We start from the raw sequence: 225,982 nt of genomic DNA on the forward strand, positions 1-225,982 counted from the left end.
AACAGCCCGGTGGTCCGATCTACGGCACAGGTTCAAGGACCTCAGGAGCGACTCGGGTTGCCACCGGGCTGACAGGGGATGGTAGCTAATCATCTCCCTGCGGAGAGACACAAGGAGCGACTTCAGTCGCGATACGGCGCCCCCTCCAGGAAGGCGCCTCCCGCCAGCGACCGCCTACAACCAGGTCTCCGCGTACTCCGCCAGCAACGACCGGGGCACGCCCATCAACTGCACCGACCCACCGTGCACGAAGCTCTTGAAGCGCTCGGTCATGTAGGTCAGCCCGGAACTGATCGGCGACAGATAGGGGGTGTCGATCTGCGCCAGGTTACCGAGACACACCACCTTGGAGCCCTCCCCGGCCCGGGTGATGATCGCCTTCATCTGGTGAGGCGTCAGGTTCTGGCTTTCGTCGATCAGGATCAGGGATTTCTGGAAACTGCGCCCGCGAATGTAATTGAGCGCCTTGAACTGGATGTTGGCCTTCTCCTTGACGTACTGAATGCTGCCGGAGGGGTTCTCGTCGTTTAGGTGCAGCGCCTCGATGTTGTCGTTGATGGCCCCCAGCCAGGGGTCCATTTTTTCTTCCTCGGTGCCGGGCAGGAAACCGTGATCCTCCGCCAGCGGCGGCGTGGAGCGGGTGGCGATGATTTTGTTGAAGCGCTTCTGCTCCACGGTCATCTCGATGGCGGCGGCCAGCGCCAGGATGGTCTTGCCGGAGCCGGCGGCGCCGGTCAGGGTCACCAGATGAATGTCCGGATCAAGCAGCAACTGCAACGCCACCGCCTGCTGGATATTCATCGGTTTGAGCCCCCAGGCCTCCTGCTCCATAAGGGTTTCCGCCTTGTGATGCCGCAGCGTCACCACGCCCGCCTCGACGCTGACGATGCGCCCCACGAACCCCTGCTCGTCGAGGATGAACTGATTGGGGTAGATCTCCTCGCCGAGGATATCGCCAACCACCAGACCATGGGGAAGATGATGCAGGGTCTCGGCGCCGACCTGCTCGGTTTCCACTTCGGTGACCTTGTCCCAGAACGAGCCGGGCACTTCAAAATAGCCCCGCGTCAGTTGCTTGATGTCGGAGACCAGTTGGTCGTTGTGGTAATCCTCCGCTTCGATACCACAGGCACGCGCCTTGAGGCGCATGTTGATGTCCTTGGTGACCAACACATAGCGGCTGTCCGGATCGGCCATCTTCATCGCCATCACATCATTGATGATGCGGTTATCGTTCAGATGATCCGGAAGCGCGGCGCCGCCATTGGCGCCGCGTGGCATCAGCACCGTCAGCGTGCCCTGGTGGTGCTGGCCCCGGTTGATGGGGATGCCGGCCTCCACCTCCGCCGGGGTCGCCGCCCCCAGTACCCGGTCGATCTGGCGAATCGCCGCGCGACAGTCCGAGGCGGTGTGGGATTTACCGGTTTTCAGGCGGTCCAGTTCCTCCAGAACGGTCATCGGAATCGCTACCCGGTGCTCTTCGAAATTCAGCAACGAGTTGGGATCGTGGATCAGCACATTGGTATCGAGGACGTAGGTCTTGGGCGTGGGGTCGGGTTTGCCGTGGTGGGAGTTGGATGCTGCGGAGACGGAGTGCAAAGTGGCCGCGCGCTTTTCCATGCGTTTCCCCTGTTGGTCTGCACCTGGCGGTGCGGTTTGGCGACCGGGGCGAACGTCGTTTCGCGAGCCTGCTTGCGGCGGTGGATCGCGAGAGCGACGCAGGCCTCTGCCGCCGTGGTTTGGCTTACCGGCGGTGGCTGGTCAAGCTCGGTTTGGATCGCGATCCCTCCCGCAATAACGGGATGTGAATTACCATAACCCAGCTTTTCATCACTGACAACGAAGCGAGTACGAGCATGTCCGACGACCCGTTACCGGATCATCCCGAGGTTCGCATGCCCCCGCCCCTTCTGCATCTGGGCGGCCTGCTGATCGGCTATGGCATCGACCAGGCCCTGGGCTGGACGCTGCCGGCGCTGCCCGGCCGCGAGCCGCTGGCCGCGGCGCTTGCTCTCGCCGGCGTGGGGCTGGTGGTCACCGCCCTGTTGCAACTGGCCGCCCACCGCACCACCGCCATGCCACACCGGGCGGCGCGGGTGCTGGTCACCAGCGGTGTGTTCCGCTTCAGCCGCAACCCGATCTATCTGGCGTTCGCGCTGCTGCATCTTGCCTGTGCCCTGAGCCTGGCCAGCCCGGGCATGCTGCTCACCCTGGTGCTGGTGGAGTGGGTCATGCATAGCCACGTGATCGCGGCGGAAGAAGCGTTTCACGCGCGCCGTTTCGGCCCTGAGTGGCAATCCTATCGGCAACGGGTGCGGCGCTGGTTGTAGCTCCCTTCCAGGCTTTGAGAATCCTCGGCTCGCCCAGGGCCCCCTGGCGTAACAGCAAACGGGGAGAATCGAAATCCCCGGGCACGAAGCCGGCCACGCGGATGTCCCGGGGCAGCCAGCCCAAACGCCGGTACATTTCCGCCACCAGCTCGGAACAGAACCAGCCGCGCCGGTCCGGCGGCCGGGTGAAACCACTGAGCAGGTCCAGGGCATTACACAGCACGAAGTTCTTGTAGGGCCGGTGCAGCAGCCTGGCCACCAGCCGCGCCACCAGCTTTTCCTGGCGCGCGCACAAGGAGGCGCCCTCGCGGTGCCGCAACACCACATCACCGGGATAGTCACGCAGTTTGTCCGCCAGCGGCACCAGCGCCACGCCGGCCACCGGCCGTCCCAGATGCAGGTCCGCCGATTCGCTGGCGCCTACCGCCTCCAGCACCAGGGGACGATCGTCGCCGGGCAGACACACCACCATGCCGATGTGGCTCCAGCGGCTGCGCGTGAACAAACGGATGGTGCTGCTGACCAGGCCGCGCCCGGCGAACAACAGGATGTCGCCGGTTTGCGGGGTGGGAACGGACGGAGCGGAATCCGGGATCACGGGGCTACCCATCAAAGACCGAGGCTCGTCCCGCAGAGTGGCCGCCCGCCGTGACAGCGCCCTGACAATTTGGTCACGCTTGCATGACAGGGCCGGCGCACGACGCCTTGTCATAAAACCTCTGCCATAAAACCACTGTCATAAAACCGTGACACCGCGCCGCTAGACTGCCTGCAACGATCGCGGCTCCCTCCATGGAAGAACGTCTCTATCTCCTACAACGGCACCTGCCTGAACTGCTGCACCTGGACAGTCTGATCCGGCTCGGTGAACGGCATCTCCGCGTCAGCGAGGTGCTGAGCGTGCCCCTGGGCGATCTTGCGCTGCCGGTGCGCGTGATCGAAATGGGCAGCCGTTCGCCAGGCGCGCCGGTGATGGGGTTCTTTGGCGGCGTGCACGGCGTGGAACGCATCGGCACCCAGGTGATCCTGTCGCTGCTGCACAGCCTGATTCACCGCCTGCAATGGGACGACCACCTGCACCGCCGGCTGGAGAGCGTGCGCCTGGTGTTCATGCCCATGGTCAACCCCGGCGGCATCTGGCGGCGCACGCGCAGCAACCCCAATGGCGTGGACCTGATGCGCAACGCGCCGGTGGACGCCGACGGCAAGGTCTCGTTCCTGGTCGGCGGCCAGCGCCTCAGCCGCCTTCTACCCTGGTACCGGGGCCGCGCCGGCGACCCCATGGAAGCCGAAGCCCAGGCCCTGGTGGACGCGGTCCGCGACAAGCTGATGAACGCGCCGGTGTCGCTGAGCCTGGACTGCCACAGCGGCTTCGGCCGGCGCGACCGCATCTGGTGCTCCTACGCGCGCACCCACCGGCCCATCGCCCATCTGGCGGAGGTGTACCGCCTCAAGCAAGTGCTGGAAAACACCTACCCCCATCACCATCCCTATCTGATCGAACCGCAGTCGCTCAACTACACCACCCACGGCGACCTGTGGGATTACCTTTACGACGACGCCCGCGAGCGCCACCCGGAGCGCCTGTTCCTGCCCTTCACCCTGGAAATGGGCTCCTGGCTATGGGTGCGCAAGAATCCGCGCCAGATGCTGGACTTCTTCGGCTACTTCAACCCCATCATCGGCCACCGCCACCATCGGGTGCTGCGCCAGCACCTGCCATTGTTCGACGTGCTCATCGCCCTGGCGGCCAACGCCGGCAACTGGCTGCCCACCGGCTCGCGTCGCCGGGCCCTGGCCCGCGACGCGGTGCGCCATTGGTTCGGTGAAGCCGGCGGCTGATCCGGCACCCGCCGCTGGTGGCTCTCGATAAACCCGCTGGTGGCCCTACATAAACCCGCTGGTGGCCCTCCTCTTGCATCCGTACACTCGTTTCAATCGTTTCAGGAGGACCATCATGATCAGAATAACCACCGCCCTGCTGCCGCTGGCCTTGCTCAGCGGCTGCCAGATGTTCAGCTACCAGGAACCGGCCGGCGCCGATACCGCCACCGTCACCTTCACCGGCGACGCCGCGGCCCAGCCGGTGGTGTGCGTGCCTGGCAAGGGCTTCAAGGACACGCAAATGGCCCTGGCCGTCAAACCCTGGGAAACCAATGCCTTCAACGAATTGTTCAAGACCATGAAGAAGGCCGAGGAAGTACCGGTGGCCATTCAGGCCTCGGAACAAGCACGGGTGGGCGTGGTCTACAACGAACGCCGCAGTGAAGGCGCCGGCCGCGACCACTGCCGTGTCGCCGCGCAGTTCGATGCCCGCCCCGGTGAGCGCTACCGCGCGCACTTTACCCGCACCGACACGGGCAACTGCGGTCTCGAAATCCGTGGCGAGGATGGCGTGCGCGCTGACGCGGTGCCCGTGGCCTGGCAGTGCCCGAACTGACCCTCAAGCGTGGCGGCGCCGTCAGGCACCGCCACGCAGCACCATCGTGGTGCACTGCACCAGAACAAAGCATCCCGCCTCGCCACTTTTCGTTATTTTACCTTTCCGATTTCTCCTTGCCTCTCCCAACTCACTGATCCATCGCCATTTTTCATTTTTGGCACGCTCCCTGCTTTGTATCCGGTCGAGCCTCCCAGGCCAGTGCGCCAGGAGCGCACAACCAGAAAACAGTTATTTGCAAAGAGGGTTGCACATGAAACACGTATCTGGGATGAAAAAGACCGTTTTGGCCGCCACCGTGGCAGCCACCGCCGCCACCGGCCTGATCGCTCCGTCCATGGCCGCGGCCGAAGTGAGCGGCACCGTCGGCGTTTCCAACATGTACTTCTGGCGTGGTCAGGATATTTCCGACGGCGGCGCCCAAGTATTCGGTAGCCTGGATTACGCGCACTCTTCCGGCCTCTACGCCGGTGTGTGGGGAAGCTCTGAAACCGAAACCACCGAATACGACCTGTACGCCGGTTACGCGGGCTCCGTGGGCGATTTCAGCTATGACCTCGCCTATGTGGACTACAACTACCCGAACGACACCGATTCCGATCTTCAGGAAGTAGTACTGGGTCTGGGCTACGCCGGCTTCAGCGCCGGTGCCTACATCGGCGTGGGCGACTACGGTCGTGGCGACGACTCCACCGACAACAAGGACAAGTACTTCACCGTGGGCTACTCCTACGACAAGTACGGCATCCTGATCGGCACCTGGGATTTTGACGCCGACGACATCAACTACACCCACGTCGACCTGAGCTACGCGCTCACCGACGAACTGGGCTTCACTGTTTCCAAAGTGGTGAGCGCCGACGACTGCGCCATCAACAACAATGAAGACACGAACTTCAACGCTAGTGGTGAGTGTACCGCCAGCGATAGCAGCATTAAGGACGACACTCTGTTCGTCGTCACCTACGCCCTGTCGTTCTAAAGAAGTATGCGCTGAGAGTATTCGGGCGGGCCTCTCCCCCCGCCCAACCTTTTCACACCGTGGGGCCCTCCCTGGTCCTCGCTGGAAACGCAAGCAGGCCCCACGGTGTTTTTTAATCTCCTACCACGGCTTATCCATCCCGCCTTACCGTATCCTCGGTGCCATTTTTAATCACTACTTCTTCCTGGTCTTCCCCTGTACGGCTTTAAAACGTGGGTTTGACTTGCAGATGACATAGATGCGCCCTCTACGCTTGACCACCTGACAATCAGGGTGGCGCGCCTTGGCGCTTTTCATCGGCCCTCGGGTAGGCGGCGCATCCGCGCCATGCATGGACAGCCGCTGTCAGCGGTAAGGGATGCTTAGAACGGGCGCGCCGAGGTCAATGGAAATACAGGCCCGCGACCGTGGCCGCGGGCGAACGGCAAGAACCCGAGAGAAATCGCGAAGCTCAGGGCGCGTCGCGGAGCACCGGGAAGTCGGCGCAGAGATCGTCGTGGTCGCTGAAGGTGAGGCAGATTTCCACCTGCTCACCGGCTTCCGGGATCTCGGCGACCTTCATCAGCATCAGGTGCTTGCCGCCCGGCGCGAACGTGGCCTGATCGCCGGGCTCCAGGGTGATGCCACTGAGGTGGACCATGCGCGCCTGGCCATCGTCGGTGGTTTCGGTGTCGTGCAGCATGGCCATGCCGGCGATGTCGGTTTTGGCGCCCTTGAGTTCCACCGCCCGGTCCCCGTCGTTGCGCAGGGTGAAATAACCGGCCATGGTCGGCGATACTGGCGGTACCGCGCGCAGCCAGGCTTTTTCCAGCACCAGATCACCGTCGGCGGACGCGGCGCCCGCCAGGGCCAGCAGGGCGGCACCCGCCACGCCGTTAAAGAAGGCTTTGTACATCATCGGTCACCTCATCGATATTGAAGTCCGACGGGTACAGCTTGCGCACCCGCCCCTGCTGGTCCAGCAGGTAAACGTAGTCACTGTGGGTGAAGTCGTACTCCGGCTCACCTTCGCCGGATTTCAGGAACACCACCCCATACTGTTCCGCCACCGCGCGGATCTCCGCCTCGCCGCCGGTCAAGCCGATCACGTTGGCCTTGAACCAGGGCACGTACTCACGCAGGTGCTCGGGGGTATCACGGGCCGGGTCGAAGGTGATGAACAACGGCTGCACGCGGTCGGCGTCACCGGCGTCGCGCAGGTTGCGGTACACCTGGGAGACCCGCGCCAGGGTCGCCGGGCAGATATCGGGGCAATGGGTATAGCCGAAGAACATCAGCACCACCCGGCCTCGCTGGTCGGCCAGGCGGAACGCCCCGCCGTTATGATCGGTGAGGGTGAAATCCCCGCCCAGGCGGGTGTTCACCGGCAACTCCTCGCGGGGTTCGGCGCAGCCGGCCAGGGCCAGCAACAGGACCAGCGGGCCGAGCCGGCCCGCCAGGGCACGGGGGAAAGTCATGGGGGGCTCCGGAATCATGACGGCGGCGCCGGATGATACCCCGGCGGGGCGGGCCCCGCCCAGGGGCGCGGTGCGGCGTTTTGCCACGGTCGGGGTTCGCAGTTTGCCCTCGCCGGCGGTACAATCGGCGCCCATTTTCCAATCGATCGACGGTCTCCCCCATGGCACGCAAGCTGTTTATCCAGACCCACGGCTGCCAGATGAACGAGTACGACTCCACCCGCATGGTGGATTTGCTGGAGTCGACCCACGGCCTGGAGCCCACCGACAATCCGGAAGAAGCGGATGTGTTGTTGCTCAACACCTGCTCGATCCGCGAAAAAGCCCAGGAGAAGGTATTCCATCAGCTGGGCCGCTGGAAGCGCCTGAAGGACCGCAATCCGGACCTGGTGATCGGCGTCGGCGGCTGCGTGGCCAGCCAGGAAGGCGAGGCGATCCGCGAACGCGCGCCCTATGTGGACGTGGTGTTCGGCCCTCAGACCCTGCACCGCCTGCCGGGTCTGATCACCCAGGCGTCCACCACCCGGTCGCTGGCCATCGATGTGACCTTCCCGGAGATCGAGAAGTTCGACAACCTGCCCGAGCCCAGCGTGGACGGCCCCAGCGCCTTCGTCTCGATCATGGAAGGCTGCTCCAAGTACTGTACCTTCTGCGTGGTGCCCTACACCCGTGGCGAGGAAGTGAGCCGCCCGGTGCAGCCGGTGCTCGACGAAGTGCGCCACCTGGCCGACATGGGCGTGCGCGAGATCAACCTGCTGGGCCAGAACGTGAACGCTTACCGGGGCCAGGGCGCCAACGGCGAGGTGCTGGATCTGGCCGACCTGATCCTGCTGCTGCGCGACATCGACGGCATCGACCGCATCCGCTATACCACCAGCCATCCGGTGGAGTTCTCCGACGCCCTGATCCAGGTCTACGAGGAGGTGCCGGAGCTGGTCAGCCACCTGCACCTGCCGGTGCAGTCCGGTTCCGACCGTATTCTGGCGATGATGAAGCGCAACCATACGGTGCTGGAGTACAAGTCCAAGCTGCGCAAGCTGCGGCGCATCCGCCCGGACATTTCCTACAGCTCGGATTTCATCATCGGCTTCCCGGGGGAGACCGACGCCGATTTCGAGGCCACCATGAACCTGATCGGCGATATCGGCTTCGACCACTCCTTCAGCTTCATCTACAGCGCCCGCCCCGGCACGCCGGCGGCGGATCTCCCCGACGACGTGCCCCTGGACGTGAAGAAGGAGCGCCTGCGCATTCTGCAGCAGCGCATCCAGCAGAACGCCCTGGATATCTCGCGCAAGATGGTGGGCACCACCCAGCGCATTCTGGTGGATGGCTTCTCCAAGAAGGACCCGGGCCAGCTCAAGGGCCGCACCGAGAACAACCGGGTGGTGAACTTCGCCTGCGACGACATCGATCTGATCGGCGATTTCGTCGACGTGGAGATCCTGGAAGCGCTGCCCAACTCCCTGCGCGGCGGGTTGAAGGCGTTTTCCGAAGCGGGCTGAAGGCACGCCTCGGCTGTAGGAGCGACTTCAGTCGCGATCAACGCTGGTGCCACAACCCATCGCGACTAAAGTCGCTCCTACGAACGCGTCCGGATGACGAAGCGTCCGCCGCTCATATCCAAATTCCAAATCCGTTTAAGCAGGCGCTTTATTTAAACCTGCCGTTATATACACTGAGCGCCAATTCCGAATTCATCCGCAAGGAGCCCGACAATGCGTGTTTGGCTGACCGCCGCTCTGCTTTCAGTGGCCTCACTGGCCGGTGCCCAGCAGACCATCCTCAACAGTTCCTACGACATCGCCCGGGAGCTGTTCCAGGCCTACAACCCCGAGTTCCAGGCCCACTGGAAGGAAAAAACCGGTGAGGACATCACCATCAAGCAGTCCCACGCCGGTTCCTCCAAGCAGGCCCGCGCCATCCTCCAGGGGCTGGACGCGGACGTGGTGACCTTCAACCAGGTTACCGACGTGAACGTGCTGCACGACAAGGGCAACCTGATTCCCGAGGACTGGAACACCCGGCTGCCGAACAATTCCAGCCCCTACTACTCCACCACCGCCTTCCTGGTGCGCAAGGGCAACCCCAAGAACATCCAGGGCTGGGACGACCTGGCGAAGGACGGGGTGGACGTGGTGTTCCCGAACCCCAAGACCTCCGGCAACGGTCGCTACACCTACCTGGCCGCCTGGATGGCCGCCGAGGAGCGCTTTGACGGCGATGAGGCAAAAATCCGCGACTACATGGCCCACTTCCTGGCCAACGTGGCGGTGTTTGATTCCGGCGGTCGCGGCGCCACCGTGACCTTCGCCGAGCGCGAGATCGGCGACGTGCTGATCAGCTTCGAATCCGAGGTGAACAACATCCGCAAGCAGTACGGCACCGGTGACTACGAGGTGGTGGTGCCCAAGACCTCCGTGCTGGCGGAATTCCCGGTCACCGTGGTGGACAAGGTGGTCGACAAGCGCGGCACCCGCGAGGTCGCCACCGAATACCTGGAATACCTGTACAGCAAGAACATCCAGCAGCTGCTCACCACCTTCAACTACCGGGTGCACCATCCGGACGTGGTGAAGGCCACCGAGGACCAGTTCCCACCGGTGAAGCTGCTCAAGGTGGAGGACTACTTCGGCTCCTGGGCCGAAGCCCAGGACACCCACTTCGCCTCCGGTGGCGAGCTCGACAAGCTGCAGGCCAAGGCACGGAGTCTGCGCTAGTTGGCCGTTCTCCGCACCCGACACTCGGTTCTGCCCGGCTTCACGCTCAGCTTCGCGCTGAGCGTGTTTTTCGTGTGTTTGGTGATTCTGGTGCCGCTGTCCGGGCTGGTGCTGCACGTCAGCGACATGACCTGGGACCGCTACTGGTCGGTGATCAGCGATCCGCGCAGCCTGGCCAGTTTCAAGGTGACCATCCTGGCCGCCGCCGGCGCCAGCCTGATCAACGCCGTGGTCGGCATGCTGCTGGCCTGGGTGCTGGTGCGTTACCGCTTCCCCGGACGGCGCATCATGGACGCCCTGGTGGACCTGCCCTTCGCCCTGCCCACCGCCGTTGCCGGCCTGACCCTGTCGGCGCTGTTCGCCGCCAACGGCTGGCTGGGGCAGTGGTTCGAGGCGATCGGCATCCCGGTGGCGTACACGCCGCTGGGCATCATGATCGCGATGAGCTTCACCAGCCTGCCGTTCGTGGTGCGCGCGGTGCAGCCGGTGCTGGAAGACCTGACGCCGGACGTGGAGGAAGCCGCCGCCACCCTCGGCGCCTCGCCGATGGCGTCGTTCTTCAAGGTGGTACTGGCGCAACTGATGCCGGCGCTGCTCACCGGCACCGCCCTCGCCTTTACCCGCAGCCTGGGCGAGTACGGGGCGGTGATCTTTATCGCCGGCAACATGCCGTTCGAGACCGAGATCATCTCGCTGCTGGTGAACATCCGCCTGGAGGAGTACGACTTCGCCGCCGCCAGCGCCCTGGCCTCGGTGATCCTCGGTGCCTCCCTGGTGCTGCTGTTCGGCATTCAGGTGGTGCAGGGGCGGTTGATCAAGCGCTGGCAGGGGGGCTGATCGCGGCTCAAGCCGCTCCTACAACGGCTAATCCACATAGGAGCGCTTTAGCCGCGATGCAAGCTGCAAGCTGCAGCTATCTTCTATATCTCCACCGCCCGTCCGATGAACAACACCGGCCCGGTGGGGCGGTCCTTGGGCGAGCCGCCTTGCGGTTCCAGGGTCAGTTCGAACAACTGGCCGCTTTCCACGCTCCCCACCTGGCTGGCCGGAATCACCAGACTCCGGCCCGGCTCCACCAGGCCCAGCGAGCGGGGCCCCGGGGCTTCGTTTTCCAGGGTCCAGAACTGCACGCTGCGGTCCGCGGCGTATTGCCCTTCCACCAGCGGCGTGAGCCGCAGATCGCCACCGTCGGAGACGGTCACCCGCCAGCCCGGGCGGGCCGATTCGCCGGGCGCCTGCAGCACCACGGTGTAGATCGGCGCCGGCTGGCGCAGCGGCCCGAGCAGCAGCACCACCGCCACCAGCAGGGCGGCGCTCACCGTGCGCCACACCGACACGCTGGCCCAGCCGGCGTGCCACCAGGGCCGGGACAGGCCGGTTTCCCGGGCCACCCGCCGCCACAGCCGGGCCGGCGGGCGCCGCGCCGGCAGAAGATCGGCGGCGCCCAGCCAATGCTCACGCCAGTGCCGGGCGAGCCGCCCGGCGTCCTCGTCCTCCGCCAGCCAGCGCTCGATCTCCACCGCCCGCTCACCGCGATGCAGGCCGAGCACGTACTCGGCGATCAGCAGGCGACGCTCTTCCTGATCCTGGGGAATCATAGCCGCAGACACTCCTGAAGGCCTTTCAAGCCGGATCGCACCCGGCTTTTGATGGTGCCCAGGGGCACCGCCAGGCTTTCCGCGATCTGCTCATAGGTAAAGCCATGATAGAACGCCATCAGAATCGGTCGCCGGCGATCGCCCCGCAAGCCTTGCAGGCAATCCCGCAGCCGCCGGTCGCGGTCCGCCTCCAGGGAACACTGCTCCGGGGAAAGGCCCGGGTCCGGCCAGTCGTCGCCGGGCAACGCCTGATGATCGGCGGGCCGTCCACGCCGCTGTTGATTGATCAGCCGATAGCGTAACAGGCTGTAGAGCCAGGCCCGGGCGCTGCCCCGCTCCCGCCGGAAGCGATGGGCGTTGCGCCAGACCTGGACGAAGGTGTCCTGCACCGCGTCCTCCGCCGCCGCCGACTCGCCGGTGAAACGGCGGGCCAGGGCCAGCATGCGCGGTGCCTCGATGGAATAAAGTCGCTGGAACGCGGCGCCATCGCCGCCGGCGCAGGCCAGCATCAGGGCGTCGCCTTGTTCCTGTTGCCGTTGTTGATCGTCGTCCATGGCCAGCTTCCGGGGCGTGAGCATCACGGTGGGGTGTATCACGCGATCCTGACCGCCGGCACGAGAAGACACTGTCAACGCGCGGGCCAAGCGGGCCGCCGAAACGGCCCGCCCGGCGCTTACTCCGGCGCGCGGCCCAGATAGTCGGCGATCAGCGATACCGATTCCGGCGACGCCTGGTCGTAGCTCAGTGACGGCGCCACGTCACCGCCGGCGGAGTCCAGGATGTTGTCGAAACGCAGTACCTTGCCCTGGGACTTCTCGGCCACGTACAGATGCTGGCCGTCGAAGGCGATGTCCACCGGGTTGCCGAGCAAGGTGTTGCCCACGGCGTTGTTGTCGTTGTCGTCGATGCGCACCGACACATTGGTGACGCCGTCGGCGCTGGCGGCGTTGTCCAGCACGTAGAGCTTGCCGTCGGTGGGGTTGGCGCCGCTGCCCACGTCGGAGACGATCAGCTGGTCGCTGTCGGCCACATGGACGATGCCGTGCAGATTGGTGGGCGCGGCGAAGGCGGTGCCGCCCTCGGCGGGGGTGATGGTGCGGTCCGGGCCGGCGGCGCCGCGCGTGTCGCTGTAATCATCGAACACCGCCACGGTGCCGTCGGTGAGGGCCACATAGAGACGGTCGCCATCCGGGTCATAATCCAGATCCCAGGGCGCCACGCTCAGGGTTGTCGTGAACAGCGGCGCCACGTCGCCATCGGCCTGGCCGCCGAACACCCGCACCGCCGGGTCGCCCTGGTCGGTGACCAGCACCCAGCCAAGGCCGTCGGCCACGTCGAAGCCCTTGGGCGCGGACAGGCCGGTGTTGGCGCCTTCGATGGTGCGATCGCGGCTTGGGCTGGCGGTTTCGCCGTCACGGCCGGTGGCCAGGCGGTTGATCACGGCCAGGCCGGTGTCGTAGGTCACGTAGGCATCGCCCACCTGGTTGAACGCCAGGCTTTCACGGTCCTGGGCGGTGATGAAACCACGCTGCTGGCTGGTCAGGCCGGTGTCCAGGATCACCACGTCCGGGTCGGTGGGGGCGGCCGGCGGGTTGCTGGTCACCGCCACGCCGGTGAAGGTGGTGCCGGTGGTGTCGATGTCGGACAGATCCGCCCGCTCGTCCGGCTCCACCAGCAAAGCCAGGGACTCCGGCTTGACGCTGTCCACGCTGAAATCCGGGGCCAGGTCGCCGGAACCGCCGGTGAAGACGTTCCGGTAAATCAGCACCGCGTCATTGGATTTCTCCGCGATGTAGGCGGTGTCGCCGTCCAGAATCAGATCCACCGGGTTGCCCAGGGTGGTGGCCGGGCCGGCCAGCGTGCGGGACGGGGTCACGGTGCCGTCGGCGCTGGCGGCGTTTTCGATCACGTAGAGACGGCCATCATCGGCGACGCCGACGTCGCCCACGTCGGTGATCACCAGGGTATCGGTGTCGGCCCGGTAGGCAATGCCGTGAATGTTGGAGACGGCACCGGCGCTGTCCGGGGTGAGGGTGCGCGAAGGCGTGCCCAGGAAACCACCGCTCACATAGTCGTCGATGACGATCACGGTACCGTTGGTCATGGCCAGGAACACCCGGTCCGCGGCCTCATCGTAGGCCAGGTCCCAGGCATTGCCGGACAGGGCGGTGCTGGCCAGCGGCGTGGCGCCGGCGCCAGCGGCGGTGCCGTACACCTCGATACTGTTGCCGCCCATGTTGGCGGCCATCACCAGGCCCGCCTCATGGGCAAGGGCGATGCCTTTCAGGGTCATCGAGCCGGTGGCCTCGAAATCCCGGTCCAGAGCGGCGTTGGGGCTGGAACCGTCCTGGCGATCGGCGATCATGCGCAGGACTTGCAGCCGGCTCGGAGCACCGGCGCTGTCATCGGCGGCATACAGGTTGCCCAGCAGATCCAGGGCGATGCCTTCGTTGGCGTCCGCGTTGAAGGAGGCGACCACGTTCAGGTCGCCATCCAGCCGGTCGATGTGCCCCACGATGCCGCCACCGTTGTGCATCACCAGCAGGGGCGCGGCCTGGAAGCCATCGTCATCATCACCACTGGCCGGGCGGTCGTTGTCACTGTCGCCGCCACAGGCGGCCAGAGCCACCGCCATCGCCAACGGCGAAATCCACCACAAACCTTTGCCTTTCGCGTTCATGCCTTTCTCCTTGAGTCGGTATCGGTCGGGCCTGGAGCCCGCGCGGGACCGTCTGGGTCCCATTGGTGATACCCACGGGCCGGCGCCACGGATGTAAGCGAAAGTAAGAAAAGGTGGTGTCCGGGTAGCCGCCGATCTAACGCGATGCCGAAAGGATCTAAAACAGCGCTTTATTTTGCCGTTCCGGAATATAGAATCGGGGCCCTGTTTTTTTCCCCGAATACGGAGCCGCGCGCGCATGCCTCGATACTGGCACCAATGGGCCCTGATTCTGGCCGCCCTGGGCGCCGTGGTGGTGCTGCTGGTGCTGCCGCTGGTGCTGATCGCCGTCCAGGCGTTCTCCCAGGGCGCCACGGTGGTGGCCGACAACCTGACCAGCACCGATATGATCGCCGCCATCAAGCTGACCCTGGTGGTGGCGCTGATCACGGTGCCGGTGAATCTGGTGTTTGGCGTGCTGCTGGCCTGGTGCGTGACCCGCTACGAATTCCGTGGCCGTAAACTGCTCACCACCCTGATCGACATCCCCTTCGCCATGTCCCCGGTGGTGGCCGGCCTGTGCTACCTGGTGGTGTACGGCGGGCAAAGCGCCTTCGGCAAGTGGCTGGACGACACCCTGGGCGTGCAGTTGATGTTCGCCCTGCCGGGCATGGTCATGGTGACCGTGTTCGTCACCTGCCCCTATGTAGCCCGGGTGCTGATTCCACTGATGCAGTCCCAGGGCACCGAGGAGGAGGAAGCGGCGGTGCTGCTGGGTGCCTCCGGCTGGCAAACCTTCTGGTACGTGACACTGCCCAAGATTCGCTGGGCCCTGCTCTACGGCGTGGTGCTGACCAACGCCCGGGCGGTGGGCGAATTCGGCGCGGTGAGCGTGGTGTCCGGGCTGATCCGGGGCGAGACCCTGACCCTGCCGCTGCTGATCCAGATGCTCAACGAGGACTACAACAGCGTGGGCGCGTTCACCGCCGCCGGCCTGCTGGCCGCCATGGCCCTGGTCACCCTGCTGCTCAAGACGGTGCTGGAATGGCGCCAGCACCATAAACTCGACGCCGCCCAGGAGACCACCCCGTGAGTATCCGAGTCGAATCGATCCGCAAGACCTTCGGCGCCTTCACCGCGCTTGAGGACATCAGCCTGGACGTGGCGCGAGGCGGCCTGGTGGGCCTGCTGGGCCCGTCCGGGTCCGGCAAGACCACCTTGCTGCGCATCATCGCCGGCCTGGAAACCCCGGACCGGGGCCGGGTGTTTTTCCACGACCGCGACGTCACCACCCTGGACGCGCGCCGCCGCCGGGTGGGCTTCGTGTTCCAGCAGTACGCCCTGTTCCGGCATCTGACCGTGGCCGACAACGTGGCCTTTGGCCTGCGTATGCTGCCGCGCGCCGAGCGCCCGCCCCGGGACGCCATTCGCGCGCGGGTCCGCGAGCTGCTGGAACTGGTGCAGATGGACACCATGGCCGGCCGCTACCCGGCGCAACTGTCCGGTGGCCAGAAACAGCGCGTCGCCCTGGCCCGGGCCCTGGCGCTGAAACCCGAGGTACTGCTGCTCGACGAACCGTTCGGCGCCCTGGACGCCAAGGTGCGCAAGGAACTGCGCCGCTGGCTGCGCCACCTGCACGAGCAGATCGACGTGACCAGCCTGTTCGTTACCCACGACCAGGAAGAGGCCATGGAGGTCTCCGACCAGGTGGTGGTGATGAGTCAGGGCCGGGTGGAGCAGGTGGGCTCGCCGCTGGAAGTCTACGAGCACCCGGCCAGCCGCTTCGTGTTCGATTTCCTCGGCCATATCAACGCGCTGGAGGGCACCTACGACGGCACCACCTGGCGCGCCGGCGACGCCCGGCTGCGCCTGGACACCCACGGCGCCTGCCCGGACGGCGCCCTGACCCTGTATCTGCGCCCCCACGAGGCGGGCCTGGCCCCGGCCCCGGACGAGCACGCCCACCTGCCGGTGAAGCTGACCGCCCGCAGCGTGTTCGGCGGCACCGTGACCCTGGAACTGACGCCCCAGGGCTGGGGCGACCGGGTGCTGGAGGTGGAACTGGACCGGGACACCTGGCAGGCGCTCTCGCCGCGCCGGGACGACACCCTCTACCTGCTGCCCCGGGTCCTGCAGACGGTCACCTGCGACGGCGACCTGGGCCCCCGGGTGCGGCCCGGCTGAACACCCGGCCCGCCGGCCCTTTACCCACCCCCCGGGGGCGGGCTAGAGTGCGCGCAGGAGGGTTTCCCGGAGCAGGGCTTCGGAGTATCCTGAACGCATTCACAACAGCCCCAAGGGCCAATTTTCCCGACTTTGGACACACCAGCCGCTTCTCAGCAAGTCAGTCTCGAACCCTACGACTCCCGCCGTCTGGCCAGCCTCTGCGGGCGCCTGGACGAGCACATCAAGCAGATCGCCCAGCGCCTCAGCGTCGAGATCCGTAACCGGGGCAACGTCTTCCATCTGTCCGGCGATTCCCGGGCGGTGGCGGCGGCCTCCACGGTGCTCAACGATCTTTACGCGCAGACCGCCGAGGTGGACGACCTGACCCCGGAAATGGTGCATCTGCAGTTGCAGCAATCCGAGCTGGCGGAAAAGGTGGACAATACCGTGGCCTTCCCCAGCGACGAGGTGGTGATCCGCACCAAGCACGCGCGCATCAAGCCACGTGGCGGCCATCAGCGGGAATACGTCAAGAAGGTGCGCCGCTTCGACATCAATTTCGGCATCGGCCCGGCCGGCACCGGCAAGACCTGGCTGGCGGTGGCCTGCGCGGTGGACGCCCTGGAAAAAGCCGAGGTGCAGCGCATCCTGCTGGTGCGCCCGGCGGTGGAAGCCGGCGAGAAGCTGGGCTTTCTGCCCGGCGACCTGGCGGAGAAAATCGACCCTTACCTGCGACCGCTCTACGACGCCCTCTATGAGATGCTCGGCTTCGAGAAGGTGGCCAAGCTGATGGACCGCATGGTGATCGAGGTGGCGCCGCTGGCCTATATGCGCGGGCGCACCCTGAACAACAGCTTCGTGATTCTGGACGAGGCGCAGAACACCACGCCGGAGCAGATGAAAATGTTCCTGACCCGCATCGGCTTCGGTTCCAAGGCGGTGATCACCGGCGACGTGACCCAGGTGGATCTGCCCCGCCATCAGCGCTCCGGGCTGGTCAACGCCCTGGACGTGCTGGACGGCGAGACCGAGATCGGCGTCACCCGTTTCGACAGCCGCGACGTGGTCCGCCACCCGCTGGTGCAACGCATAGTAGAGGCCTACGACCGTCATGAGCGGGATACCGACACCCAGCGTTGAGGTCCAGTGGGCCAGCGACGCCCCGGACGCCCCCGACGAATCCGACTTGCGGACCTGGGCGCTGAAAGCCACCGAAGTGGCCGGCGGCGTGATCGGCGACATCACCGTGCGAGTGGTGGACGACGACGAGATCCGCGCCCTCAACCGTGAGTTCCGGGGCAAGGACAAGCCCACCAACGTGCTTTCCTTTCCCTTTGAGGCACCCGAAGGCCTTCCCGAGGACGCCTTCGACCCACTGCTTGGCGACATCGTGATCAGCGCCCCGGTGGTGCGCCGCGAAGCCGCCGAACAGGACAAAGCCCTGGACGCCCACTGGGCCCATATGGTCACCCACGGCGTTCTGCATCTGCTTGGCTACGACCACATCGACGATGGCGACGCGGAGGTCATGGAGGCCCTGGAAGTCCGCGCCCTCGCCGAGCTGGGCTACCCGGACCCGTACCAGACTTCCAACGCAATCATGGAGCTCGACCCCTGATGTCGGACGATTATCCCGATAACGCCGCTGGCCGAAGTTGGTTGGAGCGCGTCGGCCAGTTCTTCACTTCCACCCCCGGCTCCCGGGAAGAATTACTGGCGCTGATGCGCTCCATGCGCGACGGCGACATCATCGACGGCGACACCCTGGGCATCATTGAAGGCGCCATCTGCGTCTCCGATATGCAGGTGCGCGAAATCCTCATTCCCCGCTCCCAGATGGTGAGCATCCGCGCCTCCGACGACCCGCGCGACTTCCTGCCCACCATCATCGACTGCGCCCACTCGCGCTTCCCGGTGCTCGGCGAGGACCCGGACGAAATCATCGGTATCCTGCTGGCCAAGGACCTGCTGGCGCTGATTCTGGAACCGGTGAAAATGGAGCGCTTCTCGATCAAGGACCATGTGCGCTCGGCCATGGTGGTGCCGGAATCCAAACGCCTGGACTCGCTGCTGAGGGAATTCCGCATCACCAAGAACCACATGGCCATCGTGGTCAACGAATACGGCGGCGTCGCCGGCCTGGTGACCATCGAGGACGTGCTGGAACAGATCGTCGGGGAAATCGAGGACGAGCACGACATCGAGGACGACGACTACCTGATCAAGGATCTGGAAGGCGACGACTACACCGTCAAGGCGTTGACCCCGATCGACGAATTCAACGAACACTTCAAGACCGGCTTCAGCGACGACGAGTTCGACACCATCGGCGGCCTGGTGATGCAGCGCTTCGGCCACTTGCCGCAACGGGAAGAAGCGGTGGAAATGGGCGGCTTCCGCTTTACCGTGCTGAGCGCCGACGGCCGCACCATCCGCCTGTTGCGGGTCACGCCGACAGAGGCGGACGACGCGACCGGCGGCGACTGACGCCGGTCGCGGATCGGTTTACTCAGAACTTGAACGCCATCCCCAGGGACAGCACTTTCGGATCACCGCCGGGCACCGTGTTGACCCGGTCGCCGTGGGCGTAGTCCGCGCTGCGGTAGAGGCCGCTGTCGCCCTGGTTCACCGTGGTGGTGGCCGCCAGGTACAGATCCAGGGCAGGCGCCGCGTGCCAGGTGCCCACCAGACTGTATTGATCGGCCTCATCGTCACCGGCGTCGGATTCGTCGGCATGCATCCACTGAGCGCCCAGGGTGATGTCCCGGCGCATATCCCAGGTCACGAAACCGCCCCAGGCGTCCCGGTTCAGGTATGCCACCTCGTCGGCCTCCAGCCGGTCGAACACGGCGCCCACGGTGACCGTGCCGAAACGGTAGTTGAGGCCGCCATTCAGGCCGCTGACGTCGCCGTCGGCGTACAGCTCCGACCAATCCGAGTACCCTACCCCGGCGCTCAGGCCGCCCTGCCGCCAGGTGACGGAACCGCTCCACATACTGGAGTCATTATTGTCGGTGACGCCGTCGGTATCCTCCTGACCGGCGCCGTATTGCAGTGCCAGCGCCAGGCGCTTGTCGAGGAACTTCCGATCCCAGCGAATCGAGTTCTCCGCGCGCAGGCTAAGGCGCTGGTTGCCGCCGCCGCCGCGACCCAGAATCGCCTGGGGGTCCGCCGCGGTGGTGGTAAAGCGGCTCAGCACGATACCGTTGCGTTTGTAGGGCGTGTCCATGATGCCAAAACGGAACAGCCCCGCCGGTGTATCGAACCCGGCGAAGGTATCCCGATTACCCAGCCCACGGTCACGGGGTGAGTCCGGGTCGATGTTCTGTTCCAGTTGCCAGACCAGGTCGTAGCCCTCACCAAGCCCGTAACGTCCACGAAAACCGATCAGCGAGGTGTTGGTGGACACACTGTGGCCGCCGTCGACCAGACCGGCGGAAGGGTTTTCCGGTGTGTCGCCCAGGTCCGAATCGGCGTAGTCCACGGACAGACGCAGCGCGCCGTAGATTTCCAGCTTTTCATCCGCCACTGGTAAAGCGCTGGCCCACATCGGCGTCAGGCCGGCAACGAGAACCGGCAGCGCCAGTACGATTTTTGTTTTCATTTAACTCTCCAGATTTTTCCGTTCTTGGTTTTATGAACACGACTTGCCCTGGGCGGCGCATCGGGGCACCACGCGGAAAGCGGTTCGGGTAACAAAGGACGGCTTGGCGGCGCCGCCGGGCCGGATTCACGAATTCAGTTCAGCCAGGATCTCCTCGGTGTGCTCGCCCAGCCCCGGCGCCGGCCGGGGCGACCACAGCGCCTGGCCGTCGATCAGCATGGGCAGACGCAGGTCCGTTCCGTCGCCGCCGTTCAGCGGCCCGGTCAGTTGCCGGTGAACCAGTTGCGGGTCGCCCAGGGCCTGGTCCCGTTCGTAGACCGGCGCCCAGGGAATATCGGTGGTATCCAGGGCGCGCGCCCAATGACCCCGGGGCTGGCCGGCGAACAGCGTCTTCAGCAAACCATGGACCTCGCGCTTGCGGGCCATGCGCTCGGCCCTGCGACGCAGGGCCGGCTCGCGTAACGCCGCGCAGCAATCACCGAACAGATCGGCAAGCTGGCCCCAATAGCGGTTCTCGAAAATACCCAGGCTCAGCCACAATCCATCAGCGCAGCGAAACAGGTCGTTATCGGGCATCACCGCCCCGGTGTGCTCCATATCGCCGGGCTGGCCATCACGCACCGCCAGGGCATGGGGCAAACACCAGGCACTGATCGATTCCTGGATCGCCACGTCCAGATGGCATCCCTTGCCGCCCAGCCGCACCGTCATCAGCGCCTGCACCACGCCCAGGGTGGCGTGCATGGCGGCGGCGTAATCGGCCAGCCGCACCTTGGGCCGGGCGATGCGATCCTCCACCTGGGAGGGCGCCGCGAAATAGCCGGCCAGGGACAGGCAGTTAAGATCGTGGGCGGTGCGGTCCCGATAAGGGCCATCCTGGCCGAAGCTGCTGATCGAGCAATACACCAGCTTCGGGTTAAGGGCCCGCGCCTGAGGCCAACCGATACCCAGACGCTCGGCAACGCCGGGGCGAAACCCTTCCAGCACCACGTCGGCCCGCTCGAACAGGGCACGCACGGTGTCCACGCCCTGCTCCGTTTTAAGGTCCACGGCGATGGAGCGTTTGCCCCGGTTATAGGTGGCGAAAACGCGCTCACCCAGTGCCCGGGTGCCGTCGCCGCCGTCGGCGCGTTCCACCTTGATCACCTCGGCGCCCAGCTGCGCCAGCAGCAGGCCGGCGTGAGGGCCGGGCAGCAGCCCGGCCAGTTCCACCACCGTGGTGCCCGCCAACGGCCGGTTCATGACGATTGGCCCTCGTCGGCGTAGCGCTTCAGATAGCCCTTGGCGATGGTGTTGCGCTGGATCTCGCTGGTGCCGGTAACGATCCGATACATGCGTAGCATCCGGAACACCCACTCCACGGTGCTGCCCTGCATCAAGCCCACGCCGCCGTGCACCTGAATGGCGCGGTCGGCGATGGCGAAGGCCTTTTCGGAGCAGAACAGCTTGCTCATCGCCGACGCCTCGCGGGTGTCCTCGCCCCGGTCGATGCGGCGCGCCACGTCCAGCATCAGGCAGCGGGCGGCGTGCAGTTCGGTGGCCATGTCCGCCAGGGTGTGCTGGATCGCCTGGAAACCGGCGATGGGCTGGCCGAACTGGCGGCGCCGGGTGGCGTAGCGGGCGGAGGCGTCCAGGGACTGGATCGCCAGACCGGTCATGGTCGGGCAATGCAACAGCCGGTTCACGGTGATCCGCGACATACCGAGCCGGAACCCCTGTCCTTCCTCGCCGAGCACCTGGGTGGCGGGAATGCGCACGTCCTCCAGGCGGATATCGGCGTGCTGGTTCTTGCCGGAAATCGGGGTGTAGTCCGAACTGACGGTGACCCCGGGGCGGTCGAAATCGACCAGGAAAGCGGTCACGCCCCGGGCCCCGGCGCTCCCGTTGGTGACCGCCATCAGGATGGCGAAGTCCGCGTAGGGCGCCCCGGAGATATAACGCTTGAGGCCGTTGAGCACGTAGTGGTCGCCATCTCGAACCGCCCGCGTGCTCAGGTTGCTGGCATCGGAGCCCGCGTCCGGTTCGGTGAGCGCGAAGCACACGGTGCGCTCGGCGCGAATCACCGGCAGCAGATGACTTTCCATCTGTCCGGGCGTGGCGATATGGAACAAATGCCCGACCCGGCCCGGGCCACCCAGCTCGCCCAATACGTGCGCGGACAGCTTGGCGCCGGAGGCGGCCACGTCTTCCTTGAGCAGGCACTGGTCATAAACGCTCAGGCCACGGCCGCCCTGAGCCTCGGGCAGTTGAGCACCGTACAGGCCAGCGTCCCGGGATGCCTTCCAGATTCCCCGCAGCAGTTCCATGGACGGCTCGCTTTCGAAGCCGATATCGTGCTCCGCTTCCAGCGGCTTAAGATAGTTGTCGATGAAATCGCGGGCCTCGGCGCGCACCCGTTCGCCGTTTTCACTGGCGGTGAAGCGTTCGTACATGATGATGCTCCTGTTAGCGCGGACGGGGATCAGCCGACCTGACGGTCGTGATCCTTCCAGAAGGTGTCGCGCACCAGGCGCCGGGCCACCTTCCCGTTGGGGTTCTTGGGAAGCTCATCGACAAAACGCACGTGACGAGGCTTCTTGAAACTGGCCAGGTGCTCGGCGCAATAGTCGACCAGAGTGGCTTCGTCCGCCGTCTCGCCGGGCCGGCACACCACGAAGGCGATCACCTGCTCGCCCCACTCCGCGTCCGGCGCGCCGACCACGCAGCACTCCGCTACCGTCGGGTGGCGGAACAGAACGGTTTCGATCTCCGCCGGGTAGATGTTGAAGCCGCCGGAAATGATCATGTCCTTCTTGCGATCGATGATGTAAAGGAAGCCTTCCTCGTCCCGGCGCGCCACGTCACCGGTGTGGTACCAGCCGTCCTTGACCACTTCCTCGGTCAGGTCCGGGGCGTTCCAGTAGCCCTGCATCACGTCCGGCCCGCGCACCAGGATTTCACCGGCCTCGCCATCGGGCAGCGGATTGCCGTCGTCGTCGGCGATGATCACCTCGGACTCGCCATAGGGGCGTCCGCAGGAGCTGAGCAGCTCCGGCTTGTCGCGCAGACCGCGCAGGTGATCTTCCAGGGTCAGGATGGAGATGGTCGAAGTAGTCTCGCCGGCGCCGTAGCCCTGGGTGAAGATCGGCCCGAACACGTCCATGGCTTCGCGCAACCGCGACGGCGCCATCGGCGCCGCGCCGTAGGTGATGCGACGCAGGCTGGAGAGGTCGTACTCGCCGGCCAGACCGCTGTCGATCAACCGGTACAGCATGGTCGGCACCGCGAAGAAACGGGTAATGCGCTCGCGCTGGATGGTGGCGAACAGCTCGGCGATATCGAAGCGATCGATCAGGTAGTTGCAGCCGCCGGTGGTCAGCGTCGGCATGATCTGCATGCCGCTGGCGTGGGTCACCGGCCCGACATGGCCAATCACCTCATCTTTGGCGAAGCGGCCTTCCGGCAGCATCAGCGATTTGCGTACCAACGCCAGGCGGTTATTGAACGTTTGCACCGCCGCCTTCAAGCGGCCGGAAGAACCGGAGGTGTAATGCAGCACCGCCGGCGCATCCGGATCCACCTGGACCGACGGCAGCGCGGCGTCACCCTTGGCCAGCAGCGCCTCGAAGCTCTCCGCGCCATCGGCGCCGATCACCACCACCCGCTCCACGACGGGCAGGTCGTCGCGACGTTCAAGAATCCCCGGGGCATGTTCCGGCCCGACGATCAGCACCCGCGCCTGGGCGTCCTCAAGCACGTGAAGGGCTTCCTCGGTGGACAGACGCGCGTTCAGCGGCGCCTTGACCAACCCCGCCTTGTACAAGGCCACTTCCGCTTCCACCAGCTCCGCGCGGTTGAGGCTGTAGAGGGCGACCCGGTCACCGGGCTCCAGGCCCAGGCCGAGCAGCGCATTGGCAAGCCGGTTGGAACGTTCTTCGAGCTGCCGGTAACTGACCCGGCGATGACGGTCCGCCACCGCCGGGCGGTCCGGCCAATAGCGTGCACTGCGGGTCACCAGATGACCAAGGTTCACTGCATTCTCCCTGTTCCTGTTATTCGAATGGCGGCGCCGGAACGGCGGCGAATCATTCAAAAAATCATGGCCAAGGAGACATACATTGAAAAATATTATTTTATGATTTTCGCCATCACATTTCTTTTTAACAAAAAAATATCGATCGACTATTTTTTTCAAAAAAAAGGCCGGTCATTGGAGACCGGCCAGCCCTTAGGGAGACAAAGGGTAAATTATTTCATCACCGCCATGGCGCGCCCCGCGCGGCGGTGCTGCCGCAAAAGGCTGACCAGCACCACCACCGCAAGCAGGATAAACACGCAGGCAATCGGACGCTCAAACAGATACAGCGGATCACCATCGGCCATGATCATCGCCTGACCAAAAGCCTCTTCGAACATCGGCCCGAGCACATAGCCGATAATGAAGGTAACAAACGAAAAGTTGAGCATGCGCATGAAGAAACCGGCCACCGCCATGGCAATCAAAAGCCAGGCATCGAACAAGCTGTCGGCCACGATCACGCCGGTGATACACAGCACCACCACGCAGGGGATGATGTAGGTAAGCGGAATGCGAATGACCCGGGCGAAAAAACCCATGGTGAAAAGACCAGTGATCAGATTGAGCAGATCACCGATCAACATTACCGCGAACAGGGAGTAGATCAGTCGCGGCTGTTCCGAGAACAGTTGCGGACCGGGCGTGATGCCGTGAATCAGAAAGGCGCCAAGAATAATTGCCGCCGCCACATTACCCGGGATACCCAGGGACAGAAGCGGGATGAAATTCGCCCCGACCACTGAACTGTTGGCGGCCTCCGAGGCGGCCACGCCCCGGATTTCACCCTTGCCAAAGCGCTCCGGATTTTTCGAGGCACGCTTGGCGGCGGTATAACCGAGAAAGCCGGCGGCGCTGGAGCCGATTCCGGGAATCGCCCCGATCATGGTGCCGATCATGGTGGAGCGAAGAATGGTCGGCAGGATGGTACGAAAATCCTGCCAGGTAAAGGGCTCGCCGGACTTAACCGATTCACTGTTCTTCTGGTCCAGACGTGGCAGGCTGGCGGAGAATACGATCTGCCGGAGGATCTCACCCAACGCCAATACGCCGATGCCGGCCGCGGTGATGGAGATACCATCCATCAGTTCCGGAATACCGAAAGTCAGCCGTTCCGCCGCGGTACTCTGATCCATGCCCACCAGGCTCATGAACAAACCGAGGAAGGCCGCGATCAACCCCTTGATCATCGAGTTACCCACCAGGCCGGCGATGATCACCAGTGCCACCAGAATCACCGCGGCCATTTCCGGTGGTCCCATTTTCATGGCCACCATGGACAGTGGCGCGGCCACGAAAATCAGCACCAGATCGCTGAGGGTATCGCCGGTTACCGACGAGAAGTGCGCCGCTCTGAGAGCCTTGCGCGCCTTGCCCTGCTGCGTCATTGGATAACCGTCGAAGGTACTGGCGGTGGCCTCCGGGGAGCCCGGAGTGTTCATAAGAATCGCCGATACCGCGCCGCCAATGGTGCCGCCCTTGTTGATGCCGATCAGAAAGCCCAGCGCCGCCACCGGGCTCATGTAGAAGGTATAGGGAACGGCGATGGTGATCGCGATCAGCGAGCCGACGCCTGGAGCGGCGGCGAACAGTTGCCCGATCAGAATCCCCAGCAACACGAACAACACATTGCTCAGCGTGAAAGCATCGGAAAAACCCGCGAGTATCGTGTCCATTGTGGTCTCCTCAGGGCAGGGGCGTGCCCAGCACGCGATCAAACAGAACCCAAAGGAACAGGCTCCAACCCAGCGATGTCAGCACGATCGGCAACCAGCGGCGCTCGCCCATCAACAGCATCAGCAACGCCACCGCCACCGAGGCCGCCGCGAGAAAGCCGACCCACTGCATTAGCGCCAGCACCAGAACCAGTACCGCCAGCACCACGACGAGACGCGTCAATGCCGCGCGACTGACCGGCGCCGGGCGTTCCGCCAGGGCCCGGTCCCGGGCGCTGACGACCACCAGCACCACGCCCAACACCGTGATCGCCGCGGCGCAAAGATAGGGAAACGCCCGTGGCGACAGGCCAAAGCCCAGGCTTGGACTGATGTGTTGGGGAATCAGATAGAACAGGGTGAAGAGGCCGGCCAGAGTGACCAGCACCCCCGCCGACAGATCCACGATCCGAGCGTTCATGACAACGTTGCCTCGTGACTGCGCGGTTATTGTTCGGAAAATTCGCGCTTGTTTTCCATGCTTTGCGTCTGGATAAAGCGGGTGAGCTGTTCCGCGGACAGGACCACATTGGGGAATTTCATCTTTTCCTCGGCCAGGTTCGCCACATCTTTCGACGTAGCGGCCTTACGAATCGCCGCCAACAACTTTTCACGCACCGGCGAGGGAATTCCCTTGGGGGCCGCCAGCATGAAGTAGCTGGTATAGCTTCGCCCATAACCATGCTCGCCAATGGTCGGCACGTCCGGCGAAGTGCTCAGGCGCTTGTCGTTCATCCCGACAATCACCTTGACGCCCTTATCGTTCAGATAGGCCTGATGGACCCCGGCGCTCCAACCCACATCCAGGTGGCGCCCCATCACGTCGGTGATAATCTGCCGCCCACCCTTGATCGGCACCGTACGTACATTAATGCCTTCCTTCTTCGCCCAGCGCTCGGCGAATTTAGTGGTAATCGGCGACAGCGAACCAAAGGTAAGACCGCCTTCTTCACGGGCGTAGGCCAGCATCTCATCCCAGGTGGAAAACGGCGCGCTGGCGCCGGCCACCAAGGCATTCTGCAGCTCGGTGACGGTGGCCAGATAATCAAAATCGTCGGGCTGGTACGCGGTGCGCACGATAAACGGCAGAGCATCAAAGGTGGAATCCGAGGTAAAGCCGATGGTGTAGCCATCCGCGGGCGCCCGCTGTAGCAAGGTGGCCATTACCACGCCACCACCGCCGGCTTTATTGTCGACCACCACCGGCTGACCCAGGTCTTTTTCCAACGCGTGAGCCATCAGCCTGGCCAGAGTATCGGCGCCGCCACCGGCGGAAAACCCAACCAATAGAGTAATCGGCTTGGACGGCCAGTCCGCGGCCTGCGCCGTACCGGATAACACAAGGGTGAAAAGCGTGCTCACCGCCAGGACGGCGGCGGCGCAGTGTTTTATTAGTCTCATTCTGCTCTCCATGGGCATGACGCCCGGTTTTTTAACGGAGGCCAAGGCGGCCACCACGTCTTCCGCAGAGTACGGCGGCCATCCAGGAGAAAAAAATATTATTTCACGATATCTGGCATCACATTTTTTAATGCCAAAACCTGCTCGGGAGGCAGCACCACATCGGCCTTCCAATGCCCCGCTTCGGCGGCTTCGACCATCAACCGGATCATGCCGTCACGCACTCTCTCCGCCGGTCTCGACAAGGGCCGCTTGCGGGGCCAGGCCACGGTCATCAGCCTCTGAATCATGGGATTTGTAATGCGCCGCGCCTGCCGTGGGTAGGTACGGTTATCCATCAACGGCATGGGCAGGTTGGCAATGATGCAGGCCATGCCTTCGTCCACCACCGACGTCAGTGTTTTGGGACCGTTCTGTTCGAAACGCAGGTTCAGTTGCGCGCCGGCGGCCACCACATGCTCATCGATCACGCGACGCATATTGTGTGTGCGGTCGCCAAGAATCAGCGGCCGGGCCGCGGCTTCGGCCAGGTCGATATCACCGGTTTCCGGCCCGACCAGATTCGGCGCGCCAATCAAATAGAAGTACTCGCGCAGCACCGGTATGGACTCCACGTCGTCCAGCTCCGCGGCGTTGGGGCTGACGCCCAATTCCACCTTGCCGGTCTCCACCACATGGCCACTTTCGGAACTGAGCCCTTCAACGATGTGAAGGTTGATCTTGGGATAGTGCCGCTCCAGCCAGGCCAACAGGCCGGGCCCCAGGAAGGGGGTCACGGTGACCGGCAGAGCGATGATCACGTCACCGGCCGGTTCCGATTCCCGTGAAGTACGCAGATCGTTACGGGCGATTTCCATCTGGCGAAGGATCAAGCGGGCATGGTTGACCAGCCGCTGGCCATGTCGGGTGGAGGCCACGCCCCGGTTGGTACGCTCGAAAAGCTGAACCTCCAGTTCCTTTTCCAGGCCAATGATTTGCTGGCTAAGCGCCGGTTGCACGATATTCAGTCGCTGGGCGGCGGCGGAGAAGCTGCCTTCCTCGAAGACCGCCACCAGGGCGTGCAGTTGTTTCAGGTTCATGGGCGTCTCCCGACGGCACCGGGACGGGCCCGGCAAATCGTTTTTTGTAATGAAAGAGCTCCTTTTATCTATTTTTTCTATAGCAATAGCAAGCCGTCCATCGCTATCGTCCCGTGGCATGACACGCTTAATTTGCGTATAACGTGGCGTCACTAGCCTCGGGCAATGCCCTCTTACCGAATCCAGCGCCGGGACCGCCGACACCCATGCTCAACCTGCTGCTCGCCCTGATCGCCGGGCTTCTGTTTCCTCTCGCCTTTGCTCCCTATGGTTTCTGGCCGCTGCTGTTCGTCAGCCTGGCGCTGGCCTACTGGTGCCAGAGCCGGGCGCCGACGCCGCGCCGCGCGCTGCTTACCGGCTGGGTCTATGGTCTGGGGCTGTTTGGTTTTGGCATCAGTTGGTTGCATGTGTCGATGACCGACTACGGCTTCATGCCGTTGTGGATGGCGATTCCCTTCACCGGCGCCTTCGCCGCCCTGATGGCCCTGTTCCAGGGAGTCACCTTCTGGCTGACCCGGCGGTTGGGGGGCGGCGCCCTGATGTTCGCCGGCGCCTGGCTGCTGCTGGACTGGGTGCGCGGCTGGTTGCTCACCGGCTTCCCGTGGCTGTACAGCGGCTATGCGCTGGTCGATACGCCGCTGGCCGGGCTGGCGCCGCTGGGGGGCATCTGGGCGGTAACCCTGGCGGCGGTGGTGCTGTCCGCCACGGCGGTGGCGCTGATCGAGCAACGCGGGCGCGCGCTCGGCCCGCTGGCGGCGTCGGTGTTGGCGGTCGTGGCGGCCATTATTGGCGGCCAGTTGGAGTTCACCCGACCGTCCGGCGAGCGCCAGCCGGTGGCCCTGGTGCAGGGCAACATTCCCCAGGATCTGAAATGGCTGGCGACCATGCGCGGGGAAACCCGGGACATCTATGCCGGGCTGACCGACGGCCTGCCCGAGGGCACCCTGGTGATCTGGCCGGAGTCGGCGATGATCGAGTTCTATCAGGACATCAAGGGATTCGTCGACAGTGAGGGCGAAGCGGTGGCGGACAAGGGCGGCGCTCTGATCACCGGCCTGCCCTGGCGGGATGAGTCGCGCTCGCCGGTGACCTACCACAACAGCATCGCCGTGGTGGGCACCCACCACGACAACGGCGTCTATCACAAACAGAAGCTGGTGCCGTTCGGCGAGTACGTCCCCATGCAGGATCTGCTGCGCGGGCTGATCCCGTTCTTCGATCTGGCCATGTCCAGCTTTACCCCGGGCCGGGCCAGCCAGCCCAACCTGCACGCCCTGGGCCAGGAAGTCGCGCCTTTTATCTGCTATGAGATTCTGTACCCGGATCTGGTGGCGGCACGCAGCGCCGGCGCCGACGTGCTGCTGACCATTAGCAACGATGCCTGGTTCGGCACTTCCGCGGGCCCTCATCAACACTTTCAGATGACCCGCCTGCGCGCCCTGGAAACCGGGCGCTGGCTGCTACGCGGCACCAACAATGGCATTACCGCCGTGGTCGATCCCCAGGGACGGGTGGTGGAACGCCTGCCCCAGTTCGAGCGCGATGTGCTGCTCGCCGATTACCAGCCGCGCCAAGGCAACACGCCCTTCATGGTAGCCGGGGCCTGGCCTTCCCTGCTGCTGGCCCTGGCCTTCGTGGTGCTGGGCCGGGGCCGGCGGGCACGCTCCCTGCTGGATACCTTGCCACGACCGTGACCGCGCTCATAACCGGCGGCTTATAATCAGCCCGGGACTTATATATTATTTAGCTATATGCTTATAACTTAATTTGACTTCCCGCCGGCGGAGCTCTATAAACAGAGTCCGGCCGGCGCCATCCGGGCGCGGCCGCGACCACCCCTGGAGGCCCGTCATGAGCACACAAGCGTCCCGCCCACAGGTCGAAAGTTTCTTCGACACCGACACCAATACGGTGAGCTATGTGGTGATCGATCCGGAAACCCACCATTGCGCCATCGTCGACTCGGTGCTCGACTACGACCCCCATTCCGGTCGCACCAGCCACGAAGGTGCCCAGCGCCTGGTGGATTTCGTGTGCGCCCGGGAGCTGACCGTGGAATGGTTGCTGGAAACCCATGTGCACGCCGACCACCTGTCCGCGGCTCCCTGGATCCAGGAACAGGTGGGCGGCAAGCTGGCCATCGGCGACCAGATCCGCACCGTGCAGGACACCTTCGGCAAGGTATTCAACGCGGATTCCGACTTCCAGCGCGACGGCAGCCAGTTCGACCATTTGTTCCACGACGGTGACGAATACCGGCTCGGCAACCTGACCTGCCGCGCCCTGCACACGCCCGGTCATACCCCGGCCTGCATGAGCCATCTGATCGGCGATGCCGTGTTCGTCGGCGACACCCTGTTCATGCCGGACTACGGCACCGCCCGCTGCGACTTCCCCGGCGGCGACGCCCGCACCCTGTATCGCTCGATCCAGAAACTGCTGGCACTGCCTGACGACACCCGCATGTTTCTGTGCCACGACTACCTGCCCGATGGCCGCCAGGAATTTCACTGGCAGACCACCGTGGGCGAACAGCGCCGCCACAACATCCATGTGCATGAAGGCGTCAGCGAGGCGGAGTTCGTGGCCATGCGCGAAAAACGGGATGCCACCCTGGGCATGCCGCGCCTTATTCTTCCCTCGGTGCAGGTCAACATGCGCGCCGGCCATCTGCCGCCGGCGGAAAGCAACGGCACCCGTTACCTGAAAATCCCTCTTAACGTACTCTGACTCCGGGAGCCTCAATGGCCGATTACACCCAACTCACCCCTGATCTGGCGGTGGCACCGCAGTTGCGCCCCGACGACCTGGCGGACCTGGCCCGGGCCGGGTTCCGCGTGGTCATCAACAACCGTCCGGACGGCGAAGCCGAGGACCAGCCGGACCACCTCACCATGGAACGGGCGGCCCGGGAAGCCGGCCTGACTTATCACTACCAGCCGGTGGTGGCCAGCGAGATCGACGACCAGGACGCGCGCCGCTTCGCCGAGCTGGTGGACCGGCAGCCAGGCCCGGTGCTGGCCTTCTGCCGCACCGGCAACCGCTGCGGCAAACTGTGGGAACGGGCCCGGCAGTTGCGCGAATGAGCCTGACCCGATGGCTGCCCGCCGCCGTCTGGCTGCGGGGCTATGGCCGCGAGGACGCCGCCGCCGACGGCATGGCGGCACTGATCGTCACCATCATGCTGATCCCGCAGAGCCTGGCCTACGCTCTGCTTGCCGGGGTGCCACCCCAGGTGGGGCTGTACGCCAGCATCCTGCCGCTGGTGGCTTACGCCCTGTTCGGCTCCAGCCGCACCCTGGCGGTGGGCCCGGTGGCGGTGGTGTCGCTGATGACCGCGGCGGCGGCGGGTCAGGTGGCCGGCGGCGACGCCGACCTGTACCTGACCGCCACCGTGATACTGGCGCTGCTGTCCGGTGTCATGCTGGTGGTCATGGGCCTGCTGCGCCTGGGCTGGGTGGCCAACCTGCTCAGTCATTCGGTGATCAGCGGGTTCATCACCGCCTCCGGCATTCTGATCGCCGCCAGCCAGCTCAAACACCTGCTCGGCATTCCCCTGCACGGCGACACCCTGTGGCAACTGGCGGCCTCCGCCGCCGGACATTTCCAGGCGTTCAACCCGGCTACCGCCCTGGTGGGCGGCGCCGCCGTACTGTTCCTGATGTGGGCGCGCGGGCCGCTCAAACGCCTGCTGGCACGCACCGCCCTGCCCACCTGGCTGGCGGAGCTGCTGGCCAAGGCCGGCCCGGTGGTGGCGGTGATCGGCACCGCCCTGGCGGCGGGCCCGGGCGGGCTGGCGAACCAGGGCGTGGCGATCGTCGGCGAGGTCCCCGGCGGCCTGCCGGCACCGACCCTGCCGGCGTTCGACGCCGGCCTGATCGGCCAGCTGTGGCTGCCGGCCCTGCTGATCAGCCTGATCGGCTTCGTGGAATCGGTGTCCGTGGCCCAGACCCTGGCCGCCAAGCGCCGCCAGCGCATCGACTCCAACGCCGAGCTGATCGGCCTGGGCGCCGCCAACCTGGCCTCCGGGGTCAGCGGCGGCATCCCGGTCACCGGCGGTTTCTCCCGCTCGGTGGTCAATTTCGACGCCGGCGCCCGCACCCCCCTGGCCGGGGTGTTCACCGCCGGCGGCATCGCCCTGACCGCCCTGTTTTTCACCCCCTGGTTCCATTACCTGCCCAAGGCCACCCTGGCGGCCACCATCATCGTGGCGGTGCTCACCCTGGTGGACCTGCCAGCCCTGGTACGGGCCTGGCGCTACTCGAAGGCGGATTTCGCCGCCATGCTGATCACCCTGGTCGGGGTGCTGGCGGCGGGGGTGGAAACCGGCGTCATCGCCGGCGTGGCGGCGGCCCTGGGGCTGCACCTGTGGCGCACCAGCCAGCCGCACATGGCGGAGCTGGGGCAAATGCCGGGCACCGAGCATTTCCGCAATGTACGCCGGCACCGGGTGGTCACCTCACCCCGGGTGCTGTCGATCCGGGTGGATGAATCGCTCTACTTCGCCAATGCCCGGCGCACCGAGGACGCCATCTACGACGCGGCGCTCAACCGCGCCGGCCAGCGCCACGTGGTGCTGTTGTGCTCGGCGATCAACCACATCGACGCCAGCGCCCTGGACAGCCTGGAAACCCTCAACCGGCGCCTGGCGGACGCCGGCCTCACCCTGCATTTGTCCGAGGTGAAGGGGCCGGTGATGGATCAGCTGCAGCGCAGCGATTTCCTTGCGCGCCTAACGGGGAAGGTGTTTCTCAGTCATTACCAGGCGCTGGAGACGCTGGACCCGGAAACCACGCGCGCCGCTGGCGCGATGCGCCCTTTGCCCGCCAGCCCCTAAAAATAACGCAACCGGTACCAGATCAGCGCCGCCCACTCCCGCCAGATCACCGGCACCTCCGCCAGCGCCCCGGCGGAGGGCAGCCAGGCGGCCTCGGGCAGGGTATCCACCGGCGCCGGTATCGCCTTCAGCCCCTGGCGGCGGAAACTGAGCAGGGCCCGGGGCTGGTGCACCCGGTCGGTGACCAGCAACACCGTGTCGATGCCCCGCCGGCGCAGTTGCGCGGCGCTGTTCACCGCGTTCTCCCAGGTGCTGCGGCTGCCCGGCTCGATCTCGATGCGGGCCCCCGGCCACAGCCGCCGGGCCTCCACCGCCATCAGCCCGGCCTCGGAATTGTCCGGGTCGCGGGGCGCGTGGTCCTCGGCGCCGCCACTGAGCAGCAGCGGCAAATCCCGCCGCCGGGCTTCCTCCACGCCCCGATGCAGGCGCCGCAGGCCGGTGGCGGTGAGCCGGTAACCATTGCCATGGCGTTGCCGGCCGGCGCCCAGCACCACCACCACGGCGGGCGCGCCGTGCGCCAGCGGCGCCGGCGCCGGAGGGTAGAACTGGCGCACCACCGCCGGCAGGGTGGCCGCCACCAGCACCACCCCGGCCACCGCCGTGATCAACATGCCGCGCATCCGCTGTCTGCCCGCCGTTCGCTCATGTATCCTATGGGGCTTTCCTCACCCGACTCATTCCTCACCCGACTCATAGAGAACCGATGGACGCACAGTATCAGCCCAAGAAGGTAGAAGATGAAGCCCGGAAGCACTGGGAAGAATCCGGCAGCTTCAAGGCCACCGAGCAGCCCGGCAAGGAGAAGTTCTATTGCCTGAGCATGTTCCCCTACCCCTCCGGCCGGCTGCATATGGGCCATGTGCGTAACTACACCATCGGCGACGTGATCAGCCGCTACCAGCGCATGCTCGGCAAGAACGTGCTGCAGCCCATGGGCTGGGACGCCTTCGGCCTGCCGGCGGAAAACGCGGCGGTGAAGAACAAGAGCGCCCCGGCCTACTGGACCTACGAAAACATCAAGTACATGAAGGGCCAGCTCAAACAGCTGGGCTTCGGCTACGACTGGAGCCGCGAGCTGGCCACCTGCACCCCGGAGTATTACCGCTGGGAGCAGTGGTTCTTCACCAAGCTGTACGAGAAGGGCCTGGTCTACAAGAAGATGTCCACGGTGAACTGGGACCCGGTGGACCAGACCGTGCTGGCCAACGAACAGGTCATCGACGGGCGCGGCTGGCGTTCCGGCGCCCTGGTGGAGCGCAAGGACATCCCGCAGTGGTTCGTCAGGATCACCGCCTACGCGGATGAACTGCTGGAAGACCTGGATCAGTTGGACGGCTGGCCGGAACAGGTCAAGACCATGCAGCGCAACTGGATCGGCCGCTCCGAGGGCGTGCAGCTGGACTTTGCATTAAAGGACGCCCTGAAAGACGGCGACCAGGCGCTGAGCGTCTACACCACCCGCCCGGACACCCTGATGGGGGTCAGCTATGTGGCGGTGGCCGCCCAGCACCCGGTGGCCCAACAGGCCGCCGGGGACAACCCCGGGATCGCCGCCTTTATCGAGGAATGCACCCACACCAAGGTGGCCGAGGCGGATCTCGCCACCATGGAGAAGAAAGGTGTATTCACCGGCCGTTACGCGATCCATCCGATCAGCGGCGAGGAAGTGCCGGTATGGATCGCCAACTTCGTGCTGATGGACTACGGCTCCGGCGCGGTGATGGCGGTGCCCGCCCACGACCAGCGCGATTTCGAGTTCGCGCAAAAATACGATCTGCCGATCAAGCAGGTGATCGAGCCCGCCGGGGACGAGACCATTGATCTGACCAACGAGGCGTTCACCGCCAAGGGCAAACTGGTCAACAGCGGCGAATTCGACGGGCTCACCTCCGCCCAGGCGTTTGACGCCATCGCCGCCTGGCTGGCGGAGCGCGGCCTGGGCGAGAAGAAGGTGAACTATCGTCTGCGCGACTGGGGCGTTTCCCGCCAGCGCTACTGGGGCGCGCCGATCCCCATGCTGACCCTGGAGGATGGCACCCAGGTGCCGGTGCCCGAGGACCAGCTGCCGGTGGTGCTGCCCGAGGACGTGCAAATGGACGGTGTCACCTCGCCGATCAAGGCGGACCCGGAGTGGGCGAAGACCGAGTACAACGGCCAGCCCGCCCTGCGCGAAACCGACACCTTCGATACCTTCATGGAATCAAGCTGGTACGCGGCCCGCTTTACCTGCCCGGACGACGATACCGCCATGCTCGACCCGGAGCGCGCCAACTACTGGCTGCCGGTGGACCAGTACGTGGGCGGCATCGAACACGCCATCCTGCACCTGCTGTATTCCCGTTTCTTCCACAAGCTGTTGCGCGACGCCGGCCTGGTGGACTCCGACGAGCCGTTCAAGCGCCTGCTGTGCCAGGGCATGGTGCTCAAGGACGGCGCCAAGATGTCCAAGTCCAAGGGCAATACCGTGGACCCGCAGGCGATGATCGAGGAATTCGGCGCCGACACCGTGCGCCTGTTCATGATGTTCGCGGCGCCACCGGAACAATCCCTGGAATGGAACGACGCCGGCGTGGAAGGCGCCCACCGCTTCCTCAAGCGCCTTTGGCGGTTGGTCGCCGAGCATGTGGAAGCCGGCACCGCTCCGGCGCTGGAACCGGGCGCCCTGGACGATGCCGGCAAGACCCTGCGCCGCAAGACCCATGAAACCATTCAGAAGGTCAGCGACGATCTGAGCCGCCGCTACACCTTCAACACCGCCATCGCGGCGGTGATGGAACTGTGCAACGAAATCAGCCGCTTCGAGCCCGCCGACGACGGCGGTCGGGCGGCGCTCCAGGAAGCCCTGGAAGCGGCGGTGCTGCTGCTTTCGCCGATCGTCCCCCATGCCGCCCACGCCCTGTGGGCCGAGCTGGGCCACGATCAGCCGGCGGTGGACGCGCCCTGGCCGGAGGTGGACGAAAGCGCCCTGGTCAAGGACACCATCGAGCTGGTGGTGCAGGTCAACGGCAAGGTGCGCGCCAAGCTGGACGTACCCGCCGACGCCGACAAGGGCACCCTGGAACAACTGGCCCGGGAAGAACCCAATGTGCAGCGCTTCACCGAAGGCAAGACGGTGCGCAAGGTAATCGTGATTCCCGGCAAACTCGTCAACATCGTGGCCAACTGACATGACGCTTCGCTCCGCGCTTCCCGTTCTGCTCGCCGCTGTGCTGCTGAGCGCCTGTTCCGGCTGGCAACTGCGCGGCCAGACCTCGGTGCCCAACCTGGAAAGCGTCACCGTGAACGGCGCCAGCGCGCGGCTGCGCTACACCCTGGAGGATCAGTTGGAACCCGCCGGCGTGCTGGTACACGGCGAGGCGCCCTACGTGATCAAAATCCTCGATGAGCGCTGGGATCGCCGCACCGCCGCCGTGGACGACCGGGGCCGCGCCGCCGAGCGCGAGCTGCGCTACGAGATCACCTGGCAGCTGATCGACCGCGACACCGGCGCCATGCTCAATCCGCCGCGCCGCATCGCCGCCATCCGCAGCTTCGCCTATTCTCCGGACAACGTCACCGCCACCTCCGACGAGGAGGACCTGGTGCGCACCGACCTGTTCGAGGACATCAGCTACCGGCTGATCAACCAGCTCGCCAACGCCTCCCGCAAGATCGAGCACTGATCCATGCGTCTGCGCATCGACCAACTGGCCAAGCATCTTCAAGGCGACCTGCTGCCGGTCTATCTGATCGCCGGCGACGAACCCTTGCAGCAGGACGAGGCCATGGACGCGGTGCGCGCCGCCGCCCGCGAACAGGGCTTCGACGAACGTCAGCGCTTCAGCGCCGACACCGGCATCGACTGGAACGCCCTGATCAACGAAGCACAAAGCATGAGCCTGTTCGGCGGGCGCCGCATTCTCGAGCTGGTACTCGGCGAGAAACGGCCGGACAAGACCGGCAGCCAGATCATCCGCGACCTGCTGGCGCAGCCCTCCCCGGACACCCTGCTGCTGATCCGCTGCTCGCGACTGGACCGCCGCAAGGACTGGAACAGCGCCTGGGTGAAGGCCCTGGAGAAAGTCGGCGCGGTACTGGAAATCTGGCCGGTGGAAGGCAAGCAGTTGCAGCACTGGCTGCGTGACCGCCTGGCCGGTCGCGGCCTGAGCATCGACGACGATGCCCTGGCGCTGCTGATCGAACGCAGCGAGGGCAACCTGCTGGCCGCCGCCCAGGAAGTGGACAAACTCGCCCTGCTCGCCGAGGACGGCCGGGTGGCGGTGGACACCGTGCAACAGGCGGTGGGCGACTCCAGCCGCTACACCCCCTTCGACCTCACCGACGCCACCGGCCAAGGCGACGCCCGCCGCGCCCTGCGCATTCTGCGCACCCTGCGCGCCGAGGGCGTGGAAGCACCGGTGATCCTGTGGGCCCTGGGCCGCGACATCCGCGCCCTGGACGCCCTCGCCACCGGCGGCCAGCCGCCGCGCATGCCGCCCCAGCGCCTGCGCGCCCTGGAAGCCCGCGCCCGCCAGTTGCCACCGCGCCAGCTGCACCGCGCCCAGGCCCTGGCGATCCGCGCCGACCAGGCCATCAAGGGCATGGGCCCCGGCGACCCCTGGCAATTCCTGGCCGGCCTGATCCTGCGCCTGTGCGGCCAGCCGCTGCCCGCCATCCTGGAAAAGTAACCCACATCCGGCCACGGAACCGTTAGCCGCTGAGGGGGATCCCCTTCCCTTGTAGGAACGACTGTAGGAGCGACTTCAGTCGCGATCAAAGGCTGAAGTCGCTCCTACACCGTTCCATGAAGCCGCGCGGGACGCGGCCCTGATGGAGGGCCCACCCCATGCCGGCGGAGAAGCAAGGGGCGCGGCTTATTGGCCCGCGCGGAGCCGGGGGCTTTGCTAGGGTGCCGGAATGTTCATTGCCGCGCAGGGAGCCCTCATGCCGCAACGTCTGGATACCTCCTCGATCAGCTTCACCGCCCTCTACACCGGTCAGGTGTGGGTGCGCCACGGCCTCTCCGAACCGGGCTTCCACACGCCGGCGGGAGCGTTGCTGTATGGCGCCCTGACGCCGTTCGAAGCGGTGGGCAAACGGCTGCTGGGCGGCAATATCCGCACCTTCCTGCTGCAGCGCCATCACCTCATCGATGCGCGGCTGGAGGCCCTGATCGAAGCCCACCCGGACCTGCAGATCCTGGAGATCGCCTGCGGGCTGAGCCCTCGCGGCAAACGCCTGCGCGCGCGCCATCCGGGCATCGACTACGTGGAGGCGGATCTGCCCGACATGGCGCGCCGCAAACGCCGCCTGCTGGCCCGCCACGGCGTGCTCGGCGAGCGGCACCGGGTGGAGACGGTGAATATTCTGGTGGAGGAAGGCGACGACAGCGTCAGCGCCCTGCTTGGCCGCCTGGACCCGGCCAGGCCGGTGGCGGTCATCACCGAAGGGCTGATCAACTACTTCGATCTGGCCACCATCAGCCCGTTCTGGGCGCGGCTCGCCGAGGGCCTGAAGGCGTTTCCGCGCGGCGTCTACCTGACCGACAACTACCCGCTGTACGCCAACATGCGCTTCCACCGCACCCTGAAGACCCTCGGCGGGATGCTGGGCGCCCTGTCGCGCAGCAATGTGGCTTTCCATTTCGACTCCGACCGGGCCACCGGGGCGCACTTTCGCGAGCAGGGCTTCGCCACGCTGACCGTGCACGATCCGGCGGATTACTACGGCACCCTGCCGATCCCGCGCACCCGGGGCACGCCCATGGTGCGGATTCTGGAGGCCGAGGCGGTCTGATTCCCAACGCCAGTTTCTTCGGGCCATCGCGGTTGAGCGGGAATTTTCCCTCCAGCCGGGGCGCGACGCCCTTCCGGGACCCTTTTTGGCAGGGATGCCAAAAACGGGAGCGCCCGGGGACGGCTTGAGCGATCCCGGAAGGCACCCACGCAGATCCGCGTCCCGGCTAAAGGCGTCTCGCATCGACTTCACGCTAAAACGCGATGAACCTTTTTCCCGCGCGCCAGGGCTGTTTCGCGGCCCGCCCGGAACCCCGTATAATGCGCCTTTTCGTTTCCCAACAGGCGTTTCACATGGATATCCAGCAGTACATGGCCGACGTGGGCCGGCAGGCCCGCGCCGCTTCCCGGGCCATGGCCCGGGCCACCACCGGTGAGAAAAACGCCGCGTTGGGCGCCATCGCCGGCGCCCTGCGCGCCCACCGCAGCGCCATTCTCGACGCCAATCAGCGCGATCTGGAGCGCGGTCGGGACAATGGCCTGGAGCCGGCGCTGCTGGATCGTCTGGAACTGACCCCGGCGCGCTTCGACGGCATGGTGGAAGGCCTGGAGCAGGTCATCGCCCTGGCCGACCCGGTGGGCGCCATCACCGATCTCAGCTACCGCCCCAGCGGCATCCAGGTGGGCAAGATGCGCGTGCCCCTGGGCGTGATCGGCATCATCTATGAATCCCGCCCCAACGTGACCATCGACGCCGCCGCCCTGTGCCTGAAATCCGGCAACGCGGCCATTCTGCGTGGCGGTTCCGAAGCCATCGACTCCAATCAGGCGATCGCCGAGTGCCTGCGTGCCGGCCTGCGTGAAGCCGGCCTGCCCGATACCGCCGTACAGGTGATCGAGACCACCGATCGGGCCGCCGTGGGCGAGTTGATCAGCCATCCCGAGTTCGTGGACGTGATCGTGCCCCGTGGCGGCAAGGGCCTGATCGAGCGCATCAGCAAGGATGCCCGCGTGCCGGTGATCAAGCACCTGGACGGCAACTGCCATGTCTACATCGACGCGGACGCCGATCCGGCCAAGGCGGTGAAAGTGGCCTACAACGCCAAGACCCAGCGCTACGGCACCTGCAACACCCTGGAAACGCTGCTGGTGCACGCCGGCATCGCCGAACGGGTACTGCCGGAGCTGGCCGATCACTACCGCCAGGCCGGTGTCGAACTGCGTGGCTGCGAACGCACCCGCAAGCTGCTCGGCGATGAGGTGGCCGAAGCCTCCGAGAGCGACTGGGAAGAGGAATACCTGGCACCGCTGCTGGCGATCAAGGTGGTGGACGACCTGGACCAGGCCATGGATCACATCCATCGCTACAGCTCCGGGCATACCGAATCCATCATCACCGAGAACTACAGCCGCGCCCGCCGCTTCCTGGCGGAGGTGGACTCCAGTTCAGTGATGGTGAACGCCTCCACCCGCTTCGCCGACGGCTTCGAATACGGGCTGGGCGCGGAAATCGGCATCTCCACCGACAAACTGCACGCGCGCGGCCCGGTGGGCCTGGAAGGCCTGACCAGCCAGAAATGGGTGGTGTTCGGCGATGGCCATGTGCGGCAATAGCGGGAGCCTGCTCTGAACGATCGAGCCTTGCCAACACGCCGGACGACGGACGCCGGACGTTGGACGCTGAAAACCGGGAGGCCCGGTGCTTAGCGTCCAACGTCCGGCGTCCAGCGTCCAGCCCCTCATTCTGTTCGGCGGCACCTTCGACCCGATCCACCGTGCCCACGTGCGCGCCGCCCTGGCGGTGTCGCGGGCGCTGGGGGACGCCCCGGTGCATCTGTTGCCCAACGCGGTGCCGCCGCACCGGCCCCAGCCCCGCGCCGACGGCGCCCAGCGCCTGGCCATGGTGCGTCACGCCTGCACCGGCTATCCGCGCCTGGTCGCCGACGACTGGGAGCTGCGCCACCCCGACGGCAGGCCGTCGTTCACCCTGGCCACTCTCAAGCACTTCCGTCGCCTGATCGGCCACCGGCCGCTGGTGTTCGTGGTCGGCGCGGACAGCTTCGCCAACCTGGACCAATGGCACCGTTGGCGGGAATACGCCGCCCTTTGCCACCTGGCCGTGGTACCCCGCCCCGGCGCCGCCAAGGCGCCGCTCAGGGTTCAACGGGCCTTCCCCGCCGCCGGCGCCGCCTTGCTGCGCCGGCGACCGGCGGGCCGCCGCCTGATGCTGGAACGCCCGGTACTGGACGTGGCCGCCACCGACATCCGCCGCGCGCTGCGCGCCGGCGGCCCCTGCCCGCAACTGCCGGCGGCGGTGCTCGCCCATATCCGCCGCCATGGGCTGTATAATGCGTCGGCCAACACCGACAATTCCGTGCACGCACACAACGAGGCCCCATGAGTTCTCAACCCCCTCTGCTGGATCTGGTGCTCGACGCACTGGAGGAACTGAAAGCCAAGAACATCGCCAGCCTGGACGTGCGCGCCCTGACCAGCGTGGCCGACGACATGGTGATCGCCAGCGGCACCTCCAGCCGCCACGTCAAGGCACTAGCCGACAACGTCATGGAGAAAGCCAAGGACGCCGGCTACCGCCCCCTGGGCACCGAAGGTGAACGCGGCGCCGAGTGGATTCTGGTGGATCTGGGCGATGTGATCGTCCATCTGATGCTGCCCGCCACCCGCGAGTTCTACGATCTGGAGCGGCTCTGGCGCACCCCCGATCATCATCCGGACCGCGACCAGCGCGACCACTGACCGCAGCGTCGCCGGGAGCCACGCCTTGCGGATACACCTTCTCGCCATCGGCACCAAAATGCCTGCCTGGGTGGAACAGGGCTTCCAGGAATACCGGAAGCGGCTGCCGCCGGACATGCGCCTGGAACTTGAGGCGATTCCGTTGCCTAAACGTTCCAGGGGCGACACCGCCGCCCTGGTGCGCGCCGAAGGCGAAGCCATGGAAAAGCGCCTGGAAAAGTACCCCGGCGCCCACCGGGTGGCCCTGGAGGTCACCGGTCGCGTGCTGGGCACACCGCAATTGAGCGAAAAACTGGGCACCCTCAAGGATCTCGGCCAGGACCTGGTGATCCTGGTGGGCGGCCCGGACGGGCTCTGCCCGCGAGTCTCCGCCGCCGCCCACGAACGCTGGTCGCTGTCGGCGCTGACCCTGCCGCACCCACTGGTGCGGGTGTTGCTCGCCGAACAGCTTTATCGCGGCTGGACTCTGTTGACCGGCCACCCTTACCACCGCTGATACCATGGACCACGGGCCCCGATGCGCCGACCTCTGACCCTCAAGGACCACCACCACGAGCAGCGGATCTTCAGCCTGCGCCTGCTGGTGGGCGCCGTTCTGGTGGTGGCCCTGTCACTGGTGCTGGTGGGCCGCATGGTGTGGCTGCAGGTCTCCCAGCACAGCCGCTACACCACGCTCAGCGACGAGAACCGGGTGCAAACCCAGGCGGTACCGCCGCCACGCGGGCTGATCACCGATCGAAACGGCGAAATCCTGGCCGCCAACCGACCGGATTTCGCGGTGGAACTGATCATCGAGCAGGTACCGGATCTGGAGGCCACCCTGACCCGTATCGGCCAGTTGGTGACCCTGGAACCGGACGACCTGGAGCGCTTCCATAAACGCCTGAGCAGCCCGCGCCGCCCGTGGGACCCGATCCCCTTGCGCGGCCGCCTCAGCGAGGAAGAGATCGCCCGGCTCACCGTCAATCAGCATCGCCTGCCGGGGGTACGCGTGGCCGCCAACCCGGTGCGCCACTACCCCCACGGCAAGCTGTTCTCCCATGTGCTCGGCTATGTAAACCGGCTCAGCGCCGAGGACCTGGAAGGCATGACGCTCACCGAGCAGGCGGACTATGCCGGCACCTACTACTATGGCCGCACCGGGGTGGAGCGCTATTACGAGCACCGGCTGCACGGCACGGTGGGGCACCGCCAGGTGGAGACCAATGCCCGGGGGCGCATTCTGCGCGTGCTCGAGGAGCAACCGCCGGTGCCCGGCGAAAACCTGCGCCTGACCCTGGACATGAAGGTCCAGAAAGCCGCCTACAACGCCCTCGGCGACCGGCGCGGCGCGGTGGTCGCCATCGATCCCCGGGATGGCAGCGTGCTGGCCTTCGTCAGCCGACCGGGTTTCGAGCCCAACCTGTTCGTCAACGGCATTTCCCATCAGGACTACGCCCGCTACCGGGAAGATCACGACAACCCGCTGTTCAACCGGGCCCTGCAAGGCCGTTACCCGCCGGGCTCCACGGTCAAGCCGTTCATCGGCCTGGCCGGCTTGAACGCCGGCGTCACCGACTGGGAACACACCATCTTCGACCCGGGTTATTACCAGTTGGAAGGCAATCCCCACCGCTATCGGGACTGGAAACGCTGGGGGCATGGCTGGGTGGACATGAACAAGGCGGTGGTGCAGTCCTGCGACACTTATTTCTACGACCTGGGCTTCAAGCTGGGCATCGCCCGCATGCACGACTTCCTGTCCGACTTTTCCCTGGGCCAGCCCACCGGCATCGACCTGTACAACGAATCCGCCGGCCTGCTGCCCTCCAAGGAATGGAAGCGCGCCGCCCGGGGCACGCCCTGGTTTCACGGCGATACCATCAACGCCAGCATCGGCCAGGGCTTCATGCTGGCCACGCCGCTGCAACTGGCCACCGCCACCGCCATCCTGGCCCACCACGGCAAGCAAGTAACGCCCACCCTGGCCGCCGACGAATTGCGCCCGCCGCCGCGCCCCGACATCAAGCTCAACGACGAGGGCGACTGGCTGCGCATGGAACGGACCATGGAGGAAGTGGTCCATGGAAACCGGGGCACCGCCCGGGTGATGGCGGAAAACGCGCCCTACAAGATGGGCGCCAAGACCGGCACCTCCCAGGTGTTCTCCGTGGGCCAGGAAGAGACCTACAACGAGGAAGAGCTGGCCGAGCGGCTGCTCGACCACGCCCTGATCATCAGTTTCGCGCCGGTGGAGCATCCGGCCATCGCCGTGGCGGTGCTGGTGGAAAACGGCCGCCACGGCGGCTCCACCTCCGGCCCGGTGGCACGCCAGGTGATGGACGCCTGGCTGCTTAATGACGACGGCGAGCTGGACGTGCCGCCGCCCCTGCCACGCACGCCCGCCAGTGGAGAAAGCACGCCATGAGCGTACGCGAAACCCTGCGACAAATGCCCGGTCAGGGCGGCCCCAGCCTGGGCAACGGCCTGACCGCCCGGCTGCACCTGGATGCCCCGCTGCTGGCGGCTTTGCTGTTGCTGGTGCTGGGCGGCCTCACCGTGCTTTACAGCGCCGGCGGCGGCAGCATGGAAATGGTGCTGCGCCAGGCTCTGCGCCTGGGCGGCGGGTTGCTGGTGCTGGTGGTGCTGGCGCAGATTCCGCCACGCAGTTACCGCTTCTGGGCGCCCATGGTCTATGCCCTGGGCGTGGTGCTGTTGATTCTGGTGGTGCTGATCGGCACCGAGGCCAAGGGCGCCGCCCGCTGGCTGCACATTCCCGGCATCGGTCGCTTCCAACCCGCCGAGATCATGAAACTGGCGGTGCCGGCCATGGTCGCCTGGTTCTTCAGCGAGCGTAACCTGCCGCCCCGACTTACCGATGTGCTGGTGGCCCTGGCGCTGATCTTCCTGCCGGTGGTGCTGATCGCGATCCAGCCGGACCTGGGTACCTCGATCCTGATCGCCGCCGCCGGGCTGGTGGTGCTGTTCATGGCCGGCCTGTCCTGGCGACTGATCGGCCTGGCCCTGGTGGCGCTGATGATCGCCGCGCCACTGATGTATTTCTTCGTGCTGCATGACTACCAGCGCAGCCGCGTGGACACCTTCCTCAATCCGGAGGCGGACCCGCGCGGCGCCGGCTGGAACATCATCCAGTCGAAAACCGCCATCGGCTCCGGCGGCGTCACCGGCAAGGGCTGGCTGGATGGCACCCAGTCCCGGCTCGACTTCCTGCCCGAGTCCTCCACCGATTTCATCCTGGCGGTGCTGGGCGAGGAATTCGGCCTGGTGGGCTTCCTGCTGCTGATGGCCATTTACCTGGTGATCGTCGGTCGCGGCTTCTTCATAAGCTGGCAGGCCCAGGAGACCTTCTCGCGTCTGCTGGCGGCGGCGCTGACCATGACCTTTTTTATTTATATTTTTGTGAACGTCGGTATGGTGTCCGGACTCTTACCGGTGGTGGGGGTACCCTTGCCGCTGGTCAGCTACGGCGGCACGTCCATCGTCACCCTGATGGCCAGTTTCGGCATGCTCATGTCCATGCATACCCACCGCCGGCTGATGAGTTACTGACAAGGATTCCCGAGGAGAACCACGTGAAGAAAACCGGGCTGTTGATCGCCGCTTGCGCCGCCCTGGCCGGCCCCGCCCTTGCCACCGCCAACTATGCCGAGCACGCCGGGGCCGACGCCGTGCTCAAGGAGGTACGCGAGCGCGGGCTGGACGTGGATCGCGCCCGTCAGCTGCTCGCCGGCGCGCAACGCAAGGACAGCATTCTCGAGGCCATCGCCCGGCCCGCCGAGCGCACCCTGACCTGGGCCGAATACGGCCGCATTTTTTTGCAGGACAGCCGCGTGGAGCAGGGCGTCGCCTTCGCCCGCGAGCACGCCGAGGCCCTGGACCGGGCGGAGCGGGAATTCGGCGTGCCCCGGGAAGTGATCCTGGCGATCATTGGCGTGGAAACCCGCTACGGGCGCCACAAGGGCAACTACAAGGTGGTCGATGCGCTGGCCACCCTGGGGTTTGACTATCCGCCCCGCGCCGCCTTCTTCCGTAAGCAGTTGATCGCCCTGTTCGAGCTGGAACGTCACGCGCACATCGACGCCAGTGAGATTACCGGCTCCTACGCCGGCGCCATGGGTTTCCCACAGTTCATTCCCACCAGCTACGAGGCCTACGCGGTGGACTTCGACGGTGACGACGTCATCGATCTGGTCAACAGCCCCACCGACGCCATCGGCAGCGTCGCCAACTATTTCAAGGCGCACCGCTGGCAGCCGGGCCTGCCGGTGGCGGCCCGCGCCCGGGTCGAGGGCAACGGCTATGTGGCGATGGCCAAGAAGGGCTACAAACCCGCCTTTACCCTGGATCAGGCCCGGAAGAACGGCGTAGTGGCAGTGGCCTGCGACGATGATAGGCTGAGCAGCGAATACTGTTTCGAGGTGTCGAACGACGGCCTGCCCGGCTCCACGCCGGTGGCGGTGCTCGACCTGCAAGGCGAGGACGGCCACGAATTCTGGCTGGCCACCGACAACTTCTATGTGATCACCCGCTACAACCATAGTGAGCTTTACGCCATGGCCGTGTTGCAGCTTTCCCGCCGCCTGGCCGATGCCCTGGAGGCCGACCAGCCGTGAGACGCGTTGCACCGATCCTCACTCTGAGCCTGTTCCTGGGCGCCTGCGCCACCGGCCCGGGCCGCGCCCCCGGGCCCGCCCCGCAACCGGATCGCCCCGCTTCCGGGGCCCCCGGTTCCGACCGCTACGAACACAGCACCGACGCTGGCCCGGAACAACGCCGTGACGTCAGCGCCCAGCCCGAGCCGGTCCCCAAGGTGGAGCCGCGCAGCGCCTACGGCAACCCGGATACCTACACCGTCTGGGGCAAGAGCTACCAGGTGCTGCCCACCGCCGAGGGCTACCAGGAAGAGGGACTGGCGTCCTGGTACGGTCGCAAGTTCCACGGCTACCGTACCTCCAGCGGCGAAGCGTTCGACATGTACCGCTTCACCGCCGCCCACCGCACTCTGCCGCTGCCCACCTATGCCCGGGTCACCAACCTGGACAATGGCAAAAGCCTGGTGGTGCGCGTCAACGACCGGGGCCCGTTCCACTCCGACCGGATCATTGATCTGTCCTGGGCCGCCGCGGTGCGCCTGGGCATTGAACAGAAAGGCACCGGACGGGTGCGCGTGGAAGCGCTCACCTCCACCCGCGACCCGACCCCCAACAAAAGCGACGGCCGCGTGCCCACGGCGGTACGCGCCGCCGTGGACAGCCCGCCGCCGCCGTCCAGCGCCGACAGTGCCGCCGATAATGGCTCCAACGGTGGCTCCAATGCCGGCGGCGACCTCTACCTGCAGGCCGGCGCCTTCCAGGGGCTGGACGGCGCCCGCGCGCTGGAACAGCGGCTGCGCCAGCAACTCAAGTTGCCGGTGACCGTCCGACGGCCGGAATCCAGCAGCTTGTACAAGGTGTGGCTGGGCCCGTTCGCCAGCAACGCCGACCGTGACCGCGCGCGCCGCTCCCTCGCCGAGGCGGGCTTCGCCGCGCCGATTTCCGTGAATCCCTGATCCGCCCCCGCAAGCAAAGACCTGACCGAAAGGCCCGATGATGATGCAAACCCGCTCTCTCGCTTATTCCCTGTTCTGGCTGTTGCTGGCCGGCCTGCTCGCCGTGTCGCCCCTGGCCCGCGCCGAGAACATGATCCCCCGCGCCCCCGAGGTGGAAGCACGCAGTTACCTGCTGCTGGACGCCAAGAGCGGCCAGGTGCTGGTGGAACACAATGCCGACAAGGAACTGCCGCCGGCCAGCCTGACCAAGATGATGACCGCCTACCTGGTGGAAAAGGAAATCCAGGCCGGCAACATCGGTGAGCGGGACATGGTGCCGATCAGCGTCAAGGCCTGGCGCATGGGCGGCTCGCGGATGTTCGTCAAGGAAGGCACCCAGGTGCCGGTGGCGGACCTGCTCAAGGGTGTGATCGTGCAGTCCGGCAACGACGCCAGCGTGGCCCTGGCCGAGTACGTGGCCGGCTCCGAGGGTGCCTTCGCCGACCTGATGAACAACCAGGCCAGTCAGTTGGGCATGAACAACAGCCACTTCGTCAACGCCACCGGCTGGCCGGCGGAGAACCACTACACCACCGCCCGGGACCTGGCCTGGCTGGCGCGGGCGATCATCCGCGACTATCCGGAACACTACGATATCTACGCCCAGAAGGAATTCACCTACAACGGCATCACCCAGCAGAACCGCAACCTGCTACTGTGGCGCGACGACGCCGTGGACGGCCTGAAGACCGGCCACACCGAGGAAGCCGGCTTCTGCCTGGTGTCCTCCGCCGAGCAGAACGGCATGCGTCTGATCTCGGTGGTGATGGGCACCGACTCCGAGGCGGCCCGGGCACGCGAATCCCAGAAGCTGCTCAGCTACGGCTTCCGCTTCTACGAAACCTACGAGGGTTACGGCGCCGGTGACGTGCTCGACACCCCGAAAGTGTGGATGGGGGCCGCCGATCAGGTGCGCCTGGGCCTGGAGGACGACCTGGTGCTGACCGTGCCCAAGGGCAGCCACGACCAGCTCAAGGCGGAGATGTCGATCCAGCCGGAACTGCGCGCCCCCATCGAGGAAGGCCGCCAGTACGGCACCCTGACCGTGAGCCTGGACGGCAAGGAACTGGTGCAGCGCCCCCTGGTGGCCCTGGAAGCGGTGGAGGAAGCCGGTTTCTTCTCGCGTATCTGGGACCATATCGTGCTGTTCTTCAAAGGCCTGTTTAACTAGGGCTCCCGCCAACATGGCCACGGTCTATCTCAACGGCGACTTCATGGACGCCGAGCAGGCGCGGATCTCCCCGCTGGACCGGGGATTTCTGTTCGCCGACGGCGTCTATGAAGTGATTCCCGCCTTCAACGGCGTGCTGTTCCGGCTCGACGAGCACCTGCGCCGGCTGGCCCGCTCCCTGAGCGAAATACGCATCACCGATCCCCACGACGGCGCCCACTGGCGCCGCCTGTGCGAGGAAATGGTGGCCCGCAACGGCGGCGGCCATCTGTCGCTGTATCTGCAGATCACCCGGGGCGCGGCGGCGCGCCGCGAGCACACCTTCCCGGACCCGCCGGTGCCTCCCACTGTGTTTATTTCCAGTTCGCCGCTGGCGGTACCGGCGGCGGACCAGGTGGCGCGCACCGAGGGCGTCGCGGCGATCACCCTGGACGATATTCGCTGGGCCCGCTGCGACATCAAGTCGGTGTCGCTGCTGCCCAATCTGCTACTGCGCCAGCGGGCGCTGGAAAGCGGCGCCCAGGAAGCGATCCTGCTGCGCGACGGCTTCGTCACCGAGGGCGCCGCCAGTAACGTTTTCACGGTGCGCGATGGCCGGGTATCCACGCCGCCATTGAGCCACTGCATCCTGGGCGGCGTGACCCGGGATCTGATCATCGAGCTGTGCCGCGAGCAGGGCCTGCCGGTGATCGAGGCGGAAATCAGCGAGCCGGCCCTGCACGATGCCGATGAAATCTGGATTTCCAGTTCCACCAAGGGCGTGGTGCCGGTCACCGAACTGAACGGCCGACCGGTGGGCGACGGCCACCCCGGTGCCACTTGGAAAACCGTGGCGCGCCACTATATAGAGTTCAAACGCCGCCTGTGCGGTCTGTAACCGGGCGCCGGGCCGACTGGAGAGCACCATGATCCGCGAAGAACTGTGGGACTTCCCCCACAGCATGCAACTGAAAGTAATGGGCGCCGCCGACGCGCCGCTGGAAGAAGCGGTGGTGGCGATCCTGGAAACCCACCTGGATGATTTCGACCGCCACGCCCACCTGAGCAGCAAGCCCAGCACCAAGGGCAATTTCGTGTCGCTCACCGCCAGCGTGGTGCTGCGCGACCGCGATCAGGTGGAAGCCATCTATCGCGAGTTGGACGCCTGCCCGCACGTCAAGATCACGCTCTGATGGACGTTCTGGTCCGCCACCTGCCCCGGGTCGACTACCAGCCCTGCTGGGAGGCGATGCGCGCCTTCACCGAACAGCGCGACGCCGACACCACCGATGAACTCTGGGTGCTGGAGCACCCGCCGGTGTACACCCTGGGCCAGGCCGGCAAGCCGGAGCATGTGCTGGCACCCGGGGATATCCCGGTGGTGCGCACCGACCGGGGCGGCCAGGTCACCTACCATGGGCCGGGCCAGACCGTGATCTACCTGATGCTGGATGTACAGCGGCTAACCCTGGGCGCCCGCGCCGTGGTCAGCGCCATCGAGGACAGCGTGGTGGATTACCTGCGCGACCGGGGCCTGGACGCCGCCAGCCGAGCCGATGCTCCCGGGGTGTACGTGGGCGGCGCCAAGATCGCCTCCCTGGGCCTGCGTATCCGCCGCGCCGGCAGCTACCATGGCCTGGCCCTGAACCGGGACGCCGACCCGGCCCCCTGGCGGCGCATCAACCCCTGCGGCCACGCCGGCCAGCCGATGACCAGCCTGGCCGACCAGGGTCTGGACGCCAGCCGCGAGCGCGTCGAGCAGGATCTGGTAACGATTCTGGCGCGGCGGCTGGGCCTCACCCCCCGGACAGCCCCCGCTCCTAGTTGGTATACTGCTCCCCAATCCTGACGCCCAAAAGGCACCCAACCGCGAGAGAGACATCTCCATGAGCGAAGCCCAGGCCAAACGCCCGGCGAAAGCGAAGGTTCAGATCGGCGACAAGCTGCGTGGCGCCGACAAGGTCCGCACCATCCCCGTGGTCAATGAAAGCGCCCCCGTGCGCGAGCGCAAACCCGACTGGATTCGCGTGCGGGTCCCCGCCAACGGCGAGATCCAGCGCATCAAGTCCATGCTACGCCGGCAGAAACTGCACACCGTGTGCGAGGAAGCGGCCTGCCCCAACCTGCCGGAATGCTTCGGCGGCGGCACCGCCACCTTCATGATCATGGGCGACATCTGCACCCGCCGCTGCTCATTCTGCGACGTGGGCTTCGGGCGCCCCAACGGCCTGGACCCGGATGAGCCTCTGCATCTGGCGGAGTCGGTGGCCGACCTGGGCCTGAAGTACGTGGTGATCACCTCCGTGGACCGGGACGACCTGCCCGACGGCGGCGCCCGCCACTTCGCCGACTGCATCGAGGCGGTCCACGAAAAAAGCCCGGGCACCAAGATCGAGATTCTCACCCCGGACTTCCGCCCCTGCCTGCAAGACGCCCTGGATATTCTTGAGGCGACGCCGCCGGACGTGTTCAACCACAATATCGAGACGGTGCCACACCTGTACAAGAAGGCCCGCCCCGGTGCCCGCTACGAGCATTCCCTGAAGCTTCTGCAACAATTCGGCGCCCGCGTGCCGCACGTACCCACCAAGTCCGGCATCATGGTCGGCCTGGGCGAAACCAACGATCAGGTACTGGAAACGCTGCGCGATCTGCGCGACCACGACGTGGATATGATCACCATCGGCCAGTATCTGCAGCCCAGCAAATTCCACGCGCCGGTGGAACGCTACGTGCATCCGGACGAATTCCGCCTGTTCGCGGACGAAGGCCGCAAGATGGGCTTCACCTCGGTGGCTTCCGGGCCCATGGTGCGCAGCTCCTACCACGCGGATCTGCAGCACAAGGGCATCGACGTGGGCGACCCGGACAACCTGGGCCACGAAGCCTGACGCACCGCCCATCGCGGCTGAAGCCGCTCCTATAGTAGCGTTCGGCCCCGTAGGAGCGGCTTCAGCCGCGATCCCACGCGAGCCGCCATCAGCCAAACGTAATGAACGGCACCAGGGCGATCAGCAACACCGCCGCCACCGCCACCAGAAACGCCAGGGTGCGCAGCGGGTGGCGGCGCAGGTTACGCGCCACGGTGGTCACCTCGCCGTCCTGGTGGGCCTGCTCGAAGGCCCGCCGCTCCTGCTGATAACGGCGTTGCTGGTAGTCCGCCAGCAGCGGTTGCGCCCGCTCCCAATCCTTGTCGTGGCGCAGCCAGAGGCCGCCGGCGGACACGCCCCAGACGCTGGGCGGAGTCAGGTAATGCTCAATACCGTGTTCCTCCAGCAGTTCGCATACCTCGTCGCGCTCCTCATCGGGCACGCGGCGCAGATTCATCAGCAGTTTCGACATGTGCGGTTCCGTTGCCCGTGGCGGGCGTCACTATAACACGCCCCAGAATTTACAATTCCGCCACCCACCGCCCCCTGACCGGTTACCGGTTTTGCTCTACGATTAGTGAGCGCTAACCCGAACGAGAGTGTGCTGTCCATGGGGCTTGCCGTGCGTTTTCCTATCGCCGTTTTTACATTCCTGATTACCTGCCTGCCGGTGCCGGCGGCCTTCGCCGCCGACGACGCCAAGGCCCTGCCCAACGCCGACTGGCCGCTGGCGATCCAGTCCCGGCTGCAGGAACTGAACCTGCCCGACGACGCCCTGGCCCTGGCGGCGGTGCCCCTGGACGGCCCCGGCCAGGCCCGTTTCGTCAACGCCGACCGGGTCATGAACCCGGGTTCCACCATGAAGCTGCTGACCACCTACGCGGCCCTGGAACTGCTCGGCCCCACCTTCAAATGGCACACCCGGGTGTACACCAACGGCGAGGTGAAGGGCGACGTGCTTGAAGGCGACCTGATCCTGGTCGGCGCCGGCGACCCCAAGCTTACCGAAGAGCGTCTGTGGAAGCTGATGCGCGATCTGCGCGCCTATGGCATCCGCGCGGTGCACGGTGATCTGGTGTTGGACGGTGGCTATTTCCGGCTGCCGGAAGACGGCCTGCCGCGTTTCGACGACGACGGCGGCGACCCCCACGCCCCCTACCTGGTGCGCCCGGATGCCCTGCTCACCAACCTGAACGTCTTCCATATCCAGATGATGGGCCGCCCGGACCGGGTCCAAGCCTGGGTGGAACCGGTCACCGACAAGGTGCTGCTCAACAACCAGCTGACCCGCTCCAACAGCCGCTATTGCCCGTCCGGCCACCACCTGAAGGCCGTCCCGGAGCGTCGCGAGGACGGCCTCTACGTGATCACCCTGACCGGCTCCCTGCCGGAAGGCTGCAAGGCCAGCCAGTACCTGTCGCTGATGGATCAGGGCGACTACACCGGCGCGTTGCTGCGCGGCCTGTGGCGGCAACTGGGTGGCGAGATCACCGGCGAGACCCGCTTCGGCCGGCTGCCCAAGGGGGCCTCCCTGCTGGCCACCAGTTCGTCGCCGGACCTGGTCACCATGGTGCGCGACATCAACAAGTGGAGCAGCAACATCATGGCCCGGCAGCTTTATCTGACCATCGGCGCCGAGCACCGGCTGGCGGAGGACAGCGACGACCTGGCCGCCGCCAACCGCACGGTGCGCGAGTGGATGGCGCTCAAGGGCATGGACCCGGACAAGGTGGTGCTGGACAACGGCGCCGGCCTGTCACGGCAGGCCCGCATCAGCCCGATGGAACAGATCAAGATGCTGCAGCAGGCCTGGCGCAGCCCGTTCGCCGCCGAGCTGATCGCCTCCCTGCCGCTGGTGGCCATGGACGGCACCATGCACAACCGGCTGCGCGATACCGGCCTGCGCGGCGAAGGCCACATCAAGACCGGCTCGCTGACCAATGTGCGCGCGGTGGCCGGCTTTACCCGCGACCGCGACAACACCACCTGGGCGGTATCGGCCATCATCAACACGCCGGCGGCCTGGAAAAGCCAGGCGGTACTCGATGACGTGCTGGAAGCGGTGGGCGGCCTGCCGCGCACCGACGCCGCCACGGTAAGCCGCGGCGACGACCGCCCGGGCCGAAGCGCCCCGGGCGGCTGATCCCGGGCGGCTTCCAGAAACCGGCCACCCGGGAAAATCGGGCGCGCCGCTACCAGCGGTAGCTGACGCTGCCCTGCAGGGTGCGCTCGACGCCGAAGTAACAGCGTGCGGCGTTGTTGCAGCCGGTGAAGTACTCCTTGTCGAACAGGTTGCTCACGTTGACTTCCGCCTTCCAGCCACCGGCGAAGGGGTAGGCCAGGGACAGGTCGGCCAGGGTCACGGCATCGGTTTCCAGGGTGCCGTACAGGTTGGTGTAGGCGTAGGTCTCGCCGATATAGCGCACACCACCCCCCAGGCGCAGCCCGGCCAGCGCGCCTTCCTGGAAGCGGTAATTGACCCAGGCGGAGGCCTGGTTGCGCGGCACGAACACCATCTGCCGGTCCTCCTCCATCGATCCGGGCGCGTTCTCGGTGATGCGCGCGTCGGTGTAGGTATAGGACGCGCTCAACCGCAGCCGCTCGCTCAGCTCGCTGGTCACCTCCAGTTCCGCCCCCTTGGAGCGGCTCTCGCCCACCTGACGGTAATCGCCGACGCTGCCGTCGTACACCACATCATCTTCCTTGCGCAGGTCGTACACCGACATCGCCACCTGGGTACGAGCGCCCGGCGGCGCCACCTTCATGCCGACCTCCACCTGTTCACCGGTGATCGGTTCGAGGGTCTCGATGCCGGAGGAAAGCTGTTGCACCGGCGCGAAACTGGTGGCGTAGCTCAGGTAGGGGGAAACACCGTTGTCGAACTGGTACATCAGACCGGTCTGCCAGGTGAAGGCCTCATCGTCGGTATCCAGGTCGGTGCTGGAGACCTTGTCCTCGTACTCACTGTCCACGGTGTCATAGCGACCGCCCACCAGCGCGATCCAGTTGCCGTAGTGCCCATGCCACTGACTATACAGACCGGTGATCGACTGGCGGGTGGTGGCGTCCTGCTGAGCCATCGGCGTGGCTGGCTCCGCACTCCATTGCGGGTCGAAAATGTTGATGGTGTCACCGAAGCCCACGTCCCACTCCTGGGCCCAGGAGGTGCGGTCGTAGCTCAGGCCAAACAGCAGATTGTGCTTGAAGTCGCCACGGTAGAAGGTTCCTTCCAACTGGTTGTCCACGGCCAGGGTGCGGGCTTCATTGTGGCGGTCGTAGGCGTAGGTGGGAACCAGGGTGCCATAGGCGCCATCGGTGAACGGCTGCCACCAGATCTCGTTACGCTGCACCCGGGATTCCAGGTAACGGGCATTCTGGCGGAAGTTCCAGCGGTCGCTGAACCAATGCTGGTATTCGTAGCCCAGGGTCCAGAATTCGCGATCGAAGCGGTCCCAGTCGGGATGGCCGATCAGGGTGTCGCTGTCCAGTTCCCCATTCGGGTTATCCAGCAGGGTGCCGGCGGCGGGCAGGCCCAGTTCGAGCTTGGTCTTGTCCTTCTGGTAGCTGCTCATCAGCGTGAGTCGGTCGTTATCGGACAGCAGCAGTGTCACCGAGGGGGCGATGTACACCCGGTCATCGGGCACATGGTTGGTCTGGGTGTCGGACTCACGGCCCAACATCACCAGCCGCCCCAGCACCGCGTCGTTGCCGGCCAGGGGGCCGGACACGTCCACCGCCAGCTGGCGCCGGTCGTGGCTGCCGTAGCTGGCGCGCACCTCGCCGCGCGGTTCGTGGGTGGGCCGCTTGCTGACCAGATTGACGATGCCGCCGGGGGCGTTTTCGCCGTAGAGAATGGAACTGGGGCCCCGGAACACCTCCACCCGCTCCAGGCCATAGGGCTCGGAAGTGGTGTCGTAGCGGTTGGCCTGCACGCGCAGTCCGTCCCGGTACAGCCCGTAGCCGTAGTCAGTGGCGTTGAAGCCGCGAATAAAGAAGAAATCGCCGGCCAGGCTATCGCCGGCGGCCATCGGCGGCGCGTAGATCCCGGGCATGTAACCGAGCACCTCGGTGAGGGTCTGGGCGCCCTGGTCGTCCATGCGCTCACGGGTGGTGACGCTCACCGAGCGGGGCGTTTCCGACAGCGGCACGCTGGTCTTGGTGGCCACCAGGGTACGTTCGGCCAGGTAGCCCGGGTCCGGGCCCACCGGTGGCGCGGCGCTCACCGACACCGGCTCCAGGGCGTTGCCGTCCTCGGCGTCTTCCAGGGTGGCGGTGCGGGCATCGGAGAAACGGGCCACCAGGCCTGTGCCGGCGAGCAGCTCGGCGAGGCCGGCGCGGGCGGTGTAGCGACCGTCCAGCCCCGCGCATTGCTTTCCGACGGTGAGTTCTCCGGCGCCGCCCAGGTAGATACCGGCCTGGTCGGCGAAGCGGTTCAGGCAGCGGCTCAGCGGGCCGGCGGGGATGCGGAAATCCACGGCGGCGTCCGCTTCAGCCCGGGCCGGGGTCGGCAGTGCCGTGAGGGTGGTGCCGCCGACCAGTAGCGGCAGGGTCAGGGCCAGGGGCCGCAGGGTTCGATTCAGCATCAGGTCGGTTCCTCCCAAGGTTTTTTGCTGTCGTCATGGGAGGAACCGGATCAGCCGGGCAAAAGGGGAACCGTTCGGGGGGATTTTTTTCACGCTTTGGAGAAGGCGGGGATGGGGGTGTTCTCCAGATAGGCCGCGTTCCGAGGTAGCGTCACCGGCGGCTCCGGTCGCTCCTGCCGTGCCCCTGGACCTTGCGCCGTGACGCCCGGTCCAGGGAGGGGCCGGCGGTCAGTCGCGGTCCTTGCGCAGGTTGTCGCGCAGGTGGGTGAACCAGGCGCGCAGGTCCTTGAGCGCCTCGCCGCCCCGGTCGGCCAGGGCGCTGAGCTCGGCGTCGAAGGGGTTGGCGGCGCCGGGGGCCGGCTCATCCTCCTCGGGCAGCGGTGGCAGCACCGGGGCGAAGTAGGTGCGGTCCAGCAGGCGGTGCAGCAGCCGCTCGCCGGGGAACGGCTCGCCGTTGTTGAGCGCCCGGGCGGCCTTGAGCAGGTTGCGGATATCGTACTGGGTGGGGCTGATGTCCGGCACCGCCTTGTTCAGGCCCAGCAGCCGGTACACGGCCACCCGGGCGGTGCGCACCGAGCTTTCCATGGTGAACACCACATCGTTGGGGGTTTCCACGAACTGCCCCAGCAGGCCCAGGTTGGTGCAGCCCTCCGGCACCACCCGGGGCCGGTCGCCGGCGGCGCGGGGCATGAACTCGGCGGTGATGTAGGGCATCAGGGCGGTGCGTACCTTGGTGTTGGCCAGCACCGTGTCCAGATCATCGAGCAGGTCCAGGTGATAGCACAGCTCGGTAAGAATCTCCCGGCCGGTGCACTCGGGCATGGGTTTCTTCACGTAATCCCCGTCCGGGGTCATGTGCAGGGCGTAGACCCACAGCACCAGCAGGTCGTCGGGCTGGTCCGGGAAGTGCGGCTGGCGGTTGCAGGTGAAGCTCATCAACCAGGCGGAGTCGGTGATGGTGACGATGCCGCCGGTGGCGGTGCGCCCGGAATAGGGATCGTTCACCGACAGTTCCTTGAGCTTGTCCACCAGCGGTGACGGCGCGCAGGTGAGCGTGGCGGATTCCCAACTGGAGCGATCGGTATCGCCGTAGAACTTGTCCGGGCGACCGAACACCGGCGATTTGGCCGCCAGATTGCGCCACAGGGTCCAGGCGCTGTCCTCGCCGGGCTCGGTACGACCGCGCCGGGGCGCCGGCACGGTGTCCATATCGCCGTAGGCGGTGCCCTCGGTCATGGAGCCGGTGAGCGCCATCACCAGATCCTCCGGCCCCACTTCCAGGCGGGTCTCACCGTCGGCGGTGCGGCACAGCAAGGCTCGCACCGTCTTGCTGCCGCCCTCGCCGGTCAGCTCCATATCGTGCACCCGGGTATCGAGCCGGAAATGCACGCCCTGCTCGCGCAGCAGCCCGGCCAGGGGGCGTACGAAACTGTCGTACTGGTTGTACTTGGGGAACACCAGGGCGGACATGTCATTGAGGCCGTCGATGGCGTCCAGGAAGCGGTGCATGTAGAGCTTCATCTCCAGCACGCTGTGCCAGTTCTGGAACGCGAACATGGTGCGCCAGAAGGTCCAGAAATTGGATTCCAGGAAACCGGGGCTGAAGAACTGCTCCACGGTGACGTCGTCGAGCTCTTCCTTGCGACGCAACAACAGGCGCACCAGTTCCCATTGCTGGGAGCGGCTCAGCTCGAAGGTGGAAAAGTCCTTGATCCGGCCCCGGTGGTGAAGCAGCCGGGCCTTGGAATAGTTGGGGTCGGCGTCGTTCACCAGCCGGTATTCGTCGAGCACGCTGTAGCCTTCAGGCAACTCCAGCGCCGGCACATCCTGGAACAGGTCCCAGAAATTGTCGTAATGGCCGTTCATCTCCCGGCCACCGCGCACCAGGTAACCGTCTTCCGGGTTGCCGGCGCCGTCCAGGGAGCCCCCTTCCACGCCCTGATCCTCAAGGATGGTGATATTGGCGGCGGGCATATGGCCGTCACGAATCAGGTAGAAAGCGGCGGCCAGGCCGGCCAGGCCACCGCCGACGATGTAGGCATGACGCCGCTCGATGCCCTCCGGGGGCAGCGGCCGATGGCGCGCGTAGGGGCCCACCATATCCGGCTCGGGCTGGGTGCCGCCGGGGCGGTGGCCCCAGTGGCCGGCGCTGGCGTCCGGTTCCGGGGTAAAGTCCGGGGCGGAGCGGGTCTCGTTGCGGCTCATGACGTCTTCCTCCTTCCATGCGATGACGGTATTGGCGATTCGGCCATGGTGCGCTTTTTTGTTTATCCGCTTTTTGACCTGACGCACGACTCCGTTAATCGGCCACCGGCTCCAGGGTCACCCACCAGGGCAGCCGGCGACGCACGCGCACCGGCAGGGCCGCTTCCAGCATGGCCAGGGCACGGTCGGTATCGTCCAGGGGATAGGTGCCCATTACCGGCAGGTGGGCCACCGCCGGGTCCACCGCCAGGTGGCCATGGCGGTAGCGGGCCAGCTCCGCCACCAGCTCCCCCAAGGGACGCTCCTCGGCGACCAGCAGGCCCCGGGTCCAGGCCTGCCGGGCCGGGTCCGCGGTATCCAGCGGCGCGATGCGTTCGCCGTCGAAACGGGTGCGATGCCCCGCCGGCACGGTGCGCTCGGCGCCACTGCCGGCGGTGTGTACGCGCACCGCGCCCTGATACACCGCCAGCTCGGTGGTGGCGCCTTCGCGGCGTACCTGAAAGCGGGTACCAAGCGGGCGTAACTCGCCGGCGCCGGTGCGCAGCCACAGCGGGCGCGGATCGGCGCCAGTGTCCACCAGCACCTCGCCGGCCACCAGGGTGAGCCGTCGCCGCTGGCGGTCGAAATCCACGTTCAGGGCGCTGTTGGTGTTGAGCCAGACCCGGGTGCCATCGTCCAGCACCAGTGCCCGGCGACCGCCCACCGGGGTGTGATAATCCGCGCGCCAGGCGCGGGCCAGTTCCGGCAGCGGCGAGTGCCGCCAGCCAGCCCAGCCGAGCACCCCGCCGGTGGCCAGCACCGCCAGCCCCTTAAGGGCCTGACGGCGGGACAAGCGCTCGCCACGCAGGCGCTCCAGGGCTCCGCCGGCCAGAGCCGGATCGCCGTCGGCGCGTAAGCGCCCGAAGCGACGCCCCACCGCTTCCACGTAGTCCCAGGCGCGCTGATGTCGCGGGCTGGCTTCCAGCCAGCGCCGCCAGGCTTCGCGCTGCGCCGGGGAAACACCCTCATCACCGAGGACGGCGAACCATTCCGCCGCCTGCTCCAGGCTGTGGTAGTCCGGAGCGCTCATCCGCTCGCGCCCTCCTCGAAGGAAACTTCCAGCAAGGCGCAATGGAGCATGGCCCGGGCCATGTATTTCTTCACCATGCGCTCGGACACCTCCAGCTCCACGGCGATCTCCCGATAGGTCCTGCCGTGCAGCTGGGCCATCAGGAAAGCCCGTGCCACCTTCTCCGGCAGGCGCCGCAGCAGCGCATCCACTTCGCACAGGGTCTCGAGCACGATGGCACGGTGCTCCGAGGACGGCGCCAGTGCTTGCGGCTGTTCCGCCAGCACCGCCAGCCAGGCCTGCTCCACCTCCCGGCGACGCCACAGATCCACGCACAGACCCCGAGCCACGGTGCTCAGGTAGGCACGGGCCCCCTCCGCGCTGTCGAAACGGCGCGGACGGCGCAGCAGACGCACAAAGGTATCGTGGGCCAGATCGGCGGCGGTCTCGGAGCAGCCCAGACGGCGCCGCAGCAATTGGTGCAGCCAGCCGTGATGGCGGTGATAGAGATCGGCGACGGACTCGGTGGGCACGCTCCCGGTCACGAACAGCTCCGCTTCTTGAATGGAAATTATTCTCATTCTCTACGGCCCCGGGCGGCGGGTCAATTCCCGGCTACGCCAACGGCAGTGCTATGCTCGTAGCCTGTCCTCACGTCAGGAGCGCCCATGATCATTGTTCATCACCTGGAACATTCCCGTTCGCAACGCATCCTCTGGCTGCTTGAGGAGCTCGAACTGCCCTACGAAATCGAACACTACCGCCGTGACCCGCGGACCAGCCTGGCGCCGGAGAGCCTGCGGCGCGTCCACCGCCTGGGCAAATCCCCGGTGATCAGCGACGGCGACACCGTGCTGGCGGAATCCGGCGCCATCATCGAATATCTGGTGGAGCGCTACGGCGACGGCCACTTCAAACCCGACACCGATAGCCAGGCCTGGCTGGACTATGTGTACTGGCTGCACTTCGCGGAGGGCTCGTTGATGCCGCTGCTGGTGATGAAGCTGGTGTTTGGCCGGGTCGCCACCGCGCCCATGCCGTTCTTCGCCAAACCCATCGCCCGCAAGATCAGCGGCCGGATGAACAGCGAGTTCCTGCAACCACGCCTTCAGGACCAGTTGGCCCTGGTGGAGGATCATCTGACACGGCACACCTGGTTCGCCGGCGACCAGCTCAGTGGCGCCGACGTGCAAATGAGCTTTCCCCTGCAGGCGGCGGCCAGCCGCGCCAACCTGGACGCCCTGCCCCATATCCGCGATTTCATTCAGCGGGTGGAGGCACGGCCCGCCTATCAGCGCGCCATCGAGCGCGGCGGTCCACTACAGCTACTGGGTGCCTGAACGCCGCCGGGAGGTTTCGCCGCCTCCCGACATCCATGCAATTTGTGACACAGCTCAAAAAACGATCCGATCCCTCTGACGCCGCTCCCTTCCCCCGTTATTCTGAGTGCCGGGTCGCCTTTCAGACCCATCAAATAATTACAAGCGCTAACAGTAAGTTACTGTTTCAAGGGCGGTTTCGCCCTAAGCTGCCGGAAGTGCGCACTGGATTTCCGCTTGAAAAAATCGGCATCCCGCCGATTCGGGGAACTATGATTTTACTCTATTTCTTGATCGCGCTGGCCGTGGGCTTTCTGATCTCGGAAGGGGTGCAACGCTACCTCGCCCGCCGTCGGGAGCAGTAACACCCCACGCGTTAAACTCTGTTAAAGCCGTGAAATCCATCACGGAGTGTTGTCTATACTGATGACCTGTTATCGAACACAGGTTTCATTGTCAGGGAGACACACCATGAAAAAGACCCTCCACGCCCTGGGCCTGGCCGCCACGCTGGGCCTGGCCGCCTGCCAAAGCCAGCCGCTCGACCCCAAAGCCTCCAGCACCGTCTACCAGGGTGTGCTGCCCTGCGCCGACTGCGCCGGCATCAAGACAACCCTTACCCTGTACCGCGACCAGGACGGCGAAGCATCGCGCTTCGAACTGCGTCAGCAATACCTGGATCGCGGCCAGGCCGGCTCCGGCCAGGTGGAGCGCGGCAACTGGGTCAGCCAGCGCATGCAGCTGGATGGCCAGAGCTACCCGCTCTACGTGCTTAACCCGGAGCAACCGGAAGAGCAGTTCCGTTTCGTGCAGAACCGCCGCAACGCCGTGGAAATGCTCAACGCCGAAGGCCAGCGTATTGATTCCGACCTCAACTACACTCTTATGCAGCAATAAACCACCTCCCCGGAAGCGGTCGTCGACCGCTTCCGGCCACCCGCCCCCGCCCCGGATCAGTGCAAATAGGAATGACTTGCATTTGAATGCGCAAGTGCTAGACTCCCGGGCACTCTGACGGCACCGTCCCTTTCCCGCTTCCTTTCCTGATGGCGGTGGCCGCTCGTCAACCGGAGTTCGGACATGACTTCTTTCCTGCACTTTCAGCTCCCGGAGTGGTTCATCGCCGGCGGTCCCGCCATGTGGTTGCTCGCACTCCTGTCGGTGGTGGCCCTGGCCACCCTGATCGCCAAGATCCTCCAGTTCGGTCGTATCCGGCCGGTCTCCAGCAAACAGGCCGACGCCCTGCTCGAACGTCTTGAGAACGGCCAGGCCCCCGGCGACATCCGCGCCGGTCAGGCGCCCATCGACCGGGTGATCGTCCAGGCCTGGCAGAACCGGAGCATGGACCCGGCCAGCTGGGAAGAAGACAGCCTGCGGCGCGGTCGCGAAGCCCTGGAAGACATGCGCGGTGGTCTGCGCACCCTGGAGGTGATCAGCGCGCTGTCACCGCTGATCGGCCTGCTGGGCACGGTGTTCGGCATGATCGGCGCCTTCCAGGCCCTGGAGGCCGCCGGTTCCCAGGTGGACCCGTCGATTCTGTCCGGCGGTATCTGGGAAGCGCTGCTGACCACCGCCGCCGGCCTGACCGTGGCGATCCCGGCCCTGGCCGCTTTCCACTGGGCGGACCGCACCATCGAGCTGTGCCGCGAGAAACTCCAGGACCGCCTGGCACGCCTCAAGGTTCAGATTCGCCGGCAAGGCGAGCGCGCCACGGCGCCGGCCACCGAGGCCGCCGCCGAAGCACCCCGCCGCCAGGCCGTGGCCGGCTGATCCATGCATCTGGAACCGGAACGCCACCGCTCACCGAGCATCAGCCTGACGCCATTGATCGACGTGGTGTTCATCCTGCTGGTGTTCTTCATGCTGGCCAGCCGCTTCGGCGACTGGAAGGACCTGCCGGTGAACGTGCTGCCCAGCGAGGAGAGCGCCGACCAGCAGGACCGCGACTGGCTGACCTTGACGGTGACCGAAAGCGGCCAGGTGGAAATCGGCGATACCACCTACGCGCTGGATGAACTGGCCGCGCAACTGGACCCCGGCAAGACCGTGCTGATCACCGGTGAGCCGGACGCGCCGCTGCAGGCCGCCCTGGCCACCCTGGACGCGGTGCGCGCCGCCGGCGTCAAGGACGTGCAGTTGGAGCTGATGCCATGAACCTGGAAGCGCCTGACAGCGGTCGCCGACCTCCCCTGGAGCCGGTACTGCCGCTGATCAACGTGGTGTTCCTGCTGTTGATCTTTTTCATGGTGGCCGGGCAACTGGCGCCGCGCCCGGAAGGGGACGCGGAAGCGCCGGGCAGCGAAAGCGCCGCCACCGACGAAAACCCGGACCAATTGATGCTGGTGCTGGATACCGACGGGCAATTGCTGCATGAAGGCCAGCCGGTGGACGCCGAGGCGGTGGCCGCTCTGGTGCAAACCCGCCGTGAAGAACGCCAACGGCAGGCCGACAACGCCCCCGCCGAGGCGGACGCCGAGCACCCCGCCGGCCAGGAGCCGGTGCGCCTGCTGGCCGATGCCGGCACGCCCCTGAAAAGCCTGCGCGCCAAGCTGGACGTGCTGCGTGACGCCGGCATCGAGGAAGTCCGTCTGGTAACCCGGAGTAAGAGCGCCCCGTGAGCCGTAAACCGCGCCTGATTCTCGCCTGGACCCTGGCCCTCCTCGCCCACGCCAGCCTGCTGCTGAGCATAGAGAGCCTGACCCTGGCCGGGGGCCGCCCGGCCCGCCCCGGCGTGCAGCAGGCGGTGACCCTGAACCTGGCCCAGAAGCCCACGGAAAGCGCCGTGAGCACCGCCCCGCAACCGGCGCCGGAGGCCAAACCCGAACCAAAGCCCGAACCAAAGCCCGAACCAAAACCGGAACCGAAACCCAAGCCCAAACCGAAGCCCAAACCCAAACCCGAGCCGAAGCCCAAACCCAAGCCGAAGCCCGAGCCCAAACCGGAACCCAAGCCCGAGCCCAAGCCGGACCCCAAACCGGAGCCAGAGCCCGAACCGACCCCGGAACCGGCGCCGCAACAGGGCGCGCCGGCGGACAAGGTGGACGAACAGACCCGCGTCGCCTCCGGCCAGCAGCAGCCGCAGGGGCAGAAAGGCATCGCCGGCGACCCCGGCAAGGGCGTGCACCGCAGCGGCGACCACGACAACCTGCTCAATCGCTACCTGCGCAAGGTGCGCGATACCATTGAGTACAACAAGGAATACCCGGCCCGGGCGCGCATGCGCCGCCAGCAGGGCGTGGTGGAAGTGAGCTTCATGCTGGACAGCAACGGTCGCGCCAGCGACGTGACCCTGAAGAGCAGCTCCGACAGCCGCATTCTCGATCAGCAATCCGTGGAACTGGTACGCCGCCTGCGCTTCCCGGAACCACCGGCGGAGCTGGCCGGCGAGCCGATCTCGGTGACCGTGCCGATTCACTATACGCTCTAGAGGGGGGCTCCGGGGCCGGTGGGGTTCTATCCTGGCCCGCGTCTCGGAGTGATCCCCCTTCCGGGAACGCCGTGAACCCGTCCATGGGGGCTCCCTGTCAAACATCCTGTTTGACAGGGTCCCGGAAGGGGGATCACTCCGAGACGCTCCGAGGTAACCGTCACGGTTGGCTCCGGAGTTCTGTTGGAGGGATTTGTTTGTAGGAGCGACTGGGCGCTATTCCTCGCCCCAGCGCTTCACCAGGGTCTGCGGCACGCCGAGCTGATCGAGGATGCGCGCCACCACGAAATCCACCAGATCGTCCACGCTCGCCGGCCGGTGATAGAAGCCTGGCGCGGCGGGGAGGATGGTCACCCCCAGCCGCGCCAGTTTGAGCATGTTCTCCAGATGGATCGCCGAGAACGGACTTTCGCGGGGTACCAGAATCAACTGACGGCGCTCCTTAAGCGCCACGTCGGCGGCCCGCTCGATCAGGTTGTCGCTGGCGCCGGCGGCGATCGCCGACAGCGTGCCGGTGGAGCACGGGCACACCACCATGGACGCCGGCGCGCCGGAGCCGGAGGCCACCGGCGCGGTCCATTGTTCCAGCCCGCACACCACCAGCCGCCCCTTGTCGGTGGCGGCGAAATCGCGCAGCGCCGCCTCCGCCTTGCCGGTGCCCGCTGGCAGGGCGAGATCCGTTTCCATGCCGATCACCACCCGCGCCGCCTTGGACAGGATCACGAACACTTCGCAATCCGCCGCCAGCAAACAGCGCAGCAAGCGCAGGCCGTAGGGCGCCCCGGAGGCGCCGGTGAAGGCCAGCGTCACCCGTTGCCGCGCCTTGCTCATGCCCGCCTCCCACGCAGCGCCGCCAGCAGCTTTTCGTGGACACCGCCGAAACCGCCGTTGCTCATCACCACCACGTTAAGCGGGCCCGGCTCGGCGGCCACCGTGGCCACCAGCTCATCCAGATCCCGGGATACCGAGGCCGGCACCGGTGACTCCGCCACCACCGGGTCCAGGGACCAGTCCAATCCCGGCGGCTGATACCAGATCACCCGGTCGGCGTCGGCGGTACTGGCCGCCAGGGCATCGCGGTGACGGCCCAGGCGCATGGTGTTGGAACGTGGCTCGATCACCGCCAGCACGCGCTCGTCGCCGACCTTGCGGCGCAGGCCCTCCAGGGTGGTGGCGATGGCGGTGGGATGGTGGGCGAAATCGTCATAAACGCGCACGCCGCCGATCTCGCCGCGCAGTTCCATGCGCCGCTTGACGCCCTGGAACTCGCACAGAGCGGCGGCGCCGTCCGCCAGGGTCACGCCCACATGGCGGGCGGCCAGCAGCGCCGCCATGGCGTTGTTGACGTTGTGGCGGCCGGTCAGGTCCCACTCCACCCGGGCCGCCTCGCGACCGTTCTCCAGCACCGTGAACACGCCGCCGTCGGCGCGATCCAACCGGTAACCGGGCTCCCCCCGCTCGGCGAAGCGCTCCACCTCGCTCCAGCAGCCCTTGTCCAGGGTCTCTTCCAGGGCCGCCTCGCCGGCGGGCAGGATAATGCGGCCCTGGGACGGGATGGTGCGGATCAGATGGTGGAACTGGGTCTGGATGGCGCCCAGATCGGCGAAGATATCCGCGTGATCGAACTCCAGATTGTTGAGGATGGCGGTACGCGGCCGGTAATGGACGAACTTGCTGCGCTTGTCGAAGAAGGCGGTGTCGTACTCGTCCGCCTCCACCACGAAGAATGGCGTGTCACCGAGACGAGCGGAAACGCCGAAGTTGCCCGGCACGCCGCCGATCAGATAGCCCGGCGCCAGGCCGGCGTATTCCAGAATCCAGGCCAGCATGGAGCTGGTGGTGGTCTTGCCATGGGTGCCGGCCACCGCCAGCACCCAGCGGCCCGGCAGCACCACCTCGGCGAGCATCTGCGCGCCGGAAGTGTAGGGCAGCCCCTGGTCGAGCAGGTACTCCACCGCCGGATTACCCCGGCTCAGGGCATTGCCCACCACCACCAAATCCGGCGCCGGGTCCAGCTGGGCCGGGTCGTAGCCCTCGATCAGATCAATACCGGCGGCGGCCAGTTGATCGCTCATCGGCGGGTAGACGTTCTGGTCGGAGCCGGTGACCCGGTGCCCCTTGGCCCGGGCCAGCAGCGCCAGCGACCCCATGAAGGTGCCGCAGATACCGAGAATATGGATGTGCATGAAAACCTCGAAAAACAGCTGCAGGCAGGATACAACATCGGCTGCAACTTTGAATCGTTCGAGGAGAGACCATGCTGACAATAACCAGCCCCGAGGAACTGAGTGCCTGGGAGGGCAAGGAACTGGGCGTCACCGAGTGGATGACGATCAGCCAGGAACGCATTGACCAGTTCGCCGAGGCCACCGGGGACTTCCAGTGGATTCATGTGGACGCGGACCGGGCGGCCAAGGAATCGCCGTTTGGCGGCACCATCGCCCACGGCTATCTGACGCTGTCGCTGATACCCATGTTCAAGGACCAGATCTACACCATCGAAGGGGCCAAGGCGGGTATCAACTACGGCCTGAACGGCTGCCGTTTTCTCGCCCCGGTACCCGCCGGCGCCCGTGTGCGCGGACGTTTCATCATGAAATCCGTGCAGCAGAAAGGCGAAGGCCGCTACCTGCTCTGCAACGAGATCACCATCGAACTGGAAGGCAGCGACAAGCCGGCCTGCGTAGCGGAAAGCCTGGGGATGGTCTTGTTCTGAACGCACCGTAGGAGCGGCTTCAGCCGCGATCAGCGCTGATCGCGGCTGAAGCCGCTCCTACGGTGCGTTTTTGCGTCAGTGGCTGATCATCCAGGGCCGGGCCGAGGGAAACATCTTCTTGCCGTCGGCGGTGTAGAAGACCTTGGGTTTGGCCTTGGCGTGGTGGCAGCAGCCCTGTTCCTTTTCCGTGTGGTGATTGCCCCGGCGCGGCTCGTGGGCGGCCCGTTCATTGCGCGCGAACGCCGCGCGCCGTTCCGGGGCCATGTCCAACACCTGGGGCGCCACCAGAATCACCCGGGCGCACAGCGTTCCGCAGCTGGGGCAGGCGCGGGCTTCCCCCGCGTCCGCCACCTCCACCAGCTGGTGGAACAGGCCATGCTCGGCGCACTTGTAATCGTACAGCGGCATGTGTTCGCCCTCCCCTACTTATCCTTGGCCAGCGGCACGTCGGTGCTGCCGGCGACGCTGTGCTGCGGCCCGTCCGGCCCCGGTTTGACGTCGAAGTCGAAGATGTCCGTGGGCAGCCACAGGGTGGCGCAGGCATTGGGCACGTCCACCACCCCGCTGATGTGGCCCTGTACCGGCGCGCAGCCGAGCAGCGAGTAGGCCTGGGCGCCGGTGTAGCCGAATTTCTTCAGGTATTCGATGGCATTGAGGCAGGCCTGCCGGTAGGCGATGTGCACGTCCAGGTAGTGCTGCTTGCCCTGCTCGTCCACGGAGATGCCCTCGAAGATCAGGTAGTCATCGTACTTGGGCGCCATGGGGCTGGGCTTGAAGATCGGGTTCTTGATGGCGTATTTCTCCATGCCGCCCTTGATCAGATTGACGCGCATGTGAATCCAGCCGGCCATTTCGATGGCGCCGCAGAAAGTGATTTCGCCGTCGCCCTGGCTGAAGTGCAGGTCGCCCACGGACAGGCCGGCGTCCTTCACATATACCGGGAAATAAACCTGGGAGCCCCGGGACAGATCCTTGATGTCGCAGTTGCCACCGTGTTCCCGGGGCGGCACGGTGCGCGCGCCCTCGGCGGCGGCGCTGTCGCGGTCGCTGCCCTTGAGCTTGCCCATGTGGGCGGTGTCGGCGAACGGCAGATTGACCAGCCCGGGCACGCGGTCCGGCTCGGTGTCATAGAGTTCCTTTTCGCGGTCGTTCCATTCCTTGAGCATTTCCTTGGACGGCAGGCAGCCGATCAGACCGGGGTGGATCAGGCCGGCGAATTCCACGCCGGGAATATGGCGGGACTTGGTGAACATGCCGTTGAAATCCCAGATCGTCTTTTGCGCTTCCGGGAAGTGTTCGGTAAGGAAGCCGCCGCCGTTCTGTTTCGAGAAGAAACCGTTGAAGCCCCACTGGCTTTCGTCGAAGGCACCGATATCGAGGATGTCGACCACCAGCAGGTCGCCGGGCTCGGCGCCTTCCACGCCCACCGGGCCGGTGAGGAAGTGCACCTGGGTCAGGTCCACGTCGCGCACGTCCTCGGCGTTGTCGTTGTTGCCAATCTGGCCGCCGGTCCAGTCGTGGCATTCGACGATGAAATCGTCACCGGGCTTGACCATGGCGGCCATGGGGATGTCCGGGTGCCAGCGGTTATGAACGCCTTCGTTGTCGTAGGGGGATTTATTCAGGTCGATCTTGATGATGGTGTCAGCCATGGTGCCTCCGGTTGGCGAGCCTGTTTTCGTTATTAGATTAGGCAGCATGGACGACGGGGGGCATTCGTGAAAGGGCCGATGGAGGTACGTCAGATGACGTATTGTTCGGGGATGGCTGCCGTGGGGTGGGTTCTCTCGTGGGCCGGTTTCTCCAGCGTGGGCTGGCTCGCTCCGTTTGGAGCATCGTGGGTGGCTCCGTAGTTGGTGTGGGGTTGGGTTAGTGGCGGGGTTATCGGTGGCGGGGTTTGGGGTTATTCCGGGGTGACGTGGAGACGGTCCTGGTGGAGGGAAGCGTGGAAACGGGTTTGGTCCGGGTGCTCGAGCAGGGCGCGGGCGAGGGGCGGTTCCAGGTGGGTGCGCAAACGGCGGGCCAGGTGGCGGGCGCCGTAGGCCGGGTCGTGGTGTTGTTGCAACCAGGCGCGGGCGCTGTTGTCCAGGGTCAGGGTGGCGTCGCGGCGGGCGAGGCGTTGCTGAAGCTGGGCCAGTTCGATGTCCAGGAGGGCGTCGAGGCGGTCGTCGCCGAGGGGCTGAAAGTGATGAATCCGGTCGATGCGATTGAGAAATTCCGGATCGAAGCGTTGCCGCAGAGCCTGCTCCACTTTTTGCCGGGCGCCGCGGTCGCCGGCGCCGAACCAGCGGCGCCAGCCTTGGCGGTGGCGGCGACGATGGGCGGCGGCGTCGGCGGCGCCGATGTTGCTGGTCATCAGGATAAGGCTGTTGCGAAAATCCAGGCGTCTGGTGCCCCCTGACAGCACCAGACGCCCCCGTTCCAGCACATTGAGCAGGGCTCGGATCACATCGGTATCCGCTTTTTCCAGCTCGTCGAAGAGCACGATGCCGGGCTTGCCGTAACTGCCCTGGATGGCATCGCTGTCAAACAGGGTGTGACCTTCCTTGCTGCCCACGTAGCCCGGCGGCGCGCCGGTAAGGGCGGCGGCGTAATGCTCCTGAGCCAGGGTGTTCATGTCGATACGGCAGAGGGCGTCGGGGTGGCCGTGGATGGCCTCGGCGAGCAGCCGGGCGGTTTCCGTTTTACCGACACCGGTGGGCCCGGCGAACAGATGCACGGCCAGGGGCCGCTGGGGGTCTCCCAGGTCCGCTTTGAGCACCCAGAGCATGTCCTCCAGGGCATCCAGCACCGGGTCCTGGCCCACCAGACGGGCGCGCAGCAGAGCCATCACGCCGTCCGGCTCGAACACGAAGCGCGCCGCCCGTTCCGGCCGGGCGGCGCGGCGCTCCCGGTTCAGTTGTTCCCGGTTCTCCGTCAGGCGGTCGTTGATGAACGGCATGGTCGCGGACACACCCTCAAGCGTTTTTTTCCTTGCCTTCCACCGGCAGCTCACCCACCGGGCAGTCGGCCACCCCCACCGTGGAACGGGTCATGGCTTCCACGTTTTCCCGGGCTTTTTGCGCGTCCATCACCCAGGTCCGATAGAACTCGAACGGACAGTCGGCGATGCCCTTGTCACCGTCACCGGAGGCATGCACGCCGGAGTAGCCCCGATGCAGCAGCTTGAACAGATGGTTCTGGGACTGGTCGTTGGCGCGGGCGTCACGGATCTCGCTGACCGAAAGCTGGGCGTATTGGATGCCCATTTCCTCCTCGCCGCATTCGCCCAGGGTACGACCGTCGAAGCCGATGATCGCCGAGTGGCCGAAGTAGGAATAGACACCGTCGAAACCGGTGGCGTTGGCCACCGCCACGTAGCAGTTGTTGGCCCAGGCCATGCTCTTGGCCATCATCACCTGCTGATCCTTGGCCGGATACATATAGCCCTGGCAGCGTACGATCAGCTCGGCGCCTTTCATGGCGCAGTCCCGCCAGATTTCCGGGTAGTTGCCGTCGTCACAGATGATCAGGCTGATCTTCAAGCCCTTGGGCCCCTCGGTGACGTAGGTGGTGTCGCCGGGGTACCAGCCTTCGATGGGACACCAGGGAATGCACTTGCGGTATTTCTGCACCACTTCGCCGTGATTATTGATCAGCACCAGGGTGTTATAAGGCGCTTTCTTCGGATGTTCCTCGTGGCGTTCGCCGGTGAGCGAGAACACGCCCCAGGTGTTGGCTTCCCGGCAGGCGGCGGAGAAGATGGCGGTTTCGTCGCCGGGCACGGTGGCGGCGGTGTCCATCATCTCATCCGGGTCGTACATGATGCCCATGGTGCTGTATTCCGGAAAGATCACCAGATCCATGCCGGGCAGCCCCTGCTTCATGCCCTTGATCATATCGGCGATGGCGCGGGCATTATCGAGTACCTCGGCGCGGCTGTGCAAGCGTGGCATTTTATAGTTGACCACGGCCACGCCGACCGTGTCCTTGCTGCTGGAAATATCACCGTGTCGCATGGGTTCGCTCCTCGTCGGGTGAAGTGCGTTGTAAAAGAGTCAGACCGACAGATAGCCGGCGATTTTTTCCTGGTCGGCGCCCTCGCCCGCTTCCTCATGGACGATATCGCCTTTCTCGATCACCAGGATGCGGTCGGCGATGTCCATGACGAAGCTGAGCACCTGCTCGGACACCACGATGGACAGGCCCCGCTCGTCGCGAATGCGCTTCAGGGTGCGTGCCATCTCCTGGATGATGGAGGGCTGAATGCCCTCGGTGGGCTCGTCGAGCAGCAGCACCCGGGGGCGCGTCGCCAGGGCCCGGGCGATGGCCAGTTGCTGCTGCTGGCCACCGGACAGGTTGCCGCCGCGCCGGTGCTGCATTTCCTCCAGCACCGGGAACAGCTCGTAGAGATCCTGGGGGACCTTTTTTTCGCCCACCGCGGCGAGGCCGGTTTCGATATTTTCGCGCACCGTCAGAGTGGGAAAAATCATTCGCCCCTGGGGCACGAAACCGAGCCCGGCGCGCACCCGCTGAAAGCTTTTCATGGGCGTCAGGTTGGCGTCGCCGAGCTGTACGCTGCCGCCTCGGGTCGGGGTCATGCCGATCAGCGATTTCATCAACGTGGTCTTGCCCATGCCGTTGCGGCCCACCACGGCGACGATCTCGTTTTCCGCCACCGACAGATCCAGGTCGCGGATGATGGTGCTCTGGCCATAGGCCACGGAGTGATGATTGACGGTAAGCATGTGCTCCTCCGGGGCATCAATGGCCCAGATAGACTTCGATGACTTTCGGGTCGTTCTTGACGTGCTCAATGGAGCCTTCCGAGAGCACCTTGCCCTGGTGCATCACCGTGACCCGGTCGGCGATGTCGCCGACGAACTGCATGTCGTGTTCGATCACCAACACGGTGTGGTCACGGGTAATCACCCGTAACAACTCGGCGGTCTGCCTGCGCTCGGCCACGGACATACCGGCCACCGGCTCGTCAAGCATCAGAAGATCCGGTTTCTGGATCAGCAGCATGCCGATCTCCAGCCACTGCTTCTGACCATGGCTGAGCAGGCCCGCCGGCTGGTCCAGCAGGTCCTTGAGAAAGATGGTGCCGGCCACCTCCTCCACCGCCTCCATCACCGCCGTATCCCGTTTGAACGCCAGCGAGCCCATCACCGTGTGACCCTCGGGGTAGGACACTTCCAGGTTCTCGAACACGGTGAGGTCCTCGAACACGGAAGGGTTCTGAAACTTGCGCCCCACCCCCGCGTGGACGATCTGGTGTTCCTTCATTTTGGTGAGTTCCTTGCCCCGGAAGCGGATCGAGCCGGAAGTGGCGCGGGTTTTTCCGCAGATCAGATCGAGCACCGTGGTCTTGCCAGCCCCATTGGGGCCGATGATCACGCGGATTTCCTTGGGGTCGAGATAGAACGACAGATCATCCACCGCCTTGAAGCCGTCGAACGACACCGTCAACCCTTCCACCGCGAGCAGGAATTGGTCTTTGTTCATGATGATTTCTCCGCGCCGAGGGAACCGGAAAGCGCCGCGTCGTCATTGCCCGCGTCGCCGCTCTTGCCGCGTTTGAATAAACGGTCCTCCAGCGGCATCACATAGCGCTGGTAGAGGCCGGCCAGACCATTGGGGAAGGCCAGCACCACGCCAATGAAGAGCGCTCCCATGGCGTAGGGCCACAGTTCCGGGAAGGATTCCGAGAAGCCGCTTTTGGCGGCGTTCACCAGCAACGCGCCATAGACTCCGCCAAGCAGTGAATAGCGTCCGCCCAGGGCGCAGAACACCACCATCTCAATGGACGGCACGATGCCCACGAACGACGGCGACATGAAACCCACCTGCAGGGTGAACAGCGCCCCACCGATGCCGGCGAAGGCGGCCGCCAGGCAGAAGATGAAGACCTTGAAGGAAGCCACGTCGTAGCCGGAGAAACGCACCCGGTTTTCCTGATCGCGCATGGCGACCAGAATCCGGCCGAACTTGCTGTTCTGTACATAGCGCGCCACGAACAGGCACAGGAACAACATCGCCACGCACACGAAGTACAGGGTGGTCTTGGCTTCATCGGTGCGGATATTCCAGCCCAGCAGAGTCTGCAGGTCGGTGATGCCGTTGACGCCACCGGTGTAACCCTGCTGGCCGATGATCAGGATGGTGAGAATGGAGGCGATCGCCTGGGTGATAATGGCGAAGTACACCCCGCCCACGCGCCGCTTGAACATCGCCACGCCAATGATGAAGGCGAGGATCATGGGTACCGCGATCACCGCCAGCAGGGTGAACGAGAAGCTGTGGAACGGTTCCCAGAACCAGGGCAGTTCGGTGACCTGGTTCCAATCCATGAAGTCGGGAATGCCCGGCGTGGACTGTTGCGCGGTGGCTTCCGGCGTGGACGCCTCCAGCTTCAGAAACATGGCCATGCAGTAGCCACCCAGGCCGAAAAACACGCCCTGACCGAGGCTGAGAATGCCGGCCTTGCCCCAGCACATCACCAGCCCCACGGCAACGAATGCATAGGTGAGGTATTTACCGACCATGTTGAGCCGGAACGAATCCAGCAGCGCCGGCAACACCAATACCAGCAGTACCGCCAGCGCCAGATAGTAAAGACCTTCCCGGGACACCAGCCATTTAACGGGAGAAGAGTTTTTCATGGCGGACTCCTAGCGACGGACCTTGAGGGCCATCAGGCCTTCGGGGCGCAACATCAGAATGATCACCACCGTCAGCAGGGTCAGTACCTTGGCCATGGAACCGCTCAGGAAGAATTCCATGGTGGACTGCGACTGGGAGATGGTGAACGCGGATACGATGGTGCCGATCAGGCTCTGGGCGCCGCCAAACACCACCACCAGGAAGGTGTCGACGATATAGGCCTGGCCCGACGACGGGCCGGTGGAACCGATCATGGTGAAGGCACTGCCGGCCACGCCAGCGATACCACAGCCCAACGCGAAGGTGGCGCGGTCGACGCCGGCGGTGTTAATGCCCACCGCCTCGGCCATGGGGCGGTTCTGCACCACGGCGCGCACCTTACGGCCCCAGCCGGAACGAAACATCAGCAGGTACACCGCCAGGGCAATGCTCAAGGCGATGATCATCACGAACAGGCCGTTAATGGGAATCTGCACCAGATCGGTGACCTGGAACGCCCCCATCATCCATTGCGGCAGCTCCACGCCCACTTCCCGGGCGCCGAAAATCGAACGGTAGGCCTGCTGCATGATCAGGCTCAGGCCCCAGGTGGCGAGCAGTGTATCCAGGGGGCGCCGGTAAAGATGGCGCACCATGGCCCACTCCACGAACGCCCCCAGGGCCGCCGAGAAGAGAAAGGCCAACAGCATGGCGACGAAGAAATATCCGGCGAACAATCCGGGCAGATAATTCTCGAACAGGTTGGCGGTCAGATAGGTGGTATAGGCCCCGAGAATCATGAATTCCCCGTGGGCCATGTTGATCACGCCCATCTGGCCAAAGATGATCGCCAGGCCCATGGCCATCAGGACGAACACCGAGAACAGGGACAAGCCGGCGAACCCCTGCATGGCGAAGATGGACATCAGTTCCGTGGTGGAATAATCAGCGAACATGGCAAGGTTCCCCTGCGGTCAGGAAAAAGCCCGACGCCCAAACCGGGGGCGCCGGGTACGGACGGTTATTTGTAGCCTTCGGGGAAGGGGTCCGGTTCCATCAGTTCCTTGGTTTCATAGACCACTTCGTACTGACCGTTGGTTTGCGCGCGGCCGATGCGGGTCTTCGACCAGAGGTGGTGGTTTTCGTGGATGCGCACATAGCCTTCCGGGGCTTTCTTGAACTCGATGCCCGGGGACGCTTCGCGGATCTTGTCGATGTCGAAGGAGCCGGCCTTCTCCACCGCCATCTTCCACAGCCACGGGCCAAGGTAGGCGGCCTGGGTCACGTCACCGATCACCATGTCGTCGCCATAGGCTTCCTTGAAGGCGGCCACGAATTCCTCGTTGTTGGGGTTTTCCAGGCTCTGGAAGTACTTCATGGAAGCGTAGATGCCTTCCACGTTCTCACCGCCGATGCCGCGAATTTCATCCTCGGTCACGGAAATGGTGAGCAGCAGCGGGCTTTCCTTGGTGAAGTCCACGCCGGCGGCTTTCATCTGTTTGTAGAAGGCCACGTTGGAGCCGCCCACCACGGACGCGAAGATCACATCCGGCTTGCGCAGTTTGATTTTGTTGATCACCGAGTTGAACTGGGTATGGCCGAGCGGGTAGTACTCCTCGCCCACCACCTTGAGCCCTTTCTTCTCGATGTGCTTGCGGGCGATCTTGTTGGAGGTACGCGGCCAGATGTAATCGGAGCCGAGCAGGTAGAAGGTCTTGGCGCCCTTCTCCTTCACCGCCCAGTCGATGCCGGCGAGGATCTGCTGGGTGGCTTCCTGGCCGGTGTAGATCACGTTCGGAGACTGTTCCAGGCCCTCATAGAAGGTCGGGTAATAAAGCATGCCGTTGAACTGCTCCATCACCGGCAGTACCGCCTTCCTTGAGGCGGAGGTCCAGCAACCGAAGATGGCGGCCACGTTATCCTGGCGCAGCAGCTTGCGGGTTTTCTCGGCGAAGGTGGGCCAGTCACTGGCACCGTCCTCCTGAACGAACTCAATCTGGCGACCGAGCACGCCGCCGCTTTCATTGATCTGTTTGATGGCCAGCTTTTCCGCCTGCACCGAACCGATCTCACTGATCGCCATGGTGCCGGTGATGGAGTGCAGGATGCCCACCTGGACGGTGTCATCGGTGACCGCCAGGCCGGTGGTATTGACCTCGGCGGTGGGCGGGCCGGCGGAAAAGACCGGAGAGGCCAGTGCCATCAGCGCCGGCAGAGCGGCCAGGCCCGCCAGCAGGCGGCGGCGCGGACGCGACGTCGTACGGTAGGTCTGAGATTTCATGGTGTTCCCCTCGTCAGCGGATTGTCGTCAGCGGATTGCTTGTCACCAACGAGTATGGAAATCCGCCCCCCGGGCCGCCCATTCGGTGAATGCGCCATGGCACTACGTCATTTGACGCATTCCGGGGCCGCCCGGCGCCGCCTAAGCTCGCGAACACGGGTCGGGGGCCCGTCAATAATCATCTGGGCACGAATCGTGCTTCGCGTCCTTAGGACCGTTTCACACTACTTGCATTTGGCCTCCAGCAGGCGTGATGCAAGTAGTGTGAACAGGCCCCAGGGCGCTTTTGCGGACAACGGTATTCATGGCCATTCAGCAACGCATCTTCCGGGTGCGGCGCAACTACAACCAATGGGTCGCCAACCAGACCCTGGAGGACTTCGCGCTGCGCTTCACGGGCAAGGCGGCGCGACGCTGGTCCGCCGGCCGTGTGGCGCTCACCGCCCTGGGGGCGATCTCGTTTCTGGCCCTGGAAGCCATCGGCGGCGCCGCCACCCTTAACTACGGATTCACCAACGCGGTGTGGGCGATCGCGGCGGTCATGACGGTGCTGTTTCTGCTTGGCCTGCCAGTGAGCTACTACGCCGCCCGCGACGGCGTCGACATCGATCTGCTGACCCGGGGAGCCGGCTTCGGTTACCTGGGCTCCACCCTCACCTCGCTGATCTACGCTTCCTTCACCTTTATCTTCTTCGCCCTGGAAGCGGCGATCATGGCGCTGGCCCTGGAGGTGATGTTCGGCCTGCCGCTGACCCTGGGTTACGTGGTCAGCTCGCTGGTGGCGATCCCCCTGGTTACCCACGGCATCACCTACATCAGCCGGTTCCAGATCTGGACCCAGCCGCTGTGGCTACTGCTGCAACTGGCGCCGTTCGTGTTCATCCTGTTCCAGGACCCCGCCTCCCTGGAACGCTGGGCCGGTTTCCCCGGGCTGTCCCCGGACAGCGGCGGCTTCAACCTGCTGATGTTCGGCGCCGCCGCCACCGTGCTGTTTTCGCTGGTGGCGCAGATCGGTGAGCAGGTGGACTTCCTGCGCTTCATGCCGGAGCCGGCCCCCGGGCAAAAGCGGCGCTGGTGGCTGGCGATGCTGGCCGGCGGACCGGGCTGGGTGGTGATGGGCGCGCTCAAGGCCCTGTTCGGGTCCTTCCTGGCGGTGCTGGCGTTCTCCCATGGCCTGCCGGAAAGCCAGGCCCAGGAGCCCATGTACATGTACCTGGTGGCGTTCAGCCACATCACCGGGCACCCCACTACCCTGCTGGCGCTGGCCGGTATTTTCGTGGTGCTCTCCCAGCTCAAGATCAACGTCACCAACGCCTACGCCGGCTCCATCGCCTGGTCCAACTTCTTTTCCCGGCTCACCCACAGCCACCCGGGCCGGGTAGTGTGGCTGGTGTTCAACGTGGTGATCGCCCTGGTGCTGATGGAAATCGGTATTTACCGCGCGTTCGAGTCGATCCTGGGCAGCTACGCCATGGTGGCGGTGGCCTGGATGGGCGCCCTGGTGGCGGACCTGGTGATCAACAAGCCCCTGGGCCTGAGCCCCCGGCACATCGAGTTCAAGCGCGCCTATCTCTACGATCTGAATCCGGTCGGCTTCGGCGCCATGTTGCTGGCCACCGCCGTGGGTCTGTTGGCACGGGCCGGCCTGTGGGGCGACACCGCCGCCGCCCTGGCCTCCTTCCTGGCCTTGCTGACCGCCTTCGTGGCGGCGCCGCTGATCGCCATGATCACCGGCGGACGCTACTACATCGCCCGGCGCCCGGAACCGGCCACCGCCGTGCGCGGCCAGCCCTGCTGCATCTGCGAGCACCGCTTCGACGAGGAGGACATGGCGTTCTGCCCGGCCTACAACGGCCCGATCTGCTCACTGTGCTGCTCCCTGGACGCGCGCTGCAACGACGCCTGCAAGCACCATGCGCGCTTCCAGGAACAACTGATGGACTGGCTGTCCGGCATCCTCCCGGAGCCGATATTGCTGCAGCTGCGCTCGCGGCTGGGTCACTTCCTCGGGCTGTTGAGTCTGGTCACCCTGGTGATGGCCGGCCTGCTCACCCTGGTCTACTACCAGGTGACGGTCACCGATCCGCAAGCGCGCGCCCTGATGGCCGCCACCCTGGCCAAGGTGTTCGCCATCCTGATCATCATCAGTGGCGTGGTGGCCTGGCTGTTCGTACTCGCCCACGAAAGCCGGGTGGTGGCCCAGGAGGAATCGCAACGCCAGACGCGCATGCTGATGGCGGAGATCAAGGCCCACGAGAAGACCGACCGTGAGCTGCAAAAAGCCAAGGAACTGGCGGAAGCCGCCAACCAGGCCAAGAGCCGTTACCTCACCGGGCTAAGCCACGAGCTGCGCTCGCCGCTCAACGCCGCCTTCGGCTACGCCCAGTTGCTGGAACACGACCCGGGCATCCCCGCCAACCGCCGCGACGCGGTGGCGGCGATCCGGCGCAGCACCGGGCATCTCTCCGATCTGATCGAGGGCCTGCTGGAGATTTCCAAGATCGAGGCCGGCCGCCTGGAGCTGTACCGTAACCGCGTGCGGCTGCGCTCCCTGATCGACGAGCTGGTGACCATGTTCCGCCTGCAGGCGCTGGAAAAGGGCATCGAGTTCGACTTCCAGAGCAACGGACGGCTGCCGGACTGGGTGGCCACTGATGAGAAACGCCTGCGACAGATCCTCATCAACCTGCTGTCCAACGCCATCAAATTCACCCGCCAGGGCCGGGTCACGCTGCACGTGCGTTACCGCAACCAGGTGGCGGAGTTCACCATCCGCGATACCGGGGTGGGCATCGCCGACGAGGATCTGCAACGGATCTTCCGGCCCTTCGAACGGGTCCGTAAACCCGGGGTGCCGGCGGTACATGGCACCGGCCTGGGCCTGACCATCACCAAGCTGCTGGTGGACATCATGGGCGGCGACATCCGTGTCACCAGCGTGCCGGGCAAGGGCAGCGAATTCCGTCTGTGGGTCATGCTGTCCACGGTGGCCGCCGGCGACGCCGAGCCGGATGACCACCAGCCGGTGGTGGGCTACCGGGGCCCGGCACGCAGCCTGCTGGTGGTGGACGACGACCCCTCTCACCGGGGACTGGTGAGTGATCTGCTGACGCCACTCGGGTTCCAGGTCACCGAGGCCCCGGACGGCGAAACCGGCCTGGCCCTGGCGGCACAAACCCCGCCGGACCTGATTCTGCTGGACATCGCCATGCCCGGCCTGGACGGCTGGCAGACCGCCGGCCGACTGCGCGGCGCGGGCTTTCGGGGCCCGCTGGTAATGCTCTCCGCCAACGCCCGGGACAACCAGAGCTATACGCCGGCGGGCCTCCATGACGACTATCTGGTGAAACCGTTCAAGCTGAGCGCGCTACTGGACAGCCTGGCCCGCCACCTGGAGCTCACCTGGCGCCACCAGGGCGACGCCGACGTGCCGCCGCCGAGGCCACGACCGGCGACCGCCGTCACCCTGGACGAACGGCTGCGCGATGAACTGCTGGCCCTGGCGGAGATCGGCCATCTGGCCGGCCTGCGTGACGCGCTGGACCGCGCCGAGGGCGAACGCCGCCTGGACGCCGCCGCCGGCCAACCATTGCGCGCCGCCCTGGCGCGCTTCGATTTCCAAGCCCTGATCCGACTGCTGGAGCCCGAGCCATGATGCAAGCGGCACGAAAGGACGTGATCCTGGTGGTGGACGACTCGCCGGATTCCCTGGGCATGATCCACCATGCGCTGGACCAGGCCGGACTCACCGCCCTGGTGGCCCTGGAGGGCGAACAGGCCCTGGGCATCGCCGAAAAGATGGTGCCCGATCTGGTGCTGATGGACGCGGTGATGCCCAACCTGGATGGCTTCGAAACCTGCCGGCGCCTCAAACGTCACCCGGAACTGGCGGCGGTACCGGTGATCTTCATGACCGGACTGACCGATTCCGAGGACGTGGTACGCGGCCTGGAAGCCGGCGGCGTGGACTACGTGACCAAGCCGGTACGGCCCGACGAGTTGATCGCGCGCATCCGCGTGCACCTGAATAACGCGCGCGTCACCCGCGGCGCCCATACCGCCCTGGACCGCCTCGGCCAGGCCGCCTTCGCCACCGACGCCGAGGGCCGCTGGCGCTGGGCCACTCCGGTTGCCGAGGAGCGCCTGGCCCTGCACGGCGCCGACCGGGCACCGCGCCTGGAAGCCCTGGCCGCCCGGGTGCGGCGCTGGTTGGCCCGCCACCCCGAGCCCGGTGATCAGTCCGCCCTGGACAGCGACCAGGGCGAGCTGCGGCTGCGCTACCTGGGCGACACCGCCGCCGGTGAGCGGCTGTTCCGGCTGCTGCAGCGCGACGGCGAGGAAGAAAGCGAGCTGCTGCGCCAGCAATTGCGACTCACCCGCCGCGAGTCCCAGGTGCTGCTGTGGATCGCCCAGGGCAAGACCAACCGGGAAATCGGCCAGATCCTGGAGCTCAGCCCGCGCACGGTGAACAAGCATCTGGAGCAGGTGTTTCGCAAACTGGGAGTGGAAAATCGTACGGCGGCGGCGGCCATGGCGCTGCGCTGCCTGACCAGCCAATAAGGACGGATCGCGGCTGAAGCCGCTCCTACCGGACAGGATGCTGTAGGAGCGGCTTCAGCCGCGATCCACGTCAGCCGGCCTGCATGACCTCGGGCATCACGCCGCTGACCACCATGAAGGTGAGAATCAAAAGGCCGAACGCCAGCGCCAGGGCCAGCAGCGGGCCCACGGCGAAGGCGCGGTGGAAGATGAAACTCTGGATCGCCAGTTGCCAGCTCACCACGATCAGGTAAAGGCCGTTCACGAACGGCGGCGTGCCGCCCAGGGCGTGGCCGATCAGCAGCAACGGCAGCGCCACCAGGGTGAGCAGGATGTCCACGCCGAGCAGCGCGATCATGGTCTGCAGCCAGCGCTCCAGCAGTTGCTTGAAGCCCAGCACCGCGGTGGTTACGCCGGTCAGCACGGTCAGGGAGATCAACTGCACGCCCACCATCCGCGCCAGGCTCAGGTCCGCCTGCAGCGAGGCCGCCAGCATTTGCAGCGCCAGCCACACCGCCAGCATCATCACCAGCAGCGGTGGAATGTAGGGCATGTCCTCCGGGCCGCTGCGGAACACGCACAGCCGGGCGAACAGTTTCAGCAGAGCATTCATCGCAAGGTCCCCGGGCTTGTTCGGCCGCGTATTGTTCCAGAGCCGCGCCCGGGACTCCACTTTTGCCGGCGCGGGCATGTAACTGACGGTCACCTGGGCTAGAATGCGCGGCTGAATATCAGCAGGAGTCCGCCATGGCGCGCAAAAACGCTTTCTACGCTCAGTCCGGCGGTGTCACCGCCGTGATCAATGCCTCCGCCGCCGGCGTCATCGAAGCCGCCCGCGACAACAAGGCCACCATCGGCAAGCTCTACGCCGGTCGCAACGGCATCATCGGCGCCCTCACCGAGGACCTGATCGACACCTCCAAGGAAAGCAAGAGCGCCATCGCCGCGCTCAAGCACACCCCGGGCGGCGCCTTCGGCTCCTGCCGCTACAAGCTCAAGGATCTGGACTCCTCGCGGCGCGAGTACGAGCGCCTGATCGAGGTGTTCAAGGCCCACGACATCGGCTACTTCTTCTACAACGGCGGCGGCGACTCCGCCGACACCTGCCTGAAGATCTCGCAACTGTCCAAGACCATGGGCTACCCGATCCAGGCCATCCACGTGCCCAAGACCGTGGACAACGACCTGCCGATCACCGATGTCAGCCCCGGCTTCGGCTCGGTGGCCAAGTACACCGCGGTGAGCTGCCGCGAGGCGGCCCTGGACGTGGCCAGCATGTGCGCCACCTCCACCAAGGTGTTCGTGATGGAAGTGATGGGCCGCCACGCCGGCTGGATCGCCGCCGCCGCCGGCCTCGCCAAGGAGCAGCCCGACGACGCGCCCCATGTGATCCTGTTTCCGGAAATCGCCTTCGACCAGCAAGCCTTCCTCAAGAAGGTGGACGACATGGTCAAGAAGGTGGGCTACTGCGTGATCGTGGTCTCCGAGGGCGCGCGCACCGCCGACGGCACCTTCCTGGCCGACGCCGGCACCACCGACGCCTTCGGCCACAAGCAACTGGGCGGCGTGGCGCCGGTGTTGGCGCAGATGGTCAAGAACGAGCTGGGCTACAAATACCACTGGGCGGTGAGCGACTACCTGCAGCGCGCGGCGCGCCACATCGCCTCCGCCACCGACGTGGACCAGGCCTACGCGGTGGGCCGCGCGGCGGTGGAGTTCGCGGTGGCCGGCAAAAACGCGGTGATGCCCACCATCGAGCGCAAGAAAACCAAGAAGTACGGCTGGACCATCGGCGAGGCGCCGCTCAAGAAAGTGGCCAACGTCGAGAAGAAGATGCCGCGCAAATTCATCAGCAAGGATGGCTTTGGCATTACCCCCGCCGGCCGCGCCTACCTGGAACCACTGATCGGTGGCGAATCCTACCCGCCCTACAAAAACGGCCTGCCGCAGTTCGCGCAGCTCAAGCTGACCCCGGTGGCGAAGAAGCTCAACGACCACTTCGAGGTGTAAGCTGCCGGACTTCTCGCTGCTGGCGTGGACACTGATCCTGGTGTCCACCTACATCACCGGCGTCTCCAAGGGCGGATTCGCCGGTGGTTTCGGCTCGCTGTCGGTGCCGCTGATGTCCCTGGCGATCGGGCCGATGCAGGCCGCCGGCCTGCTGTTGCCGCTGCTGATCGTCATGGACCTGCTCAGCCTGCGCGCCTGGTGGGGCCGCCACGCCGCCGAGGAGGTCAAACGCCTGGTCCCCGCCGCCGCCGTGGGCATCGCCATTGGCACCCTGACCGTGGGCAGCCTGGACGAGAACAAAGTGCGGCTGATGCTCGGGGTGATCTCCCTGGCGTTCGCCGCCTACATGCTGTTCAAGCCCACCGTGCACCGCCGCCCGGGCCGCGTCTGGGCGGCGCTGTGCGGCACCACCAGCGGCTTCACCAGTACCCTGGCCCACGCTGGTGGCCCACCGGTGAACCTCTATCTGCTACCCCGCGGGCTGCGCAAGGAAGCCTTCATCGCCACCAGCGTGGTCACCTTCGCCTTCATCAACGCGCTCAAGATCGGCCCCTTCATCTGGCTCGGCGAACTCACCCTGGACAGCCTGGGCACCTCCGCCCTGCTGATTCCGGTGGCCTGGCTGGGGGTGCGCAACGGCATCTGGCTGCAATCCCGGGTCAATGAGCGGCTGTTCTACCGGCTGATCATCCTGTCCATGGCGCTGATCGGCGTGCAGCTCATCTGGCGCGGTCTGGGCGGCGCCTAGGGCCGAACCGGACCGGACAAATAATGCAAACCATTCTCATTATGGGTATAGTCGCGGCTATCGAATCCGCCTAAATAACTCAACGGGGATCAGCATGCGACCGACCGCCTTCCGGCTTTCCGCCCTTACTCTCGCCGTGCTCGCCGGCACGGCCCAGGCCCAGGCCCAGACCAGCGCGCAGAACGACGACGGCAGCTACAACCTGGACGCGATCCAGGTGCAATCCAGCGCCGATGCCTCCAAGGAGGGCCTGAGCGAGGTGTTCGCCGGTGGCCAGGTGGCCGAGGGCGGCAAGGTCGGCATTCTGGGCACCCAGGATGTGATGGACACCCCCTACAGCTACACCACCTACACCGAACAACTGATCGAGGACCAGCAGGCCGCCAGCGTCGGCGAGATCCTGCTCAACGACCCGGCGGTGCGGGTGGCGCGCGGCTTCGGCAACTACCAGCAAGTCTACCTGGTACGCGGCCTGCCGGTGTTCTCCGACGACATGACCTACAACGGCCTTTATGGCTTGCTGCCGCGCCAGTACCTGGCCTCGGAATTCATCGAGCGGGTGCAGGTGTTCCGTGGCGCCAACACCTTTCTGAATGGTGCCGCGCCGGGCGGCAGCGGTCTCGGCGGCGCGGTCAATATCGTGCCCAAGCGCGCCCCCAACCAGCCGCTTAACCAGGTCACCCTGGGCGCGCGAAGCGGTGGCCAGGCCAGCCTCGCCGCCGATTTCGCCAACCGCTCCGAGGATGGCCGCTTCGGCATCCGCGTCAATGCCGCCCGCCGCGACGGCGACACCGCCGTGGACGGCGAGGAGGAAGAACTCTCCATGGCGCACATCGGTCTGGACTTCCGCGAAGAGGTGTTCCGCCTGTCCGCCGATCTGGGCTTCCAGAAACACCGCGTCGATGGTGGCCAGCCCAACATCACGTTCGCCAGCGGCGTGCCGATCACCGACGCCCCGGACGCCGACGAATCCATCGGCCAGTCCTGGACCTACTCGGATTCCAACGACATTTTCGGCACCCTGCGCGCCGAATACGATTTCGCCGACAATATCACCGGCTGGCTGGCGGTGGGCGCCCGCCACGGCGAGGAAGATTCGATCTTCGCCAACCCCACCGTGAACAATACCAGCGGCGATTACACCGCAAACCGCTTCGACACGGCCCGGGAAGACAGCGTTCTCACGGGCGAAACCGGCTTGCGCGTCAACTTCGACACCGGGGGCATTGGCCATACCCTGACCGTCTCCAGCTCCACCTATGAACTTAAGTCCGACAACGCTTACGCCATGGACCTTGTCGGTGTCAGTGGCAATATCTATTCGCGTCCTCAGATCGCCCAACCTGGCACCAATTTCAGTGGCGGCGATCTCGACAATCCTCAAATGACCATCAAAACCCGGTTCAACAGCTTTGCGCTAGCGGATCAGTTGTCGATGCTGGATGAACGCCTGCTCGTGACGCTTGGCGCTCGCTACCAGAATATTCAGGACAAGAGCTATGACTATGGCGGCGGTCCGCGCAATGCCAACTATGACGACCATGCGCTGACGCCTTCTCTGGGCGTCCTGTATAAGCTGACCCCATCGGTGGCGCTGTTCGCCAATTACATTGAAGGGCTGGAAAAAGGGGACGTGGCGCCCGAGCAGGATAGCAACAACAATCCTGTGGCGAACGCCGGTCAGGCATTGGAGCCTTACAAGACCCAGCAGACCGAGGTGGGCATCAAGTATGACGGCGGAGGCCTGGGCGGCAGCCTGTCGGTTTACCGCAGCGAAAAGCCAGAGGCCGGTCTCGAAGGCAATATTTACAAGGAGCTCTACGACCAGGAAAACACCGGTGTGGAACTGATGGCCTACGGCAATCTGACCCGCGATCTGACCGTGCTGGGCGGCGTCAGCCTGCTGGACACGGATGTGGACGGCGAGGAAGCCATCGGCTCCCCGGAGACCCAGGCCAACCTGAATCTGGAATACCGGCTGCCTCAACTGCCGGACCTGGCGGTGGATGGCCGGGTGATCTACACCAGCTCCCAATACGCCGACGCGGCCAATACTCGGAAGGTGGACAGCTGGACTCGGCTGGACCTGGGCGGCCGCTACCTGATCGCCCTCAGCGACAGCCAGTTCCTGACCCTGCGGGCGCGAGTGGAGAACGTCACCGGCGAGGACTATTGGGCCTCCGTGGGCGGCTTCCCCGGCTCCGACTACCTGACCGTGGGCGCGCCACGCACCGTGCTGGTATCCGCCACCCTCGATTTCTGAACCGGCAACCCAGGCGCCCCGGCCACCGGGGCGCCCAGGCAGTCTTCCATGAAGCACCCCATGCAACAAAGCACCCTGCGCGTCTGGTCCGCGATTCACAAATGGACCAGCCTGATCTGCACCGCCTTCATCCTGATGCTGTGCCTGACCGGCCTGCCGTTGATCTTCCATGATGAGATCGAGGCGACTTTCGACACCGACCACTGGCAGGCGGCCAACCCGGGCGGTCCCATGCTGTCCCTGGACCGGATGCTGCGGGCCGCGCTCGACAACCGGCCCGGCGAAGTGCCGCTGTTCATGAGCTTCGACACCGACCGGCCGGTGGTCAACGTGACCACCGGGCCGACCCCGGATGCCCCCGGCGGCGCCATGCACTTCGCTTCCTTCGACCGCACCAGCGGCGACCTGGTACCCGGCCACCAGGGTGGCGTCATGGAGTTTCTGCTGCAGCTGCACACGGACATGTTCCTGGGGCTGCCGGGCATGCTGTTCCTGGGCTTCATGGGTATTTTGCTGGTGGCCGCCATTGTTTCCGGCGTGGTGCTGTACGCGCCGTTCATGCGCAAGCTGGAATTCGGCACCCTGCGGGTGAAACGCTCACGGCGCCTGAAATGGCTGGATTATCACAACCTGCTCGGCATCGTCACCGTGGCCTGGCTCACCGTGGTCGGCCTCACCGGCGTGGTGAACACCCTGGCCACGCCGATTCTCGACACCTGGAAGAACCAGTCCCTGGCGGACCTTACCGCCGGCTACCAGGGTGCCGCCGTGCCCGCCCCGGCGGAAATGGCATCCCTGGACGCCGCCGTGGCCCGGGCCAAGGACGCCGCGCCGGACCAGACTCTACAGTTCGTGGCCTTCCCCGGCGGCGGCTGGTCCACGGATTTCCACTACGCGGTGTTCCTGCACGGCAACACGCCACTGACCTCCCACATCGTTACCCCGGCGCTGGTGGACGCGCGCACCGGCGAGTTCGCCGCCCTGCGCGAGATGCCCTGGTACAACAAGACCCTGGCCCTCTCCGGCCCGCTGCATTTCGGTGATTACGGCGGGCTGCCGCTGAAGATTCTGTGGGCGGTGCTGGATGTGATCACCATCGTGGTCCTGATCAGCGGGCTGTACCTGTGGCTGGCGCGGCGACAACCGACGCCGCGAGCCACAGGCGCGCCGGCCACGCCCCAGGCCGGGGGTGCCCCATGAAGGGCGCGCCCCGCGCCACCCGGGGCCTGGGCGGTATCTTCGCGCTGCCGCTGCTGATCGCGCTGGCCAGCCTGATCGGGCTGGTGGCGGCGCTGCTCGGCGATGGCGCCATGGACTGGATCTCCTGGCTGGGCCTGGGATTGCCGGTGGCGGCGGTGATCTGGGCCATGCGTACCAGGCGCCGCTAACGTCCTACACCGCTCACACTGTAGGAGCCCCGGCCTGGGCCGCCCCCGACAACCTACCTGACCGATTTGCGCGGCGCGGACCGCCAGTTCATGCTTGGCGCCTTTGCGGCCAACCAGTGGAGAAAACCATGCGCAGTGTTTGTGTGTATTGCGGGTCCAGCCCGGGGCGCCGGGCGGTGTATGCCGAGGCCGCCCGGGCACTGGCCGGGGAGTTGGTGAAGCGGGATCTGGGGCTGGTCTATGGTGGCGCCAGCGTCGGCATCATGGGCGTGGTGGCGGACGCGGTGCTGGACGCCGGTGGCCGCGTCACCGGGGTGATCCCCGAGGCCTTGCAGGAGAAGGAACTGGCCCACCCGGGGCTCACCGAACTGCACGTGACGCCCTCCATGCACGAGCGCAAGACGCGCATGGCGGCGCTGTCCGACGGCTTCATCGCCATGCCCGGCGGCGTCGGCACCCTGGAAGAGCTGTTCGAGATCTGGACCTGGGGCCAGCTGGGCTGGCACGAAAATCCCTGCGCGCTGCTCAACGTGGACGGCTTCTACGACGGCCTGACCCACTTCCTGGATCACGCCACCGGGGAAGCCTTTCTGCGCCCGGCGCACCGGGAAATGCTGATCGTGGAATCGGACCCGGCCCGGCTGCTGGATCGCATGGCGGACTACCAGAAGCCGGAAGCCAAAACCTGGGTTCGGAAAGGGGATCTGTAGGCCGGGCCCGCGCCGTAGGAGCGGTCGTCCGACCGCTCCTACAAAACCGGTCAGTCCTTGTCGTTTTTGCCGCGGGCGTGGTCCAGCAAATCCGCCACGTATTCCTGCTCTTCGTGCAGGTCGTCGGCGGTCTCCGGGGCCGCCGGCAGCACCTGGTTCAGAAACACCGCCACCAGGCCGCACAGGCTGATGCCCTGCAGGGTGAACTCGCCGTTGCCGACCACCATGCCGCCGATGCCGAAGATCAGGGTCACCGCCACGATCACCAGGTTGCGTTGCTGATGCAGATCCACCCGCGCCTTGATCAGGGTGTTCATGCCGACGCTGGCGATGGAGCCGAACATCAGAATCAGAATGCCCCCCATCACCGGGGTGGGAATGCTCTGCAGCAACTGGCCGAACTTGCCGATGAAGCCCAGGGCGATGGCGAAGATCGCGGTCCAGGTCATCACCACCGGGTTGAACACCTTGGTCAGCATCACCGCGCCGGTCACCTCGGAGTAGGTGGTGTTGGGCGGGCCGCCGAACAGGGCGGCGGCCATGCTGGCGATGCCGTCGCCGGTGAGGGTGCGGTGCAGGCCCGGCTTCTTGATGTAGTCCTTGCCGGTGACGTTGCTGATCGCCAGCACATCGCCCACATGCTCGATGGCCGGTGCCAGGGCGACGGGAATCATGAACAGGATCGCCGGCCAGTGGAAACTGGGCGCCACGAAATCCGGCACCGCCAGCCAGCGCGCCTGCTCCACGGCGCCGAAGTCCACCATGCCCAGGGCTAGCGCCAGCAGATAGCCGGTGAGCACCCCGCACAGAATCGGCAGCAGCCGGAACAGGCCGTGGGCCAGGGTCGCCACCAGCATGGTGGTGACCAGGGCCACGGTGGACACCAGCAGGGCCTCGCCGTAGGGGAACAGCCGCTCGGCACCGTTGCCGGTCATGCCCATGGCGAAATTCACCGCCGTGGGCGCCAGGCTCAGGCCGATCACCATGATGATCGGCCCGGTGACCACCGGCGGCATCAGCCGGTGCAGGAAGCCGGGGCCGCGCCATTTCACCAGGGCACCCAGGATCACGTAGACCACGGCGGTGCACAGCAGCGCGCCCATGGTGGCGGCGATGCCCCACTGGTCGATGCCGTGGCTGATCGGCGCCACGAACACGAACGACGATGCCAGGAACACCGGCACCGAGCGGCGGGTGATCCATTGAAACAGCAGGGTGCCGAGGCCGGCGGTGAACAACGCCACGCTCGGGTCCAGGCCGGTGAGCAGCGGCATCAGCACCATGGCGCCGAACGCCACGAACAGCATCTGCGCGCCGATCAGAATGATCTTCCAGTTCCAGAATCCCGGTGAATCGCTCATGCGCTCCGCGCCCCCTCGCGTTATTTGGTGCCGAAAATCTTGTCGCCGGCGTCGCCCAGCCCGGGCACGATGTAGCCGTCTTCGTTGAGCCCCTGATCAATGGAGGCGGTGTAAATGGTCACATCCGGGTGCGCTTCCCGCAGACGGCGGATACCTTCCGGCGCCGCCACCAGAACCAAGGCACGGATTTGCCGGCAGCCGGCTTTCTTGAGCATTTCGATGGTAGCCAGCATGGAGCCGCCGGTGGCCAGCATCGGGTCCACCACCAGGGCCAGCCGCTCATCCAGGCCGTGGGCCAGCTTCTCGAAATAGGCCACCGGCTCCAGGGTCTCCTCGTTGCGGTACACCCCCACCACACTGACCTTGGCGCTGGGAATCAGCTCCAGCACGCCGTCCAGCATGCCGATGCCGGCGCGCAGAATCGGTACCACGGTGACCTTCTTGCCCTTGATGCGCTGCGCCGGCACCTTGCCCATCCAGGTATCCACCTCGTAATTTTCCAGCAACAGGTCACTGGTGGCTTCGTAGGTCAGCAGGCTGGCCACCTCGGCGGTAAGCTGCCGGAAGCTGCGGGTGCTGAGGCTCTTCTGGCGCAGCAGACCGAGCTTGTGCTTGACCAGTGGATGAGCAATTTCATGTATAGGCATGGGCGCGGCTCCTCGGCTGAAGGCGGTTGTCGTACACATCAGGGGGGCGATTGTACCCCCATGGCGCCCGCATCTCACCGGCGTGTTCGACTTTGCGCGATTAGCCAGCCGGGCGGCGCGGTTGCTATAATCCGCGCCCGTCGTACGGGGCACCACCAAGGTCCCCTGCCCGCTGACCCCCAATCGCTGAAGGACAGACCATGGATTTTGCAAAGGTACCCGCCGGGAAAGACGTCCCCGAGGACATCTACGTCGCCATTGAGATTCCGGCCAACGCCGACCCCATCAAGTACGAGATCGACAAGGACAGCAACGCCATCTTCGTTGATCGCTTCATGGCCACCCCGATGTTCTACCCGGCCAACTACGGTTACATTCCCAACACCCTGTCCGACGACGGCGACCCCATGGACGTGCTGGTGGTTACCCCTTACCCGGTGGTGCCCGGCTCCGTGATTCGCTGCCGCCCGGTCGGCATGCTCGACATGACCGACGAAGCCGGCAAGGACACCAAGGTAGTGGCGGTACCGCACACCAAGCTGAGCAAGCTCTACGACGACGTCCAGGAAGTCACCGACCTGCCCGCGCTGCTGCTCGCCCAGATCAAGCACTTCTTCGAGAACTACAAGGATCTGGAAGAAGGCAAATGGGTGAAGGTCGACGGCTGGAAAGACGCCGCCGCCGCGAAGCAGGAAATCGTCAAGTCCGTGGAAGCCTTCAACAAGAAGTAAGGCCCGCACGCTTGAGGATCGGAACAAGGCCGGGTTCAGCCCGGCCTTTTCTTTGCCCCCTGGCGCGCTTTTCCCACCACCATCGCCGACCTTGATTTGGGGCAATTCTTTTTCCCCGTGTTGGCGGCATGCTTCCCCCATCGCAATCAGGACCACATTCAGGACCACATAGGGGACAGCAAGATGGCATTCTCACGGCACACTCTGGGCAAAGCGGTAACGCTGGCAATGGCCGGCTCCATTCTGGCGATGGCCGGCGCGGCCCAGGCGCACGAAGCCGGCTCTTTCATCGTGCGCGCGGGCGCCGCCACCGTTGATCCGCGTGAGGACAGCGGCACCCTGAAATTCGACGGCGTTTCCGCCGCCGGCACCCAGGCCACCCTGGACAGCGACACCCAGCTGGGCCTGACTTTCTCCTACATGCTCAGTGACCGCCTCGGCGTGGAGCTGGTCGGCGCGACACCGTTCGAACACGAGGTCGGCGTCAAGGGTCTGGGCGCGGGCCTGGACGGCAAGCTGGCGGACGTCAAGCATCTGCCGCCCACGGTGCTGCTGCAGTACTACCCGATGAACCCGGATTCCGCCGTGCAGCCCTATGTAGGCGCGGGCATCAACTACACCACCTTCTTCGAGGAAGACCTGACCAGCACCCGCAAGGCACAGGGTTTCAGCGATCTGGAACTGGATGATTCCTGGGGCCTGGCTCTGGAAGCCGGTGTCGACTACATGCTTACCGAGAACCTGCTGGTCAACGCCTCGGTGTGGTACATGGACATCGAGACCGATGCCACCGTGAAAGGACCCACCGCCCTGAGCATCAGCGAAACCAAGGTCAACGTGGACGTGGACCCGTGGGTCTACATGATCGGCCTGGGCTACAAGTTCTAAGCCCTGCCCCACCAGGACGGCCCCGCCCGGGGCTGTCCCGCTTGCCTGTTGCAATTGAGGATGGTTATCATTAACCGTCCTCAAGCTGCTTGCTCTTTCTCATGACGTTTCAGGCCCTCCCGTCCGCCTCATCGGTGGAAGCCCTCTACCTGCAACACCATCGCTGGTTGCACGCCGTGCTATACAGGCGCTCGGGATGCTCGGAACTGGCCGCCGATCTGGCCCATGATACCTTCACCCGTCTGCTGCACCGCGGCGATAACGTGGTCGCGATCCGTGAACCGCGCGCCTTCCTGGGACGCATCGCCAATGGGTTGCTGGCCAACCATTGGCGTCGCAAGGCCATCGAGCAGGCCTACCAGGAAACCCTGCTCGCCCAGCCCGAGCCGGTGGCCATATCGCCGGAAACCCGCTACCTGATCGTCGAAACCCTTTACCGGGTGGACCGGCTGCTGGCGGATCTGAAACCCAAGGTACGAAAGGCGTTCCTGCTGTCCCGCCTGGATGGTCTGCGCTATGTGGAAATCGCCCGGCGATTGCAGGTGTCGGAAAGAACGGTGCGCAATTACATGGAACAGGCCATGTTCCACTGTCTGAAAGCAGCGCCGGATCTGTTGCCATGAGCGGGATGGATATCCCCGAGCCGGCGCTTGAACAGGCGGCGCGCTGGTTCGCCCTGCTCGGCGGCGATCACGTCACCGAGCAACAAAAGCGGCGGTGGCTCCAGTGGCTGGACGCGAACGTCGACCACCGGCGGGCCTGGGAAAAGGTGGAGCACGTCGACCAGGCTTTCCGGGCGGTGCCGGTGAAATCCGCCGATTCCATTCTGAGCGCGGCGGAGCGCCGGCGGCGCCGCTTTCTGCAAGGCCTGGGCGGCGCCCTGCTGCTGGCCCCGGTGGCGATCCCGGGGTGGCTGGCCTGGCAGGCCGGGCTCGGACGCTCGGACCTGAGCACCGCGCGGGGCGAGATCGGCGAGTTCACCCTGCCCGACGGTGGGCGGCTGTGGCTGAATACCGACAGCGCCGTGGCGGTGCGCTTCGACGACCGGCAGCGGCGCCTGCGCCTGTTCCGTGGCGAGCTGTATCTACGCACCGCCCACGACCCGCGACCATTGTGGATCGACACACCGGAGGGAAGGGTCTCGCCCTTGGGCACCGCCTTCGGAGTGCGGCTGGCCGACCGGCGAACCTGGGTGTCCGTGGACCAGGGCCGGGTCCGGGTACAAGCCCGCCAGGGCGACGCGGACGCCACCCTGGGCCCGGGAGAAGGCACCCGGCTCGACGGCAACGGCCACCTGAGCCCGTTGCCCGGCGCGCTCTCCAACCCGGGCTGGCGCCAAGGCCGACTGCTGGCCGATGGCCGCCGCCTGGGCGATCTGCTCGATGAACTCGGCCGCTACCGCCATGGCTGGCTGCGCTACGATCCCGCCGTGGCCGACCTGAGGCTGACCGGCGCCTTTCCACTGGCCGATACCGATCGCATTCTGGATCTTCTCGAAGCCTCCCTGCCGGTCACGGTGACCCGGGTAACCCCCTGGTGGGTCACCGTGACGCCGCGTCCGCATTGATATCGCATTATTTTTTCCGGTTTCCGTCCGTCGCGGGGCTTGGATAACAAAGCCCTTTCGATAAGACAGAGAAACAGGAGAACGACATGCTTTTCCGGCTTCGCTCCGCGCCGCTCACCCTGGCGCTCAGCCTGGCGCTGATACTTGCCCTGGCCCCTCCCCTCGCCCGGGCCCAGGCTCAACCGGCCACCAACGACGCGGCGCACACCCGCGAGTTCCATATCGAGGCGGGCCCGCTCGCCGCCGCCCTGGCCCGGTTCAGCGCGCAATCCGGGTGGGGCGTGTCCGCCGACGCCGCCCTGACCGAAGGCCAGCGCAGCCCGGGCCTGAGCGGCAACTTCAATGATGCCCAGGCGCTGCGGCGCCTGCTGGCAGGCACCGGCCTGCAGTGGCGCCAAATCGCAACCGGTTCAGTGGTATTGGTGCGCCCGGCACCGGTGAACGCGCTGGAGCCGGTAACCGTGACCGCCAGCCGTTCCGGCAAGGCACTGGGTCAAACCGCTCAGAAAGTCACGGTCATTACCCGGGAGGCACTGCAGGCACAGCTTGCCGTCAACAGTGATCCTTCCCAGGTGCTCAGCAACCTGATCCCCAATTACTCGCCCAGCCGGCAAAAACTGACCAGTTGGGGCGAGAGCTTCCGGGGCCGCGCGCCGCTGTTCATGATCGATGGCGTGCCGCAATCCAACCCGCTGCGCCCCGGCAGCCGCGACAGCAACACCATTGATCTTTCCATGGTGGAACGCATCGAAGTGATCCACGGCGCCAGCGCCGAGCACGGCCTGGGCGCCACCGGCGGCATCATCAATTTCGTCACGCGCCGGCCGGAAGGCGGCAAGCTCAGCCAGCACGCGGGCATCAGCGCCTCCGCGCCGACCGACTATGACCACGAAGGCCTGGGCTACAAGGCCGACTATCGAGTGGAAGGGCTGAATGGCGATTGGGATTATCTGGCCGCCCTGTCGTACCAATCCCGGGGGGTGGCCTACGATGCCAAGGGCCGGGCCGTCGGCATCGATAACTCCCAGGGCGATCTGATGGATACGCAAAGCTACGACCTGCTGCTCAAGGCCGGCTACTGGTTCGACGACAACCAGAATCTGCAAGTGACCCTCAACCGCTTTTCCCTGGAAGGCAATCAGGACTACGTCACGGTGGACGGTGATCGCGCCACCGGCCAGCCGACCACCTCCGAAAAGGGACACCCGGAGGGCAAGGCCACCAGCAACCAGGTGCTGACCACCAGTGTGAACTACCGGCATCTGAATCTGGCCGGCAATGATCTGCAGGCGCAACTCTATCTCCAGCGTTTCCGGGCGCGCTTCGGCGGCGACCGGTCGGCCGTCTACCAGGACACCAGCATCGCGCCGGCCGGCACGCTGTTCGACCAATCGGAGAACCGCTCCGACAAGATCGGCGGCAAGATCACCGTGAACCGGGACGGCATGCTGAATGGCAGACTAAAGCTTACCTCGGGCCTGGATGTGCTGCAGGACACCACTCGCCAGACGCAGCTTTACACGAATCGGGACTGGGTGCCGGAAACCCGCTTCCGGAATATCGCGCCCTTTCTTCAGAGCCAGTTTCAGGTGGTACCACGTTTGTCCGTGCAGGCCGGCGTCCGCTATGAGTACGCGAAGCTGGACGTGGACGACTTCACCACCCTTGCCTCCTACGGCGATGGCGCCCAGGGAAACCGGGTCGAAGGCGGCACCCCAAGCTTCGACGCCACTCTTTACAACGCCGGCCTGACCTATCAAATCAGCGAGCCGCTGCAATTGTTCGCCAACTATTCGGAAGGCTTTGGCATGCCCGACGTGGGCCGGGCGCTACGCAGCATTACCAGCCCCGGACTGCGCGTCGACGACTTCCTCGATCTACGCCCGGTGGACACCGACAACCGGGAAATCGGCCTGCGTTTCAACCACGACCCGGTGACTTTCGAGCTGAGCTACTTCGAATCCGACTCGGACCGCGGCTCCATTCTTGTGCAACGCAACGGCGTCTATGAACTGCGCCGCCAGAAAACGGAGATTCATGGCGCGGAAGCGGATATTAACTGGCAGGTACTCGAGCGCCACCGCATCGGCGCCAGCTATTCCCACGTGACCGGCCGATACGACAGCGACCAGGATGGTCATCTGGACGCCGACCTGACCCCGGTGAATGTGTCCCCGGACAAACTGACGCTGCGCTGGCACGCGGCCTGGAATGATCGCTTCGACTCACAGCTGAGCGGGCACCATTACTTCAGCCGCTCCTTCGATAACGCCAACCACTTCGAGGGCTACAATCTGGTGGATCTGGCTCTGGGTTATAAACTCGCTCGAGGACGGATCACGGCGGGGGTGGAAAACCTTTTCAACGAGGACTATTTCTCTTACTTCTCGCAAAGCGCCACCACCCTTTCCTACCAGTATTTCAAAGGCCGTGGGCGGCTTCTCACCCTGGGGTACAGCCTGGATTTCTGATTCCAGGGAGCACCGGCAACACCGGGACCGGCGTGGACGGCGCTAGCCGTCCACCACTCCCGCCAGGGAGGCCACCCAAACCACCAGCGACAGCAAGGTGGCCAGCCACAGCAGACCGCCCAGCACGATCCAGATCCAGTTGGCCCGGGTAAGACGATGATTGGTCTCGCCGGCGGCATCGCCCAGCGTGGCGTTGACCCGTTTCTGGGCCCGCCAGAGCACCCACCAGATCGGAATCATGCAGCCCATCGACAGCAACTGCACCAGCAAGGCTTCCGGCCCCGAGCCCTGCGCCATATAGGTGAAGTTGGAAATCAGAGTAAAAAACACATAGACCACCGACAGAAGCACCGCCGGTGTCCCGCCCGTCACTCCCGCCTCCCGGGCTTCCTTCGACATGCGCTGAAACAACGACGGCGCGAAGAAAATACTGAACAGCGCGCGCATCACCGGCAGCCCGCCACCGCCACGGGCTTCGCGGTAAAGCGCCCAGTTCTTGTAATGCCAGTAAAGGTCGTAGATCCCCATGGTGATCCAGAACAGCAGCGTGAGCTTGAACGGAGAAACCACATAAAAGGGCGCCACCTCCTGACCCGCCGGGGTCACATCGGCCTCGGGCGCGCGATACAGATTACTGGCGTTGTTGTCTTCCATGAACGGGCCCCTCTTTCTCGAATTCTGATTAAAAATGATTTTGCTTATCGATTACCTGAGAATCGTCACGGTTCCGGTTTTTTGGCGCTTTTCTTTCGTTAAGGCGTTATTAAGGTTGCCGGCGCGCAATGGAACTCTCAGAACCGGGAGTGCCCCATGACGCCGACCGACCTCGATCTTTTTTGCCTGCGCCGCCCTCTCACGCTGCAAGGTGAGCACCTGGAGCCCCGCCTGTGCCATCCCGACGAGCCGGGCTACCGATCCGCCGCCGCCTTTGTGCGGCAACGCTACCGCCAATGTTACAACGCCCGACCGCGCATCAGCGCGCCGGCCTTGATGACTCTGCGCGCGCCGGACGGCACGCCGCGGGCAGTGGCCGCCCTGACCCCGGCTCCGGGCCGGCGGCTGTTCCTGGAACAGTATCTGGACCAGCCCCTGGAAGACGCCGTGGGCTCGCTGGCGGGGGCACCGGTAGCGCGCCACCGCCTTCTTGAGGTGGCCGGCCTGGCGGCGGACGGGTCCGGCGCCGGGCGCCTGTTGTTCATTGCCCTGACCGGGCTGCTGCCGTCCCTGGGCGTGGACTGGATCGTCTTCACCGCCACCGTGCAGGTGCGCAACATGTTCACCCGGCTGGGGCTGGCGCCGGTGAGGGTGGCGCCGGCGGACCCGGCCCGGCTGCAGGCGGGCGCGGCGCGTTGGGGCGACTATTATCGCCACGACCCAATCGTCATGGCTGGCTATGTGCCGCCCGGGCACCGGCGACTCAGCGATGCCGGCTGGCTCCATCCCGTGCCCGATTACGGTGACCCGGAGGTGCGCCATGACGTGGTTGCTTGAACGGCTGGCCGCCCACGCCCGGCAACGGCCCGAAGCCGTCGCCCTGGAAGACGGCGACGGCGTGCTTACCTATGCGGCGCTCCTGCGGCGCATCGAACAACGGAGCCAACGGCTCCGCGCCGCTGGCGTGCGGCGGCTGGCGCTGGAAGGCGGCAATGGCCGCGACTGGGTGGTGACCGACCTGGCGGCCCAGAGACCGGGAATACCGGTGGTGCCGGTGCCCCCCTTCTTCAGTGATGAGCAACGCCGTCACCTGGTCAATGTCGCCCGGCTGGATGCTCTCTATCAGGCCGACCGGGACCGGCTCAGCGGCACCGGCGTGGCCGGAATACGGGCGGTCGACGACCTGGCCAAGATCACCTTCACCTCTGGCAGCACCGGCACGCCCAAGGGCGTACGGCTGAGCGGCGACCATCTGCGCCGCACGGTAACGGCGCTGGCCGATGCGCTGGCGCCTCACGCCGGCGCGCGCCACCTGTGCGTGCTGCCCCTGGCCACCCTGCTGGAGAACGTGGCCGGTGTGTACGTGCCGCTGTGGCTGGGCGCCCGGGTCCTGCTGCCCGACCTGGCCACGCTGGGGTTCACCGGCAGCTCGCGACTCGACCCCATGGTGTTCGCCGAAGGGCTTCACCGCTGGCAACCACACAGCCTGATCCTGGTGCCAGAATTGCTGCGTGTATTGGTCATGCTGGCCGAGGCCGGCATGCCCCCGCCGGCGTCGCTGCGCTTTATCGCCGTGGGCGGCGGCAAGGTCGATCGCGGCCTGCTGACCCGGGCCCGGGCGCTGGGTTTACCGGTGTATGAAGGCTACGGCCTGTCCGAATGTGGCTCGGTGGTGGCCCTCAATCGACCCGGCGCCGACCGTCCCGGCAGCGTTGGCCAGGTGCTTCCCCATGCCCGGGTCCGGATCGACGCCGACGGCGAGATCCGGGTCCGCGACGCCGTGATGGCCGGCTACCTGGACCAGGACGCCGGCGCCGAGTGGCCCACCGGCGACCTGGGCCGTCTGGACGACGACGGTTTCCTGTATGTGCATGGCCGGCGCAAGAACCTGCTGATCACCGCCTATGGTCGCAACGTCAGTCCGGAATGGGTGGAAAGCGCCTTCCAGGGCTGCGACACCCTTCGGTCCCTGGTCGTTCAGGGAGACGGCGAGCCGGCTCTCAGCGCCGTGGTGGTGCCCGCCCCCGGCGCCGATATCGAGCGCCTGCATGCCCAGATCGAAGCGGTCAACGCCACCCTGCCGGACTACGCCCGCGTGGCCCGGGTGGTGATCGCCGAGCAACCCTTCAGCGTCGACAACGGCCTGGCTACCGCCAATGGCCGGCCACGCCGCGACGCCATTGCCCACCGTTACCCCCACGCGCCGGCCACGCCGGTGTCCCGAGTCTGATTCCGAGAGGTTCCGCCATGTTCTTCGATACCCTGCAACAGCAAACCCGGGACGCCCGCGAGCACCTGCTACGCGCGCCGGTTCTGGCTGCGATCCCCGAAGGTCGTTTCACCCTCGACAGCTACCGCTATTTCCTCAGCCAGGCCTACCACCACGTCAAGCACACCGTGCCACTGATGATGGCCTGCGGCGCGCGCCTGCCGGCGCGGCTGGAATGGGTGCGCGAGGCACTGGTGGAGTACATCCGTGACGAGTACGGCCACCAGGAGTGGATCCTCAACGATCTGGCGGCGCTGGGCGCGGACGCGGAGTCGGTGCGCCACGGCGAGCCGGATTCGCCCATCGAACTGATGGTGGCCTGGCTGTACAACGCCATCGAGCGTGGCAATCCGATGGCGTTCTTCGGCATGGTCCATGTGCTGGAGGGCACCAGCATCGCTCTCGCCACCCCCCTCGGCGAGCAGGTGCAGGAGACCCTGGGCCTGCCGCGAAAAGCGTTCAGCTATCTCTACTCCCATGGCGCGCTGGACCAGGAGCATTTCCGCTTCTTCACCGACCTGATGAACCGTATAGAGGCCGCCGAGGACCGCCAGGCGGTAATCCACGCCAGCCGTGTGATCTACCGGCTCTACGGCGACATGTTGCACGCGGTGCCGGTCACCGCCCGACAAACCGCGCGGGAGATGGCCCATGGCTGAGCCTCGCACCTGGCTGCTGCTGGGCGCCAGCGGCGGCATCGGCGCCGCTCTGCTGGACCGGCTGCTGGCCCGCGGTGACCGCGTCCTGGTGGCGGAGCGAAGTGAGCATCGCTGGCCCGACCACGAACGGCTGATCCCGGTGCGCCTGGATCTGGCGGCACCGGACCTGGGCGCCCGCGTCACCGACCTGGTCGCCGAGCGCGGTCTGCCCGACGGCCTGATCCACTGCGCCGGCGTCAACCACTTCGCCGCCGCCGAACACAACGACGACGCCGGCCTGACCGCCATGCTCGACGTCAACCTTCGCAGCGCGCTGGTGATCACCCGGGAGTTGCTGCCGGCGCTGCGCCGGCGCGGCACCGGCACCCTGCTGTTCGTGGGCTCCACCTTCGGCAGCATCGGCTTCCCCGGCTATACCGCCTACTGCGCCAGCAAGTTCGGCCTGCGCGGCTTCGTCGAGGCGCTGCGCCGGGAGCTGGCGGACACCGGCCTGCGGGTTCGCTATGTGGCGCCCCGCGCCACCCGCACCGCCATGAACGAAGCCCGGGTGGAAGCGCTCAACCATGCCCTGGGCAACCACATGGACACCCCGGAAGCGGTGGCCGCGCGCCTGCTGCGCGCTCTGGATGGCGGCGCCGCCAGCACCTTCCTGGGCTGGCCGGAAAAACTGTTCGTGCGCCTCAATGCCCTGCTCCCGTTCCTGGTGGACAAGGCGCTGCGCAAACAACTCCCCACCATCCAACGCTTTTTGAAACAAGGAGCGAACCCGTGACCGAACGCCTTTCCCATCTCGCCCCGCGCCTGTTGCTGCTGGCGCTGATCGTCCTGCCCTGGCTGGCCCGCGCCGACGCTTTCGACGAAGAGCTTCTCACCATCCAGCAGCGCTGGGCGGAAATCCAATACCAGCTCGCCGAGGACGACAGGGCCGACGCCTTCGAAGCCCTGCGCGAGCACACCCGGGCCTTCGCCGAGCGCCACCCGCGCCGCGCCGAAGCGAAAATCTGGGACGGCATCGTGCTCGGCACCTGGGCCGGCGCCAAGGGCGGCCTGGGGGCGCTGTCCCTGGTCAAGCAGGCACGCCAGGATTTCCAAGCCGCCATCGCCCTGGACGAGCGCAGCCTGGACGGGTCCGCTCTGACCTCCCTGGGCAGCCTCTACTACCAGGTACCCGGCTGGCCGATCAGCTTCGGCGATGACGACAAGGCCCGCGAGCTGCTGACCCGGGCCCTGGAAATCAACCCCGACGGGATCGACAGCAACTACTTCTACGCGGACTTCCTGCTCGACCAGGGCGACCGGGCCGGCGCGCGACGCTATTTCGAGAAAGCATTGCAGGCACCGGCCCGGCCACAACGCCCACTGGCCGATCAGGGCCGCCGCGACGAGATCAGCGACAAGCTGAAAGCCCTGGCCTCCTGACTCATTCCCCGGCCTCGGCGAGCACATCGCACTTGAGCCGGTCGATGACCAGCCGGAAGGCGGAGCTGATGTTGCGCCTTCCGGAATAGCACAGGTAATAGCCGTCGAAAGGCGGACACCAATCCGCCAGCACCCGCCGCAAGGTACCCGCCTCGATGTCGTCGACCACCTCCGGTTCGGTGACGAAAGCAATACCATGACCGGCCCTGGCCGCCTCCACGCAGATATCGCTCTCACTGAACACGAACGGCCCGGAGGTTTTCTTCTCGATCGCCTCGCCGTCTTTCTCGAACTCCCAATCGTAAGTCGGCGCGTGAGCATGGAACCGAAGCCCCAAACAGGCATGGCGGTCCAGGTCGTCGGGATGCGCGGGCACCCCGTGCCGCTGCAGATAGCCCGGCGCGGCCACCGCGGCCATGCGGATGGGAGGGCTGATCCGCACCGCGATCATGTCCGGGCTGACGAATTCCCGCAGCCGGATGCCGGCATCGAAACGCCCTTCGGTAAGATCACTGAGGCGGCTTTCCAGATTCAGCTCGATCTGGATTTCGGGATAGTCCTCGACGATCCTCGACAGCTTCGGCCATAGCACGGTGCGCAGCACCGGCTTGCTCGCCGCGATCCTCACCAGCCCGCGCGGCGCGTCGCCCAGCAAGCGCAATTCCTCGATCCGCGACCGGATCATGCCCAGCCCCGGGCGCAGGGCGGCCAACAACTTCTCTCCCGCCTCCGTGGTCGACACCCGGCGCGAGGTGCGGTTGAGCAGCTTGATGCCGACCTGGCTCTCCAGGCGCCGCATGGCATGGCTGACCGCGGACTGGGACAAGTCCAGATGCGCGGCGGCCCGGGTAAAGCTCTTTTCTTCCGCGACCACCATGAACAAGGCCAGGTCACTCAACTCTTCACGCATGCTCAAGCACCTCCAGGTTCCACCCGGCAACCCCGCCGCTCCGGTTTTCAACGACCAGTAAACGACGGCATTGATGAGCAGAACCACGCAATCAATAACAATACCGGGATGTTAACTCATAAGAAGCGCCCCAATCATGCATTCAATTCATGATTCCAATGACTTTCATCCGGTTGTTGCTCCCTCTCCTGGGCCTTATGTTCTGTTTATCACTAGCAAGGGCAACAACATGAACGCGCTAAAGAAGACTCTTTGGATCGTGGCGCTGACCACTTCCACCGCGGTATCGGCCGATCAGCCCGCGCAGCACATCACACCCGCCGGGGCACAGGCCTCCATGGCCGGCCCCGGGCGGTTTTTCAGCGGCAACGTCCGCGTGGACCCGCTGTTCCCCGGTACCGGCGCCATCAATGCGTCCGGTGCCTACGTTACCTTTGAGCCCGGCGCGCGCTCGGCATGGCACAGCCATCCAAAAGGCCAGCACATTATCGTTACCCAGGGCGTGGGCCTGACCCAGCAATGGGGCAAGGCGATTCAAACGATCAAGCCGGGCGACGTGGTGTGGTGTCCTCCGGGCGTCAAGCATTGGCACGGCGCCGCGCCGAACACCGCCATGACCCATCTGGTGGTAACCGGCCAGGACGCGGACGGCAACAACGTGACCTGGATGGACAAGGTGACCGACGAGCAATACGCCGGCCACGGTTCCGACCACGAAGCGAAACGGTAGGGGCGCGCCATGACCCTCAAACAGGCTCTGCCGACCGCCTTATTGGCACTGCTGCTGCCGACAATGGGCCAGGCCGCGCCCTCGACACCAACTCCCAAGCACACCGAGGAAGCCACCATGGACAAGGAGCGAAACCTCACTCAACGCCAGCAAGCCATCATCCCCATCGCCTACTTCGCCGCCGCCGGTGATCTGGCGGCGCTGGATGGCGCGCTGCGGACCGCGCTGGACACGGGCATGACCGTCAACGATGGCAAGGAAGTGCTGGTGCAGCTGTATGCCTACGCCGGCTTTCCCCGCAGCCTCAATGCCCTGGGCACTTTCATGAAGGTGATTCAGGAACGCCGGGACCAGGGCATCGAGGACCCGCTCGGCGACACACCGGACAGCCCGATCCCCACCGGCAAGGAACTGCTGGCGCAGGGCACGGCCAACCAGACGAAACTGGCCGGGCAGCCGGTGACGGGTCCGCTGTTTGAGTTCGCCCCGGCCGCCGACCGATACCTGAAGACCCATTTATTCGGAGACGTTTTCGCCCGCGACAACCTGAGCTGGCGGGACCGGGAGCTGGCGACCATCGCCATGCTGGCGGCTCTGCAAGGTGCCGAGCCCCAATTACGCGCTCACATGGGCATGGCCATGAATGCCGGCCTGACCGAAAGCCAGCTTAACAACCTGACCGACGTGCTGGCCCGGCACGTGGACCCGGCCGGCGCCGCCCGCGCCCGCCAGGCCCTGGAGCGGCACCCGGGCCAGTAGCCGCGACACTCACCACGCACTTCAATTCGATCCGACAAGAGAGCCATCATGATTAAAGACAAGGTCATCATCATCACCGGCGCGTCCGCCGGCATCGGCGAGGCAAGCGCCAGGCTGCTCGCCGAAAAAGGCGCCAGGGTGGTCCTGGGCGCGCGTCGGGAGGAAAACCTGAAACGCATCCACGACGAGATCAAACAAAACGGCGGCGAGGCGGTTTACCAGGTACTGGACGTCACCCGCCAGGAAGACAACGACCGCATCGTCCAGCTCGCCAAGGACACCTTTGGCGGCGTGGATGCCATCTTCCTCAACGCCGGCCTGATGCCCAGCTCACCGGTGTCCGCGCTGAAGACCGACGAATGGCATCGCATGGTGGACGTGAACATCAAAGGAGTCCTGAACGGCGTTGCCGCCGTCATGCCCACCTTTACCGATCAGAAGGCCGGGCACATTCTCGCCGTCTCCTCCGTGGCCGGCCTGAAGAACTACCCGGGCGCCTCCGTGTACGGTGGCACCAAATGGTTCGTGCGCAATTTCATGGAAGTGTTGCGCATGGAAGCGGCCATGGAAGAAACCAATATCCGCACCGCCACCCTGTACCCGGCCGCCATTAATACCGAACTGCTGAGCACGATCACCGATACCGGAGCCCGCCAACAAATGAACGGTCTTTACGAGCAGTACGGAATTTCTCCGCGGCGGGTCGCCGAGGTGGTGGCGTTCGCACTGGATCTGCCGGAGGACACCACGGTCAATGAATTCACCGTCGGCCCGGCCAATCAGCCCTGGTAACCCCGTAAACGCTTTTGGAGAACGACCATGATTCTGAACAAAAACGGTTCCCGGGAATCCGTCGCCGGCCCGGCGGAATGGTTCACCGGCCGTGTCCGCATCGACCCGATCCACGGCGAGGCGCGGGCACCTTCCCGGCTCACTTCCGCCCAGGTCACCTTCGAACCCGGCGCGCGGACCAACTGGCACACTCATCCCCTGGGTCAATTGCTGATCGTCACCGCCGGCAAGGGCTGGACGCAGTGCGAAGGCGAAGAGAAGGTGGAAGTGGGCGCCGGCGACACCATCTGGTGCCCGCCGGGCCACAAGCATTGGCACGGCGCCACCAGTAGCACCGCCATGACCCACATCGCCGTTCAGGAGATGCTGGACGGTAAGAACGTGGACTGGCTGGAACCGGTAAGCGACAGCCAGTATCTGGGTGCATGACGGCGTTCCGGCGTGTCGTCACCGGCCTCCGGTGGGCACGCCGCCCACCCGGTATTCCGTGGGCGACAGGCCGCTCCAGCGCTTGAAGGCGCGGGAGAAATTAGCCACGTCGTTGTAGCCCAGCGCATAGGCCACTTCACTGATGCGCTGGTCGCGGTCGGCAAGCATCTCGCGAGCCTGACGATAACGCACTTCGTCCTGTAACTCGCGGTAGCTCAAGCCGGCCTGATGCAAGCGCCGCTTCAGGGTACGTGGCGATACCGCCAGCCGTTCCGCCATGCCGGCCAGATCCGGCAATGGCGGCGCCTGATCGCGCAGCGCGGCGCGCACCCGCTCCGGCATCGCGCCCTCCTGGGTGGCGCGCCAGCGCCGGAATTCCAGCTCGCACTGCTCCCGGGCCAGGGCCTCGGCCTGGGGGTCGGCCAGACGCGGGCGGGCAGCCAGCAGCTCGCGGGACAGGATCAGGGCATCGCGGGGCTGGTCGTAACGTACCGGCACCGGCACGGTACCACGCAGGGCCGCCGCATGGGCCGGGGGTGGCCCCTGGAAATGCACTTCCGCGCCGCCAGGCGAGGCTTCCATGAGCTGCTCGAGCATGTAGACGAAACCGATCACCATGGCTTCGATAACGAAGTTGCGCACCGGCCCGGGGCCGAAATCGGTGCGCAAGCACAGCGCCTGTCGGTTTTCACCGAGGGGGTCGCGCCATACATTCAGGAACGGGGCGCGCAGGCCCAGGTAGCGGCGCGCCGCCTCCAGGCCGTCGTCGATACTCGGGCAGGACAGGGCCAGCAGCCCCACCGGGCCGTGCAGGGTGATGCGCATGGCCCGGGCGTAGCGGAACCCCAGGCCAGCCTCATCCACCCGGGCCAGGGCCGCCTCGGCGGCGGCGTTGGCCCGATCCAGCGGCAGCCGGCTTTCCGGGGCCAGCAGTTCCTGTCGGTGGAGGCCCAGTTCACGCAGCAGGGACGCCGGATCATGGCCCAGCTCGGCGAGCACGTCGCACAGCAATACCACGTAGATTCCCGGAACCCCGGGGGTCAACCAGGCCCGGCCCGAAATCACCACAGGTTGGCCCTCCACAACAAGACCGGAAAGCACTGACTGGACCATAGTTGTTGCCATCATTCAATGGCATCCCGATCCGGAGAGTCCCATGAAGCTGTTATCCCGCCCCCGCCGCGCCATGGCGCGGCTGCCGATCCGCCCGCGGCGGATGAATTTCCGGTTCCAGGGTTTCGAGCAAAGCCGCTACTGGTTCGATAACGATCCGGTGCTGACCCATTTCATGAACGTGCTGTCGGTGACCTTTCCGGACGGCGAACGGTTCTTCGTCGACGCGGTACGCGCCTTCCGCGACCAGGTGGACGACCCGCAACGCCAGAAAGACATTTCCGGCTTCATCGGCCAGGAAGCGATGCACTCCCTGGAGCACAAGGCGTTCAACGATCTCGTGGCCGGCCACGGCGACGGCTACGATGCCCTGGTCAACGAGGCCCTGAGCGTGGCCCAGCGGCTGCTGGCCGGTGCCCGCAAGCATCTCAGCGCCGAGCGCCAGTTGGCGGCCACCGCCGGCCTGGAACACATCACCGCGATCCTCGCCGACACCATTCTCAAGCGCGGCGACATGGTGGAAAAAATGGACCCGTCGGTACGCCCGTTGTGGGTGTGGCACGCCATCGAGGAAACCGAGCACAAGGCCGTGGCCTTCGATCTCTACCAGGATGTGTCCGGCGATTACTGGCGTCGCCAGCGCGCCTTTTTCTACGGCACCGCCTACCTGGCGGTGTTCAGCACCTACTTCACCTGGCGCTTTCTCAAGGAGGACGGCGTTCATCGCCGGCCGCTGACGCTGGCCAAGGGTCTGTGGAAGATGTTCGGTTACCGGGGCGTGGTCAGCCAGGCGATTCCCGCCTGGTTCCAGTATCTGCGTCCCGGCTTCCACCCCTGGCAGGATGACAACAGCCACCTGCTTGAACAGTGGCGCGCCACCCTGCCGGAACCGGCGGTATCGGAAGCGGCCTGAGGGCGGCGCCCGCGCGGGGGCTCCGCCGCGCCTCGAAGTTCCGCTACAATCCGCGACGCGGGGCAGCGGTAAGGGCGGCCCCGGGCACGCAATGACCGCGAGGCGCACTATGACATCCGACCGCAGGGACCGCCTGTTCAGCGAACAGGACAAGGCGATCGCCGACTTCGACTTCGGCGCCCGTACCGCCGAGGTGTTCGATGACATGCTTGATCGCAGCATCCCCCAATACCGGGAACTGCAGCGCATGATCGGCGAGCTGGCCGGCGAGTTCGCCCTGCCCGGCTCGCGGGTCTACGATCTGGGCTGCTCCACCGGCATCACCCTCGACAGCCTGCACCAGGCGGTGGACCCGGGCGTGGAGCTGGTCGGCATGGATTACTCCCGGGCCATGCTGGAAAAAGCCCGCGCCAATCTGGCCGGGCCCTTCGAAGCGGGCCGCCTGCGCCTTGAGCACGGCGACCTCAACGACGGCGTGCGTATCGAAAATGCCTCGGTGGTGGTGCTGAACCTGACCCTGCAGTTCGTACGACCGGTGAACCGGGAGGGCCTGTTGCGCTCCGTGGTGGAGGGGCTTCGTCCGGGCGGCGCGCTGATCCTGGTGGAGAAGGTGTTGGGCAGCGATGCCTTCCTCAACCGGCTGTGGATCAAGCTGTATTACGACATGAAGAAGCGCAACGGCTATTCGGAAACGGAGATCGCCCGCAAACGGGAGGCGCTGGAGAACGTGCTGATCCCCTACCGGCCGGATGAGAACATCAAGATTCTTGCGCGCAGCGGGCTGGACAACGTGGACATGTTCTTCAAGTGGTATAACTTCGCCGGGTTTATTGGCGTTAAGGCGTAACGTTCATGGCCGTGGGGCATCGCGACCACAGCGCCCCGGCCCGGCCATCCCTGGCCGGGCGTAAACCGCGCTGCGAAGCTTGCTTCGGTCGCGGTTTACCCTTCCTGCAGCAGCTTTCTCAGGTCGATGAGGGCGGCGTTGGCGCGGGACAGGTAGTTGGCCATTACCAGGGAATGGTTGGCGAACACGCCGAAACCGGAACCGTTCAGAATCACCGGGCTCCACAGGGTCTGCTGGGTGGCTTCCAGCTCACGAACCATCTGCCGGAAGCTGACGGTGGCGTTCTTGCGCCGCAGTACCTCGGCGAAATCCACTTCCACGGCACGCATCAACTGCACCAGTGCCCAGGAGGCGCCACGCGCTTCATAGAAAACGTTGTCGATTTCCAGCCACGGCGTCCGCACATAGGTTTCGCGTTCGTCCAGCTCGCCCACCGGGGTGTCCTCGTCGGTGTTCAGTTGCGAACGACCGACACTCTGGCTCAGGCTCAGGCTCAGCGAGCCAAGGCGGTTCTGCACTTCGTTGAGCCAGTAGTTAAGGTTATCGGCGCGGGTATAGAAGTGGGCGCTGCCATCCTCGCGGCGGAGCGCTTCCAGGTAGTTTTCCAGGGCGCGGATACCACGGCGGTACTCGCTTTCCGTGGCCGGCATGGCCCAGCTCTCGGCGTCGAAATTAAACTGCGGTTCGGCCACCGCCAGGAACGGGTTTTCCTGGCTTTGCGACTGGGAGCGGCTCATGTCGCGGCGCATCACCCGGGTCACGTCGCGAATCTGCACCAGCACGCCGTATTCCCAGCTGGGCATGTTATCCAGCCATAGCCGGTGCGGCAGGATATCGTTGCTGAGATAGCCGCCGGGCTTGTCCAGCAGGGTACCGGCCACATGAATCACTTCCCGGGTAATGGTTTCGCCGGGCACGGCGCCGTCCGCGCGACGCACTTCCACCAGATCCGGTTCCCAGCTCCAGTACCAGCCCAGGACCGCGTCCACCAGCAGCAAAATCAGCAGCAGGGCCAGCAGGCCTTTCCAGATGCGGTTGTTCTTCGGGTCAAGCAGGGTGTCCCCTACCTTCTGGCCGAATTTATCGTCTTTCATGGGCGCTCCCCAGATTCCATCCCTTCCACTATACCCCAGCCCGGCGTCAGGCCGCAGGCAGGGTCATCACCGCCGCGGCCGGCTGTTCCTCGCCGCGCAGCCGGTAACGGAGCGCTCCACCATAGATGGTCAGGATGCGGTCGACAATGGACAACCCCAGGCCGGCCCCGGGTATGTCCTGGCGGCCCCGGCTGAAGCGACCGGTAAAACGGTGCTGCTGCTCGGCGGTAAGCCCGGGGCCGCCGTCGAACACCTCCACCAGCACCTGCCCGGCCGCGGCGCGCACCCGTATCCCCACATCGGCGCCGGCAGGCGAATAACGGCAGGCGTTGTCGAGCAGGTTACGGATCAGCATGTCGGTGGCTTCGGCGGGCAGCGCCACCGACAGTTCCGGTGGCGCGTCCAGGCTTACGGTCTGGCCGCGTTGCTCCGCCAGCGGCGCGATCAGCGCCACGCAATCCCGGGCCACCATCACCACGTCGCAGCGCGCCTCGGAGCCATCGGCATCCGGGTCCAGCCGCGACAGGTTCATCAATTGCTCCACGGTGCGCGTGGCACGCTCCACGGCGCGGCGCAACTGCACCAGGGAGGCGCGCACTTCCGCCGGGTCGGACAACTGGGCGGCGTTGTCGGCGTGCAGGCGCAGTGCCATCAGCAGGGTGCGCAGTTCATGGGCCGCGTCGGCGGTGAAACGCTTCTCTCTCTCCAGAGTGCCCACCAGACGCGCCAGCAGCATGTTGATGGCCTCGGTGAGCGGCGCCAGTTCGCGCACCGAGCGGTGCCGCAACGGCGCCAGATTGTTGGCGTCACGCTGCTGCACCGAGCGCGCCAGCCGGGTCAGCGGGCTCAACCCCCAGCGCACCGCCAGCCACACCAGCAGCAAGATCACCGGCACGCTGAGTACATAGGGCAACAATACGGTGGCAGCCATGTTGGCCACCAGGGAACGGCGCGCCGAGTCGCTTTCCGCCACCACTACCCAGCGATTCTCGGGCAGCGGCATGGCGTAGGCGTGCCAGCCGTTGACCTCCTGGTAACGACCGGCGGCGGTCGGGTTCTCAAGCGATAGCAACGGCTCGCTCGGGGCGCCGTCGCTGCCCAGCACCAGCTCGCCATCGTCCCATAGCTGATAGACGAAATAGCGCTGATAGCGGTGCTCGTTTTCGTCCAGCCCGGCGACCTTGGGGTCCGGCACATGGCCTTCATTCCAGAACGCCGCCATCAGCCGGCCGCTTTGCACCAGCTCGGCGTCATACTGTTCGTCCAGCTCGTGATAAAGGGTGCGATAGGTGCCCCAGCCGAGCAGGGTGCCGCCACCCAGGATCACCGCCACCAGGGCCAGCATCAGGAACCGGCGGATCGAGAACATCAGCCTTCCCCGGCCACCGGCGGCACCAGCATGTAACCCACGCCACGCACCGTCTTGATACGGTCGCCGCCGAGCTTGCGGCGCAGATGGTGGATGTGCACTTCCAGAGCATTGCTTTCCACTTCATCGCTCCAGCCGTACAGGGCCTGTTCCAGGTGGGCCCGGGTGAATACCCGACCGGGGCCACGGGCCAGTTCCACCAGCAAGGCCAGTTCACGGCGCGGCAGGCGCACCGGTTCGCCGGCGCGGGTGACGGTCATGGCGTCCGGGTCGATCACCAGTTCGCCCACCTCCAGCAGTGGCCGCGCCGGTTCCGACCCGCGACGCAGGCGGGCGCGCAGGCGGGCGCGCAATTCCTCCACCGAGAACGGCTTGATCAGATAATCGTCGGCGCCAGCGTCCAGGCCCCGTATGCGGTCATCGAGCCGGTCCCGGGCACTGATCACGATCACCGGCACCGGGTCACGGCGCTGGCGCAGGGTGCGCAGAGCCTCAAGCCCGTCCATGCCCGGCAGCCCCAGATCCAGCAGCACGGCATCGAAACGGCCCGCCTCCACCGCCGGTTGCACCTGGTCGCCGCGCATGACGTGGTCCACCGCGTAACCGTCGTGCCGCAGAGCACGCAGCAGACCGTCGGCGAGCAGCTCATCATCTTCCACCAATAGAACGCGCATGGCCGGGCTCCCTGATCCTCCGCCATCACTGACAGGCGCCGTCACTATAGGACGCCCCCGGCGGCGCCGCCATGGCCGGCGCGCGCCCTTTTGCACCCCCCGGCGGTTACGGGGACAATGTGCCGCCGGCCAGCGTGGACGGTGGAACTTAACGGTTTCTTAAACCCGGGCCTCCAGCCTGCCCGGAACCTCCGTGTCACGGAGGCATCCAACACCGAGGAACCGGCGGGAGGAAGGAATGGCGTTTTCAGAACGATGGCGGGGGTGGCGCGGGCTCGTGCTTGCCCTGGGGCTGCTGCTGGTCGTGCCGGCGGCGGCGCTGAACCTGGGCGGCGGAGACCGCGGCGCCTTTTCCAGCCTGGGCGGTGACGACAACGGCGGATTGCCGTCCGTGGACGAGGCCATCCAGGTGGTCCCCGACGAGGACTGGGACAATCAGAGGCTGCGGGTAACCTTCAGCCTCTATGACCACGTCTATCTGTACCGCCACAAACTGGATTTCACCCTGCGTGACGCCAACGGCAACCTGCTGGATGACTTCCAGGATCTGGAGCTGCCGCCCGGCGAGGACAAGACCGACGAGATCTATGGCGACGTAAAGGTCTTCTTCGGGCAGTTGGACGTGGTCCTGCCCCTGGACAGCGTCCCGCTCGCGGACACCGAGCTGGAAGTGAAATACCAGGGCTGCATCGAGGACCGGCTGTGCTACCCGCCGGAAATCCGCACCTTTTCGTTCAGCCCTCCGCGCCCGGGCGGCGGCGACACCGCGAGCGGCGCGCCGGCTCCCGATACCGGTTCCGGACCGGTGGCGGAGAGCGACGACGGCTTCCTGGCCACCCTGTTTTCCGAGGACGCCAACGCCTTCAACCAGTGGATGAGCGGTCGCGACCTGGGCCTGATCGTGGCCCTGTTCTTCGCCGGCGGCCTGTTGTTGGCGTTCACGCCCTGCGTGTTTCCGATGATTCCGATCCTGTCCGGGATCATCGCCGGCCAGGGCCATGGACACGCCAGCGCCCGGCGCGGTTTCGTGCTCAGCCTGGCCTATGTGCTCGGCGTCGCCGTGCCCTATACCCTGGCCGGCCTGCTGGTGGCGGTGTTCGGCGCCGGCCTCAACCTGCAGTTCCTGCTTCAGCAGCCGGCGGCGATCATCACCAGCGTGGTGATCTTCATCCTGCTGGCGCTGTCCATGTTCGGCCTCTATGAACTGCAGCTGCCCGCCGCGCTGCGCGACCGCCTCAATCACGCCGGTCCCGGCGGTGGCGGCTTGCTGGGCGCCGCCGTGCTGGGCGCCATCTCGGCGCTGGTGGTGTCGCCCTGCGTGACGCCGATCCTGGCCGGCGCCCTGCTCTATGTGGCCGGCACCGGCGATGCCCTGACCGGCGCCGTTTCCCTGTTCGCCCTGGCCATCGGCATGGGCGTGCCACTGATCATCTTCGGCACCGGCGGTGGTCACCTGCTGCCACGCGCCGGGCACTGGATGGAGGAGATCAAGCGATTCTTCGGCGTGGTCATGCTGGGCGTCGCGATCTGGCTGCTCGACCGCATCGTCGGCGATACCCTGACCCTGGCCCTGTACGGCTTGCTGCTGACGATCTACGGCGTGCAGCTCGGCGCCCTGGAGCCGGTGGCGGAGGGCGGCTCGCGGCTGAAACGGGCGGTGGCCCTGGTGTTGGCGCTGTACGGCGCGGTAATGCTGGTGGGCGCGGCCAGCGGCGGCACCGACCCCTGGCAACCGCTTAAGCCCATGGCCAATCCGGCGCCGCTGGCCGCCGCCGGTTTGCCGGGACCGGCCCGGGCCGATGGCGCGCCGGCCCGGCCCACGCCGGACGGCGACCACGGCCCCTGGGTGAGCCTGGCCGGCCATCGCCCCCTGGCCGATGCACTGGCCGCCTCGGCCCGGGCGGACCGCCCGGTGCTGGTGGATTTCTTCGCCGAATGGTGCGTGGCCTGCAAGGTGATGGAGGAAACCACCCTGGCGGACGCCCGGGTCCTGGACGCCATGGACGGCTTCGACCTGTACCGGGTGGATATCACCGAGATCAACGACGAAAACCAGCGGATCATGGAGGATTACAACATCTTCGGGCTGCCCAGCTTTGTGTTCTTCGACCCGGATGGCGAGGAGGTGCCCAATGCCCGGGTGCTCGGCGAAATGGATGCCGAGCGCTTCCTGAAACATCTGAACAACAAGATCCTGCCCGTTACTTCGCCCTGATCTCCACATGTAACGAATGGTGTAAAGTCCTTTATTTCGGCAAGTGGATACCCTTAGACTGCGAGCGTCGACGAAAAGCCGGGCAAACCGGTATTTCGTCACACGTTCAACGCAGATGAGTGCAAATTCAGGGGTAGACGTCTTGGCCAGCATCCTCGTCCTGCACGGGCCCAACCTCAACCTGCTGGGTCAGCGCGAGCCGGACAAATACGGCACCACCACCCTGGCGCGGATCAACCAGGCGCTGGTGGAACGGGCCGTGGGCGCCGGGCACCGCCTGCAGCATCTGCAAAGCAACGCCGAACATGAGCTGATCGAGCGTATCCACGAGGCGCGGACCGACGGCACCGATTTCATCCTCTTCAATCCGGCGGCGTTCACGCACACCAGCGTGGCCCTGCGCGACGCCCTGCTGGGCGTGGCGGTGCCGTTCATCGAGGTGCATCTGTCCAATGTCCACGCCCGGGAACCGTTCCGCCACCATTCCTATTTCTCCGACATCGCCGAGGGCGTGATTTGCGGTCTGGGTGCCGCCGGCTATGAGCTGGCGCTGACCGCCGCCCTGGAACAACTGGATCAGGCACAGGACTGAGCATGGACATCCGTAAAATCAAGAAACTGATCGAACTGCTGGAAGAGTCCGGCATCGAGGAACTGGAAATCCAGGAGGGCGAGGAATCCGTCCGCATCAGCCGGGGCGGTCGCCAGGCGGCGGCTCCCGCTCCCCAGTACCCGCCTCAGTACATGGCGGCGCCGGCACCGGCCCAGGCGCCCGCGCCCGCCGCCGAGAGCGCGCCGGCGCCCCGGGATGACACGCCCAGCGGCCATCTGGTGCGCTCGCCCATGGTCGGCACCTTCTACCGCTCGCCGTCGCCGGGCGCCGCCACCTTCGTGGAAGTCGGCCAGAAGGTCCAGGCCGGCGAGGTGCTGTGCATCGTGGAGGCCATGAAGATGATGAACCAGATCGAGGCGGACAAGTCCGGCACCATCGATGCCATCCTGGTCGAGGACGGCGAGCCGGTGGAGTTCGACCAGCCCCTGTTCTCCATCGTTTAACGGGGGTTTCCCATGCTGGAAAAGGTTCTGATTGCCAACCGTGGCGAGATCGCCCTGCGCATCCTGCGTGCCTGCAAGGAGCTGGGCATCCGCACGGTGGCCGTGTACTCCAAGGCGGACCGCGACCTGATGCACGTGCGCCTCGCCGACGAGGCGGTGTGCATTGGCCCGGCGCCGTCCACCGACTCCTACCTGAACATCCCGGCGATCATCAGCGCCGCCGAGGTCACCGACGCGGACGCCATTCACCCGGGCTACGGCTTCCTGGCGGAGAACGCGGATTTCGCCGAAAGCGTGGAGCGCTCCGGCTTCATCTTCATCGGGCCGCGCGCCGATACCATCCGTCTGATGGGCAACAAGGTGTCCGCCATCGAAGCCATGAAAGCGGCCGGCGTGCCCACGGTGCCCGGCTCCAACGGCCCGGTGGGTGACGACCAGGACGCCACCCTGATGATGGCCGAGGAAATCGGTTACCCGGTGATCATCAAGGCCGCCGCCGGCGGCGGCGGGCGCGGCATGCGGGTGGTGGAAGACCGCCAGCAACTGCTCAACGCCGTGACCCTGACGCGCTCCGAGGCCAAGAACGCCTTCGGCGACAGCACCGTGTACATGGAGAAGTTCCTGCAGAAACCACGCCACGTGGAAATCCAGGTGCTCTCCGACGGCGCCGGCCACGCCATTCACCTGGGCGACCGGGACTGTTCACTGCAGCGCCGGCACCAGAAAGTGGTGGAGGAGGCCCCGGCCCCCAACATCCCCGCGCACTTGAAGGAAGAAGTGGCCCAACGCTGCGTCAACGCCTGCAAGGAAATCAACTACCGGGGCGCCGGCACCTTCGAGTTCCTCTACGAAAACGAAGGCTTCTACTTCATCGAAATGAACACCCGCGTGCAGGTGGAGCACCCGGTCACCGAGATGATCACCGGCGTCGACATCGTCAAGGAACAGCTGCGCATCGCCGGTGGCGAGGGACTGACCATCAAGCAGGAAGACGTCAACTTCCAGGGCCACGCCATCGAAGTGCGGATCAACGCCGAGGACCCGGCCACCTTCGTGCCCAGCCCCGGCAAGATCACCTACTTCCACGCCCCCGGCGGCAACGGCGTGCGCGTCGATTCCCACGTCTACGGCGGCTACACGGTACCGCCCTTCTACGACTCCCTGATCGGCAAACTGATCACCTGGGGCGAGAACCGGGACGTGGCCTTCGAACGCATGCGCATCGCCCTGGAGGAAATCGTGGTGGAAGGCATCAAGACCAACGTGGCCCTGCACCGCGACAAGATCTTCCGCGACCCGGCCTTCAAGGAAGGCGGCGTCGACATCCACCACCTGGAAAAGAAACTGGGCAACCATTGAGGCGCTGGACGCTGGACGCCGGACGCTAAAACCCCTAGCCGGAAAGACGAGGTGTGTTTCCTGCCGGCACATCAGGAAACACACCGAAAGTTCACCGCACCGGGTCTGGCGTCCAGCGTCCAGCGTCCGGCGTCCGGCGTCCGGCGTCCAGCGTCCAGCGTCCAGCGTCCAGCGTCCAGCATCTAGCCTAACGTCCGGCGCCTAGCCCCCCTCAAAACAGAAAGTCGCGAATCCGCTCCGCCACTTCCCCCACCTCCCGCATCGACAAATCCGCCGCGTCCCGATACCCGAACAGCAACGCATCGATCAACTCCGGCCGCCAATGAGGACGATCCTCCACGCAACGCAGAAAGTGCAGCCAGTTGCGGCGCCGCGCCCAGCGCGACATGGACCAGGGCCGCACCTTCATATCCAGCACGTCAATCAGGCCGATCCGGAACCCGTCGATGACGATATTGCCCGGATGCACCGACCGGAAGAACACCCCCTGGCGGTGCAGCCGCGCCAGGAACACCCCCACCCGGTACATCAACTGAGCATCGGTCTCGCCACGGGCCAGCAAGGCACGCAGGGTGTCGCCGGGCATCGGCTGATAAACCGCCACCGTGTGCGGCTCACCGATCACGCGGTGCAGGCTCTCCACGGTAAGGGTAGGAATGCGCAGGCGCTCCAACTGGCGGGCATGGCGCGCGAAACGCACCGCCGCCGGAGACAGCAGTTCTCGATTGAAGAACCGCTTGCGCCGGAAATATTTCAGGTAACGGCCATCGCTGAGCCGCAGCACCTTGATGCCGTGGGCATCACGCTCCACGACTTCCGACCGCTCCACCACGCGTTCCAGTTGCACGCGGCTGAGAGGGTGGATGTGAACCATCGATTCAGGCTCCTTCAGCGAGACATCCGCCCGGGTCTCAATCCGGTCGGTGACGGGTCAAACGGGGCAGAATTCCCCCGGTACGTTCCATGTAGTCCAGATAGCGGTGCCCGTGCCGCTCCAGGTGCCGCTGCTCCTCCACCGGCACCCGCAACAAATAGGCCAGGGCGAAGGTCACCGCCGCCACCGGGCCGGCCAGCCAGTTCTGCAACAGCAGCAACTGGGCCAGGGCCCACAGCAACATGGCGGCATAACCCGGATGGCGCAGATAGCGGTACACGCCCTGAGCCCGCAGGGCGCCATCGGCGTCCGGCGCCGGACGGCCGTCGCGGCGCGCACGCCATAGCAACCACACCGAGGCACTGCCCAGCAGCAGCCCCAGCCAGGCCACCTCGTCGAGGAATACGAAATCCGCGAATTCGAACCAGGGCACCAGCGCGTCCAGCAACGGCACCAAAACCATCGCCACCACCACCAGCACCTGCAGAACCCGTTTCTCCAGGTCCCGCCCGTGGCGGCCTGGTCGCCGCAGAGACGCGACGCGCGGATCACAGCCATGCAACAGCAGGCTGGCCACCATCATCAAAACCACGATCAGTTCCGCGGCGTTCTCGGTCATGGGATCAGAGCACCGAAAGGGAAAGTGACCTTAACTATACGCCGGAGGGCCACCGCATCGCCAGCCCCGACGCCCTGCTCTATACTGCCGCCACCTTTATCACCGGCCACGGAGACCTCATGGCCTGGCAGCAACTGCATATCGCCACCGATCCGGAGCACGCGGACGCCTTCCAGGACGCCCTGGAAAACCTGGGCGCCGCCGCCGTCACCCTCACCGACGGCGCCGACCAGCCGGTGTTCGAGCCGCCGCCCGGCGCGCGGCCACTCTGGAACACCACCGTGGTCACCGCCCTGTTCGACGAGGACACCGACTGCGACGCCCTGCTGACGGCGCTCGCCGATCAGGGCCTGAAGCCCGCCGACCACCGCGTGGAAGCGCTCGCCGACCAGGTCTGGGAACGGGCCTGGATGGACGATTTCCAGCCCATGCGCTTCGGTGAACGGCTGTGGATCGTGCCGAGCTGGTCCGAGGCCCCGGATGCCGCCGCCGTGAACCTGAAGCTCGATCCGGGCCTGGCATTCGGCACCGGCACCCATGACACCACCGCCCTGTGCCTGGAATGGCTGGACGGCGCCGACCTGCGCGGTCGCCGGGTGCTGGACTTCGGCTGCGGTTCCGGCGTGCTGGCCATCGCCGCCCTTTTGTTGGGCGCGGACAATGCCCTGGGCACCGACATCGACCCCCAGGCCCTCACCGCCAGCGCCGACAACGCCGCCGCCAACGGCGTCGCCAACGGCCTTGATCTGTGCCTGCCGGAAGCCATGCCCGCCGGCTACCGCTGCGACCTGCTGGTGGCCAACATCCTGGCCGGACCGCTGATCGACCTGGCCGGCATGCTGGCCGGTTACTGCCGCCCCGGTGCCCCGATGGCGCTGTCCGGCATTCTCGCCGACCAGGCCCAGGCGGTGCGAGACGCCTACACGCCCTGGTTCGACCTCGGCCCCACCCGTCAGCGCGGCGACTGGGTGCGCATCGACGGCGTGAGACGCGGCTAGGGCCTGTTCACAAAGGGCACATCCCAGCCTTGCGGCGTACCCGGCTTTTTCTGTACAACGATCTTCCGACTCACCGAAACACGACTGTCCATGGCCGGCCCCTATAAGACCCGCTGCCCGCACTGCGGCGCCCAGTTCAAGATCAGCGACGAGCACCTCGGCCAGGCCCGGGGCGCGGTGCGGTGCGGTTCCTGCCTGCGGATATTTCAAGCCACCGATCATCTGCAGGGTGACGCGGTGCCGCCAGCGCGGGCGGACCGCTGGCGCCACGCGATGGACGACGAACCTCCCCAGGATGACCAGCGCGGCCCGAGCCTGGGCGACGACTTCCTGGACCTGGACGGCGATGACTCCGAGGCGTCCGACCCGTTCGCCGACCTCGACGAAGCCGGCGCCGGCGGCGACAACGCCGACGAGTCCTGGGCCGAAGCCCTGCTGCAGGAACTGGACGACGACCGCGATGGCGGCTCGCCGCCGCCCGGCGCCCCGCCCCGGGCCGAACCGGCGCCGCGCCGGGCCACGCCTCCCGCCGGGCCAGCGGCGGAACGCGGCGACGATCCGTTCGAGTTCCTCAACAGCACCGCCGCGCGCCGGCACGGCAACGACCAGCCCGAGTATCTCGCACCGCCGCCCGGTGGCCCGGCGGTGCTGGCCAAGTGGGGACTGCTGTCACTGCTCGCCCTGCTGGTGCTGGCCGGCCAGTACGCGGTGTTCCATTTTCAGGAGCTGGCACGCACGCCCCAATGGCGGCCCTACTACGCCCAGGCCTGCGAGGTGCTGGGTTGCTCGCTGCCGTTGCGCTCCGATCCCGGCGCCCTGCGCGGCGCCAACCTGGTGGTGCGCAGCCACCCGGACTACCGCAACGCGCTGATGGTCGACGCCCTGTTGTTCAACGAGGCCGACTGGCCACAGCCGTTTCCGGTGCTGGAGCTGACATTCCAGGATCTGGAAGGCAACATCGTCGCCTCGCGGCGCTTCCCGCCCGCGGAGTACCTGCGCGGCGAACTGGCCGGCGCCGGCGCCATGCCGGTGGCGACGCCGGTGCATATCGGCCTGGAAATCGTCGATCCGGGCCCCCGCGCGGTGAACTACAACCTGCGACTGCTGGCCGCCGACGGCCCGACACCAAGGGTGAGCACCACCCGCTGAGGCGCTTTTCCGGCAAATCGGGCTTTCCCCCCGGCCTTCGGGTCACTATCATTGTCGCCCCCGCGCCGACCGCGCGGGCTCTATGAACGCCTTTTCAGGCGGACACCTGAGACGGAAATCCTGCCAACCGACCCTTCATCGCCATGCAGATCGGCCCCTACGTGCTTCCCAACCCCCTGATTCTCGCGCCCATGGCCGGCGTGACGGATCGCCCGTTCCGGCGCCTGTGCCGGGAGTTGGGGGCGGGCCTGGTGGTCTCCGAAATGGTGACTTCCGACACCCGCCTGTGGAACTCGCGCAAATCCGCGCAACGGCTGGACCATGGCGGCGAGCCGGGGCCCGTGTCGGTGCAGATCGCCGGCGGCGAGCCGGAGATGATGGCCGAGGCGGCCCGGGCCAACGTGGACCGGGGCGCCCAGATCATCGACATCAACATGGGCTGCCCGGCCAAGAAGGTGTGCAAGCGCGCCGCCGGCTCCGCCCTGCTCTCCGACCCGGACCTGGTGGCCCGGATACTGGACGCGGTGGTGGCGGCGGTGGACGTGCCGGTGACCCTCAAGATCCGTACCGGACCGGACCGCGAAAACCGCAACGCCGTGGCCATCGCCCGCATCGCGGAACAGGCGGGCATCCAGGCCCTGGCGATCCACGGACGCACCCGCGCCGACAAATTCAACGGCGAGGCGGAGTTCGACACGGTGCGCGCGGTGACCGCGGCGGTGACGCTGCCGGTTATCGCCAATGGTGATATCAAATCACCGGGAAACGCCCAACGGATACTGGAATCCACGGGTGCCAGTGGTATTATGATCGGCCGCGCCGCTCAGGGTAATCCATGGATCTTTCGGGACACCCTGCATTACCTGGAGCATGGCCGGCTGCCCCTGGCACCGCGCGTCGACGAAGTGCGGGATCGGGTGCTCGCGCACCTTGATGATCTGCACCACTTTTACGGGGACTACACCGGCGTGCGCATCGCCCGCAAGCATTTGGGGTGGTACACGCAGTACCTGCCCGGTGGAGAGCCATTCCGGCGCGGGTTCAACAAGCTGGAAGAGGCCGGCCTGCAACGGCGGGCCGTTGAGCAGTTTTTCCAAGAGATCAACGCCCTCGGCGACCGTGTCCGCTTCGGTTGCTATGGCGAGGTGTCTGCCCGGAACCCTTCAGCTCGGAAAAAAGACGGAGCATTGGCCGCATGACCCTTTCTTCAATGAAGACCGCTGCAGCACGGACACTCACAGAAATGAATACCGCCGAATCACGCAAACCCCACCTGACGCTGGCCCGCAGCGAGACCCACGACACCCTGCGCAACTGCGTGCGTCGCTCCCTCGCCGATTATTTCAACCAGCTCGACGGCGAGCCGGTCAGCGAGCTTTATCAGATGGTCCTGGCGGAGATGGAAATCCCGCTGCTGGAAAAAGTCCTGGAGTACACCCGCGGTAACCAGACCAAGGCCGCCGAGCTGCTGGGTCTGAACCGTGGCACGCTGCGCAAGAAGCTCAAGCAGTACGGCTTGCTCTGAATCGGGCCGTGATGCCAGGGGCAGTGGATACTGCCTCTTTTCTTTTTATAACGCTTACACGCCACACACCAACACCTCCGCCTTCCCCCGCGTGCAAGCGTGTTGCGTGTCAGCGTGCAAGCGTCACCAAAGGTGACTTTTCATGAGCAAGGCCGTTGAACGCGCGCTGATCAGCGTTTCCGACAAAACCGGCATCGTCGATTTCGCCCGGGCCCTGGCGGACCGTGGCGTGGAGCTGCTGTCCACCGGCGGCACCTTCCGCGCCATCAAGGACGCGGGCATCGCGGTGCGCGAAGTCTCCGACTACACCGGTTTCCCGGAAATGATGGACGGCCGGGTCAAGACCCTGCACCCCAAGGTGCACGGTGGCATCCTCGGCCGGCGCGGCCAGGACGACGCGGTGATGGCGAACAATGACATCCAGCGCATCGACCTGGTGGTGGTCAACCTCTACCCCTTCGAGCAGACCGTGGCGCGTCCGGACTGCACCCTGGAGGACGCGATCGAGAACATCGACATCGGCGGCCCCACCATGGTGCGCTCGGCGGCCAAGAACCACGCCCATGTCGGCATCGTCACCGATGCCGCCGATTACGCCCGGGTCCTCGACGACCTGGAAACCGGTGATGGCCGCCTGTCCGACACCCTGCGTTTCGACCTGGCGATCAAGGCGTTCGAGCACACCGCCGCCTACGACAGCGCCATCGCCAACCATTTCGGCAAGCTGGTGGGCGAGAACAACCAGGACTTCCCGCGCACCATCAACCTGAATTTCCGCAAGACCCAGGACATGCGCTACGGTGAGAACCCGCACCAGAAAGCGGCGTTCTATGTGGAGCGTGAGCCGGCCGCCGCCAGTGTCGCCACCGCCCGCCAACTGCAGGGCAAGGCGCTCAGCTACAACAACATCGCCGACACCGACGCCGCCCTGGAGTGCGTGAAATCCTTCACCAAGCCCGCCTGCGTGATCGTCAAGCACGCCAACCCCTGCGGCGTGGCGGTGAGCCTGGACGGTATCGACCAGGCCTATGACCTGGCCTTCGCCACCGATCCGGAATCCGCCTTCGGCGGCATCATCGCCTTCAACCGGGAGTTGGACGCCGCCACCGCCAAGGCCATCGTCGAACGCCAGTTCGTGGAAGTGATCATCGCGCCACGCATCAACGAAGACGCCCTCGCCATCACCGCCGCCAAGAAGAACGTGCGCGTGTTGGAATGCGGCGAGATTGACGGCCCCACCGCCGGTGGCCTGGACTACAAGCGGGTCAACGGCGGCCTGCTGGTGCAGGACCGGGATGTGGGCATGGTCGGCGAAGGTGACCTCAAGGTGGTGACCAGGCGGGCTCCCACCGAAGCCGAGATGCACGACCTGATCTTTGCCTGGAAGGTGGCCAAGTTCGTCAAATCCAACGCCATCGTCTATGCGCGCAACCGGCAGACCATCGGCGTCGGCGCCGGCCAGATGAGCCGCGTGAACTCGGCGCGCATCGCCGCCATCAAGGCGGAGCACGCCGGGCTGGAAGTGAAGGGCTCGGTGATGGCATCCGATGCCTTCTTCCCGTTCCGCGATGGCATCGACAACGCCGCCGCCAACGGCATCCGCTGCGTGATCCAGCCCGGTGGCTCGATTCGCGACGAGGAAGTGATCGCCGCCGCCGACGAGGCCGACATGGCGATGGTATTCACCGGCATGCGCCATTTCCGGCACTGACGCTGGCGTGCAAACACGCCACACGCACCACGCTTTTTGCGTGCCGGCGTAAAGCGTGGTGCGTGAAAGCGACTCGAACAAAGTGAGAGCAACCATGAAAGTCTTGATCATCGGCGGCGGTGGCCGTGAGCACGCACTGGCCTGGAAAGTCGCCCAGGCGGAGGCGGTGGAGAAGGTGCTGGTGGCACCGGGCAACGCCGGCACCGCCCGGGACGCCAAGCTGGAAAACGTGATGGTGGACGTGAGCGACCAGACGGCGCTGGCCGAACTGGCCGAGCGCGAAGGCGTGGCGCTGACCATCGTCGGCCCCGAAGCGCCGCTGGTGGAAGGTCTGGTGGACTACTTCCAGGCCCGCGGCCTGAAGTGTTTCGGTCCGTCCAAGGCCGCCGCGCAGTTGGAGGGCTCCAAGGCCTTCACCAAGGATTTCCTGGCCCGCCACGCCATCCCCACCGCCGCCTACGGCAACTTCACCGACATCGATGAAGCCCTCGCCTATGTGCGCGAGCAGGGCGCGCCGATCGTGATCAAGGCCGACGGCCTGGCCGCCGGCAAGGGCGTGATCGTCGCCATGACCCTGGAAGAAGCCGAGGACGCGGTGCGCGATATGCTGGACGGCAACAAGTTCGGCGACGCCGGCCACCGGGTGGTGGTGGAGGAATTCCTGGACGGCGAGGAAGCCAGCTTCATCGTCATGGTGGACGGCGAGCACATCCTGCCGATGGCCACCAGCCAGGACCACAAACGGGTGGGCGACGGCGACAGCGGCCCCAACACTGGCGGCATGGGCGCCTATTCGCCGGCGCCGGTGGTCACCGATGAAGTGCATGAGCGCATCATGGACCAGGTAATCCGCCCCACCGTGGCCGGCATGGCCGCCGAGGGCATGCCCTACACCGGCTTCCTGTACGCCGGCCTGATGATCGACGGCGACGGCCAGCCCAAGGTGATCGAGTACAACTGCCGTTTCGGCGACCCGGAAACCCAGCCGATCATGATGCGCCTGCGCTCCGATCTGGCGGCCCTGTGCCTGGCGGCCCTGGACGGCACCCTGGACCAGGTGGAAGCGCACTGGGACCCGCGCCCCACCCTGGGCGTGGTGATGGCCGCCGGCGGCTACCCGGACCGCTATGACAAGGGCGACGCGATCAGCGGCCTGGACGACGCCGACTCCGACATCGTCAAGGTGTTCCATGCCGGCACCGCCGAGCAGGACGGCCAGGTGGTCACCAGCGGCGGTCGGGTGCTGTGCGTCACCGCCCTGGGTGACAGCGTCGCCGACGCCCAGCGCCACGCCTATGAGGCGGTGGCGAAAATCACCTGGCGCGGCGCCTACCATCGAACCGACATCGGCTATCGCGCGGTGGCCCGCGAGCAGGCCTGACGGTGCCTCATGCCTGAATCGATCCCACTGTTCCTGGCGGCGGTGGCGATCGGCTGCTATATCCAGACGGTCACCGGTTTCGCTCTGGGTATCTTCGTGCTCACCGTGGTCACCCTCACCCAGGTGGCCTCCATTCCGGTCACCGCCACCGCGCTCAACATCATGAACCTGCTGCTCGGCTCGATGGTGGTGCTGCCGCGTCTGCGTCAGGTGAACTGGCGCCTGATTACCCTGAGCCTGGCCGGCGGGCTGCCGGCCATGGCCCTGGGCGTACTCGCCCTGGGCTACCTGGACCGCAACGCCGAGCACCTGCTGCACCTGTTGCTGGGCGGCCTGATCTTCGCCGCCGGCGCGGTGATGGCGCGCCGGCCCAACCAGCGTGACACCCTGTCCTCGGCCCCGGCGTTCATCGGTGCCGGCGCCCTGGGCGGCTTCTTCGGCGGCCTGTTCAGCATTGGCGGCCCGCCGGTGGTCTACCAGTTTTACCGCCAGCCGGTGCCGGCGGCCACCCTGCGCCTGACCCTGGTGGCGCTGTTCTCACTCACCTCCCTGGGCCGCCTCACCGTGGTCGCCGCCCACGGCGACCTGACCGGCGACGTGCTGCGCACCGGCCTGATGAGCCTGCCGGTGGTGGCGCTGGCGGCCTGGCTCGGCCGCCGCTACCCACCGCCGCTGGGCGAGCGCGCCATGCGCCGCTTCGTGTTCCTGCTGCTGATGCTCAGTGGCGGCGCCGTGACCCTGCTGGCGCTTCTGTAAGCGCGCACCGGATCACACTGACCGCCCCCGGTCGATGCGCCGTGCCGGCAAAGCGCCTACAGTGGATGGTCGGTCGTCCTGGGGGGCGGCCGGCGATAACAAAAGGGGGAGTTCCATGAGCGCCACCGAGCCCGATACCCGCCACCCGTCCAGTGGCGGCGACGACGCCGATATGACCCGGCTGAGCCATTTCATTCCGTTCGACGGCCTGAGCGCCTCGCACCTGGCCGAGATCCGCGACCAGGTGACGGTGCAGCGCCTGCCCGCCGGACGGCTGCTGTTTAAGCGGGGCCAGGCCTCCGACAAGGCCTGGTTCCTGATCGACGGCGAACTGGACCTGATCGACGCCGGTTACCAGGTGCGGCCGTTCGCCGCCGAGGACGACGAAAACTACCTGGCGGTGGACAACTATCCACGCCACACGGTCAACGCCATCACCCGCGAGGCCACCACCCTGTACGGCATCGACCGGGACAAGCTGGACCTGCTGATGGCCTGGACCCAGGCCCCGGACCTGCTGCCCGACGACGAGTCCGACGACCGTAACTGGATGGATGCCCTGCTCACCTCCGGCCTGTTCGCCCAGGTGCCCCCCGCCAAGCTGCACGCTTTGTTCGTCAAGTTCCGCCCCCGCGAAGTCGGGCTTGGCGAGGTGATCGTGGAGGAAGGCGAGCCCGGCGAGGTGTTCTATGTGATCAAGCGCGGCAAGGCCATGGTGACCCGCGCCGCGCCCGCCGGCACCCATACCCTGGCCGCGCTCAGCGCCGGGCGTTTCTTCGGCGAGGATGCCCTGATCAGCGATCAGCCACGCAATGCCACCGTCACCATGACCAGCGACGGCGAGCTGATGTGCCTGGACAAGAGCGATTTCCAGGCCATTCTGCAGGCCTCGGTGATCCGCCGCATCAGCGAGGATGCCCTGGACACCCTGGTGCTGGAGGGCGAACGCGCCGTGGTGCTGGTGGACGTACGCCTGCCCATGGAGTCCCGGCACGACACCATTCCCGGCGCCCGCAACCTGCCGCTCAATGAGCTGCGCCAGCGTGCCCGAGGCCTGGAGCGGGAATTCCTGTACATCCTGTGCGCGGAAGGTCGACGCAGTGAGCTGGGAGCCTATATCCTCTCCGAAGCGGGCTTGGACGCCCTGGTGCTGGATCGGGGAGACGATGAAAACAGGGATACTCAGAACGAGGACCACGCCGAGGCCTCCGCGTCGCGGTGAGCCACGCCGCGCGGCGCGCCTCTGGCTGGGCGCGGTGTTGCTGTTGCTGGCCGCTCTGGGCCACGCCGCGCCACCGCCACCCTATGTGATCAGCAGCCTGCCGGAGCGGGCCCGGATCACCATCTATTCGGAATACCTGCCCGACCCCGGCGGCACCCTGACCGTGGACCAGGTGGCCGGCGGTGACCACGAAGGCGCTTTCCAGCCCGCCGCCCGCTTCGTGGAGCGGCTCGGGCTCAGCGACCACCCCTGGTGGATTCGCGTGGCGGTGCGCAACGAGCTGGGCGACCAGCGCCGTTTCGCCCTGATCCTGGGCCCGCGCGACTACCACGACAGCACCCTGTTCGTGCCCGACGGCGACCGCTACCGGCCCGCCTCCGCCAACGAGCGCTTCCAGCAGCACACGCCGGTCTATCTGGTCGATCTCCCCGCCGGCGAGACCCGGGTGTTCTACTGGCGCCTCAACCCCCGTGGCGGCCTGCTCTACTCCATCCGCCTGGGCACTCTGGCTTCAGCCCTGGACGGCGACGCCGGCTTCATTCTGTACTGGGCACTGCTCGGCATGATGCTCACCCTGGCCGCCTACAACATCCTGGTGGCGACCCTGCGCGGCGGCCCCAGCCACGGCTATCACGCCGGCTTTCTGGTGGCGATGGCGGCGCTGCTGCTGTTCGTCTCCGGCGACCTGGCGGACAGCCCGTTCTGGGGCCCCTGGCTGCCGCAATTGAAGCTGGTGTCGATCATGGCGGTGATCCTGTGCGCCTGTGGCGTGGGCCGCACCTTCGTCGACAGCCGCCGCTATGCTCCCTGGCTGCATCGTCTGCTGCTGGTGATCTCGGCGCTGGCGGTGGCCGGCCTGGTCATCGGCCCCTGGTTGTCACCGGTTCGCGGCCTGACCCTGGCCTTTGGCCTGGCCCTGGTGGCCGCCGTCACCATGCTGATACTGGCTTACCAGACCTGGCATCGCGAGGCGCCCCTGGGCGGCCTCTATTTCTTCACCAGCCTGGTGATCGCCAGCCCGCTGATTCTCGCCTGCCTGACCCTGTTCGGGATCACCGGCGGCGGCCTGGACCTGGTGCTCAGCGTCATGGTGGCGGTCAATCTGGCCGCCTTCATCCAGGCGGTGGGCCTGCGCATCCAATACCTGCGCCGGCAACGACTGATCATGGCACAGCGCCGTGACCGGGCGGTGGCCGAGGCGGTGGACGCCACCCGGCGGGAAACCCTGGCGCGCATGGGCCATGACGCGCGCACGCCGCTAAGCGGCATTCTCGGCATGGCCGAGATCCTCGACGATACGCCGCTCACTCCCAACCAGAAGGAGTGCGTGAGTGGCATTCGCAATGCCGGCGGCAACCTGCTCAAGATCATCAACGACGTGCTTGAGTACTCCCAGCTCTCCGACCAGGGCGCCGATCTGAATCGGGAGGCCATGGACACCAACGACCTGCTGATGGACGCGGTGGACCTGTTCCGCGAGCGCGCCGAGGAAAAGCAGGTGGAACTGATCACCCATGTGCACACCAACGTACCGGCGCGCCTGGAAGGTGACCCCGGCCGCCTGCGCCAGGTGCTCACCAATCTGCTCGGCGCCTTCCTCCGCCACGCCCAGCCCGGCGAGCTGATCATCGATATCTCCCTGGAGCCCACCGGGCGCGCCGGGCTGGTGCGCTTTGAGTTCAGCGGCACGGCGCTGCGCCCGGGCACGCTGACCCGACTGCGCGACCAGGACGCGCGCCGCGACAGCAGTGGCCTGAACCTGTCCATCGCCGAGCAACTGGTGGAAGCCATGGACGGGCGCCATGGCGAGCGCGACGAACCCGGCGACGCCGGCTACTGGTTCGTGCTGCCGCTGCCGGCGCTGGAGCCGGCGCCGGACAGCGCCGACACCGATGGCAGCATCCTGCAGGGCCGCAGCATGCTGGTGGTGGACGACTCCTCCACGGTCACCCGGGTGATCCGCCATCTGGCCCTGAGCTGGGGCATGCGCGTCACCGCCTGCCACGATCCCCGGGAAGCGCTCGCCTCCCTGCGTACGCAGGCCAACATCAACGAGCCCTACGACGTGGTGCTGCTCGACCATCTGATGCCGGGCATGAACGGGCTGCAACTGGCGGCACGCATCCATGAGGACCCGGTGATCACTCACCCCACCGCCTTGATCATGCTGACCGGGGTGAATAACGCCCCCAACGGCACCGAAGCACGCAACGCCGGTATTCACCGGGTGCTGGCCAAACCGGTCTCGGCGCCACGCCTCAAGCAGGCACTGGCCGAGGAACTGGGGCTCAAGCACCGCTCGCCCCAGGGCCGCCATCCGGCCACACCGGCTCCCGGTTTACGGCTGCTGGTGGTGGAGGATCACAAGCTCAGCCAGAAGGTGATTCGCGGCATGCTCAACAAGCTGGGCCTCGACCCGGAACTGGCCGCCAACGGCAAGGAAGCCCTGGAAAAGGCCTGCCAGCGCACCTATGACCTGATCCTGATGGATTGCGAAATGCCGGAAATGGACGGTTTCGAGGCGACCCGGCGCATCCGCGATCACGAGCGCCAGCATGGTCTGCCGCCGGTGCCGATCGTGGCGCTCACCGCGCACATCCTGCGCGAGCACCGGGAGCGCAGCCTGGCTTCGGGCATGAACGCCCACATCCCCAAGCCGGTGGAAATGAGCGTGCTGCGCGACACCCTGGTGCGCTTTACCAGCGGCGCTCCGGACGCTGGACGCCCGACGCCGGACGCTTGACGCTGGACGCCAAACCCGTGGCTGCAAGCATTGCGGTGTTTACTGCCCGGCGCCAGCAGGAAACACGCCCTTCCTTTCCGGCCAGGGTTTAAGCGTCAGGCGTCAGGCGTCTGGCGTCTGGCGTCTGGCGTCTGGCGTCTGGCGCCCCCAAGCCTTTGGCGCTAGCATGCCCCCATCAACTGCCGCGGAGACCGTCATGACCGAGCGACAGCTCTCCCCCCTGGACCGCCTGCTGAGCCGGGTGGACCACGCCATGCGCACCCTGACGCCGGGATCGGCGCGGGCCGGGCGCCAGCCCTCCGGCCTCGACCAGGCCCGTGACGAGGGCCCGCTGTCGGCGCCGGAGCGCCATCATGTCACCGGCCTGATGCGCATCAACCACACCGGCGAAGTGTGCGCCCAGGGGCTGTACCAGGGCCAGGCGAGCACCGCCACCCTGCCCCATGTGCGTCACGCCATGGAAGAGGCGGCCCGCGAGGAAGAAGACCACCTGGCCTGGTGCGAGGACCGCATCCGCGAGCTGGGCGGGGTGCCCAGCCGCCTCAACCCGATTTTCTACGCCATGAGCTATGCCCTGGGCGCCGGCGCCGGGCTGGCCGGGGACCGATGGAGCCTGGGGTTCGTGGCGGAAACGGAGAATCAGGTGGTGCGCCACCTGGAGGATCATCTGCAGCGCCTGCCCGCCCACGATCGCCGCAGCCGGGCCATTCTCACGCAGATGCGCAGCGATGAACTCAAGCACGCCGTCACCGCCAGCGACGCCGGCGGGGCGCCGCTGCCGCCGCCGATCCGGGGCGCGATGACGGTGATGAGCAAGGTGATGACCTTCACCACCTACAGGATCTAGTTATCCGTCTTTCCTAGAGATTACGGCTGTAGAAGATTTCCAGCATTTCGGTCTGCAGCCGCTCGCGGATGTCCCGCAATTCGTGCTGATCGAATTCATCGCTGCCGGCGCCGAACAGGTAGTTGTTCAGGTCGAAGTCCTTGAGCAACATCTTGGTGTGGAAGATGTTCTCCTGGTACACGTTCACATCGATCATCTGGTAGGCGTTCTGGGTATCCTCGGTGAGGAAGTTCTGGATCGAGTTGATGTCGTGATCGATGTAGTGCTTGGTGCCATCCAGATCGCGGGTCATGCCGCGCACCCGGTAGTCGATGGTGACGATGTCGGAATCGAAGCTGTGGATCAGGTAATTGAGCGCGCGCAGCGGTGAAATCACCCCGCAGGTGGACACGTCCACGTCCACCCGGAAGGTGGAAATGCCGTTGTCCGGGTGCGATTCCGGGTAGGTGTGCACGGTCACGTGGCTCTTGTTGAGGTGCGCCACCACGGAATCCGGCAGCGGCCCCGGCGCCTCCTCATCCCAGTCCTCGCCGGAAGGCGGGGTCTCGTGCTCGGCGATCAGCATGGTGACGCTGGCCCCCTGCGGATCATAGTCCTGGCGCGCGATATTAAGGATATTGGCGCCAATAATCCGGGTCACGTTGGTGAGGATCTCGGTGAGCCGCTCGGCATTGTAGAGCTCATCGATGTACTCGATGTACTCCTTGCGGTGTTGCTCGGTCTTCGCGTAAGCGATGTCGAAAATGTTGAAACTCAGGGATTTGGTCAGGTTATTGAAACCATGGACCGAAATCTTGGGATTGGGATCTTTCACCACGGCGTTTCCCCGCTGACCGTTGCTACCGCGTTATCAGGATTCAATGGTATAGCTGTGGGTGACCTCGACGCCACCACGGCTGAGCATGATGGCGGCGGAGCAGTATTTCTCCGCGGACAATTCCACCGCCCGCTTGACGTGATTTTCCTTGAGGTTATGGCCGGCGATCACGAAATGCAGGTGAATTTTGGTGAACACGGCGGGAATCTCGTCCTCGGCGCGCTCCGCGCTCAGCTCGCACCGGCAGGCGGTCACGTCCTGGCGGGCCTTGCCCAGGATGTGTACCACGTCGAAGCTGGAGCAGCCACCCAGGCCCATGAGCACGGTCTCCATCGGGCGCGCGCCCCGGTTCTGGCCACCGTGGTCCGGCGGGCCATCCATGAGGATCCTGTGCCCGGTGCCGGACTCGGCCTCGAAACAGACATCACCCTGCCATTCAACCACCGCTTTCATTCGCGTTCTCCTGATCGGACCATCCCGCAATGGGCGCGCAGACTACCATACCCGGGGGCGGCGCCATAGCCCGCGCGTGGCGCGGCGTGGCGGGATACGGCAGACTGTGCGACGTGTCCCTTGGCAGCCACGTGAAAAAAAGGCAAACTCCCTTAGCTTAAGTTGCTACTACTTTTTTCCGGCCCAGCAACGTGCCTGCGACAGCAACGCCTTATTAAGCAAAGAGTGCCCATGAGCGACGGAAATAAGATAATCCCAAACCTGGATCGGTTTCTCGCCAATTGCCATCGGCGAAAATACCCGGCGAAAAGCACCATCATCTACGCGGGTGATGAGTCAGACGCCCTTTATTACATCCTCAAGGGTTCGGTGACCGTCATGATCGAGGACGACGATGGTCGCGAAATGATCATGGCCTACCTGAACGCGGGGGATTTCTTCGGGGAGATGGGGCTGTTCGAGGCGGAACCGTCCCGTTCCGCCTGGGTCAAGGCGAAAACCGAGTGCGAGGTGGCCGAGGTCAGCTACGCCAAGTTCCGCCAATTGACCCGCGAGGACGCCGATATCCTGTTCGCGGTCTCCGCCCAGATCGCCGGGCGCCTGCGCGCCACCACCCGCAAGGTGGGCGATCTGGCGTTCCTGGACGTCACCGGCCGGGTCGCCGGCACGCTGCTGGATCTGTGCAAGCAGCCCGACGCCATGACCCACCCGGACGGCATGCAGATCAAGGTCACCCGCCAGGAGATCGGTCGTATCGTCGGCTGCTCCCGGGAGATGGTGGGCCGGGTGCTCAAGAACCTGGAAGAACAGGGCCTGGTCTCCGTCAAGGGCAAGACCATGGTGGTGTACGGCACCCGCTGACCCCGACCGACCCGGCTGCCGCGGCAGCGGTTTCAGCCACGATGGCCCGGCGATATCACGCCGCCGGGGTGGCCAGGAATCGCGGCCGCTCCCGCCGGGCGTTTCAGCCCTCTCGCCTCAGAAGAACAGCGCCTTCAGCGCGGCCCCCGGGTCACCGGCTTTCATGAAGGCCTCGCCCACCAGAAAGCCATTGATGCCATTATCGCGCATCAGACGCACGTCATCGCGGCCATGGATACCGCTTTCCGTGATCACCAGATGGTCACCGGGTACCTGGCCGGCCAGTTCCAGCGTGGTATCCAGGCGCGTCTCGAAGGTGCGCAGATCCCGGTTGTTGATGCCCACCAGCTCGATATTGAGCTTCATGGCCCGCTCCAGTTCCTCCGCCGAATGCACTTCCACCAGCACATCGCAACCGGTCCGCTGGGCGGCGTGATAAAGCTCATCAAGCTGGGCGTCGGACAGCGCCGCGACGATCAGCAACACGGCGTCGGCGCCCATCGCGCGGCTCTGGAAGATCTGCCACGGATCGATCATGAAATCCTTGCGCAGCACCGGAAGTCGCACCGCGTTGCGGGCGGCGCGCAGGTAGTCCTCATGGCCCTGGAAGAACTCCTCGTCGGTGAGCACCGACAGCGCGCTGGCGCCGGCTTCCTCATAGCGCCGGGCGATGTCCACCGGGTCGAAGTCCTCGCGGATCACGCCCTTGCTGGGCGAGGCCTTCTTGATCTCCGCGATCACCGCCGGTCGCCGCTCGGCGACACTGCGGTACAGGGCGGCGGCGAACCCGCGGGCCTTGCCTTGATTCTTCGCCATGGCCTCGAAATCGCCAATCGTGTAGTGCTGCTGACCGGCGTGGATTTCCGCGCGTTTACGCTCGATGATCCGGTCCAGAATGTTCTCACTCATGGTTCGCTCTACACCTCCTCTTTGAGGGCGAATGTGAATTGCGCCAGTTCGCGCATGCGTTCCGCCGCCTCGCCATTGTGGACCAGATCCTCCGCCATCCGAACCCCTTCCTCGAGGGTGCGGGTCACCCCGGCCACATAGATGGCGGCACCGGCGTTCAGGGCGATCATGTCGGCGGCCTTGGCGGCGTGCTCGCCCTTGCGCTTGCCGAAGGCGTCGCGAATCAGCGCCAGCGAGGCCTGGGGGTCGGTGACGTCCAGGCCCACCAGGGAATCGGACTCCATGCCCACGTCTTCCGGCGTCAGGGTGTAGGTCTCCACGGCGCCGTTCTTGAATTCCGCCACCTGGGTGCGCGCGGCCAGGCTGATCTCATCAAGCCCGTCCAGGCCATGCACCACCATCACATGCTCGGCGCCCAGGCGACCCAGCACCTCGGCCATGGGCCGGCACAACTTGTCGGAGAACACCCCCACCACCAGACGCCGTACCCCGGCGGGGTTGGTCATCGGCCCGAGAATATTAAACAGGGTACGCATGCCCAGTTCCTTGCGCGGGCCGATGGCGTACTTCATGGCGCCGTGGTGGGCTGGAGCGAACATGAAGCCGACCCCGACCCCGTCGATGCAACGCGCGATCTCCGCCGGGCTCAGGTCGAGGCGGATACCGGCGGCCTCGAGCAGATCCGCGGACCCGCTGCGCGAACTCACCGAGCGACCGCCGTGCTTGGCCACCCGGCAGCCGGCCGCGGCGGCCACGAACGCACTGGCGGAGGACACATTGAACAGGTTGGCGCCGTCACCGCCGGTGCCGACGATGTCCACCAGATGGCGGCGGTTTTCCACCTCCACCGGAGTCACCAGCTCACGCATCACCATGGCGGCACCGGTGATTTCATCCAGGGATTCGCTCTTCATGCGCAGCCCCACCAGGAAGCCGCCGATCTGGGCATCGGTGGCGCCACCGGTCATGATCTCGCGCATTACGTCCTGCATCTGCTCGATGGTCAGGTCGATGTGATCCACCACGGTGGCCAGGGCTTCCTTGATGTTCATGCGCTCTCTCCCTTCAGGAAGTTGTTGAGCAGGTCGTGACCGTGCTCGGTGAGAATCGATTCCGGATGGTACTGCACCCCTTCCAGGGGCAGGTCCCTGTGGCGCATGCCCATGATCTCGTCCATGCCGCCGTCGTCGTCCCGGGTCCAGGCGGTGATTTCGAAGCAGTCCGGCAGAGTGGCTTTGTCCACCACCAGCGAATGATAGCGGGTCGCCACGTAGGGGCTCGGCAGACCACGGAACACGCCCTGGCCGGTGTGGTACACCGGCGAGGTCTTACCGTGCATCACGGTGCGCGCGCGCACCACCTTGCCCCCGAACGCCTGCCCCAGCGCCTGATGGCCGAGACACACCCCGAGAATCGGCAGCTTGCCGGCGAAATGCTTGATCGCCGCCACCGAGATGCCCGCTTCATTGGGTGTACACGGGCCGGGGGAGATCATCAACCGGTCGGCATTGAGCGCTTCCATGCCGGCCAGGTCGATGCGGTCGTTGCGGTGCACCAGCACCTCGGCGCCCAATTCCTGCAGGTACTGCACCAGGTTGTAGGTGAAGCTGTCGTAGTTGTCGATCATCAGCACGCGCATTATTTGCCCTCCCCATTCTGTTGGGCGGCGTCCAGGTCGAGCCCGCCCAGGGCCATGTTCACCGCGCGGAACACGGCGCGCGCCTTGTTCATGGTTTCCTTCCATTCCAGGTCGGGCACCGAATCGGCGACGATGCCGCCGCCGGCCTGCACGTACAGCCGACCATCCTTGACCACCGCGGTGCGAATGGCGATGGCCATGTCCATATCGTCGTTGAAGCCGATATAGCCCACCGCGCCGCCGTAGACGCCGCGCTTGGTGGGCTCCAGCTCATCGATGATTTCCATCGCGCGGATCTTGGGGGCACCGCTCAGGGTGCCCGCCGGGAAGGTGGCGGCCAGCACCTCCAGGGGACCAAGCCCCTTGCGCAGCGTGCCTTCCACATTGGAAACGATGTGCATGACGTGGGAATAGCGCTCGATCTCCATGTTGCCGGTAACCCGTACCTTGCCGGGCTCGGCCACCCGGCCCACGTCATTGCGGCCCAGGTCGATCAGCATCAGGTGCTCGGCGCGCTCCTTGGGATCGGCGAGCAGCTCCTCCTCCAGCTCCTTGTCCCGCTCCGGCGTGGCACCCCGTTTGCGGGTGCCGGCGATGGGCCGCACCGTGACCTGGTCGTCCTCCACCCGGGTGAGGATCTCCGGCGAGGAGCCGGCGATGTGGAAGTCCTCCAGGTCCAGGTAGAACATGTAAGGCGACGGATTCAGGTAACGCAGCGCCCGGTACAAATCGATGGCCGGGGCCGGAAAATCACAGCTCATGCGCTGGGCCGGCACCACCTGCATGACGTCGCCGGCAAGGATGTACTCACGGATTTTCTCCACCGCCGCGGCGTGCCGGTCGCGGGGAAACTCGGAGACAAAATCGCTCTCGTCCACCGGCGCGCCGTGGACGCGGTGCTCCGGTTCCGGCAGGGGCGCGCGCAGTTTGCGCTCCAGTTCCTCCAGGCGCGCCTCGGCGCGGGCCAGGGCGCCGGCCTCCGCCGGGTCCACGTGCACCACCAGGAAGAGGCTGCCGCGCAGGTTGTCGAACACCACCACTTCCTCGGAGCGCATCAGCAGGATATCCGGCACGCCGAGCACGTCCTCGCCGGGGGCCGGCCCCAGGCGCGGCTCGAAGTAGCGCACGCTGTCGTAGCCGAAGTAGCCCACCAGGCCACCATTGAAACGGGGCAGACCGGGCACGTCCGGGGTGCGGTAGCGCCGACGGTATTCCTCGATCCAGGCGATCGGATCGTCGCGCTCGAAGGCCTCGCGGCCGCCCTCGCCTTCCACCACGATGTGGGTGCCGGTGATACGCACCACCTCCCGGGCCGGCAGCCCGATGATGGAATAGCGGCCCCAGCGCTCGCCGCCCTGCACGGATTCGAACAGGTAGCTGTAGGGGCCGGCGGCCAGTTTGCGGTAGGCGGACAGCGGCGTGTCCAGATCCGCCAGCACTTCACGTACCACGGGTACGCGGGTAAAGCCCTGGCGGGCGGCATCGTCCAGATTAGGTGACATGGTGGTCCCCGGTTTTTATTCAGGTGTCGGATTGTAACGAAAACAAAGGGTCGCCGTTATCGGCGGGCACGCCGGGAGCGGCGCGCGAGGGCAAGCGTCACCATCGCCAGCGGGCGGGAGAGAAGGCAGGCAGCGGATTGTTTGATCTGGGGTGGATCACCGCGAACATCCTGGGCAAAAGCGACAGTGCCAGGATTCTAGCCCGCGAAACGGCCAAATGCCAATGGCGAAGGGGCCCCGGCGCCCTCATACTGAGCGCCATGACACAACCGCATTCCTGGACCGATTGGTTCGACGCCACCCGGGCCGCCGCGCCCCATTGTTTCATGCAGATCGCCACCGTGGCCGCCGACGGCGCCCGTTGCCGCACCCTGACCCTGCGCGAGCGCCATGGCACCGGCCTGTGGTTCACCACCGACCAACGCAGCGACAAGGTCACCGAACTGCGCCGCCAGCGCCGCGCCAGCGAGGGCCCGCCCCGGGCCGAGGCCTGCTGGTACGACCTCACCAGCCGCGTCCAGTGGCGCTTTCGCGGCCCGATCCGCTTGCTGCTGCCCGGCGACCACCCGGACGACTGCCAGCGACTGTGGGAGCGGATCGGCGACGCTGACCGGGCGCGTTTCCATGGCCCGCCGCCGGGCAGTGTTTATCAAGGACCGCCGCCGGAGCCAGCGCCGTGCATCGCCGGGAATTTTTCGATTCTGGTGCTGGATGCGGAGCGGGTGGACGTACTGGAACTGGCCAGCGAGCCGCACAGGCACTGGCGCTATCAGGGCGTCGACGACACCGCCCCCACCCGCCTGATGCCGTGACCTTTCAAACGCCCCGGAAACGGGGCGGCGGATTATTTGATCTGGCGCTTGCCCAGCTTGCGGGCCAGGGTGCGGCGGTGCATGCCCAGGCGGCGGGCGGTTTCGGAAATATTGAAGCCGGTTTCCGCCAGGGTCTGGTGGATGCGCTCCCATTCCAGGGTCTTGATGGAGGTGGGCCGGCCTTCCACCGCCACCTCGGTGCTGCCGTCGGCGCGCTCGAAGGCGGCTTCGATGTCATCGGTGTTGGAGGGCTTGGCCAGGTAATGGCAGGCGCCCAGCTTAATCGCCTCCACCGCGGTGGCGATGCTGGCGTAACCGGTGAGCACCACGATCAGCATCTCCGGGTCATGGTCGTGGAGGGCCTGCACGCAGGTCAGGCCGGAGGCGTCGCCCTTGAGCTTGAGGTCCACCACCGCGTAGCCGGGCCGGTAGTCGGCCAGGGTTTCCGCCAGCCCGTCCATGCCTTCCAGGGACCGCACCGCGTAGCCGCGCCGCTCGAAGGAACGGCCCAGGGTGCGCGCCAGAGCGGCGTCATCCTCGACGATCAGCAACCGCCGGGCATCCTCGGCGAGACCGGTATCGCCACTCATCAGGGTTCTCCTTCCTGCTCGTCTTCCAGCATGATCGCCGCCAGCGGCAGGGTCAGCACCACCTCGGCGCCGCCCTGGGGCCGGTTGTGGGCGCGCACGCCACCACCCAGGGTACGCGCCACGTTGACCACCAGGAACAGGCCCAGGCCGCTGCCCGGGCGCCCCTTGGTGGACTGATAGGGTCGTCCCAGGCGGGTCAACATGGCGTCGCTGAAGCCGGGGCCGTCGTCGCTGACCGCCAGCACCAGGGCGTCGCCGTCACGGCGCACGGTCAAGGTGACACGCTCGCGGGCCGCCTCCAGGGCGTTGTCGAGCATATTATAAAGGCTCTGCTTGATGGCCGAATCGGACACAATGTCCACGTCCTCGCCGAAACGATCGTGGAACGAGAAGGTATTCACCGGCCGGCTGCCGCGCCACTCCTCGACGATGTCGTTGAGGAAGGCGTGCACCGTGGTTTCCTCGGAGGACTCGCCGCGCGCCTCGCCGGCGGACAGCAGAATACCGCTGACGATGGATTTGCAGCGCTGTACCTGGGTCTGCATCTCGCCGATTTCCTGGCGCAGGTCCGGGTCGTTCTTTAACACCGGCATATGCTTCCAGTCACCGAGGATCACCGCCAGGGTGGACAGCGGGGTGCCCAGTTCATGGGCGGCGCCGGAGGCGAGCAGCCCCATGCGCACGATGTGCTCCTCCTCCGCGGCGCGCTGGCGCAGGTCCGCCAGCCGCTCGTCGCGCTCGCGGCGGTTGCGGGTAATGCGCGAGATGAACACCACCAGCAGCACGGCGTTGAGCACGAAGCAGATCAACATGCCCTGAATGTAGAGGCTGAACGGACCACGCTCATAATCCGGCGGCAGGGTGAGCGGGCGTCCGGCGAATTCCAATGAGACAAAACAGGCCGCGGTGATCAGCACGATGGCCCAGGTGGACCAGGCCTCAAGCAACACCGCCGCCAGCACCACCTGCAGCAAATAAAGAAAAATAAAGGGATTGGTGGCGCCGCCGCTGAGCCCCAGCTGCAAGGTCAGGGTGGCCACGTCCACCAGCAATGCCAGGAACAGCTCGCCATTGCTGACATCCCGGCGCACCAGCTTCAGGCGCAGCATGCTGACGCCGTTGAAAACCACCAGGCCGGCCAGCACCGCCAGCATGTAATGCATCGGCAGCGCCACCTTGAACACCAGGTGGGCCACCAGGATGGTGCCGATCTGGCCGAGCACCGCGATCCAGCGCAGCTGGATCAACTGCTGCATGTTCTTGCGGCCGGTGCCGTCGTGATCAGTGTGAGCCGGTGTGCTCATGGTCGTCGTCTCCCTGGTCCCCGGGCCGGAACTCCTGACGCGCGGTATAGAGCGCGCCGGCGGCCACCATCAGGGCGAGGATATACCAGGTAATGGCGTAGACCAGATGATTGTTGTGGAACTCGATCACCGTGAGGCCCGGCACCGGGCCGGCTTCGGGGGCGGCGTCCGGGTCGCCGGTGACGTCCACGAAGTAGGGCGCCACTGGCGCCAGTCCTCGGGCCTCGGCGATGGCGGCCACGTCACGGGAATACCAGCGGTCGGCGGCGGGCTCGTTGTCACGCAGGAAGCCGCCACCGGGCTGGCTGAGACGCAGCAGACCAGTGACGTTGACCGGCCCTTGCGGGCGCGCGTAATCGGCGTCGCGGCCGGCCACGAAACCCCGGTTGATCAGCACCAGGGTACCGTCGTCACGGCGCAGAGGGGTCATCACCCAATAGCCGCTGCCCAGGCGGGTGGCGGCCTGAACCAGGGTATCGCGGTCGTGCAGGTAGGTACCGCGCAGGCGCACCGGACGGTATTCGTCGCGGTCCTCGTTGACGCCGTCCCAGTCCATCGGCCGGGGCGCGGCCAGCGGGTCCGCGTGGACCCGCTCATCAACGCGCTGGATCAGATCCAGCTTCCAGGCGCGGCGCTCCACCTGCCACTGCCCCAGAGCCAGAAATCCGACGAAGGCGCCCAGGGCCAACAGGCCCCAAACCCCCCTCGCCACCCAGCGGCGGGCGCTCACCGGAGCGCCGCGGCCGTGGTTAGCCATACTCCTTCATCAAGCCGGGCATCATGTTCACGTTGAGGTGGTACATCACCCACAACGAGCCGGCCAGGGCGATGAAGACGATCACCGAGGTAAAGATCAGCGCCAGCATGTTCCAGCCACCCTCGGACTGGAAGTTCATGTGCAGGAAATAAATCATGTGCACGACAATCTGCACCGCCGCGAAACCGAGGATCACCAGGGCGGTCATGCCGGTGTCCTTGATCACGTCGGCCATCACCAGCCAGAACGGGATGGCGGTGAGAATCACCGACAGCACGAAACCGGTCATGTAGCCCTTGAAGGTGCTGTGCGGCATGTCCCCGCCGTGATGATCGTTGGACCCACTCATGGCAGCACTCCCATCAGATATACGAAGGTGAAGACGCCGATCCAGACCACGTCCAGGAAATGCCAGAACATGGACAGGCAGAACAGGCGGCGCTGGTTCTCCGGAATCAGACCATGCTTCTTGAGCTGGAACAGCAGGGTCACCAGCCACACGATGCCGAACAGCACATGCAGACCGTGGGTGCCGACCAGGCCAAAGAAAGAGCTCAGGAAGCCGCTGCGCCAGGGGCCCGCGCCCTCGTGGATCAGGTGGTTGAACTCATACAGCTCCAGGCCCAGGAAGCCGGCGCCGAGCAGGCCGGTGATCGCCAGCCAGACCATGGTGCCGCGCAGGTGATTGGCCTGCATTCTGAGCATGGCGAAGCCATAGGTGATCGACGACAGCAGCAGCAGACTGGTGTTCATCGCCACCAGCGGCAGGTCGAACAGCTCCATGCCGGTGGGACCGTCCGCGTAGCTGCGCCCCAGTACGCCGTAGGTGGCGAACAGACTGGCGAAGATCAGACAGTCGCTCATCAGGTAGATCCAGAAGCCCAGCAGAGTGCCGGTCTCCGGATGATGCTCGGTGGTCTCGTGGAACTGCAGCGGCTCGCCGCGCTCCGCGTTACCGGCCAGGGTGTCGTGCGTGGTCTCAGACATGGTTCGCAAGCATCCGTGTACGGTTCGCCTCGATCCCGGCCACTTCGTCGGCCGGAATGTGATAGTCGCGGTCATAGTTGAAGGTATGACCGATGGCCACCGCCAGCAGGGCCAGGAAGCTGATGCCCGCCAGCAGCCACATGTGCCAGATCAACGCGAAGCCCAGCACCGTGGCGATGCCCGCCAGAATGATCCCGGCGCCGGTGTTCTTGGGCATGTGGATCGGCAGGAAGCCTTCCTCGGGCCGCTTGTAGCCGTGTTCCTTCATCTGCCACCAGGCATCCATATCGTGCACGCGCGGCGTGAAGGCAAAGTTGTAGTAAGGCGGCGGCGAGGAGGTGGACCACTCCAGGGTGCGGCCGTGCCAGGGGTCGCCGGTTTCGTCGCGCAGTTCGTCGCGGCGACGGTAGCTGACCACCAGTTGGATCAGGAAGCTGGCGATGCCGATGGCGATCAGGAAGGCCCCGAAGGCGGCGATGATGAACCAGATCTGCACGGACGGATCGTCGAAGTGGTTCATGCGTCGGGTCACGCCCATCAGGCCGAGCACGTAGAGCGGCATGAAGGCGAAATAGAAACCGATGGTCCAGAACCAGAAGGACATCTTGCCCCAGAACGGGTCCAGCTTGTAACCGAACGCCTTCGGATACCAGTAGGTGATGCCGGCGAACATGCCGAACAGCACACCACCAATGATCACGTTATGGAAATGCGCCACCAGGAACAGACTGTTGTGCAACACGAAGTCCGCCGGCGGCACCGCCAGCAGCACCCCGGTCATGCCACCGATCACGAAGGTGATGATGAAGCCCAGGGTCCACAGCATCGGCACTTCCATCTCGATGCGACCGCGATACATGGTGAACAGCCAGTTGAACACCTTCGCCCCGGTGGGGATCGAGATGATCATGGTGGTGATGCCGAAGAACGAGTTCACCGTCGGCCCGGAGCCCATGGTGAAGAAATGGTGCAGCCATACCAGGTAGGACAGCACGGTGATCACCACGGTGGCGTAAACCATGGAGGCATAGCCGAACAGGCGCTTGCGCGAGAAGGTGGAGACGATCTCGGAGAACACGCCGAACGCGGGCAGCACCAGGATGTACACTTCCGGGTGACCCCAAATCCAGATCAGGTTGATGTACATCATCACGTTGCCGCCCAGATCGCTGGTAAAAAAGGCGGTACCGAGATAACGATCCAGGGCGAGCATGGCGAGCACGGCGGTCAGCACCGGGAAGGCGGCCACGATCAGCACGTTGGTGCACAGGGCGGTCCAGGAGAACACCGGCATGCGCATCAGCGACATACCCGGGGCCCGCATCTTGACGATGGTGACCAGCAGGTTGACCCCCGATAGCAAGGTGCCCACCCCGGCCAGCTGTAGCGACCATATGTAATAGTCCACGCCGACGCCGGGGCTCTTTATGATGCCCGACACCGGTGGATAGGCAAGCCAGCCGGTCTTGGCGAATTCCCCCACGAACAGGGACGCCATCACCAGCACCGCGCCGCTGGTGGTCATCCAGAAGCTGAAGTTGTTGAGGAACGGGAAGGCCACGTCGCGGGCACCGATCTGCAACGGCACCACATAGTTCATGATGCCGGTGATCATCGGCATGGCGACGAAGAAGATCATGATCACGCCATGGGCGGTGAAGATCTGGTCGTAGTGGTCCGGCGGCAAATAGCCGGCGGCGTCACCGACCGCCCAGGCCTGCTGGATGCGCATCAGGATGGCATCGGAGAAGCCGCGCAGCAGCATGACGATGGCCAGCACCATGTACATGATGCCGATTTTCTTGTGGTCGATGCTGGTGAACCACTCGCTCCACAAATAGCCCCATGCCTTCTTGTAGGTGATGAACCCCAGCAAGGCCAGGCCACCGAGGGCCACCATCACGAAGGTCACGATCAGAATGGGCTCGTGATACGGGATCGACTCCAGAGTGAGGCGACCGAAGATCAACTTTGTCAGATCCAATTCAGACATTTCGTATACCGACGCTGGAAGCGTTTACTGATTGAGGGACCGGCCGTTGTCACCGGCCATGGTCAGATCCAGAAGTTCGCGCACCTCTTTCTCGCTACCGGCTTCGCGATCACGGGGATCACCGGCGATGCACATGGTCAGGCCCAGTTCCGTGAAGGCCATCATTTCGTCCATGCAGACGTCACCGGACTCCAGGCAGCGGTTGAGAATGTCGTGGTAGAGCGTCTCGTCCGCGCTGGCGTAGTAGGTGACCGGATTGGCCTGGCTGGGTTGCTCGAGCTCGCGATAAACGTCGCGGGTCAGCGCGTTGGGGCTGGCCTTGACCTTGGCGATCCAGGCATCGAAGTCCTCATCGCTGAGGCCGTGGAACTTAAAGCGCATATCCGAGAAACCGGCGCCGCTGTAGTTGGCGGAGAAACCGTCATAAACGCCGACCTCATTGATCACCGCGTGCAGCTTGGTTTCCATGCCGGCCATGGAATAGATCTGCCCCGCCAGCGCCGGAATGAAGAACGAGTTCATGGCGCCTTCGGAGGTGATCTTGAAGCGGATCGGCCGGTCCACCGGGGCGGCCAGTTCGTTGACCACCGCCACGTTCTGTTCCGGATAGAAGAACAGCCATTTCCAATCCAGTGACACCACCTCGATGACCAGCGGCTCCACGCCCTCCGGCACCGGCCGGTTGGCGTCGATACGCTCCAGCGGACGGTAGGGGTCGAGCTTGTGGGTGCTCACCCAGGTCATGGCGCCCAGCGCGATGATGATCATCAGGGGCGCGCCCCAGATCACCAGTTCCAGAACCGTGGAATGGTCCCAGTCGGGCTTGTAGGTGGCGTTCCTGCCCGCCCGGTAACGGAAGGCGAACACCAGGGTGAGGATGATGACCGGCACGATCACCAGCAACATCAGGAAGGTGGCCCAGAGAATCAGGTCGCGCTGCTGGGCGGCGATATCGCCGGACGGCGACATCAACACCAGGTCACAGCCACTCATCAGGGCGGCGGCGATCAGGACGGGGATTAAACGCAAAAACTTGAATAGATGCATTGCCGGATCATACAGACGTGGCCCAGGGTGCGGCGCACTCTACCCGCCGTGAAGGCCGGCGGGAATTGGACATTTTGTCCCATGGCGGCGGCGCGCGTTTCAGGCGAGACTTCGCACGCGCGACAATAATGATACGGTGCACCGTACGGGGGCTGGATTTACTTCGCCGCCGGGGCCAGCATACTCTCAATATATTCCAATAAACCAGCACGCAGCGAGACCGGATCATGTCCAGCACCTACGAACCAGCTCTGACCGACGCCCCCCGGGGGCCCGCCGCGGACCGCGCCAGCGTGGCGCCCGGCGAAATCGCCGTGGGGGTAGTGGTTGGCCGCACCTCCGAATACTTCGACTTCTTCGTCTACGGCATCGCCTCGGTGCTGGTGTTCCCGTCGGTGTTCTTCCCCTTCGCCGACCGGCTCGACGGCACGCTCTATTCCTTCGTGGTGTTCTCCTTCGCGTTCATCGCCCGCCCTTTCGGCACCGCCCTGTTCATGAACATCCAGCGGCGCTGGGACCGCAGCGTCAAACTCACCACCTCGCTGTTCCTGCTCGGCACCGCCACCGCCGGCATCGCCTTCCTGCCCGGCTACGAGACCCTGGGCGGCTTCTCGATCCTGCTCCTGGCGCTGTTCCGCATCCTGCAGGGCGTGGCGCTGGGCGGCTCCTGGGATGGCCTGCCCTCACTGCTGGCGCTGAACGCCCCCCGCGAGCGGCGCAGCTGGTACGCCATGCTCGGCCAGCTTGGCGCGCCGATCGGCTTCCTGGTGGCCAGCGCCCTGTTCCTGTTCCTGTTCTCCAGCCTGGCCAGCAGCGACTTCCTGGGCTGGGGCTGGCGCTACCCGTTCTTCGTCGCCTTCGCCATCAACGTGGTGGCCCTGTTCGCCCGGCTGCGGCTGGTGGTGACCCACGAATACACCGAGGCCCTGGAAGAGCGTGAACTGGAGCCCCTGGGCACCCGGGAAATGCTGCGCAAGCAGGGCTACAACATCTTCATCGGCTCCTTCGCCGCCCTCGCCAGTTATGCATTGTTCCACATGGTGACCATCTTCCCGTTGTCCTGGATCAACCTGGGCGACACCCAGGCGATCAGCAACGTGCTGGCGATCCAGATCGTCGGCGCCCTGATCGGCATGGGCGGAACGGTGTTCTCCGGCTGGATCGCCGACCGCATCGGCAAACGCACCACGGTAGCCACCCTGGCGGTGCTGATTGGCGTGTTCAGCCTGTTCACGCCGATGCTGATGGACGGCTCGCCGCTGCAGCAGGACCTGTTCATCCTGATCGGCTTCGCGCTGCTGGGCGTGTCCTACGGCCAGGCCTCCGGCACCGTGACCGCCAACTTCGAACGCCGCTTCCGCTACACCGGCGCCGCCCTCACCTCCGACTTCGCCTGGCTGTTCGGCGCCGCCTTCGCGCCCCTGGTGGCCCTGGGGCTATCGGCCAAATTCGGCCTTGCCTACGTCAGCGTCTACCTGCTCTCCGGCGTGATCTGCACCCTGCTGGCCCTGCGCATCAACCGCCGCCTGGAAACCGGCGAGCCCTGACCGGACAGCGCCAGGCAAAGGGCGCACACTAAAAAGGCGGCGAGGGAGTACCCCCGCCGCCTTTTTTGTCACTGCGATAAAGACCGCCGCAGGAGCGGCTTCAGCCGCGATTCATGGCGTTCCCGGAAGGGGGACCATGACGAGGCGCGGCCCCGATGGAGAGCAAGCCCGTCAGAGACTCCGTGGCTCAGCTCAACGACCCGAGGGCGGCCTTGGTGAACGGCTCCATATGTTCGGTGTCGTCCTCGCGCAGCTTCACCAGCCAGTTCGGGTCCTGCAGCAACGCCCGCCCCACGGCGATCAGATCAAACTCATCGGCGGCCATGCGCCGCACCAGCTCCTCCACGCCCTTGTGGTTGGCGGTACCGCCAATGCCCTGATTGTTGGCGCCGATGAAATCATCATCCAGCCCCACGCTGCCCACGGAAATCGCCGGCTTGCCGGTGAGCTTTTTGGTCCAGCCCGCCAGGTTCAGATCGGAACCCTCGAATTCCGGCACCCAGAAACGGCGCGTGGACGCATGAAAAATGTCCACCCCGGCCTCCACGAACAGCGCCAGGAAACGCTCCAGCTCCTCCGGCGTATGCGCCAGGCGCGCCTCGTAATCCTGCTGCTTCCACTGGGAATAACGCAGCACGATCGCGAAGCCCTCGCCCACCGCCTCCCGCACCGCGCGCACCACCTCAACGCCGAAGCGGGCCCGGTTCTCCAGGGAGCCGCCGTACTGGTCGTCGCGCTGGTTGGTGCCCTCCCAGAAGAACTGATCCAGCAGGTAACCATGGGCGCCGTGGATCTCCACCCCGTCGAAGCCCAGCGCCTTGGCGTCCCGGGCACCGTCGGCGAAGGCGCGGATCACGTCGTCGATGTCCGCCTGATCCATGGCCTTGCCATTGGGCTTGCCGGGCTTGAACAGGCCGGACGGCGAATAGGCGGGGGCGTCCTTGTCGGGACCCACGCCGGGCCGGCGGGTGCCGCCCACGTGCCAGAGCTGGGGAATGATGGCGCCGCCAGCGCCGTGCACCTGCTCCACCACGCGCTTCCAGCCGGCCAGCGCCGCCTCGCCGTGGAAAGCGGGCACCGCGTCATGGCCCGGCGCGCCCGGGTGATTGATGGTGGTACCTTCGGTGATCAGCAGACCCACCTGGCCCTCGGCCCGGCGCCGGTAATAGCCGGCCACGTTCTCGCCAGGCACCTGGCCAGGCGAGAAATTACGGGTCATGGGGGCCATGGCCACGCGGTTGCGCAGCTTCAGGGACTTGCACTCAAAGGGGCGGAACAACGGCGCGAGATCAGCGCTCATGGACAAACTCCCGGTCAGTCAAACGTCATCGAATAAAAAACAGTGACGTAATCTACCGTGATTCGTCCGAAAGCGACACCGCCGACGGCGGCTCCGTGAGGTTCAGGCGCCGCGCCTTCCAGTAATGACGCCGCCAGTAAACGTTGTTCAGCGACGAGGTCATGACGCCACGGCTGGTGGATGCGTGCAGGAAGCGGTCGCCGCCCATGTAGATGCCCACATGGCGTTGGCGAAAGCCGGTCTTGAAGAACACCAGATCACCGGGCGCCAGATCGTCCCGGGGCACGCGCCGGCCCTCCCGGGCCAGTTGCTCGGTGGTGCGCGGCACCTCCACGCCCAACCGGGACTGGAAGGTAATCTGCACGAAGGCGGAGCAATCCACCCCGCGCCGGTCGGTGCCGCCCAGCCGGTAGGGCACCCCCCGCCAGGCGTCGGCCTGCTCACGCAACAGCGGCAACACCGGCGAGGCGGTATCGCCCACCGGCACGTCGTCGCGCAGCAACGGCGGCGGCTCGCCACCGGCGTCGCGACTCTCCACGGCGGGCATGGGACGGCTGGCGCAGCCGGCCAGCAGGGCAATCAACACCAGCAGCCCGAGCCCGGCCCCGCCGCCCGGCGCCTTCATGCCGAGGGCAGCGCCGCGCGCATGGCGTCGATCACCGCGCGGTAGTCGTCCTTGCCAAAGATGGCGGAGCCGGCCACGAAAGTGTCGGCGCCGGCGGCGGCCACCTCGCCGATGTTGTTCTCGGAGACACCGCCATCCACTTCCAGACGGATGTCGCGGCCGCTGTCGTCGATCAGACGGCGCACCCGCTCGATCTTCTTGAGGGTGCCGGGGATGAATTTCTGACCGCCGAAGCCCGGATTCACGCTCATCAGCAGGATCATGTCCAGCTTGTCGATAACGTATTCAAGGCAATCCGGCGAGGTGGCCGGGTTGAGCACCAGGCCGGCCTGACAGCCGGCGTCGCGGATCAGTTGCAGGGAGCGGTCCACGTGGCGGGAGGCTTCCGGGTGAAAGGTGATCATGGAGGCGCCGGCGTCGGCGAACATGCCGATCAGATCGTCCACCGGGCTGACCATCAGATGCACGTCGATGGGCGCGGTGATGCCGTGCTGACGCAGCGCCTTGCAGACCATCGGGCCGATGGTCAGGTTGGGCACGTAATGGTTGTCCATCACGTCGAAGTGGATCACGTCGGCGCCGGCGGCGAGCACCGCGTCGCATTCCTCGCCCAGGCGGGCGAAATCCGCGGCGAGAATGGAGGGCGCGATCCAGGGAGTCTGTTTGGCCATGAAGTGTTGTCCTCGATGGGTGGCTCAGGGGCGGCGACCGGCCAGGAAACGGTCCAACTCGGCGAGGCGCTCGGGCGTGCCAATGTCCCACCAGTGGCCCCGGTGGTGCTCGCCGCTCACCCGCCCCGCCGCCATGGCCGCGCGCAACACCGGCGCCAGCCGCCGCTCGCCCTCTTCCAGGCGTTCGAACAGCGCCGGGCGCAGCAGCGCGATGCCGGGGTAGGTAAGCCGGGGCTCCGCATTATCGCTTACCCGGCCCTTGCCTGTTAAATGGAAATCCCCGCCCGGATTGTGCGGTGGGTTGTCCACCAGCACCAGATGGGCATCGTCGCCCTCGGCCAAGGGCCCCAGGTGGCGGAAGTCGTAATCGGTCCAGATGTCGCCGTTGACCAGGATAAAGGGCGCCGGCCCCAACAATGGCAGGGCACGGCGAACGCCGCCGGCGGTCTCAAGCGGGGCGCCCTCGTGGGACCAGTGCAGGCGCACGCCCAGGGCCTCGCCGTCACCAAGCCGCGCCGGCAGTTGCTCGCCCAGCCAGCCGGTGTTGATCACGATGTCGCCCACGCCGGCGTCGCGCAGGGCCTCGATGTGGTACTGGATCAGCGGCCGGCCGCCGGCTTCCAGCAGCGGCTTGGGGGTGCGGTCGGTGAGCGGACGCATGCGCTTGCCGTAACCGGCGGCGAGAATCATCGCCCGAGGCGCCACGGTCACGGGCATTGCCATTCATCCAGCAGCCGGCCCAGGTCCGCCAGCTCCGGGCGCCGGGCGATCACGGCGCGCAGGTAGGCGAAGAAGCGCGGTGCGTCCTGCAGATACTTGGACTTGCCATCCCGGTGGTGAATGCGGGCAAAAATGCCGATCACCTTGAGATGGCGCTGAGCGCCCATCAGGTCGCACCAGCGCAGCAGTTCGTCGAACGCCTCCGGCACCGGCAGGCCGGCGTCACGGGCACGCCCGTGGTAAACCCGCAGCCAGGCCAGCACACGGTCCTCCGGCCAGCTCAGGAAGGCATCCTTGAACAGGCAGATCGGGTCGTAGCTGATCGGCCCGTGCACCGCGTCCTGGAAATCGATCACCCCCGGGTTGGGATCGCTGACCATCAGGTTGCGCGGCATGAAGTCGCGGTGCACGAACACCCGGGGCTGGCCCAGGGCCGCCTCGATCAGGGTCTCGAACACGGCCTCCAGCCGGCGTCCCCGGTCGCCGCCCGGGGCCAGCCCACGGTGGCGGTCCAGGTACCAGTCGCGGAACAGGTCCAGCTCCCGGCGCAGCAAGGCCCGGTCATACACCGGCAAGCCGGCGGCGTCGGCGTGACGCTGCTGGGCGATCAGCGCGTCCAGGGCGGCGGAGAACCAGGCGTCCGCGTTGCCGTCGTCCAGGGCGGTGAGCCAGGTTTCCGTGCCCATGTCGCTAAGCAGCAGGAAGCCGCGCTCAAGGTCGCGATGCAGAACCTCCGGCACATTCACGCCGGCCGCGGCCAGCCGTTTGGCCACGTCGATGAAGGGCCGGCAATCCTCCTGCTCGGGGGGCGCGTCCATGGCCACCAGGGAACGGCCACCATGCCGGTAGCGGAAATAACGGCGAAAGCTGGCGTCGGCGGAGGCCGGCTCCCCGGCCACCGGCGCGCCCAGCCAGTCGCTTACCCATTGGTCCAGCGCCACGCGCCGGGAATCCTCATTACCCTTCTCTGGCTGCATTGCCACCTTCAATCCATTACACTGCCGCGATTCGACTGAAAACCCGTACCGCCACGACAACGCCGGCCCTACCGGCAGGGCGAGCGCCATCATGGACGCGGTCGGGGATTCCGAAACGGCCTTTTTACCTGTTCCGAGCAGCCGATGCCACTGCCCAAACCATCGTTTTTAGCCGGCCTGGCCCTGACCCTGGCCGGCGTCGCCGGCGCCGACGACGACCTCAACTGGGTCGACCGGGAAACCATGGACGCCCTGCCCCCGGTGCAACAGCGCCCGATTCCCGTGTGGTGCAGCGGCATCTATTACAACCCCCGCGTGGGGATGCCCGCCGAGCGCAGCGACACCATCATCACCGCGGACAACACCAGCCTGACCCAGGACGGCCTGATCGAGATGGGCGGCGACGTGCTCATTGAGGAGCCCGGTCGGCGGCTGACCACCCAATCCGCCCTGCTCGACCAGTCCAGCGGCAAGTTTCAGGTGAACAGCGCCCTGCGCCTGGAGACCGACCAGTTCACCTTCCTGGCGGACGGCATGAGTGGTCAGACCGACCGCCGCGAGGCGAGCCTGGACCGGGTACGCTACGCCCTGTTCGGCCCGAGCGCCCGGGGCACCGCCGATTACATCGACGTGGTGGATCAGTTCATCACCGTGGACCACGGCACCTACACCACCTGCGCGCCGGACTCCAACGGCTGGCAGCTCAAGGGCCGGCAGATCCGGCTGGACCGTGGCAAGGGCTGGGGCGAGGCCCGCGACGTGACCCTCAAGGTCAAGGGCGTGCCCCTGATCTGGCTGCCCTGGATCACCTTCCCCATCGACGACCGGCGCAAGACCGGGATGCTGTTCCCGACCATCTCCAGCAGCGACAGCGGCGGTCTCGACATTACCCAGCCGGTGTACATCAATCTGCACCCGCAGATGGACGCCACCGTGGCGCCGCGCTACATCGACGGTCGCGGCAGCGGCCTGGAAACCGAGTTCCGCTACCTGAACCGCTTCGGGCTGGGCCAGGTGAGCTACGGCGTGCTGTTCAGCGACCGCCAGTTCAACGATGAAAACCGGGAAGTAGCCGGCTGGCAACACAGCGGCTCGATCCAGCGCTGGCAGCTCACCGCCGACGTCAATTACGTATCCGACGACTTCTATTTCAAGGACCTGGACACCGGTCTGGAAGTGAGCTCCCAGACCCACCTGCCGCGGCTCGGCGAGGCGCGCTATTTCGGTCGTCACTGGCAGATACTGGGGCGTCTGCAGTCCTGGCAGACCATCGACCCGACCCTGCCGGACGATCAGGAACCCTACCGGCGCCTGCCACAGCTGCAGCTTTCCGGCGACCCGCGCCTGCTGGGCCCGGTGCGCGGCCTGTGGCTGAGCGACGTGACCGCCTTCGATCGCTCCGACAACGACACCAGCAGCAACCCCACCGGCGCCCGGGTACACCTGGCACCGGGCCTGAGCGCCCGGCTCGAAAAGCCATGGGGCTACGTGGAGCCACGCGCCCGGCTTTATCACACCCGCTACCAGCTGGACAACGCGGAGGACAGCGGCGTCGACCCCACTCTCACCACCTGGGGCGCCAGCCTGGATTCCGGGTTGTTCATGGAGCGCGGCACCAGCCTGTTCGGACGCGGCTATACCCAGACCCTGGAGCCCCGTGTATTCATCAACAAGGTGGCCTACGAACAACAGGACGACCTGCCGGATTTCGACGCCGGCGAGTTGACCTTCTCCTATAACACCCTGTTCCGGGAAAACCGCTTCATCGGCTACGATCGCATCGGCGACGAGCAAAAAATAGCGCTCGGCGTGACCAGCCGCTTCCTGCGCGACGACGACGGTCGCGAGCAACTGCGGCTGCGCATGGGCCAGGGCTATTACAGCGGCGAACGCAAGGTGCAACTGGACGGCGCCGACCCGGACGACGCCGACCAGACGCCGCTGGTGGCGGACATGCGCTGGAACTTTGGGCACGATTGGTACCTCTATTCCGAAGGCCAGTGGGACACGCACGCCAACGAGCGCCAGCGTTCCTCCCTGCGGCTGGGGTACACCGACCGGGAGCGCCGTATCTTCAATCTGGGCTTCCACGATCTACCCCAGGAAGACATCCGCCAGTCGGAGATCGCCACCATCCTACCGATCCACGACAACTGGCGGCTGATCGGGCGCTGGCTCTACGACATGGAGAACCAGCGCACCCTGGAAACCCTGGCGGGCGCCGAATGGCGCAACTGCTGCTGGAAGATTCGTCTGCTCAGCCAGCGGGAACTCGCCGACGACAACGGCGACGGCACCCTGGAAGGCGACTCCACGGTATTAATGCAGATTCAAATGACCGGGCTGGGCGGTTTCGGCGGCCGGGTGGACACCCTGCTGGAACGCAGCATTCCCGGATACAGGAGCGAGTATGATTAGGAAAACCCTGGTGGCCAGGCTACTGGGCACCCTGTTGCTGAGCACCTTGTTGCTCTCCCTGGGCGCCCGGGCCGACATGCAGCCGCTGGACCGCATCGTGGCCGTGGTCAATGACGGTGTCATCATGCAAAGCGAGCTGGACGCCCGCGTCGACGACATCGCCGCCCAGTTCCGCGCCGACAATCGCCCGATGCCGCCGCTCAATGTCATGCAGGAGCAGGTGCTCGACCGCATGATTCTCGAGCGCGTGCAGCTGCAAATGGCCGAGCGCGCCGGCATCCGCGTGGATGACGCCGCCCTTAACCAGGCCCTGGAGGGCATCGCCCGACAGAACAACATGACTCTGCCGCAATTCTCAGAGGCCCTGCGCGGCGACGGCTACGACTGGACCCAGTTCCGCGAGCAGATTCGCAATGAAATGGTGATCTCCCGGCTGCAGCAACGCAGCGTGGCCTCGCGCATCCGCATCACCGACCGGGAAGTGGAGCGCTTCCTGCAGTCGGAGACCGGCAAACGCATGTTCCAGGCCGATTTCCACCTCGGCCACATCCTGGTCAAGGTGCCCGGCGGCGCCAGCCCGGAACAGGTCAGCCAGGCCAAGGACAGGGCCCTGGATCTGGTGGCGCGCCTGCGTGGCGGCGCCGACTTCTCGGAAACCGCGGTGGCCGAATCCGACGGCCCCCAGGCGCTGGAAGGCGGCGACCTGGGCTGGCGCGAGGCGGCCCAGTGGCCGAGTCTGTTCGCCGACGCCGCCATCGACATGCAGAAGGGTGAGATCAGCGAACCGCTGCGCTCCGGCGCCGGCTTCCACATTCTCAAGATGATCGACCGCCGTGGCGGCGCCGCCAAGGTGGTCACCCAGTATCGGGTTCGCCATGTGCTGGTGCGCGCCGACACCCTCACCACCGAGGCCGAGGCCCGCCAGGAAATCAACCGCGTTCACGACGAGGTGGCCAGCGGCAAGTTGAGCTTCGCCGACGCCGCCGAGCGCTACTCCGACGACCCCGGCAGCGCCCGCGAGGGCGGCGAGCTGGGCTGGGTGACTCCGGGCGAGATGGTGCCGGAATTCGAGCAGATGATGACGGAGACCCCGGAGGATCAACTCTCGCCGGTATTCCAGACCCAGTTCGGCTGGCACTTCCTGGAGGTGGAGGAAACCCGCGATACCGACATGAGCGACCGCTACCGCGATCTCCAGGCCCGCCAGGCACTGCAGAAGCGCCGCTTCGACGAGGAGCTGCAAACCTGGCTGCAGGAGCAGCGCGCGGAGGCCTACGTGGACATCCGCCTCGACGAGGACGCATGAGCCGCCCCCTGGCCCTGACCAGCGGCGACCCCGCCGGCATTGGCCCGGACCTGGCGCTGGCGCTGGCCGCCGGGGATACGCCGCCATCGCTGGTGATCCTGGGCGACCGCGACGTGCTGAACGCGCGTGCCGCCGCCCTGGGCCTGGAGGTCACCCTGCCCGACTGGGCTCCCGGCGAGCCGGCGCCCGCCGGCGCCGCCCTGTGGCACTGCCCGGCCGGGGCCCCGGTTCACGCCGGCCGGCCGGACCCGGCCACCGGCGCCGGTACCCTGAACATGCTCAAGCGTGCCGCCGACGGCTGCCTGGACGGCACTTTCGCCGCCATGGTCACCGCGCCGGTGGCCAAGAATGTGATTTGCGAAAGCGCCGACCCGACGTTCACCGGCCACACGGAATTCCTGGCCGAGCGCGCCGGCGTGGACCAGGTGGTGATGATGCTGGCCGCCGGTGATCTCCGCGTTGCCCTGGCCACCACCCACCTGCCCCTGGCACGCGTGCCGGAGGCCATCACCGACACCACCCTGAGCCGGGTGCTGACCATTCTGCGCGACGACCTGCGCGCCAAATTCGCCCTGCCGCGGCCGCGCATCCTGGTGCTGGGGCTGAACCCCCACGCCGGCGAGGGCGGCCACCTGGGCCGCGAGGAGCTGGACATCATCATCCCCACCCTGGAGCATCTGCGCGGCGAGGGCTTCGACCTGACCGGCCCGGTGCCGGCGGACACCGCCTTCCAGCCGGAGCTGCTGGAACGCCACGACGCGGTGCTGGCCATGTACCACGATCAGGGCCTGCCGGTGCTCAAGTACGCCGGCTTTGGCGAGGCGGTGAACGTGACCCTGGGGCTGCCGTTCATTCGCACCTCCGTGGATCATGGCACCGCCTTCGATCTGGCCGGCAGTGGCCGCGTCCGGGCCGGCAGCCTGCGCGCCGCCACCGCCCTGGCGGCCGATCTGGCCCGGCGCGCCGGCACGGAGGCCGCGTTATGAGCGAACATCGCGCGCGCAAGCGCTTCGGCCAGCATTTCCTCCATGATCCGGCCATCATCGACCGCCTGGTTCGCAGCGTCGCGCCCCGGGACGGCGAGACGCTGGTGGAAATCGGCCCTGGCCAGGGGGCGCTCACCTATCCTTTGCTCGATGAGGTGCATCATCTGCAGGTGGTGGAGCTGGATCGCGACCTGATCGCCCTGCTGCGCGAGCGCATCGCCCCGGAGCGGCTGACCATCCATGAGAGCGACGCCCTGCGTTTCGATTTCGCGGCCTTGGCCGGCGACGGCCCGCTGCGGGTGGTGGGCAACCTGCCCTACAACATCTCAACGCCGCTGATCTTCCACCTGCTGGACCAGGCCGGCACCATCGCCGACATGACCTTCATGCTGCAGAAGGAAGTGGTGGACCGGCTCACCGCCGCCCCGGGCGGCAAGGACTATGGCCGGCTGTCGGTGATGGTGCAGTACCATTGCCAGGCGGATTACCTGTTCTTCGTGCCGCCGGGCGCTTTCCGACCGCCGCCCCGGGTGGATTCCGCCGTGGTGCGGCTGACGCCCTACCGCGAGCCCCCCTGGCCCGCCGACGATCCGGCCTGGCTGGCGCGGCTGGTGGCCCAGGCGTTCAGCCAGCGGCGCAAGGCGATCCGCAACAGCCTGAAATCCCTGGTCGCCGCCGAAATCTTCACGACCACCGGCATCGATGCCGGATTGCGCCCCGATCACCTCACGGTGGCGGACTACGTGGCCCTGGCCAATGCCAGCGGCGGCGCCACCGACACAGCGAACAAGAAGGAGTCCCGATGACCGCCGTGGACGACAACCCCTACCGTATCCAGGTATCCGTGGAAACCGAATACCTGGCGGATCAGAGCGATGAAGAGAATCAGCGCTGGGTGTTCGCCTACCACATCCGCATCCATAACCGGGGCGACATGACCGCCCGGCTGCTGACCCGGCACTGGGTGATCACCGATGGCGAGGAACGCACCCGGGAGGTGCACGGCGAGGGCGTGGTTGGCGAGCAGCCCAGCATCGCGCCGGGTCAGGAGTTTCAGTACTCCAGCGGCGCCGTGCTGGAGACCGAGGTGGGCACCATGCACGGCAGCTACCAGATGCTGGCCGAGGACGGCACCTGTTTCGACGCCGACATTCCCGCCTTCACCCTGGCGGTACCGCGCGCCCTGCACTAAACCGGACCGTACGGAATCGAGGAAACACGCCATGAGCACCTACGCAATCGGCGATCTGCAGGGCTGCCTGGCCCCGTTCGACGCCCTGCTGTCGCGCATCGGCTTCAACCCGGACCGGGACCGGCTGCTGCTGGCCGGCGACCTGGTCAACCGGGGCCCGGATTCCCTGGGCACCCTGCGCCGGGTCCATGAGCTGCGCGACAATGTGCAAGTGGTACTGGGCAACCATGATCTGCACCTGCTGGCGGTGGCCCACGGCCACGCCACGGTCAAGAACAAGGACACCCTGCGACCGATCCTGGACGCGGCGGACCGCGACACCCTGCTCGGCTGGCTGCAACGCCAGCCCTTGCTGGTGGAAGCCCCCGCGTTCAACGCGGTGATGACCCACGCCGGCCTGCCGCCGCTGTGGACCCTGGAGCAGGCCCGTGAGCGGGCGGCGGAAATCACCCGGGTACTGGCGGACCCGGCCAGCGCGGGCATATTCTTCCAGGAAATGTATGGCAATGAGCCCGCCGGTTGGCGCGACGACCTCAGCGGAGCAGCCCGCTGGCGGGTAATCACCAACTATTTCACGCGCATGCGCTTCGTCAACCGCCAGGGCGACCTGGACCTGACCACCAAGGGCGAAGCGGACCAGCCCCCGGCGGGCTTCATGCCCTGGTTCGAGCACCCGGACCGCCTGGAGCGCGGGCTCATGGTGCTGTTCGGCCACTGGGCGGCGCTGGAAGGCCACACCGGCGTGGCCGGCGTCGAAGCCCTGGATACCGGCTGTGTCTGGGGCGGCACCCTGACCGCCCTGCGCCTGGACGATGGCGCTCGTTTCCATTGCGATTGCGGCGCTTCCACGGCGCCGTAAAGCCCCCGAAACGCCCGGCATGCACGCCGGGCCTCCTCCTCTCGACGTGTTGTTTACACCGTTTATCGGATAAACAAAAAACAGATTTTTTTTCAACGTTCGTTCGTTTTTTGCTTTTGACTTGGCGCTCGTTTTAGCGCCATGCTAGTCGGCAGAGTGATTCGCGACGACACCCGCGTTTCGAATCCGCCCGCATTGCTCGACCCCGTTATCACGTCGGCGCCAAGGGCGCCGGCCGGGAGTACCCCGATGAATTATGCGCGGACCCAGGCTTCGGCTTTTCACGCCGCCTCCGGACGGCACGGGCCCGCTTTAATTCTTTCCGCCACCTCGTTTCCCGCTCCCCAACCGCTTTCACGCCCACGGAAAAATACCCGCTCCGGGGAAGTTGGAACGAAACTGGCATGGCATTCGTATCGCTTTCCCGATTTCGTACCGTCAGGAGGGAGTAAGGCATGAGTATTCTCCACCACTATCAGGCCCGGTTCGACGCCACCCAGGAAGATGAATTGTCCCTGGAGGATTACCTCGCCCTGTGCAAGAGCGACCCCAGCGTCTACGCCTCGGCCGCCGAGCGCATGTTGATGGCGATCGGTGAACCGGAGCTGGTGGATACCTCCAAGGACCCGCGCCTCTCCCGGATATTTTCCAACAAAATGATCCGGCGCTATCCGGCCTTCAGCGAGTTCTACGGCCTGGAGGACGTAATCGAGAACATCGTCAGCTACTACCGCCACGCCGCCCAGGGCCTGGAGGAAAAGAAACAGATTCTCTATCTGCTCGGCCCGGTGGGCGGCGGCAAATCGTCGCTGGCGGAGAAGCTCAAGGCATTGATGCAAAAGGTGCCGTTCTACGCCATCAAGGATTCACCGGTGAACGAGTCGCCGCTGTGCCTGTTCGACCCGGAAGAAGACGGCCCCATTCTGGAAGAGGAATATGGCATCCCGCGGCGCTATGTGAACAGCATCATGTCGCCCTGGGCGGTGAAACGTCTCAAGGAATACGGCGGCGATCTGAGCCGCTTCCGGGTGGTCCGCCGCTACCCGTCGATCCTGGATCAGGTGGCGGTGGCCAAGACCGAACCCGGCGATGAGAACAACCAGGACATCTCTTCCCTGGTGGGCAAGGTGGACATCCGAAAACTGGAGGACTTCGCCCAGGAAGATCCGGACGCCTACGCCTTCTCCGGCGGGCTGTGCCGCGCCAACCAGGGGCTGCTGGAATTCGTGGAAATGTTCAAGGCACCGATCAAGGTGCTGCACCCGCTGCTCACCGCCACCCAGGAGGGGAATTACAACGGCACCGAGCACATGGGCGCGATTCCCTTCGAGGGCATGGTGCTGGCGCATTCCAACGAATCGGAATGGCAGACCTTCAAGAACAACAAGAACAACGAGGCCTTCATCGACCGGGTCTACATCGTCAAGGTGCCCTACTGCCTGCGCGTCACCGAGGAACAGCTCATCTACGACAAGCTGCTGCGCAACTCCAGCCTTCGCGAAGCCCACTGCGCGCCGGACACCCTGCACATGCTGGCGCAATTCTCGGTGCTCACCCGGCTCAAGGAACCGGAAAACTCCAGCATCTATTCCAAGATGCGCGTTTACGATGGCGAGAACCTCAAGGACATCGACCCGCGCGCCAAGTCGATTCAGGAATACCGCGACATGGCCGGCGTCGACGAAGGCATGGACGGCCTGTCCACCCGCTTCGCCTTCAAGATTCTTTCCAAAGTGTTCAACTTCGACCACTCCGAGGTGGCCGCCAACCCGGTGCACCTGATGCATGTGCTCGAACAGCGCATTGAGCAGGAGCAGTTTCCCCAGGAAAAACAGGATCAGTATCGCCGCTTCATCAAGGAGTATCTGGTCCCCCATTACGTGGAATTCATCGGCAAGGAAATCCAGACCGCCTACCTGGAATCCTACTCCGAATATGGCCAGAACATCTTCGACCGTTACGTCACCTACGCGGATTTCTGGATACAGGACCAGGAGTTCCGCGATCCGGATACCGGCGAGATCTTCGACCGCCAGTCCCTCAACGAGGAACTGGAGAAAATCGAAAAACCCGCGGGTATCTCCAACCCCAAGGACTTCCGCAACGAGGTGGTCAACTTCGTACTGCGCGCCCGCGCCAACAACAACGGCCGCAACCCCAGCTGGATGAGCTACCAGAAGCTGCGCGACGTGATCGAGAAGAAGATGTTCTCCAACACCGAGGAGTTGCTGCCGGTGATCTCCTTCAACCCCAAGGGCAGCGAGGACGACCGTCGCAAACACGACAACTTCGTCAAGCGCATGATGGACCGTGGTTACACCGAGAAACAGGTACGCCTGCTTTCCGAATGGTATCTGCGCGTGCGTAAAGCCCAATAGGTGGCGTGATCGCGGCTGAGGCCGCTCCTACCCCTCCCGGTAGGAGCGGCCTCGGCCGCGATAAGGAGGTTCCTCCCATGAGCTACATCATCGACCGGCGTTTGAACGGCAAACACAAGAGCACCGTTAACCGGCAGCGCTTCCTGGACCGCTACCGGCGGCACATCCGCGAGGCGGTGAACGACGCGGTGGGTCGCCGTTCGATCCAGGATATGGAACAGGGCGAGCGCATCACCATCCCGCAGAAGGATCTGTCCGAGCCGATCTTCCATCACGGCAGTGGCGGTCGCCGCAATGTGGTGCACCCGGGCAACAAGGAATTCCAACAGGGTGACCGCGTCAAGAAACCGTCCGGTGGCGAAGGCGGCGCCGGCGGGCAGCAGGCCGGCGACAGCGGCGACGGCGAGGATGAATTCGCCTTCCAGATCGACCCCCGGGAATTTCTCAACTTCCTGTTCGAGGACCTGGAGCTGCCTAATCTGGTGAAGCGTCACCTGGAAGGCGCGCGCAGTTTCCACCTTCGCCACGGCGGCATCGTCAGCCACGGCATCCCCGCCAAGGTCAACATCGTGCGCTCCATGCGCCAGGCCTCCATGCGCCGTCGCGCCCTGTCCGCCGCCAGCCGCAAGCGGCTGCGCGCGCTCAAGGCGGAACACGAGGAACTGCTGCAGCAGGACCAGTCCCCACAACGCCGGGAACGGCTGGCGGAGCTGGAAGAGCAGATCGCCAAACTGCAGCGGCGTCTGGAACGCATCCCGTTCCTCGACGAAGTGGATCTGCGTTACAACCACCACGTCAAGGTGCCGCGTCCGGTGAGCCGGGCGGTGATGTTCTGCATCATGGATGTGTCCGGCTCCATGAACCAGGACATGAAGGATCTCGCCAAACGTTTCTTCCTGCTGCTTTATCTTTTCCTGCAGCGCAACTATGAACACACCGAGGTGGTCTTCATCCGCCACCACACCAGCGCCAAGGAAGTCACCGAGGAGGAATTCTTCTACTCCCGGGAGACCGGCGGCACCATTGTCTCCAGCGCGCTCAAGCTGACCCTGGACATCATCAAGGAACGCTATCCGGTGGACGAATGGAATCTCTACGGTGCCCAGGCCTCCGATGGTGATAACTGGAACGACGATTCACCGGGCTGCGCCAGCCTGCTGGAAAAGGAATTGCTGCCACGCATGCAGCACTTTTCCTACGTGGAGGTCATGCCACGCAGTCACCAGGCCCTGTGGGATCAATACCAGGGCGTGATGGAACGCAACGGCGATTTCTTCTCCATGGCGCAGATCGACGCGCCGGGCGACATCTATCCCGTGTTCCGCCAGTTGTTCAGAAAACGGATGGAGGCGGTATGACCGTGACCGAGAGCAAACTGCTGTCCACCGGGTCCGACTGGGACTTCGAAACCCTGGACCGCTATGACCGGGCCATCGCCGGGCTGGCCCATGGCAAGTACGGCCTGGACACCTACCCCAATCAGATCGAGGTTATTTCCTCCGAGCAGATGATGGACGCCTATTCCTCCGTGGGCATGCCGGTGGGCTACAACCACTGGTCATTCGGCAAGCAGTTCGTGGAGGTGGAGGGCCGCTACCGGCGCGGCCAGATGGGCCTCGCTTATGAGATCGTGATCAATTCCAATCCCTGCATCGCCTACCTGATGGAAGAGAACACCATCACCATGCAGGCGCTGGTGATCGCCCACGCCAGCTACGGCCATAATTCCTTCTTCAAGGGCAACTATCTGTTCAAGACCTGGACCGATGCCTCGGCGATCATCGACTACCTGGTGTTCGCGCGCCATTACATCGCCGAATGCGAGCAGCGCCATGGGGTCGCCGCCGTGGAGGAAATCCTGGATTCCTGCCATGCCCTGATGAACTACGGCGTGGACCGCTACAAACGCCCCACGCCGATTTCCGCCATGGAAGAGAAACGCCGCCAGCGCGAGCGCGAGGAAGTGCTGCGCCAGCAGGTTTCCGAGCTGTGGAAGACGTTCCCCGACCTGCGGCCCGCCACCCAGCGCCGCGAGCCCAATTTCCGCTATCCGGCGGAACCGCAGGAAAACCTGCTCTATTTCCTGGAAAAGAACGCCCCCTTGCTGGAGCCCTGGCAGCGGGAGTTGATCCGCATCGTGCGCAAGATGGCACAGTACTTTTATCCGCAGCGCCAGACCAAGGTCATGAACGAGGGCTGGGCCACCTTCTGGCACTACACCCTGCTCCACGACCTGTATGACAATGGCCAGGTAAGTGACGGTTTCATGCTGGAATTTCTGCAAAACCACAGCCAGGTCATCTATCAGCCGCCGTTCGACTCGCCCTACTATTCCGGCATCAACCCTTATGCGCTGGGCTTCGCCATGTTCACCGACATCCGGCGTATCTGTGAGCGGCCCACCGACGAGGACCGGCTCTGGTTTCCGGACATCGCCGGCAGCGACTGGCTGGCCACCCTCAAGTTCGCCATGGAGAGCTTCAAGGACGAGAGCTTCATTCAGCAGTTCCTGTCACCCCGGCTGATCCGCGAGTTCAAGCTGTTCAGCCTGTTCGATGACAACGAACGGGACTACATCGAAATCGACGCCATCCACGACGAGCGCGGCTACAAGATAATCCGCAACAAGCTCTCCGAGCAGTACAACCTGAGCATCCAGGAACCCAACATCCAGGTGTACGACGCCGACGTGCGCGGCGACCGCTCCCTGACCCTGCAGCACATCCGCCAGCATCACCGGCCCCTGGACGAGAAAAGCAGCCGCGAGGTGCTGCGTCACCTTTACCGGCTGTGGGGGTTCGAGGTGCACCTGGAAAGCGTGGACAACGGTACCGTGGTGGAGCGCCTGTCGATTCCGGACCTGTGATACGTCCGGTACCTTGATTGATAAATATTCTCATTAATGCTTCTATCCGGGCCGTGTTGTTTCCAGCCTGGAGAAGCTTTTTATGCGCCGTTTTGGTCTGCTTGCATCCGCCCTTTCCGCCACCCTGGTCCTGACCGGTTGCGGCTCCCCCACCGAGGAAGTGAACGTCTACTCCGCCCGCAAGGAAGCCCTGATCAAACCGCTGCTGGACCGATACAGCGAACAAAGCGGCGTTACCGTCAACCTGATCACCGGCAGCGCCGATGCCCTGGTGGAACGGATGAAGGCGGAAGGGGAACACAGCCCCGCCGATCTGCTGATCACCACCGACGCCGGCCGCCTGTACCGGGCCCAGCGGGAAGGCCTGCTTACCGCCACCCAAAGCGACGAGCTGGACCGCCAGGTGCCGCCGGCCCTGCGCGAGCCGGAAGGCCGCTGGTTTGGCCTGTCCGTGCGCGCCCGGGTGATCGCCTACGCACCCGACCGGGTGGACCCGGCCAACCTGTCCACCTACGAGGCGCTGGCCGACGAACAATGGGCCAAGCGCATCTGCATCCGCTCCTCGGACAACATCTACAACCAGTCCCTGGTGGCCAGCCTGATCGCCCATGACGGCGAAGCGGACACCCAGGAGTGGGCCGAGGGGCTGGTGGCCAACCTGGCCCGCGACCCGGTCGGCGGCGACCGCGACCAGATCAAGGCGGTGGCCGCCGGCGAATGCGATCTGGCGGTGGTGAACACCTACTATCTGGGCATGATGCAGGCCGCCGAGGACGCCGAAACCCGTGACATCGGCAACCGCATGGCGGTGTTCTGGCCCAATCAGGATGGCCGAGGCACCCACGTCAACATCTCCGGCGCCGGCGTCGCCAGCCACGCCCCGAACCCGGACCACGCGGTGGAACTGCTGGAGTTCCTGGTCAGCGACGAATCCCAGCAATGGTACGCGGAAACCAACCACGAATACCCGGTGCGCCCGGGTGTACCGGTAAGCGAGCGCCTGCAATCCTGGGGTGAATTCAAGCAGGACGACCTGCCCCTGGTGAAACTCGGCGAACTGAACGCCGAGGCGGTGAAGGTGATGGACCGGGCGGGCTGGAAATAACCCCTTGCCTCCCGGTTCCTCCAGGCGTGCCCGGGCGCGCTCCTGGCTGCTGCTGAGCCTGGCCCTGGCGCTGGCCGCCCCGGTACTGGTGGTGGCCGGCAGCTGGCTGGCCGGCGCTTCCCCCAACTGGGCCCATTTGCGCGCCACCGTTCTGCCGGACTACGCCCGGCTGTCACTGCTGCTGGCCGCCGGCACCGGCCTGGGCACCCTGGTGATCGGCGTGGGCGCCGCCTGGGCGGTGGCGCGCCTGCGCTTTCCCGGCCACGGGGTGCTGGAGTGGGCCCTGCTGCTGCCCCTGGCCTGCCCCGCCTATCTGATCGCCTACACCTGGACCGGCCTGCTGGCCAGCGAGGGCGCCCTGCAACGGGCCCTGTCCTTGCCGCTGCCGGACATTCGCGGCCCGACCGGGGCGGTGGCCATGTTCACCCTGGTGCTCTACCCCTATGTGTACCTGATGGCGCGCGCCGCCTTCGTCGGCCAGGCCGCCCTGGCCCAGGAAGTGGCACGCACCCTGGGCGCCGGTCCCTGTCGCCGTTTCTTCCGGGTCGCCCTGCCGCTGGCGCGGCCCGCCATCGTCGCTGGTCTGGCCCTGGTGCTGATGGAAACCCTGGCCGACTACGGCACCGTGGCCTACTTCGGCGTGCCCACCCTGAGCACCGGCATCTACCGCACCTGGTTCGGCCTGGGTGACCGCCTGGCGGCGGCGCAGCTGGCCGGTGTCCTGCTGCTGGCCATGGTCGCCCTGCTGTGGGTGGAGCGGCGTGCCCGCCAGCAGCGCCGCATCGCTGGCGCCGAAAGTCCGCCGGCGCCACCCCGAGTGCTGTCCCGGGGCCGGGGGCTGCTCCTGGCGACTCTGCTGTGGCTGCCGGTGGTGTTCGGCTTCCTGCTACCGGTGATCCAACTGGCGGCCTGGAGCCTGCCGCGCTGGCGCGGCCTGCTGGCACCGGAGTTCCTGCGTCTGCTCGGCACCAGCCTGCTGATCGCCGCCTGCACGGCGGCGGCGGCCACCGCTCTGGGCCTGCTGCTGGTCTGGGCGCGAAGACTGCACGCCGACCGCCCACGGCGGCTGGCGGCACGGCTGGCCGGCTTCGGCTACGCGGTGCCGGGCACGGTATTGGCGGTGGGCGTGGTGATCGTGCTGGCCGGTCTGGACCGGGGCCTTAACGGCGCGCTCGCCGCCGTGGGCCTGCCACGGCCGGGCCTGCTGTTCTCCGGCACCCTGTTCGCGGTGATCTTCGCCTGCACGGTGCGCTTCCTGACCATCCCGGTGCAGGGCCTGGACGCCGGCCTGCAGGCGCTGTCGCCCAACCTGGACAGCGCCGCCCGCTCCCTGGGCCGGCGGCCACCGGGCCTGCTGCGCCATGTGCATCTGCCGCTGCTGCGCGTGCCCCTGGCCACCAGCGCCCTGCTGGTGTTCGTCGATACCCTCAAGGAACTGCCGGCGGCGCTGGTACTCAGACCCTTCAATACCAATACCCTGGCGGTGCGCGCCTTCGAGCTGGCCTCCGACGAGCGGCTCGCGGACGCCGCCCTGCCGGCGCTGGCGATCCTGCTCGCCGGGGTGGCGCCGGTGCTGCTGCTGACCCGTTCCATGCGTCCCGCCGGCCACGGCGCGCCGGGCGGCGCCCGCCTGTCCATGGAGAGCCATGCGGAAGAAAGCCATGCTGACCCTCGATGATCTGTCCCTGAGCTTCCACCACCAGCCGGTGCTGGAGGCGGTGAGCCTGACCCTGGAGGAAGGCCATATCGGCTGCCTGATCGGCCCCTCCGGGTGCGGCAAGACATCGCTGCTCAGGCTGATCGCCGGCTTTCTGTCACCGTCCCGCGGGCGCGTTGCCCTGCACGGCGACACGGTGGCCGGCGACGGCCACTGGGTGGCGCCGGAGGCGCGCCGGGTGGGCATGGTGTTCCAGGACATTGCCCTGTTCCCGCACCTGGATGTGGCCGCCAACATCGCCTTCGGGCTGCATCAGTGGCCGGCGGCGCAACGGCAGCGGCGGGTGCGGGAACTGCTCGCCCTGGTGGGCCTGCCCGGCCTGGGACGGCGCTACCCGCACCAGCTCTCCGGCGGCCAGCAACAACGCATCGCCCTGGCCCGGGCGCTGGCGCCCCGGCCCCGACTGCTGCTGCTCGATGAGCCTTTTTCCGCTCTGGACGCGGAGCTGCGTGAACAGATCAGCCGGGATGTGCGGCACATCCTGCGGCGCGAAGGCATTACCGCGCTGTTCGTCACCCATGACCAGAACGAAGCCTTCGCCCTGGCGGATCTGGTGGGGGTAATGCACGACGGCCACCTTCTGCAGTGGGACACGCCGTACCGGGTCTATCACCGGCCGGAACACCGCTTCGTGGCGGATTTCATCGGCGGCGGCGTGCTGATTCCCGGCCGCGTCAGCGGACCTCGACGGGTGGAGACGGCCCTGGGTGATCTCGGCGGGGAGCTACCGGACGGCACGTCCCCGGGCGACGCGGTGGAGGTGCTGCTGCGCCCGGACGATCTGGTGATCGACGATGCCGGGCCGCGCCGGGCGCGGGTGGTGGAGCGGGTATTCCGGGGCGCTCGCATGCTCTACACCCTGGAGCTGGACAACGGCCAGCGGCTACCCTGCCTGGCCCCCAGCCACCATGCCCATGAGGAAGGCACCGGGGTGACGGTGCGCCTGGATCTGGAGCACCTGGTGGTATTCACGGCGGATCGCGGCTGAAGCCGCTCCTGCACAGGATTCGCAGGAACGGCCTTAGCCGCGAACGGGTTCAATCGAGCAGGTTCACCAGCCGCTGGCGAATGGTGCTGGTACATTCGTCGATGATCGACGCCACCAGTTCCTCGCAGGATGGAATCGCGTCGATCAGCCCCTGCACCATGCCGCTGGTCCAGATGCCGTAATCCACGTCGCCCTCGGTGAGCGCCACCTTGCCCTTGGCGCCGGCCACCATGTCGCTGATCAGCTCGAACTTCATGTCCTTGCCGGCCTCGCGCTCGATCTCGTTGACCCGCTCGGCGACCTTGTTCTTGTACACCCGGGCGGTGTTGCGCAGGGGGCGGTAGACCAGCGTGGTATCCCGCTCGGAGCCCTCGACGATGGCGCGCTTGATGTTGTCGTGGATGGGCGCTTCCTTGGTGGCCATGAAGCGGGTGCCCATGTTGATGCCATCGGCGCCCAGGGCCAGACAGGCGGCCATCTGCGCGCCGGTACCGATGCCACCGGAGGCCACCATGGGGATGTCCAGCACCTTGGCGGCGGCGGGCAGCAGCACCAGGTTGGTGACGTCGTCCTCGCCGGGGTGGCCGGCGCACTCGAAGCCATCCACGGATACCGCCGCGCAGCCCAGGCTCTGGGCCTTCAGCGAGTGGCGCACGGAGGTGCATTTATGGATCACCTTGACGCCGTGCTCGTTGAACAGCGCCATGAACGGCTCCGGGCTGCGCCCGGCGGTTTCCACGATCTTGACGCCGGACTCGACGATGGCCCGGGCGTATTCCTCGTAGGGCACCGGTTTGATGGTCGGCAGCAGGGTCAGGTTGACGCCGAACGGCTGGTCGGTCATCTCCTGGCAACGGGCGATCTCACGAGCCAGATCCTCCGGCGTCGGCTGGGTCAGCCCGGTGATGATACCCAGGGCACCGGCGTTGGACACCGCGGAGGCCAGCTCCGCGTAGCCCACGTTCTGCATGCCGCCCTGGATAATCGGATAACGGGTACCCAGCAATTCGGTAAGACGTGTTTTCATGGCGATCTCTCTCCCAAGGTGATTGGCCGACCCTACCCAGGCGCCCGGGCAAGGACAATGATCTTATCCGTCACCAACAGTGGCGGAAACGACCTGACGCCGCACCCGCCGGTCGCCGAACAGGTAAAATCCCAGCGCCGCCACGATCACCGCCGCGCCGGCCAGAACCCGTGGCCCGAGCTGCTCATCGTTAAGCAACGCGCCCAGCGACAGCGCCAGCACCGGCGTGATCAGCGTCACCAGGGCCACCGTGGCCGCCGGCAGCCGGGTCAGTACCAGGAAATAACAATAAAAGCCCACCAGGGAACCGAATACCGCCAGATAGATGATCGCACCCAGACCGCGCACGTCCCCGCTCCACGCCACGCCCTGGCCGGTGGCCAGCAACGCCGCGCCATACAACGGCAACGACAACAACAGCCCGCCCACGGTCTGCTGCATGGGCGCGAGACCGGCCCCCACGCGCTGCACCACGATGCCGGACAACGCGAACAGCGTGACCGCCGAGAGAATCCACAGCATGCCACGGCCACGCCGGTCCACCACCTCGACGCCACCCCACAGCGTCCCCAGGCTGTCGCCAAATACCAGTGCCAGCCCGGCCAACCCCAGCAGACAGGCCCCCCAGTGCCAGCCGTTGAACCGCTGCCCGCCGGGCAGCCACTGCATCATCACCCCGGAAATCAAAGGCGCCATGCCGAACACCACGGAAATCAGCCCGGAGGGCAAATCCCGGGCCGCCATATAGCTGCAGCCCATGGCACCGAAAATGCCCGGCAAGGCGGCACCGTAGCTGGTCAGGGCGCGCCGGTGCAGCGGCAGCCCCTGCCCGCGCGCCAACAACCAGAGCAAGCCCAGCGCCGCCGCCAGCGCCATGCGCGAACCGGCGGCGGCGAACGCCGGCAACGCCTCACCGCTCCATTTAATACCCAGGGGCGTGGTCGCCCACACGGCGATCACGATCAAATAGGCAGCCAGGGTGTTCATGGCATTCCTTCACAAAAAAAGGGGCGGGGTTGTCCCAGGCCGGGCACCCGGGGAAAATGCGTCGGTCAAAAAAAACGCGGCTCAACCGCGTTGGCTTGCGAATAAAAACAGACGTGCGACCATTCTGCGTTAAAGGGTTGGTGACAACAAATGGATATCTATCTTGTAGGCGGCGCGGTTCGAGACGAACTGCTCGGCCTTCCGGTCAAGGAACGAGACTGGGTGGTGGTGGGCGCCACCCCGCAACAACTCATCGATCAGGGCTTTCGCCCGGTCGGCAAGGATTTTCCCGTTTTTCTGCATCCGCAGACCGGCGAGGAATACGCGCTGGCGCGCACCGAACGCAAAAGCGGCCACGGCCACGGCGGCTTCACCTTTCACGCTGATCCGTCCATCTCCCTGGAACAGGACCTGATCCGCCGCGATCTGACCATTAACGCCATGGCGCGCACCGCCGACGGCGAGGTCATCGACCCCTTCAACGGCCGCCACGATCTCAAAGCCCGGATATTGCGCCATGTCTCCCCGGCCTTCGCCGAGGACCCGTTACGCGTGCTGCGTGTGGCCCGCTTCGCCGCCCGCTACCGCTGGCTGGGGTTCCGGGTGGCGGAGGAAACCGAGGAACTGATGGGCGACATCGTGCTCAGCGACGAGCTCAGGCATCTGCCCGCCGAAAGGGTCTGGAAGGAAACCAGCCGCGCGCTCATGGAACGCTCTCCCCAGGTGTTCCTGCAAACCCTGCACGACTGCGGCGCCCTGGGTGAATTGTTCCCGGAGCTGGCCAACCTGGACGGCGTGCCGCAATGCCCGGACCACCACCCCACCGTGGACGTGCTCACCCATCAATACCGCTGTCTGGCCCAGGCCGCCCGTCAGAAGCTGCCCTTGACGTGCCGCTTCGCCCTGCTCTGTCATGATCTTGGCAAGGCGGAAACACCGCCGGACGGCTGGCCCGAACACCGTGGCCACGAACGGCGCAGCGAAGTGCTGGCACGGGAGTTCGCGGAGCGACTCAAGGTGCCCAGGGAAATGGCCGACGCCGGTGTCACCATGGCCCGCTGGCAACGGCGCGCGCATCGCGTTTTCAATCTGCGCGCGGTGGACATCTGGGAGCTGCTTCACAGTCTGGACGTGCTTCGCCGCCCCCGGCGGCTGAAGTTTTTCCTGAGCGCCTGCGAGGCCGACGCGCGCACCTGCGCCGCCGACCCCAAGGCCCCCTTCCCGCAGGGCGAATTTCTCAATGGCGCGGCCGAGGCGGTACGCCAGGTGGACGCCACCGCCCTGCGCGAAGCCGGCCTGGCCGGCCCCGCCCTGGGCCGCGCCCTGGAAGAAAAACGCATCAAGGCCATCCGGGAATACAAACGGGAGTTCACCCAGCAATGGCGCCAATAGCCCTGGTCACCGGCGGAGCTCGCCGCATCGGCGCGCGCATCGCGCACACCCTCCACGAACGCGGTTGCCGGGTACTGATTCATTACCGGCACAGTGAAGCGGACGCCATGGCACTGGCCGATCGCCTCAACGGCCTGCGCCCGGACAGCGCCGCCACCTTGCGCGCCGACCTGAACGACCCGGACGCGGTACGCGACCTGGCGGCACGCGCCCTTGACCATTTCGGCGGCATGGACCTGCTGGTCAACAACGCGTCCAGTTTCTATCCCACGCCGCTGGCGGATGCCGGCGACGACGACTGGGACGCACTCATGCACAGCAACCTGCGCGCGCCCTTCCTGCTCAGCCAGGGGCTCGCCGAGGCCCTGACCCGCGACGGTGGCGGCGCCATCGTCAACATCATCGATGTCTACGCGGAAAAGCCCCTGGCGGCCCACCCTCTCTACTGCATGGCCAAGGCCGGCCTGGCGATGATGACCAAAAGCCTGGCCCGGGAGCTTGGCCCGGCGGTACGCGTCAACGGCGTCTCCCCCGGCCCCATTCTGTGGCCGGAGCAAGGCGGCGAGGATCAGGCCGCCATTCTTGGCGCCACCGCGCTGAAGCGCGCCGGCGACCCGGATGACATCGCCAGCACCGTGGCCTGGCTGGCCCTCGACGCGCCCTATGTGACCGGCCAGATCCTGGCCGTGGACGGCGGCCGCTCGCTCACCCTGGCCGGCGCCTGAGCCGGCGCCGCGGGACAAACCGCACAACCTCCCGGGACACCGGTGAAAGCCACCCCCCGCCTCCCCCTGGCAGACTCAAGCATCACAATAACGACACCTCAGGGGGAACCTCCATGCCTTCAACGCTGCTGCGCCGGGCACTGCCCGTGCTTGCTCTTTCACTGGCCGCCTGTGGCGGTGACCACGATCATCGTCGCGGCGAAGCATCACCGCCAGCCACCACCCCCACCGCCCTGACCATCGACGAACACAACGGCGATGGTCTGTTGGGCGAAGTGATGTTCATCACCACGCTGATGACATTGAACGTGACCTACGACCTGAATCTCCACACCTTCGCGCTGCCGGTAACCTCCTGCGAAAATGACGGCACGCTGCGGCGGGATCGGCAGGCCGGTGGCGACCAGCGGATCACCGCCATCGAATACCGCGATTGCCTGACCTCCCTGGGCCCCGACACCACCCTGACGCTGGATGGCGAACTGGCCATCGACTATGAGGACGACACCCCGGGCTCCCCCTTCCGCATCCAGGCATCCGGGTTTACCTCCCACCTGCGCGAAACACGACAAGGCACCCTGTATGGCAACCGAACCCGTCTCGACGGCGCGCTGCGAATGACGCCGGATCCGGTCACCGGCCTGCCCTTCGCCAGTATCAGCGACGCCGACCTGACACTGGACTTCGACTACCTGGAAGACGACATCGCCCTCAACCATTGGCGGTGGCGGTTACAGGACTTCGCGATACCTTTCTCCGTGAACCCGATGACCGGCGGCATGGGCATGGGCGCCAGCGGACGGCTGACCCTGTTCGGCGACGGACAGGCCCGGGGATTCGTGGACGTGTACACCGACGCCCCGCTTTCCACCTCCATGGCGGCCTGCCCGGACTCCGGCGACCTCACCGTGACCGGCGCCGACGGCGGCTACATCCGTCTGACCATTCCTAACGCCAATGAAGCGGTGCTGACCACCAATGGCGACGGCGACCTGATCAACTGCGGTCAACTGCTTGATCTCACCGATCCGATGAACGTGCTGGTAATCGCCCACTGAATCCCGCCACGCCGGAAAAATTCATTTCCTTTTTGCTCATCATGCGGATAGTCTCCCAAAAAATTTTATTGCAAATTTTCCATTATTTTTAAGAAAAAATTGCCGGGGGACATCCGAAAATGAGACTTTATTCTTACGCTTCACGCCGGGCGACACCGTTATGCATGGTCGCTACTTTCTCTGCCTGCCTGCTTCTTGCCGCCTGTGAAGAAGACAGCTACCACGCACCGGAATCGACGGTGTCCGAAGACAGCGCGCCCACCGCGCTCGACCAATCCACGGCCAGTTATTTCGCTGCGCCGAAGATCATTAACTACGGCCCGGCGCTGGCCAATAACGCGATCCCCGGACCCTGCTTCAGCAGTGGTGACGTCCAGGTGGAAACCGACGCCGAAAACCGCGTATCACGGATCACCTACAACGCCTGCAGCGAGGATTTCGGGCCCGGTTTCTCATCTCTGACCGACGGTGTGGTGACGTTTGAATATGACGCGGGCGGCACTCTGACAGGCCTGATCATGGACGACTTCTCCGAGGAAACCGTGCTCGGCGATGATAACCAGCAGGTCAGATTCGACGGCACCATGGAGTTCCCGAACGGCCCGTCCTCACCGCCCAGCTATACGGCCAACGGCGACTACCGGTTCATCCGCGAGTTCCCTTCCGACAATCAGAACGTGGCGATGAGCTTCAAGGATTTCGTGGTTGAAAGCTCGGTAAGTGGCACCGACATCATCCAGATCATGAGCGGCCGCCTTTCCCTACCGGACGGTGACACCTATCTGACCGTCGACACCGGCGACACTGGGCTGCGTCGCCCCTCCGGCTCCTCCTGCGCGACCGCCGGCACCCTCACCCTGACCGCCGAGGACGGCAGCTACACCAGCGTCACCTTCAACGGCGAGGACCACATCGTGGTGTCGGTGAACGGCGTGGCGCAACCGGAACGCACCTGCGACGAATACCTGGCATTCATCGAAGACTGATCCACTAACCGGGCTCGGATCCGACCGCCCGATGGAAACGGGCGGCGGGCCGGGCCCGTTCTCTCCATTGGGGGCTAAAAATGTTCACTCGAAAACATCCGGCCGTGGCGGCCTTGCTCGCCACGGGAGCGCTGCTGTGCGCCTGTAATGAATCCTCCTCGAGCAGCGCGGAGGAACCAGGGTCGGAGACGCCCAATTCCCTGGTGCTCAGCGACGAGAACGCCGCCGAGGCGTTACGACTGGCGCTGGATACACCCCGCGTTCTGCCCGATGCACTTTTGTATCTGGTCATGTACGCGGGCATGGGCGCGAGCCAGGAAACCTGCCTGAACGATCCCGAGGGCACCGTGGATGGCGCCATGACCGGCAACCGCCCCGACCAGGCGCGGTTCGACAACTGCGCCGTCGAGCAATACTACGGCGAGACCACCTGGGCGGATGGCCACGTCCGGTTCGCGTTCGAGAACGAACAGGATGTATCGCCGTTCACCATGACCATGGAAGATTACGCGCTACATACCCTTCGCCCCGACCCGTATTGGGAAGAGACACTTCAAGCGGACGGCGCCGTGCATATCTCACCGTCGAGCTACGGCATGGCGATCGCCAGTATCCGTGATTTCAACGGCAGCCTGGAGTTCACGTCCCGGCAAGGTAGCAGCCAGAATCCGTGGCAAGTCGATTCGAGCTGGACGTTCAACGGGTTCGGCCTTGAGATCGAAGAGGGCGGCCGCGGGCCCGAATCGCTGACCATGGAAGGGCAACTGAGTTTTAGCAGCCCGCTTCAGGGCAGCGTCACCCTGACCACCCATGTGCCGCTCTACCATTCACACGATGAAATGATCGAGTGCCCAGATCGTGGAGATCTGACCATGGAAGGCGACGAAGGTACCTCGTTGAACCTGTCCATCATCGACAACGAGACCCTCCAGGTGACCGTGAATGGTGTCACCGACACCTATGATTGCGAGGGTTTTCTGGAGTGGTCCCAGGGCAACTTCATTTTCTAGCAATCAGGGCCAGAGAAAAGGCACCTGCCACAGGCGCTGTTCGGGGAAGCGGTATTCGTCGAGCAGCGCCGCGTAGCCGCGCTTGAGCACCGGGTGCTCGGCGGAGGGAGCGAGATCGGCGAGCGGGCGCAGCACGAAGGCGTGCTTGAGGATCTCGCCCCGGGGCAGTTTGACGCCTTCCACCTCGCCGGTAAGGTCGCCATAGGTAAGGATATCGATGTCCAGGGTGCGGCTGGAGAATTTCTTTTCGCCGCGCACCCGGCCGTGGGCCCGTTCAATGTCGCGCAGCCGGTTGGCCAGTTCGCCCACCGGCAGGTCGGTATCCAGGGCCGCCACCAGGTTGTAGAAGGCGTCGCCACTGAAGCCCACCGCTTCGCTTTCGTACACCGGGCTGAGATCGAGGTCACCGAACTCCGCGGCCAGCCGGTCCAGGCCGGAGCGGATATTGTGGTCGCGGTCGATATTGGAGCCGAGGCTTAAATACACCCTTGCCATCAGGCACGCTCCCCGCGCTCGATGATCACGCCCACGTCCCGGGAACCGCGCAGGGCACCGGGCTTGCTCAAGCGAAGCTTGAGCCAGGACACGCCGAACTCCTCCAGCACCAGTTGCGCCACCCGCTCCGCCAGGGTCTCCACCAGCTGGAAGTCGCTCTCCTCGATGTATTGGATGATGCGCTTGCCGATGGCCTTGTAGTTCAAGGCATCATCGATGTGATCGCTGGCGGCGGCGCGGCGGATGTCCGCCGCCATTTCCAGATCCAGGCTCACGGTCTGTCGGATACGGCGCTCCCAGTCGTAGATGCCGATCACCGTGTCCACCTTGAGGTCGCTGATATAGACGATGTCCATGCTGGTCCTTGATAATGCCGACGATTCTGAGAACGGGATTATAGCCGGTGGACACCTTAGCATTACAGGAAAGTGGAGTCTGGCTGCTGCCTTTGTGCGCGGCCGCCTACCTGCTGGGATCGATTTCCAGCGCCATTCTGGTGTGCCGGCTGTTCGGCTACCCGGACCCGCGCACCGAGGGCTCCAGTAACCCGGGCGCCACCAATGTGCTGCGCATCGGCGGCAAACCCGCCGCCGCCCTCACCCTGCTGGGCGACGTGCTCAAGGGCACCCTCCCGGTGGCGCTGGCCTACGGCCTGGGCATGAACGCCTTCGCCGCCGCCCTGGTCGGCTTCTGCGCCTTCCTGGGTCATCTGTTCCCGGTGTTCTTCCAGTTCCGTGGCGGCAAGGGCGTGGCCACCGCCTTCGGGCTGCTGTTCCCACTGCACTGGCCCAGCGGCCTGGTGGCCGGCACGGTCTGGCTGCTGGTGTTCGCGCTGACGCGGATTTCCTCGGTGGCGTCGCTGAGCGCCTTCGTGGCCGCGCCCATCAGCCTGTGGTTCTGGCTGCCGGCGGCGTTCTGGCCGATGGTGGCGCTCACCGCCATCATGATCTTCCGCCACCGCACCAATCTGGCCAAGCTGCTCAGCGGCGAGGAACTGGGGTTTCGCGGTAAGCGGTAGCGGCTGATCGCGACTGAAGTCGCTCCTACAACGGACCTTGTAGGAGCGACTGGGCGGCACTCCGCTTCAGTCGCGATGAAAGCCCGCGATCAGGCGCTCAGCGGGGCCAGCTCCGCCAGCGGCCAGCGCGGGCGTACGGCGATGGGCAGGCCGCTGTGCTCCCCGGCGGCCAACCGCAGGGCTCCGGCGTAGGCGATCATGGCGCCATTGTCGGTGCAGTAGGCCAGCCCCGGGTAGAACACCCGCACGCCCCGTTTGGCCATGGCCGCGTCCAGCTTTTCCCGCAACGAACGGTTGGCGCTGACGCCACCGGCCACCACCAGCCGCTCGCCGCCGGTCTGCTCCATGGCCCGCCGGCACTTGATCACCAGGGTATCCACCGCCGCGTCCTGGAACGCCAGGGCGATGTCCGCCCGGTCCTGGTCGGACAGGGCGTCGGCGCCACCCAGATCATTGATGGTATTAAGGGTGAAGGTCTTCAGGCCGGAGAAGCTCATGTCCAGGCCGGGGCGGTCGGTCATCGGCCGGGGAAAGCGGAACCTGCCCGCCTCGCCCTTCTCCGCCAGGGCGGCGATGCGCGGCCCGCCCGGATACCCCAGCCCCATCATCTTGGCGACCTTATCGAAGGCTTCGCCGGCGGCGTCGTCAACGGACTCGCCCAGGGGCCGATAGTCGCCCAGGGCGCGGGCTTCCAGCAGCAGGGAGTGGCCGCCGCTGACCAGCAGTGCCACGAACGGGAAATCGGGGCGCTCTTCTCCGGGCCGCGGCGCTTCCTCCAGCAACGGCGCCAGCAGGTGGCCTTCCATATGGTGCACCGGCACCGCCGGCACGCCCCAGCCGTAGGCCAGGGAGCGGCCCACGCCAGCCCCCACCAGCAGGGCCCCGGCCAGGCCCGGGCCGGCGGTGAAGGCGACACCGTCCACCTGCTCCGGCCCGCAGCCGGCCTCGCTGAGCACCTGGCGGATCAGCGGCAGCACGCGGCGCACATGATCGCGGCTGGCCAGTTCCGGCACCACGCCCCCATAGGCGGCATGCATGTCGATCTGACTGAACAGCGCCTGGCCGAGCAGGCCGCGCTCCGTGTCATAGAGGGCGACGCCGGTCTCGTCGCAGCTGGATTCGATGCCCAATACGCGCATTTTTGCTCCCGTTTCGCCGGCGCGGGCGCGATGCCCGACCGGGACGCGCATGATACCGCCAAGGGCCATGCTTTGCATTTTCTCCGGGCTCAGGTAGAATTCGCGCCTCGCTGTCTGGGTGGCCCATTGCCGCCCCAGGGACACCTGAGCCCCGACAGCCCCAATTAACCGCAATATTCAATATTCAAGGTAGGTGATACTTCATGCCTCAGGTGAAAGTGAAAGAAGGCGAACCCTTCGACGTGGCCCTGCGCCGTTTCAAGCGTTCCTGCGAAAAAGCCGGTGTGCTCTCCGAAGTCCGTCGTCGCGAGAACTACGAGAAGCCCACCCAGGAGCGTAAGCGCAAGCGGGCCGCCGCTGTAAAGCGTCACCTGAAAAAGCTGCAGCGCGAGCAGCTGGCGCGTAAGCGTCTGTACTAAGGACAACGCCGGGCCCCGCCCGGCGTTTCCGGTTTCGTCATGAGCGCGCTCCAGGACCAACTCAACGCCGCCGTGAAGGACGCCATGCGCGCCAGGGATAAAGCGCGCCTGGGAACGCTTCGCATGGCCACCGCCGCGATCAAGCAGGTCGAGGTGGATGAACGTATTGAGCTGGACGACGCGCGCGTTCTGGCGCTGCTCGACAAGCAGATCAAGCAGCGCAAGGATGCCGCCAGCCAGTACCGCGACGCCAACCGGGCCGATCTGGCCGAGGTGGAAGAAGCGGAAATCGCGGTGCTCCAGGAATTCCTGCCCACCCAGCTTGACGAGACGGAAATCCAGGCTCTGATCGAGCAGGCCATCGCCCAGACCGGTGCCTCCGGCATGCAGGACATGGGCAAGGTGATGGGCGTGCTCAAGCCGCGGTTGCAGGGCCGCGCCGACATCGGCGCCGTCAGCGGCAAGGTCAAACAACGTCTAGCCTAGGATCATCGCTGGCCCGCGCCATTGCTTGATCCGGCGCGTCACTGCGAGGAAGATTCCCTTCCATGGCCGGCCGCATTCCCGAACACTTCATCCAGGATCTTCTGGCGCGCACCGATCTGGTGGCGCTGATCGATTCCCGCGTGCCCCTGAAAAAGACCGGCCGCAACTATTCGGCCTGCTGCCCCTTCCATCAGGAAAAGACGCCTTCTTTCACCGTGGCTCCGGACAAGCAGTTCTACTACTGCTTCGGCTGCGGCGCCTCCGGCAACGCGGTCGGCTTCCTGATGGAGTACGACCACCTCAGCTTCCCGGAGGCAGTGGAACAGCTGGCCACCCGGGCCGGCATGGAAGTGCCCCGCGAGGGGGGCGGCGACGCCCGCAAGGAAAAGGCCCGCCGCGACCGGCTGCAGACCCTCTATGACCTGCTGGCCCGGGCGGAACGCTTCTACCGCCAGCAGCTCAAGCACGCCCCGGAGCGCCAGAAGGCGGTGAGCTACCTCAAGGGTCGCGGCCTCACCGGCCAGATCGCCGCCCGCTACGGGCTCGGCTTCGCGCCACCGGGCTACGACAATCTGAGCCAGGGCCTGAGCCTGGACAACGAGGGCATCGAACAGGCCCTCACCGCCGGCCTGCTGGTGCGCAAGGAAGACAGCGGTCGCACCTACGACAAATTCCGCGACCGCATCCAGTTCCCGATCCGCGATGGCCGTGGCCGCACCATCGGCTTCGGCGGCCGGGTACTCGGCGACGGCAAGCCCAAATACCTGAACAGCCCGGAAACTCCGGTGTTCCACAAGGGCAAGGAACTGTACGGCCTGTGGGAGTGGCGCCAGAGCCGGGACAAGACCGACCGCCTGTACGTGGTGGAAGGCTACATGGACGTGATCGCCCTGGCCCAGCATGGCGTGCCCAACGCGGTGGCCACCCTGGGCACCGCCACCAGCGAGGACCACTGCCACACCCTGTTCCGGCAGGTTAACGAGGTGGTGTTCTGCTTCGACGGCGACAACGCCGGCCGGCGCGCCGCCTGGCGGGCCCTGGAATCCGCCCTGCCGGTGCTGGACGACGGCAAGCAGGCGCGTTTTTTGTTCCTGCCCGAAGGCGAGGACCCGGACACGCTGGTACGCGCCCAGGGCCCGGAAGCTTTGTTAGCGCTCACTGACAAAGCGGACACCCTGGCCACCTATCTGTTCCGGCACCTCTCCGAAGGGCTGGACCTGAACACCGTGGACGGTCGCGCCCGCCTGGCCCGGCTCGCCCTGCCGTTCCTCGACAAACCCGCCGGCCCGGTCTACCGGGCTCTGCTGGAAGAGGAACTGGCGCGGCTCACCCGGCTGGAACGCGGCGCCCTGGAAAAACTCCGCGAAAGCCTGCCCAAACCGCGCCGGACGGCTCCGGAACCGCCGCCGGCACGGCCCGAACCGGCGCCCAGGGACGCTGATCCCGGGCCCTGGGACACACCACCGCCGGAAGGCGACCCGGGCCCGCCACCAGACTGGGCGGATTTCCCCGAGGGAAACGCCCCGGCCCGACCTCCACGCCGGCGTCCGCCGCGCTCCCGGGGCGCCGGCCTGACCCTGGTGGAGCGGTTGGTGCTGGTGCTCCTCTCGCACCCGCAGGTGCTGGATGAACACCCCCTGCCAGAGGGCCTGGAGGAGCTGGAACTGGACCAGCGCGACCTGCTGCAGCAGGTGGCCGCCACCGCCCGGGACCAGGGCGGCTCGCCGGCCGCGCTGCTGGGTGCCGCCATGGCCCTGGACCATGGCGAATCCCTGTCGGCGCTACTGCGCGAGGCGCTCAAGCCGCCCATGGACGCGGACGTGGCGCGCCGCTACTGGGAAGACGCCCTGGGGCACCTGCGCATCCTCGCTCTGGAGCAGGCCCTTGAAGAAGAGCAGCGCCGCCCCAATCCTGACGCATCCCGCCTCGGGGAGCTGATCCAGGCGCTCTCCCAGGCCCGCTCCCGGGCCCGCCAGGGGCCCGTCTGACCGGCCCGGGCCACCCTGGCGTGAAGACCCGGGGGCTTGACCAAACTGGCTCCAGCCCCCATATCCACGTATAATATGCCGTTTCCCAACGACACCTCGTCAACCTACGGACTTTTCGCATGACGTCTCAGAAACAGCAGCAATCACAGCTGAAGCTTTTGATCGCGCTGGGCAAGGAACAGGGCTACCTGACCTACGCCGAGGTGAACGACCACCTTCCCGAATCCATCACTGACACGGATCAGGTGGAAGACATCATCCAGATGATCAATGACATGGGCATCACCGTGGTCGAGAAAGCCACCGATGCCGATCAGATCATGATGGACGAGAGTGCGGAAAGCACCGACGAGATCGCCGCCGAGGAAGCCGCCGCCGTGCTCGCCTCCGTGGAGAATGAGCCCGGCCGCACCACCGACCCGGTGCGCATGTACATGCGCGAGATGGGCACCGTGGAGTTGCTCACCCGGGAAGGCGAAATCGAAATCGCCAAGCGCATCGAGGAAGGCACCCGGGAAGTGATGCACGCCATGGCCTATTGGCCCGGCGCGGTGGAAATGGTCCTTGATGAATACCAGCGCATCATCGACGAGGAGCGCAAGCTCACCGACGTGATCGCCGGCTATCTGGACCCGAATGACGACGGCGCCGCCGCCACCGCCGCCAACAAGGAGCCCCGCTTCAGCCAGAAGAAGAAGGAGGAAGCCGAGGCCGCCAAGAAGGAAGAGGACGAGGAAGACGACGACGAGGACAAGGATAAGGACAAGGACGACGACGACGAGGAAGATGAAGGCGGCCTGGACCCGGTACTGGCCGCGGAGCGCTTCGCCGAGCTGCGCAAGCGCTACGAGAAGGCCGAGCGCTCCCTGAAGCGCAACGGTCGCGACCACGCCAGCACCGCCAAGGCGCTGGAAGCCCTCGCCGATCACTTCACCCTGTTCAAGCTGGTGCCGCGCATCTATGACGAGCTGCTCAACGCGGCCCGCAACCACCTGGACACGGTGCGCAAGTTCGAACGCCAGATCATGACCCTGGCGATCCGCCGCGCCGGCATGCCGCGCCGCGACTTCATCAAGGTGTTCCCGGGCAACGAGACCAACCTGGACTGGGTCGACAACCAGTTGAAGGGCAAGAAGTCCAAGGAAGTGGCCGGCAAGCTGGGCCTGATGAAGGAAGACATCCAGCGCAACCAGCGCAAGATCCTGACGCTGGAAGAAATCGTCGGCCTGCCGGTGGCGGACATCAAGGAAATCAACCGCCGCATCTCCATCGGCGAAGCCAAGGCCCGCCGCGCCAAGAAAGAGATGGTCGAGGCCAACCTGCGCCTGGTGATCTCCATCGCCAAGAAGTACACCAACCGCGGCCTGCAGTTCCTGGACCTGATCCAGGAAGGCAACATCGGCCTGATGAAAGCCGTGGACAAGTTCGAATACCGTCGCGGTTACAAGTTCTCCACCTACGCCACCTGGTGGATCCGACAGGCCATTACCCGCTCCATCGCGGACCAGGCCCGCACCATCCGGATTCCGGTGCACATGATAGAGACGATCAACAAGATCAACCGCGTGCAGCGCCAGATGCTCCAGGAAATGGGCCGCGAACCGACCCCGGAAGAACTGGGCGTGCGGCTGGAAATGCCGGAAGACAAGGTGCGCAAGGTACTGAAGATCGCCAAGGAACCGATCTCCATGGAAACCCCGATCGGCGACGACGAGGATTCCAGCCTGGGCGACTTCATCGAGGACGGCAACATGGACTCCCCGGTGGACTCCGCCACCTCCCTGGGCCTGGAAGAAGCCACCCGGGAAGTGCTGGCCAACCTCACCGCCCGGGAAGCCAAGGTGCTGCGCATGCGCTTCGGCATCGACATGAACACGGACCACACCCTGGAAGAAGTCGGCAAGCAGTTCGACGTGACCCGGGAGCGTATCCGCCAGATCGAAGCCAAGGCCCTGCGCAAACTGCGCCACCCGTCGCGCAGCGAACACCTCCGCAGTTTCCTGGACGCGGACATGTAAGCTGGTTTATAACTACCGGCCCGGACGGCATCGCCGCCCGGGCCATTTTTTTTGGGGCCTATAGCTCAATTGGTTAGAGCAGCGGACTCATAATCCGTTGGTTCCAGGTTCAAGTCCTGGTGGGCCCACCACTCATCCCTCATCAAACGCCGGCGCCGCCGTCCCTGGCGCCACGTGTGTGCCTCATATCACCCCAGCCGAAACATCCCTGTTTCAGCGTTCGTCCGCTGCGAAGCTGTGCTTCGGTCCTCCTCACCCCACCACTCGCTTCGCTCGCGCCGGGCAATTCGCTATTTCTTTTCTTTCTTATCGCGGCGTTTTTCCTTCAGCGATCTTTTCGCTTTTTTCTTTTCTTTTTCCTTACTCATGATTTGACTCCTTGCAGGGTTCTACTCGTGTGATCAGCACACTGTATTCGTGGCCGAGAAAACGGGGGTGGACCATGTCGCCGACGCGGGCGCCGAAGAGCGCCTCGCCGAACGGCGAGAGGATCGATATGAAGCGGTGATTGGGCTTGGCGTGGCCGGGTTTCACCAGGACGAAATCCATTTCGCCGCCGTGGTCCAGGTCGACGATCCAGACCCGGGTGCCGATGTCGGCGATCGCCGAGTGGTCCCGTTTACGCTTCCTTTCTTCCATTCTTGCCAACAAGCCGCCGAGCAAATGGGGGGACAACATCCACCATTCGCGAACGGACAGATATCCGCGCGCCTTTTCGGAAAAGCCGGGCAGGCGCCAACGCGCACACCGGGGCGCCATCAGCACATCTCCTGATTGGAAATAAACAATATGGAAAACGATGAGACGCCGGACGGGCGGACCCGTCCGGCTTAGCGGAGAAAGGTGGGGGGAGTGATCAGATAAATCCGACAAATAATCACGGCGTGCCTCGAACCATGAATGAACTCAACGTTCGACCATAGCCCAACAAAAATATAAAGCAAGCCGGCGTGATGAAATGCCGGTTAAAACACCCCCTGGTCGATCATGGCGTCGGCGACACGGCGGAAGCCGGCAATGTTGGCGCCCAGCACCAGATTGCCCGGCGCGCCGAATTCCAGGGCGGTTTCGCTGGCGCGGCGATGGATGTCGCTCATGATGGTGCGCAGGGTGCGGTCCACCTGCTCGGCGGACCAGCGCGCCATGGCGGCATTTTGCTGCATTTCCAGCTGGCTGACGGCGACACCGCCGGCGTTGGCGGCCTTGCCCGGCCCGTAGCTGATGCCGGCGCGCAGGAACAGGGACACGGCGTCGCGGGTACAGGGCATGTTGGCGCCTTCGGAGACGCAGTACACACCGTTGGCCAGCAAGGTTTCGGCGTCCGCTCCGAGCAGTTCGTTCTGGGTGGCGCAGGGGAACGCCAGGTCACCTTCCTGGCGCCATACCGGCAGGCGGCCGTCGTCATAGTCGCAGACCGGGATAAAGGTGGCGTCGTGGTGGGTATCGAGGTAGCTCCGCAGCGCTGCCCGGTCGCGCTCCTTGATGGTCTTCAACAGCGGCACGTCCAGCCCGTCGGTGTGGATCAGGGTGCCACTGGAATCGGAGCAGGTGATCGGCCGGGCGCCCAGCTCCAGCAGTTTTTCCATGGTGTAGAGCGCCACATTACCGGCGCCGGACACCAGACAGCGTTTGCCTTCCAGGGTTTCGCCTTTTTCGGCGAGCATGTTCTCGGCGAAGTACACACAGCCGTAGCCGGTGGCTTCCTTGCGGCCGAGGGAGCCGCCCCAGCCGGTGGATTTACCGGTGAGCACCCCTTCAAAACGGCCGCTGAGGCGCCGGTACTGGCCGTACAGGTAGCCGATCTCGCGGTGGCCGACGCCGATGTCACCGGCGGGCACGTCCACCGTGGCGCCGATATGACGGTACAGGGCGGTCATGAACGCCTGGCAAAAGCGCATTACTTCGCCCTGGCTGCGGCCCTTGGGGTCGAAGTCCGCGCCGCCCTTGCCGCCACCGAGGGGCAAGCCGGTGAGTGCGTTCTTGAAGATCTGCTCGAAGCCGAGGAACTTGATGATGCCGCTGTTCACGCTGGGGTGAAAACGCAGCCCGCCCTTGTAAGGGCCGAGGGCGGAATTGAACTGAACGCGGTAGCCTTTGTTAACCCGCACGTTGCCGGCGTCATCCACCCAGGCGACGCGGAACAGGATCTGGCGCTCCGGTTCAAGCAAGCGCTCGACCACCCCCTCGCTCCGGTAGCGGGGATCGGCATCCAGCACTGGAGCAAGCACCTCCAGCACTTCCTCCACCGCCTGGTAGAACTCGTTTTGTCCCGGACTGCTTTGTCGCAGACCGTCCATCACGCTGGAAACATGGCTCATAAAAGCTCCCTATAGCAAAGAGCCGAACAATGAAGCGGCTCGGAAAAAAACAAAAAAGGAATATGCGCATGATCGCCCGGAGCGGGCAGTGGACGCCAGGTGCGATGTCTCAGAGAAGAGCTTGCACCATAAAATGGATTCAATATCATTATATAATGAATCCATATAGGCGTTATCTTATTCCATTGGGGCGCCTCGGGGTTCTTCTCTCAACGAACAACAATTCATCGATTCCCGCAATCCCAAACAGGAAGCGCCCATGTCGACACTATCCGCGACCGTTCAAGGCGAAACGCTCGCCGTCCCTCATTCACTGGGCACCCGGCCACCCGCGACGCCCGCCCCGTTGGGCGCGGTGGACTGCCATCACCATATTTTCGATCCCCGGTTCCAGAAGTACGGGGAAATCCATGTGCCTTCCGCGACGGTGCCGGAATACCAGCTGTTCAAGCGACGCCTCGGTTTATCCCGTTCCATCGTGGTGGCGCCGTCCAATTATGGAACCGACAACGCTTGTCTGATGGATGCCCTGGACCAACTCGGGCAGGAAGCGGCGCGGGGCGTCGCCTACACCGCCACCGACGTGAGCGTGGAAACGCTGGAATCCTTGCATTCACGGGGCGTGCGCGGCATCCGCGTCTATCTCGACAAAAACCAGATTCCCACCCGCGAGGGGGTTCGCGAACTGGGACGTAAGGTCGCGGACCTGGGCGGCTCCCTCCAGTTCGTCGGTTCATCGAGAGCCGAGGTTCTGGTGGAATGGGAAGACACCCTCCTCAATCTGCCGTGCCCGAGCGTGATTGACCACTTTGGCTGGGCGCCGCAACCCGCCGGAGTGCACAGCAAAACCGCCCGCACTCTGTTCAAACTGCTGGAAAGCGGGAAGGTGTATGTGAAGCTGTCCGGCCTGTATCTCTCGTCGGCCAGTGGTTTTCCAGATTATTCGGATCTGGATGAACTGGCGGCCGGGCTTATCGAGGCGGCGCCGGAGCGCATCCTTTGGGGGACGGACTGGCCACACCCGCAGTCGGCGATTCGGGGCCAGGTGCCAGACGGGGCGGTGCTTTTCGACCGGCTCGCCATCTGGGCGCCGTCGGCGGAGCTGCGCCGGCGGATACTGGTCGACAATCCGGACCGGCTGTACTGGTCCGACTGAACGCATCGCGGCGGACCGGCCATGGCCGGTCCGCCGCTCTACCCGGTAACGTTATGGCGCCGGAGCGCCTTCGATGTCGGCCACCAGGTTGAAGTTGGCGTCCACCACCACCGAGCAGTCGGGGCCGACACCGAAGGAGGATTCCCGCTCCTCGAAGACGGCGGGACCCTGGATCCGGGTGCCGGGTTTAAGGGCATAACGGTCGTAGACCTTGGCTGTGCAATCACCGAAGCCGGCGAAATGGACGCGGCGCTCGCCTCGCACCGCCGGTGTGTCCACCAGCGAATAGGCGAGACTGATATCACGGCCGGGCACACGGGCATGCAGGCGCCAGTTAATAGCCTCCACGTCATAGCCGGCCATGCTGCGGGCAAACCGATCCCGGTAGGCACGTTCGAAATTGTCGCGTACGCCCGCCTGCATGGCAGCGCCCACCGGGCCCTCTGGCAGCGCCACCTCGACCTCGAAGCCCTGGCCGACGTAGCGCATGTCAGCGGATCGGTGAACGACGATGTCCTCCCCGTTGCCACCGGCGCTGAGCAGCAGAGCCCGCGCGCGGGTCTCCATGTCATCGTACAGCCCCGCCACCGTGTCCCAGTCTACCCTCGCCAGGGGAGCGGGGTAACCGCGCACGTCGTTCACCGACGGCGCCGCCACCAGGAAACCGAAGGCCGAAATCACACCGGCGCCCATCGGCACGATTACCCGATTGAGCTTCAGCCGTTTAGCCAACGCGTAGGCGTGCACCGGCCCGGCGCCACCGAACGCCATCAGGGTATACTGACGAGGGTCGCGGCCCTTCTCGGCGAGGTGCATGCGCGTAGCGGCGGCCATGTTCTCGGTAACGATCTCCTGAATGCCGGCGGCCACTACCCGGTTTTCCAGGTTCAGTGGTTTCGCCAGGCGCTCCTCCATGGCCTTTTCCACCTCATTCATGGCCAGGCCCATTTCGCCACCAAGGAAGAAATCCGCGTCCAGATACCCCATCATCAGGTCGGAATCGGTCACCGTGGGCTCGCCCCCACCGCGACCATAGGCCACCGGCCCGGGGACCGAACCGGCGCTGCGCGGGCCGACCTTCAAGAGGCCGAGATCGTCCACCGAGCCGATTGATCCCCCGCCGGACCCGATCTCGATCATATCCACCACGGTCAGCTTCAGCGGCAGCCCGGAGCCCGGCTTGAACTTGTCCAGACGTCCGGCTTCAAACTCATGCTTAATGTGCGGCTTGCCGCTCTCCACCAGGCACATTTTGGCCGTGGTGCCGCCCATGTCGAACGAGATCACCTTGTTTTCGTCGATACCGGCGGCGATGAAGGACGCCGCCATGGCGCCCGCCGCCGGCCCCGATTCGAGTAACGCTACCGGAAACGCACAGGCTTCGCGCACCGTGGTAATACCGCCGCTGGAGAGCATGATGTAAAGCTCCCCGGTGAAACCGGTCGCCGCCAGATCCGACTCCAGAGCATTGAGATAACCATGCACACGGGGCTGCACATAGGCGTTCACGCAGGCGGTGTTGATGCGTTCGTATTCGTTGATCTCCGGGGCCACCTCGGACGACAGGGTGATGAGAAGATCGGGGTAGCGTTCAAGAATCAGCGCCTGCGCACGACGCTCATGGGCCGGGTTCACGTAGGCATGGAGCATGCCAATGGCGAGCGCCTCGACATTCTGTTCCTCGACCAACACTCGGGCCGCCTCGACCACAGCGTCCTCATCCAGCGCCACATGCTCAGCGCCATCGGCGCGCAATCGCCCGGGCACGCCAATACGACATTGCCTTGGCACAATGACGGGCACCGGTCGGGCATGCAGATCATCCACGTCGTAGCGAATCTCCCTGCCCATTTCCAGCACGTCACGGAACCCTTCCGTGGTAATCAGGCCGACGCGGGCGCCGGTGCGCTCCAGGACCGTATTGGTGATCAGGGTGGTACCGTGGACCACGCTGTGCACCTGGTCGATGGAGGTACCGGATTCCTTGAGCAACCGTTCAATGCCTTCCAGGATCGCCCGGCCCGGCGCCTCCGGCGTGGTCAGGCGTTTCCCGGTCCAGGTCACGCCACGGGTATCGTCGTGCAGCACCAGATCGGTGAAGGTACCGCCAATATCCACCCCGATTCGGGTCGTCTTTGTCATGCTGTCTCCTGTCATTGTCCGGCCACCGTGTCGGTCGGGTCATAGCCGTAATCCCGTATCGCCGCCTCTTTGCTCACCAGGCCCGCGTCAATGTCCGCCGCGATGGCCGCGCGGTCCCGGGCGGCGGGCGGTCCATAGCCGCCGCCCCCCGCGAACGAGACGGTGACGCTGGCGTCCGCCGGCATCATGGTCATGGACTTAAGCGAGGCGCTCTCGCCATGAGAAAAGGTGGCCCGCCCCCCGGCGCCGGGGGCACCGCCGAGAATCCCTACCGGCGGGTTCTTCTCCCGGTCACCCACCAGGGCGACCCGCATCGGCGCGCCGGTGATGTTCTCCACCCGCACATCCTGACCGAGACCGCCGCGGTAACGTCCGGCACCGCCGGAATCCGGCCGGTATTCCTTTTTCAGAAACAGGATCGGTGCTTCCACCTCCAGTGCCTCGATACTGCCGCTGCCGGAGTTGGAGGGGAACGCCGTGGTCGACAGGCCATCGTGCCGCGACGAAGCCCCCATCCCCGCGCAGGCGAAGAGGATCATGCTGAACGGTTTTTGTTGCGCGTCGCGGCCCACCAGCTGAACCCGCAACGCCGGCGCGCCGCCGCTGTCGGCGATCACCGACTCGGGCACCGTCTCCGCCAAGGCCTGATAAATCAGGCAAGACAGCATATGGCCGGTCAGATGGCGCGCCATCACCGGAGCCGGGAAGCGGGCATTGACGATCGATCCTTCCGGGGCGCTCACCGTGATCGGACGATAGGAGCCTTCGTTCCGGCGGGTGTGGGGATCAAGCAATATCTTCACCGGATAGATGGAATAGGCCGTGGTGTAATTGATCGTGCAGTTGATCGAGTGATTGACCTGGGGCGAGCTGCCCTCGTAGTCGATGTGCATCCGGTCGCCCGCCACCGTGATCGAGCATTCGATCCGTGTGGGCTGCCCTTCCACGCCATCGGCATCCAGCGAAGAGCGGTACACGCCATCCGGAAGCGCTTCGATTTCCTTGCGCATGACCCGCTCGGCGGCATCGTGCATAGCGGTGGACAACATCACCAGGTCCTGCTGGCCGGTCTCCAAGAGAAACTCGACGACGCGCCGGCGACACACGTCATGGGCCGCCATCTGCGCCTCCAGATCACCCAACACCTGATCGGAATAACGCACATTATCAAGCAGGAAATCGACGAAATCCTGATTGCGCTCGCCGGCCCGGGCAATGCGCACCGGGGGAATCAGCAGGCCTTCGGAGATCAGTTCCGTGGCGCCCATGGTCGGCGTGCCACCGATGTCGGGCACATGGGCCGCCGTGGCCGAGAAACCGACCAGGCGGTCCCCGTGAAAGATCGGCGCCACCATGGCGATGTCCGGCAGGTGGCCGGTGGCCATCCACGGATGGTTGGTGATCACGCAATCCCCGGGGCGCCAGGTGTCGACCGGAAACTTCTCCAGTATATGCCGCGTCATCACGCCCATGATGGCGTGAAACGCCGGAATACCGGCCCGGCATTCGGCGATGGTCTCGCCGTCCGCATTCAGCAGCACCACCGAGTAATCGTTCGCCTCGCGGATAATGGTGGAGAACGCCGTGCGCAACAAAGTGGTCGCGGCTTCGTCGGCGATCGCCGCGAGACGGCTCCACCATACTTCCAGCGTAATCGGGTTGATATTCTCTTCCGTCATCCTGTTATTCCTTCTCTGCAACAAGCGACTTTTCCATGATGACCAATGGTGAAACCCGGCTCAGGCTGCCACGGCCCGGCGCGTAGCGTACGCTTGGCGCACCGCATGCCGGCCGCCCAGCAGCAACAACGCCGCGATGACAAATGAAATCCCAAGCACGATGCGCATGGACCAGGCGATCTTGGCATCGTCCTGGAACACGTAGTCATTGAAGACACCGATGGTCAGCGGCCCCATGGTGGCCACGAAAAGCTGGCCAACCAGGGAATAGATGCCCACCGTTTGCGCGCGCATGCGGTTGGGCACGATTTCAATCAGCGCCGTTTTCGCCAGACCGAAACTGGCGCCGATCAAAAAGTTGAGCGTGGCGATGCTGGCCACCGCCAGGGTCGCTATTTCAACGGTCAGGGTGATGCAGGCAATAATGCTGAGCGCGGCGCAGACACCGCCCACCACCACCTTGGCATCGCCGGGGCGCCGCCGCATCACACGGTCGGTCACCAGGCCGCCGGCCACCGCGCCGATGGGGCCGAAGCTAATGGCCAGTAACCCCAGCCAGATGCCCGCGTCACCACCGCTCCAGCCATGCTGGCGGACGAACAACGTGGGGGCCCAGGCCTGGATCGATTGGCCGGCCACGGACACGGCGCTGAAACCGCCGATCACCGCGCACAGCGGGTACAGATTTTTCTTGAAGACGGCGAGCACCTGGCGCATGGAGTATGGGGCCTCGGCGGCGTCGCCGGTGTCGTTGCGGCGCTCCGGCTCCTTCACCGCCAGCAACAGAGGCACCAGGATACAACCGGCGCCACCCATGGTAATGAACACGATCCGCCAAGCCTCCAGCTCGCCCAGCAACGGCACGGATACAGTGCCGCCGCCCAGCGCCTTCAAGATCGCGCCACCGCCGCCCAGCGACAACGCCGCGCCCAGATAAACGCCGGTGGACCAGATGCTGATGGCGCGCGTACGCCGCGACGGGTCGAAATAGTCGGAAAGTAGGGAGATGGCGCAAGGCACGGCGGCCGCTTCACCGATAGCGGTCAGGATTCTGCCCATGAAGAGCTGCGGCACCGTCTGAGCCAAGCCACACCACACCGTCGCCGAGCACCAGATAACCACCGCGATGATCAGCAGGTTGCGCCGGTTGCGGTGATCCGCGATCCGCGCCAGGGGGTACATGAAAAGACAGTAGAAGATCGCGAATGCCGCGCCTTGCAGCACACCGATCATGGTGTCGCTGATGGCGAAGGACTGCTTGATCGGTTCGACCACCACGGCGATCAGGCTGCGATCCATGAAGTTGAACGCGAAGAGCAGCGTGAGAACGCCACACACGTACCAGCTATAGGCGTTTCCACCACCGCTCCCGGCGGCCATCTTGTTTGTCATGCCAAACCTCTCGAAACCCGTATATGCAGAGAGGGCACGCCAACCGGCATGCCCGGTAAGGCGCGCTTAAAAGGCATAATCCGCGTAGACCCTGAAGTCGGTGCCGGACAGCACGCTGTTGGGCTGAGCGGAGACCAGCGGCACGAAGTCCTTGTTCATCGAGTAATCGACGTACATGACGCCCACGGAGAGGCCCTTGTAGTCCTTTTCCTCAAAGTAATAGGACAGCCGCACTTCGCGGTGGCGTTCAGTGACCTCCTCCTCGGCGCCGCCGTTTATCGGATTGGGCGCGTCGAAGGAACCCTGCCGGTAAAGCGCGAGAAGGCTGACCCCATCCAGGGGCAGCCCGCCAAGCTTCATGCCGGAGAAGTCGTAGCCCACCCCCAGCTGCCAGGTGGTTTCTCCGTCGTTGTTGGCGTCATTACCGCTGCGCGTCCAGACGTCCAGGCGTCCGTCCACGTTTTCACCGTGATCGTAATAGGCGTAGCCAACCTGGCCATTGGACAATTCAGCACGGGCTTTGGAATAGGACAGCCCCAGTTGCAGCTTCTTGATCTTGAAACCGAGATTGATGTTCAGCCACTCGGCATGATCATCGTAGGCGGCAACACCATTAGCCAGGTCCTCGCCCCAGAGCGCGCCATCGCTTTCCAGGTAGTAGTACTGGTTGTCGAGCACCACGCCCATGTCATCGCCAAGCGGCGCTTTCAGGATCAGTTCGTAGCGCGTGTTCTTGTTGAAGTCCTTGGCCACGCCCTGAGCCACTTGCAGGCGCACGGCCTTGGCGTCATAAGTCAAAGCATAGGTGGAGATATTGTCGATGGTGGAGCCGGACTCATTAACGATGTGCTCGAATTCCGGCCGCTCCCGGGGCGAAGTCTTGTCGATATAGCCGGCCTCGAAGGTAAGCTCGGCCGGCAACGGACCAAGCGACGGCAAGGCCGTGTTGACCTGGGCGCGGGCGCCCTGGAATGAGCCTGGCACGGCGCGGGTGTCCAGCGTCCACACCGTGCCCACATGGAAGCGGCCACGGCCCGCCTGAAGATCCGCGGACCAGTTCTCGCCGCCCTGGCGCAGCTTGATGTAGGCCTGCCCCGCCTCCGCGAAGCCGTCGTTACCGCCATCGCTGTCATCCAGGATCTGGCGGCTGTCGGGCCGTGAATCCAGCTTGGTCACGCCATAAACCGAGGTCACGAAGCCGATGGTGTCGCCATAGTATTTGGAGCTGTAATCCACCGCGCCACTGAGTGCCGTGGCGCCCAGCCTTTCACCGGTGGGCAGGCCGCCCAGCTGGTTCTCAATCAGATCATTGTGAGCGCGGGTATCAAAGGTGATGAAACGAAGGTACGTGGAGAGCTCGTTTTCCTTCTTGTACAGATCGATGTCGCTGATGACCGCCGCATGCGCGGCCTGGAAGGAAAGCAATACGACAGGGATGAAGAGCAGTTTCTGCTTATCCATATGACCTCTTTTTGTCTTTTATTTTAATTCGAAGCCCCGAACCGGCCGGCGCTGAACAGAGTGGTTGTGTTCGCGTCACTCGATAGGAGGCAAAGAGTATCCATATTGGATTCACTCAGTCAATAGATTAGATTCAATTCTGTAAATTTTGGATTCAATTTCCCGCAAAGCAATACACGGCACCAGGCCGATCACGCGGACGGCGGCCGGAGGAGGCCGCTAGCGGGCGGAGACAACGAAGAGAAGGAAGGGAGCACGGAAGGGGAAACGAAACAGCGTTGAAACGCGAGCGGAGAAAGCGACCTGGGAAAGCGGCTACTCGAGCCGACCGGGGAGCGAGGCTCCCCGGGGAAGCGTGCTAAGGGTCAGCGCAGAGTGGCCACCGAATGCACCCGTTTCTTGGTGGCCATTACATGGTCGAACATGATGCTTTCGGCGCGCTCGGCGTCGCCCTCGGCGATGGCGTCGATCAGCGATTCATGCTCGCGCTGGGATTGCTCGATATGGTCCGGGACCACCTCCGACATCCGTCGCGCGCTCTGCGGCACATGGGCCGCCACCGCCGGGCAGATGCGGACCACATCCCCCAGCAGGGGATAAACAATGGTCATTCGAATGGCATTGCGCAGCACGTCATTATTGGTCAGCCGGTGAAGCATACGGTGAAAGATGACGTTGTAGCTGTACCATTCCATTTCGATTTGCTCGGACCAGGCGCCCGCCTCGACAAGCTCGCGCCCCTGGCCAACGACCTGTTTCAGCCGCTCGAGATCCTCGTCGTCCACGCCAAGATCCACGCACAGCCGGCAGGCCCGGCTTTCCAGGCTGGCGCGCACGTCCATGGAATCCAGGACATTGCCGATGGTCCCGGCGTGCACGGTATAGCCGCGATTGACGTTGTAGGTCACCAGGCCCTCGGTGGCGAGAATCGCCAACGCGCTGCGTACCGGTGTGCGGGACACCTCGAACTGCTCCGCGAGACTGTCGGCACGCAGACGGGTGCCCGGCGCCACCTCCCCGGTCACGATTTTCTCGCGCAATTTCGCCAGCACCGTACGAATAGCGGGCTCGGTATTGTGCTGTGATTCTTCCAGAACCGCCTTGGCCCGGGATTCAGCGTTTTTCATTATCAATGCACCTGCCGTCCGGCTTTCCCACGCCACCATGTTCCATGGGGAGAACGTACGCTCGGATAAAGTGGATTCGATTCTTGTCGTACTTGCATTCCATTTTATCACGGAGGGCTCGCCCGCCTCCAGGCGCCGCGCCGCCTTACACATTGAGCCAGGAGAACACCTGACGCAGAAAGGCGGTGCCGTTTTCAGCACGCCAGACGCCGTGGGCCATGATCACCTTCTCCGGCTGCCAGGCAAGCATCCGGCGCACCCGCTGCCGCGCGCGGCGGCGGCGCAGGGTACTCAGGCGCACTTCCAGAGGCGCCTTGCCCGGCCGTTCGGTAATGCCCCACAGTCGCGCGATCCAACGCTGCCAGGGCTTCCAGTGGCGGCGCAGGAAATCGTCACTGAACGCTTCACTGAAGTCCGCCAGGATCACGGTGCGGGACGGGCGGTGGAAGAATACCACTTCATCAAGAAACAAGGCTTCACGCAGCCAGATTTGATCCAGGGCATCCGCCCAGGCCGGTGGCGCGGTGTCGCCCAGGGTACCAGTGAAGGTGAGATCGGTCCTTTTGCGCTGCGTGGAACGCGGCCCCCAGAGTTCAGCGTCCGGCCAGGCCTGTTGCCACTCGCCCAGGTAGAGGTGGTGCAGTTTGTTGGGGCTGATCAGATACCGTACCGGGCCGAGATCGTCCACGAAGGCACGCAGGGCCGGGGTCAGCGGGACCGGCGACCAGACCCAGAGGCCGCCGTCGGGCAGGCGCGCGATCACCGAGCGGGTGGGATACGAGAGCCGGTAGAAGTCCACCACCGGGCCATCCACCAGCCACAGGTCCTCGCCAACCTGCACCGGGATGTCATGGCGGCACTCCTGGTGGGCCGCGGCGGTTTGCTCTGGTGAGCGTGTCATTGATCGCTCCCTGCCAGGAAAGAAAGATGCTGGAACCGGTACGCCGGGTCAGGCTGGGGCGGCGGAACCGTCGATACCATCGACCAGGAAGAAGGGCCCCACCGATCCCCGTTGCCGGGCCGCTTTAAAGGGGGCGTATTCCTCGCTGTGGTAGAAACCCTCCGCCACCTGCCGGGAGGGAAACTCGATAATCAACAAGGTCCCCGGCGGCGGACCCTCCCCTTCAATCCGGTCGACCCGGTTGGTACGCGCCAGGTAACGGCCGCCGAGCCGTTCCACCATAGGCGTGACCCGGGCGACATAATCCTTGATCCAACCCGAGTCGGTAAAGTCGATCATCGCAATCGCATAGCATTTCATGACCAGGTCCTCATTACGATAAAACCCTGACTATCCATCGGCGTGGCAGTGCGGGCAATGACCGGTTTGCCCGGCGGTTCCTGGCCGGTCCGGGGGCTCGCCTGTTATAACGGGCGCCTGTTCATGGATGGATACTCGCCTTGATCCCGGTCGCCCCTTTTCCACCGCTTTTCCTCGGGTTGCTGACGCTGTCGATGCTGGCCGGCGCAAGGCTACCCGCCGGTGTCACCCGGCCAGGCGGTCCATCAGGACCGGCAGAGCCGGGTAGTGGAAATCACCGACAACCAAAGCGCCGGTTTCCTTCAGGCCATCCCTGTACGCTGAGAGGCGGCTTCGCCGTTTGTAGGAGCGGCTTCAGCCGCGATCATCCCCCGCCGCGATCCGCATATCGCTTTCGCGGCTGAAGCCGCTCCTGCAACAACACCTGCGACAACGGCTACAGTTGTTCCCTGGCCCGTTGGGCGCGCAGGGCACGGGCCTTGCCGGCGACCTGGAACAAGGGCCGGTCACGGCGCCAGCGTTCGGCGGCTTCGTCGCCCTCACCATCCCACAGCCGGTCCGCGTCCTGATACAGGGCCTGGGTACGGGCCAGGGCCCCGGCCAGGGCCAGATGCGTCACCGGGTCATCGGCGGGCCGGTCGCTGAGCGCGGCCAGGGTCACCAGGCTGGCGGTCAGCGCTTCCGCGAAGTCCGCCGGCCAGTTCCGGGCGCGGGCCTCGCGGAGCAGCCAGGCTTGCACGGCCAGGGCGATGAAGGTGTCCTCCACGGTGCGGAACGGTTTCACCACGGTGTCGTAGCCATCCCCGTCCAGCAGGGCGTTTTCAGGCAGGGCCACCGCTTCGAAGGTGGCGGCGGTGTGAGGAATCTCCGGCACGAAGGCCAGAGGGGGTTTGTCGCGCAGCCGGACCCCGGGGGCATCCGCCGGCACTCGTGCCACTTTCAGCGTCGGCGGCGCCGACGGCTCGCCACCCTGGTCCAGCCGTGCCACCACCAGCAGTTCGCTACAGACCGGCCCCAGAGTGATCCAGCTTTTCCCGCCGTTCAGCCGCCAACCGGCGCCGTCCGCGCGCAGCGCGGTGGCGATGTCCCGGGGCCGGTTACCGCCTTCCTCGGTGGCGCACAGGGCCAACCGAATGGCGGCGTCGGGGGCCAGGCCGAAGTTGGCCAGCAGCCGGCGCAGCGCGGCCTGGTAGCCGGCGGCGAATGCCCAGCCCACCCGGTCGGCGGCAAAACCGCCGTGCAAGGCCAGCGCCACCGGGCCGTGATCGCCGGCGACCAGCTCCTCCCAGCCCTGGCTCCACGCCGCCAGATCGGCCGGTGGGGTGATCGTCGTCGAGGCGCTCAGAAGGGCACGCAACGCCTCCCAGCGCCCGCTCAAAACGCGGCCCGCCCGACGGAAGCGCCGCCATCCACGCAGATCGTCTGGCCGGTCATATAGCCGCTGTCCTCGCCCAGCATGAAGGCCAGGGTGGCGGCGATTTCCCGGGGCTCACCCAGGCGATCCATGGGCACCATGGCCAAGTAGGCGGCTTCCCGGTCGCTGCCTTCCGGGTTATTGGCGCGGAACAGCTCGGTCTCGATGGGTCCCGGGGCGATGGCGTTGACGGTGATCCCGGTCGGCGCGAGCTCCAGGGCCCAGGTGCGGGTGAAGTTGACCATGGCGGCCTTGGCGCTGCCGTAGGCGGTGCGCCCGGGCAGGCCGAAAATGGTCAGGCTGGAGACATTGACGATGCGGCCCCAGCCGCGCGCCTTCATGCCCGGCAGCAGCGCCTGGCTGGCCTGGATCGCCGGGTGCAGATGCAGGGCGTGGATCGCGTCGAAGGTATCCAGATCGATTTCACCCAGGGCCTGGGGCTTGATCATGCCCACGTTGTTGACCACGCCGTCGAAGTCGAAGCGACCGGTAAGGTCCTTGAGCACCGCGTCGGTCTGGTCGCGATCCCCCAGATCGGCGCTGACCAGGGTACCGGGGAAATCCGGATCGTCCCCATGACGGGCAATGCCCACCACGCCATGGCCGGCGGCGGCCAGCCGCTCGGCGGTGGCGCGGCCAATACCCTTGGTGGCACCGGTGATCAGGTAAGTACGGCGTTTCATTCAGGCTCTCCCATATGTTGTTTATTGTTTTCAGCCGCGCATCGGTTTGAGCGCGTCCGCCCAACGCTCCAGCTCATCGAGCATGGCAATGGCGGATTTCTCCTGGATCTCCTTGGCCTTGAAGGCGCCGTTCTCAAGTTGCTCCTGCACCATGGGCACCGCCACCTGCTCGATCAGCGGCATCATCTTCAGGGTAGTGAGGGTCGGTTTGGTGGCTTCCACCGAGCGCATGCCGCCGGAAATGCCGCCGTAACTGACGAACGCCGCCGGCTTGTAATTCCACTCGTGGTAGACGTAATTGAGCGCGTTGAGCAGCGCCGGCGTAGGCCCGAAATTGTATTCCGGAACCACGAACACGTAGGCATCCGCCTCGTCCACGCTGGCGGCCCAACGCTTGGTGTGTTCATGCTGATAGTTCTGCTGCCGGGGGTGGTAGGGCTCGTCGAACACCGGCAGATTGAAATCCACCAGGTCCACCCAGCGGGCATCGAAGTTGCCGTGCTGGCGGGCCAGTTCATAAAACCAGGTACCCACCGTGGAACCCACCCGGCCGGGGCGGGTGCTGGCGATGATCACATTCAGACGAAGCATGGTCGACTCCTTGTGCAATGGCGGAATGCGTGAAGAATGCGAACACCGGGTTTAGCACTATCCGAGTGCGGGACGCAATGCCCGGCGCTGGTCGGGCCGCCTTGCAGGCACTATTCTAGGCGCCATGCCCGATGCCCCCCTGCCCGCCTGCCTGCACGATCTGCGAACCCTCGACCGGGGCCCCGGCCTGGTGCTGGCGCGCTGCGGTTACCGCCCCGAGGCCTTCACCGAGGACGCCTTCGACCAGGCCGGCGTGCCGCTGCCACCGGGGCTGGAACGGGCGGTGGCCAAGCGCCGCGCCGAGTACCTGGCCGGCCGGGTGTGCGCCCGCGCCGGCCTGACCCTGGCCCTGGGCCAGGACGCCATCCCCGCGCCCGGCGCCGACCGGGCGCCGCGCTGGCCGGACGGTGCCGTCGGCGCCATCACCCACTCCCACGGCGAAGCCGCCGCGCTCACCGGCGATGGCCGGCTCTGGCTGGGCCTGGGTCTGGACCGGGAACAGTGGCTGGTACCGGCCAGGGCCCGCCGACTGGCCGGCCAGATTCTCACCCCTCGGGAACGGCATGAGCTGAGCGAACTGGATGATGACGCCTTCGCCCGCCGCCTGACCCGGGTGTTTTCCATCAAGGAAAGCCTGTTCAAGACGCTCTATCCACTGACCGGGGTGCGCTTCTATTTTCAGGACGCGGAGATGGTGGCGGAGGATCGCATCGCGCTGCTATGCGACTTGTCCAACCAGTGGCGGCGGGGTGCCGTGGTGAGCGCGCAATGGCGGGATGAAGAGGCGGGCGTGTTGAGCTGGGTGGCGCTGCCACGGGGCTAGAAGCCGCTCCTACAGTGGGGCATTCCTTGCCTCCCTAGGAACGGCTTCAGCCGCGATAAACCATCGCCCCCACCGGAACCATCCAGCGAGGTTCCCATGGTGGCAACGGCCAGCCGTTATTCAAGCGATCAGAACAGGTCCTGATCCAGCCCCATCATGGTGGCCGGCCCGGCCTTGATCTGCTCGGCCAGGGCGCCGGCGCGGGGCAGCAGGCGCTCGAAGTAGAAGCGGCCGACGGTGACCTTGGCGCGGCCGAAGTCGTCGTCCCGTTGCGTGGCGGTGACCATCATGCGCGCCCACAGCCAGGCGTAGGTGACGTAGCCGAACAGGTCCAGGTACTCCACCGCGCTGGCGTTGACCGTGTCCGGGTTGTCGCCGGCCTGGCGCAGCAGCTCGGCGGTGGTGCTTTCCAGAAGGTCCACGGCGGCCACCAGCCGTTCGCGGATGCTGTCCAGGCCCTGCTGGTTGGCGTTGTCATCGATCCAGGCGCGCACGTCGGCCAGGAAGGCGTCCACGTACTTGCCGCCATTGCGGGTCACCTTGCGGCCGGCCAGGTCCAGCGCCTGGATACCGTTGGTGCCTTCGTAGATCTGCGAGATGCGGCAGTCGCGCACGAACTGCTCCATGCCCCACTCACGCACATAGCCGTGGCCACCGAATACCTGCTGGCCGAGCACGGTGGTCTCGAAGCCGCGATCGGTAAAGAACGCCTTGGCGATGGGGGTCATCAGCGCCACCCGGTCCTGGGCGGCCTTGCGCTCGGCGTCATCCTCGGAGAACTTGGCTTTATCCAGCTCCATGCCCACGTAGGTGGAGAGGGCGCGGCCGCCTTCGTTGAGGGCGCGCATGGTCAGCAACATGCGGCGCACGTCCCCGTGCACGATGATCGGATCGGCGTTGCCGCCTTTGTTCTGGACGCCGGTGGCGGCGCGGCCCTGCAGGCGCTCGCGGGCGTAGTCGGCGGCGCTCTGGTAGCTCACCTCGCCCAGGCCCAGGCCCTGGATACCGATGGACAGGCGCTCGTAGTTCATCATCGTGAACATGGCGGCCAGGCCCTGGTTGGGCTCGCCGATCAGCCAGCCTTTGGCGTCGTCGAAATTCATCACGCAGGTGGCGGAGCCCTTGATGCCCATCTTGTGCTCAATGGAACCGGCGGCCACGCCGTTGCGTTCGCCCGGATTGCCGTCGGCGTCGGGCAGGAACTTGGGCACCAGGAACAGGGAGATGCCCTTGGACCCGGCGGGCGCGTCCGGCAGCTTGGCCAGCACCAGGTGGATGATGTTGTCCACCAGGTCGTGCTCGCCGCCGGTGATGAAGATCTTGGTACCGGAGATCGCGTAGGAGCCGTCATCGGCGGGCACCGCCTTGGAACGCATGATGCCCAGGTCGGTGCCGCAGTGCGGCTCGGTCAGGCACATGGTGCCGCTCCATTCGCCGCTGTAAAGCTTGGGCAGGTAGGCCTGCTTGAGCTCATCGCTGGCGTGGGCATCCAGACACAGGGTGGCGCCGTTGGTGAGCGCGGGATAGAGCGCGAACGAGGAGTTGGCGCTGTGCATCATTTCCTCGAACAGCACCGCCAGCGACTTGGGCATGCCCTGGCCGCCGAATTCCGGATTGCCGGAGAAGGCGGTCCAGCCATTTTCGGCGTAGGTCTTGAACGCTTCCTTGAAGCCTTTCGGGGTGGTGACCTGGCCGTTGTCGAAGTGACAGCCCTCTTCGTCACCGTCACGGTTGAGCGGGAACAGCAGGTTCTCCACCATCTTGCCCGCCTCGTCCAGGATGGCGTCGGACAGATCCCGGGTCACGTCGGCGGTGGCGCTCATGGACGCCCAGAGTTGGTCGGCCTGGAACACGTCGTTCAGAATGAACCGCATGTCTTCCAGCGGCGCTTTGTAGGTGGCCATTGGTGAATCTCCCGAAGCTGGCTTGCGTTGCGGGAGGATAGTTTAGTCCCGGCGAACGGGCCGTAAATGTTTATTTGTGACCCGCCGTTCATCCTCCGGGGTCGGTTCCGGCCGACGCCACATCCACAACAGCAGCCCGCACAAGAACAATGGCACGCCGATTTTCACCACGTTGGGCGCCGGGGAAACGGCGATGATGGCGACGCTGATCAGCATCACCGTGGAAGCGGCGCACTTGGCCCGGCGGGACATGGCGCGCTGTTCGCGCCACAGCACGATCGGCGGCCCGAAGCGCGGATGGCTAACCAGCCAGGTCTCCAGGCGTGGCCAGCCCCGGGTTCCCGCCCAGGCGGCGATCAGCATGAACACGGTGGTCGGCATGCCCGGCACCACCACGCCAATCAGCCCGAGGGCCACGCAGAGAAGCGCCAGACTCCGCCATAACAAAGTACGCAACATGCCGGCAGTATAAAACATAAAGCCGGCGATGGCGGACCCCGTCACGAGGTGCCGTAGGAGCGGCTTCAACCGCGATCAACGGCGCGGCCATCCGTCCATAAAAAACCCCGCCGGAGCGGGGTTTTTCAGGGTCGCCGAAGGGCGCCGGATCAGAACGCGAAGTGTTCCGCGTCCAGTTCCATCATGCAGTCGAGACCGCCTTCGATGGCGCCCTTATGACCCGCCGCGCGCGGCAGGATGCGCTTCATGTAGAAGCGGGCGGTGCTGATCTTGGCCTTGTAGAAGTCCTCGTCGCCGGTGCCGGCGGCCAGTTGCTCCTGGGCCTTGGCGGCCATGCGCGCCCACAGGTAGCCGAGGGTCACGTAGCCGGAGTACATCAGGTAGTCCACCGAGGCGGCGCCCACGTAGTCCGGGTTCTGCATGGCCTGCATGGCGATCGCCTGGGTCAGCTCGCCCCACTCCTTGTTGTAAGCCGCCACCGGGTCGATCAGTTCCTTGAGCTCACCGTTATCGGCCTGGGCCTCACAGAACTTGTGCACGATCTTGGTGAAGTTCCGCAGCGCCTGCCCCTGGGTCATCATCACCTTGCGGCCCAGCAGGTCCAGCGCCTGAATGCCGGTGGTGCCTTCGTACAGGGTGGAGATGCGCGCGTCGCGCACGTTCTGCTCCATGCCCCATTCGCGGATGAAGCCGTGGCCGCCATAGATCTGCACGCCGTGGTTGGCCGCTTCCAGACCGACTTCGGTGACGAATGCCTTGGCGATCGGGGTGAGCAGAGCCATCAGATCGTGGGCCTGTTCACGCTCGGCGTCGTCGCGGGCCAGCTTCACCTGGTCGCCGAGCTGGGCGCACAGGTAGACCAGCGCGCGACCGCCTTCGGCGAACGCCTTGGAGGTGAGCAGCATGCGGCGCACATCCGGGTGCACGATGATCGGGTCCGCCGGGCCGTCCGGGTTTTTCGGGCCGGACAGGCTGCGCATGGCGAGGCGTTCCTTGGCGTAGGCCAGGCCACCCTGGAAGCCCAGTTCGGCATGGGCCACGCCCTGGATGGCGGTACCGAGACGAGCGAAGTTCATAAAGGTGAACATGCAGTTCAGACCTTTATTTTCCGGGCCGATCAGGTAGCCGGTGGCGCCGTCGAAGTTCATCACGCAGGTGGCGGAGGCCTTGATGCCCATCTTGTGTTCGATGGAGCCGCAGGTCACGCCGTTGCGCTCGCCCACACCGCCGTTTCCGTCGGTGAGGAACTTGGGCACGATGAACAGGGAAATGCCCTTGGTGCCCTTGGGGGCGTCCGGCAGGCGCGCCAGCACGATGTGGACGATGTTCTCGGCCATGTCGTGTTCGCCGGCGGAGATGAAGATCTTGGTGCCGGTGATGCTGTAGCTGCCGTCGGCGTTGGGCTCGGCCTTGGTTTTCAGGATGCCCAGGTCGGAGCCGCAGTGCGGCTCGGTGAGGCACATGGTGCCGGTCCATTCACCGCTGGTCAGCTTCGGCAGGTAGGCGTTCTTCTGCTCATCGGTGCCGTGCTCCTCGATGGTGGCCACGGCGCCGTGGGACAGGCCCGGATACATGCTCCAGGACCAGTTGGCGGTGCCGGTCATTTCGGAGATGGCGATGCTGGAGGAGCCGGGCAGGCCCTGGCCACCGAATTCCGGGTCGCCATTGATGGCCGGCCAGCCACCTTCCACGTACTTGGCATAGGCTTCCTTGAAGCCGCTCGGCGTGGTCACCACGCCATCCTCGAAGTGGCAGCCTTCCTCGTCGCCGGAGCGGTTCAGGGGTGCCAGTTCGTTTTCGGCGAACTTGGCGCCTTCCTCAAGGAAGGCGTTGAGCAGTTCGCTGTTCACCTCTTCCAGACCCAGCTTGGCGTAGTGGCCATCCAGATCCAGAACCTCGTTGAGCACGAAACGCATGTCGCGCAGGGGAGCTTTGTATTCGGGCATGTCAGGTCTCCCTAAAACACTCTGTGGTAAGCGGGAAAACCGGCCCCGGAACGGGCTGAGAGGAAAACAGCGGGCGGGGCGGGTCCATCGTCAGGGATTGAAATGGTAGCCGTGCCCTGGAGGCGCTGCCCACAACTATTTGTGACCCATAAGTCAAACAAGCGTTTGAAATCACTTTTGTCGGACAAGGCTGGTATAGTCCGCCTCCGAAGGCCTCTTATTCTTGGGTTCGCCCACAGGAGTACCCCCATGATCGACCCCAATCTGCTGGACATCCTGGTCTGCCCGGTCAGCAAGGCACCGCTGATCTACGACGAGCAGCGCGAGGAACTCAAATGCAAGGCCAGCGGCCTCGCCTACCCGGTACGAGACGGCATCCCGGTGATGCTGGAGGAAGAAGCCCGCGCGCTCGGCGAAGACGAGCTGCGCTCACTGTAAGGACCGTCCATGCCCCGCTCGCTGTTCGCCCTGCTGCTGGCCCTGGCGGCGCCCCTGCATGCCGCCGAGTCCGGCGACCAGGCTCCGGTACCGGAAGCCGATCAGACCATGACCGCCGAGCAGAAGCAGAACGATTGCCTGCTGCGCGCCGCCCGGGACGCCGACGATAACATCACCGCCGCCCAGTTGCGCGGCTGGTGCCTCGAGGACAAGGAGAAGCCCGAAAAGCGCTCCGCTCACGAGGACGCCCTGCGCACCCGCCTGGCTCTGGAACGCTCCAGCCAGGACAACCCCTTTGTGATCACCCCGCACCGGCGCAACTACCTGCTGCCCTACAGCCACTGGTCCAACCCTCAGTGGAATGATCCGGACCGCCAGGGCCAGAACCTGGACTCCGAGGAGGTCAAATTCCAGATTTCGCTGAAGGCACCGCTCTACGATGACTTCTGGAACGGCAGCACTCTGTACATGGCGTTCACCGGCCTGTTCTTCTGGCAGGCCTACAACAAAAGTGAATCGAGCCCGTTCCGGGAAATCAACTTCACGCCGGAGATCTTCGTCGCCAAGCCGATGAACTGGGAGCTGGGGCCGGTGAAGACGGAGTTGATGGCCTTTGGCTTCCGCCATGATTCCAACGGTCGGGACGAGCCCACCTCACGAAGCTGGAACCGGCTCTACGTGCGCCATATTTCGCAAATCGGCCAGTATTACGTGTCGTTCATGCCCTGGTACCGGATTCCCGAGGATGACAAGGACTATCCCCTGGATCCGCGCGGCGACAACAACCCGGACATGGAAAAATACATGGGCCATTTCGAGCTGGAGGTGTCGCGCGCCTTCGGCAACCATGTGGTGGAGGTGATGCTGCGCAACAACCTGCGCTCGGATAACAAGGGCGCAGGTCGCATCAATTACTCCTACCCCATCAACGAGCGCTTCAAGGGGCTGGTGCAGGTGTTCACCGGCTATGGCGACTCAATGATCAACTACGACGACTACGAGACCCGCTTCAGCCTGGGCATCCTGCTCACCGATACGCTCTAGAGGGCCGCTCAGGGCAGGCTGTCCAGGGTACGCCGGCGCAGGTTCTCCAGGGCCTCGCTGAACGTCACCGGATAGGGCGTGTCGGCCCGGTCGGTACCGAGCAGAGGCGCCGGCAGCGAAGCCAGTTCCCGGCGCAGGCGTTCGCGGGCGGCGTCCGGGTCCGGCGGCGGCACCACCGGCTCGCCACCGGCCACCACGGTCCGCAGCAGAGGCTCGCCATGGCGCTCCTCGTGGGCGGCGGTGATCTCGTCGCCCACCAACCGGCCTTCGCCGTCGTATTGTCGCCACACCTGCTTGGCGCCGGGGTAAACCGGCTTGCCCGGCGATGCCTTAAGACGCGGGCGCCCGTCGTATTCGGTGAGCTTGTAGGCGAAATCCAGGGACGGGGCATCGGCCACCGAGCCCATTTCCGTGCCCACGCCGAAACCATCGATGGGGGCGCCGGAGGCCACCAGGGCGGCCACTTTCCATTCGTCCAGGCCACCGCTGACCACCACCCTCACGCCATCGAGGCCGGCGCCGTCGAGCTTGTCCCGGACGGCGCGGGCCTGGGCCACCAGGTCACCGGAGTCGATACGCACGGCGCCCACCTCGAGCCCCTCCTCGCGCACCAGGCTAATCACCTTGTCCACCGCCGCCAGGCAGTCATAGGTATCCACCAGCAGGGTGGTGCCGGGGTAGTCCCGGGCATAGCGCCGGAAGGCGTCGATTTCCCGGTCGAAAGACTGGATGTAGGAGTGGGCCATGGTGCCGCGCAGGGGCAGGTCGAAACTGAGCCCGCCGAGTACGTTACTGGTGGCGCCGATGCCCGCCACCCGGTAGGCACGCACGCTACGCCAGGCCGCTTCCAGGCCGTGCATGCGACGCATGCCGAAATCCAGCACCGGCGTGCCGGCGGCGGCGCGCACCACCCGGGCGGCCTTGGAGGCGAGCAGGGTTTCCAGGTTCACGTAATTCATCAGCAGGCTTTCCAGCAACTGCCCCTCGGCCACCGGGGCACGCAGCTCCAGCAACGGCTCCTGGGGAAACACCAGAGCTCCCTCCGGCAACGCCCGCACCTCGCCACTGAAGCGGAAATCCGCCAGCCAGTCGAGGAACTCCGCGCGGAACCCCAGCGGCGCCAGCCGGCGTACCTGCTCCTCCGGGAACCGCAGTTCGGTGATCAGCCGGGCGGCGTGCTCCTGGCCGCAGGCCACCACGTAATTGCGCTGCCCGGGCAGCACCCGGTAGAACAGGCTGAACAGCGCCTCGCCCTTTTTGCCATCCAGGTGATAGGCCTGGGCCATGTTCAGTTCGTACAGATCGGTGAGCAGACCCAGTTCGTCCACCCGCGGCCAGACAGCGGTCATCGGCGCTTCCTTTGGCTACACAGTCGTTGCGATACCGCCATCAATTGCTCCGCCGGCGGCGCTTTTCAAGCCCGGTGACCGGGCCGTTCATCCAGCACCGCCCGGTGGGCGGCCAGGGCGGCGCCCTCCGCGGCCACCGTGGTCACCGCGATGCGCGCCGCCTCGGCCAGCGGATAGCCGAAGGCGCCGGTGGACAGCGCGTCCATGTCGGTCTGGTTGGCGATGTCGCCCTGGCGACATTCAATGGTGAAGCGGTTCATGATCGGTTCCTGGTATTGCCGCCCCCGTACGGTATCATCCGGCGGCGGGGGTTCTCTCATCACTACACGGAGATAACTATGCGAATCCTGGCCCGATGCGGCGTTCTGGGGCTGCTGTTACTGCTTGGCGCCTGCCAGACACTGAGCGGCCTGGAGGCCCCGGAGGTGAACCTCTCCAGCCTCCGGTTGGAGCAGGTCAGCGTGTTCGAGCAACAGTGGCAGGTGGTACTGCGCGCGCGCAACCCCAATGACCGGGATCTGACCCTGAAAAGCCTGGACTATGAACTGTTCGTCAATGGCGAGAAGCTGGCGCGCGGCCTGACCGGCGACAAGGTGACCCTGCCCGCCATGGGCGACGCCCTGGTAAGCACCCGCATCACCACCAGCCTGATGCAGACCCTGAGCAAGTTGAAAGCCTTGCAACAGGACCCCGGCGCGCCGCTGGACTACCGGATCAAGGGCACCGCCCGGGTCCAGGGTCTGGCCCTGCCGCTGAGCTTCGATCAGCGCGGCGAGTTCCGGCTACCGGACACGGTGCCACTGCGATAAAACCACCCCACGCCGGCCCCGGAGCCGCGACCTGACCAGGGCGGCCACCCGGTCGAGCGTTACGGTCATCCCCCGGCGCCGGCCGGCGGGCTAGAGTAAGGTTTTCTGGCAGGGACCCTTCCATGCAAGCGGATTTTCAGGTGGCGATCATTGGCGCCGGCTTCGGCGGCCTGGGCATGGCCATCGAGTTGAAAAAACGGGGCCGGCATTCGCTGGTGATTCTCGAGAAAGCGGGCCAGGTCGGTGGCGCCTGGCGGGACAACACCTACCCTGGCGCCGCCTGTGACGTGCCATCCCATCTGTATTCCTTTTCCTTCGCCCGTAAGTTCGACTGGTCACGCCGCTTCGCGCCCCAGGCGGAGATTCTCGATTATTTGAAGCGCTGCGCCCGGGATCATGACCTGGAACGCCATCTGCGCCTGGGCACCGAGGTGCGCGAGGCGCGCTTCGACGAGGACGCCGGCCTGTGGCGGATCGTCACCGACCAGGGCGAGCTCACCGCCCGCGCCCTGATCACCGCCACCGGCCAGTTGAACCGGCCGGCCTGGCCCCGGGTACCGGGGCTGGAGCGTTTCCAGGGGCCGGCCTTCCACAGCGCCCGCTGGGACCACGACGCGGACCTGGCCGGCAAGACGGTGGCGGTGGTGGGTACCGGCGCCAGCGCCATCCAGTTCGTGCCGGAGGTGGCCAGGCAGGCGCGCAAGGTGAAGCTGTTCCAGCGCTCCGCCGCCTATGTGATCCCCAAACCGGACCGCCCCTACTCCCCCCTGGAGCAGCGGCTGATGGCCCGGTTGCCCTGGCTGCAAACGCTGGACCGGGCCCGGGTCTATGCCCAGAACGAAACCCGGGTACTGGGCTTCACCGCCCTGCAGGGGGTGATGAAAGTCTATCAGTGGCTGTTCCAGCGCTACCTGCGGCGCACCATCAGCGACCCCGTGCTGCGCGAGAAGCTGACCCCGGATTACCCCATGGGCTGCAAGCGCATCCTGATCTCCAACGATTACTTCCAGGCCATCGAACGCTTCGGCATCGAGGTACACACCGGCGGCGTGGCGGCGGTGGACGAAACCGGCCTCGTGGATACGGACGGCCACCACCACGACGCCGACGTGCTGATTTTCGGCACCGGCTTCCAGGCCACCGATTTCCTGGCGCCGATGACCATCCTGGGCCGTCAGGGCCGGGATCTGAACCAGGCCTGGCGAGACGGCGCCGAGGCCTACCTGGGCATCACCGTGCACGGCTTCCCCAACCTGTTCATGCTGTACGGCCCCAACACCAACCTGGGTCACAACTCCATCGTCTACATGCTGGAGTCCCAGATCAGCTATGTGCTGAGCGCCCTGGAGGAGCTGGAGCGCCCCGGCGTGGGTGGCCTGGAAGTAACCGCTCAGGTACAGGACCGCTTCAACCGGGAGATCCAGGCGCGCCTGCGCGACAGCGTCTGGGGACAAGGCTGCGACAGCTGGTACAAGACCGAAAGCGGCAAGAACACCAACAACTGGCCCGGTTTCACCTTCCGTTACCGGCACCGCACCCGACGACTGGACCCTCGCGATTATGAGTTGCATCCGTGAACAGGGCGGCGTGACGGAAACCCCGTCACAACGCCTGATCGCCGCCACCCTGCGCGGCAGCCTGAAAACCCTGCTCAGCCCCGCTTTCCAGGCGCGCGCGCCGGTCGGCCTGCAACGGCGCTGGCTGGCCACGGTGGCCCGCGCCACCCTGCCCGCCCGGGGCGTGCCGCGTCGCCGCGCGCGCTTCGGCGGCGTGCCGGTGGAAGTGGTGGGCGAAGGCCGCGCCGCCACGCTGCTCTACCTGCACGGTGGCGGCTACGTCAGCGGCGGCCCGGGCACCCACCGCGCCCTGACCACCCGCCTGGCCCGGGATCTGGACGCCACCGTGGTGGTGGTGGACTACCGGCTGGCGCCGGAAGCCCCCTGTCCGGCGGCCCTGGACGATGCCATCACCGTATACCGCGCCCTTCTGGAACAGGACCATGACCCGGCGCGCATGGCGGTAGCCGGCGATTCCGCCGGCGGCGGTCTGAGCCTGGCGTTCCTGCAGCACCTGCGTGACGGCGCCACCCTGCCACCGCCGGCGGCGGGCGTACTGCTCTCGCCGTGGGTGGACCTGACCCTGGCGAATACACCGGAGAAGGTGGAAGGCGAGGCCATGCTCAGCCTGCCCTGGCTGAACGCCGCCGCCGACGCCTATGCCCGGGGACGCCGGGACCACCCCGCCGCCTCGCCCCTGCACGGTGACCTCAACGGCCTGCCGCCGTTGCTGATTCAGTGCGGGGGCGATGAGATCCTGCGCGCCGACAGCGAACGGTTGGCGGAGGCCCTGGACGAGGCCGATACCGAAGCCCGCTACCAGTGCTTCCCCGGTCGCTGGCATGTGTTCCAACTGCACGGCGGCGTGCTCGCCGACGCCGACCGGGCGCTGGCGGACATCCAGGCTTTCCTGAGCGGCCACCTGGCCGGCGCCACGCGAGGCGCGCCATGAGCCGTATCCTGATCACTGGCGCGGCCAGCGGTATCGGCCAGGCCACCGCCCGCCGTTTTCATTCCCGGGGCTGGTCGGTGGGGTTGCTGGACGTCAACGACCAGGCGCTGACCGCCCTGCGGGCGGAAATGGGGGAGCGCGTCTGGAGCCGCGCCCTGGACGTGCGCGACGCGCAAGCCTGCCAGGCGGCGGCGGATGCCTTCGCGGCCGAGGCCGGCGGCTTGGACGTGCTGTTCAATGGCGCCGGCATCCTGCGCATGGGGTTCGTGGAAGACGTGGACCCGGAGCTGCACCGTCGCACCCTGGAGATCAACGTGCAGGGCACCCTCAATATGTGCCTGGCCTGCCTGCCGCACCTGAAAGGGGCCGACCGGCCCCATGTGCTGAACATGAGCTCCGCCTCGGCGCTTTACGGCGTGCCGCACTTGGCGGTGTATTCAGCGTCCAAGTTCGCGGTGCGCGGCCTCACCGAGGCCCTGGACCTGGAATGGCGCCGCCACGGCATCCGCGTGCAGGACCTGATGCCACCGTTCGTGGACACGCCCATGGTCCGCGACCAGGCCTTCCAGGCGCCGGTGGTCAAGCGGATGGGAGTGAAGCTGAGCGCCGAGGAAATCGCGGCGGCGGCGGAGCGCGCCCTGGGCAGCGACCGGGTGCACACCCCGGTGGGGCTGCCGTTCCGGCTCACCGTGCTGATGGAAAAGCTGACGCCGCGCCGGGCCACCCGGGAACTGATGCGCTGGCTGAGCCGGCCCTAGGGCCTGTTAACACTACTTGCATCGCGCCTGCTGGGTGTCATTTTGGATCTCCAGCTAGGCGGAGGGAGCGCCGTTTGGTCAGTCCAAATAAGCGACTGACAACGACGCTGGAGGCCAAAAAGGCGCCAGCAGGTGCGATGCAAGTAGTGTTAACAGGCCCTAATCCTCGTCCCACTGGATGGTGACCCGGCGCCGGCCCCACTCCAGGGCGGCGTCGCGGTCCTCGCCCATGTAGATATCGATCTTGTTGCGCCAGCGCCGGTGCATCTTGTCGCGCACGTACCAAATGCCGTCCAGGCCCTCGATGCGAACCGGGGTGCCGTAATCCAGCCCCTGGCCGAGCAGATCCCGGGACACGGCGATGGCTTTCATGCCGGGCACCAGGGTGTCGCCCCAGGCCGCCAGGCTGTGATCATCACCGGCGCCCTGGCCGGGCAGGGAATTGAAGGCCGTGGCGGTGACGCTGGCCTCCTCCTCGAAGGAATCCGCCACCACCGGCCCACAAGCGAGCAGCAACGCCGCCAGGCCCAACACCCTGAACCCGCTCTTCACCCGGCTTTCGTCAGACTGCGTCGATGACATCGCTACGTTCCCTCTGGTACCCATTGATGCTGCTGCTTCTTTCCGCGTGCGCCGGCGCGCCGCCCACCCCGCCCCCGGCGGAACCCCGGGTGTGGGCGGCGACCGGCGAGCCGCGCGGCGTGATTGTCGCTTTGCACAGTTTCGGCGACCACGCCGCCGCCTTCAATCTGGCGGCCCCCGCCCTGGCCGAAGCCGGCTACAGCGTGTATGCCTTCGACCAGGCCGGCTTTGGCGGCCGAAACCTCGACGATCACTGGGCCGGCGAGGCCCGGCTGGTGGACGACGCCGCCGCGCTGACCCGGCGGCTGGCGGACCGTTATCCTGATCGCCCCCTGTACCTGCTCGGCGAGAGTCTGGGCGGCGCGGTGGCCATGCTGGTGGCGGCCCGCCACCCGGATCTGCCCCTGGACGGGCTGATCCTCGCCGCGCCGGCGGTGCGTGAAGGGATTCGACTGCGCTACGGCTGGAATGTTCTGATCGCCGCCGCGGCCACCGTGGCGCCGGGCTACCGGCTCAAGGTAGCCCGGCCACCGGACGACCCGAAGCTCGCCCCCGGGGCCGCCCGCCGTCTGGCCGAGGACCCGCTGGTGATGCGGCGGGTGCGCCTGGATGCCTACCGGGGCCTGATCCTGTTGGCCGACGACGCCAGTGACGCGGCGCCGGCGCTCTCCCTTCCCACCCTGGTGCTGTATGGCGGCCAGGATACCTCGGTGCCGGCGGTGGGCATCCGGCGCCTCAACGCACACCTGGGCGATCACGGCGCCTACCGCTTCTTCACGAACGGCCCGCACCTTCTGCTGCAGGGACGGCACTGGCCCCAAGTGGTGGATGCCATTCTCGCCTGGCTGCCGGCGACGACGGAGTTGCCGGAATGACGGCCCCGGGCCGGCGTTACTGTCCCGGTAACTGGCGCCGAATTTGCTAGGCTTGTGAGGCCTGTTCATTCCCACGACGGAAAGGAGACCGCGACACCATGAGTAAACGGGTTCTGATCACCGGCGGCAATTCCGGCATTGGTCTGTGCACCGCCGAGCAACTGGCGGAACAGGGGGCGGAGGTGATCCTCGCCTGCCGCGACCGGAGTAAGGGCCAGGCGGCCCTGGCACGCATCAAGAACAACCAGCCCGATGCCCGGGTACGGCTGTTCGAGCTGGATCTGGCGGATCTCACCAAGGTGCGCGGCTGCGCCCGCCGCCTCAACGATGAACTGGACGGGCTGGACGTGCTGATCAACAACGCCGGCGTGGTGCCCAGCCGCCAGCAATTCACCGCCGACGGCTTCGAGATGCAGTTCGGGGTCAATTATCTTGCCCCGGTGCTGCTCACCCACCTGCTGCTGCCACTGCTGCAGCAACGACCCGGCGCCCGGGTGTTGCATGTGGCCTCGGTGGCCCACTGGCTGGGGCGCATCAATTCCCGCACCTGGCGCGGGCGCCGGCCCTACCTGGTGATGGACGCCTACGGCCAGTCCAAGCTGGGCAACATTCTGTTCAGTGATGTGCTGGCCCAGCGCCTGGCCGGCCAGGACATCACCAGCAACGCCCTGCACCCCGGCGGCGTCGACACCCCCATTTTCCGGCATGTACCGGAGCCGCTGATGAAGCTGATCCGCCCCACCCTGACCACCCCGGAGAAAGCCGCGCGGCTGCCGGCACGGCTGGCCATGGACCCGGCTCTGGACGGCGTCACCGGCGGCTACTTCGACGCCAAGGGCCCCGCCGCCCGGTCGCCCCGGGCACGCAACAAGAAAGTGGCGGAACGGCTTTATCAGGACAGCATGGCGCTACTGGGCATCAACCCGCTCTAGAGCCTGCTCGGCCACCGCCCGTTGCAGGCGTGGGTAAAGGTCCAGGAACACCGCTTCCAACTCCCGGTAGTGGCGCTCGATGTCCGTCTGGCAGCCCTGGAAGCGGTTGGCGAAGCGCACCCGGGCGGCAATCCGGTCCAGCGCCCGGCCCACGGTGTCCAGCTCCGCGTAGCGACGAATCCAGTCCTGGCTGACCATGCGTTCCACCACCGCGCGCATGTCCGCCGGCATTAACGGTTCGCCGGCGCGCAGCAAGCGATAGTCGTGATCCAGGGCGGTGTCCAGGTCGTGATCGTGGAAGCGTTCCCAGTGGCGCACCAGGAAGTGATCGAACAGAACATCCAGGGCCACCCCGGCGAAACGGCGCCGTGGGGCGGCGAACAGCCGGCGGCTGTCACGCACCGGCGGGTGTCCATCGGTGACGCGGTCCACCAGCCGGTGGTTGCGCAACCCCTGACGAACCGGCGGCGGCAGCTCTTCCTCGCGCACCCCGCGCATGAAATCACCCAACAGATTACCGACCTTGGAAGCCGGCGTGGGCCGCGCCAGCGCCAGGTGGGCGAAGTAGTTCACCGGCCGCCCCGCTCCATCAGGAAGCGCAGGTTCTGGCGCACCGCCGGCCATTCGTGGTTGATGATCGAGAACACCACGGTATCCCGGTAGACCCCGTCGGCGCTGATGGTGTGGTTGCGCAGCACGCCGTCCTGCTTGGCGCCGAGCCGCGCGATGGCCGACCGCGAGGCGCGATTGTGCCAGTGCGTGCGCAACTCCACGGCGATCGCATCCAGGGTCTCGAAAGCATGGCGCAGCAGCAGCCACTTGCACTCGGTGTTCAGCCCGGTGCGCTGGCAGCGGCGCGCATACCAGGTATGCCCCAGCTCCAGGCGACGGTTGTCCTCGTCGACACGGAAGAAGCGGGTGCTGCCCACCACCCGGCCGCTGTCCTTGTGGCGCACCGCGAACGGCATCTCGCCGTGCTCCCGACCGGCCAGGGCCGTGGCGATGTAATCACCGACCCGTTCCGGCGCCGGGGCGAAGGTGTACCAGAGCTTCCACAGTTCACCGTCACGGCAGGCGTCGGCCAGGTCGCCGGCGTGGGCCTGGCTCAGCGGTTCCAGGCACACCCGTTCCCCTTCCAGAACCACCGGTTCGATCCAACGATCCTTGGCCATGCTTTCCATGGTCACTCCTTGGCGGGCGGGGTGTTCATCTGGTGGCGCACCCGCTCCAAAGCCGGCGCCACGGCGTCGCACTTGTCGGCGCCCTGGTCGCAGGCCACGCAGGCCACGGCGGCACTGGCCGCCATGGTCAGATTCACCCGGTAGGCCAGCTGTGGCAGCGTGGCGGCGCCATCACGCAGGGCCACGGCCCGGTCGTGAAGGGCACCGTGCTCCGCCCGGCATGCCGTTACCGCCGCCGGGTCCGCCGGATCATGGCCGCTCTTGAGGGCACGGCCCTGGCCCGCCAGGGTTTCCAGATCGTTGATCATTCCCTTCACCTGATCCGGGTTCTCCGGCGGCACCGCCAGCACCGGGGCGGCCAGGGAAAGGGAGAGAAGAGGAATCATCCATCGCTTCATCGCACGCACTCCTGATTATTATTGTTCGTCGTGTCCATGGTGCCCGGGCGGGGAATTCAGCCCGGCGGCCAGGAAAAGGGCCGGCCACCCAACACGTGCACATGCAGGTGGAACACGGTCTGGCTGGCGCCAGCGCCATTGTTCACGTTGAGGCGGAAGTCCTCCAGCCCCTGCTCGGCGGCCACCTGACCGGCCACCAGCAGCAGATGCCCAAGCAGTTCCTTGTCTTCCCCTTGCGCATCGGACAGCTTGGGGATCGGTTTCCGGGGGATCACCAGGAAATGGGTGGGTGCCTGGGGGTTGATGTCCCTGAACGCCAGGCACTGGTCATCCTCGTAAATGATATCGGCGGGAATCTCCCGGTCGATGATCTTGGAAAAAATCGTTTCGCTCATGGCCTGTCTCCAGCCTGCCAGGATCGGAAAGGCCCAACGATAGAACACGCCGGCCTTCACGTCGATCATGATCCCGATCACACCCCGACCATGCGGCACCAGCAATTTACAAAACCCGGGGTGAGTCCACGGCGCCCGACTGACTATAATGGCGCCTTGACTTCACCCACCCTCTAAACCGACGAGACCTTATGGCCACGTTGTTCGTTGAAAACCTGACCGTGGTGGATTTTTCCTATCTCCACGCCAAGCGCGGCATGGTGGGCGAGTCGTGGATCGTGGATCTGGAGCTGTCCGGTGAACTGGACGCCCAGGGCATGGTGTTCGACTTCGGCCACATCAAGAAAACCGTTAAACGCACCGTCGACGAGCGCGTCGACCACCGGTTGCTGGTGCCCCGCGACAGCGAACAGCTCGACCTGCACGAGCGTGACGACGGGCACCTGAGCCTGGCCTGGCGTTATCTGGCCGGCGAAATTCGCATGGTATCGCCGGCGGCGGCGGTACTGAGCCTGCCAGGCATGGAGATTTCCAAGGCCGGCGTGACGCTCTACCTGATGGAGCTGATCCGGGAGACGGTGCCGTCCAATGTCGCCGAGGTACGCGTGATTCTGCGCGAGGAGGACACCGGCACGGCGCCTTTCTACCATTACTCCCACGGTCTCAAGAAACACGACGGCAATTGCCAGCGCATTGCCCATGGTCACCGTTCCGGCATCGAAATTTTCGAGAACGGCCGCCGCAGCCGCTACTGGGAAAAGCTCTGGGCGGACCGCTGGGAAGACATCTACATCGGCACCGAGGAAGACCTGGAAGGCACTTACTACGTGGATGAAGTACCCCACCACCGGTTCCGCTACGATGCCGAACAGGGCCACTTCGAGCTGGTGATCCCGGAAGACCACTGCTATCTGGTGAACCACGACTCCACGGTGGAGAACCTGGCCGGGCACATCGCCGGTGAACTGGCCCGGGAAGCACCGGGCAAGCGCTTCCGCGTGCGCGCCTTCGAAGGCGTCGGCAAGGGCGCCATCGCCGAGGCCGGCGAGGACAACCCGGGCCGCGCCAAGGGCGGCTGGCTCACCGGCTCTTCAGTGCTGTGATCCGCCCTGAAAGCGGTGAACAGTTAACTCTTAACTGTTCACCGCTTTTCAGTCGGTTTGCGCCAGGATGCTCTCGGTTTCTTCCTGAATCAGGCGGCGCAACCAGCGGTGCGCGGTGTTGTGGTGCAGCAGGGGCGACCAGGCCATCTTCAGCTCGAACTCCGGAATCTCGAACGGCGGCGCCTTGATCACCAGGTTGTCATTTTGCACCTGCATGCGCGCCACCCGGCTGGGCAATGTGGCCACCAGGTCATTGTTCATGGCCAGCAGCGCCGGCATCTGATAATGCCGGGTAAAGATGCTGATCTTGCGGCTGCGGCCCAACCGCTGCAGGGCGTGGTCGATCCAGCCCAGCCCGCCGAGCTTCTCCGGATTCATGCCAAAGCCCACCCCGAAGCCGGTCTTCGACACCCAGATGTGCTGGGCCGACAGGTAGCTGTCCAGGTCGAAGTGATCGGCGATGGGATTATCCCGGTTGAGCAGGCAGGAGAAGGTGTCGCGCCACAGCGTCACCTGGTGGAAGGAGCCGGGAATCTCGTTAAAGCGGTTCAGCGCCATGTCCACCCGCCCCTGCTCCATGTCCGGGTAGCTCACGTCCGAAGGGGTCAGGAAATCCAGCACCACGTTGGGCGCCTCTTCACGCAGGCGTCGCACGATGTGCGGTACCAATGTGGCCTCGGCATAGTCACTGGTCATGATGCGGAACACCCGCCGGCTGTCCGAGGGCTGGAAACCATCCTCCGGGGTGAACAGGGCTTCGGCCTGGGCAATCAACTGGCGCACCAGGGGCTGCAACTCCTGGGCGCGATCGGTGGCGGTCATGCCTTCGCTGGTACGGATCAGCAACGGGTCGCCGAACATCAGGCGCAGCCGCTTGAGGCTGTTGCTCATGGCCGGCTGGGTGATGCCCAGCTGCTCGGCGGCCCGGGTCACGTTCTTCTCACGCAGAAGAACGTCCAGGTATTTCAGCAAATTGAGGTCGGCGCTGGCGAGATTCATGGTCTGAATAATAACCCGTGAAACCGATGGAATTCTAACTGTTAACCAGGTCGCTTTCTGGAGCGACGGGGCACCGGGGACATCGCCGTTTAGCAAATTAATGCGTATGGTGCTCTTTTTCCCAAGGTGCGGCAGGGACTATGAAACAGCAGGAGCAACCACGCGTGGAGAAGTTCGTGGTGCGTTTTCCGGGCGGTATGCGCGATCGCATCGCCAGCGCCGCCCACCTCGGCCATCGCAGTATGAATGCGGAAATCGTGGCGCGTTTGAAGCATAGCCTGGGGCACTGGCCCGACAGCCTGCCGGTGGCTCGGCAGGCCGTGCCCGCCGGCGACGAAGAACGCTACCTGCTCGACCGCTTCCGGGGCCTCTCCCCGGCCAAACGCCAGGCCCTGCTCGCCCTGCTCGACTGAGCCCCCTTCATCGGGGGCGCATTGAACCAATCAATGCTGTTACTCTTAAACGCACATTTTCCGTACGCCTAACAAATGGCTTCCGCCCATGGGGCGGGCACGTCGGAGGGATGGAACGCAGTTGAAGGACGAATCGCAACGGATGAGCCGGCTGCCCAGCGGCAACGACATCCATCTGCCCTGGCACCTGCGCCTGCCCGCCCCCCTGGAGCGGGATTTCGCCGACTTTTTCCGCGACAGCGTGGCGCGGGTGGCGCCGTGGGCGGCACTCAACGTAGCGGTGCTGTTGTCGCTGGCTCTGGCCCTGGAATTCTTCCTGTCGCCGGAGGTGGCCGCCAGCACCTGGCGACCACGGCTGCTGTGTCTGATGCTGGCCGTGGCCACCGCGCTGGTGGCCCGGCACGGGGAATGGCGGCGCTGGCTGCATGGCATGAGCATGGCCCTGGCCATGGCGGTTGCCCTCACCGGCGATTGGATGGCGGTGACCGTGAACCACCCGTTGGCATTCAGCCTGTTTCTGCAAACGCCGCTGGCGATTCTGCTCATGTCGGTACTGCTGCGGGTGCCCTTTTACTGGGCGGTGACCGGCAGCCTGGCGATGATCGGCGTGCTCGCCGCCTGCCTCTATCGGGGAGGGGGCACCAGCGAGGAGCTGTCCCTGGTGTTGTTGCTGCTGTCGTTGTCCAGCGCCAGCATGAGCCTGTTCGGCCAGTACATCTATGAGCGCCTGCTGCGCCAGCATTTCCTGTCCGAGAACGTCCTGTTCCAGCACCGCGACGAACTGCATTCCGCCAACCGGGTCCTGGAGAGTCAGGCCACCGTGGACGGCCTGACCGGCTGCCTCAACCGGCGCGGCATGGAAAGCCGGCTGGATGAGCTACTGCATGGCTTCGGGCGCGGCCAGGAGCGGGTCACCCTGCTGCTGTTCGATATCGATTTCTTCAAACAGTACAACGACACCTACGGGCACCTGGCCGGCGACGAGTGCCTCAAGGCGATCGCGTCCATTCCTCGTGCCCTGACCCAGGGCGACAAGGACTTCGTGGCCCGCTACGGCGGCGAGGAGTTCATGGTGGTGCTCGCCAACACCAGCCTCAAGGACGCGTTGGTGGTCGCCGAACGCATGCGTACCCGTATCGAGCAGTTGGGGCTGCCTCACAGCGGCTCACGGGTCAGCCAGGTGGTGACCATCAGCGTCGGCGTGGCCTGTGCCGGGCAACAGGCCGCCGACGCCAATACCCTGATCAAGTGCGCCGACGAGGCGCTTTATCAAGCCAAGGGCGCCGGTCGCAACCAGGTGGCCTACATGGATGACCAGGGCCGGGTGCTGGCCCTGTGAGTCAGGCTTCGCCTTCCAGCCAGGACGGCTCCGGCACCCCCAGCGCCAGTTCCGTGAGGAAATAACCCAGCGCCGCCAGGGGCAGCAGCGCCCCGATGGTGGCGGTCAGCGACCAGCCACCGTGGGCCTGGGACCAGCCGCCCACGGCGGAACCCAGTGCCCCACCGGTGAAAAAGGTCGCCATGTACAGGCCGTTGAGGCGGCCCCGGTAGGTGTCGCCGAGGCCGTAAATGGCACGCTGACCCAGCACCACGTTGGCGGACACGCCGAAATCCAACACCACCGCCGCCGTCACCAGCATCGCCACCGCCAGGGTGGAGCCGGGCTCGGCCAGCAGGGTGAGGCCGAGGGCGGCGCTGGAGATCAGCATGGCGACCACCGTGGCCGGTCGGGTAAAACCCCGATCCGCCAGCCGCCCGGCAATGGGCGCCGCCACCGCGCCGGCCACCCCGGCCAGGCCGAACAGAGCGATACCGCCCTGGCTGAAGCCGTATAGCGGGCTGGCCAGCAGCAGGGGCACCGCGGTCCAGAACAGGCTGAAGGCGGCGAACAGGAAGGCCTGGTAAAGAGCGCGCCGACGCAGAATCGGGGTATGGCGCAGCAACCAGCCCATGGACAGCAGCAAACCGCCATAGCCGGGGCCCGGCTTGGGCCATCGCTCCGGCATCACCCGCGCCAGCACCAGACTCAACGCCACCATCATCACCGCCGACACCACGAACACCGCCTGCCAACCGAATGCCTGGGTGAGAGCGCTGGCCACCGGTCGCGCCAGCATGATGCCCAGCATCAGGCCGCTCATGACCGTGCCCACTACCTGCCCCCGGCGCTCCGCCGGCGCCAGATGGGCGGCGTAGGGCAGCAGAATCTGCACCGCCACCGAGCCGAAGCCAATGCCCAGAGCGGCCGCCAGGAAGGTGGTCGCATGGCGGGCGAACAGGGCGGCGACGAGCGCCAAGGCGGCGAGCAGCACCACCGCGATCACCAGGCGACGGTTTTCCACCAGGTCCCCCAGGGGTACCACCAGCAGCAGACCGGCGCCGTAACCCACCTGGGTCATGGTGACGATCAGACCGGCCGCCCCCGGCGACAGGGAAAGCGACTCGGCGATGGGCCCCACCAGGGGCTGGGAATAATAGATATTGGCGACGATCAAGCCGCAGGCGGTGGCCAGCATCAGCACCAACCAGGACGGCATCGTCGCCGGAGCGGCGTTCGATGGCATGCTTTCGGGTCCGTTATCGGAAAGGCGTGGGATCATCCACGTCCAGCTGTTCCGGGTCCAGGGCGGCGCGCGCGTAGTCGCGCCAGACCCCGGCGTCCAGGAACAGCCGGTAGAGGTCCGGATCAAGGTGCCGATTGTCGCGCATGCGCTGCATGATGCCCAGGGCCTCGGAGATTTTCAGCGGCGTTTTGTAGGGTCGTTCTCGCGCGGTGAGGGCCTCGAACACATCGGCGATGGCCATGATCCGGGCCGGAATCGACATCTGCTCCCGGGTCAGACCGCGCGGAAAGCCGGTGCCATCCATACGCTCGTGGTGCCCCCCGGCGTATTCCGGCACACGCCGCAGCTTGCGCGGAAAAGGCAGCGACTCCAGCATATCCAGGGTGACGTCCATGTGGCTGTTAATGATGCGCCGCTCTTCCTCGGTGAGCGTGCCCCGGGTGATACAGAGGTTGGCCACCTCGTCATCACTGAGCAGCGGTCGGGTTTCACCCCGGGCATCCACCCAGGGGCGCTCGGCGATACGCCTCACCCGCGCCACGTCCTCGGCGGCCATGGTTTCACCGCCGATATTGATGCGCTCCAGAAACGCCAGATCCGCTTCCAGGGCATCAATGTCCTCCTGCCGGCGGCGCCGGTGTTCCGCTTCCCGGTCCGGGGACTCCAGGCAATCGCGCAGATAGTGCCGCTCCACTTCCGAACGCACCGCCGAGAAACGCGCCGCCACCAGTTCTATGCGGTCATGCAGGCCGTGCAGCTTGGTGGCCTTGTCGAGCACCGAATCCGGAATCGCCAGCTTGCCGCAGTCGTGCAGCCATGCCGCCACGCGCAGCTCATACCATTCGTCCTCGTCGAGCTGGAAATCGGCGAAGGCAGTGGCGTCATCGCAGGCGGCACGGGCGAGCAGTTCGGTGAGCAGGGGCACCCGTTCGCAGTGGGCGCTGGTGTGAGAGCTCTTGGCGTCGATGGCACGGGCGAACACCTTCACGAAGGCATCCAGCAGGTCCTTGAGTTCCTGGACCAGCATCAGGTTGTTGAGGGCGATGCCGGCGTAGCCACCGAGTGCTTCCAGCAGGGCCCGGGTGCGCACCGGAAAGGGCCCGGCACCGGCTTCACCGCGCGCGTTGACCAACTGCAGCACACCCACCACCCGGCCTTCATGGTTGGTCAGCGGCACCAGCAGCAGCGACACCACCCGGGTCACCAACCCCGGTACCAGACGGGTATGGTCCGCTTCATCCAGCGCCGCGCCGGTAAGATGCAGCACGCCGCCGCGGTGCACGGTCCGTGCCGCCGGGTGCCCGGCGCCGGCCTCGTCCAAAGACAGGCGCGGCTGGTCCGGCCCCGGGTCGGCGCCCGGGTCCTCGCCGTCCAGAGCCTGGCCGGCGCATTCCAGCCACTCGCCATGCTGCTCCTCGCGACGCAGCCAGAGCACGCCGGCCTCGGCCCGGGCCAGCCCCAGGGCCTCCTTCAGCACCGTGCGTGCGAGCGGCGCCAGGTCGCTCTGGACGTTGATCTGGCGGGCCACCCGCAACAGGGGTGGTAGCTGGGTGCCAGGCACCCCTTCCAGCTTGCTCATGGCGTCATTCCGTTGTCAGGCCGGCCTAGCATAGGCACAGCCCATCGTGCCGGTAAAGCGGGGCCGCTTGAACGGCGCCGGTCGATTGCCTACCATTCCTCGGTTCCGCAACCCTTAGCCTCGGACCCCTTTTCATTCATGAGCGTGCGCTACCGACTGCCCGATGGGGCAACCATGGAGTTTGATCAGCCGGCCTCCGCCCTGGAGATCGCCGAGCGGATCAGCAAGAAACTCGCCAAGCAGGCCCTGGCCGCCAGGGCCGACGGGCGCCTCACGGACGTCTACCTGCCGCTCACGGATGGCACCGAAGTGGAAATCATCACCCGGGACCACGACGATGCCCTGGAGCTGATTCGCCACGATGCCGCCCATGTAATGGCGGAGGCGGTCCAGGAGCTGTTCCCCGGCACCCAGGTGACCATCGGGCCGACCATTGAGAACGGCTTCTATTACGACTTTCACCGGGAAGAGCCCTTCACCCCTGAGGATCTCAAGGCGATCGAGAAGCGCATGCAGGAGATCGTGCGCCGCAATGAGGACATCCGCCGTGAGGTATGGGACCGCGACGAGGCAATCCGCTTCTTTCTGGACCAGGGCGAGGAGTTCAAGGCCGAAATCATCCGCGACCTGCCCGCCGACCAGGAAGTCTCCCTGTACCGTCAGGGCGATTTCATCGACCTGTGCCGGGGCCCGCATCTGCCCGCCACCAGCAAGCTGGGCGACGGCTTCAAACTGATGAAGGTGGCCGGCGCCTACTGGCGCGGCAACGCCGACAACGCCCAGCTACAGCGCATCTATGGCACGGCCTGGCGGGATAAGAAGGAACTCGGCGCCTACCTCAAACAGCTCGAGGAAGCGGAGAAACGCGATCACCGCAAACTGGCCCGGGAAATGGACCTGTTCCACACCCAGCAGGAAGCGGTGGGCAGCATGTTCTGGCACGCCAAGGGCTGGCGCCTGCGCAAGAACCTGGAAAACTACATCCGCGACAAGATGATCAAGTACGGCTACGACGAGGTGTCGACGCCGCAGATGATGGACCGGGTGCTGTGGGAAAAATCCGGCCATTGGGATAAGTATTCCGACGACATGTTCACGGTCTGTACCCACGATGACCGGGAGATGGCGATCAAGCCGATGAACTGCCCCGGCCATGTGCAGATCTTCAACCAGGGCATCAAAAGCTACCGGGACCTGCCGATCCGCATGGGCGAGTTCACGGCCCTGTTCCGCAATGAGGCCCACGGCGCGCTGCACGGCCTGATGCGGGCACGCTCGTTCAGCCAGGACGACGGGCATATCTTCTGCACCGAGGGCCAGGTCAACGAGGAAACCGCCACCTTCATCCAGATGCTGCGTGAGGTGTACAAGGACTTTGGCTTCGAGCAGTTCCGCATCAAATTCTCCGACCGGCCGGAAAAACGCGCCGGCACCGACGCCACCTGGGACAAGGCGGAGTCGGCCCTGCGCGAGGCGGTGGAATCCCTGGGCCTGGAATGTGAACTGAACCCGGGCGAAGGCGCCTTCTATGGCCCGAAACTGGAGTTCGTGCTGCGCGACGCCATCGGACGGGACTGGCAATGCGGCACCCTGCAGGTGGACTTCGTGCTGCCCGAACGACTCGACGCCGAATACGTGGCCGAGGATGGCTCGCGCCAACGGCCGGTGATGCTGCACCGGGCGGTGCTCGGCTCCCTGGAGCGCTTCCTCGGCATCCTGATTGAATCCACCGCCGGCCACCTGCCTCTGTGGATGGCGCCCACCCCGGTGGTGGTGTGCACCATCACCAACGCGGTGGACGATTACGCCGCCGAGGCGGTGGCCCTGCTCAAGGCCCGGGGCGTGCCGGCGGAGCTGGATACCCGCAACGAGAAAATCGGCTTCAAGGTGCGCGAACACTCCAAGGCGAAAACCCCTCGCATCTGGGTGGTGGGCGAGAAGGAAGCGGAGGAGCGCAAGGTAGCGATCCGCAGCCTGGGCTCCAAGGACACCGAGGAAGCCGGCCTGGAAGAAGCGGTGGACGCCCTCTTCCGGGAGACCCGCTCACCGATCTGACGGCCCCGGTGTTGTAGGAGCGACTTCAGTCACGATCAACCGCCTTGCGGATCGCGGCTGAAGTCGCTCCTACGGCGGCGAGGCAGGAGGCATCATGTTCAAAGAGAACGAACGGCAACCGGAAGGCTTCAGCGTATCGCTGGGCGAGGCGCTGGATAACCTGGTGCTCAACGACGCCGGCCTGGTGCCGGTGATCGCCCAGCAGCACGACACCGGCGAGGTGCTGATGTTCGCCTGGATGAACCGGGCCGCCATCGAGGAGACACTGGCCACCGGCCGGGTCTGTTACTACTCCCGTTCGCGGGGCACTCTGTGGCGTAAGGGGGAATCCTCCGGCCAGGTGCAGACGCTCAAGGAACTGCGCGTGGACTGCGACGGCGACGTGCTGCTGGCGCGGGTGGACCAGACCGGTCCGGCCTGCCACACCGGGCGACGGGATTGCTTCTACTGGAAGCTGGACGGCGACCGGGCCACCATCGACAAGACGCCGCTGATCGACCCGGCGGAGCTGTACGGCAAAGACACCTCGAAATAAACCAGCCCCAGGACCGCACCCGGATGCTGAAACTGCACAACACCCTCACCGGCACCAAGGACGACTTCGTTCCTCTGGACCCGAATCGCGTGACGCTCTACGTGTGCGGCCCCACGGTCTATAACTACGTGCACATCGGCAACGCCCGCCCGGTGGTGGTGTTCGACGTGCTCTACCGGCTGCTCAAGCGCCTTTACCCAGGGGTGGTGTACGCCCGCAACATCACCGACATCGATGACAAGATCATCAAGGCCTGCGCGGATACCGGTGAATCCATGGACGCCCTCACCCGGCGCTTCACCACCGCCTTTCAGGAAGACATGGCCGCCCTCGGCGCTCTGGACCCGTCGATCACTCCGATGGCCACCGATCACATCGGCGACATGATCGCCATGATCGAGACCCTGATCGCCAAGGGCCACGCCTACGAATCCCAGGACCACGTGCTGTTCGCGGTGGAATCCATGCCCGACTACGGCAAGCTCTCCGGGCGCAACCTGGAAGACATGCTGGCCGGTGCGCGGGTGGAAGTGGCCGACTACAAGCGCCACCCCGGTGATTTCGTGCTGTGGAAGCCCAGCGACGCGGACCAGCCCGGCTGGGATTCCCCCTGGGGCCGGGGTCGCCCCGGCTGGCACATCGAATGCTCGGCGATGATCCACAAACACCTCGGCGACGTGATCGACATCCACGGTGGCGGCCAGGATCTGATCTTCCCGCACCACGAGAACGAAATCGCCCAGGGCTGCTGCGCCCACGGCACCGAGTACGTGCGCTACTGGATGCACAACGGCTACATCAACATCGACGGCGAGAAGATGTCCAAGTCCCTGGGCAACTTCCGCCTGGTCCGCGAGCTGCTCAAGGAATACCCCGGCGAGGTGCTGCGCTTTGCTCTGTTGTCCAGCCATTACCGGTCGCCGCTGAATTTCTCCGCTGAACTGCTGGAGCAGGCCGAACGCAGCCTGGATTCTCTCTACTACGCATTGCTCGGGCGCGGCGAATCCGTGACCGCCGCGACTGGCTACACCCTGCCCGAGGATCACCCGGTACGGTTGGCGCTGCTCGATGATCTGAACACCTCCGAGGCGATCAGCGCCCTGCACGGCATCGCCGCCCGGCTGAACAAGGCGGAGCCCGCCGACAAGCCGGCGCTCAAGGCCGAGCTGCTGGCCGGCGCCGACCTGCTGGGGCTGCTGGACGCGGACCCCACCGCCTGGTTCCAGAACAAGAAGGCCGGCGACGACGACCTGGACGCCGCCGCCATCGACGACCTGGTCGCCCAACGCACCCAGGCCAAAAAGGACCGGAATTTCGCCCGCGCCGACGAGATTCGCGACCAGCTCAAGGACGCCGGCATCCAGTTGGAGGATACCCGCGAGGGCACCCGCTGGACCCGCGCCTGAAGTGGACTACCACCGGAGCCATGGTGGTTTTTGTCATATTGTTCGTTCTATGATGGGCAGTTACGTTCAGTCTCTGTTTCGGATGCCGTTTTGAAACCCGTTTTGCTTGCCAGTCTGCGGCTCTACCAACTGGTGCTCAGCCCCTGGGTGGGCAACCAGTGCCGTTTCTATCCGACCTGCTCGGAGTACGCCCGGCAGGCGGTGGAAACCCATGGCAGCCTGCGCGGTAGCGCCCTGGCGGCGAAACGCCTTTGCAAATGCCACCCCTGGCACCCTGGCGGTTTCGATCCGGTGCCCGGTCGCGAAGGCGAACCGACCGATGACTGACCTCCGCCCGCGCCGGCACCTGCTGTTCGCCGCCCTGCTGCTGGTGGCGCAAGCGGTGCTCGCCTGGCACGCCCCCAGCCACATCTTCGATAGCCACCGTGACGTGGTGGCCCAGCACGATTGCCAGGCGCTCCATGGCCACGGCATGGCGGCGGCACCGTCGCTGTTGGTGGCACCACCGCCGGCCCCCGCCGGGGCACCGCTGAATACCGGCCCGGTTCTCCCTCCCTACCAGGTCGCCGCCAGCGTCCACCTGGCGCGTGCGCCCCCCCGACTCTCCTGACCCCGGATTCGTAACATTCCGAGGGCGCGCCCGGCGCGCGCCGATCCCGCGTCCCTCCGTGGCCCCTGGCCATGGACGCCGGTCGCGGCTGTATATCAGGAGACAACATGAAACGCTTCAACGCCCCTCTGGCGGCGCCGGCCACGGCGGCCGCCCTGGTGGCCCTGTGCGGCTACGTGAGCGCCGCCGAGCCGGCCACCGAGGACCACCAACTGGAGGCCGTGGAGGTCTCCGCCCTGCCCCTGGGCAGTGACGCCGACCTGACCCCGGCCTCCTTCGATCTGCTGGACGGCGACCTGCTGTTCCAACAAAGCGAAGCCACTCTCGGCGACACGCTGAATGGCCTGCCTGGCGTGCACGCGGACACCTTCGGCGCCGGCAGCAGCCGGCCGGTAATCCGCGGCCAGACCGCGCCCCGGGTCAGCGTGCTATCCGATGGCGCCCGTCTGTTCGATATGTCGGAGATTTCCCCGGACCACGCCACCACCGTGGAACCCATGCTCAGCCGCAAGGTGGAAGTGCTGCGCGGCCCGTCTACCCTGCTCTACGGCGGCGGCGCCATCGGCGGCGTGGTCAACGTGCTGGATGACAAGATCCCCACCCGCATGCCGGATAAACCGGTGGAAGGCTTCTTCTCCGCGCGCGGCAACACCGTGGCCGACGAAAGCGCCGGTGCCGTGGGCCTGACTACCCGGGCCGGCGAGCACCTGGCCCTGCACGTGGAAGGCGCCCGCCGCGAAGCGAGCGACTATGAAGTCAACGGCTTCACCGACCCGACCATCAACGGCACCTGGGCGGAGAGCAACAATGCCAGCGTCGGCCTGTCCTGGATCGGCGACCGGGGCTACCTGGGCCTGGCCTACTCCTACCGGGGAGATCTCTACGGACTGCCGGGCCACAGTCACGAATTCGAAGGCTGCACCTCCAACGGCGCCAGCCTGGAATGCGAAGAAGCCGGCCACGAACACGAGCACGGTGAGCACGAAGCGCCGTTCGTGGATCTCGACAGCCGCCGGGTGGACCTGCGTGGCGAGTACCGTCAACCGTTCGCCGGCGTGGAGGCGGTACGCCTGCGCGCCAGCCACACTGACTACCGCCACCATGAAATCGAGGAAGACGCCATCGGCACCACCTTCCGGCATCGCGGCGTGGACGCCCGGGTAGAAGCGGAGCACGCCCCGATCCTGGGCTGGCGCGGCACCGTGGGCACCCAGTTCTCCGACGGTCGCATCGAAACCTCCGGTGAGGAAGCGGTGGTGCCCAGGACCGACACCCGGGTCGCCGCGCTGTTCGCCGTGGAACGCTACCGTTTCAATGATCGCTGGCAACTGGAAGCCGGTGCCCGCTTCGAGCACCAGAAGCTCGACCCGGATGACGCGGACCGGCCACTGCCCTCGGAAAGCGATAGCGCCGCTTCCCTGTCCACCGCGCTGACCTGGGCGTTCCGCCCGGACTACAACGTGTCGCTGTCCCTGGCCCGCTCCCAGCGCCTGGCCCAGGCCCAGGAGGTCTATGCCCAGGGGGTGCACCTGGCCACCAACACCTATGAGTGCGGCCTGCTCGCCGACCGGTACACCTGTGGCGGCAGCGCCAACGACGACAGTCTGGAGACGGAAACCTCCCATAACGTGGGCCTCAACCTGCGCAAGGTGAACGGTGATCTGACCTTCGACCTGGGACTGTTCCATAACCAGGTGGACAACTACGTCTATGCCCGCACCCTCGACCAGATCGAGGAATTCCGCCTGATCAAGTACAGCCAGGCGGACGTGACCTTCATCGGCGCGGAAGCCGAAGCCACCTATCAGTGGACCGAGCGGTTCTCCACCACCCTGTTCGGTGACGTGGTGCGCGCCGAGTTCGATGACGGTGGCAACGAACTGCCACGCATCCCCGCGCAAAGACTGGGCGGGCGCCTGAACACCTTCTGGCGCGCCTTCGACGGGGAGCTGGAGTTCTACCGGGTGTTCGCCCAGGACCAGATCGCCGGCTTCGAGAGCCGCACCCCCGGCCACGACATGCTCAATGCCACGGTGAGCTACACCTTCACCGGCAGCCCCCAATACAGCGTCTTCCTGCGCGGCAGCAACCTGCTCGGCGAGGAAGTGTGGAATCACGCGTCCTTCCTGGCGCGCACCGTTCCGGAACCCGGTCGCAATCTGACCGCCGGCGTGCGCATGACCTTCTGACGCGGACCACGACGAAACGAATTCGGAGACAACAATGAAACGGTATTTTTCCCCCACCGGCGCCGCCCTGCTGGCGGCATCGGTCCTGCTTGCCGCCTGCAACAACGACACCGGCAGCACCGAGTTACCCGGCGATGACCATGATCACGAACATACCGACTCGGCCGGTCGCCTGGTATTCACCCATGCCGACGGCGCCCACTCACGGGTTTATGTGCATGACCTGGAAAGCGGCGAGACGATCGCCGATTTCGCCCTGGTGCATCCGGCCACGGCGGTGTACGCCAGCCCGGAAAGCCGCTACGCGGTAATCCTTCAGCGTGACGACGATCAGGTGGAATTCCTGGACAACGGCATCCACCAACATGACGACCATGTGCATGAGGACGCGCCCTCCATGCTGGCCTTCACGCTCAATGGGGTGGCGCCCACCCATTACCGGGTCAATGGCGAGCATGGCGCGCTGTTCTTCGACGGCGACGATGGCGCCGCGCAAATGAGCAGCTTCCAACTGTTCAGCGATGAAAGCCTGGAAGCCGGCGGGGTGCTGGCCTCCCAGACGCTGGACACCGCCCACCATGGCGTTGCCGAACCCCTGGAAGGCCTGGTGTTGGCCAGTCACACGGCCACCAGCGGCGACGCCGCGGACGGCGTCACCGTGTTCGAGCTGCACGGTGACCATTTCCACGACGAAGGCGAGCTCGGCACCGCCTGCCCGGGCCTGCACGGCGCCGCCACCAGCGGCCTGTACACGGTGTTCGGCTGCCAGGACGGCGCCCTGCTGGTGGAGCTGCACGACGATCACTTCCACGCCCACAAGATCGCGGTGGCGGAACGGCTGACCTCGGTACTCGGCCACCCCGACGTGGCGGAACTGGCGGCGTTTTCCTACCCGGGCGACAACCTCTATGTGATTGATCCGGAGGCGGAAACCGCCACCGAAACCGACTGGCGCGACGGTGCCGTGGACGGCGGCGGCGCCGCGGTGACCGCCCTGGCCCAGGCCTTCGACGCTCACGGAGAGCACCTGCTGATCCTTGACAGCGAGGGGAGTCTGCATGTGCTGGAAACCGCCGACTGGTCCCATCGCGGCACCGTGCCACTGCTCGACGACGTGCCCGCCGCCGGCCCGGCGCCGGCCCTGGCGGTGAGCGCCGCCGCCGAACAGGCGTTCGTCACCGACCCGGCGGCACCGGCACTGCATGTCCTCGACCTGGAAAACCTGTCGGTGGAAACCGTGGCCCTGGACTTCGCCCCCACCGGCCTGGCCTGGACCGGTATCGCCGGCGAGCACGACCACGGAGAGGAAACCGGGGAAGACGAACACGATCACGAGCATTGATCGTCGTCACGCGCCCTTTCGCGACTAAAGTCGCTCCTACGATATTGCTGTAGGAGCGACTTCAGTCGCGATACACCGCGTCGCCATGGGCGCGGCTTTTCACTACAATGGGGGTCATCCTCAAAGCAGTGGAATTCGGAGTCCCCCATGAAACGATGGCTGTTGGCCGCTGGCCTTGCCCTGCCCCTTTCCGTTCTTTCCGTGCCCGCGATGGCGGCGGGTTACGCCGGCCTGGATTACGTGCGCAGCGACATCGAGCCCGACCGTGGCGGCAGCGCCGATCCCAACGCGCTGCAATTCAAATTCGGTAGCTGGATCAACCGCAACGAGACCCTGGGTGGCGAACTGCGCCTGGGCCTGGGCATCGGTGACGACAGCCTGGGTGGCGGCGCCGACGTGGAGATCGACCGTTACTACGGTGCTTATTTCCGTGGTCAGTTTCCCAACACGCTGCCGGTGCGCCCCTACGGCCTGATTGGCCTGACCCGCATGGAAACCACCATTGATTACCCCGGCGGTGGTTCCAAAGGCGACAACTACACGGACCTCTCCCTGGGGCTGGGCGCCGATATCAGCCTGACCGACGTGGTGTTCGTGAGCGTGGAGTATCTGCGCGCCGTGGATCGCGGTGGCGATGAGGTGAGCAATATCGGTATTGGCCTGAACGGCCGCTTCTGAGCGTCACCCGGCCCAGCCAGGCACAAAAAAGCCGCGCGTCGCGCGGCTTTTTTGTATTCGGAAACGGCCCGCCGCCAATCAGGGAATCGGCAGGTAACCACCGTCCACGCCCTTGGTGACGATGGCCACCGCGTCATGGGCATGCAGGCTCTCCAGGTGGTTCACCCGCAGCCAGAAGTCCTGGTAGCACTGCTGGCCATTCAGGGCCTGCTTGAGGCGCCGGGCGGCGTCCTCACAGAACATCAGGTTCTGCCCGTTGAGCTTGGCGAATTCCTGCTCGTCGACCCGCTTCACGGCGGTCTGCACCGGAGTCTTGAGCGCGCCCTCGATGGTGTCGATCAGGGCGGTGATCGGGAAGGCCTCGTCGCAACCGGTATCCAGCACCACGCGCACCTGCGCCACGGAACGCTGGCTGTGCGGGGTGGCCATGATGCCTTCCTCGGTGCCCAGCCACTCGAACACCTTCTCCATATCCACCTGGCCATCACCACCGAAGTCCTCACGGAACTGCTCCTGGATCAGTTGTCGGGCCAGGGCCGCCGAGCACGGGCAGGTGGAGGAATACGGCACTTCCACCGCCAGCTCCAGGCGCAGCCCTTCGCCGGCCTTGGTGGCCTTGATGGTCACCGGGTAGCTCTTCCAGCCGGCATAGCTGCTCTTGAGCGCGGGGCGGCGCATGGAGTACTCGAAATCGAACTGCACGAAGGCCTGGTCGCTAAGCCCCTCGTGGGTGTTCAGGAAGTTGTCGAGCAGGGTTTCGATGGACGAAGCGCTGACCGAATGATCACCGAAGGTCTCCTCCAGCATCAGATACAGCCGGGACATATGAATGCCCTTGGCGTCCGGGTTGGACAGGCTCACATAGGCCTGAATCGAGGTGCTCACCGGACGCTCGCCGGCCAGGGTATCGCTGACCCGGGCGGGCAGGTGAATCTGGCTCATGCCGACCCAGTCCAGGGTGGTATGCAGGTGGTCCACCATGGAATTGGAGGCCACGTCCGGCATGGATTTTGTGGTTCCGGCACCACTATCGCGCTTCATGGGGAATCTCCGTAGGGACGACGGCGGCGAAGCATGA

219 protein-coding genes and 1 tRNA gene are annotated in these 225,982 nt (G+C 65.6%); 127 read left to right on the forward strand and 93 right to left on the reverse strand.

Annotation, left to right across the window (positions count from 1 at the left end):
* Positions 1-174 precede the first annotated feature (174 nt).
* Entirely contained in the window at positions 175-1,620 is a 1,446-nt protein-coding gene (locus tag JF515_RS06955) for a PhoH family protein (RefSeq protein ID WP_203102452.1), read from the reverse strand.
* A gap of 275 nt (positions 1,621-1,895) precedes the next feature.
* Between JF515_RS06955 and JF515_RS06960 the strand changes: the two genes are divergently transcribed.
* Complete coding sequence (locus tag JF515_RS06960) at positions 1,896-2,330, forward strand: methyltransferase family protein (RefSeq protein WP_238400926.1); 435 nt, start codon at positions 1,896-1,898, stop codon at positions 2,328-2,330.
* On the opposite strand, the gene JF515_RS06965 is transcribed toward JF515_RS06960, so the two are convergent.
* Positions 2,230-2,940, reverse strand: coding sequence for a hypothetical protein (locus JF515_RS06965; protein ID WP_203102456.1), 711 nt, complete (start codon positions 2,938-2,940; stop codon positions 2,230-2,232). The two genes, JF515_RS06960 and JF515_RS06965, sit on opposite strands and share 101 nt — an antisense overlap.
* Positions 2,941-3,122: 182 nt before the next feature.
* On the opposite strand from JF515_RS06965, the gene JF515_RS06970 reads away from it, so the two are divergent.
* The 3 genes from JF515_RS06970 (at position 3,123) to JF515_RS06980 (ending at position 5,752) form a co-directional block, all read left to right on the forward strand.
* Positions 3,123-4,172 (forward strand): M14 family zinc carboxypeptidase, encoded by a 1,050-nt coding sequence (locus JF515_RS06970; RefSeq protein ID WP_203102458.1) that lies wholly within the window; start codon positions 3,123-3,125, stop codon positions 4,170-4,172.
* 115 nt (positions 4,173-4,287) lie between these two features.
* On the forward strand, positions 4,288-4,770 hold the full coding sequence (locus tag JF515_RS06975; protein ID WP_203102460.1) for a hypothetical protein: 483 nt from the start codon (positions 4,288-4,290) through the stop codon (positions 4,768-4,770).
* A 253-nt stretch (positions 4,771-5,023) separates the two neighbouring features.
* Positions 5,024-5,752 carry a TorF family putative porin gene (locus tag JF515_RS06980; protein WP_203102462.1) on the forward strand — a complete coding sequence of 243 codons (729 nt, stop codon included), beginning with the start codon at positions 5,024-5,026 and terminating at the stop codon, positions 5,750-5,752.
* A gap of 174 nt (positions 5,753-5,926) precedes the next feature.
* On the opposite strand, the gene ykgO is transcribed toward JF515_RS06980, so the two are convergent.
* The 3 genes from ykgO to JF515_RS06995 all read right to left on the reverse strand — a co-directional run bounded on the left by ykgO (position 5,927) and on the right by JF515_RS06995 (position 7,209).
* Positions 5,927-6,049, reverse strand: a complete 123-nt coding sequence (gene ykgO / locus JF515_RS06985) for a type B 50S ribosomal protein L36 (protein ID WP_203102463.1) — start codon at positions 6,047-6,049, stop codon at positions 5,927-5,929.
* 154 nt (positions 6,050-6,203) lie between these two features.
* The gene (locus JF515_RS06990) at positions 6,204-6,650 is read right to left on the reverse strand and encodes a copper chaperone PCu(A)C (RefSeq protein WP_203102464.1); all 447 of its coding nucleotides are present in this window, start codon (positions 6,648-6,650) and stop codon (positions 6,204-6,206) included.
* A complete protein-coding gene (locus JF515_RS06995; RefSeq protein WP_203102465.1) occupies positions 6,628-7,209 on the reverse strand; it encodes an SCO family protein in 582 nt (193 codons plus the stop codon). The genes JF515_RS06990 and JF515_RS06995 overlap by 23 nt, the downstream gene beginning before the upstream one ends.
* A gap of 161 nt (positions 7,210-7,370) precedes the next feature.
* On the opposite strand from JF515_RS06995, the gene miaB reads away from it, so the two are divergent.
* The 3 genes from miaB to cysT all read left to right on the forward strand — a co-directional run bounded on the left by miaB (position 7,371) and on the right by cysT (position 10,766).
* Positions 7,371-8,714: a tRNA (N6-isopentenyl adenosine(37)-C2)-methylthiotransferase MiaB gene (gene miaB, locus JF515_RS07000; protein ID WP_203102466.1), complete on the forward strand. Its 1,344-nt coding sequence runs from the start codon at positions 7,371-7,373 to the stop codon at positions 8,712-8,714.
* 213 nt (positions 8,715-8,927) lie between these two features.
* Complete coding sequence (gene cysP / locus JF515_RS07005; protein ID WP_203102467.1) at positions 8,928-9,929, forward strand: thiosulfate ABC transporter substrate-binding protein CysP; 1,002 nt, start codon at positions 8,928-8,930, stop codon at positions 9,927-9,929.
* Positions 9,930-10,766 carry a sulfate ABC transporter permease subunit CysT gene (gene cysT, locus JF515_RS07010; RefSeq protein WP_203102472.1) on the forward strand — a complete coding sequence of 279 codons (837 nt, stop codon included), beginning with the start codon at positions 9,930-9,932 and terminating at the stop codon, positions 10,764-10,766.
* 83 nt (positions 10,767-10,849) lie between these two features.
* Here cysT and JF515_RS07015 read toward each other — a convergent pair whose 3' ends face one another.
* From JF515_RS07015 to JF515_RS07025, 3 genes are all read right to left on the reverse strand, one after another.
* Entirely contained in the window at positions 10,850-11,527 is a 678-nt protein-coding gene (locus tag JF515_RS07015) for an anti-sigma factor (protein WP_203102473.1), read from the reverse strand.
* Positions 11,524-12,081, reverse strand: a complete 558-nt coding sequence (locus JF515_RS07020; protein ID WP_203102475.1) for an RNA polymerase sigma factor — start codon at positions 12,079-12,081, stop codon at positions 11,524-11,526. The genes JF515_RS07015 and JF515_RS07020 overlap by 4 nt, the downstream gene beginning before the upstream one ends.
* Before the next feature lie 119 nt (positions 12,082-12,200).
* Positions 12,201-14,207 carry a YncE family protein gene (locus JF515_RS07025; RefSeq protein WP_203102477.1) on the reverse strand — a complete coding sequence of 669 codons (2,007 nt, stop codon included), beginning with the start codon at positions 14,205-14,207 and terminating at the stop codon, positions 12,201-12,203.
* A 238-nt stretch (positions 14,208-14,445) separates the two neighbouring features.
* On the opposite strand from JF515_RS07025, the gene cysW reads away from it, so the two are divergent.
* The 5 genes from cysW to JF515_RS07050 all read left to right on the forward strand — a co-directional run bounded on the left by cysW (position 14,446) and on the right by JF515_RS07050 (position 18,839).
* Positions 14,446-15,279 (forward strand): sulfate ABC transporter permease subunit CysW, encoded by an 834-nt coding sequence (gene cysW, locus JF515_RS07030; protein ID WP_203102479.1) that lies wholly within the window; start codon positions 14,446-14,448, stop codon positions 15,277-15,279.
* The gene (locus JF515_RS07035) at positions 15,276-16,370 is read left to right on the forward strand and encodes a TOBE-like domain-containing protein (RefSeq protein ID WP_203102481.1); all 1,095 of its coding nucleotides are present in this window, start codon (positions 15,276-15,278) and stop codon (positions 16,368-16,370) included. Before cysW ends, JF515_RS07035 begins: the two co-directional genes overlap by 4 nt.
* Before the next feature lie 132 nt (positions 16,371-16,502).
* The gene (locus JF515_RS07040) at positions 16,503-17,492 is read left to right on the forward strand and encodes a PhoH family protein (RefSeq protein ID WP_203102483.1); all 990 of its coding nucleotides are present in this window, start codon (positions 16,503-16,505) and stop codon (positions 17,490-17,492) included.
* Positions 17,464-17,970: an rRNA maturation RNase YbeY gene (ybeY, locus tag JF515_RS07045; RefSeq protein ID WP_203102485.1), complete on the forward strand. Its 507-nt coding sequence runs from the start codon at positions 17,464-17,466 to the stop codon at positions 17,968-17,970. The genes JF515_RS07040 and ybeY overlap by 29 nt, the downstream gene beginning before the upstream one ends.
* Positions 17,970-18,839: an HlyC/CorC family transporter gene (locus tag JF515_RS07050; RefSeq protein ID WP_203102487.1), complete on the forward strand. Its 870-nt coding sequence runs from the start codon at positions 17,970-17,972 to the stop codon at positions 18,837-18,839. The genes ybeY and JF515_RS07050 overlap by 1 nt, the downstream gene beginning before the upstream one ends.
* A 22-nt stretch (positions 18,840-18,861) precedes the next feature.
* Here the strand turns inward: JF515_RS07050 and JF515_RS07055 are convergent, their stop codons facing one another.
* The 8 genes from JF515_RS07055 to JF515_RS07090 all read right to left on the reverse strand — a co-directional run bounded on the left by JF515_RS07055 (position 18,862) and on the right by JF515_RS07090 (position 28,205).
* Positions 18,862-19,956, reverse strand: coding sequence for a porin (locus tag JF515_RS07055; RefSeq protein ID WP_203102489.1), 1,095 nt, complete (start codon positions 19,954-19,956; stop codon positions 18,862-18,864).
* A gap of 126 nt (positions 19,957-20,082) precedes the next feature.
* A complete protein-coding gene (locus JF515_RS07060) occupies positions 20,083-21,198 on the reverse strand; it encodes a CaiB/BaiF CoA transferase family protein (RefSeq protein ID WP_203102491.1) in 1,116 nt (371 codons plus the stop codon).
* Positions 21,195-22,388 (reverse strand): acyl-CoA dehydrogenase family protein, encoded by a 1,194-nt coding sequence (locus JF515_RS07065; protein WP_203102493.1) that lies wholly within the window; start codon positions 22,386-22,388, stop codon positions 21,195-21,197. Before JF515_RS07065 ends, JF515_RS07060 begins: the two co-directional genes overlap by 4 nt.
* Positions 22,389-22,417: 29 nt before the next feature.
* Positions 22,418-23,968 (reverse strand): long-chain-fatty-acid--CoA ligase, encoded by a 1,551-nt coding sequence (locus tag JF515_RS07070; protein ID WP_203102495.1) that lies wholly within the window; start codon positions 23,966-23,968, stop codon positions 22,418-22,420.
* Between the two features lie 215 nt (positions 23,969-24,183).
* Positions 24,184-25,686, reverse strand: a complete 1,503-nt coding sequence (locus JF515_RS07075; protein ID WP_203102496.1) for a tripartite tricarboxylate transporter permease — start codon at positions 25,684-25,686, stop codon at positions 24,184-24,186.
* A gap of 10 nt (positions 25,687-25,696) precedes the next feature.
* Complete coding sequence (locus JF515_RS07080; protein WP_203102498.1) at positions 25,697-26,146, reverse strand: tripartite tricarboxylate transporter TctB family protein; 450 nt, start codon at positions 26,144-26,146, stop codon at positions 25,697-25,699.
* A 26-nt stretch (positions 26,147-26,172) separates the two neighbouring features.
* Positions 26,173-27,126 carry a tripartite tricarboxylate transporter substrate binding protein gene (locus JF515_RS07085; protein ID WP_203102500.1) on the reverse strand — a complete coding sequence of 318 codons (954 nt, stop codon included), beginning with the start codon at positions 27,124-27,126 and terminating at the stop codon, positions 26,173-26,175.
* 98 nt (positions 27,127-27,224) lie between these two features.
* Complete coding sequence (locus tag JF515_RS07090) at positions 27,225-28,205, reverse strand: LysR family transcriptional regulator (RefSeq protein WP_203102502.1); 981 nt, start codon at positions 28,203-28,205, stop codon at positions 27,225-27,227.
* A gap of 206 nt (positions 28,206-28,411) precedes the next feature.
* Here JF515_RS07090 and lnt point away from each other — a divergent pair, with 206 nt between their 5' ends.
* From lnt to JF515_RS07110, 4 genes are all read left to right on the forward strand, one after another.
* Positions 28,412-29,899 (forward strand): apolipoprotein N-acyltransferase, encoded by a 1,488-nt coding sequence (gene lnt, locus JF515_RS07095; RefSeq protein WP_203102504.1) that lies wholly within the window; start codon positions 28,412-28,414, stop codon positions 29,897-29,899.
* Between the two features lie 157 nt (positions 29,900-30,056).
* Complete coding sequence (locus JF515_RS07100) at positions 30,057-30,935, forward strand: MBL fold metallo-hydrolase (protein WP_203102506.1); 879 nt, start codon at positions 30,057-30,059, stop codon at positions 30,933-30,935.
* A gap of 14 nt (positions 30,936-30,949) precedes the next feature.
* The gene (locus JF515_RS07105; RefSeq protein WP_203102508.1) at positions 30,950-31,291 is read left to right on the forward strand and encodes a TIGR01244 family sulfur transferase; all 342 of its coding nucleotides are present in this window, start codon (positions 30,950-30,952) and stop codon (positions 31,289-31,291) included.
* Positions 31,288-33,042 carry a SulP family inorganic anion transporter gene (locus tag JF515_RS07110; protein WP_203102510.1) on the forward strand — a complete coding sequence of 585 codons (1,755 nt, stop codon included), beginning with the start codon at positions 31,288-31,290 and terminating at the stop codon, positions 33,040-33,042. The genes JF515_RS07105 and JF515_RS07110 overlap by 4 nt, the downstream gene beginning before the upstream one ends.
* Here the strand turns inward: JF515_RS07110 and JF515_RS07115 are convergent.
* Positions 33,039-33,653 (reverse strand): YdcF family protein, encoded by a 615-nt coding sequence (locus tag JF515_RS07115; protein WP_203102511.1) that lies wholly within the window; start codon positions 33,651-33,653, stop codon positions 33,039-33,041. The genes JF515_RS07110 and JF515_RS07115 overlap by 4 nt on opposite strands.
* 92 nt (positions 33,654-33,745) lie before the next feature.
* On the opposite strand from JF515_RS07115, the gene leuS reads away from it, so the two are divergent.
* From leuS to lipA, 17 genes are all read left to right on the forward strand, one after another.
* Entirely contained in the window at positions 33,746-36,208 is a 2,463-nt protein-coding gene (gene leuS / locus JF515_RS07120) for a leucine--tRNA ligase (protein WP_203102514.1), read from the forward strand.
* 1 nt (position 36,209) lies between these two features.
* Complete coding sequence (lptE, locus tag JF515_RS07125; RefSeq protein ID WP_203102516.1) at positions 36,210-36,704, forward strand: LPS assembly lipoprotein LptE; 495 nt, start codon at positions 36,210-36,212, stop codon at positions 36,702-36,704.
* A gap of 3 nt (positions 36,705-36,707) precedes the next feature.
* A complete protein-coding gene (holA, locus tag JF515_RS07130) occupies positions 36,708-37,709 on the forward strand; it encodes a DNA polymerase III subunit delta (protein ID WP_203102524.1) in 1,002 nt (333 codons plus the stop codon).
* A 256-nt stretch (positions 37,710-37,965) separates the two neighbouring features.
* Entirely contained in the window at positions 37,966-38,817 is an 852-nt protein-coding gene (locus tag JF515_RS07135; protein WP_203102525.1) for a class I SAM-dependent methyltransferase, read from the forward strand.
* A gap of 293 nt (positions 38,818-39,110) precedes the next feature.
* On the forward strand, positions 39,111-40,370 hold the full coding sequence (locus JF515_RS07140; RefSeq protein WP_203102526.1) for a glutamate-5-semialdehyde dehydrogenase: 1,260 nt from the start codon (positions 39,111-39,113) through the stop codon (positions 40,368-40,370).
* 85 nt (positions 40,371-40,455) lie between these two features.
* Positions 40,456-41,157, forward strand: coding sequence for a nicotinate-nucleotide adenylyltransferase (gene nadD / locus JF515_RS07145; RefSeq protein WP_203102527.1), 702 nt, complete (start codon positions 40,456-40,458; stop codon positions 41,155-41,157).
* Positions 41,154-41,513, forward strand: a complete 360-nt coding sequence (gene rsfS / locus JF515_RS07150; protein WP_203102531.1) for a ribosome silencing factor — start codon at positions 41,154-41,156, stop codon at positions 41,511-41,513. Before nadD ends, rsfS begins: the two co-directional genes overlap by 4 nt.
* Positions 41,514-41,538: 25 nt before the next feature.
* The gene (gene rlmH / locus JF515_RS07155; protein ID WP_203102534.1) at positions 41,539-42,009 is read left to right on the forward strand and encodes a 23S rRNA (pseudouridine(1915)-N(3))-methyltransferase RlmH; all 471 of its coding nucleotides are present in this window, start codon (positions 41,539-41,541) and stop codon (positions 42,007-42,009) included.
* A 21-nt stretch (positions 42,010-42,030) separates the two neighbouring features.
* Entirely contained in the window at positions 42,031-43,920 is a 1,890-nt protein-coding gene (mrdA, locus tag JF515_RS07160; protein ID WP_203102536.1) for a penicillin-binding protein 2, read from the forward strand.
* On the forward strand, positions 43,917-45,062 hold the full coding sequence (rodA, locus tag JF515_RS07165) for a rod shape-determining protein RodA (protein WP_203102538.1): 1,146 nt from the start codon (positions 43,917-43,919) through the stop codon (positions 45,060-45,062). The genes mrdA and rodA overlap by 4 nt, the downstream gene beginning before the upstream one ends.
* 23 nt (positions 45,063-45,085) lie before the next feature.
* Positions 45,086-46,126, forward strand: coding sequence for a lytic murein transglycosylase B (gene mltB, locus JF515_RS07170; RefSeq protein WP_203102540.1), 1,041 nt, complete (start codon positions 45,086-45,088; stop codon positions 46,124-46,126).
* Positions 46,123-47,061, forward strand: a complete 939-nt coding sequence (locus tag JF515_RS07175) for a septal ring lytic transglycosylase RlpA family protein (protein ID WP_203102542.1) — start codon at positions 46,123-46,125, stop codon at positions 47,059-47,061. The genes mltB and JF515_RS07175 overlap by 4 nt, the downstream gene beginning before the upstream one ends.
* Positions 47,062-47,101: 40 nt before the next feature.
* Positions 47,102-48,271, forward strand: coding sequence for a D-alanyl-D-alanine carboxypeptidase family protein (locus JF515_RS07180; protein ID WP_410298630.1), 1,170 nt, complete (start codon positions 47,102-47,104; stop codon positions 48,269-48,271).
* Positions 48,272-48,284: 13 nt separating this feature from the next.
* The gene (locus JF515_RS07185; RefSeq protein WP_203102544.1) at positions 48,285-49,148 is read left to right on the forward strand and encodes a D-amino acid aminotransferase; all 864 of its coding nucleotides are present in this window, start codon (positions 48,285-48,287) and stop codon (positions 49,146-49,148) included.
* Between the two features lie 28 nt (positions 49,149-49,176).
* A complete protein-coding gene (locus JF515_RS07190; RefSeq protein WP_203102546.1) occupies positions 49,177-49,443 on the forward strand; it encodes a YbeD family protein in 267 nt (88 codons plus the stop codon).
* On the forward strand, positions 49,443-50,099 hold the full coding sequence (lipB, locus tag JF515_RS07195; protein WP_203102548.1) for a lipoyl(octanoyl) transferase LipB: 657 nt from the start codon (positions 49,443-49,445) through the stop codon (positions 50,097-50,099). The genes JF515_RS07190 and lipB overlap by 1 nt, the downstream gene beginning before the upstream one ends.
* A 37-nt stretch (positions 50,100-50,136) precedes the next feature.
* Positions 50,137-51,141: a lipoyl synthase gene (gene lipA / locus JF515_RS07200; protein ID WP_203102555.1), complete on the forward strand. Its 1,005-nt coding sequence runs from the start codon at positions 50,137-50,139 to the stop codon at positions 51,139-51,141.
* Between the two features lie 88 nt (positions 51,142-51,229).
* Here the strand turns inward: lipA and JF515_RS07205 are convergent, their stop codons facing one another.
* Positions 51,230-51,592, reverse strand: a complete 363-nt coding sequence (locus JF515_RS07205) for a DUF6164 family protein (RefSeq protein ID WP_203102556.1) — start codon at positions 51,590-51,592, stop codon at positions 51,230-51,232.
* Positions 51,593-51,742: 150 nt separating this feature from the next.
* On the opposite strand from JF515_RS07205, the gene dacB reads away from it, so the two are divergent.
* On the forward strand, positions 51,743-53,263 hold the full coding sequence (dacB, locus tag JF515_RS07210) for a D-alanyl-D-alanine carboxypeptidase/D-alanyl-D-alanine endopeptidase (RefSeq protein ID WP_338015183.1): 1,521 nt from the start codon (positions 51,743-51,745) through the stop codon (positions 53,261-53,263).
* Positions 53,264-53,312: 49 nt separating this feature from the next.
* Here the strand turns inward: dacB and JF515_RS07215 are convergent, their stop codons facing one another.
* The 4 genes from JF515_RS07215 to JF515_RS07230 form a co-directional block, all read right to left on the reverse strand.
* A complete protein-coding gene (locus tag JF515_RS07215) occupies positions 53,313-55,703 on the reverse strand; it encodes a TonB-dependent siderophore receptor (protein ID WP_203102565.1) in 2,391 nt (796 codons plus the stop codon).
* A 228-nt stretch (positions 55,704-55,931) separates the two neighbouring features.
* Complete coding sequence (locus JF515_RS07220; RefSeq protein WP_203102567.1) at positions 55,932-57,908, reverse strand: oleate hydratase; 1,977 nt, start codon at positions 57,906-57,908, stop codon at positions 55,932-55,934.
* 94 nt (positions 57,909-58,002) lie between these two features.
* Positions 58,003-58,977 carry a FecR domain-containing protein gene (locus JF515_RS07225; RefSeq protein WP_203102569.1) on the reverse strand — a complete coding sequence of 325 codons (975 nt, stop codon included), beginning with the start codon at positions 58,975-58,977 and terminating at the stop codon, positions 58,003-58,005.
* Positions 58,974-59,537 carry a sigma-70 family RNA polymerase sigma factor gene (locus JF515_RS07230; RefSeq protein WP_203102571.1) on the reverse strand — a complete coding sequence of 188 codons (564 nt, stop codon included), beginning with the start codon at positions 59,535-59,537 and terminating at the stop codon, positions 58,974-58,976. The genes JF515_RS07225 and JF515_RS07230 overlap by 4 nt, the downstream gene beginning before the upstream one ends.
* A gap of 87 nt (positions 59,538-59,624) precedes the next feature.
* Here JF515_RS07230 and JF515_RS07235 point away from each other — a divergent pair, with 87 nt between their 5' ends.
* From JF515_RS07235 to JF515_RS07265, 7 genes are all read left to right on the forward strand, one after another.
* Positions 59,625-60,296, forward strand: coding sequence for a glutathione S-transferase (locus JF515_RS07235; protein ID WP_203102573.1), 672 nt, complete (start codon positions 59,625-59,627; stop codon positions 60,294-60,296).
* A gap of 35 nt (positions 60,297-60,331) precedes the next feature.
* Positions 60,332-60,640: a hypothetical protein gene (locus JF515_RS07240; protein ID WP_203102575.1), complete on the forward strand. Its 309-nt coding sequence runs from the start codon at positions 60,332-60,334 to the stop codon at positions 60,638-60,640.
* Positions 60,641-60,746: 106 nt separating this feature from the next.
* On the forward strand, positions 60,747-61,172 hold the full coding sequence (locus tag JF515_RS07245) for a copper resistance protein NlpE (protein WP_203102577.1): 426 nt from the start codon (positions 60,747-60,749) through the stop codon (positions 61,170-61,172).
* A gap of 183 nt (positions 61,173-61,355) precedes the next feature.
* Positions 61,356-62,045, forward strand: coding sequence for a MotA/TolQ/ExbB proton channel family protein (locus tag JF515_RS07250; RefSeq protein ID WP_203102579.1), 690 nt, complete (start codon positions 61,356-61,358; stop codon positions 62,043-62,045).
* Between the two features lie 3 nt (positions 62,046-62,048).
* Positions 62,049-62,429: an ExbD/TolR family protein gene (locus JF515_RS07255; protein ID WP_203102581.1), complete on the forward strand. Its 381-nt coding sequence runs from the start codon at positions 62,049-62,051 to the stop codon at positions 62,427-62,429.
* Positions 62,426-62,893, forward strand: coding sequence for an ExbD/TolR family protein (locus tag JF515_RS07260; RefSeq protein ID WP_203102583.1), 468 nt, complete (start codon positions 62,426-62,428; stop codon positions 62,891-62,893). The genes JF515_RS07255 and JF515_RS07260 overlap by 4 nt, the downstream gene beginning before the upstream one ends.
* Positions 62,890-63,702 (forward strand): TonB family protein, encoded by an 813-nt coding sequence (locus tag JF515_RS07265; RefSeq protein WP_203102586.1) that lies wholly within the window; start codon positions 62,890-62,892, stop codon positions 63,700-63,702. The genes JF515_RS07260 and JF515_RS07265 overlap by 4 nt, the downstream gene beginning before the upstream one ends.
* Positions 63,703-63,918: 216 nt before the next feature.
* On the opposite strand, the gene JF515_RS07270 is transcribed toward JF515_RS07265, so the two are convergent.
* The gene (locus tag JF515_RS07270; protein ID WP_203102587.1) at positions 63,919-64,533 is read right to left on the reverse strand and encodes a flavin prenyltransferase UbiX; all 615 of its coding nucleotides are present in this window, start codon (positions 64,531-64,533) and stop codon (positions 63,919-63,921) included.
* Positions 64,530-65,888 (reverse strand): UDP-N-acetylmuramate:L-alanyl-gamma-D-glutamyl-meso-diaminopimelate ligase, encoded by a 1,359-nt coding sequence (gene mpl, locus JF515_RS07275; RefSeq protein WP_203102588.1) that lies wholly within the window; start codon positions 65,886-65,888, stop codon positions 64,530-64,532. The genes JF515_RS07270 and mpl overlap by 4 nt, the downstream gene beginning before the upstream one ends.
* Positions 65,889-65,959: 71 nt before the next feature.
* On the opposite strand from mpl, the gene JF515_RS07280 reads away from it, so the two are divergent.
* Complete coding sequence (locus JF515_RS07280) at positions 65,960-66,418, forward strand: MaoC family dehydratase (protein WP_203102589.1); 459 nt, start codon at positions 65,960-65,962, stop codon at positions 66,416-66,418.
* 75 nt (positions 66,419-66,493) lie between these two features.
* Here the strand turns inward: JF515_RS07280 and JF515_RS07285 are convergent, their stop codons facing one another.
* From JF515_RS07285 to urtA, 9 genes are all read right to left on the reverse strand, one after another.
* Positions 66,494-66,826, reverse strand: coding sequence for an FmdB family zinc ribbon protein (locus tag JF515_RS07285; protein ID WP_203102590.1), 333 nt, complete (start codon positions 66,824-66,826; stop codon positions 66,494-66,496).
* A 14-nt stretch (positions 66,827-66,840) separates the two neighbouring features.
* Positions 66,841-68,070, reverse strand: coding sequence for a formamidase (gene fmdA / locus JF515_RS07290; protein WP_203102591.1), 1,230 nt, complete (start codon positions 68,068-68,070; stop codon positions 66,841-66,843).
* 251 nt (positions 68,071-68,321) lie between these two features.
* Positions 68,322-69,359 (reverse strand): AAA family ATPase, encoded by a 1,038-nt coding sequence (locus JF515_RS07295; protein WP_203102593.1) that lies wholly within the window; start codon positions 69,357-69,359, stop codon positions 68,322-68,324.
* A gap of 16 nt (positions 69,360-69,375) precedes the next feature.
* Positions 69,376-70,416: an aliphatic amidase gene (locus tag JF515_RS07300; RefSeq protein ID WP_203102595.1), complete on the reverse strand. Its 1,041-nt coding sequence runs from the start codon at positions 70,414-70,416 to the stop codon at positions 69,376-69,378.
* A 39-nt stretch (positions 70,417-70,455) separates the two neighbouring features.
* The gene (gene urtE / locus JF515_RS07305; protein WP_203102597.1) at positions 70,456-71,145 is read right to left on the reverse strand and encodes an urea ABC transporter ATP-binding subunit UrtE; all 690 of its coding nucleotides are present in this window, start codon (positions 71,143-71,145) and stop codon (positions 70,456-70,458) included.
* A 16-nt stretch (positions 71,146-71,161) separates the two neighbouring features.
* Complete coding sequence (urtD, locus tag JF515_RS07310) at positions 71,162-71,905, reverse strand: urea ABC transporter ATP-binding protein UrtD (RefSeq protein WP_203102600.1); 744 nt, start codon at positions 71,903-71,905, stop codon at positions 71,162-71,164.
* Positions 71,902-73,062 carry an urea ABC transporter permease subunit UrtC gene (urtC, locus tag JF515_RS07315; protein ID WP_203102606.1) on the reverse strand — a complete coding sequence of 387 codons (1,161 nt, stop codon included), beginning with the start codon at positions 73,060-73,062 and terminating at the stop codon, positions 71,902-71,904. The genes urtD and urtC overlap by 4 nt, the downstream gene beginning before the upstream one ends.
* A gap of 9 nt (positions 73,063-73,071) precedes the next feature.
* Positions 73,072-73,998: an urea ABC transporter permease subunit UrtB gene (urtB, locus tag JF515_RS07320; RefSeq protein ID WP_203102610.1), complete on the reverse strand. Its 927-nt coding sequence runs from the start codon at positions 73,996-73,998 to the stop codon at positions 73,072-73,074.
* A 65-nt stretch (positions 73,999-74,063) separates the two neighbouring features.
* Positions 74,064-75,323, reverse strand: a complete 1,260-nt coding sequence (urtA, locus tag JF515_RS07325; protein WP_203102611.1) for an urea ABC transporter substrate-binding protein — start codon at positions 75,321-75,323, stop codon at positions 74,064-74,066.
* A 304-nt stretch (positions 75,324-75,627) separates the two neighbouring features.
* Between urtA and JF515_RS07330 the strand changes: the two genes are divergently transcribed.
* Together JF515_RS07330 and JF515_RS07335 are read left to right on the forward strand one after the other, a co-directional pair.
* Complete coding sequence (locus JF515_RS07330) at positions 75,628-78,978, forward strand: hybrid sensor histidine kinase/response regulator (protein WP_203102612.1); 3,351 nt, start codon at positions 75,628-75,630, stop codon at positions 78,976-78,978.
* Positions 78,975-79,883, forward strand: a complete 909-nt coding sequence (locus JF515_RS07335; protein ID WP_203102613.1) for a DNA-binding response regulator — start codon at positions 78,975-78,977, stop codon at positions 79,881-79,883. The genes JF515_RS07330 and JF515_RS07335 overlap by 4 nt, the downstream gene beginning before the upstream one ends.
* A gap of 70 nt (positions 79,884-79,953) precedes the next feature.
* Here the strand turns inward: JF515_RS07335 and JF515_RS07340 are convergent, their stop codons facing one another.
* On the reverse strand, positions 79,954-80,475 hold the full coding sequence (locus JF515_RS07340) for a hypothetical protein (protein WP_203102614.1): 522 nt from the start codon (positions 80,473-80,475) through the stop codon (positions 79,954-79,956).
* Between the two features lie 134 nt (positions 80,476-80,609).
* Here JF515_RS07340 and JF515_RS07345 point away from each other — a divergent pair, with 134 nt between their 5' ends.
* The 6 genes from JF515_RS07345 (at position 80,610) to JF515_RS07370 (ending at position 86,981) form a co-directional block, all read left to right on the forward strand.
* Positions 80,610-81,872 (forward strand): 6-phosphofructokinase, encoded by a 1,263-nt coding sequence (locus tag JF515_RS07345; protein WP_203102615.1) that lies wholly within the window; start codon positions 80,610-80,612, stop codon positions 81,870-81,872.
* 40 nt (positions 81,873-81,912) lie between these two features.
* Positions 81,913-82,620, forward strand: a complete 708-nt coding sequence (locus JF515_RS07350) for a sulfite exporter TauE/SafE family protein (protein WP_338015184.1) — start codon at positions 81,913-81,915, stop codon at positions 82,618-82,620.
* A gap of 94 nt (positions 82,621-82,714) precedes the next feature.
* Positions 82,715-84,883, forward strand: a complete 2,169-nt coding sequence (locus JF515_RS07355; RefSeq protein WP_203102616.1) for a TonB-dependent receptor — start codon at positions 82,715-82,717, stop codon at positions 84,881-84,883.
* A gap of 60 nt (positions 84,884-84,943) precedes the next feature.
* Positions 84,944-86,083 (forward strand): PepSY-associated TM helix domain-containing protein, encoded by a 1,140-nt coding sequence (locus tag JF515_RS07360; RefSeq protein WP_203102617.1) that lies wholly within the window; start codon positions 84,944-84,946, stop codon positions 86,081-86,083.
* Positions 86,080-86,271, forward strand: a complete 192-nt coding sequence (locus JF515_RS07365) for a hypothetical protein (protein ID WP_203102618.1) — start codon at positions 86,080-86,082, stop codon at positions 86,269-86,271. Before JF515_RS07360 ends, JF515_RS07365 begins: the two co-directional genes overlap by 4 nt.
* Positions 86,272-86,399: 128 nt before the next feature.
* A complete protein-coding gene (locus JF515_RS07370) occupies positions 86,400-86,981 on the forward strand; it encodes a TIGR00730 family Rossman fold protein (RefSeq protein WP_203102620.1) in 582 nt (193 codons plus the stop codon).
* A gap of 50 nt (positions 86,982-87,031) precedes the next feature.
* On the opposite strand, the gene JF515_RS07375 is transcribed toward JF515_RS07370, so the two are convergent.
* On the reverse strand, positions 87,032-88,342 hold the full coding sequence (locus tag JF515_RS07375; protein ID WP_203102622.1) for a uracil-xanthine permease family protein: 1,311 nt from the start codon (positions 88,340-88,342) through the stop codon (positions 87,032-87,034).
* A 20-nt stretch (positions 88,343-88,362) separates the two neighbouring features.
* On the reverse strand, positions 88,363-88,989 hold the full coding sequence (upp, locus tag JF515_RS07380) for a uracil phosphoribosyltransferase (protein WP_203102624.1): 627 nt from the start codon (positions 88,987-88,989) through the stop codon (positions 88,363-88,365).
* A 200-nt stretch (positions 88,990-89,189) separates the two neighbouring features.
* On the opposite strand from upp, the gene ppa reads away from it, so the two are divergent.
* The 5 genes from ppa (at position 89,190) to JF515_RS07405 (ending at position 94,646) form a co-directional block, all read left to right on the forward strand.
* The gene (gene ppa / locus JF515_RS07385) at positions 89,190-89,720 is read left to right on the forward strand and encodes an inorganic diphosphatase (protein WP_203102626.1); all 531 of its coding nucleotides are present in this window, start codon (positions 89,190-89,192) and stop codon (positions 89,718-89,720) included.
* A gap of 183 nt (positions 89,721-89,903) precedes the next feature.
* On the forward strand, positions 89,904-90,608 hold the full coding sequence (locus tag JF515_RS07390) for an OmpW/AlkL family protein (protein WP_274380670.1): 705 nt from the start codon (positions 89,904-89,906) through the stop codon (positions 90,606-90,608).
* Between the two features lie 101 nt (positions 90,609-90,709).
* The gene (locus JF515_RS07395) at positions 90,710-91,231 is read left to right on the forward strand and encodes a sigma-70 family RNA polymerase sigma factor (protein ID WP_203102628.1); all 522 of its coding nucleotides are present in this window, start codon (positions 90,710-90,712) and stop codon (positions 91,229-91,231) included.
* Positions 91,228-92,175 carry a FecR domain-containing protein gene (locus tag JF515_RS07400; RefSeq protein ID WP_203102630.1) on the forward strand — a complete coding sequence of 316 codons (948 nt, stop codon included), beginning with the start codon at positions 91,228-91,230 and terminating at the stop codon, positions 92,173-92,175. The genes JF515_RS07395 and JF515_RS07400 overlap by 4 nt, the downstream gene beginning before the upstream one ends.
* Positions 92,176-92,261: 86 nt before the next feature.
* On the forward strand, positions 92,262-94,646 hold the full coding sequence (locus JF515_RS07405) for a TonB-dependent receptor domain-containing protein (protein ID WP_203102632.1): 2,385 nt from the start codon (positions 92,262-92,264) through the stop codon (positions 94,644-94,646).
* A gap of 42 nt (positions 94,647-94,688) precedes the next feature.
* Here the strand turns inward: JF515_RS07405 and JF515_RS07410 are convergent, their stop codons facing one another.
* The gene (locus JF515_RS07410) at positions 94,689-95,300 is read right to left on the reverse strand and encodes a hypothetical protein (protein ID WP_203102634.1); all 612 of its coding nucleotides are present in this window, start codon (positions 95,298-95,300) and stop codon (positions 94,689-94,691) included.
* Between the two features lie 156 nt (positions 95,301-95,456).
* Between JF515_RS07410 and JF515_RS07415 the strand changes: the two genes are divergently transcribed.
* From JF515_RS07415 to JF515_RS07435, 5 genes are read left to right on the forward strand one after another with little or no spacing between them, the layout of a single operon-like run.
* Positions 95,457-96,137, forward strand: coding sequence for a thermostable hemolysin (locus JF515_RS07415; RefSeq protein WP_203102636.1), 681 nt, complete (start codon positions 95,457-95,459; stop codon positions 96,135-96,137).
* Positions 96,121-97,530 (forward strand): AMP-binding protein, encoded by a 1,410-nt coding sequence (locus JF515_RS07420; RefSeq protein WP_203102638.1) that lies wholly within the window; start codon positions 96,121-96,123, stop codon positions 97,528-97,530. Before JF515_RS07415 ends, JF515_RS07420 begins: the two co-directional genes overlap by 17 nt.
* 17 nt (positions 97,531-97,547) lie before the next feature.
* Positions 97,548-98,228, forward strand: a complete 681-nt coding sequence (locus JF515_RS07425) for a TenA family transcriptional regulator (protein ID WP_203102639.1) — start codon at positions 97,548-97,550, stop codon at positions 98,226-98,228.
* A complete protein-coding gene (locus JF515_RS07430) occupies positions 98,221-99,000 on the forward strand; it encodes an SDR family oxidoreductase (protein WP_203102640.1) in 780 nt (259 codons plus the stop codon). Before JF515_RS07425 ends, JF515_RS07430 begins: the two co-directional genes overlap by 8 nt.
* Positions 98,997-99,647 (forward strand): tetratricopeptide repeat protein, encoded by a 651-nt coding sequence (locus JF515_RS07435; protein ID WP_203102641.1) that lies wholly within the window; start codon positions 98,997-98,999, stop codon positions 99,645-99,647. Before JF515_RS07430 ends, JF515_RS07435 begins: the two co-directional genes overlap by 4 nt.
* Before the next feature lies 1 nt (position 99,648).
* Here JF515_RS07435 and JF515_RS07440 read toward each other — a convergent pair whose 3' ends face one another.
* Positions 99,649-100,557 carry a LysR family transcriptional regulator gene (locus JF515_RS07440; RefSeq protein ID WP_203102642.1) on the reverse strand — a complete coding sequence of 303 codons (909 nt, stop codon included), beginning with the start codon at positions 100,555-100,557 and terminating at the stop codon, positions 99,649-99,651.
* 229 nt (positions 100,558-100,786) lie between these two features.
* On the opposite strand from JF515_RS07440, the gene JF515_RS07445 reads away from it, so the two are divergent.
* Genes JF515_RS07445 through JF515_RS07460 form a run of 4 tightly spaced genes read left to right on the forward strand, consistent with a single transcriptional unit; the run spans position 100,787 to position 103,267 of the window.
* Complete coding sequence (locus tag JF515_RS07445) at positions 100,787-101,287, forward strand: (R)-mandelonitrile lyase (protein WP_203102643.1); 501 nt, start codon at positions 100,787-100,789, stop codon at positions 101,285-101,287.
* Between the two features lie 9 nt (positions 101,288-101,296).
* Positions 101,297-102,046 carry a carboxymuconolactone decarboxylase family protein gene (locus JF515_RS07450; protein ID WP_203102644.1) on the forward strand — a complete coding sequence of 250 codons (750 nt, stop codon included), beginning with the start codon at positions 101,297-101,299 and terminating at the stop codon, positions 102,044-102,046.
* 48 nt (positions 102,047-102,094) lie between these two features.
* Positions 102,095-102,838 (forward strand): SDR family oxidoreductase, encoded by a 744-nt coding sequence (locus JF515_RS07455; protein WP_203102645.1) that lies wholly within the window; start codon positions 102,095-102,097, stop codon positions 102,836-102,838.
* A gap of 27 nt (positions 102,839-102,865) precedes the next feature.
* Entirely contained in the window at positions 102,866-103,267 is a 402-nt protein-coding gene (locus JF515_RS07460; protein WP_203102646.1) for a (R)-mandelonitrile lyase, read from the forward strand.
* Positions 103,268-103,285: 18 nt separating this feature from the next.
* On the opposite strand, the gene JF515_RS07465 is transcribed toward JF515_RS07460, so the two are convergent.
* Positions 103,286-104,335, reverse strand: coding sequence for an AraC family transcriptional regulator ligand-binding domain-containing protein (locus JF515_RS07465; protein WP_203102647.1), 1,050 nt, complete (start codon positions 104,333-104,335; stop codon positions 103,286-103,288).
* An 88-nt stretch (positions 104,336-104,423) separates the two neighbouring features.
* On the opposite strand from JF515_RS07465, the gene JF515_RS07470 reads away from it, so the two are divergent.
* Both JF515_RS07470 and cmoA read left to right on the forward strand, forming a co-directional pair.
* Positions 104,424-105,293 (forward strand): metal-dependent hydrolase, encoded by an 870-nt coding sequence (locus tag JF515_RS07470; RefSeq protein ID WP_203102649.1) that lies wholly within the window; start codon positions 104,424-104,426, stop codon positions 105,291-105,293.
* Positions 105,294-105,402: 109 nt separating this feature from the next.
* Positions 105,403-106,140 (forward strand): carboxy-S-adenosyl-L-methionine synthase CmoA, encoded by a 738-nt coding sequence (gene cmoA / locus JF515_RS07475; protein WP_203102657.1) that lies wholly within the window; start codon positions 105,403-105,405, stop codon positions 106,138-106,140.
* 95 nt (positions 106,141-106,235) lie between these two features.
* Here cmoA and JF515_RS07480 read toward each other — a convergent pair whose 3' ends face one another.
* Genes JF515_RS07480 through JF515_RS07490 form a run of 3 tightly spaced genes read right to left on the reverse strand, consistent with a single transcriptional unit; the run spans position 106,236 to position 109,277 of the window.
* Positions 106,236-107,234, reverse strand: coding sequence for a DUF2333 family protein (locus JF515_RS07480; protein ID WP_203102659.1), 999 nt, complete (start codon positions 107,232-107,234; stop codon positions 106,236-106,238).
* A gap of 46 nt (positions 107,235-107,280) precedes the next feature.
* Complete coding sequence (locus JF515_RS07485) at positions 107,281-108,603, reverse strand: ATP-binding protein (protein WP_203102661.1); 1,323 nt, start codon at positions 108,601-108,603, stop codon at positions 107,281-107,283.
* A complete protein-coding gene (locus tag JF515_RS07490) occupies positions 108,603-109,277 on the reverse strand; it encodes a response regulator (protein WP_203102663.1) in 675 nt (224 codons plus the stop codon). Before JF515_RS07490 ends, JF515_RS07485 begins: the two co-directional genes overlap by 1 nt.
* Positions 109,278-109,515: 238 nt before the next feature.
* Between JF515_RS07490 and dsbD the strand changes: the two genes are divergently transcribed.
* From dsbD to accC, 4 genes are all read left to right on the forward strand, one after another.
* Entirely contained in the window at positions 109,516-111,492 is a 1,977-nt protein-coding gene (gene dsbD, locus JF515_RS07495) for a protein-disulfide reductase DsbD (protein ID WP_203102671.1), read from the forward strand.
* A 142-nt stretch (positions 111,493-111,634) separates the two neighbouring features.
* Positions 111,635-112,084 carry a type II 3-dehydroquinate dehydratase gene (gene aroQ, locus JF515_RS07500; RefSeq protein ID WP_203102673.1) on the forward strand — a complete coding sequence of 150 codons (450 nt, stop codon included), beginning with the start codon at positions 111,635-111,637 and terminating at the stop codon, positions 112,082-112,084.
* Positions 112,085-112,086: 2 nt separating this feature from the next.
* Positions 112,087-112,548, forward strand: a complete 462-nt coding sequence (gene accB, locus JF515_RS07505; protein ID WP_203102675.1) for an acetyl-CoA carboxylase biotin carboxyl carrier protein — start codon at positions 112,087-112,089, stop codon at positions 112,546-112,548.
* Positions 112,549-112,560: 12 nt separating this feature from the next.
* Positions 112,561-113,907, forward strand: coding sequence for an acetyl-CoA carboxylase biotin carboxylase subunit (gene accC / locus JF515_RS07510; RefSeq protein WP_203102677.1), 1,347 nt, complete (start codon positions 112,561-112,563; stop codon positions 113,905-113,907).
* Positions 113,908-114,118: 211 nt separating this feature from the next.
* Here accC and JF515_RS07515 read toward each other — a convergent pair whose 3' ends face one another.
* The gene (locus JF515_RS07515; protein WP_203102679.1) at positions 114,119-114,781 is read right to left on the reverse strand and encodes a toluene tolerance protein; all 663 of its coding nucleotides are present in this window, start codon (positions 114,779-114,781) and stop codon (positions 114,119-114,121) included.
* Positions 114,782-114,818: 37 nt separating this feature from the next.
* Entirely contained in the window at positions 114,819-115,400 is a 582-nt protein-coding gene (locus JF515_RS07520) for an isoprenylcysteine carboxylmethyltransferase family protein (RefSeq protein ID WP_203102681.1), read from the reverse strand.
* A 119-nt stretch (positions 115,401-115,519) separates the two neighbouring features.
* Here JF515_RS07520 and prmA point away from each other — a divergent pair, with 119 nt between their 5' ends.
* From prmA to coq7, 10 genes are all read left to right on the forward strand, one after another.
* The gene (gene prmA / locus JF515_RS07525) at positions 115,520-116,398 is read left to right on the forward strand and encodes a 50S ribosomal protein L11 methyltransferase (RefSeq protein WP_203102683.1); all 879 of its coding nucleotides are present in this window, start codon (positions 115,520-115,522) and stop codon (positions 116,396-116,398) included.
* 90 nt (positions 116,399-116,488) lie between these two features.
* Positions 116,489-117,547 (forward strand): DUF3426 domain-containing protein, encoded by a 1,059-nt coding sequence (locus JF515_RS07530; RefSeq protein ID WP_203102685.1) that lies wholly within the window; start codon positions 116,489-116,491, stop codon positions 117,545-117,547.
* Between the two features lie 143 nt (positions 117,548-117,690).
* Entirely contained in the window at positions 117,691-118,746 is a 1,056-nt protein-coding gene (dusB, locus tag JF515_RS07535; RefSeq protein ID WP_203102687.1) for a tRNA dihydrouridine synthase DusB, read from the forward strand.
* A gap of 44 nt (positions 118,747-118,790) precedes the next feature.
* The gene (gene fis, locus JF515_RS07540) at positions 118,791-119,072 is read left to right on the forward strand and encodes a DNA-binding transcriptional regulator Fis (RefSeq protein ID WP_138772945.1); all 282 of its coding nucleotides are present in this window, start codon (positions 118,791-118,793) and stop codon (positions 119,070-119,072) included.
* Between the two features lie 142 nt (positions 119,073-119,214).
* A complete protein-coding gene (gene purH / locus JF515_RS07545; protein WP_203102689.1) occupies positions 119,215-120,783 on the forward strand; it encodes a bifunctional phosphoribosylaminoimidazolecarboxamide formyltransferase/IMP cyclohydrolase in 1,569 nt (522 codons plus the stop codon).
* 94 nt (positions 120,784-120,877) lie between these two features.
* Positions 120,878-122,164 (forward strand): phosphoribosylamine--glycine ligase, encoded by a 1,287-nt coding sequence (gene purD / locus JF515_RS07550; protein ID WP_203102691.1) that lies wholly within the window; start codon positions 120,878-120,880, stop codon positions 122,162-122,164.
* 9 nt (positions 122,165-122,173) lie between these two features.
* Complete coding sequence (locus JF515_RS07555) at positions 122,174-122,920, forward strand: TSUP family transporter (protein ID WP_203102693.1); 747 nt, start codon at positions 122,174-122,176, stop codon at positions 122,918-122,920.
* A gap of 115 nt (positions 122,921-123,035) precedes the next feature.
* Positions 123,036-124,142 carry a cyclic nucleotide-binding domain-containing protein gene (locus tag JF515_RS07560; protein WP_238400928.1) on the forward strand — a complete coding sequence of 369 codons (1,107 nt, stop codon included), beginning with the start codon at positions 123,036-123,038 and terminating at the stop codon, positions 124,140-124,142.
* A complete protein-coding gene (locus JF515_RS07565; RefSeq protein WP_203102695.1) occupies positions 124,087-126,885 on the forward strand; it encodes a hybrid sensor histidine kinase/response regulator in 2,799 nt (932 codons plus the stop codon). The genes JF515_RS07560 and JF515_RS07565 overlap by 56 nt, the downstream gene beginning before the upstream one ends.
* A gap of 196 nt (positions 126,886-127,081) precedes the next feature.
* Positions 127,082-127,732: a 2-polyprenyl-3-methyl-6-methoxy-1,4-benzoquinone monooxygenase gene (gene coq7, locus JF515_RS07570; protein WP_203102703.1), complete on the forward strand. Its 651-nt coding sequence runs from the start codon at positions 127,082-127,084 to the stop codon at positions 127,730-127,732.
* 13 nt (positions 127,733-127,745) lie between these two features.
* On the opposite strand, the gene speD is transcribed toward coq7, so the two are convergent.
* Positions 127,746-128,549, reverse strand: a complete 804-nt coding sequence (gene speD / locus JF515_RS07575; RefSeq protein WP_410298089.1) for an adenosylmethionine decarboxylase — start codon at positions 128,547-128,549, stop codon at positions 127,746-127,748.
* A gap of 33 nt (positions 128,550-128,582) precedes the next feature.
* Positions 128,583-129,002 carry an OsmC family protein gene (locus JF515_RS07580; protein WP_203102705.1) on the reverse strand — a complete coding sequence of 140 codons (420 nt, stop codon included), beginning with the start codon at positions 129,000-129,002 and terminating at the stop codon, positions 128,583-128,585.
* A 231-nt stretch (positions 129,003-129,233) separates the two neighbouring features.
* On the opposite strand from JF515_RS07580, the gene crp reads away from it, so the two are divergent.
* On the forward strand, positions 129,234-129,863 hold the full coding sequence (gene crp, locus JF515_RS07585; RefSeq protein ID WP_138772954.1) for a cAMP-activated global transcriptional regulator CRP: 630 nt from the start codon (positions 129,234-129,236) through the stop codon (positions 129,861-129,863).
* A gap of 117 nt (positions 129,864-129,980) precedes the next feature.
* On the opposite strand, the gene trpC is transcribed toward crp, so the two are convergent.
* The 4 genes from trpC to trpE are packed head-to-tail and all read right to left on the reverse strand — an operon-like array spanning position 129,981 to position 133,913.
* Positions 129,981-130,772 (reverse strand): indole-3-glycerol phosphate synthase TrpC, encoded by a 792-nt coding sequence (gene trpC / locus JF515_RS07590; RefSeq protein WP_203102707.1) that lies wholly within the window; start codon positions 130,770-130,772, stop codon positions 129,981-129,983.
* A gap of 8 nt (positions 130,773-130,780) precedes the next feature.
* Positions 130,781-131,824: an anthranilate phosphoribosyltransferase gene (gene trpD, locus JF515_RS07595; protein WP_203102709.1), complete on the reverse strand. Its 1,044-nt coding sequence runs from the start codon at positions 131,822-131,824 to the stop codon at positions 130,781-130,783.
* Positions 131,821-132,411 carry an anthranilate synthase component II gene (locus JF515_RS07600; protein WP_238400929.1) on the reverse strand — a complete coding sequence of 197 codons (591 nt, stop codon included), beginning with the start codon at positions 132,409-132,411 and terminating at the stop codon, positions 131,821-131,823. Before JF515_RS07600 ends, trpD begins: the two co-directional genes overlap by 4 nt.
* Positions 132,411-133,913, reverse strand: a complete 1,503-nt coding sequence (gene trpE / locus JF515_RS07605) for an anthranilate synthase component I (RefSeq protein ID WP_203102711.1) — start codon at positions 133,911-133,913, stop codon at positions 132,411-132,413. Before trpE ends, JF515_RS07600 begins: the two co-directional genes overlap by 1 nt.
* Positions 133,914-134,173: 260 nt before the next feature.
* Between trpE and JF515_RS07610 the strand changes: the two genes are divergently transcribed.
* Entirely contained in the window at positions 134,174-134,725 is a 552-nt protein-coding gene (locus JF515_RS07610) for a pyridoxamine 5'-phosphate oxidase family protein (protein WP_203102713.1), read from the forward strand.
* 32 nt (positions 134,726-134,757) lie between these two features.
* On the opposite strand, the gene JF515_RS07615 is transcribed toward JF515_RS07610, so the two are convergent.
* From JF515_RS07615 to cyoA, 7 genes are read right to left on the reverse strand one after another with little or no spacing between them, the layout of a single operon-like run.
* Complete coding sequence (locus JF515_RS07615; RefSeq protein ID WP_203102715.1) at positions 134,758-135,315, reverse strand: response regulator transcription factor; 558 nt, start codon at positions 135,313-135,315, stop codon at positions 134,758-134,760.
* Positions 135,315-136,619, reverse strand: coding sequence for an ATP-binding protein (locus JF515_RS07620; protein ID WP_203102717.1), 1,305 nt, complete (start codon positions 136,617-136,619; stop codon positions 135,315-135,317). Before JF515_RS07620 ends, JF515_RS07615 begins: the two co-directional genes overlap by 1 nt.
* Positions 136,597-137,376 carry an SURF1 family protein gene (locus JF515_RS07625; RefSeq protein WP_203102719.1) on the reverse strand — a complete coding sequence of 260 codons (780 nt, stop codon included), beginning with the start codon at positions 137,374-137,376 and terminating at the stop codon, positions 136,597-136,599. Before JF515_RS07625 ends, JF515_RS07620 begins: the two co-directional genes overlap by 23 nt.
* On the reverse strand, positions 137,369-137,725 hold the full coding sequence (gene cyoD / locus JF515_RS07630; RefSeq protein ID WP_203102721.1) for a cytochrome o ubiquinol oxidase subunit IV: 357 nt from the start codon (positions 137,723-137,725) through the stop codon (positions 137,369-137,371). The genes JF515_RS07625 and cyoD overlap by 8 nt, the downstream gene beginning before the upstream one ends.
* On the reverse strand, positions 137,722-138,363 hold the full coding sequence (gene cyoC, locus JF515_RS07635; protein ID WP_203102723.1) for a cytochrome o ubiquinol oxidase subunit III: 642 nt from the start codon (positions 138,361-138,363) through the stop codon (positions 137,722-137,724). The genes cyoD and cyoC overlap by 4 nt, the downstream gene beginning before the upstream one ends.
* On the reverse strand, positions 138,356-140,356 hold the full coding sequence (gene cyoB, locus JF515_RS07640; protein ID WP_238400930.1) for a cytochrome o ubiquinol oxidase subunit I: 2,001 nt from the start codon (positions 140,354-140,356) through the stop codon (positions 138,356-138,358). The genes cyoC and cyoB overlap by 8 nt, the downstream gene beginning before the upstream one ends.
* A gap of 24 nt (positions 140,357-140,380) precedes the next feature.
* Positions 140,381-141,403, reverse strand: coding sequence for a ubiquinol oxidase subunit II (gene cyoA / locus JF515_RS07645; protein ID WP_203102724.1), 1,023 nt, complete (start codon positions 141,401-141,403; stop codon positions 140,381-140,383).
* A 227-nt stretch (positions 141,404-141,630) separates the two neighbouring features.
* Between cyoA and JF515_RS07650 the strand changes: the two genes are divergently transcribed.
* Positions 141,631-142,950, forward strand: coding sequence for an MFS transporter (locus JF515_RS07650; protein WP_203102726.1), 1,320 nt, complete (start codon positions 141,631-141,633; stop codon positions 142,948-142,950).
* Between the two features lie 187 nt (positions 142,951-143,137).
* On the opposite strand, the gene JF515_RS07655 is transcribed toward JF515_RS07650, so the two are convergent.
* The 5 genes from JF515_RS07655 to JF515_RS07675 are packed head-to-tail and all read right to left on the reverse strand — an operon-like array spanning position 143,138 to position 147,243.
* Complete coding sequence (locus JF515_RS07655) at positions 143,138-144,250, reverse strand: NADH:flavin oxidoreductase (RefSeq protein WP_203102728.1); 1,113 nt, start codon at positions 144,248-144,250, stop codon at positions 143,138-143,140.
* 52 nt (positions 144,251-144,302) lie between these two features.
* Positions 144,303-144,875, reverse strand: a complete 573-nt coding sequence (locus JF515_RS07660) for a C40 family peptidase (RefSeq protein WP_203102729.1) — start codon at positions 144,873-144,875, stop codon at positions 144,303-144,305.
* Complete coding sequence (gene rpe, locus JF515_RS07665; protein WP_203102730.1) at positions 144,872-145,546, reverse strand: ribulose-phosphate 3-epimerase; 675 nt, start codon at positions 145,544-145,546, stop codon at positions 144,872-144,874. The genes JF515_RS07660 and rpe overlap by 4 nt, the downstream gene beginning before the upstream one ends.
* Positions 145,547-145,570: 24 nt before the next feature.
* Entirely contained in the window at positions 145,571-146,263 is a 693-nt protein-coding gene (murU, locus tag JF515_RS07670) for an N-acetylmuramate alpha-1-phosphate uridylyltransferase MurU (RefSeq protein WP_238400931.1), read from the reverse strand.
* Positions 146,254-147,243 (reverse strand): aminoglycoside phosphotransferase family protein, encoded by a 990-nt coding sequence (locus JF515_RS07675; protein ID WP_203102733.1) that lies wholly within the window; start codon positions 147,241-147,243, stop codon positions 146,254-146,256. The genes murU and JF515_RS07675 overlap by 10 nt, the downstream gene beginning before the upstream one ends.
* A gap of 144 nt (positions 147,244-147,387) precedes the next feature.
* Between JF515_RS07675 and JF515_RS07680 the strand changes: the two genes are divergently transcribed.
* From JF515_RS07680 to JF515_RS07735, 12 genes are all read left to right on the forward strand, one after another.
* Positions 147,388-149,661 (forward strand): LPS-assembly protein LptD, encoded by a 2,274-nt coding sequence (locus JF515_RS07680; RefSeq protein ID WP_203102735.1) that lies wholly within the window; start codon positions 147,388-147,390, stop codon positions 149,659-149,661.
* Positions 149,654-150,967, forward strand: coding sequence for a peptidylprolyl isomerase (locus JF515_RS07685; RefSeq protein WP_203102737.1), 1,314 nt, complete (start codon positions 149,654-149,656; stop codon positions 150,965-150,967). Before JF515_RS07680 ends, JF515_RS07685 begins: the two co-directional genes overlap by 8 nt.
* Positions 150,964-151,953, forward strand: coding sequence for a 4-hydroxythreonine-4-phosphate dehydrogenase PdxA (gene pdxA / locus JF515_RS07690; RefSeq protein ID WP_203102739.1), 990 nt, complete (start codon positions 150,964-150,966; stop codon positions 151,951-151,953). Before JF515_RS07685 ends, pdxA begins: the two co-directional genes overlap by 4 nt.
* A complete protein-coding gene (gene rsmA / locus JF515_RS07695; protein ID WP_203102741.1) occupies positions 151,950-152,759 on the forward strand; it encodes a 16S rRNA (adenine(1518)-N(6)/adenine(1519)-N(6))-dimethyltransferase RsmA in 810 nt (269 codons plus the stop codon). The genes pdxA and rsmA overlap by 4 nt, the downstream gene beginning before the upstream one ends.
* Complete coding sequence (gene apaG, locus JF515_RS07700; protein ID WP_238400932.1) at positions 152,756-153,145, forward strand: Co2+/Mg2+ efflux protein ApaG; 390 nt, start codon at positions 152,756-152,758, stop codon at positions 153,143-153,145. Before rsmA ends, apaG begins: the two co-directional genes overlap by 4 nt.
* A gap of 31 nt (positions 153,146-153,176) precedes the next feature.
* Positions 153,177-154,004 carry a symmetrical bis(5'-nucleosyl)-tetraphosphatase gene (locus JF515_RS07705; RefSeq protein ID WP_203102743.1) on the forward strand — a complete coding sequence of 276 codons (828 nt, stop codon included), beginning with the start codon at positions 153,177-153,179 and terminating at the stop codon, positions 154,002-154,004.
* Between the two features lie 455 nt (positions 154,005-154,459).
* Positions 154,460-156,382 (forward strand): PrkA family serine protein kinase, encoded by a 1,923-nt coding sequence (locus JF515_RS07710; RefSeq protein ID WP_203102745.1) that lies wholly within the window; start codon positions 154,460-154,462, stop codon positions 156,380-156,382.
* A 77-nt stretch (positions 156,383-156,459) separates the two neighbouring features.
* The gene (locus JF515_RS07715; protein ID WP_203102747.1) at positions 156,460-157,740 is read left to right on the forward strand and encodes a YeaH/YhbH family protein; all 1,281 of its coding nucleotides are present in this window, start codon (positions 156,460-156,462) and stop codon (positions 157,738-157,740) included.
* Complete coding sequence (locus JF515_RS07720; protein WP_203102749.1) at positions 157,737-159,248, forward strand: SpoVR family protein; 1,512 nt, start codon at positions 157,737-157,739, stop codon at positions 159,246-159,248. Before JF515_RS07715 ends, JF515_RS07720 begins: the two co-directional genes overlap by 4 nt.
* Positions 159,249-159,330: 82 nt before the next feature.
* Positions 159,331-160,353 carry a Fe(3+) ABC transporter substrate-binding protein gene (locus JF515_RS07725; protein ID WP_203102751.1) on the forward strand — a complete coding sequence of 341 codons (1,023 nt, stop codon included), beginning with the start codon at positions 159,331-159,333 and terminating at the stop codon, positions 160,351-160,353.
* A 4-nt stretch (positions 160,354-160,357) separates the two neighbouring features.
* Positions 160,358-162,031 (forward strand): ABC transporter permease, encoded by a 1,674-nt coding sequence (locus JF515_RS07730; RefSeq protein WP_203102753.1) that lies wholly within the window; start codon positions 160,358-160,360, stop codon positions 162,029-162,031.
* Positions 162,000-163,058 (forward strand): ABC transporter ATP-binding protein, encoded by a 1,059-nt coding sequence (locus tag JF515_RS07735; protein ID WP_203102755.1) that lies wholly within the window; start codon positions 162,000-162,002, stop codon positions 163,056-163,058. The genes JF515_RS07730 and JF515_RS07735 overlap by 32 nt, the downstream gene beginning before the upstream one ends.
* Before the next feature lie 49 nt (positions 163,059-163,107).
* Here the strand turns inward: JF515_RS07735 and JF515_RS07740 are convergent, their stop codons facing one another.
* A complete protein-coding gene (locus JF515_RS07740; RefSeq protein WP_203102757.1) occupies positions 163,108-164,085 on the reverse strand; it encodes an NAD(P)H-dependent flavin oxidoreductase in 978 nt (325 codons plus the stop codon).
* A 63-nt stretch (positions 164,086-164,148) separates the two neighbouring features.
* Positions 164,149-165,072 (reverse strand): DMT family transporter, encoded by a 924-nt coding sequence (locus tag JF515_RS07745; RefSeq protein WP_203102759.1) that lies wholly within the window; start codon positions 165,070-165,072, stop codon positions 164,149-164,151.
* 150 nt (positions 165,073-165,222) lie between these two features.
* Between JF515_RS07745 and JF515_RS07750 the strand changes: the two genes are divergently transcribed.
* The 5 genes from JF515_RS07750 to JF515_RS07770 all read left to right on the forward strand — a co-directional run bounded on the left by JF515_RS07750 (position 165,223) and on the right by JF515_RS07770 (position 170,243).
* A complete protein-coding gene (locus tag JF515_RS07750; RefSeq protein ID WP_203102766.1) occupies positions 165,223-166,464 on the forward strand; it encodes a multifunctional CCA addition/repair protein in 1,242 nt (413 codons plus the stop codon).
* The gene (locus tag JF515_RS07755) at positions 166,452-167,189 is read left to right on the forward strand and encodes a pteridine reductase (RefSeq protein ID WP_203102768.1); all 738 of its coding nucleotides are present in this window, start codon (positions 166,452-166,454) and stop codon (positions 167,187-167,189) included. Before JF515_RS07750 ends, JF515_RS07755 begins: the two co-directional genes overlap by 13 nt.
* A 113-nt stretch (positions 167,190-167,302) precedes the next feature.
* A complete protein-coding gene (locus JF515_RS07760) occupies positions 167,303-168,247 on the forward strand; it encodes a hypothetical protein (RefSeq protein ID WP_203102770.1) in 945 nt (314 codons plus the stop codon).
* A 239-nt stretch (positions 168,248-168,486) separates the two neighbouring features.
* Positions 168,487-169,233 carry a hypothetical protein gene (locus JF515_RS07765; RefSeq protein ID WP_203102772.1) on the forward strand — a complete coding sequence of 249 codons (747 nt, stop codon included), beginning with the start codon at positions 168,487-168,489 and terminating at the stop codon, positions 169,231-169,233.
* Between the two features lie 80 nt (positions 169,234-169,313).
* Positions 169,314-170,243, forward strand: coding sequence for a hypothetical protein (locus tag JF515_RS07770; RefSeq protein ID WP_203102774.1), 930 nt, complete (start codon positions 169,314-169,316; stop codon positions 170,241-170,243).
* 3 nt (positions 170,244-170,246) lie between these two features.
* Here the strand turns inward: JF515_RS07770 and folK are convergent, their stop codons facing one another.
* Both folK and folB read right to left on the reverse strand, forming a co-directional pair.
* Positions 170,247-170,738 carry a 2-amino-4-hydroxy-6-hydroxymethyldihydropteridine diphosphokinase gene (folK, locus tag JF515_RS07775; RefSeq protein ID WP_203102776.1) on the reverse strand — a complete coding sequence of 164 codons (492 nt, stop codon included), beginning with the start codon at positions 170,736-170,738 and terminating at the stop codon, positions 170,247-170,249.
* The gene (gene folB, locus JF515_RS07780; RefSeq protein ID WP_203102778.1) at positions 170,738-171,094 is read right to left on the reverse strand and encodes a dihydroneopterin aldolase; all 357 of its coding nucleotides are present in this window, start codon (positions 171,092-171,094) and stop codon (positions 170,738-170,740) included. The genes folK and folB overlap by 1 nt, the downstream gene beginning before the upstream one ends.
* A 47-nt stretch (positions 171,095-171,141) precedes the next feature.
* On the opposite strand from folB, the gene plsY reads away from it, so the two are divergent.
* Entirely contained in the window at positions 171,142-171,756 is a 615-nt protein-coding gene (gene plsY / locus JF515_RS07785; RefSeq protein WP_203102780.1) for a glycerol-3-phosphate 1-O-acyltransferase PlsY, read from the forward strand.
* Between the two features lie 89 nt (positions 171,757-171,845).
* Here the strand turns inward: plsY and tsaD are convergent, their stop codons facing one another.
* Positions 171,846-172,895, reverse strand: coding sequence for a tRNA (adenosine(37)-N6)-threonylcarbamoyltransferase complex transferase subunit TsaD (tsaD, locus tag JF515_RS07790; RefSeq protein WP_203102787.1), 1,050 nt, complete (start codon positions 172,893-172,895; stop codon positions 171,846-171,848).
* A 203-nt stretch (positions 172,896-173,098) separates the two neighbouring features.
* Between tsaD and rpsU the strand changes: the two genes are divergently transcribed.
* The 5 genes from rpsU to JF515_RS07815 all read left to right on the forward strand — a co-directional run bounded on the left by rpsU (position 173,099) and on the right by JF515_RS07815 (position 177,937).
* Positions 173,099-173,314, forward strand: coding sequence for a 30S ribosomal protein S21 (gene rpsU / locus JF515_RS07795; protein ID WP_014993329.1), 216 nt, complete (start codon positions 173,099-173,101; stop codon positions 173,312-173,314).
* Positions 173,315-173,353: 39 nt separating this feature from the next.
* The gene (locus JF515_RS07800) at positions 173,354-173,800 is read left to right on the forward strand and encodes a GatB/YqeY domain-containing protein (RefSeq protein ID WP_203102790.1); all 447 of its coding nucleotides are present in this window, start codon (positions 173,354-173,356) and stop codon (positions 173,798-173,800) included.
* Between the two features lie 62 nt (positions 173,801-173,862).
* On the forward strand, positions 173,863-175,788 hold the full coding sequence (gene dnaG, locus JF515_RS07805) for a DNA primase (protein ID WP_203102792.1): 1,926 nt from the start codon (positions 173,863-173,865) through the stop codon (positions 175,786-175,788).
* A gap of 119 nt (positions 175,789-175,907) precedes the next feature.
* Positions 175,908-177,806, forward strand: a complete 1,899-nt coding sequence (gene rpoD / locus JF515_RS07810; RefSeq protein ID WP_203102795.1) for an RNA polymerase sigma factor RpoD — start codon at positions 175,908-175,910, stop codon at positions 177,804-177,806.
* 54 nt (positions 177,807-177,860) lie between these two features.
* Positions 177,861-177,937, forward strand: a tRNA-Ile gene (locus JF515_RS07815).
* A gap of 229 nt (positions 177,938-178,166) precedes the next feature.
* Here the strand turns inward: JF515_RS07815 and JF515_RS07820 are convergent.
* A complete protein-coding gene (locus tag JF515_RS07820; RefSeq protein ID WP_203102797.1) occupies positions 178,167-178,565 on the reverse strand; it encodes a GreA/GreB family elongation factor in 399 nt (132 codons plus the stop codon).
* A gap of 206 nt (positions 178,566-178,771) precedes the next feature.
* Positions 178,772-180,124 (reverse strand): NADP-specific glutamate dehydrogenase, encoded by a 1,353-nt coding sequence (gene gdhA / locus JF515_RS07825; RefSeq protein ID WP_203102799.1) that lies wholly within the window; start codon positions 180,122-180,124, stop codon positions 178,772-178,774.
* Between the two features lie 259 nt (positions 180,125-180,383).
* Between gdhA and JF515_RS07830 the strand changes: the two genes are divergently transcribed.
* Positions 180,384-181,280 carry an amidohydrolase family protein gene (locus JF515_RS07830; protein WP_203102801.1) on the forward strand — a complete coding sequence of 299 codons (897 nt, stop codon included), beginning with the start codon at positions 180,384-180,386 and terminating at the stop codon, positions 181,278-181,280.
* A gap of 51 nt (positions 181,281-181,331) precedes the next feature.
* Here JF515_RS07830 and JF515_RS07835 read toward each other — a convergent pair whose 3' ends face one another.
* From JF515_RS07835 to JF515_RS07880, 10 genes are all read right to left on the reverse strand, one after another.
* The gene (locus tag JF515_RS07835) at positions 181,332-183,422 is read right to left on the reverse strand and encodes a hydantoinase/oxoprolinase family protein (protein WP_203102803.1); all 2,091 of its coding nucleotides are present in this window, start codon (positions 183,420-183,422) and stop codon (positions 181,332-181,334) included.
* 11 nt (positions 183,423-183,433) lie between these two features.
* Positions 183,434-185,101, reverse strand: a complete 1,668-nt coding sequence (locus JF515_RS07840; protein WP_203102809.1) for a hydantoinase B/oxoprolinase family protein — start codon at positions 185,099-185,101, stop codon at positions 183,434-183,436.
* A gap of 60 nt (positions 185,102-185,161) precedes the next feature.
* The gene (locus JF515_RS07845; protein ID WP_203102811.1) at positions 185,162-186,493 is read right to left on the reverse strand and encodes an MFS transporter; all 1,332 of its coding nucleotides are present in this window, start codon (positions 186,491-186,493) and stop codon (positions 185,162-185,164) included.
* 66 nt (positions 186,494-186,559) lie between these two features.
* The gene (locus tag JF515_RS07850) at positions 186,560-187,954 is read right to left on the reverse strand and encodes an OprD family outer membrane porin (RefSeq protein ID WP_203102820.1); all 1,395 of its coding nucleotides are present in this window, start codon (positions 187,952-187,954) and stop codon (positions 186,560-186,562) included.
* A 365-nt stretch (positions 187,955-188,319) separates the two neighbouring features.
* The gene (locus JF515_RS07855; RefSeq protein WP_203102822.1) at positions 188,320-189,081 is read right to left on the reverse strand and encodes a GntR family transcriptional regulator; all 762 of its coding nucleotides are present in this window, start codon (positions 189,079-189,081) and stop codon (positions 188,320-188,322) included.
* A gap of 145 nt (positions 189,082-189,226) precedes the next feature.
* Positions 189,227-189,982, reverse strand: a complete 756-nt coding sequence (locus JF515_RS07860) for a DUF4336 domain-containing protein (RefSeq protein ID WP_203102824.1) — start codon at positions 189,980-189,982, stop codon at positions 189,227-189,229.
* A 48-nt stretch (positions 189,983-190,030) separates the two neighbouring features.
* A complete protein-coding gene (locus JF515_RS07865) occupies positions 190,031-190,342 on the reverse strand; it encodes a DUF1330 domain-containing protein (RefSeq protein ID WP_203102826.1) in 312 nt (103 codons plus the stop codon).
* Positions 190,343-190,778: 436 nt separating this feature from the next.
* Positions 190,779-191,720, reverse strand: coding sequence for an acyl-CoA dehydrogenase family protein (locus tag JF515_RS07870; RefSeq protein WP_203102828.1), 942 nt, complete (start codon positions 191,718-191,720; stop codon positions 190,779-190,781).
* Entirely contained in the window at positions 191,717-192,439 is a 723-nt protein-coding gene (locus JF515_RS07875; protein ID WP_203102833.1) for an SDR family oxidoreductase, read from the reverse strand. Before JF515_RS07875 ends, JF515_RS07870 begins: the two co-directional genes overlap by 4 nt.
* 30 nt (positions 192,440-192,469) lie before the next feature.
* Entirely contained in the window at positions 192,470-193,030 is a 561-nt protein-coding gene (locus tag JF515_RS07880; protein ID WP_203102835.1) for an NADPH-dependent FMN reductase, read from the reverse strand.
* 124 nt (positions 193,031-193,154) lie between these two features.
* Here JF515_RS07880 and JF515_RS07885 point away from each other — a divergent pair, with 124 nt between their 5' ends.
* A complete protein-coding gene (locus JF515_RS07885) occupies positions 193,155-193,853 on the forward strand; it encodes a 4'-phosphopantetheinyl transferase family protein (RefSeq protein WP_203102843.1) in 699 nt (232 codons plus the stop codon).
* A 128-nt stretch (positions 193,854-193,981) separates the two neighbouring features.
* Here JF515_RS07885 and JF515_RS07890 read toward each other — a convergent pair whose 3' ends face one another.
* The 3 genes from JF515_RS07890 to JF515_RS07900 form a co-directional block, all read right to left on the reverse strand.
* Complete coding sequence (locus JF515_RS07890) at positions 193,982-195,757, reverse strand: acyl-CoA dehydrogenase C-terminal domain-containing protein (protein WP_203102845.1); 1,776 nt, start codon at positions 195,755-195,757, stop codon at positions 193,982-193,984.
* A 42-nt stretch (positions 195,758-195,799) separates the two neighbouring features.
* Positions 195,800-196,234: a YbaN family protein gene (locus tag JF515_RS07895; RefSeq protein ID WP_338015186.1), complete on the reverse strand. Its 435-nt coding sequence runs from the start codon at positions 196,232-196,234 to the stop codon at positions 195,800-195,802.
* A gap of 131 nt (positions 196,235-196,365) precedes the next feature.
* On the reverse strand, positions 196,366-198,162 hold the full coding sequence (locus JF515_RS07900) for an acyl-CoA dehydrogenase C-terminal domain-containing protein (protein ID WP_203102849.1): 1,797 nt from the start codon (positions 198,160-198,162) through the stop codon (positions 196,366-196,368).
* 249 nt (positions 198,163-198,411) lie between these two features.
* On the opposite strand from JF515_RS07900, the gene JF515_RS07905 reads away from it, so the two are divergent.
* Positions 198,412-198,600: a Trm112 family protein gene (locus tag JF515_RS07905; protein ID WP_203102851.1), complete on the forward strand. Its 189-nt coding sequence runs from the start codon at positions 198,412-198,414 to the stop codon at positions 198,598-198,600.
* A 9-nt stretch (positions 198,601-198,609) separates the two neighbouring features.
* Entirely contained in the window at positions 198,610-199,644 is a 1,035-nt protein-coding gene (locus tag JF515_RS07910; RefSeq protein ID WP_203102853.1) for a phospholipase A, read from the forward strand.
* A gap of 8 nt (positions 199,645-199,652) precedes the next feature.
* On the opposite strand, the gene JF515_RS07915 is transcribed toward JF515_RS07910, so the two are convergent.
* Together JF515_RS07915 and JF515_RS07920 are read right to left on the reverse strand one after the other, a co-directional pair.
* On the reverse strand, positions 199,653-200,993 hold the full coding sequence (locus JF515_RS07915; RefSeq protein WP_203102855.1) for a nicotinate phosphoribosyltransferase: 1,341 nt from the start codon (positions 200,991-200,993) through the stop codon (positions 199,653-199,655).
* Between the two features lie 65 nt (positions 200,994-201,058).
* Positions 201,059-201,253 (reverse strand): hypothetical protein, encoded by a 195-nt coding sequence (locus JF515_RS07920; protein WP_203102857.1) that lies wholly within the window; start codon positions 201,251-201,253, stop codon positions 201,059-201,061.
* A gap of 78 nt (positions 201,254-201,331) precedes the next feature.
* On the opposite strand from JF515_RS07920, the gene JF515_RS07925 reads away from it, so the two are divergent.
* The 4 genes from JF515_RS07925 to JF515_RS07940 all read left to right on the forward strand — a co-directional run bounded on the left by JF515_RS07925 (position 201,332) and on the right by JF515_RS07940 (position 205,068).
* Positions 201,332-201,802 carry an LEA type 2 family protein gene (locus tag JF515_RS07925; protein WP_203102858.1) on the forward strand — a complete coding sequence of 157 codons (471 nt, stop codon included), beginning with the start codon at positions 201,332-201,334 and terminating at the stop codon, positions 201,800-201,802.
* Positions 201,803-201,924: 122 nt separating this feature from the next.
* Positions 201,925-203,379, forward strand: a complete 1,455-nt coding sequence (locus tag JF515_RS07930) for a flavin-containing monooxygenase (protein ID WP_203102859.1) — start codon at positions 201,925-201,927, stop codon at positions 203,377-203,379.
* The gene (locus JF515_RS07935) at positions 203,363-204,310 is read left to right on the forward strand and encodes an alpha/beta hydrolase (protein WP_203102860.1); all 948 of its coding nucleotides are present in this window, start codon (positions 203,363-203,365) and stop codon (positions 204,308-204,310) included. Before JF515_RS07930 ends, JF515_RS07935 begins: the two co-directional genes overlap by 17 nt.
* Positions 204,307-205,068 carry an SDR family oxidoreductase gene (locus JF515_RS07940; RefSeq protein WP_203102861.1) on the forward strand — a complete coding sequence of 254 codons (762 nt, stop codon included), beginning with the start codon at positions 204,307-204,309 and terminating at the stop codon, positions 205,066-205,068. The genes JF515_RS07935 and JF515_RS07940 overlap by 4 nt, the downstream gene beginning before the upstream one ends.
* A gap of 159 nt (positions 205,069-205,227) precedes the next feature.
* Here JF515_RS07940 and JF515_RS07945 read toward each other — a convergent pair whose 3' ends face one another.
* Positions 205,228-205,650 carry a 3D domain-containing protein gene (locus tag JF515_RS07945; protein WP_203102862.1) on the reverse strand — a complete coding sequence of 141 codons (423 nt, stop codon included), beginning with the start codon at positions 205,648-205,650 and terminating at the stop codon, positions 205,228-205,230.
* A gap of 26 nt (positions 205,651-205,676) precedes the next feature.
* On the opposite strand from JF515_RS07945, the gene JF515_RS07950 reads away from it, so the two are divergent.
* Together JF515_RS07950 and JF515_RS07955 are read left to right on the forward strand one after the other, a co-directional pair.
* Positions 205,677-206,525 carry an alpha/beta fold hydrolase gene (locus JF515_RS07950; protein ID WP_203102865.1) on the forward strand — a complete coding sequence of 283 codons (849 nt, stop codon included), beginning with the start codon at positions 205,677-205,679 and terminating at the stop codon, positions 206,523-206,525.
* Between the two features lie 98 nt (positions 206,526-206,623).
* Positions 206,624-207,457 (forward strand): SDR family oxidoreductase, encoded by an 834-nt coding sequence (locus tag JF515_RS07955; RefSeq protein ID WP_203102867.1) that lies wholly within the window; start codon positions 206,624-206,626, stop codon positions 207,455-207,457.
* On the opposite strand, the gene JF515_RS07960 is transcribed toward JF515_RS07955, so the two are convergent.
* Genes JF515_RS07960 through JF515_RS07975 form a run of 4 tightly spaced genes read right to left on the reverse strand, consistent with a single transcriptional unit; the run spans position 207,434 to position 209,431 of the window.
* A complete protein-coding gene (locus JF515_RS07960; protein ID WP_203102869.1) occupies positions 207,434-208,030 on the reverse strand; it encodes an ACP phosphodiesterase in 597 nt (198 codons plus the stop codon). The genes JF515_RS07955 and JF515_RS07960 overlap by 24 nt on opposite strands.
* Positions 208,027-208,638 (reverse strand): GNAT family N-acetyltransferase, encoded by a 612-nt coding sequence (locus tag JF515_RS07965; protein WP_238400933.1) that lies wholly within the window; start codon positions 208,636-208,638, stop codon positions 208,027-208,029. The genes JF515_RS07960 and JF515_RS07965 overlap by 4 nt, the downstream gene beginning before the upstream one ends.
* A 2-nt stretch (positions 208,639-208,640) precedes the next feature.
* Positions 208,641-209,036: a hypothetical protein gene (locus JF515_RS07970; RefSeq protein ID WP_203102871.1), complete on the reverse strand. Its 396-nt coding sequence runs from the start codon at positions 209,034-209,036 to the stop codon at positions 208,641-208,643.
* Positions 209,037-209,092: 56 nt separating this feature from the next.
* On the reverse strand, positions 209,093-209,431 hold the full coding sequence (locus JF515_RS07975) for a histidine triad nucleotide-binding protein (RefSeq protein WP_203102873.1): 339 nt from the start codon (positions 209,429-209,431) through the stop codon (positions 209,093-209,095).
* Positions 209,432-209,622: 191 nt separating this feature from the next.
* Between JF515_RS07975 and JF515_RS07980 the strand changes: the two genes are divergently transcribed.
* The gene (locus JF515_RS07980) at positions 209,623-210,534 is read left to right on the forward strand and encodes a 6-pyruvoyl trahydropterin synthase family protein (protein WP_203102876.1); all 912 of its coding nucleotides are present in this window, start codon (positions 209,623-209,625) and stop codon (positions 210,532-210,534) included.
* A gap of 48 nt (positions 210,535-210,582) precedes the next feature.
* Here JF515_RS07980 and JF515_RS07985 read toward each other — a convergent pair whose 3' ends face one another.
* Complete coding sequence (locus tag JF515_RS07985; RefSeq protein ID WP_203102878.1) at positions 210,583-211,533, reverse strand: LysR family transcriptional regulator; 951 nt, start codon at positions 211,531-211,533, stop codon at positions 210,583-210,585.
* 140 nt (positions 211,534-211,673) lie between these two features.
* Here JF515_RS07985 and JF515_RS07990 point away from each other — a divergent pair, with 140 nt between their 5' ends.
* Both JF515_RS07990 and JF515_RS07995 read left to right on the forward strand, forming a co-directional pair.
* The gene (locus tag JF515_RS07990) at positions 211,674-211,946 is read left to right on the forward strand and encodes an Arc family DNA-binding protein (protein WP_203102880.1); all 273 of its coding nucleotides are present in this window, start codon (positions 211,674-211,676) and stop codon (positions 211,944-211,946) included.
* Between the two features lie 121 nt (positions 211,947-212,067).
* On the forward strand, positions 212,068-213,285 hold the full coding sequence (locus JF515_RS07995; protein WP_238400934.1) for a GGDEF domain-containing protein: 1,218 nt from the start codon (positions 212,068-212,070) through the stop codon (positions 213,283-213,285).
* A 1-nt stretch (position 213,286) separates the two neighbouring features.
* On the opposite strand, the gene JF515_RS08000 is transcribed toward JF515_RS07995, so the two are convergent.
* Positions 213,287-214,510, reverse strand: coding sequence for an MFS transporter (locus JF515_RS08000; RefSeq protein WP_203102885.1), 1,224 nt, complete (start codon positions 214,508-214,510; stop codon positions 213,287-213,289).
* A 13-nt stretch (positions 214,511-214,523) separates the two neighbouring features.
* Positions 214,524-216,089, reverse strand: a complete 1,566-nt coding sequence (locus tag JF515_RS08005; RefSeq protein WP_203102887.1) for a GAF and HD-GYP domain-containing protein — start codon at positions 216,087-216,089, stop codon at positions 214,524-214,526.
* A 138-nt stretch (positions 216,090-216,227) separates the two neighbouring features.
* Between JF515_RS08005 and thrS the strand changes: the two genes are divergently transcribed.
* The 8 genes from thrS (at position 216,228) to JF515_RS08045 (ending at position 224,904) form a co-directional block, all read left to right on the forward strand.
* Positions 216,228-218,144: a threonine--tRNA ligase gene (gene thrS, locus JF515_RS08010; RefSeq protein WP_203102889.1), complete on the forward strand. Its 1,917-nt coding sequence runs from the start codon at positions 216,228-216,230 to the stop codon at positions 218,142-218,144.
* Between the two features lie 94 nt (positions 218,145-218,238).
* Positions 218,239-218,679, forward strand: a complete 441-nt coding sequence (gene hisI, locus JF515_RS08015) for a phosphoribosyl-AMP cyclohydrolase (protein ID WP_203102898.1) — start codon at positions 218,239-218,241, stop codon at positions 218,677-218,679.
* Positions 218,680-218,702: 23 nt separating this feature from the next.
* On the forward strand, positions 218,703-220,085 hold the full coding sequence (cysS, locus tag JF515_RS08020; RefSeq protein WP_203102900.1) for a cysteine--tRNA ligase: 1,383 nt from the start codon (positions 218,703-218,705) through the stop codon (positions 220,083-220,085).
* A 90-nt stretch (positions 220,086-220,175) separates the two neighbouring features.
* The gene (yidD, locus tag JF515_RS08025) at positions 220,176-220,412 is read left to right on the forward strand and encodes a membrane protein insertion efficiency factor YidD (RefSeq protein WP_203102902.1); all 237 of its coding nucleotides are present in this window, start codon (positions 220,176-220,178) and stop codon (positions 220,410-220,412) included.
* The gene (locus JF515_RS08030) at positions 220,405-220,695 is read left to right on the forward strand and encodes a hypothetical protein (protein ID WP_203102904.1); all 291 of its coding nucleotides are present in this window, start codon (positions 220,405-220,407) and stop codon (positions 220,693-220,695) included. Before yidD ends, JF515_RS08030 begins: the two co-directional genes overlap by 8 nt.
* Before the next feature lie 107 nt (positions 220,696-220,802).
* Positions 220,803-222,884, forward strand: coding sequence for a TonB-dependent receptor domain-containing protein (locus JF515_RS08035; protein ID WP_203102912.1), 2,082 nt, complete (start codon positions 220,803-220,805; stop codon positions 222,882-222,884).
* 34 nt (positions 222,885-222,918) lie between these two features.
* Positions 222,919-224,226, forward strand: a complete 1,308-nt coding sequence (locus tag JF515_RS08040; RefSeq protein WP_203102914.1) for a hypothetical protein — start codon at positions 222,919-222,921, stop codon at positions 224,224-224,226.
* 147 nt (positions 224,227-224,373) lie between these two features.
* On the forward strand, positions 224,374-224,904 hold the full coding sequence (locus JF515_RS08045; RefSeq protein WP_203102916.1) for an outer membrane beta-barrel protein: 531 nt from the start codon (positions 224,374-224,376) through the stop codon (positions 224,902-224,904).
* 78 nt (positions 224,905-224,982) lie between these two features.
* Here JF515_RS08045 and folE2 read toward each other — a convergent pair whose 3' ends face one another.
* A complete protein-coding gene (folE2, locus tag JF515_RS08050) occupies positions 224,983-225,945 on the reverse strand; it encodes a GTP cyclohydrolase FolE2 (RefSeq protein WP_203102917.1) in 963 nt (320 codons plus the stop codon).
* Positions 225,946-225,982: the final 37 nt, after the last annotated feature.

This window comes from Alloalcanivorax marinus, from assembly GCF_016785095.1.
GTDB classification, from domain to species: domain Bacteria; phylum Pseudomonadota; class Gammaproteobacteria; order Pseudomonadales; family Alcanivoracaceae; genus Alloalcanivorax; species Alloalcanivorax marinus_A.

Excerpts from the sequence above, each read along its gene's own strand:
- JF515_RS07485 (WP_203102661.1), bottom strand. The coding sequence starts at position 108,603 with ATGTTCTCGATCCGCCGGTTCCTGATGCTGGCCCTGGTGGCGGTGATC.
- JF515_RS08035 (WP_203102912.1), top strand. The coding sequence starts at position 220,803 with ATGAAACGCTTCAACGCCCCTCTGGCGGCGCCGGCCACGGCGGCCGCC.
- JF515_RS07400 (WP_203102630.1), top strand. The coding sequence starts at position 91,228 with ATGAGCGGGATGGATATCCCCGAGCCGGCGCTTGAACAGGCGGCGCGC.
- JF515_RS07220 (WP_203102567.1), bottom strand. The coding sequence starts at position 57,908 with ATGAGCCGCAACGAGACCCGCTCCGCCCCGGACTTTACCCCGGAACCG.
- JF515_RS07340 (WP_203102614.1), bottom strand. The coding sequence starts at position 80,475 with ATGAATGCTCTGCTGAAACTGTTCGCCCGGCTGTGCGTGTTCCGCAGC.
- JF515_RS07660 (WP_203102729.1), bottom strand. The coding sequence starts at position 144,875 with ATGAAGGCGCCGGGCGGCGGGGCCGGGCTCGGGCTGCTGGTGTTGATT.
- holA (WP_203102524.1), top strand. The coding sequence starts at position 36,708 with ATGCGTCTGCGCATCGACCAACTGGCCAAGCATCTTCAAGGCGACCTG.
- JF515_RS07845 (WP_203102811.1), bottom strand. The coding sequence starts at position 186,493 with ATGACAAACAAGATGGCCGCCGGGAGCGGTGGTGGAAACGCCTATAGC.
- folK (WP_203102776.1), bottom strand. The coding sequence starts at position 170,738 with ATGGCAAGGGTGTATTTAAGCCTCGGCTCCAATATCGACCGCGACCAC.
- dusB (WP_203102687.1), top strand. The coding sequence starts at position 117,691 with ATGCAGATCGGCCCCTACGTGCTTCCCAACCCCCTGATTCTCGCGCCC.
- JF515_RS07625 (WP_203102719.1), bottom strand. The coding sequence starts at position 137,376 with ATGGCTAACCACGGCCGCGGCGCTCCGGTGAGCGCCCGCCGCTGGGTG.
- urtD (WP_203102600.1), bottom strand. The coding sequence starts at position 71,905 with ATGAACAAAGACCAATTCCTGCTCGCGGTGGAAGGGTTGACGGTGTCG.
- JF515_RS07520 (WP_203102681.1), bottom strand. The coding sequence starts at position 115,400 with ATGACCGAGAACGCCGCGGAACTGATCGTGGTTTTGATGATGGTGGCC.
- JF515_RS07620 (WP_203102717.1), bottom strand. The coding sequence starts at position 136,619 with ATGAGCACACCGGCTCACACTGATCACGACGGCACCGGCCGCAAGAAC.
- JF515_RS07445 (WP_203102643.1), top strand. The coding sequence starts at position 100,787 with ATGAACGCGCTAAAGAAGACTCTTTGGATCGTGGCGCTGACCACTTCC.
- cyoB (WP_238400930.1), bottom strand. The coding sequence starts at position 140,356 with ATGTCTGAATTGGATCTGACAAAGTTGATCTTCGGTCGCCTCACTCTG.
- JF515_RS07260 (WP_203102583.1), top strand. The coding sequence starts at position 62,426 with ATGAACCTGGAAGCGCCTGACAGCGGTCGCCGACCTCCCCTGGAGCCG.
- JF515_RS07735 (WP_203102755.1), top strand. The coding sequence starts at position 162,000 with ATGCGGAAGAAAGCCATGCTGACCCTCGATGATCTGTCCCTGAGCTTC.
- JF515_RS07180 (WP_410298630.1), top strand. The coding sequence starts at position 47,102 with ATGATGCAAACCCGCTCTCTCGCTTATTCCCTGTTCTGGCTGTTGCTG.
- JF515_RS07235 (WP_203102573.1), top strand. The coding sequence starts at position 59,625 with ATGATCATTGTTCATCACCTGGAACATTCCCGTTCGCAACGCATCCTC.
- JF515_RS07950 (WP_203102865.1), top strand. The coding sequence starts at position 205,677 with ATGCTGCTGCTTCTTTCCGCGTGCGCCGGCGCGCCGCCCACCCCGCCC.
- JF515_RS07215 (WP_203102565.1), bottom strand. The coding sequence starts at position 55,703 with ATGCTGAATCGAACCCTGCGGCCCCTGGCCCTGACCCTGCCGCTACTG.
- JF515_RS08030 (WP_203102904.1), top strand. The coding sequence starts at position 220,405 with ATGACTGACCTCCGCCCGCGCCGGCACCTGCTGTTCGCCGCCCTGCTG.
- gdhA (WP_203102799.1), bottom strand. The coding sequence starts at position 180,124 with ATGAGCCATGTTTCCAGCGTGATGGACGGTCTGCGACAAAGCAGTCCG.
- urtC (WP_203102606.1), bottom strand. The coding sequence starts at position 73,062 with ATGAAAAACTCTTCTCCCGTTAAATGGCTGGTGTCCCGGGAAGGTCTT.
- JF515_RS07820 (WP_203102797.1), bottom strand. The coding sequence starts at position 178,565 with ATGGCGCCCCGGTGTGCGCGTTGGCGCCTGCCCGGCTTTTCCGAAAAG.
- JF515_RS07910 (WP_203102853.1), top strand. The coding sequence starts at position 198,610 with ATGCCCCGCTCGCTGTTCGCCCTGCTGCTGGCCCTGGCGGCGCCCCTG.
- purH (WP_203102689.1), top strand. The coding sequence starts at position 119,215 with ATGAGCAAGGCCGTTGAACGCGCGCTGATCAGCGTTTCCGACAAAACC.
- JF515_RS08040 (WP_203102914.1), top strand. The coding sequence starts at position 222,919 with ATGAAACGGTATTTTTCCCCCACCGGCGCCGCCCTGCTGGCGGCATCG.
- JF515_RS07355 (WP_203102616.1), top strand. The coding sequence starts at position 82,715 with ATGCGACCGACCGCCTTCCGGCTTTCCGCCCTTACTCTCGCCGTGCTC.
- JF515_RS07890 (WP_203102845.1), bottom strand. The coding sequence starts at position 195,757 with ATGGCCACCTACAAAGCGCCGCTGGAAGACATGCGGTTCATTCTGAAC.
- JF515_RS07930 (WP_203102859.1), top strand. The coding sequence starts at position 201,925 with ATGCAAGCGGATTTTCAGGTGGCGATCATTGGCGCCGGCTTCGGCGGC.
- JF515_RS07060 (WP_203102491.1), bottom strand. The coding sequence starts at position 21,198 with ATGAACCGGCCGTTGGCGGGCACCACGGTGGTGGAACTGGCCGGGCTG.
- JF515_RS07705 (WP_203102743.1), top strand. The coding sequence starts at position 153,177 with ATGAGCACCTACGCAATCGGCGATCTGCAGGGCTGCCTGGCCCCGTTC.
- JF515_RS07075 (WP_203102496.1), bottom strand. The coding sequence starts at position 25,686 with ATGGACACGATACTCGCGGGTTTTTCCGATGCTTTCACGCTGAGCAAT.
- dsbD (WP_203102671.1), top strand. The coding sequence starts at position 109,516 with ATGGCGTTTTCAGAACGATGGCGGGGGTGGCGCGGGCTCGTGCTTGCC.
- JF515_RS07440 (WP_203102642.1), bottom strand. The coding sequence starts at position 100,557 with ATGCGTGAAGAGTTGAGTGACCTGGCCTTGTTCATGGTGGTCGCGGAA.
- JF515_RS07345 (WP_203102615.1), top strand. The coding sequence starts at position 80,610 with ATGGCGCGCAAAAACGCTTTCTACGCTCAGTCCGGCGGTGTCACCGCC.
- JF515_RS07490 (WP_203102663.1), bottom strand. The coding sequence starts at position 109,277 with ATGCGCGTTCTATTGGTGGAAGATGATGAGCTGCTCGCCGACGGTCTG.
- JF515_RS07080 (WP_203102498.1), bottom strand. The coding sequence starts at position 26,146 with ATGAACGCTCGGATCGTGGATCTGTCGGCGGGGGTGCTGGTCACTCTG.
- lipA (WP_203102555.1), top strand. The coding sequence starts at position 50,137 with ATGAGCGAAGCCCAGGCCAAACGCCCGGCGAAAGCGAAGGTTCAGATC.
- JF515_RS07755 (WP_203102768.1), top strand. The coding sequence starts at position 166,452 with ATGGCGCCAATAGCCCTGGTCACCGGCGGAGCTCGCCGCATCGGCGCG.
- rpe (WP_203102730.1), bottom strand. The coding sequence starts at position 145,546 with ATGGCCAAACAGACTCCCTGGATCGCGCCCTCCATTCTCGCCGCGGAT.
- apaG (WP_238400932.1), top strand. The coding sequence starts at position 152,756 with ATGACCGCCGTGGACGACAACCCCTACCGTATCCAGGTATCCGTGGAA.
- JF515_RS07610 (WP_203102713.1), top strand. The coding sequence starts at position 134,174 with ATGACACAACCGCATTCCTGGACCGATTGGTTCGACGCCACCCGGGCC.
- JF515_RS07830 (WP_203102801.1), top strand. The coding sequence starts at position 180,384 with ATGTCGACACTATCCGCGACCGTTCAAGGCGAAACGCTCGCCGTCCCT.
- JF515_RS07405 (WP_203102632.1), top strand. The coding sequence starts at position 92,262 with ATGCTTTTCCGGCTTCGCTCCGCGCCGCTCACCCTGGCGCTCAGCCTG.
- JF515_RS07975 (WP_203102873.1), bottom strand. The coding sequence starts at position 209,431 with ATGAGCGAAACGATTTTTTCCAAGATCATCGACCGGGAGATTCCCGCC.
- JF515_RS07860 (WP_203102824.1), bottom strand. The coding sequence starts at position 189,982 with ATGACACGCTCACCAGAGCAAACCGCCGCGGCCCACCAGGAGTGCCGC.
- rodA (WP_203102538.1), top strand. The coding sequence starts at position 43,917 with ATGAGCGTACGCGAAACCCTGCGACAAATGCCCGGTCAGGGCGGCCCC.
- JF515_RS07225 (WP_203102569.1), bottom strand. The coding sequence starts at position 58,977 with ATGAGCGCTCCGGACTACCACAGCCTGGAGCAGGCGGCGGAATGGTTC.
- JF515_RS07580 (WP_203102705.1), bottom strand. The coding sequence starts at position 129,002 with ATGAAAGCGGTGGTTGAATGGCAGGGTGATGTCTGTTTCGAGGCCGAG.
- JF515_RS07985 (WP_203102878.1), bottom strand. The coding sequence starts at position 211,533 with ATGAATCTCGCCAGCGCCGACCTCAATTTGCTGAAATACCTGGACGTT.
- JF515_RS07530 (WP_203102685.1), top strand. The coding sequence starts at position 116,489 with ATGGCCGGCCCCTATAAGACCCGCTGCCCGCACTGCGGCGCCCAGTTC.
- JF515_RS07770 (WP_203102774.1), top strand. The coding sequence starts at position 169,314 with ATGTTCACTCGAAAACATCCGGCCGTGGCGGCCTTGCTCGCCACGGGA.
- JF515_RS07940 (WP_203102861.1), top strand. The coding sequence starts at position 204,307 with ATGAGCCGTATCCTGATCACTGGCGCGGCCAGCGGTATCGGCCAGGCC.
- JF515_RS07415 (WP_203102636.1), top strand. The coding sequence starts at position 95,457 with ATGACGCCGACCGACCTCGATCTTTTTTGCCTGCGCCGCCCTCTCACG.
- JF515_RS07555 (WP_203102693.1), top strand. The coding sequence starts at position 122,174 with ATGCCTGAATCGATCCCACTGTTCCTGGCGGCGGTGGCGATCGGCTGC.
- JF515_RS07365 (WP_203102618.1), top strand. The coding sequence starts at position 86,080 with ATGAAGGGCGCGCCCCGCGCCACCCGGGGCCTGGGCGGTATCTTCGCG.
- JF515_RS07925 (WP_203102858.1), top strand. The coding sequence starts at position 201,332 with ATGCGAATCCTGGCCCGATGCGGCGTTCTGGGGCTGCTGTTACTGCTT.
- accB (WP_203102675.1), top strand. The coding sequence starts at position 112,087 with ATGGACATCCGTAAAATCAAGAAACTGATCGAACTGCTGGAAGAGTCC.
- JF515_RS07395 (WP_203102628.1), top strand. The coding sequence starts at position 90,710 with ATGACGTTTCAGGCCCTCCCGTCCGCCTCATCGGTGGAAGCCCTCTAC.
- JF515_RS07920 (WP_203102857.1), bottom strand. The coding sequence starts at position 201,253 with ATGAACCGCTTCACCATTGAATGTCGCCAGGGCGACATCGCCAACCAG.
- JF515_RS07800 (WP_203102790.1), top strand. The coding sequence starts at position 173,354 with ATGAGCGCGCTCCAGGACCAACTCAACGCCGCCGTGAAGGACGCCATG.
- leuS (WP_203102514.1), top strand. The coding sequence starts at position 33,746 with ATGGACGCACAGTATCAGCCCAAGAAGGTAGAAGATGAAGCCCGGAAG.
- prmA (WP_203102683.1), top strand. The coding sequence starts at position 115,520 with ATGGCCTGGCAGCAACTGCATATCGCCACCGATCCGGAGCACGCGGAC.
- folB (WP_203102778.1), bottom strand. The coding sequence starts at position 171,094 with ATGGACATCGTCTATATCAGCGACCTCAAGGTGGACACGGTGATCGGC.
- fis (WP_138772945.1), top strand. The coding sequence starts at position 118,791 with ATGAATACCGCCGAATCACGCAAACCCCACCTGACGCTGGCCCGCAGC.
- JF515_RS07015 (WP_203102473.1), bottom strand. The coding sequence starts at position 11,527 with ATGATTCCCCAGGATCAGGAAGAGCGTCGCCTGCTGATCGCCGAGTAC.
- JF515_RS07945 (WP_203102862.1), bottom strand. The coding sequence starts at position 205,650 with ATGTCATCGACGCAGTCTGACGAAAGCCGGGTGAAGAGCGGGTTCAGG.
- JF515_RS07335 (WP_203102613.1), top strand. The coding sequence starts at position 78,975 with ATGATGCAAGCGGCACGAAAGGACGTGATCCTGGTGGTGGACGACTCG.
- JF515_RS07420 (WP_203102638.1), top strand. The coding sequence starts at position 96,121 with ATGACGTGGTTGCTTGAACGGCTGGCCGCCCACGCCCGGCAACGGCCC.
- cyoD (WP_203102721.1), bottom strand. The coding sequence starts at position 137,725 with ATGAGTGGGTCCAACGATCATCACGGCGGGGACATGCCGCACAGCACC.
- JF515_RS07935 (WP_203102860.1), top strand. The coding sequence starts at position 203,363 with ATGAGTTGCATCCGTGAACAGGGCGGCGTGACGGAAACCCCGTCACAA.
- JF515_RS07300 (WP_203102595.1), bottom strand. The coding sequence starts at position 70,416 with ATGCGACACGGTGATATTTCCAGCAGCAAGGACACGGTCGGCGTGGCC.
- JF515_RS07025 (WP_203102477.1), bottom strand. The coding sequence starts at position 14,207 with ATGAACGCGAAAGGCAAAGGTTTGTGGTGGATTTCGCCGTTGGCGATG.
- crp (WP_138772954.1), top strand. The coding sequence starts at position 129,234 with ATGAGCGACGGAAATAAGATAATCCCAAACCTGGATCGGTTTCTCGCC.
- JF515_RS07250 (WP_203102579.1), top strand. The coding sequence starts at position 61,356 with ATGACTTCTTTCCTGCACTTTCAGCTCCCGGAGTGGTTCATCGCCGGC.
- JF515_RS07955 (WP_203102867.1), top strand. The coding sequence starts at position 206,624 with ATGAGTAAACGGGTTCTGATCACCGGCGGCAATTCCGGCATTGGTCTG.
- JF515_RS07895 (WP_338015186.1), bottom strand. The coding sequence starts at position 196,234 with ATGTTTTATACTGCCGGCATGTTGCGTACTTTGTTATGGCGGAGTCTG.
- JF515_RS07565 (WP_203102695.1), top strand. The coding sequence starts at position 124,087 with ATGAAAACAGGGATACTCAGAACGAGGACCACGCCGAGGCCTCCGCGT.
- miaB (WP_203102466.1), top strand. The coding sequence starts at position 7,371 with ATGGCACGCAAGCTGTTTATCCAGACCCACGGCTGCCAGATGAACGAG.
- JF515_RS06960 (WP_238400926.1), top strand. The coding sequence starts at position 1,896 with ATGCCCCCGCCCCTTCTGCATCTGGGCGGCCTGCTGATCGGCTATGGC.
- JF515_RS07745 (WP_203102759.1), bottom strand. The coding sequence starts at position 165,072 with ATGAACACCCTGGCTGCCTATTTGATCGTGATCGCCGTGTGGGCGACC.
- urtE (WP_203102597.1), bottom strand. The coding sequence starts at position 71,145 with ATGCTTACCGTCAATCATCACTCCGTGGCCTATGGCCAGAGCACCATC.
- upp (WP_203102624.1), bottom strand. The coding sequence starts at position 88,989 with ATGCCTATACATGAAATTGCTCATCCACTGGTCAAGCACAAGCTCGGT.
- fmdA (WP_203102591.1), bottom strand. The coding sequence starts at position 68,070 with ATGGCTGACACCATCATCAAGATCGACCTGAATAAATCCCCCTACGAC.
- JF515_RS07965 (WP_238400933.1), bottom strand. The coding sequence starts at position 208,638 with ATGGAAAGCATGGCCAAGGATCGTTGGATCGAACCGGTGGTTCTGGAA.
- JF515_RS07190 (WP_203102546.1), top strand. The coding sequence starts at position 49,177 with ATGATCCGCGAAGAACTGTGGGACTTCCCCCACAGCATGCAACTGAAA.
- mpl (WP_203102588.1), bottom strand. The coding sequence starts at position 65,888 with ATGCACATCCATATTCTCGGTATCTGCGGCACCTTCATGGGGTCGCTG.
- hisI (WP_203102898.1), top strand. The coding sequence starts at position 218,239 with ATGTTCAAAGAGAACGAACGGCAACCGGAAGGCTTCAGCGTATCGCTG.
- JF515_RS06995 (WP_203102465.1), bottom strand. The coding sequence starts at position 7,209 with ATGACTTTCCCCCGTGCCCTGGCGGGCCGGCTCGGCCCGCTGGTCCTG.
- lipB (WP_203102548.1), top strand. The coding sequence starts at position 49,443 with ATGGACGTTCTGGTCCGCCACCTGCCCCGGGTCGACTACCAGCCCTGC.
- JF515_RS07850 (WP_203102820.1), bottom strand. The coding sequence starts at position 187,954 with ATGGATAAGCAGAAACTGCTCTTCATCCCTGTCGTATTGCTTTCCTTC.
- JF515_RS07050 (WP_203102487.1), top strand. The coding sequence starts at position 17,970 with ATGTCGGACGATTATCCCGATAACGCCGCTGGCCGAAGTTGGTTGGAG.
- mrdA (WP_203102536.1), top strand. The coding sequence starts at position 42,031 with ATGCGCCGACCTCTGACCCTCAAGGACCACCACCACGAGCAGCGGATC.
- rpsU (WP_014993329.1), top strand. The coding sequence starts at position 173,099 with ATGCCTCAGGTGAAAGTGAAAGAAGGCGAACCCTTCGACGTGGCCCTG.
- murU (WP_238400931.1), bottom strand. The coding sequence starts at position 146,263 with ATGCCCGTGACCGTGGCGCCTCGGGCGATGATTCTCGCCGCCGGTTAC.
- cmoA (WP_203102657.1), top strand. The coding sequence starts at position 105,403 with ATGACATCCGACCGCAGGGACCGCCTGTTCAGCGAACAGGACAAGGCG.
- JF515_RS07615 (WP_203102715.1), bottom strand. The coding sequence starts at position 135,315 with ATGAGTGGCGATACCGGTCTCGCCGAGGATGCCCGGCGGTTGCTGATC.
- JF515_RS07100 (WP_203102506.1), top strand. The coding sequence starts at position 30,057 with ATGAGCACACAAGCGTCCCGCCCACAGGTCGAAAGTTTCTTCGACACC.
- JF515_RS07375 (WP_203102622.1), bottom strand. The coding sequence starts at position 88,342 with ATGAGCGATTCACCGGGATTCTGGAACTGGAAGATCATTCTGATCGGC.
- JF515_RS07560 (WP_238400928.1), top strand. The coding sequence starts at position 123,036 with ATGAGCGCCACCGAGCCCGATACCCGCCACCCGTCCAGTGGCGGCGAC.
- JF515_RS07915 (WP_203102855.1), bottom strand. The coding sequence starts at position 200,993 with ATGACCGCTGTCTGGCCGCGGGTGGACGAACTGGGTCTGCTCACCGAT.
- JF515_RS07720 (WP_203102749.1), top strand. The coding sequence starts at position 157,737 with ATGACCGTGACCGAGAGCAAACTGCTGTCCACCGGGTCCGACTGGGAC.
- ykgO (WP_203102463.1), bottom strand. The coding sequence starts at position 6,049 with ATGAAAAGCGCCAAGGCGCGCCACCCTGATTGTCAGGTGGTCAAGCGT.
- thrS (WP_203102889.1), top strand. The coding sequence starts at position 216,228 with ATGAGCGTGCGCTACCGACTGCCCGATGGGGCAACCATGGAGTTTGAT.
- rsmA (WP_203102741.1), top strand. The coding sequence starts at position 151,950 with ATGAGCGAACATCGCGCGCGCAAGCGCTTCGGCCAGCATTTCCTCCAT.
- folE2 (WP_203102917.1), bottom strand. The coding sequence starts at position 225,945 with ATGAAGCGCGATAGTGGTGCCGGAACCACAAAATCCATGCCGGACGTG.
- JF515_RS06970 (WP_203102458.1), top strand. The coding sequence starts at position 3,123 with ATGGAAGAACGTCTCTATCTCCTACAACGGCACCTGCCTGAACTGCTG.
- JF515_RS07470 (WP_203102649.1), top strand. The coding sequence starts at position 104,424 with ATGAAGCTGTTATCCCGCCCCCGCCGCGCCATGGCGCGGCTGCCGATC.
- JF515_RS07865 (WP_203102826.1), bottom strand. The coding sequence starts at position 190,342 with ATGAAATGCTATGCGATTGCGATGATCGACTTTACCGACTCGGGTTGG.
- JF515_RS07680 (WP_203102735.1), top strand. The coding sequence starts at position 147,388 with ATGCCACTGCCCAAACCATCGTTTTTAGCCGGCCTGGCCCTGACCCTG.
- JF515_RS07715 (WP_203102747.1), top strand. The coding sequence starts at position 156,460 with ATGAGCTACATCATCGACCGGCGTTTGAACGGCAAACACAAGAGCACC.
- cyoC (WP_203102723.1), bottom strand. The coding sequence starts at position 138,363 with ATGTCTGAGACCACGCACGACACCCTGGCCGGTAACGCGGAGCGCGGC.
- pdxA (WP_203102739.1), top strand. The coding sequence starts at position 150,964 with ATGAGCCGCCCCCTGGCCCTGACCAGCGGCGACCCCGCCGGCATTGGC.
- urtB (WP_203102610.1), bottom strand. The coding sequence starts at position 73,998 with ATGTTCGCTGATTATTCCACCACGGAACTGATGTCCATCTTCGCCATG.
- JF515_RS07740 (WP_203102757.1), bottom strand. The coding sequence starts at position 164,085 with ATGAAAACACGTCTTACCGAATTGCTGGGTACCCGTTATCCGATTATC.
- JF515_RS07230 (WP_203102571.1), bottom strand. The coding sequence starts at position 59,537 with ATGAGAATAATTTCCATTCAAGAAGCGGAGCTGTTCGTGACCGGGAGC.
- JF515_RS07110 (WP_203102510.1), top strand. The coding sequence starts at position 31,288 with ATGAGCCTGACCCGATGGCTGCCCGCCGCCGTCTGGCTGCGGGGCTAT.
- JF515_RS07970 (WP_203102871.1), bottom strand. The coding sequence starts at position 209,036 with ATGAAGCGATGGATGATTCCTCTTCTCTCCCTTTCCCTGGCCGCCCCG.
- JF515_RS07410 (WP_203102634.1), bottom strand. The coding sequence starts at position 95,300 with ATGGAAGACAACAACGCCAGTAATCTGTATCGCGCGCCCGAGGCCGAT.
- JF515_RS07390 (WP_274380670.1), top strand. The coding sequence starts at position 89,904 with ATGGCATTCTCACGGCACACTCTGGGCAAAGCGGTAACGCTGGCAATG.
- JF515_RS07185 (WP_203102544.1), top strand. The coding sequence starts at position 48,285 with ATGGCCACGGTCTATCTCAACGGCGACTTCATGGACGCCGAGCAGGCG.
- JF515_RS07835 (WP_203102803.1), bottom strand. The coding sequence starts at position 183,422 with ATGACAAAGACGACCCGAATCGGGGTGGATATTGGCGGTACCTTCACC.
- JF515_RS07875 (WP_203102833.1), bottom strand. The coding sequence starts at position 192,439 with ATGAAACGCCGTACTTACCTGATCACCGGTGCCACCAAGGGTATTGGC.
- JF515_RS07205 (WP_203102556.1), bottom strand. The coding sequence starts at position 51,592 with ATGTCGAAACTGCTGATGAATCTGCGCCGCGTGCCCGATGAGGAGCGC.
- lptE (WP_203102516.1), top strand. The coding sequence starts at position 36,210 with ATGACGCTTCGCTCCGCGCTTCCCGTTCTGCTCGCCGCTGTGCTGCTG.
- JF515_RS07900 (WP_203102849.1), bottom strand. The coding sequence starts at position 198,162 with ATGCCCGAATACAAAGCTCCCCTGCGCGACATGCGTTTCGTGCTCAAC.
- JF515_RS07455 (WP_203102645.1), top strand. The coding sequence starts at position 102,095 with ATGATTAAAGACAAGGTCATCATCATCACCGGCGCGTCCGCCGGCATC.
- JF515_RS07460 (WP_203102646.1), top strand. The coding sequence starts at position 102,866 with ATGATTCTGAACAAAAACGGTTCCCGGGAATCCGTCGCCGGCCCGGCG.
- JF515_RS07725 (WP_203102751.1), top strand. The coding sequence starts at position 159,331 with ATGCGCCGTTTTGGTCTGCTTGCATCCGCCCTTTCCGCCACCCTGGTC.
- rsfS (WP_203102531.1), top strand. The coding sequence starts at position 41,154 with ATGAGTTCTCAACCCCCTCTGCTGGATCTGGTGCTCGACGCACTGGAG.
- JF515_RS07515 (WP_203102679.1), bottom strand. The coding sequence starts at position 114,781 with ATGGTTCACATCCACCCTCTCAGCCGCGTGCAACTGGAACGCGTGGTG.
- cysP (WP_203102467.1), top strand. The coding sequence starts at position 8,928 with ATGCGTGTTTGGCTGACCGCCGCTCTGCTTTCAGTGGCCTCACTGGCC.
- JF515_RS07360 (WP_203102617.1), top strand. The coding sequence starts at position 84,944 with ATGCAACAAAGCACCCTGCGCGTCTGGTCCGCGATTCACAAATGGACC.
- cyoA (WP_203102724.1), bottom strand. The coding sequence starts at position 141,403 with ATGCATCTATTCAAGTTTTTGCGTTTAATCCCCGTCCTGATCGCCGCC.
- JF515_RS07270 (WP_203102587.1), bottom strand. The coding sequence starts at position 64,533 with ATGAGCAAGGCGCGGCAACGGGTGACGCTGGCCTTCACCGGCGCCTCC.
- JF515_RS07115 (WP_203102511.1), bottom strand. The coding sequence starts at position 33,653 with ATGTTGATCACGGCGGTGGCCGGGGTGGTGCTGGTGGCGGCCACCCTG.
- JF515_RS07480 (WP_203102659.1), bottom strand. The coding sequence starts at position 107,234 with ATGAAAGACGATAAATTCGGCCAGAAGGTAGGGGACACCCTGCTTGAC.
- JF515_RS06980 (WP_203102462.1), top strand. The coding sequence starts at position 5,024 with ATGAAACACGTATCTGGGATGAAAAAGACCGTTTTGGCCGCCACCGTG.
- JF515_RS07840 (WP_203102809.1), bottom strand. The coding sequence starts at position 185,101 with ATGACGGAAGAGAATATCAACCCGATTACGCTGGAAGTATGGTGGAGC.
- accC (WP_203102677.1), top strand. The coding sequence starts at position 112,561 with ATGCTGGAAAAGGTTCTGATTGCCAACCGTGGCGAGATCGCCCTGCGC.
- JF515_RS07085 (WP_203102500.1), bottom strand. The coding sequence starts at position 27,126 with ATGAGACTAATAAAACACTGCGCCGCCGCCGTCCTGGCGGTGAGCACG.
- JF515_RS06975 (WP_203102460.1), top strand. The coding sequence starts at position 4,288 with ATGATCAGAATAACCACCGCCCTGCTGCCGCTGGCCTTGCTCAGCGGC.
- JF515_RS07105 (WP_203102508.1), top strand. The coding sequence starts at position 30,950 with ATGGCCGATTACACCCAACTCACCCCTGATCTGGCGGTGGCACCGCAG.
- JF515_RS07710 (WP_203102745.1), top strand. The coding sequence starts at position 154,460 with ATGAGTATTCTCCACCACTATCAGGCCCGGTTCGACGCCACCCAGGAA.
- cysS (WP_203102900.1), top strand. The coding sequence starts at position 218,703 with ATGCTGAAACTGCACAACACCCTCACCGGCACCAAGGACGACTTCGTT.
- JF515_RS06990 (WP_203102464.1), bottom strand. The coding sequence starts at position 6,650 with ATGATGTACAAAGCCTTCTTTAACGGCGTGGCGGGTGCCGCCCTGCTG.
- JF515_RS07685 (WP_203102737.1), top strand. The coding sequence starts at position 149,654 with ATGATTAGGAAAACCCTGGTGGCCAGGCTACTGGGCACCCTGTTGCTG.
- purD (WP_203102691.1), top strand. The coding sequence starts at position 120,878 with ATGAAAGTCTTGATCATCGGCGGCGGTGGCCGTGAGCACGCACTGGCC.
- JF515_RS07255 (WP_203102581.1), top strand. The coding sequence starts at position 62,049 with ATGCATCTGGAACCGGAACGCCACCGCTCACCGAGCATCAGCCTGACG.
- JF515_RS07330 (WP_203102612.1), top strand. The coding sequence starts at position 75,628 with ATGGCCATTCAGCAACGCATCTTCCGGGTGCGGCGCAACTACAACCAA.
- trpE (WP_203102711.1), bottom strand. The coding sequence starts at position 133,913 with ATGTCACCTAATCTGGACGATGCCGCCCGCCAGGGCTTTACCCGCGTA.
- JF515_RS06955 (WP_203102452.1), bottom strand. The coding sequence starts at position 1,620 with ATGGAAAAGCGCGCGGCCACTTTGCACTCCGTCTCCGCAGCATCCAAC.
- JF515_RS07600 (WP_238400929.1), bottom strand. The coding sequence starts at position 132,411 with ATGCGCGTGCTGATGATCGACAACTACGACAGCTTCACCTACAACCTG.
- JF515_RS06965 (WP_203102456.1), bottom strand. The coding sequence starts at position 2,940 with ATGGGTAGCCCCGTGATCCCGGATTCCGCTCCGTCCGTTCCCACCCCG.
- JF515_RS07450 (WP_203102644.1), top strand. The coding sequence starts at position 101,297 with ATGACCCTCAAACAGGCTCTGCCGACCGCCTTATTGGCACTGCTGCTG.
- JF515_RS07055 (WP_203102489.1), bottom strand. The coding sequence starts at position 19,956 with ATGAAAACAAAAATCGTACTGGCGCTGCCGGTTCTCGTTGCCGGCCTG.
- JF515_RS07280 (WP_203102589.1), top strand. The coding sequence starts at position 65,960 with ATGCTGACAATAACCAGCCCCGAGGAACTGAGTGCCTGGGAGGGCAAG.
- rpoD (WP_203102795.1), top strand. The coding sequence starts at position 175,908 with ATGACGTCTCAGAAACAGCAGCAATCACAGCTGAAGCTTTTGATCGCG.
- JF515_RS07885 (WP_203102843.1), top strand. The coding sequence starts at position 193,155 with ATGCCCGATGCCCCCCTGCCCGCCTGCCTGCACGATCTGCGAACCCTC.
- ybeY (WP_203102485.1), top strand. The coding sequence starts at position 17,464 with ATGAGCGGGATACCGACACCCAGCGTTGAGGTCCAGTGGGCCAGCGAC.
- JF515_RS07295 (WP_203102593.1), bottom strand. The coding sequence starts at position 69,359 with ATGCCGTTCATCAACGACCGCCTGACGGAGAACCGGGAACAACTGAAC.
- JF515_RS08000 (WP_203102885.1), bottom strand. The coding sequence starts at position 214,510 with ATGCCATCGAACGCCGCTCCGGCGACGATGCCGTCCTGGTTGGTGCTG.
- JF515_RS07090 (WP_203102502.1), bottom strand. The coding sequence starts at position 28,205 with ATGAACCTGAAACAACTGCACGCCCTGGTGGCGGTCTTCGAGGAAGGC.
- JF515_RS07655 (WP_203102728.1), bottom strand. The coding sequence starts at position 144,250 with ATGAGCGCTGATCTCGCGCCGTTGTTCCGCCCCTTTGAGTGCAAGTCC.
- dnaG (WP_203102792.1), top strand. The coding sequence starts at position 173,863 with ATGGCCGGCCGCATTCCCGAACACTTCATCCAGGATCTTCTGGCGCGC.
- coq7 (WP_203102703.1), top strand. The coding sequence starts at position 127,082 with ATGACCGAGCGACAGCTCTCCCCCCTGGACCGCCTGCTGAGCCGGGTG.
- JF515_RS07285 (WP_203102590.1), bottom strand. The coding sequence starts at position 66,826 with ATGCCGCTGTACGATTACAAGTGCGCCGAGCATGGCCTGTTCCACCAG.
- JF515_RS07750 (WP_203102766.1), top strand. The coding sequence starts at position 165,223 with ATGGATATCTATCTTGTAGGCGGCGCGGTTCGAGACGAACTGCTCGGC.
- trpD (WP_203102709.1), bottom strand. The coding sequence starts at position 131,824 with ATGAACATCAAGGAAGCCCTGGCCACCGTGGTGGATCACATCGACCTG.
- JF515_RS07140 (WP_203102526.1), top strand. The coding sequence starts at position 39,111 with ATGGATATCCAGCAGTACATGGCCGACGTGGGCCGGCAGGCCCGCGCC.
- JF515_RS08045 (WP_203102916.1), top strand. The coding sequence starts at position 224,374 with ATGAAACGATGGCTGTTGGCCGCTGGCCTTGCCCTGCCCCTTTCCGTT.
- JF515_RS07990 (WP_203102880.1), top strand. The coding sequence starts at position 211,674 with ATGAAACAGCAGGAGCAACCACGCGTGGAGAAGTTCGTGGTGCGTTTT.
- JF515_RS07430 (WP_203102640.1), top strand. The coding sequence starts at position 98,221 with ATGGCTGAGCCTCGCACCTGGCTGCTGCTGGGCGCCAGCGGCGGCATC.
- JF515_RS07905 (WP_203102851.1), top strand. The coding sequence starts at position 198,412 with ATGATCGACCCCAATCTGCTGGACATCCTGGTCTGCCCGGTCAGCAAG.
- JF515_RS07240 (WP_203102575.1), top strand. The coding sequence starts at position 60,332 with ATGCAATTTGTGACACAGCTCAAAAAACGATCCGATCCCTCTGACGCC.
- JF515_RS07760 (WP_203102770.1), top strand. The coding sequence starts at position 167,303 with ATGCCTTCAACGCTGCTGCGCCGGGCACTGCCCGTGCTTGCTCTTTCA.
- JF515_RS07980 (WP_203102876.1), top strand. The coding sequence starts at position 209,623 with ATGGCCACGTTGTTCGTTGAAAACCTGACCGTGGTGGATTTTTCCTAT.
- JF515_RS07675 (WP_203102733.1), bottom strand. The coding sequence starts at position 147,243 with ATGCAGCCAGAGAAGGGTAATGAGGATTCCCGGCGCGTGGCGCTGGAC.
- trpC (WP_203102707.1), bottom strand. The coding sequence starts at position 130,772 with ATGAGTGAGAACATTCTGGACCGGATCATCGAGCGTAAACGCGCGGAA.
- tsaD (WP_203102787.1), bottom strand. The coding sequence starts at position 172,895 with ATGCGCGTATTGGGCATCGAATCCAGCTGCGACGAGACCGGCGTCGCC.
- urtA (WP_203102611.1), bottom strand. The coding sequence starts at position 75,323 with ATGAAATCTCAGACCTACCGTACGACGTCGCGTCCGCGCCGCCGCCTG.
- JF515_RS07650 (WP_203102726.1), top strand. The coding sequence starts at position 141,631 with ATGTCCAGCACCTACGAACCAGCTCTGACCGACGCCCCCCGGGGGCCC.
- cysW (WP_203102479.1), top strand. The coding sequence starts at position 14,446 with ATGCCTCGATACTGGCACCAATGGGCCCTGATTCTGGCCGCCCTGGGC.
- JF515_RS07370 (WP_203102620.1), top strand. The coding sequence starts at position 86,400 with ATGCGCAGTGTTTGTGTGTATTGCGGGTCCAGCCCGGGGCGCCGGGCG.
- JF515_RS07880 (WP_203102835.1), bottom strand. The coding sequence starts at position 193,030 with ATGCTTCGTCTGAATGTGATCATCGCCAGCACCCGCCCCGGCCGGGTG.
- JF515_RS07855 (WP_203102822.1), bottom strand. The coding sequence starts at position 189,081 with ATGAAAAACGCTGAATCCCGGGCCAAGGCGGTTCTGGAAGAATCACAG.
- JF515_RS07425 (WP_203102639.1), top strand. The coding sequence starts at position 97,548 with ATGTTCTTCGATACCCTGCAACAGCAAACCCGGGACGCCCGCGAGCAC.
- JF515_RS07020 (WP_203102475.1), bottom strand. The coding sequence starts at position 12,081 with ATGGACGACGATCAACAACGGCAACAGGAACAAGGCGACGCCCTGATG.
- JF515_RS07245 (WP_203102577.1), top strand. The coding sequence starts at position 60,747 with ATGAAAAAGACCCTCCACGCCCTGGGCCTGGCCGCCACGCTGGGCCTG.
- ppa (WP_203102626.1), top strand. The coding sequence starts at position 89,190 with ATGGATTTTGCAAAGGTACCCGCCGGGAAAGACGTCCCCGAGGACATC.
- JF515_RS08005 (WP_203102887.1), bottom strand. The coding sequence starts at position 216,089 with ATGAGCAAGCTGGAAGGGGTGCCTGGCACCCAGCTACCACCCCTGTTG.
- JF515_RS07065 (WP_203102493.1), bottom strand. The coding sequence starts at position 22,388 with ATGTACGAACGCTTCACCGCCAGTGAAAACGGCGAACGGGTGCGCGCC.
- lnt (WP_203102504.1), top strand. The coding sequence starts at position 28,412 with ATGCTCAACCTGCTGCTCGCCCTGATCGCCGGGCTTCTGTTTCCTCTC.
- JF515_RS07135 (WP_203102525.1), top strand. The coding sequence starts at position 37,966 with ATGCCGCAACGTCTGGATACCTCCTCGATCAGCTTCACCGCCCTCTAC.